The 230,686-nt window shown below is 36.0% G+C and carries 211 protein-coding genes, 1 tRNA gene, 1 other RNA gene, 1 pseudogene, 1 CRISPR repeat array and 1 other annotated feature (2 of these 216 only partly in view); of the genes and pseudogenes, 39 read left to right on the top strand and 175 right to left on the bottom strand.

What is annotated here, in order from left to right; all coding sequences use genetic code 11:
- Positions 1–186, bottom strand: partial view of a DUF7662 domain-containing protein gene (locus tag CBF30_RS01320; protein WP_126821988.1) — the 5' portion only. Its footprint begins 120 nt before the window's first position; only the first 186 of its 306 coding nucleotides appear in the window; it begins with the start codon at positions 184–186; its stop codon lies beyond the left edge, outside the window.
- Positions 187–287: 101 nt separating this feature from the next.
- On the opposite strand from CBF30_RS01320, the gene CBF30_RS01315 reads away from it, so the two are divergent.
- A complete protein-coding gene (locus CBF30_RS01315; protein ID WP_126821986.1) occupies positions 288–920 on the top strand; it encodes a YigZ family protein in 633 nt (210 codons plus the stop codon).
- Between the two features lie 18 nt (positions 921–938).
- Here the strand turns inward: CBF30_RS01315 and CBF30_RS01310 are convergent, their stop codons facing one another.
- Positions 939–1,643 carry a GntR family transcriptional regulator gene (locus CBF30_RS01310; RefSeq protein WP_211340477.1) on the bottom strand — a complete coding sequence of 235 codons (705 nt, stop codon included), beginning with the start codon at positions 1,641–1,643 and terminating at the stop codon, positions 939–941.
- Between the two features lie 162 nt (positions 1,644–1,805).
- On the opposite strand from CBF30_RS01310, the gene rlmD reads away from it, so the two are divergent.
- Positions 1,806–3,191, top strand: coding sequence for a 23S rRNA (uracil(1939)-C(5))-methyltransferase RlmD (rlmD, locus tag CBF30_RS01305; RefSeq protein ID WP_126821982.1), 1,386 nt, complete (start codon positions 1,806–1,808; stop codon positions 3,189–3,191).
- A 72-nt stretch (positions 3,192–3,263) separates the two neighbouring features.
- Here the strand turns inward: rlmD and CBF30_RS01300 are convergent, their stop codons facing one another.
- From CBF30_RS01300 to CBF30_RS01280, 5 genes are all read right to left on the bottom strand, one after another.
- Positions 3,264–5,096: a LysM peptidoglycan-binding domain-containing protein gene (locus tag CBF30_RS01300; protein ID WP_126821980.1), complete on the bottom strand. Its 1,833-nt coding sequence runs from the start codon at positions 5,094–5,096 to the stop codon at positions 3,264–3,266.
- 179 nt (positions 5,097–5,275) lie between these two features.
- Entirely contained in the window at positions 5,276–7,420 is a 2,145-nt protein-coding gene (locus CBF30_RS01295; RefSeq protein WP_126821978.1) for a glycosyltransferase family 2 protein, read from the bottom strand.
- Positions 7,421–7,425: 5 nt separating this feature from the next.
- The gene (locus CBF30_RS01290; protein WP_126821976.1) at positions 7,426–10,677 is read right to left on the bottom strand and encodes a glycosyltransferase; all 3,252 of its coding nucleotides are present in this window, start codon (positions 10,675–10,677) and stop codon (positions 7,426–7,428) included.
- On the bottom strand, positions 10,674–11,888 hold the full coding sequence (locus CBF30_RS01285) for an ABC transporter ATP-binding protein (protein WP_126821974.1): 1,215 nt from the start codon (positions 11,886–11,888) through the stop codon (positions 10,674–10,676). The genes CBF30_RS01290 and CBF30_RS01285 overlap by 4 nt, the downstream gene beginning before the upstream one ends.
- A 19-nt stretch (positions 11,889–11,907) precedes the next feature.
- Positions 11,908–12,714: an ABC transporter permease gene (locus CBF30_RS01280; RefSeq protein ID WP_126821972.1), complete on the bottom strand. Its 807-nt coding sequence runs from the start codon at positions 12,712–12,714 to the stop codon at positions 11,908–11,910.
- Between the two features lie 237 nt (positions 12,715–12,951).
- On the opposite strand from CBF30_RS01280, the gene CBF30_RS01275 reads away from it, so the two are divergent.
- Positions 12,952–13,884: a lysylphosphatidylglycerol synthase transmembrane domain-containing protein gene (locus CBF30_RS01275; RefSeq protein ID WP_126821970.1), complete on the top strand. Its 933-nt coding sequence runs from the start codon at positions 12,952–12,954 to the stop codon at positions 13,882–13,884.
- A gap of 111 nt (positions 13,885–13,995) precedes the next feature.
- On the opposite strand, the gene CBF30_RS01270 is transcribed toward CBF30_RS01275, so the two are convergent.
- Genes CBF30_RS01270 through CBF30_RS01250 form a run of 5 tightly spaced genes read right to left on the bottom strand, consistent with a single transcriptional unit; the run spans position 13,996 to position 21,055 of the window.
- On the bottom strand, positions 13,996–15,156 hold the full coding sequence (locus tag CBF30_RS01270) for a glycosyltransferase (RefSeq protein WP_126821968.1): 1,161 nt from the start codon (positions 15,154–15,156) through the stop codon (positions 13,996–13,998).
- An 18-nt stretch (positions 15,157–15,174) separates the two neighbouring features.
- Positions 15,175–16,086 (bottom strand): NAD-dependent epimerase/dehydratase family protein, encoded by a 912-nt coding sequence (locus CBF30_RS01265; protein ID WP_126821966.1) that lies wholly within the window; start codon positions 16,084–16,086, stop codon positions 15,175–15,177.
- A 29-nt stretch (positions 16,087–16,115) separates the two neighbouring features.
- Positions 16,116–18,884: a YfhO family protein gene (locus CBF30_RS01260; RefSeq protein ID WP_126821964.1), complete on the bottom strand. Its 2,769-nt coding sequence runs from the start codon at positions 18,882–18,884 to the stop codon at positions 16,116–16,118.
- Between the two features lie 20 nt (positions 18,885–18,904).
- Entirely contained in the window at positions 18,905–19,858 is a 954-nt protein-coding gene (locus CBF30_RS01255) for a glycosyltransferase family 2 protein (RefSeq protein WP_126821962.1), read from the bottom strand.
- A 27-nt stretch (positions 19,859–19,885) separates the two neighbouring features.
- A complete protein-coding gene (locus CBF30_RS01250) occupies positions 19,886–21,055 on the bottom strand; it encodes a nucleotide sugar dehydrogenase (RefSeq protein WP_126821960.1) in 1,170 nt (389 codons plus the stop codon).
- A gap of 155 nt (positions 21,056–21,210) precedes the next feature.
- Between CBF30_RS01250 and CBF30_RS01245 the strand changes: the two genes are divergently transcribed.
- Positions 21,211–22,029: a glycosyltransferase family protein gene (locus tag CBF30_RS01245; protein WP_126821958.1), complete on the top strand. Its 819-nt coding sequence runs from the start codon at positions 21,211–21,213 to the stop codon at positions 22,027–22,029.
- 114 nt (positions 22,030–22,143) lie between these two features.
- On the opposite strand, the gene CBF30_RS01240 is transcribed toward CBF30_RS01245, so the two are convergent.
- From CBF30_RS01240 to CBF30_RS01180, 12 genes are all read right to left on the bottom strand, one after another.
- Positions 22,144–24,093 carry a DUF2142 domain-containing protein gene (locus CBF30_RS01240; protein ID WP_126821956.1) on the bottom strand — a complete coding sequence of 650 codons (1,950 nt, stop codon included), beginning with the start codon at positions 24,091–24,093 and terminating at the stop codon, positions 22,144–22,146.
- A gap of 360 nt (positions 24,094–24,453) precedes the next feature.
- A complete protein-coding gene (locus CBF30_RS01230) occupies positions 24,454–24,798 on the bottom strand; it encodes a DUF2304 domain-containing protein (RefSeq protein ID WP_126821953.1) in 345 nt (114 codons plus the stop codon).
- A gap of 1 nt (position 24,799) precedes the next feature.
- The gene (locus CBF30_RS01225) at positions 24,800–25,522 is read right to left on the bottom strand and encodes a glycosyltransferase family 2 protein (protein ID WP_126821951.1); all 723 of its coding nucleotides are present in this window, start codon (positions 25,520–25,522) and stop codon (positions 24,800–24,802) included.
- 37 nt (positions 25,523–25,559) lie between these two features.
- Complete coding sequence (gene rfbD, locus CBF30_RS01220; protein WP_126821949.1) at positions 25,560–26,390, bottom strand: dTDP-4-dehydrorhamnose reductase; 831 nt, start codon at positions 26,388–26,390, stop codon at positions 25,560–25,562.
- Between the two features lie 64 nt (positions 26,391–26,454).
- Positions 26,455–27,483: a dTDP-glucose 4,6-dehydratase gene (rfbB, locus tag CBF30_RS01215; protein WP_126821947.1), complete on the bottom strand. Its 1,029-nt coding sequence runs from the start codon at positions 27,481–27,483 to the stop codon at positions 26,455–26,457.
- A gap of 25 nt (positions 27,484–27,508) precedes the next feature.
- Entirely contained in the window at positions 27,509–28,081 is a 573-nt protein-coding gene (rfbC, locus tag CBF30_RS01210) for a dTDP-4-dehydrorhamnose 3,5-epimerase (protein WP_211340476.1), read from the bottom strand.
- 8 nt (positions 28,082–28,089) lie between these two features.
- Positions 28,090–28,959 (bottom strand): glucose-1-phosphate thymidylyltransferase RfbA, encoded by an 870-nt coding sequence (rfbA, locus tag CBF30_RS01205; protein WP_126821943.1) that lies wholly within the window; start codon positions 28,957–28,959, stop codon positions 28,090–28,092.
- A gap of 106 nt (positions 28,960–29,065) precedes the next feature.
- Entirely contained in the window at positions 29,066–29,764 is a 699-nt protein-coding gene (locus tag CBF30_RS01200; protein ID WP_245975020.1) for a glycosyltransferase family 2 protein, read from the bottom strand.
- A 20-nt stretch (positions 29,765–29,784) separates the two neighbouring features.
- On the bottom strand, positions 29,785–30,564 hold the full coding sequence (locus CBF30_RS01195; RefSeq protein WP_126821938.1) for a glycosyltransferase family 2 protein: 780 nt from the start codon (positions 30,562–30,564) through the stop codon (positions 29,785–29,787).
- 60 nt (positions 30,565–30,624) lie between these two features.
- On the bottom strand, positions 30,625–31,041 hold the full coding sequence (locus tag CBF30_RS01190; RefSeq protein WP_126823718.1) for a GtrA family protein: 417 nt from the start codon (positions 31,039–31,041) through the stop codon (positions 30,625–30,627).
- Between the two features lie 25 nt (positions 31,042–31,066).
- Positions 31,067–32,191 (bottom strand): glycosyltransferase family 4 protein, encoded by a 1,125-nt coding sequence (locus CBF30_RS01185; protein WP_170168903.1) that lies wholly within the window; start codon positions 32,189–32,191, stop codon positions 31,067–31,069.
- Between the two features lie 2 nt (positions 32,192–32,193).
- Positions 32,194–33,153 (bottom strand): glycosyltransferase family 2 protein, encoded by a 960-nt coding sequence (locus tag CBF30_RS01180; protein ID WP_126821936.1) that lies wholly within the window; start codon positions 33,151–33,153, stop codon positions 32,194–32,196.
- A gap of 218 nt (positions 33,154–33,371) precedes the next feature.
- Here CBF30_RS01180 and CBF30_RS01175 point away from each other — a divergent pair, with 218 nt between their 5' ends.
- Positions 33,372–35,921 carry a YfhO family protein gene (locus CBF30_RS01175; RefSeq protein WP_126821934.1) on the top strand — a complete coding sequence of 850 codons (2,550 nt, stop codon included), beginning with the start codon at positions 33,372–33,374 and terminating at the stop codon, positions 35,919–35,921.
- Between the two features lie 57 nt (positions 35,922–35,978).
- On the opposite strand, the gene CBF30_RS01170 is transcribed toward CBF30_RS01175, so the two are convergent.
- From CBF30_RS01170 to map, 3 genes are all read right to left on the bottom strand, one after another.
- On the bottom strand, positions 35,979–37,166 hold the full coding sequence (locus CBF30_RS01170; protein WP_170168902.1) for an LCP family protein: 1,188 nt from the start codon (positions 37,164–37,166) through the stop codon (positions 35,979–35,981).
- A gap of 124 nt (positions 37,167–37,290) precedes the next feature.
- Complete coding sequence (locus tag CBF30_RS01165) at positions 37,291–38,202, bottom strand: YihY/virulence factor BrkB family protein (RefSeq protein ID WP_126821930.1); 912 nt, start codon at positions 38,200–38,202, stop codon at positions 37,291–37,293.
- Positions 38,203–38,218: 16 nt separating this feature from the next.
- Positions 38,219–38,974 (bottom strand): type I methionyl aminopeptidase, encoded by a 756-nt coding sequence (map, locus tag CBF30_RS01160; protein ID WP_126821928.1) that lies wholly within the window; start codon positions 38,972–38,974, stop codon positions 38,219–38,221.
- A gap of 159 nt (positions 38,975–39,133) precedes the next feature.
- Here map and CBF30_RS01155 point away from each other — a divergent pair, with 159 nt between their 5' ends.
- Positions 39,134–39,580, top strand: a complete 447-nt coding sequence (locus CBF30_RS01155) for a flavodoxin (RefSeq protein ID WP_126821926.1) — start codon at positions 39,134–39,136, stop codon at positions 39,578–39,580.
- Between the two features lie 35 nt (positions 39,581–39,615).
- On the opposite strand, the gene CBF30_RS01150 is transcribed toward CBF30_RS01155, so the two are convergent.
- Complete coding sequence (locus CBF30_RS01150) at positions 39,616–40,206, bottom strand: TetR/AcrR family transcriptional regulator (RefSeq protein WP_126821924.1); 591 nt, start codon at positions 40,204–40,206, stop codon at positions 39,616–39,618.
- Between the two features lie 266 nt (positions 40,207–40,472).
- On the opposite strand from CBF30_RS01150, the gene CBF30_RS01145 reads away from it, so the two are divergent.
- Positions 40,473–41,711, top strand: coding sequence for an aminopeptidase (locus CBF30_RS01145; protein ID WP_126821922.1), 1,239 nt, complete (start codon positions 40,473–40,475; stop codon positions 41,709–41,711).
- Positions 41,712–41,978: 267 nt separating this feature from the next.
- On the opposite strand, the gene eno is transcribed toward CBF30_RS01145, so the two are convergent.
- The 8 genes from eno to rpoN all read right to left on the bottom strand — a co-directional run bounded on the left by eno (position 41,979) and on the right by rpoN (position 51,468).
- The gene (gene eno, locus CBF30_RS01140) at positions 41,979–43,277 is read right to left on the bottom strand and encodes a phosphopyruvate hydratase (RefSeq protein WP_126821920.1); all 1,299 of its coding nucleotides are present in this window, start codon (positions 43,275–43,277) and stop codon (positions 41,979–41,981) included.
- 98 nt (positions 43,278–43,375) lie between these two features.
- Positions 43,376–44,905 (bottom strand): 2,3-bisphosphoglycerate-independent phosphoglycerate mutase, encoded by a 1,530-nt coding sequence (gpmI, locus tag CBF30_RS01135; RefSeq protein ID WP_126821918.1) that lies wholly within the window; start codon positions 44,903–44,905, stop codon positions 43,376–43,378.
- Position 44,906: 1 nt separating this feature from the next.
- Complete coding sequence (gene tpiA / locus CBF30_RS01130; protein WP_126821916.1) at positions 44,907–45,665, bottom strand: triose-phosphate isomerase; 759 nt, start codon at positions 45,663–45,665, stop codon at positions 44,907–44,909.
- 64 nt (positions 45,666–45,729) lie between these two features.
- Positions 45,730–46,929 (bottom strand): phosphoglycerate kinase, encoded by a 1,200-nt coding sequence (locus tag CBF30_RS01125; RefSeq protein WP_126821914.1) that lies wholly within the window; start codon positions 46,927–46,929, stop codon positions 45,730–45,732.
- Between the two features lie 96 nt (positions 46,930–47,025).
- On the bottom strand, positions 47,026–48,030 hold the full coding sequence (gene gap / locus CBF30_RS01120; protein ID WP_126821912.1) for a type I glyceraldehyde-3-phosphate dehydrogenase: 1,005 nt from the start codon (positions 48,028–48,030) through the stop codon (positions 47,026–47,028).
- Positions 48,031–48,071: 41 nt separating this feature from the next.
- Positions 48,072–49,109, bottom strand: a complete 1,038-nt coding sequence (locus CBF30_RS01115; protein ID WP_126821910.1) for a sugar-binding transcriptional regulator — start codon at positions 49,107–49,109, stop codon at positions 48,072–48,074.
- A gap of 241 nt (positions 49,110–49,350) precedes the next feature.
- Positions 49,351–50,109, bottom strand: coding sequence for an enoyl-ACP reductase FabI (gene fabI / locus CBF30_RS01110; protein WP_126821908.1), 759 nt, complete (start codon positions 50,107–50,109; stop codon positions 49,351–49,353).
- Positions 50,110–50,127: 18 nt separating this feature from the next.
- Entirely contained in the window at positions 50,128–51,468 is a 1,341-nt protein-coding gene (gene rpoN / locus CBF30_RS01105; RefSeq protein ID WP_126821906.1) for an RNA polymerase factor sigma-54, read from the bottom strand.
- 85 nt (positions 51,469–51,553) lie between these two features.
- Between rpoN and CBF30_RS01100 the strand changes: the two genes are divergently transcribed.
- Both CBF30_RS01100 and CBF30_RS01095 read left to right on the top strand, forming a co-directional pair.
- Positions 51,554–51,625, top strand: a tRNA-Arg gene (locus CBF30_RS01100).
- A 211-nt stretch (positions 51,626–51,836) separates the two neighbouring features.
- Positions 51,837–52,739, top strand: coding sequence for a magnesium transporter CorA family protein (locus CBF30_RS01095; protein ID WP_126821904.1), 903 nt, complete (start codon positions 51,837–51,839; stop codon positions 52,737–52,739).
- Positions 52,740–52,819: 80 nt separating this feature from the next.
- Here CBF30_RS01095 and CBF30_RS01090 read toward each other — a convergent pair whose 3' ends face one another.
- The 16 genes from CBF30_RS01090 to CBF30_RS01015 form a co-directional block, all read right to left on the bottom strand.
- The gene (locus CBF30_RS01090; RefSeq protein ID WP_126821902.1) at positions 52,820–53,455 is read right to left on the bottom strand and encodes a DUF421 domain-containing protein; all 636 of its coding nucleotides are present in this window, start codon (positions 53,453–53,455) and stop codon (positions 52,820–52,822) included.
- Between the two features lie 15 nt (positions 53,456–53,470).
- Entirely contained in the window at positions 53,471–53,914 is a 444-nt protein-coding gene (locus tag CBF30_RS01085) for a DUF3290 family protein (RefSeq protein ID WP_126821900.1), read from the bottom strand.
- A 158-nt stretch (positions 53,915–54,072) separates the two neighbouring features.
- On the bottom strand, positions 54,073–54,780 hold the full coding sequence (locus CBF30_RS01080; RefSeq protein WP_126821898.1) for a cell division site-positioning protein MapZ family protein: 708 nt from the start codon (positions 54,778–54,780) through the stop codon (positions 54,073–54,075).
- 466 nt (positions 54,781–55,246) lie between these two features.
- Positions 55,247–56,668, bottom strand: a complete 1,422-nt coding sequence (locus CBF30_RS01075; RefSeq protein WP_126821896.1) for a flippase — start codon at positions 56,666–56,668, stop codon at positions 55,247–55,249.
- Positions 56,669–56,688: 20 nt separating this feature from the next.
- Positions 56,689–57,804 carry a UDP-galactopyranose mutase gene (glf, locus tag CBF30_RS01070; RefSeq protein WP_126821894.1) on the bottom strand — a complete coding sequence of 372 codons (1,116 nt, stop codon included), beginning with the start codon at positions 57,802–57,804 and terminating at the stop codon, positions 56,689–56,691.
- On the bottom strand, positions 57,797–58,915 hold the full coding sequence (locus CBF30_RS01065; RefSeq protein ID WP_126821892.1) for a hypothetical protein: 1,119 nt from the start codon (positions 58,913–58,915) through the stop codon (positions 57,797–57,799). The genes glf and CBF30_RS01065 overlap by 8 nt, the downstream gene beginning before the upstream one ends.
- Before the next feature lie 36 nt (positions 58,916–58,951).
- Positions 58,952–59,941, bottom strand: a complete 990-nt coding sequence (locus CBF30_RS01060) for a stealth family protein (protein ID WP_170168901.1) — start codon at positions 59,939–59,941, stop codon at positions 58,952–58,954.
- Position 59,942: 1 nt separating this feature from the next.
- Complete coding sequence (locus CBF30_RS01055) at positions 59,943–60,923, bottom strand: glycosyltransferase family 2 protein (protein WP_126821888.1); 981 nt, start codon at positions 60,921–60,923, stop codon at positions 59,943–59,945.
- Positions 60,920–61,870, bottom strand: a complete 951-nt coding sequence (locus CBF30_RS01050) for a glycosyltransferase family 2 protein (RefSeq protein ID WP_170168900.1) — start codon at positions 61,868–61,870, stop codon at positions 60,920–60,922. The genes CBF30_RS01055 and CBF30_RS01050 overlap by 4 nt, the downstream gene beginning before the upstream one ends.
- 1 nt (position 61,871) lies before the next feature.
- Entirely contained in the window at positions 61,872–62,681 is an 810-nt protein-coding gene (locus CBF30_RS01045; RefSeq protein WP_126821884.1) for a DUF4422 domain-containing protein, read from the bottom strand.
- The gene (locus tag CBF30_RS01040; RefSeq protein WP_245974985.1) at positions 62,681–63,355 is read right to left on the bottom strand and encodes a sugar transferase; all 675 of its coding nucleotides are present in this window, start codon (positions 63,353–63,355) and stop codon (positions 62,681–62,683) included. Before CBF30_RS01040 ends, CBF30_RS01045 begins: the two co-directional genes overlap by 1 nt.
- A 34-nt stretch (positions 63,356–63,389) precedes the next feature.
- Positions 63,390–64,157 (bottom strand): tyrosine-protein phosphatase, encoded by a 768-nt coding sequence (locus CBF30_RS01035; protein WP_126821879.1) that lies wholly within the window; start codon positions 64,155–64,157, stop codon positions 63,390–63,392.
- 17 nt (positions 64,158–64,174) lie between these two features.
- Positions 64,175–64,879 (bottom strand): CpsD/CapB family tyrosine-protein kinase, encoded by a 705-nt coding sequence (locus CBF30_RS01030; protein WP_126821877.1) that lies wholly within the window; start codon positions 64,877–64,879, stop codon positions 64,175–64,177.
- A gap of 16 nt (positions 64,880–64,895) precedes the next feature.
- Positions 64,896–65,702, bottom strand: a complete 807-nt coding sequence (locus CBF30_RS01025; RefSeq protein WP_126821876.1) for a YveK family protein — start codon at positions 65,700–65,702, stop codon at positions 64,896–64,898.
- 288 nt (positions 65,703–65,990) lie between these two features.
- Positions 65,991–66,872: an SPFH domain-containing protein gene (locus tag CBF30_RS01020; protein WP_245974984.1), complete on the bottom strand. Its 882-nt coding sequence runs from the start codon at positions 66,870–66,872 to the stop codon at positions 65,991–65,993.
- 52 nt (positions 66,873–66,924) lie between these two features.
- Positions 66,925–67,137 (bottom strand): hypothetical protein, encoded by a 213-nt coding sequence (locus tag CBF30_RS01015; RefSeq protein ID WP_126823714.1) that lies wholly within the window; start codon positions 67,135–67,137, stop codon positions 66,925–66,927.
- A gap of 477 nt (positions 67,138–67,614) precedes the next feature.
- On the opposite strand from CBF30_RS01015, the gene CBF30_RS01010 reads away from it, so the two are divergent.
- Positions 67,615–67,965, top strand: coding sequence for a hypothetical protein (locus CBF30_RS01010; RefSeq protein WP_126821872.1), 351 nt, complete (start codon positions 67,615–67,617; stop codon positions 67,963–67,965).
- Positions 67,966–68,116: 151 nt separating this feature from the next.
- Here the strand turns inward: CBF30_RS01010 and CBF30_RS01005 are convergent, their stop codons facing one another.
- The 8 genes from CBF30_RS01005 to gltB all read right to left on the bottom strand — a co-directional run bounded on the left by CBF30_RS01005 (position 68,117) and on the right by gltB (position 79,940).
- Positions 68,117–69,334 carry a pyridoxal phosphate-dependent aminotransferase gene (locus tag CBF30_RS01005; RefSeq protein ID WP_126821869.1) on the bottom strand — a complete coding sequence of 406 codons (1,218 nt, stop codon included), beginning with the start codon at positions 69,332–69,334 and terminating at the stop codon, positions 68,117–68,119.
- Positions 69,335–69,496: 162 nt separating this feature from the next.
- Positions 69,497–70,153 (bottom strand): ABC transporter permease, encoded by a 657-nt coding sequence (locus CBF30_RS01000; protein WP_126821867.1) that lies wholly within the window; start codon positions 70,151–70,153, stop codon positions 69,497–69,499.
- Positions 70,154–70,155: 2 nt separating this feature from the next.
- Entirely contained in the window at positions 70,156–71,085 is a 930-nt protein-coding gene (locus CBF30_RS00995) for an osmoprotectant ABC transporter substrate-binding protein (RefSeq protein WP_126821865.1), read from the bottom strand.
- Complete coding sequence (locus CBF30_RS00990; RefSeq protein ID WP_126821863.1) at positions 71,085–71,720, bottom strand: ABC transporter permease; 636 nt, start codon at positions 71,718–71,720, stop codon at positions 71,085–71,087. Before CBF30_RS00990 ends, CBF30_RS00995 begins: the two co-directional genes overlap by 1 nt.
- Positions 71,720–72,928: a betaine/proline/choline family ABC transporter ATP-binding protein gene (locus CBF30_RS00985; protein WP_126821861.1), complete on the bottom strand. Its 1,209-nt coding sequence runs from the start codon at positions 72,926–72,928 to the stop codon at positions 71,720–71,722. The genes CBF30_RS00990 and CBF30_RS00985 overlap by 1 nt, the downstream gene beginning before the upstream one ends.
- A gap of 62 nt (positions 72,929–72,990) precedes the next feature.
- The gene (locus tag CBF30_RS00980; protein ID WP_126821859.1) at positions 72,991–73,722 is read right to left on the bottom strand and encodes an acyl-ACP thioesterase domain-containing protein; all 732 of its coding nucleotides are present in this window, start codon (positions 73,720–73,722) and stop codon (positions 72,991–72,993) included.
- Positions 73,723–73,975: 253 nt separating this feature from the next.
- Positions 73,976–75,421 carry a glutamate synthase subunit beta gene (locus tag CBF30_RS00975; RefSeq protein WP_126821857.1) on the bottom strand — a complete coding sequence of 482 codons (1,446 nt, stop codon included), beginning with the start codon at positions 75,419–75,421 and terminating at the stop codon, positions 73,976–73,978.
- 1 nt (position 75,422) lies between these two features.
- Positions 75,423–79,940 carry a glutamate synthase large subunit gene (gene gltB / locus CBF30_RS00970; RefSeq protein WP_126821855.1) on the bottom strand — a complete coding sequence of 1,506 codons (4,518 nt, stop codon included), beginning with the start codon at positions 79,938–79,940 and terminating at the stop codon, positions 75,423–75,425.
- Positions 79,941–80,208: 268 nt separating this feature from the next.
- On the opposite strand from gltB, the gene efaR reads away from it, so the two are divergent.
- Together efaR and zwf are read left to right on the top strand one after the other, a co-directional pair.
- Positions 80,209–80,862 carry a transcriptional regulator EfaR gene (gene efaR / locus CBF30_RS00965; RefSeq protein ID WP_126821853.1) on the top strand — a complete coding sequence of 218 codons (654 nt, stop codon included), beginning with the start codon at positions 80,209–80,211 and terminating at the stop codon, positions 80,860–80,862.
- Positions 80,863–80,950: 88 nt separating this feature from the next.
- Positions 80,951–82,474, top strand: coding sequence for a glucose-6-phosphate dehydrogenase (zwf, locus tag CBF30_RS00960; RefSeq protein ID WP_126821851.1), 1,524 nt, complete (start codon positions 80,951–80,953; stop codon positions 82,472–82,474).
- A gap of 209 nt (positions 82,475–82,683) precedes the next feature.
- Here zwf and ileS read toward each other — a convergent pair whose 3' ends face one another.
- The 20 genes and pseudogenes from ileS to asnB form a co-directional block, all read right to left on the bottom strand.
- Complete coding sequence (gene ileS / locus CBF30_RS00955; RefSeq protein WP_126821849.1) at positions 82,684–85,470, bottom strand: isoleucine--tRNA ligase; 2,787 nt, start codon at positions 85,468–85,470, stop codon at positions 82,684–82,686.
- A 273-nt stretch (positions 85,471–85,743) separates the two neighbouring features.
- Positions 85,744–86,457 carry a DivIVA domain-containing protein gene (locus CBF30_RS00950; RefSeq protein ID WP_126821844.1) on the bottom strand — a complete coding sequence of 238 codons (714 nt, stop codon included), beginning with the start codon at positions 86,455–86,457 and terminating at the stop codon, positions 85,744–85,746.
- Positions 86,458–86,476: 19 nt separating this feature from the next.
- Positions 86,477–87,259 carry a YlmH family RNA-binding protein gene (locus CBF30_RS00945; RefSeq protein ID WP_126821842.1) on the bottom strand — a complete coding sequence of 261 codons (783 nt, stop codon included), beginning with the start codon at positions 87,257–87,259 and terminating at the stop codon, positions 86,477–86,479.
- A gap of 21 nt (positions 87,260–87,280) precedes the next feature.
- Positions 87,281–87,541, bottom strand: coding sequence for a YggT family protein (locus tag CBF30_RS00940; protein WP_245974983.1), 261 nt, complete (start codon positions 87,539–87,541; stop codon positions 87,281–87,283).
- Between the two features lie 18 nt (positions 87,542–87,559).
- On the bottom strand, positions 87,560–88,114 hold the full coding sequence (locus CBF30_RS00935) for a cell division protein SepF (protein WP_126821840.1): 555 nt from the start codon (positions 88,112–88,114) through the stop codon (positions 87,560–87,562).
- 17 nt (positions 88,115–88,131) lie between these two features.
- Positions 88,132–88,809, bottom strand: coding sequence for a YggS family pyridoxal phosphate-dependent enzyme (locus CBF30_RS00930; RefSeq protein WP_126821837.1), 678 nt, complete (start codon positions 88,807–88,809; stop codon positions 88,132–88,134).
- A gap of 16 nt (positions 88,810–88,825) precedes the next feature.
- The gene (gene ftsZ / locus CBF30_RS00925) at positions 88,826–90,082 is read right to left on the bottom strand and encodes a cell division protein FtsZ (protein ID WP_126821835.1); all 1,257 of its coding nucleotides are present in this window, start codon (positions 90,080–90,082) and stop codon (positions 88,826–88,828) included.
- Between the two features lie 28 nt (positions 90,083–90,110).
- The gene (locus tag CBF30_RS12140; protein WP_390221183.1) at positions 90,111–90,272 is read right to left on the bottom strand and encodes a hypothetical protein; all 162 of its coding nucleotides are present in this window, start codon (positions 90,270–90,272) and stop codon (positions 90,111–90,113) included.
- Positions 90,266–91,439: pseudogene (ftsA, locus tag CBF30_RS00920) on the bottom strand (cell division protein FtsA); the annotation flags it as partial. The gene CBF30_RS12140 and the pseudogene ftsA, both read right to left, overlap by 7 nt.
- Before the next feature lie 155 nt (positions 91,440–91,594).
- A complete protein-coding gene (locus CBF30_RS00915; RefSeq protein WP_126821831.1) occupies positions 91,595–92,605 on the bottom strand; it encodes a cell division protein FtsQ/DivIB in 1,011 nt (336 codons plus the stop codon).
- Between the two features lie 7 nt (positions 92,606–92,612).
- On the bottom strand, positions 92,613–93,707 hold the full coding sequence (murG, locus tag CBF30_RS00910) for an undecaprenyldiphospho-muramoylpentapeptide beta-N-acetylglucosaminyltransferase (RefSeq protein WP_126821829.1): 1,095 nt from the start codon (positions 93,705–93,707) through the stop codon (positions 92,613–92,615).
- Position 93,708: 1 nt separating this feature from the next.
- Positions 93,709–95,082, bottom strand: coding sequence for a UDP-N-acetylmuramoyl-L-alanine--D-glutamate ligase (gene murD / locus CBF30_RS00905; protein ID WP_126821827.1), 1,374 nt, complete (start codon positions 95,080–95,082; stop codon positions 93,709–93,711).
- Positions 95,083–95,095: 13 nt separating this feature from the next.
- The gene (gene mraY / locus CBF30_RS00900) at positions 95,096–96,061 is read right to left on the bottom strand and encodes a phospho-N-acetylmuramoyl-pentapeptide-transferase (protein WP_126821825.1); all 966 of its coding nucleotides are present in this window, start codon (positions 96,059–96,061) and stop codon (positions 95,096–95,098) included.
- 2 nt (positions 96,062–96,063) lie between these two features.
- Positions 96,064–97,548, bottom strand: a complete 1,485-nt coding sequence (locus tag CBF30_RS00895) for a UDP-N-acetylmuramoyl-L-alanyl-D-glutamate--2,6-diaminopimelate ligase (protein WP_126821823.1) — start codon at positions 97,546–97,548, stop codon at positions 96,064–96,066.
- A gap of 20 nt (positions 97,549–97,568) precedes the next feature.
- Positions 97,569–99,422 (bottom strand): peptidoglycan D,D-transpeptidase FtsI family protein, encoded by a 1,854-nt coding sequence (locus CBF30_RS00890; protein ID WP_126821821.1) that lies wholly within the window; start codon positions 99,420–99,422, stop codon positions 97,569–97,571.
- Positions 99,419–99,814, bottom strand: a complete 396-nt coding sequence (locus CBF30_RS00885) for a cell division protein FtsL (protein WP_126821819.1) — start codon at positions 99,812–99,814, stop codon at positions 99,419–99,421. The genes CBF30_RS00890 and CBF30_RS00885 overlap by 4 nt, the downstream gene beginning before the upstream one ends.
- Positions 99,815–99,823: 9 nt before the next feature.
- On the bottom strand, positions 99,824–100,780 hold the full coding sequence (gene rsmH, locus CBF30_RS00880; protein ID WP_126821817.1) for a 16S rRNA (cytosine(1402)-N(4))-methyltransferase RsmH: 957 nt from the start codon (positions 100,778–100,780) through the stop codon (positions 99,824–99,826).
- 26 nt (positions 100,781–100,806) lie between these two features.
- The gene (gene mraZ / locus CBF30_RS00875) at positions 100,807–101,238 is read right to left on the bottom strand and encodes a division/cell wall cluster transcriptional repressor MraZ (RefSeq protein ID WP_126821815.1); all 432 of its coding nucleotides are present in this window, start codon (positions 101,236–101,238) and stop codon (positions 100,807–100,809) included.
- A gap of 330 nt (positions 101,239–101,568) precedes the next feature.
- Positions 101,569–101,937, bottom strand: a complete 369-nt coding sequence (locus CBF30_RS00870; protein WP_126821813.1) for a DUF3397 domain-containing protein — start codon at positions 101,935–101,937, stop codon at positions 101,569–101,571.
- A 59-nt stretch (positions 101,938–101,996) separates the two neighbouring features.
- Positions 101,997–103,871, bottom strand: coding sequence for an asparagine synthase (glutamine-hydrolyzing) (gene asnB / locus CBF30_RS00865; RefSeq protein WP_126821811.1), 1,875 nt, complete (start codon positions 103,869–103,871; stop codon positions 101,997–101,999).
- A 197-nt stretch (positions 103,872–104,068) separates the two neighbouring features.
- Here asnB and CBF30_RS00860 point away from each other — a divergent pair, with 197 nt between their 5' ends.
- Positions 104,069–105,022: a magnesium transporter CorA family protein gene (locus CBF30_RS00860; protein ID WP_126821809.1), complete on the top strand. Its 954-nt coding sequence runs from the start codon at positions 104,069–104,071 to the stop codon at positions 105,020–105,022.
- A 68-nt stretch (positions 105,023–105,090) separates the two neighbouring features.
- Positions 105,091–105,210: a DUF4044 domain-containing protein gene (locus CBF30_RS00855; RefSeq protein WP_126821807.1), complete on the top strand. Its 120-nt coding sequence runs from the start codon at positions 105,091–105,093 to the stop codon at positions 105,208–105,210.
- 37 nt (positions 105,211–105,247) lie between these two features.
- On the opposite strand, the gene recN is transcribed toward CBF30_RS00855, so the two are convergent.
- From recN to rplU, 13 genes are all read right to left on the bottom strand, one after another.
- Positions 105,248–106,936 carry a DNA repair protein RecN gene (recN, locus tag CBF30_RS00850; RefSeq protein ID WP_126821805.1) on the bottom strand — a complete coding sequence of 563 codons (1,689 nt, stop codon included), beginning with the start codon at positions 106,934–106,936 and terminating at the stop codon, positions 105,248–105,250.
- Positions 106,937–106,961: 25 nt separating this feature from the next.
- Positions 106,962–107,411, bottom strand: a complete 450-nt coding sequence (locus CBF30_RS00845) for an arginine repressor (protein ID WP_126821804.1) — start codon at positions 107,409–107,411, stop codon at positions 106,962–106,964.
- 21 nt (positions 107,412–107,432) lie between these two features.
- The gene (locus tag CBF30_RS00840; protein ID WP_126821802.1) at positions 107,433–108,272 is read right to left on the bottom strand and encodes a TlyA family RNA methyltransferase; all 840 of its coding nucleotides are present in this window, start codon (positions 108,270–108,272) and stop codon (positions 107,433–107,435) included.
- 21 nt (positions 108,273–108,293) lie between these two features.
- The gene (locus CBF30_RS00835; RefSeq protein ID WP_245974982.1) at positions 108,294–109,190 is read right to left on the bottom strand and encodes a polyprenyl synthetase family protein; all 897 of its coding nucleotides are present in this window, start codon (positions 109,188–109,190) and stop codon (positions 108,294–108,296) included.
- Positions 109,190–109,420, bottom strand: a complete 231-nt coding sequence (locus CBF30_RS00830) for an exodeoxyribonuclease VII small subunit (protein WP_126821800.1) — start codon at positions 109,418–109,420, stop codon at positions 109,190–109,192. The genes CBF30_RS00835 and CBF30_RS00830 overlap by 1 nt, the downstream gene beginning before the upstream one ends.
- The gene (xseA, locus tag CBF30_RS00825) at positions 109,417–110,769 is read right to left on the bottom strand and encodes an exodeoxyribonuclease VII large subunit (protein WP_126821798.1); all 1,353 of its coding nucleotides are present in this window, start codon (positions 110,767–110,769) and stop codon (positions 109,417–109,419) included. The genes CBF30_RS00830 and xseA overlap by 4 nt, the downstream gene beginning before the upstream one ends.
- Before the next feature lie 8 nt (positions 110,770–110,777).
- Complete coding sequence (locus tag CBF30_RS00820; protein WP_126821796.1) at positions 110,778–111,635, bottom strand: bifunctional methylenetetrahydrofolate dehydrogenase/methenyltetrahydrofolate cyclohydrolase; 858 nt, start codon at positions 111,633–111,635, stop codon at positions 110,778–110,780.
- A 111-nt stretch (positions 111,636–111,746) separates the two neighbouring features.
- Positions 111,747–112,199, bottom strand: a complete 453-nt coding sequence (gene nusB / locus CBF30_RS00815; RefSeq protein ID WP_126821794.1) for a transcription antitermination factor NusB — start codon at positions 112,197–112,199, stop codon at positions 111,747–111,749.
- Complete coding sequence (locus tag CBF30_RS00810) at positions 112,192–112,620, bottom strand: Asp23/Gls24 family envelope stress response protein (RefSeq protein WP_126823708.1); 429 nt, start codon at positions 112,618–112,620, stop codon at positions 112,192–112,194. Before CBF30_RS00810 ends, nusB begins: the two co-directional genes overlap by 8 nt.
- A 173-nt stretch (positions 112,621–112,793) precedes the next feature.
- Positions 112,794–113,858, bottom strand: coding sequence for a M24 family metallopeptidase (locus CBF30_RS00805; protein WP_211340458.1), 1,065 nt, complete (start codon positions 113,856–113,858; stop codon positions 112,794–112,796).
- 385 nt (positions 113,859–114,243) lie between these two features.
- Positions 114,244–114,601: direct repeats of the CRISPR family, unit length 29 nt; unit sequence ATTTACATTTCACTATATTAGATTAAAAG.
- A gap of 529 nt (positions 114,602–115,130) precedes the next feature.
- Positions 115,131–115,406: a 50S ribosomal protein L27 gene (gene rpmA / locus CBF30_RS00800; protein WP_281273582.1), complete on the bottom strand. Its 276-nt coding sequence runs from the start codon at positions 115,404–115,406 to the stop codon at positions 115,131–115,133.
- A gap of 5 nt (positions 115,407–115,411) precedes the next feature.
- Positions 115,412–115,765, bottom strand: coding sequence for a ribosomal-processing cysteine protease Prp (locus CBF30_RS00795; protein ID WP_126821790.1), 354 nt, complete (start codon positions 115,763–115,765; stop codon positions 115,412–115,414).
- A 27-nt stretch (positions 115,766–115,792) separates the two neighbouring features.
- Entirely contained in the window at positions 115,793–116,101 is a 309-nt protein-coding gene (gene rplU, locus CBF30_RS00790; RefSeq protein ID WP_126821788.1) for a 50S ribosomal protein L21, read from the bottom strand.
- 19 nt (positions 116,102–116,120) lie between these two features.
- Positions 116,121–116,195, bottom strand: a sequence feature (ribosomal protein L21 leader region).
- 135 nt (positions 116,196–116,330) lie between these two features.
- Here rplU and CBF30_RS00785 point away from each other — a divergent pair.
- The gene (locus CBF30_RS00785; protein WP_126821786.1) at positions 116,331–117,014 is read left to right on the top strand and encodes an O-methyltransferase; all 684 of its coding nucleotides are present in this window, start codon (positions 116,331–116,333) and stop codon (positions 117,012–117,014) included.
- 111 nt (positions 117,015–117,125) lie between these two features.
- On the opposite strand, the gene CBF30_RS00780 is transcribed toward CBF30_RS00785, so the two are convergent.
- The 5 genes from CBF30_RS00780 to CBF30_RS00760 form a co-directional block, all read right to left on the bottom strand.
- Positions 117,126–117,734, bottom strand: coding sequence for an NAD(P)H-binding protein (locus CBF30_RS00780; RefSeq protein ID WP_126821783.1), 609 nt, complete (start codon positions 117,732–117,734; stop codon positions 117,126–117,128).
- Between the two features lie 45 nt (positions 117,735–117,779).
- Entirely contained in the window at positions 117,780–120,029 is a 2,250-nt protein-coding gene (locus CBF30_RS00775; RefSeq protein WP_126821782.1) for an excinuclease ABC subunit UvrA, read from the bottom strand.
- 496 nt (positions 120,030–120,525) lie between these two features.
- Positions 120,526–120,789: a type B 50S ribosomal protein L31 gene (locus CBF30_RS00770; protein WP_126821780.1), complete on the bottom strand. Its 264-nt coding sequence runs from the start codon at positions 120,787–120,789 to the stop codon at positions 120,526–120,528.
- 96 nt (positions 120,790–120,885) lie between these two features.
- Entirely contained in the window at positions 120,886–122,181 is a 1,296-nt protein-coding gene (rho, locus tag CBF30_RS00765; RefSeq protein ID WP_126821778.1) for a transcription termination factor Rho, read from the bottom strand.
- Positions 122,178–123,470 (bottom strand): UDP-N-acetylglucosamine 1-carboxyvinyltransferase, encoded by a 1,293-nt coding sequence (locus CBF30_RS00760; RefSeq protein ID WP_126821776.1) that lies wholly within the window; start codon positions 123,468–123,470, stop codon positions 122,178–122,180. The genes rho and CBF30_RS00760 overlap by 4 nt, the downstream gene beginning before the upstream one ends.
- 178 nt (positions 123,471–123,648) lie before the next feature.
- Here CBF30_RS00760 and CBF30_RS00755 point away from each other — a divergent pair, with 178 nt between their 5' ends.
- Positions 123,649–124,335 (top strand): metal-dependent hydrolase, encoded by a 687-nt coding sequence (locus tag CBF30_RS00755; protein WP_126821774.1) that lies wholly within the window; start codon positions 123,649–123,651, stop codon positions 124,333–124,335.
- An 84-nt stretch (positions 124,336–124,419) separates the two neighbouring features.
- On the opposite strand, the gene CBF30_RS00750 is transcribed toward CBF30_RS00755, so the two are convergent.
- From CBF30_RS00750 to CBF30_RS00720, 7 genes are all read right to left on the bottom strand, one after another.
- The gene (locus CBF30_RS00750) at positions 124,420–125,289 is read right to left on the bottom strand and encodes a class II fructose-bisphosphate aldolase (RefSeq protein ID WP_126821772.1); all 870 of its coding nucleotides are present in this window, start codon (positions 125,287–125,289) and stop codon (positions 124,420–124,422) included.
- A gap of 234 nt (positions 125,290–125,523) precedes the next feature.
- Entirely contained in the window at positions 125,524–127,134 is a 1,611-nt protein-coding gene (locus tag CBF30_RS00745; RefSeq protein WP_126821770.1) for a CTP synthase, read from the bottom strand.
- A gap of 257 nt (positions 127,135–127,391) precedes the next feature.
- On the bottom strand, positions 127,392–128,015 hold the full coding sequence (gene rpoE / locus CBF30_RS00740) for a DNA-directed RNA polymerase subunit delta (protein WP_126821768.1): 624 nt from the start codon (positions 128,013–128,015) through the stop codon (positions 127,392–127,394).
- Positions 128,016–128,085: 70 nt separating this feature from the next.
- Positions 128,086–128,529 (bottom strand): YwiB family protein, encoded by a 444-nt coding sequence (locus CBF30_RS00735; RefSeq protein ID WP_126821766.1) that lies wholly within the window; start codon positions 128,527–128,529, stop codon positions 128,086–128,088.
- Positions 128,529–129,485, bottom strand: coding sequence for a sugar-binding transcriptional regulator (locus CBF30_RS00730; RefSeq protein WP_126821764.1), 957 nt, complete (start codon positions 129,483–129,485; stop codon positions 128,529–128,531). Before CBF30_RS00730 ends, CBF30_RS00735 begins: the two co-directional genes overlap by 1 nt.
- On the bottom strand, positions 129,469–130,482 hold the full coding sequence (locus CBF30_RS00725) for an alpha-ketoacid dehydrogenase subunit beta (RefSeq protein WP_126821762.1): 1,014 nt from the start codon (positions 130,480–130,482) through the stop codon (positions 129,469–129,471). Before CBF30_RS00725 ends, CBF30_RS00730 begins: the two co-directional genes overlap by 17 nt.
- 9 nt (positions 130,483–130,491) lie before the next feature.
- Positions 130,492–131,478, bottom strand: a complete 987-nt coding sequence (locus tag CBF30_RS00720) for a thiamine pyrophosphate-dependent dehydrogenase E1 component subunit alpha (RefSeq protein ID WP_126821760.1) — start codon at positions 131,476–131,478, stop codon at positions 130,492–130,494.
- Between the two features lie 208 nt (positions 131,479–131,686).
- On the opposite strand from CBF30_RS00720, the gene CBF30_RS00715 reads away from it, so the two are divergent.
- The 3 genes from CBF30_RS00715 to yidA are packed head-to-tail and all read left to right on the top strand — an operon-like array spanning position 131,687 to position 134,738.
- Entirely contained in the window at positions 131,687–132,559 is an 873-nt protein-coding gene (locus CBF30_RS00715) for a lipoate--protein ligase family protein (protein WP_126821758.1), read from the top strand.
- Positions 132,543–133,916, top strand: a complete 1,374-nt coding sequence (locus CBF30_RS00710; protein ID WP_126821756.1) for an HD domain-containing protein — start codon at positions 132,543–132,545, stop codon at positions 133,914–133,916. The genes CBF30_RS00715 and CBF30_RS00710 overlap by 17 nt, the downstream gene beginning before the upstream one ends.
- Positions 133,917–133,931: 15 nt before the next feature.
- Entirely contained in the window at positions 133,932–134,738 is an 807-nt protein-coding gene (gene yidA, locus CBF30_RS00705) for a sugar-phosphatase (protein ID WP_126821754.1), read from the top strand.
- Positions 134,739–134,765: 27 nt separating this feature from the next.
- Here the strand turns inward: yidA and CBF30_RS00700 are convergent, their stop codons facing one another.
- Both CBF30_RS00700 and CBF30_RS00695 read right to left on the bottom strand, forming a co-directional pair.
- Entirely contained in the window at positions 134,766–135,335 is a 570-nt protein-coding gene (locus tag CBF30_RS00700) for a hypothetical protein (RefSeq protein ID WP_126821752.1), read from the bottom strand.
- 82 nt (positions 135,336–135,417) lie between these two features.
- On the bottom strand, positions 135,418–135,861 hold the full coding sequence (locus tag CBF30_RS00695) for an NUDIX hydrolase (RefSeq protein WP_126823704.1): 444 nt from the start codon (positions 135,859–135,861) through the stop codon (positions 135,418–135,420).
- A 221-nt stretch (positions 135,862–136,082) separates the two neighbouring features.
- Between CBF30_RS00695 and CBF30_RS00690 the strand changes: the two genes are divergently transcribed.
- The 4 genes from CBF30_RS00690 to CBF30_RS00675 all read left to right on the top strand — a co-directional run bounded on the left by CBF30_RS00690 (position 136,083) and on the right by CBF30_RS00675 (position 140,866).
- Positions 136,083–138,509, top strand: a complete 2,427-nt coding sequence (locus CBF30_RS00690; RefSeq protein WP_170168898.1) for an HAD-IC family P-type ATPase — start codon at positions 136,083–136,085, stop codon at positions 138,507–138,509.
- Positions 138,510–138,580: 71 nt separating this feature from the next.
- Positions 138,581–138,955, top strand: a complete 375-nt coding sequence (gloA, locus tag CBF30_RS00685; RefSeq protein ID WP_126821748.1) for a lactoylglutathione lyase — start codon at positions 138,581–138,583, stop codon at positions 138,953–138,955.
- Positions 138,956–139,181: 226 nt separating this feature from the next.
- Positions 139,182–140,039 (top strand): NUDIX domain-containing protein, encoded by an 858-nt coding sequence (locus tag CBF30_RS00680; RefSeq protein WP_390221163.1) that lies wholly within the window; start codon positions 139,182–139,184, stop codon positions 140,037–140,039.
- Positions 140,040–140,371: 332 nt separating this feature from the next.
- The gene (locus tag CBF30_RS00675; RefSeq protein WP_126821744.1) at positions 140,372–140,866 is read left to right on the top strand and encodes a hypothetical protein; all 495 of its coding nucleotides are present in this window, start codon (positions 140,372–140,374) and stop codon (positions 140,864–140,866) included.
- A gap of 385 nt (positions 140,867–141,251) precedes the next feature.
- Here the strand turns inward: CBF30_RS00675 and CBF30_RS00670 are convergent, their stop codons facing one another.
- From CBF30_RS00670 to CBF30_RS00630, 10 genes are all read right to left on the bottom strand, one after another.
- On the bottom strand, positions 141,252–142,556 hold the full coding sequence (locus tag CBF30_RS00670; protein WP_126821743.1) for a ferric reductase-like transmembrane domain-containing protein: 1,305 nt from the start codon (positions 142,554–142,556) through the stop codon (positions 141,252–141,254).
- 15 nt (positions 142,557–142,571) lie between these two features.
- Positions 142,572–143,276 (bottom strand): flavodoxin, encoded by a 705-nt coding sequence (locus CBF30_RS00665; RefSeq protein ID WP_126821741.1) that lies wholly within the window; start codon positions 143,274–143,276, stop codon positions 142,572–142,574.
- A gap of 165 nt (positions 143,277–143,441) precedes the next feature.
- Positions 143,442–143,567, bottom strand: a complete 126-nt coding sequence (locus CBF30_RS12045; protein ID WP_281273567.1) for a hypothetical protein — start codon at positions 143,565–143,567, stop codon at positions 143,442–143,444.
- 68 nt (positions 143,568–143,635) lie between these two features.
- On the bottom strand, positions 143,636–144,934 hold the full coding sequence (locus CBF30_RS00660) for an MFS transporter (protein WP_126821739.1): 1,299 nt from the start codon (positions 144,932–144,934) through the stop codon (positions 143,636–143,638).
- Positions 144,935–144,956: 22 nt separating this feature from the next.
- Positions 144,957–145,595 (bottom strand): flavodoxin, encoded by a 639-nt coding sequence (locus CBF30_RS00655; protein ID WP_126821737.1) that lies wholly within the window; start codon positions 145,593–145,595, stop codon positions 144,957–144,959.
- A gap of 265 nt (positions 145,596–145,860) precedes the next feature.
- Positions 145,861–146,481, bottom strand: coding sequence for an NAD(P)H-binding protein (locus CBF30_RS00650; protein ID WP_126821735.1), 621 nt, complete (start codon positions 146,479–146,481; stop codon positions 145,861–145,863).
- A 156-nt stretch (positions 146,482–146,637) separates the two neighbouring features.
- Complete coding sequence (locus CBF30_RS00645) at positions 146,638–147,501, bottom strand: aldo/keto reductase (RefSeq protein ID WP_126821733.1); 864 nt, start codon at positions 147,499–147,501, stop codon at positions 146,638–146,640.
- 77 nt (positions 147,502–147,578) lie between these two features.
- Positions 147,579–147,995 (bottom strand): MerR family transcriptional regulator, encoded by a 417-nt coding sequence (locus CBF30_RS00640; RefSeq protein WP_126821731.1) that lies wholly within the window; start codon positions 147,993–147,995, stop codon positions 147,579–147,581.
- A 669-nt stretch (positions 147,996–148,664) separates the two neighbouring features.
- Positions 148,665–149,837: an MFS transporter gene (locus tag CBF30_RS00635; RefSeq protein ID WP_126821729.1), complete on the bottom strand. Its 1,173-nt coding sequence runs from the start codon at positions 149,835–149,837 to the stop codon at positions 148,665–148,667.
- A gap of 537 nt (positions 149,838–150,374) precedes the next feature.
- A complete protein-coding gene (locus CBF30_RS00630) occupies positions 150,375–150,965 on the bottom strand; it encodes a TetR/AcrR family transcriptional regulator (RefSeq protein ID WP_126821727.1) in 591 nt (196 codons plus the stop codon).
- A 114-nt stretch (positions 150,966–151,079) separates the two neighbouring features.
- Here CBF30_RS00630 and CBF30_RS00625 point away from each other — a divergent pair, with 114 nt between their 5' ends.
- Complete coding sequence (locus CBF30_RS00625) at positions 151,080–151,946, top strand: carotenoid biosynthesis protein (protein WP_170168897.1); 867 nt, start codon at positions 151,080–151,082, stop codon at positions 151,944–151,946.
- Between the two features lie 641 nt (positions 151,947–152,587).
- Here CBF30_RS00625 and CBF30_RS00620 read toward each other — a convergent pair.
- The 4 genes from CBF30_RS00620 to CBF30_RS00605 all read right to left on the bottom strand — a co-directional run bounded on the left by CBF30_RS00620 (position 152,588) and on the right by CBF30_RS00605 (position 157,539).
- Positions 152,588–153,517: a DNA/RNA non-specific endonuclease gene (locus CBF30_RS00620; RefSeq protein WP_245974981.1), complete on the bottom strand. Its 930-nt coding sequence runs from the start codon at positions 153,515–153,517 to the stop codon at positions 152,588–152,590.
- Positions 153,518–153,774: 257 nt separating this feature from the next.
- The gene (gene rlmN, locus CBF30_RS00615) at positions 153,775–154,845 is read right to left on the bottom strand and encodes a dual-specificity RNA methyltransferase RlmN (RefSeq protein ID WP_126821723.1); all 1,071 of its coding nucleotides are present in this window, start codon (positions 154,843–154,845) and stop codon (positions 153,775–153,777) included.
- A gap of 125 nt (positions 154,846–154,970) precedes the next feature.
- Positions 154,971–156,800 (bottom strand): FtsX-like permease family protein, encoded by a 1,830-nt coding sequence (locus CBF30_RS00610; protein WP_126821721.1) that lies wholly within the window; start codon positions 156,798–156,800, stop codon positions 154,971–154,973.
- A complete protein-coding gene (locus CBF30_RS00605) occupies positions 156,790–157,539 on the bottom strand; it encodes an ABC transporter ATP-binding protein (RefSeq protein WP_126821719.1) in 750 nt (249 codons plus the stop codon). Before CBF30_RS00605 ends, CBF30_RS00610 begins: the two co-directional genes overlap by 11 nt.
- Before the next feature lie 189 nt (positions 157,540–157,728).
- Here CBF30_RS00605 and CBF30_RS00600 point away from each other — a divergent pair, with 189 nt between their 5' ends.
- The gene (locus CBF30_RS00600) at positions 157,729–159,843 is read left to right on the top strand and encodes a cation:proton antiporter (RefSeq protein WP_170168896.1); all 2,115 of its coding nucleotides are present in this window, start codon (positions 157,729–157,731) and stop codon (positions 159,841–159,843) included.
- A 59-nt stretch (positions 159,844–159,902) separates the two neighbouring features.
- On the opposite strand, the gene CBF30_RS00595 is transcribed toward CBF30_RS00600, so the two are convergent.
- The 3 genes from CBF30_RS00595 to CBF30_RS00585 form a co-directional block, all read right to left on the bottom strand.
- Positions 159,903–162,281 (bottom strand): DNA translocase FtsK, encoded by a 2,379-nt coding sequence (locus tag CBF30_RS00595; RefSeq protein ID WP_425469868.1) that lies wholly within the window; start codon positions 162,279–162,281, stop codon positions 159,903–159,905.
- A gap of 145 nt (positions 162,282–162,426) precedes the next feature.
- Positions 162,427–164,517, bottom strand: coding sequence for a DNA topoisomerase 3 (locus CBF30_RS00590; protein ID WP_126821712.1), 2,091 nt, complete (start codon positions 164,515–164,517; stop codon positions 162,427–162,429).
- A complete protein-coding gene (locus CBF30_RS00585; RefSeq protein ID WP_126823700.1) occupies positions 164,426–164,824 on the bottom strand; it encodes a DUF1033 family protein in 399 nt (132 codons plus the stop codon). The genes CBF30_RS00590 and CBF30_RS00585 overlap by 92 nt, the downstream gene beginning before the upstream one ends.
- Before the next feature lie 194 nt (positions 164,825–165,018).
- Between CBF30_RS00585 and CBF30_RS00580 the strand changes: the two genes are divergently transcribed.
- Positions 165,019–166,185 carry an SAM-dependent methyltransferase gene (locus CBF30_RS00580; RefSeq protein WP_126821710.1) on the top strand — a complete coding sequence of 389 codons (1,167 nt, stop codon included), beginning with the start codon at positions 165,019–165,021 and terminating at the stop codon, positions 166,183–166,185.
- Between the two features lie 111 nt (positions 166,186–166,296).
- On the opposite strand, the gene CBF30_RS00575 is transcribed toward CBF30_RS00580, so the two are convergent.
- The 17 genes from CBF30_RS00575 to CBF30_RS00495 all read right to left on the bottom strand — a co-directional run bounded on the left by CBF30_RS00575 (position 166,297) and on the right by CBF30_RS00495 (position 183,270).
- On the bottom strand, positions 166,297–166,620 hold the full coding sequence (locus tag CBF30_RS00575; protein ID WP_126821708.1) for a hypothetical protein: 324 nt from the start codon (positions 166,618–166,620) through the stop codon (positions 166,297–166,299).
- Between the two features lie 324 nt (positions 166,621–166,944).
- Positions 166,945–168,066 (bottom strand): tRNA 2-thiouridine(34) synthase MnmA, encoded by a 1,122-nt coding sequence (gene mnmA / locus CBF30_RS00570; RefSeq protein ID WP_126821706.1) that lies wholly within the window; start codon positions 168,064–168,066, stop codon positions 166,945–166,947.
- 177 nt (positions 168,067–168,243) lie between these two features.
- Positions 168,244–168,588 (bottom strand): DUF1831 domain-containing protein, encoded by a 345-nt coding sequence (locus CBF30_RS00565; protein WP_126821704.1) that lies wholly within the window; start codon positions 168,586–168,588, stop codon positions 168,244–168,246.
- A gap of 63 nt (positions 168,589–168,651) precedes the next feature.
- Complete coding sequence (gene rarD / locus CBF30_RS00560) at positions 168,652–169,560, bottom strand: EamA family transporter RarD (protein WP_126821702.1); 909 nt, start codon at positions 169,558–169,560, stop codon at positions 168,652–168,654.
- A gap of 18 nt (positions 169,561–169,578) precedes the next feature.
- Complete coding sequence (locus tag CBF30_RS00555; RefSeq protein WP_126821700.1) at positions 169,579–170,724, bottom strand: cysteine desulfurase family protein; 1,146 nt, start codon at positions 170,722–170,724, stop codon at positions 169,579–169,581.
- Positions 170,725–171,179: 455 nt separating this feature from the next.
- The gene (locus CBF30_RS00550) at positions 171,180–173,546 is read right to left on the bottom strand and encodes a glycoside hydrolase family 32 protein (protein WP_126821698.1); all 2,367 of its coding nucleotides are present in this window, start codon (positions 173,544–173,546) and stop codon (positions 171,180–171,182) included.
- 133 nt (positions 173,547–173,679) lie between these two features.
- Entirely contained in the window at positions 173,680–174,504 is an 825-nt protein-coding gene (locus CBF30_RS00545) for a mannose/fructose/sorbose PTS transporter subunit IID (protein WP_126821696.1), read from the bottom strand.
- Positions 174,505–174,519: 15 nt separating this feature from the next.
- The gene (locus CBF30_RS00540) at positions 174,520–175,332 is read right to left on the bottom strand and encodes a PTS mannose/fructose/sorbose transporter subunit IIC (protein ID WP_126821694.1); all 813 of its coding nucleotides are present in this window, start codon (positions 175,330–175,332) and stop codon (positions 174,520–174,522) included.
- 15 nt (positions 175,333–175,347) lie between these two features.
- Complete coding sequence (locus tag CBF30_RS00535; protein ID WP_126821692.1) at positions 175,348–175,839, bottom strand: PTS sugar transporter subunit IIB; 492 nt, start codon at positions 175,837–175,839, stop codon at positions 175,348–175,350.
- Positions 175,836–176,270 carry a mannose/fructose/sorbose PTS transporter subunit IIA gene (locus tag CBF30_RS00530; protein ID WP_126821690.1) on the bottom strand — a complete coding sequence of 145 codons (435 nt, stop codon included), beginning with the start codon at positions 176,268–176,270 and terminating at the stop codon, positions 175,836–175,838. Before CBF30_RS00530 ends, CBF30_RS00535 begins: the two co-directional genes overlap by 4 nt.
- A 175-nt stretch (positions 176,271–176,445) precedes the next feature.
- A complete protein-coding gene (locus CBF30_RS00525) occupies positions 176,446–179,271 on the bottom strand; it encodes a sigma-54-dependent transcriptional regulator (protein WP_342774810.1) in 2,826 nt (941 codons plus the stop codon).
- 13 nt (positions 179,272–179,284) lie between these two features.
- Positions 179,285–179,695: a hypothetical protein gene (locus tag CBF30_RS00520; RefSeq protein WP_126821689.1), complete on the bottom strand. Its 411-nt coding sequence runs from the start codon at positions 179,693–179,695 to the stop codon at positions 179,285–179,287.
- Between the two features lie 126 nt (positions 179,696–179,821).
- Positions 179,822–180,961 (bottom strand): hypothetical protein, encoded by a 1,140-nt coding sequence (locus tag CBF30_RS00515; RefSeq protein ID WP_126821687.1) that lies wholly within the window; start codon positions 180,959–180,961, stop codon positions 179,822–179,824.
- Between the two features lie 140 nt (positions 180,962–181,101).
- A complete protein-coding gene (locus tag CBF30_RS00510; RefSeq protein ID WP_126821685.1) occupies positions 181,102–181,656 on the bottom strand; it encodes a cysteine hydrolase family protein in 555 nt (184 codons plus the stop codon).
- Positions 181,657–181,676: 20 nt separating this feature from the next.
- Positions 181,677–182,366: a 5'-methylthioadenosine/adenosylhomocysteine nucleosidase gene (locus CBF30_RS00505; RefSeq protein ID WP_126821683.1), complete on the bottom strand. Its 690-nt coding sequence runs from the start codon at positions 182,364–182,366 to the stop codon at positions 181,677–181,679.
- A gap of 21 nt (positions 182,367–182,387) precedes the next feature.
- Positions 182,388–182,696: a cell wall synthase accessory phosphoprotein MacP gene (gene macP / locus CBF30_RS00500; RefSeq protein ID WP_126821681.1), complete on the bottom strand. Its 309-nt coding sequence runs from the start codon at positions 182,694–182,696 to the stop codon at positions 182,388–182,390.
- A gap of 13 nt (positions 182,697–182,709) precedes the next feature.
- Complete coding sequence (locus CBF30_RS00495; protein ID WP_126821679.1) at positions 182,710–183,270, bottom strand: NUDIX hydrolase; 561 nt, start codon at positions 183,268–183,270, stop codon at positions 182,710–182,712.
- A 183-nt stretch (positions 183,271–183,453) separates the two neighbouring features.
- Between CBF30_RS00495 and CBF30_RS00490 the strand changes: the two genes are divergently transcribed.
- A complete protein-coding gene (locus CBF30_RS00490) occupies positions 183,454–184,062 on the top strand; it encodes a 5-bromo-4-chloroindolyl phosphate hydrolysis family protein (RefSeq protein ID WP_126821677.1) in 609 nt (202 codons plus the stop codon).
- The gene (locus CBF30_RS00485; protein ID WP_126821675.1) at positions 184,055–185,233 is read left to right on the top strand and encodes a toxic anion resistance protein; all 1,179 of its coding nucleotides are present in this window, start codon (positions 184,055–184,057) and stop codon (positions 185,231–185,233) included. Before CBF30_RS00490 ends, CBF30_RS00485 begins: the two co-directional genes overlap by 8 nt.
- Before the next feature lie 94 nt (positions 185,234–185,327).
- On the opposite strand, the gene CBF30_RS00480 is transcribed toward CBF30_RS00485, so the two are convergent.
- The 13 genes from CBF30_RS00480 to dnaX form a co-directional block, all read right to left on the bottom strand.
- The gene (locus CBF30_RS00480; protein ID WP_126821673.1) at positions 185,328–186,851 is read right to left on the bottom strand and encodes an ATP-binding cassette domain-containing protein; all 1,524 of its coding nucleotides are present in this window, start codon (positions 186,849–186,851) and stop codon (positions 185,328–185,330) included.
- Positions 186,852–187,104: 253 nt separating this feature from the next.
- Positions 187,105–189,321 carry a putative mucin/carbohydrate-binding domain-containing protein gene (locus CBF30_RS00475; protein WP_126821671.1) on the bottom strand — a complete coding sequence of 739 codons (2,217 nt, stop codon included), beginning with the start codon at positions 189,319–189,321 and terminating at the stop codon, positions 187,105–187,107.
- 179 nt (positions 189,322–189,500) lie between these two features.
- The gene (gene dinB / locus CBF30_RS00470; protein WP_126821669.1) at positions 189,501–190,613 is read right to left on the bottom strand and encodes a DNA polymerase IV; all 1,113 of its coding nucleotides are present in this window, start codon (positions 190,611–190,613) and stop codon (positions 189,501–189,503) included.
- 136 nt (positions 190,614–190,749) lie between these two features.
- Positions 190,750–191,973 carry an ammonium transporter gene (locus CBF30_RS00465; protein WP_126821667.1) on the bottom strand — a complete coding sequence of 408 codons (1,224 nt, stop codon included), beginning with the start codon at positions 191,971–191,973 and terminating at the stop codon, positions 190,750–190,752.
- Between the two features lie 151 nt (positions 191,974–192,124).
- Positions 192,125–193,012, bottom strand: coding sequence for a 16S rRNA (cytidine(1402)-2'-O)-methyltransferase (gene rsmI / locus CBF30_RS00460; RefSeq protein ID WP_126821665.1), 888 nt, complete (start codon positions 193,010–193,012; stop codon positions 192,125–192,127).
- Positions 193,013–193,099: 87 nt separating this feature from the next.
- Positions 193,100–193,441 carry a DNA replication initiation control protein YabA gene (locus tag CBF30_RS00455; RefSeq protein ID WP_126821663.1) on the bottom strand — a complete coding sequence of 114 codons (342 nt, stop codon included), beginning with the start codon at positions 193,439–193,441 and terminating at the stop codon, positions 193,100–193,102.
- A complete protein-coding gene (locus tag CBF30_RS00450; protein ID WP_126821661.1) occupies positions 193,434–194,294 on the bottom strand; it encodes a PSP1 domain-containing protein in 861 nt (286 codons plus the stop codon). Before CBF30_RS00450 ends, CBF30_RS00455 begins: the two co-directional genes overlap by 8 nt.
- 24 nt (positions 194,295–194,318) lie before the next feature.
- Positions 194,319–195,293 (bottom strand): DNA polymerase III subunit delta', encoded by a 975-nt coding sequence (gene holB / locus CBF30_RS00445; RefSeq protein WP_245974980.1) that lies wholly within the window; start codon positions 195,291–195,293, stop codon positions 194,319–194,321.
- 12 nt (positions 195,294–195,305) lie between these two features.
- Positions 195,306–195,635 carry a cyclic-di-AMP receptor gene (locus CBF30_RS00440; RefSeq protein ID WP_126821659.1) on the bottom strand — a complete coding sequence of 110 codons (330 nt, stop codon included), beginning with the start codon at positions 195,633–195,635 and terminating at the stop codon, positions 195,306–195,308.
- A gap of 22 nt (positions 195,636–195,657) precedes the next feature.
- Positions 195,658–196,302, bottom strand: coding sequence for a dTMP kinase (gene tmk / locus CBF30_RS00435; protein WP_126823694.1), 645 nt, complete (start codon positions 196,300–196,302; stop codon positions 195,658–195,660).
- A gap of 45 nt (positions 196,303–196,347) precedes the next feature.
- Positions 196,348–196,944: a recombination mediator RecR gene (gene recR, locus CBF30_RS00430; RefSeq protein ID WP_126821657.1), complete on the bottom strand. Its 597-nt coding sequence runs from the start codon at positions 196,942–196,944 to the stop codon at positions 196,348–196,350.
- Positions 196,945–197,115: 171 nt separating this feature from the next.
- Entirely contained in the window at positions 197,116–197,430 is a 315-nt protein-coding gene (locus CBF30_RS00425) for a YbaB/EbfC family nucleoid-associated protein (RefSeq protein WP_126821655.1), read from the bottom strand.
- Positions 197,431–197,456: 26 nt separating this feature from the next.
- Entirely contained in the window at positions 197,457–199,220 is a 1,764-nt protein-coding gene (gene dnaX / locus CBF30_RS00420; RefSeq protein ID WP_126821653.1) for a DNA polymerase III subunit gamma/tau, read from the bottom strand.
- Positions 199,221–199,411: 191 nt separating this feature from the next.
- Here dnaX and CBF30_RS00415 point away from each other — a divergent pair, with 191 nt between their 5' ends.
- Genes CBF30_RS00415 through CBF30_RS00405 form a run of 3 tightly spaced genes read left to right on the top strand, consistent with a single transcriptional unit; the run spans position 199,412 to position 202,483 of the window.
- Positions 199,412–200,572, top strand: coding sequence for an SPFH domain-containing protein (locus CBF30_RS00415; protein ID WP_126821651.1), 1,161 nt, complete (start codon positions 199,412–199,414; stop codon positions 200,570–200,572).
- A gap of 19 nt (positions 200,573–200,591) precedes the next feature.
- Entirely contained in the window at positions 200,592–201,683 is a 1,092-nt protein-coding gene (locus CBF30_RS00410) for a TFIIB-type zinc ribbon-containing protein (protein ID WP_126821649.1), read from the top strand.
- Positions 201,680–202,483: a TPM domain-containing protein gene (locus CBF30_RS00405; protein WP_126821647.1), complete on the top strand. Its 804-nt coding sequence runs from the start codon at positions 201,680–201,682 to the stop codon at positions 202,481–202,483. The genes CBF30_RS00410 and CBF30_RS00405 overlap by 4 nt, the downstream gene beginning before the upstream one ends.
- 192 nt (positions 202,484–202,675) lie before the next feature.
- Here the strand turns inward: CBF30_RS00405 and CBF30_RS00400 are convergent, their stop codons facing one another.
- From CBF30_RS00400 to licT, 11 genes are all read right to left on the bottom strand, one after another.
- On the bottom strand, positions 202,676–203,899 hold the full coding sequence (locus CBF30_RS00400; protein WP_126821646.1) for an MFS transporter: 1,224 nt from the start codon (positions 203,897–203,899) through the stop codon (positions 202,676–202,678).
- Between the two features lie 114 nt (positions 203,900–204,013).
- The gene (locus CBF30_RS00395) at positions 204,014–204,484 is read right to left on the bottom strand and encodes a MarR family winged helix-turn-helix transcriptional regulator (protein WP_126821645.1); all 471 of its coding nucleotides are present in this window, start codon (positions 204,482–204,484) and stop codon (positions 204,014–204,016) included.
- Between the two features lie 440 nt (positions 204,485–204,924).
- Positions 204,925–205,011, bottom strand: an RNA gene (gene ffs / locus CBF30_RS00390) — signal recognition particle sRNA small type.
- Positions 205,012–205,041: 30 nt separating this feature from the next.
- Positions 205,042–205,557, bottom strand: a complete 516-nt coding sequence (tadA, locus tag CBF30_RS00385; protein ID WP_126821644.1) for a tRNA adenosine(34) deaminase TadA — start codon at positions 205,555–205,557, stop codon at positions 205,042–205,044.
- A gap of 130 nt (positions 205,558–205,687) precedes the next feature.
- The gene (locus tag CBF30_RS00380) at positions 205,688–206,023 is read right to left on the bottom strand and encodes a hypothetical protein (protein WP_126821643.1); all 336 of its coding nucleotides are present in this window, start codon (positions 206,021–206,023) and stop codon (positions 205,688–205,690) included.
- A gap of 68 nt (positions 206,024–206,091) precedes the next feature.
- Positions 206,092–206,796: a zinc metallopeptidase gene (locus CBF30_RS00375; RefSeq protein WP_126821642.1), complete on the bottom strand. Its 705-nt coding sequence runs from the start codon at positions 206,794–206,796 to the stop codon at positions 206,092–206,094.
- Between the two features lie 175 nt (positions 206,797–206,971).
- Positions 206,972–207,313: a zinc ribbon domain-containing protein YjdM gene (locus CBF30_RS00370; protein ID WP_126821641.1), complete on the bottom strand. Its 342-nt coding sequence runs from the start codon at positions 207,311–207,313 to the stop codon at positions 206,972–206,974.
- Between the two features lie 35 nt (positions 207,314–207,348).
- Positions 207,349–207,726: an OsmC family protein gene (locus CBF30_RS00365; protein WP_126821640.1), complete on the bottom strand. Its 378-nt coding sequence runs from the start codon at positions 207,724–207,726 to the stop codon at positions 207,349–207,351.
- 161 nt (positions 207,727–207,887) lie between these two features.
- A complete protein-coding gene (locus CBF30_RS00360) occupies positions 207,888–209,330 on the bottom strand; it encodes a glycoside hydrolase family 1 protein (protein ID WP_126821639.1) in 1,443 nt (480 codons plus the stop codon).
- 28 nt (positions 209,331–209,358) lie between these two features.
- A complete protein-coding gene (locus tag CBF30_RS00355) occupies positions 209,359–211,239 on the bottom strand; it encodes a beta-glucoside-specific PTS transporter subunit IIABC (RefSeq protein WP_126821638.1) in 1,881 nt (626 codons plus the stop codon).
- A gap of 115 nt (positions 211,240–211,354) precedes the next feature.
- On the bottom strand, positions 211,355–212,200 hold the full coding sequence (gene licT / locus CBF30_RS00350; protein ID WP_126821637.1) for a BglG family transcription antiterminator LicT: 846 nt from the start codon (positions 212,198–212,200) through the stop codon (positions 211,355–211,357).
- A 292-nt stretch (positions 212,201–212,492) separates the two neighbouring features.
- Here licT and CBF30_RS00345 point away from each other — a divergent pair, with 292 nt between their 5' ends.
- Complete coding sequence (locus CBF30_RS00345; protein ID WP_126821636.1) at positions 212,493–213,971, top strand: AcpB/EbpR/MafR family transcriptional regulator; 1,479 nt, start codon at positions 212,493–212,495, stop codon at positions 213,969–213,971.
- A gap of 36 nt (positions 213,972–214,007) precedes the next feature.
- On the top strand, positions 214,008–215,174 hold the full coding sequence (locus tag CBF30_RS00340) for a GGDEF domain-containing protein (protein WP_126821635.1): 1,167 nt from the start codon (positions 214,008–214,010) through the stop codon (positions 215,172–215,174).
- 51 nt (positions 215,175–215,225) lie between these two features.
- On the opposite strand, the gene CBF30_RS00335 is transcribed toward CBF30_RS00340, so the two are convergent.
- From CBF30_RS00335 to CBF30_RS00325, 3 genes are all read right to left on the bottom strand, one after another.
- Positions 215,226–215,783 (bottom strand): recombinase family protein, encoded by a 558-nt coding sequence (locus CBF30_RS00335; protein WP_170168895.1) that lies wholly within the window; start codon positions 215,781–215,783, stop codon positions 215,226–215,228.
- 483 nt (positions 215,784–216,266) lie between these two features.
- Positions 216,267–217,466: an AI-2E family transporter gene (locus CBF30_RS00330; protein ID WP_126821633.1), complete on the bottom strand. Its 1,200-nt coding sequence runs from the start codon at positions 217,464–217,466 to the stop codon at positions 216,267–216,269.
- A gap of 5 nt (positions 217,467–217,471) precedes the next feature.
- On the bottom strand, positions 217,472–217,834 hold the full coding sequence (locus CBF30_RS00325; protein ID WP_126821632.1) for a PTS glucitol/sorbitol transporter subunit IIA: 363 nt from the start codon (positions 217,832–217,834) through the stop codon (positions 217,472–217,474).
- A 173-nt stretch (positions 217,835–218,007) separates the two neighbouring features.
- Here CBF30_RS00325 and CBF30_RS00320 point away from each other — a divergent pair, with 173 nt between their 5' ends.
- Together CBF30_RS00320 and CBF30_RS00315 are read left to right on the top strand one after the other, a co-directional pair.
- Positions 218,008–219,039 (top strand): lactonase family protein, encoded by a 1,032-nt coding sequence (locus CBF30_RS00320; protein WP_126821631.1) that lies wholly within the window; start codon positions 218,008–218,010, stop codon positions 219,037–219,039.
- Between the two features lie 111 nt (positions 219,040–219,150).
- Entirely contained in the window at positions 219,151–219,900 is a 750-nt protein-coding gene (locus tag CBF30_RS00315) for a TerC family protein (RefSeq protein WP_126821630.1), read from the top strand.
- Here CBF30_RS00315 and udk read toward each other — a convergent pair.
- Both udk and CBF30_RS00305 read right to left on the bottom strand, forming a co-directional pair.
- Entirely contained in the window at positions 219,897–220,556 is a 660-nt protein-coding gene (gene udk / locus CBF30_RS00310) for a uridine kinase (protein ID WP_126821629.1), read from the bottom strand. The two genes, CBF30_RS00315 and udk, sit on opposite strands and share 4 nt — an antisense overlap.
- 89 nt (positions 220,557–220,645) lie before the next feature.
- Positions 220,646–221,365, bottom strand: coding sequence for a pseudouridine synthase (locus CBF30_RS00305; RefSeq protein WP_126821628.1), 720 nt, complete (start codon positions 221,363–221,365; stop codon positions 220,646–220,648).
- A 100-nt stretch (positions 221,366–221,465) separates the two neighbouring features.
- On the opposite strand from CBF30_RS00305, the gene CBF30_RS00300 reads away from it, so the two are divergent.
- Both CBF30_RS00300 and CBF30_RS00295 read left to right on the top strand, forming a co-directional pair.
- Entirely contained in the window at positions 221,466–222,779 is a 1,314-nt protein-coding gene (locus CBF30_RS00300; RefSeq protein ID WP_126821627.1) for a DUF1576 domain-containing protein, read from the top strand.
- The gene (locus CBF30_RS00295; protein ID WP_126821626.1) at positions 222,754–223,089 is read left to right on the top strand and encodes a hypothetical protein; all 336 of its coding nucleotides are present in this window, start codon (positions 222,754–222,756) and stop codon (positions 223,087–223,089) included. The genes CBF30_RS00300 and CBF30_RS00295 overlap by 26 nt, the downstream gene beginning before the upstream one ends.
- An 83-nt stretch (positions 223,090–223,172) precedes the next feature.
- Here the strand turns inward: CBF30_RS00295 and CBF30_RS00290 are convergent, their stop codons facing one another.
- The gene (locus CBF30_RS00290; protein ID WP_126821625.1) at positions 223,173–223,394 is read right to left on the bottom strand and encodes a hypothetical protein; all 222 of its coding nucleotides are present in this window, start codon (positions 223,392–223,394) and stop codon (positions 223,173–223,175) included.
- Positions 223,381–224,550, bottom strand: a complete 1,170-nt coding sequence (gene queG / locus CBF30_RS00285) for a tRNA epoxyqueuosine(34) reductase QueG (RefSeq protein ID WP_126821624.1) — start codon at positions 224,548–224,550, stop codon at positions 223,381–223,383. Before queG ends, CBF30_RS00290 begins: the two co-directional genes overlap by 14 nt.
- 147 nt (positions 224,551–224,697) lie before the next feature.
- Here queG and CBF30_RS00280 point away from each other — a divergent pair, with 147 nt between their 5' ends.
- The gene (locus CBF30_RS00280) at positions 224,698–226,605 is read left to right on the top strand and encodes a M13 family metallopeptidase (RefSeq protein ID WP_126821623.1); all 1,908 of its coding nucleotides are present in this window, start codon (positions 224,698–224,700) and stop codon (positions 226,603–226,605) included.
- A gap of 229 nt (positions 226,606–226,834) precedes the next feature.
- On the opposite strand, the gene CBF30_RS00275 is transcribed toward CBF30_RS00280, so the two are convergent.
- Positions 226,835–227,731: an Rgg/GadR/MutR family transcriptional regulator gene (locus CBF30_RS00275; RefSeq protein WP_126821622.1), complete on the bottom strand. Its 897-nt coding sequence runs from the start codon at positions 227,729–227,731 to the stop codon at positions 226,835–226,837.
- Between the two features lie 131 nt (positions 227,732–227,862).
- On the opposite strand from CBF30_RS00275, the gene CBF30_RS00270 reads away from it, so the two are divergent.
- Complete coding sequence (locus tag CBF30_RS00270; RefSeq protein ID WP_126821621.1) at positions 227,863–229,098, top strand: MFS transporter; 1,236 nt, start codon at positions 227,863–227,865, stop codon at positions 229,096–229,098.
- Positions 229,099–229,167: 69 nt separating this feature from the next.
- Here CBF30_RS00270 and CBF30_RS00265 read toward each other — a convergent pair whose 3' ends face one another.
- Together CBF30_RS00265 and CBF30_RS00260 are read right to left on the bottom strand one after the other, a co-directional pair.
- Positions 229,168–230,328, bottom strand: a complete 1,161-nt coding sequence (locus tag CBF30_RS00265) for a SulP family inorganic anion transporter (protein ID WP_126821620.1) — start codon at positions 230,326–230,328, stop codon at positions 229,168–229,170.
- A 298-nt stretch (positions 230,329–230,626) separates the two neighbouring features.
- Positions 230,627–230,686, bottom strand: the end of a protein-coding gene (locus tag CBF30_RS00260) for a Gfo/Idh/MocA family protein (protein ID WP_126821619.1). The gene runs 918 nt beyond the window's last position; the window shows 60 of its 978 coding nt (coding positions 919–978); its start codon lies off the right edge, out of view; the stop codon is at positions 230,627–230,629.

The following is a 230,686-nucleotide window of genomic DNA, read 5'->3' as shown; positions in this document are numbered from 1 at the left end:
CGGATGCTTATAATCATTTAGCCACCAGTCGGCACTCTTTCTCGCAGTTTTAGGTAAACCAGTCTTTGGAAACAAGAGTTCATCAAATTGAGTAAACGTCAAGGTTACTTGAATTCCACCATTTCTTTTCAAATATTGGGTCAAAGCATCATACTTTTTTTCATGGCGATGAGCTATTTTTATCATCTAGCACACTCCCTTTCCGAGTGAAGATTGCCACTTCTCGTCTACTTTGTCATCATCCCAAATCATTGTTATAATGAAGCATAACAATCTTTAGGAGGTACATAGTGAACGATTATATTACAGTAAAAGCAAACGGATCCTACGAAATAGAAGTAAAAAAATCACGCTTTATCTGTTCTCTATTTAGAATCACATCCGAATCTCAGGCCAAAGAACAGATACACCGTATAAAAAAAGAACATTGGAAAGCCAGCCACAATTGCAATGCGTTTGTTCTAGGTGAGCGAAATGAAATCCAACGAAGCTCAGATGATGGAGAGCCAAGTGGAACAGCGGGCGTACCCATACTTGAAGTTCTAAAGAAACAAGAAGTATCGAATGTATTAGCAGTGGTTACTCGTTATTTTGGTGGAACAAAGTTGGGTGCTGGTGGATTGATCCGCGCGTATACACATGCTGTTTCAGAAGGGATTTCTCAGATTGGGTTAGTAAAAGGTGTGCTTCAAAAAGAAATAATCGTAACTTTGTCTTATTCTTTATTAAGCAAACTGGAACATTTTATTGAACACTCGAATTACTTTATAAAAAATATTGACTATGCACAAGATGTAACCGTCTATTGTTTGGTTCAAAAGCAACAAGTAAAAATATTTGAATCCGACATCATTAATCTTTTAAACAGTCAATGCTCTTTAAAAATTGGCACAGAAGTTTACACTGAGATTCCACTGTAATCTACTTTTAAGCTTTTATTATTTTTCAAAAATAAATTCAAATCGATTGCCTACATATTGTGTTCTTACATATTCAAACGGTTTGCCCGAAGTAAGATAGGAAACCTGCTTCAATCTTAAAACTGCGTCTCCTTTTTTTACGTTTAAGAACTCGGCAATTGTTTCAGTTGCACTCATCGCAGAAACATTTTGAACCGCTTTTCCTAACTGTAATCCTCTTTTTTCTGAAAGCACACGATATAATGATTGAGTAATATCAGACTTGGAATATCCTTGAACAAGTTTAAACGGGACAGTCGTTACCTCAAAACAGATTGGAACATCATCCGCGTAACGAATTCTTTCCATTCTTAAAACAGTGTCCTCTTCTTTAAGAAGTAATTTTTCTTGTTCACTGGCACTAGGTTTCGCTTCTATATATGAAATGGTCTTACTAGAAGGTACTTTTCCTTGCAACAGCATAATCTCCGTAAAACTAGTCGTACCTGACATTTTTTCTTGAACCTTTTTACTTGCGACATATGTGCCAGAACCAATCTTTCTTTCCAAGATTCCTTCTTCTGATAAATTCTGGATTGCTTGTCTTAGTGTCATACGACTTACGCCAAATGTAACAGCTAATTCTCTTTCAGATGGTAAACGACTTCCGATTGCCCACTTTCCCTTTTCAATGTCTTTTTTTATTTGATCGTGAATCTGCATATAAACAGGCAAATTTGATATAGACATATTATCCCTCCAAAAAATTGGTCTAGTTACTAGTATAATACTGGTTAATTTTAAAAATTGCAATATTTTGTTATTTCTATAGAATGGTCTATCTTCTAGTTTCTGAGCACTCACTGTGCTACAATAAATTTATTCTATTAAACAAAGGATGAACTCATGAAAATTCAACATCAAATCAAACAAGGCGACTCTTTTCAAGTGACAATCAAACGACTTGGTATCAATGGTGAAGGGATTGGCTTTCACAAAAAAACTATTGTTTTTGTCCCTGGATCTTTACCTAAAGAAACTGTGCTTGTAAAAGCAAGCTCCATTGCACCAAAATTTGTCGAAGCAGATTTAATAAAGGTCTTAAAAAAATCAAAACACCGCATCCTTCCACCTTGTCCGGTTTATAAAAAATGTGGAGGTTGTCAATTGCAACATCTTGCTTACCCTGAACAATTGATATTTAAAAATGATATTGTCAAGCAAGCTTTAATCAAATACAAACCAAATGGGTATCAAAACTATTTGCTCAAACCAACTATTGGAATGAGTGAGCCTTGGCACTATCGAAACAAATTACAGTTTCAAATACGCAAAGATGAAAATGAAAAAGTTATCTGTGGGCTCTATGAAAGTAACTCACATAAATTAGTTCCAATTGATGACTGCTTGGTCCAAGATAAAGCAACCACAAATGTCATCAATGCTATCGTTTCTTTTCTTTCTGAGTTAAAGATTCCAATCTACGATGAGCAACAAAATAGCGGAATTATTAAAACAGTTATGGTACGCATTGGTGTACAAACTGGTGAACTCCAAGTCGTTTTTATTACCCACAGTCCTAAGCTTCCGGCCAAACGCCAGTTGCTCGAAAAAATTACGACTCAGTTGCCTGATGTCGTATCGGTTATGCAAAATATCCAAAATAAAAAAACCTCCCAAATCATGGGAGAAAAAACAGTTCATTTATGGGGAAAAGAGAGTATCGAAGAAACGCTTAATCAAGTCACTTTTGACTTATCTGCACGCGCCTTCTTCCAACTAAATCCCAAGCAAACAGAAGTATTGTATCAGCAAGCCATTCAAGCGCTCGATCCAAAAGCTTCTGACCATGTGATTGATGCGTATTGCGGGGTGGGTACCATCGGTCTTGCTCTTGCTCCTTTTGTAAAAGAAGTAAGAGGGATGGACATCATACCTTCTGCAGTTGAAGATGCTAAGTTTAATGCGAAACGGTTACAGCTAACCAATACATTCTATGAAGCTGGTACAGCAGAAGTGCTTATTCCAGAGTGGCTACAATCAGGCTTTTCTGTTGACGGACTAATTGTTGACCCCCCTCGTACGGGGCTAGATAAAAAACTTCTCTCTTGTATATTGGCAAATCCTATCCCAAAAATAGTTTATATTTCGTGTAATCCTTCGACTTTTGCTCGGGACATGGTTGAACTCAGCAAAAAATATCGGGTGGAGTATCTGCAATCTGTAGATATGTTCCCACAAACTGCTAGAGCCGAAGTCGTTGCAAAACTAACTTTAAAGAATCCACTATAACTGATTAAAAAAAGAGTAAAGTTCAAACAATCTTGAGCTTTACTCTTTTTTTGTATAGTTCGGTATCCTGTACTATGGAATGACTAATAGTTGTTTTACACTGATCTCATTACTGGTCAATCCATTTTTTTCTTTCAATTGCTCTACAGAAACTCCGTATTTTTGGGCAATTCGGTATAGATTCTCTCCGACTGCAACAGTATGGGTTTTATTTTGACTGTGTGAAGTTGTTGAAGTGGTAACCATCATCTGAGCTACATCAAGTACTTGACCAATACTGATTTCACTATTGATCAATCCATTCTTCTCCTCAATTTGTTTCACTGTCAAATTGTACCTTCTAGCAATACTATAGATAGTATCACCCTTTTGTACAGTATAGAAGGCATTATTATCACTTGTTGTGTCTTGTGTAGCGCTTGTAACTTGTTTTAATCGGAGTATCTGACCAGGAGACAGTTGCTCACTTTGCAAAAAGTTATACGCCCTTAGTTGTTCAACAGTTAAATGGTATTTATGTGCAATAGTAGATAGTGTTTCTCCAGCAGAAACTACATGTTCTTCTTTTTTTTCAATTGCCTGATCAGTAGTGGTTTGACTGGTCATTTCAGTCTTGTCTTTTACTAATCGTAGTATTTGCCCCTGGTAAACATCGGCCGTAGTCAACTTGTTGATGTCCATCAACTCAGCCATGCTTATTTTGTATTTTTCAGCAATTCCACTGAGCGTCTCTCCTAGTTTGACAAGATGCTCTTGAGGATTTGTATCCTCCTCGCTGCTCGTCGTTGAATTTGTTGTTGGCTTACTTGATGTTGTTACGGCACTTTTGGTCATTGCTGTAATTTGTTTTCTTTTTTTACTCATAACTGCTGTTTTACTTTCATAGGAATCCTTTGAGTCTTTCTTTTGCTCGTTCTCTTTTATCATTAAAAATCCGGCAAAACATAGGAAAAGAACCACTAAGAAAAAGAAGGGACTCAACAACACATTTTTCTTTTTGTTTTCTTCCTTGTACAAAGAACTTCGAATGAGTTTTAGCTCTTCTCTTGTTTTTACCGTTGCTGATTCTTCCAATGTATTTGTATATAGATCTTTTAATGAAAATGAAGTTTGCAGCTCACGAAATTTTTCATTGTAAGCTCTTTGTTCTTGTTTGGATAGTTTTTCTGTAAACCATATCATAAACTTTTTATATTGGTGGACAACATCGAAAGTTTGTCCAAATTTTTGTACATTTCCAAAGTGAAGCCAGATGACCTTATCACAAAATCTTTCAATTTGCTCTAATACGGGTGTTACCACAACAATTGTCTTACCTTCTTCTTTGAGCTCAAGAAACTTATCTTGACATTTTTTTACAAACGAAGCATCGCACAAAGTGAGCGCTTCATCTATAATTAAAATATCTGAGTTTTTTTGAATCCCAATGGAAATCTCCAAACGTGCTCTCATTTCCATAGAATAACTACTAACAGCTTGTTCCATAACCGAACCTAAATCTGCAAACTGGATCACATCTTCGATATTTTTTTGCAACTGTTTTTTATTCATATCTTTTTTGGACAAACGTTGTCGCAAAAGCTCTATGCCACAAAGATTATCCTGTATCGCTTCTTCCATATTCACCAAATAAGTCGTACCAGCAGTTTCAACCTTACCACTTGTTGGCAAGATTTCATGATGGATCATCTTACATAAAGTTGACTTACCAGAACCGCTAAAACCAACAATGCCCACGATTTCTCCACTTGCTAATTCCGCATTTACTCCTTTTAACACCCAAAACTTGGTGTTTAAGTAATTTTTTTCATCGAAAACATTTCTTATTTTTTTATAGAAAGATTGTTTATTAGAGTGAGACTTAGTCACAGATATAATTTTTACATTTACTTTTTTATCTACCATATTCACTTCCCCTTTTGGCTTTGATTACTGTATTTCTATTTTATCACCTTACTTTAGTTTTTAAAAGGTCTTTTTATGAAAATTATCAATGAAGATTATGAAAAAAGAAAAAGATCCAAAAGTTAGATGTCTGCTAACTTCTTGGACCTTGTTCACAACTCTATTTTATTTTTCACTCACTAGTCAAGATTAATAGAAAAATCTCCTGCTTTTCTCGTAAGGTTGGGATTATAATAAGGATCATTTTCAATGTATTTTGGCCATTTACTAGCAAAATACTGCGCTTCTTTTAAAAACCGAGTTTGTTTTTCAGGTGTATCTTCATAGCCTCTACTTTGAGATTCATAATGATATAATTCTGCACCATGCAACCATACATTATCTTTTCCTGATGCATAAATTTTCAAACACAAATCAACATCATTATAAGCAACTACTAATTTCTCATCAAAACCTGAAACTTTTTCAAAATCAGTTTTTTTAGTCATCAAACATGCTGCTGTTATAGCAAGATAGTTTACGTTAACAATTAGCTTACCAAAATAGCCAAAATCTCCTTTAGGAAACGTGTGATGCACATGTCCCGCTAAGCCACCTAGTCCAACCACAACTCCCGCATGTTGAATTGTATTGTTTTCGTAATACAATTTAGCTCCAACAGCACCAATACGATCAAACTGTGCAAATGAAACCATTCTCGTCATCCAGTCGGGCGCAATCACTTCTGTATCATTATTTAAAAACAGTAAGTAAGTTCCTGTCGCTTTCTCAGCTGCAATATTATTAATCTTGGCATAGTTAAAAGGAATATCTATTGATTCAACTATAAATTTATTATTTAATTTTTCTTGATAGGCAGCATATAATTCCTTCATTTTGGGATCATCACTACCATTATCTGCAATCATAATTTCATAGTTAGGATATGAGGTTTTATCTATAATTGAGTCTACACATTTTTTTACATCTTTGTAGCCATTTCTTGTTGGGATAATAACCGTCACTTTTTCTTTATGTTTAATTTCATATTGAACATCATAAAATCCTTTTGCAGGTCCATCGAATACCTGTCCCTCATTTTCTCTGCGGGCTAGCGCTTCTTGTAAAGCTTTTCTCCCAGCAGTAAAAGCATACTCTTTACTTGACTGCTCACTTGCGGTTGAAGAAGGCAAGACACGCCAATGATAAAGTATTTTTGCAATATGACCAATTCTCTTAGACTCTGTCTGTTCAACAAAACGCAAAACAAGATCATAATCTTGCGCTCCTTCAAACCCTTCCCTAAAGCCTCCAATTTGTTCTATAATTGAACGTCTATAAACCCCAAGATGTGATATATAGTTGGTTCCCATTAATAAGTCTGGTGACCAATCTGGCTTAAATGCAGGATCCATTCTCACACCTTGTTCGTTTATCTTATCTTCATCACTGTATAGTAAGTCGTATTCTGAGTTCGTATTTAGTCTTGCTACAATCTCATACAAAGCGTTGAGCGCTAACTCATCATCATTATCTAACAATGCAATAAATTCTCCTGTTGCCAGTTTAAGCGCTGAGTTAGTTGCACCACAAATATGTGTGTTTTCTTTGTGAAAAACCACTTTAATTCTTTGGTCTTTTGAAGCATATTCTTCTAAAACTTTTTTAATTTGCACATCGGTAGAGGCATCATCACAAATGCACAGCTCCCAATTTGTATAGTTTTGCTTACACACAGACTCTATGCTTTTTCGAAGCCAAATTTCAGGCACGTTATAGACAGGCATTACAATTGATATTTTAGGTTTGTAATCAAATATTTGATTAGCATCTGCTTCTTCTACTAGACTCTTTTCATTTTTTTGTATCCACTCTAAATAAAGATCATTCGATTTTTTTTGATCAATCTTTAATCTACGATAAGTATTGAGCAAGCCATTGCGCTTGATATACCCCAATCCTTTTTTTACACGTAGGAGTTTTTGCTTGAGCATAGCTTTCGTTTTACCAGCATTAGGATTTCTAACATTGAGCATCAAGTCAACAGACTCTGTCAAGCTTGAATTTTCACCCTCAAATAAAATATCTATTTTTTTCCCATTTGTCTCGCGTAAATTAAAGGTAATCACAAATCCGACTGAGCCATATGGAACTAACTGATACAACTCATTTACATCTGCTCGGTGTGTCAGCTGTACAACTGCCTCTTTAGCTGAAACTTTAATCTTTGGGATCATTCGAGTAGACAAATCCAAAGCCCACCCTACTATGGTTATCTCTTTTGTCTTTGGGTTTTTTATTTTGTCATCTATATTCATGACGATTTGATTTTCATCTGTTGTCATCTTAATTATCTGTCCAATCTATTAGGATTTGAATAGGGATCCTCAGTTTGTTTAAGATGAGTTTCCTCTAAGAATTGCTCTGTTTGAGCTTTGTTCAATTCTCTACTTGCATTATACAAATCTGTCAACACACTATAAGGCTCCCAAACAATCGTCCCCCCTAATTGTTCTCTCACTTTTAGTGATAGCTCAATTCCCATTAATTGGGCATCTAAACTCTCATCAAAACCTTTAACAACCTCAAAATGAGCCTTTTTGATCAGTAGACCTTCCTCCGTTACCGCATAAACATTTCTTGGTAACGAGATACGGAAGTAATAACCTAACGTTTTATTAGAAACCCCTCTGTCTTCAAAAATAAAACTGTTATCTTCCTTATCTAAAGATACTCCTGCATTTAAAATCATGTCATTTTGATTGACAACTTTAGCCCCAACAATACCGACTCCGGGTTGACGACCATAGTTTAGCAATTCTTCTAGCCAAATTTTATTTTTTGGAACAGAAGTATCATTCATGAAGAATAAGTATTCCCCAGTTGCATAACTAGCTAATTCATTGATGGTTTTCGCAGATTTGTATACTACTTTAGAGCTTTTTTTGATTTTTTTATTCATGTTTCGATCAAATAACAGAATCTCTATATTTTGATAACTAGATTCATTCAGATACGTTTCCACACATACTCGGATATCCCCACCATTCGAAATCGGAATAATCGTGACCTTAGGCTGAGTTGGATACTCATAGTCAATTTTATAGGTTCCATAATTGGGAGTCATTGTTACTTTAGCAGCAGTTTGTTTTCTTTCCATCGCTGCTCGTAAAGTATTTTTCCCTGCAACATACGCATAAGTCTTGCTTTCAGGATCCAGCGCTGTCGACGTTTCAATCGTTCTCCAATGATAGAGTATTCTAGGAATGTGATGTATTTTATTTGCGGCCTCTGTAGCTCTTAGTACAAAATCATAGTCTTGGCTTCCGTTAAATTCTGTATTCAAATAGCCAACTTTCTCAATAAGCTCTTTCTTTACTACTACATAATGCGTGATATAATTGTGCCCTAAAATCAAAGTTGGATTCCAGTTAGGCTTGAAAAAAGGATCAAACCTTTGTCCATCAGTTGTTACTTTATCCTCATCAGAATAAATAAAATCAATCGATTCGTCCTCATTCAAAGCTTTCACAACTTCATACAACGCGTTTATAGACAATTCATCATCATTGTCCATAAAACTAATATAGTCGCCAGTTGCAAGCGTGATAGCAGAATTTGTGGCTTCTGAGATGTGTCCATTTTTTTCTCTAAAAATAACTTTTATCCGAGAATCTTCTTTAGCATATTTTTCCAACAACGGTTTAATATGCTCTGCACTTGAACAATCATCTGCCAAACACAATTCCCAATTAGAATAAAATTGATTTTTCAGGGAACTAACAGCAGCATTCAACCATTTTTCTTCGACATTATATATGGGGACAACAATGGAAATTTTAGGTTGGAATTTAAAAGCTTGAATTTCCTTTTTGATTGCCTCCACATCATAGACTTCATTGCGTTTAATCCACGAAGCGTACATGTCTTTATTTTTCAGTCGAAATCCAACATATTTTACAGTATTTAGAATCCCTCGACTTTTTAGCAAACTTAGAGCAAAACCAGCTTTTCTACGAAGTAATTTTTTCTTAGGTTGCTTATCTGATACACGTATATATAGCTCTTCTTGATTCTCTCTTTGTACAACTACATTCAAATATTTTTTAAATTGATAATTCTCTATTGTAATTTCAAATCCATACTGTTCATGTTGCATGAGCTCATATTGCTCTGTAACATCTGGTCTTCCTTTAGTTTTCACTTCAAAAGAAGAGCCTTCGTTTTCAGGAATAAAGAAAGAAAGCGAAGTTTTTGTTTGTTTATCATAGCCCCAACCTTTAACCACAGTAGTGTGATCGTTGACATTCAGAATCGCATCAATATTATAGTGTATCGCTTTTTCAACCACTGAATTTGGCGATGGTTTAAAATTCTGATTGAGCACTTTGGCTGTTGGGTTAATCACTGAGCGATAGTATCTTTCACAAATATCATTATTTTTTTCCAAAATTTCTTGATTTTGATTATTTAGCTCAACAATTTGATTTTCCAAAGATGAAATTCGACTATTTAAGTATTGAGCATTGCTAATTATTTTTCCTTCTAGATACGAAAGATCTCCAATATAAAGAAATTCTAACGTAACTTCAACCTCTTGATTTTGCAGGTTTGTCACATCAAACTCTATATAAGGCTCCCCTTGTCCAAAAGCATAGGTAGTTCCATCTTGCCATAGAGCATTTGTTTCAAAAATTGGCAATTTTTGCCCAGAGCATCGAAGCTCTATATTTAAAACGCCACTCCAAATTCTAGGTACGACCTTTAACTTCTCTGTTTGTGCATCGATCGGAACGTTTACCTTTTCATTTTCTTTGGTATAGAGATTACACACGTAAGTAGTTTCTTTTTCTTCAATAGCAGATTTCTGAATATATCTTACTGGGAATTCAACATTGGAGTTTTGTAGAGGATGAATAATCGGATTTTGAATTTCTTTTTTAGATAGAGAAAAAAAGTACTGATAAACTTCCCCATATGGACGTGTTCTAAAATAATACTGTATTTGTTTTGGTAAATCCCGATACTCTGAACCAATCTCAATTGTTTCTACTGGTGCAAATGTATAATCTTCTTCCGCGATAAATAACTGCTGTTCATTAAAAACTTTTTCAAACCCAGCTTGTGTATAAAAAGTTTTGTGCGTAGCATCTAAGAGACCCGTTGGTCGCCAAGTTAACTTATTATTAAATAAATCAATTAAGACTGCATTATGAGCCAAATTAGGAAATGTAATCAAAATTCTGCCTTCTTCTTTCAAAAAAGGTCGAACCTGTTTCAGTGTTTCTTCTGGATGAAGCAAGTGCTCTAAAACATCTGCAAATAAAATGTAGTCAAATGTTTGATTTTGAAAATGATCGCACCACTTATACTCTTCTATATTTCCAAGATATCCATCATTTGAAAAGGTCATCACATGTTTGTATAGCTCTGGATCAAATTCAACAATTGAAACATCACAATTTTTTTCCTTCACCAAATATTCAGTCATCCGACCATTTCCAGGTCCAAATTCTAAAATTTTACTATTATCTTTAATTGCTGCTATCATTTTACCAGTACTGGTATTATCACCTAAATCCAGCTGAAAATCATACTTCATTTTTTCGCTTCATCCTTCCACTCGTGATCCAAAACCACAATACCTTCCCCAACGTACTTACCAGTAATGAACATATTGATATACTTTGTTTTATAAAGTAGAGGAACCGTTGCATTTTCTTCAAAAAACGCAATGTCAAAATAGTATTCTCCACCTAATAAAGCCATTTTTTTGTAATTCAACTCAAATATATTTTTACCTTTTTTCCAAGGGATTGTTTGTTGGTCTAACAATGTATTAAGTCCACAAACATATTGATTGTTTACTGTTCGAATCGCAATACCCAAGACTGGGTTTCTTTGTGTATCATCTTTTACTTCGTATTCAACTTTTACCGTGACTTCTTGATCTTGCTTCACCATATCTAATTTTTTACCCTGGTTATCTATCAATTCTGCTTTAATTAACTCGACAATATCTGGGCTAAAAGTTTCTTCTTCTTCTTTACTCTTCTCTCTATCAACGGTTTTAATTGATTTTTTCTTTAAAAAGTTATCATAATTTTCTGTAACTTCCATTGTTTCACCAGATTCAACTACGACACCATTTTTCAACCAATAAACTCTATCACAGAAACGACGCACGGAGTTTATATCATGTGAGACAAACAAAATAGTTTTGCCTGCATTTCGTAACTCTGTGAATTTCTCCATACATTTTAGCTGAAACTCTAAATCTCCAACCGCCAACGCCTCATCAATAATTAAAATATCCGGATCTACATTAATTGCTACGGCAAAAGCAAGTCGTACGAACATTCCACTTGAATAGGTTTTTACTGGTTGATTGATATGTGCTCCTATATCCGCAAAATTTACAATTTCATCTACCATTTCATCCACTTCTGCTCTAGAGAAACCTTGAACCATTCCGTTCAAATAGATATTTTCAAACCCACTATATTCTGGATTAAATCCCGAACCTAACTCTAATAGGGCCGCAATTTTCCCATTAATCGTGACTTCCCCTTTTGTGGGTGTTAGTACCCCAGTAATAATTTTTAATAAAGTAGACTTTCCCGATCCATTTTCTCCAACAAAACCGATCATTTCACCCTTTTCTACATAGATATTCACGTCTTTTAATGCGTAAAAAATATTGTGATAACTTTTTTTAAAAGGATTTAATGCTTCTTTCATACGGTCTTTTGGTTGAGCGTACATGTTATATTGTTTCGTTAAATCTTTAATTTCAATTGCATAATTTGACATAAAAGTCTCTCCAATCTATTTACAGTACGTCTGAAAAATGTGGCTTTAATTTTTTAAAAATTAGTGAGCCTACTAGTAATAAAGCGATTGTTATCACCCAAAAATATACAGTTTGAGCCCAATGTTGCCAAAACCAACCTTGACTTAAGAAAGAGTCACGATAGCCAGAAATCACATAATACAGTGGATTCAATTTCAAAATTTTCACAATCCAAGGAGAGGATGCAAAAATTTCAGGTGACCATAAAACTGGGACCGTCCACATTAAAGCTTGCATAACTACTCCGATTAATTGACTAATATCTGAGAAGAAAGGTTGAATTGAAGCAGTAATCCAGGTTAAACCCGTTAAAAACATCGCCAAACAAAATAGATAGTAAATCAGCTGTAAAGTTTGCAAAGTTGGGAAAAAGCCATAAGCAATAGATAGAACAAATGCAACAGCTAGAAAAAAGAAATGTGTATACAAGTTTGAAAGTAGCTTGGCTGTTGGCAAAATTCTGATGTTAAATACTACTTTTTTAACTAAATAACTATACTCTCTAAATACTCCTGTTGCTGTAGAAAGGACATCTGAAAAGAAAAACCATGGAACAATCCCAGTAATTAAATACAAAACAAATGGGAAGCCTTGTGCCGGTGCAGCTTTCAAATGAGAAAATACAAAGCTATAAGTACAAACCATTACTAAAGGATTTACAAATGCCCATATGATACCAAACATGGAACCTGCATACCTTGATTTAAAATCATTTAGTGAGAATTGGACGAGTAACTTTCTATTTTGATAGATATCTTTGAAAAACAGGCATAACTCTTTTAACATTTTATCTAAATCCTTCCAAATATTCTAAGCTAATTTTTATTTAAATTAGATAGATTTTTTTATTATTCGTAGAAAATCGTCTGATATACAATCATGCAAACTACAACAAATACATTTTACAGAAGCTACTAGAATAAAGCAAGTTAGTTCTTAATTTCTAAGCAAAAAGTTACGGATTGAACAAATATATGATTTAGAGTAAAATAGAACTTAGTTCGGATAGAAAGCGAGTAATTTATGAATATAAATTTAAAAAAAATTGTCAAAATAGTAGGAAATATCATCACACTTTTAGCCATTTATTTTGTATTTAAAAAGCTACTTGGAAGTAATGTTGATTATTCCACTCTATTTACCTCCAAAAATTTTTTACCAATTCTAATCATCACCTTGCTCCAAACTCTAATTGTCTACACTAATTGTTTTCCATGGAAAACAATTGTTTCCACTTTAGCACATAAAAAGATTTCATTTAATGAGGCCGTTACGGTGTACACGAAGTCCAATATATTAAAATATTTACCGGGCAATGTCTTCCAGTATGTTGGTCGTAATGAGCTTGCCACAAAAAAAAAGATTTCACACGTAGCTGTTGCTACTTCAACTTTAATCGATATTCTCTTAAATATTCTTGGCGCAATCATTGTTTCCGCCATATTTTTGTCTAATTATCTTATAAAGTTTGTAGCACAAAATAAAACAGTGATTTTTTTGGTTGGTAGTTTATTTGTTATAAGTATGCTCATTCTTTTTCTGTTGTTTAAAACTAAGCTTTACAGCTATGCTCAAAAAAAAGGCATCACTTTTTCAAAACAATTGTTTTCAACTTTTCTTTTCTGTTTACTTTACTATGTTGTAATTTTGTTCTTTTCTAGCCTACTATACATTTTGACACTGAAATACATATTAGGAGTTTCTCTTACCACAAGTCTTTTTGCCAAACTACTATCTGCCTATACATTATCATGGCTAGTTGGATTAATAACGCCTGGTGCACCTGCCGGAATTGGTATCAAAGAAGCTGTGATGTTGAGCGTCACAGAAAATTTGCTTGGCGTAAACGTCATCACGCTTTCCATGATTACATTCCGAGTTTTATGTACAATCGCAGATTTTTTAGCCTTTCTTTTGGCTTTATTATTAGACAAAACAAAATTTAATACAAAATAAAAGAGGGTCCGTAAAGCAAGTAGCTAATCCACTTGCTTCCTTAGCCTAATACTTAAAGAAACGCATAAAAATAGTCGTGCTAAAATGCACGACTATTTTTCATTTGATACCTTATAAAGCATCAAATAACGTTTTGTATTCTTCTCCTATTTTCTGAAAATCAAACTCTTCAGCTTTTTTTCTTGCTTGAATAGAAAAATCTTTTCTCAATATTTTATCATCCAATATTTTTTTTAGTGATTCTGCTAGTTCCTCTACCTCTTCAGGTTGAATCAAATAACCATTTTCTCCGTTTATTACCGCTTCTCCAATACCACCTACATCGCTTGCAACAACAGGAGAACCTGAAGCCATAGCTTCAATTAAAGCAACTGGTAGTCCATCTTTATCTCCATCTTTTGCAATAACAGATGGCACACAAAACACATCACACGAAGCATAGATCTCTTGTAGCTCTGTTTTATTTTTAGATCCTAAAAACAAAATTTCTTGTTTGCTTTTTTTAGCTAGCTCATAAAGCATCTTTTTTTCTGGCCCATCTCCAACAATTACTAGCTTTATATTTTCTAGTTTTTCAATGGCCTGAATCAAATACTGAGCACCTTTTTTTTCGGCTAGACGTCCAACAAATAAAATTATTTTCTTCCCATCGTCTCCAAAAAGCTTTTCTTTTCTATTTTCAGGAGAAAAGAGCGATAAATCACAGCCCATAGGAATCACTTTCACATTTTGGGCATGATAGACTTTCTCTAATTCTTTTTTCAAGTCATGTGAAACTGCTGTTACCACCTTGGCATTATTTACTGACTTTTGCTTAAGCTTTTTTACAATGCCTCTATTCAATGATGTCACATCTCCACCTAATCCCGTTAGAATATAAGGCTTTTTAAAAAAAGCTTGAATGATCCCTTGAGGTATTAGCCAATTACAATGAACAAAATCAAAATGTTTAATGATTTTTTTCAGATTAAAAAACATACTGCAAAAAAGAAATGGTACCAGTAACATTCTTACTTTTTTTTCCTTGATTCTGGGAACAATCGCACCTGGATAGCATAAAGTTTCTAATTTCTTTATCGGAAAATAATGGTATCTAATAACATGCATTCCTTCCATCTCTTCGAAATCTTTTGCCCCAGGAGCAGCTGGCACAAGGACTGTTACGTCATAATATTTCGTATACTCTTTGCATAAATCATAGATAAAACTAGGTTCTGTATCATGTTTGTATCTAGGGAATGTTGAAGCAGTTACAAGGAGCTTTTTCATCATTTCACTTCTTTCGTTAGATTATAGGCTAGAAAAATAGCTTAATAGTTTTTCTATTCCATCTAATATGCTGGTCATTTTTTTTGTCTGAGCAATTTCCATATATCTGCCTGTGTTTAAAACATTATACGGCACGTCTACGTTTCTTGCTTCTTCATAACAAATTTGAAATTTTTTATCTGCTACTTTCTCTATAAACGCAACAATTTCTCTTATAGAATAACCCTTGTCTGAGCCTAAATTAAAGATTTTATTTTCTCCTTCATATTGAGCAATACGCAAGATTCCATCTATCGCATCATCAATATAAATATAGTCTCTGACAACATTTCCATCTCCATAAATAGTAATAGGTTCATTTTGAATCATTTTGTAACAAAATGCCGTTACCACGCCTTGACCCCCATTAGGATTTTGTCCTGGGCCAAATGGATTTGCCAACCTTATGATTCGGTAGTCTAGATTGTAGAGATGGTAGTACAACTGAATGTATTTTTCAATCGCTAATTTTTGTATCCCATACGAGTTAATGGGATTTGTCTCATCTGTTTCTAGGAAAGGAATTCCCGCTCCCTTTCCGTAAACCGTCCCACCAGAAGAAATAAAGACAATTTTCTTTACTTTGTTCTTGACACAAGCATCTAACAACTTAATTGTTCCCAATACATTGTCCTCAATTTCTTTTTTTAAAGAAACCGTGGATGCTGGGACAGTTGTGCTGATTAAATGAAAGACAACATCAATACCTTCGGTCAACTGATCAAAATCATACTCTGAACCAAATTCTCCGGAGATAAATGTTCTAGTTGAATGACCAACTTCCATCTTATTAGAATGTCTGTCAAAAAGGCGCACAGTATCTTCTGAATTTGTCATTTTTTTTACTAGGTTGCTTCCTATGAAACCAGACGATCCTAATATCAAATAGTTCATTTCCACACCGCCAATTCTATAAATTCTTTCTATTTACTTTTACAATAGTTTGTCAGCCAATTCTGTATTCTTTTTTTTATAATAAACAACACTATTAACAGGATGAGCGCACTCAGAGCTATTTTTATAAATAATTTTACTTTAGTTGGTGCATAAACCAATTTTACCTTTGATTCTCCTTTTGGTACTTCAATCGCTCTGAACAAATAGTTTCCTTTATACATCTGAACTTTTTTTCCATTGACATATGCTTGCCAATTGCCATCATTGTACTCGTTCATAAGTAAAAATCTTTTAGTATTAGTCTTAACAGACAAAGTGACTTGACCATTATCCTCATCTTGGATAACAGTGATTTTTTCATTTGCTGCAATTTTTTCCTTAGACAGGCTTTTAGCATTTTTAATTTTTCTTGCTTGCTCTTCATCTAAGAATAAAGTATTTTTTTTGTATGATTGTTTCATACTACTTAAAACTGATTCAGAATTTTTTTTGATTTCGATGTTATTAATTAACTGTAACTGTGGAGAATAGTTTTGATATTGATGAACCCCTAATTTATCTTTTCCTTTATAAGCATTATCTTTATAATTTAGATAAACTACCAGATTGCCTTCGACTTTTTCGGCATTATAAATAAAATCATTTGCATAAAGTGATACTGCTGCTTTATACAAGGTAAAAGGCAATTGTTCACTATTATCACTGGTTATCAATATTTTATACTTTTTCCCTTTAGAATTTTCTATAGGTGCGAAAGAAATATTTAACACTTGATTATCTTTAATTTTACTTAATGGCGTTTTCTTATTCACCACCACTTGTCCAGAATCAATATCAATAATTTGCAACGTCATGCTTTCGTTTGTAAACTTATGTTGATAATTTGCAGCTACAAACTCGATGTTATTCCAATCGTTCTGCTCTGCTTCAATCTCTTGTTCTATACCCGTTCCAGTATATATTGGCCCAACTGGTTCCAACTCTTTTCCCGTGTAACTGTCATCTACTAAATTAGCTTTAGGAGACACTACGTACTTAACTCCCATATATTTTAATAAATTAGTATTCTCAATCTTGCTAAAGGATACTCTAGTAGCAGAGTCATACGCATCAGACTCGATTCCTTCATAATAATTTTGAACATCTTGATTTGTATAGATAAAATCATGTCCACGAATGTCTCGTAAATTATAAAACATATTTGTTGAAGGGAAAAAGGTCCAACTACCCAAAGCAACAACTTTTTCGTTATTTTGTGTATTTTTTTGCAAGAAGTTGATCGTATCAGTTTTCTTTGGAACAGCCGAGACTTGTTTTGAAACAAATGGTAAGTATTCCTTTGCAAAATTTCCTGAATCATAAATACTGGCAGTACATAAAACGAATGATACAACTGCAAGTATTTTAGGATTTTTCGACTTAATCAGTAGGAATAACATTAAAAATAAAGTAATAAATAAAAGGATGCTACTGATTACTTCCGACTGCTGAGTTCCTGTCAGACTGCTGAACAACCCCACTTTTTTAAAAGCGATTAACAAGATGATAAATGAAAAATAACCCGCAATTAATGCTTTAATTTTATTCTTTTTGTAATAGTCTTGATTGATGAAAAAATCATTTAGAGTAATTGCTAAGTTTATTGCAAATGCAAAGTTCAAAAGCACGATGACCCGATACTTCAAAGATGTATTAATCATTGGCAAATGGCTATATATCGGTGTTAGCCAATTGGTAAAAATCAAAAGTAGCAATATACCAATTGAAGTTAACCAAAATAAAGAATTTTTCTTTTTTTTATAATTTAGAAAAGAAAAAGGTAGCAGCAAGATTGCAAATAAACCTGAAAATAATGTCGATTCATTTAAATGCATGGTCATTGTATTGGAGCGGATATAAGGATAAATTAATGTTTGTAAGAAGTCAGAGCTCAATACCTCGCTTGACTGACCTTTTCTAGATGCTGCATATCCATTTGAACCGACTGAATTTAGTAATTCACCTGTATATGGCAAGCTCAATAAAATAGCGAATAAGACACTCACTCCAAAACCACCAAAGAAAAACAGCAATTTTTTTGGTTCTTTTCTATAATTTTTTATTCCATAAAATAAGACATACATTCCAAGTAGATATAAGAAATATGCTGCAAATGTCGGCATGCCTGCAACTAGCATTAAATAAAGAAAAATAATTACTAAAAACAGGTATTTGATATCCAATTTTTTTAAAAATTTTTCCATAAATAAAAATAGAAATGGTGCAAACATCGCAACATCTGAATGTGGCCAACCATGCCACATTACTAACGCTGCAGAGAATGTATAGCTAATGGCTCCAATTGCTGCTGGTACCTTCTTGACTCCATATTCTCTTGCAAAGAAATACATTCCCAAAAATCCAATCAGAAACTTTGAATATGAAATGAGTGCAATCGCTACTCCAAATGGTAACAGGTAGAAATAATTCAATACATACATGTACAAGCTCATACTTTGTGTTGTTCCGATACCTAAAGACGACATCCAATAAGTAAAGTCTAAATTGTGCAGATATTTATACGCAACAGGATACATATGATCTGCTACATCGGATAAAATAGGTCCCTTGGTTGCAATTTTCATTGAATCGAATGGAGAGAAACTATACATTATATTCAGAAATGACAGGTTGTAATGATCAAAAAAGTAGGAAGAATATACAAACAAGCTAGCACCAAATATTCCAATGAATAGCCATTTATTTTCTTTAACAAACTTCTTCATATTCGACCGCATCGGGTTTTTACTATTCATCAACTTTCATTCCACCCAACTCATTTTTTATTTTCTTGCTCGTAATCCATTTTTCTAACGCGATACTGAACATCTTCTAATAGTTTACGATTGGCAGAAATCAAATCTGCTTGCAAGCCCACAATAACTGTCTGAAAACCAATCATCAACATGGTGCTTGCAAGGATTAGTGACTGAATATGCCCTCTTCCTGTGCCATTTAAAAAGAAAATAAGAAAACGTCCACCGATAATCAAACCGACTACAAAGAAAATCCCTCCCAATAATGTAAAGAATCTTAACGGCTTATACATCATAAATGCTCGTAAAATCGTTAGAACAGATTTCTTTATGTAACCAAACATACTAGAGAACAATCTTGATTCGCGTAATTCAGGATTGGTTCTTACTGGAACAGACTCCATTGCAATTTTATTTCTTCCAGCTTGAACAATCGTTTCTAATGTATACGTGTACTCATTGGCAACATTCATCTGCATTGCAGCATCCCGGCTATATGCTCTAAATCCACTCGGAGCATCAGGAATATCACTTTTTGATGCCTTACGAACAACCCAGCTTCCTAATTTTTGCAATTTCTTTTTCAATGGTGAAAAATGCTCTGTATCAGCTATAGGGCGTTCGCCAATGACGATATCTGTTTTTCCTTCAATAATTGGTCGAACTAATTTTTCAATGTCCGCCCCGCAATATTGATTATCTGCATCCGTATTCACTATGATGTCTGCCCCTTGTCTCAAACAAGCATCCAAACCAGCCATAAAGCCTTTCGCTAGACCTTTGTTGCGCTTAAAAGAAACCACATGATGAATCCCCCATTTTTGGGCAACCTCTACAGTATTATCTTTGCTACCATCATTGATGATTAGATACTCAATCTCATCAATGCCTGCAATTTTTTTAGGTAGATCATTTAAGGCTATTTCCAACGTTTCTTCCTCATTATAACAAGGAATTTGAATTATTAATTTCACAATCAGTTCTCCTATTCAATCAGTATATTAGTCACGTCTGTACAAGTCACGTGTATAAACTTTTTCTTTAACATCTGCTAACTGATCGTCCCAACGATTCGTCACAATAATATCAGAAAGCTCTTTAAACTCATCCAGATCTCGTATAATTTTAGAATGAAAGAAAGATTCTTCCGCATATTTAGGCTCATAAACGACCACATTGATGCCTTTAGCCTTTATACGTTTCATAACGCCTTGAATGGAGGAATATCTAAAATTATCTGAGTCCGATTTCATTGTTAAGCGGAAAATTCCGACTGTCTTTGGATGCTGTGCAATAATTTGTTCTGCTATAAAGTCTTTTCGTGTAACATTTGCTGAAACGATGGCTTCTATCAGATTATTTGGTACTTCATGATAGTTTGCTAGCAACTGTTTGGTGTCTTTAGGCAAGCAATAGCCACCATAGCCAAAGGATGGATTATTGTAGTGACTTCCAATTCTTGGGTCAAGTGATACGCCTTCAATGATTTGCTGTGTATTTAGCTTTCTCACAGTCGCATATGTATCTAACTCATTATAGAAAGAGACGCGCATAGCCAGATAAGTATTCGCAAATAATTTAACAGCTTCTGCTTCGGTTGGTTCTGTTAACAAAACAGGTGTCTCAGGCTCTTCTGAGTTTTCCAGAAAAAGACTGGCAATTTCTTCCCCAGTTGGACTAGTGTCACCGACAACAATTCTAGACGGATGAAGATTATCGTACAACGCTCTTCCTTCTCTTAGAAACTCTGGAGAAAAGAAAATATTTTTAGTTTGATATTTTTCTCTAAGTGATACAACATAGCCTACTGGAATAGTAGATTTTATAATCACTTTTGCTGCATGATTCATTTTAAGTATTGCTTCAAGTGCTTGTTCAACAGAAGAAGTATTAAAATAATTTTGTTTCTCATCATAATCTGTTGGCGTTGCAATAATATAATAGTCTTGATCACTCGAAATTTCCCCAAGCTTATCTGTGAACGTTACATTCAACGTTCTATTAGTTAAGAAATCTTTAATCTCTTCGTCTTCAAGCGGGGATTTTTTTTCTTTTAACAATGCAACTTTTTCAGACAAAATATCGTAAGCGATTACTTTTTCATTTTGTGCCAATAGTAATGCATTGGCCAATCCTACATAGCCTAAGCCAAAAACTGCTATTTTCTTCATAACATGCCTTCCTTGTCCTATACTTTAAATTTTAGTTAAAATTCCACATTGATTATTATATCAGACATCCCTTACTTTTAAAATGTTTATCCTTTAAAAAAATGTTATAATACTATGAAGAATCACTTTATAAATGCAGAAAGGATGCTCTATAAATGAATGCCCTATTTGTCATCGTCTTATACAATACGCCTCTATCAAAATGTGAAAGTTATGCTTCACTAATTCAAAGTCTGGCCCATGTTGACTTTCATTATTCTATTTTGATTTATGATAATAGTCCTTTAAAGCAGCTTGATATCCAATTAGACACTTCTTGTTCTTATCAGCATAATCCTGATAATCCTGGAACCGCAGCTGCCTACAACTATGCGTTAAATCAGATTTCAGAATCAAATGATACTTGGCTCATTTTGCTTGATCAAGATACACAGGTTACCACTGAATTTATAGTCCAAGGATACATTCAGCAAAAAAAACTTTCAAATCAAATCGTTGCAATGATCCCTCGCATCTACAGCGATTCCCGTCAAATCTCTCCAACAGAATCAGATACCTTGCAAGCAATCCACCACCCGATTCTAGTATCTGGAACGTTTAAAGAAAATTTGACAGCTATTGCATCTGGAACATGGATTCGCTCTTCTTTCTTACATTCAATTAACGGATTTAGTCCCCTCTTTCCATTAGATTATCTTGATCATTGGCTTTTTTTTGAAATTTTCAATCAAAAAATGGCAGTCTTAATTTTGGATACCACACTTTCTCATGACCTATCTGTTTTATCCATGAATCAAGTTTCTTTAGAAAGGTACCAAAATATTTTGGATTCGGAGCACTTATACTATTCCAAATATCGAAGAAATTTACATGTACGGTATAAAGCTCAGTTACTCCTACGCTTTTTCAAGCAGTTGCTTACGGTTCGTAACAAAAAAATCGCCTATCATACGTTTCTTTTTTTATTTAAATAACCAAAATAGTCACCCGATTTTTCAAAATAAAGACTTGCTTATGTTGACTTGAAAAAGCCTCTATACCAAATGATTGGTATAGAGGCTTTTCTAAACTAAAAGTTTTCAAACTTTTTATGAGTAATAATGATTTACTATGATTGTGTAAAACACTGCAATAAAAACTAAAATCACGCCACTTAGTGCCACACGTTCTAAAGTTTTTACTTTAATGTCACTTTTAATTTTGGGCGAATTTAATAAATAAATCATTGGAAAGAAAATGGGCAAGATATATCTGCCTTGAAATCCAGCAACCACTTGTGCACCAACTGGTGTAAAAGTCATATATAACGCAGTTAAAGACAACACAAGAGAGCCTAAAAATTGAAAAATAATTAAAACCTTATCCTGTATCATAAAATTAGGTTTTAGACTATCTTGTTCTTCATTAGAATCAAGAAAGCCAAGATAGATAAATATAAACATTATTACCGCACTGAAAAGTTGTGGAATACCAGAAAAATAAGCAAAAAAGCCAAACATGTTTTGTCCATAGTCAAAAACTCTAGTTGACATGTAAACATAGATCATTTTCAAATAAGCTAAAGGATGACTAATAATTCCACTTACCTGTTTCGCGGAGTCTACATTTGGAATACTCCACTGAACTAACCCAAATACACTACTATAATAGTATGTACCAATTGCAACAATTCCTCCTGTGATGAAAATAGCCGCCACATAGCTCACGTATTTTTTTGTCGAAGAAAAATGTTTTTTCCCAAGCATAAACATTAGTAAGAATACTGGCGCATAAGTTACTTTTGCAATCGTTACACAGCTCAATAATAAAGCTAATACTAGATATTTTTTAACAGTCATTTCCTTATTTCTACACTTTATATCCATTAAATAAGCAATCGCATAAAAAACACAGCTCATCGCCATAAAGTCACATGATAAAGATGCCGCAATAAATAAATTAATTGGCAGTAGACCGTAGAATGCCATCGCCCTCTTGCCAAAAGGTATTTTCTTTATTGAGAAGTAAAGCATAAACGCATAAAACAAAACATTCATAAACCTACCTAGCCATAACATAAAAATTACAGGAAGATGTAAAGTTAAAGCTATTTTTACGCCAATTCCGCTAAAAATATAGGGAATAAATAAATTTAGTAACGCACTCGTTGATTTTTTTTGAGGGGTCTGATCGTTGGAAGGCATAGCCAAATAATGATTTTTGACTTCTTTAAAATCTTTATAACTATGATATTCCAAGCCAGAATTAAATCCAAGTTTATCAGTATCCTTGGGATAACTAATTTCTTCTTGATCGTGCAGTATCAGATGCCCGGCTGCAACGCTATAAGATTTTGTAAAATGAGAAAATTCATCCCAAGTGTAATGGGGCGGTGTAATCACCGAGAATATCCCCCCGTATAAAATAGCGAATAATAAAACCAATCGTTCAAATTTAATACCAAATTTTCTAAAAGAAAAAATAATTAAAACAGAAAAAGCAAGAATTGCAACAATCAAAAAGCGAACAAGATTAAATTGAAATTTATTTTCTACTTTTACGATACCCACACTAAACTTTTGTTTTTCTATATTTTTCATGGATAATTTAATTTCAGCAGTTTTTTCTTTAATTACAATTGTCTTTTCGACAAGTCCAAAATATTTACTTGGCACACCGTCATTGACCGTATTAGCAGTAAGCTTTTCTTTATCATTAACCATAACAGAATAAAACATGCCACTACCTTTGCTAACATTTACAGGCTGAAAGCTAAAATTGCTAACATATTTTTTTGGGAACACATAAATGATTTCTCCCTCACCTGCTTTTCCTTCGTACATATTATTTCCCAAAGATTTCACACCAACTAGCTTAGCATGCGTTGGTACACATGAATAATTTTTACTAATAAGGCTTCTAAAGTTAAAAAAACCTATTTCCAAAATTAATGAAAATAGTATAGACACTAAAAATAAAATAGCGATCCCTTTGATACTTTTACTACGACTAATTTTTCTTTCTCGCCCTTCTTCTTGTTGTATTCTTGTTTTTTTCATTACAATACTCCCTCAATTGCTTCTTATTTCATAATGATTATGCCAACAATAATCACTATTATACCTATTACCCCTCTAATACTAATCGGTTCTCCAAGGAAAAAATGCGATCCTAAAAGAATAGCTATGTTTATAAAAGCAATTGACATCGGATATATATAACTTAATTGACTTTTATTAACTATAACTAACCATAAAAGAAAACTGACTAGATAACAAATGATACCTGCAATCATCGTTAATGACAATGATGCCGTAAAAAGGTGTCCTTGAAAAAGAATGCTCAAACTTTTCGATCCCATCTTGAACAAGATTAGTCCCAAAGAGGACAATACCACATAAATAATAAATAAAATCATTTTATTTGCCATCCTTACCTTTTGATTTAATGATAGAAATTTCTTGGACTAAAACTTTTATTTGTTCTTCTTGCCTAGAGGTTATGATATTACTTAAGATCGTATGAAATAGTAAATAAAATAACCCACAAGTATAAATAAAATTAGCAGTTGTTTCAAAACCTAAGCTGGTTGCACACCAATTGGGAATTTTTGGAAACAACGCAAAAAGAACCATCCCACATGTTAAAAAGAACCATCCTAGAGAATTTTTTAGAGAAAATCGGTTTTTATTAATAGAACGGACAACAAAAAATAATCCCAATAAAGCTACTACTAACAATTCTATGCGCAAAATACTGGACAAACTAATCTTCCTCCTTCATAAACCCAGAAACAATTACTGCAAGGCTGACTAAAAACATGTATTTGACCGATTTAAAAGCACGGATAGAGGACTCTCCACATTCTCTTTCTCTCATATTTACTGGTTTTTCAGAGATATTATATTTTTTTTTCAGCAAATGAACAATCGATTCTGGCTCTGGAAAATCAACTGGATATCTATGACAAAATTCTGCAATAACTTTTTTATTTGCTGCTCTAAATCCAGATGTCACATCATATATTTTTTTTCCACTTACACATTTAATAAAGAAAGAAATGATTTGAATTCCAGTTCGTCTTGCAGCTGATGACTGAAACGTTGATACTCCTTTTTTTACAAACCTTGACCCGATTACAAAATCGCATTCACCATTTTTAATGGGGTCAACTATAGTTGGAATATATGCAGCATCATGCTGCCCATCGCCATCAAACTGGATGGCAACATCATAGTCATGCTCCAATGCGTATCGATATCCAGTTTGGACAGCTCCTCCTATACCTAAGTTTTGTATGAGGTTTATCGAATTGATATTATTTTCCTGTAAAACTTTTCTTGTACCATCCGTTGATCCATCATTAACTACAACGTAATCAATCGTATAAGGATTCTCTTTTTTATCTTTAAACGCTTCTAAATCTTTGACTGTTTTTGCTATATTCTCTTCCTCATTATATGCAGGAATAATTACTAACACTTTCATACCCAACACCTCTTTACTCCTAACTTCTTTCCATTTATTATTCTAACATTCCAGCTAATGCTTCTTTCCAAGTAGGAATAGTAAATCCTAACGCTTTAGCTTTACTCAAATCTAATACAGAATACTGAGGACGTTTGGCTTTTTGCGGAAACTTAGAAGAGTCCACAGGAGTTACCTCGACATCAACATCTTTCAAAATTTCAGTTGCAAAATCATACCATGTACAACTTTCATCGTTTGAGAAATGATACGTTCCATACTCAGCTTTTTTATCCGTTACAAAAAGCATGAACTCCGCAAGATTTCTGGTCCAAGTTGGACGCCCAAATTGGTCATCTACTACAGTCAATTTAGGATGTGTTTCGGCTAATTTTTGCATAGTAAACACAAAGTTATGTCCATATTGACCAAAAACCCATGAAGTCCGAATAATATAATAATTTGAAGCAAAGTTTCGCACAGCTTCTTCACCTTCAAATTTTGCACGTCCATATTCATTTTGTGGATTTGCCACATCTTCTGTCGTATATTCTCCGTCCTTTTTTGTTCCGTCAAATACATAGTCTGTGCTAATATAAACAAGCGTTGCTCCAGATTTTTCTGAAGCTTTTGCAATATTTTTCGTTCCCTCAACATTTACTAACTGATTAAGCTCTTTGCCCTCATCTTCCGCCTTATCAACCGCTGTATAAGCTGCACAGTGGAAAACAAGCGTTGGCTTGTTTTCTTGAAAATATTGAGTCACTTTTTCTTCATTTGTAATGTCTAATTCGTTTGTATCTGTTGCATTATAACGAATACCTTTTTCATCTAATAAGTGTCTTAATTCTGTTCCCAGTTGTCCGCTTGCACCTGTAATTAAAATCATTTTGTTTATCCTCCTGAAAAAAGGCAAGCCTACACTTGCCTTTCGTTTTTATAATACGCGCTGTTTACTGACCATTTTTAGCATAATTTGCTTCAACAGCTGCTTTTTCAGCTTGCCACCAGTTTTGGTTTTCTTGATACCAATTAATGGTGTCTTGCAGCCCTGATTTAAAGTCGGTAAACTCAGGGTGCCAACCTAGTTCTTCTCGTAACTTCGTAGAATCAATTGCATAACGTAAATCATGCCCAGCTCGATCACTAACATGTTCATAAGCATCTTTTGGTTGTCCCATCAATTCTAAGATTAACTCCATCACGGCTTTATTATCTTCTTCACCGTCCGCCCCAATAAGATAGGTCTCTCCGATTTTTCCTTTTGTCAAAATAGCCCAAACAGCAGAAGAATGATCATTGGTATGAATCCAATCACGAACATTTTTTCCAGCACCATATAATTTAGGCTTAATTCCTGACAAAACGTTTGTAATTTGACGTGGAATAAACTTTTCAATATGTTGGTAAGGTCCGTAGTTATTCGAACAATTAGAAATGGTTGCCTTTAAGCCAAACGAACGCACCCAAGCTCTCACTAATAAATCAGAACCAGCTTTAGTTGAAGAATATGGGCTTGAAGGATTATAAGGTGTTTGATCGGTAAACTTTTCTCCAGGTCCTTCCCCTTTTTCAGGTAAATCTTCTCTTAAAGGTAAATCACCATAGACCTCATCAGTGGACACATGATGATAGCGTACCCCCTGTTTTCTACAAGCCTCAATGAGTGTATATGTCCCAATAATGTTGGTTTGAACAAACGGAAACGGATCCTTTAGGGAATTGTCATTGTGTGATTCAGCCGCATAATGAACGACTGCATCAGTTTCTTTGACCAATGATTCCACCAAAGTTGCATCTGCAATATCGCCCACGACCAATTTCACACGGTCTTCTGGTAGTCCTGCTAAGTTTTCTTTGTTTCCTGCGTAAGTTAATTTGTCTAGCACCGTTACATGAATCTCAGGATGATGATTCACTACATAATGTACAAAGTTTGAACCAATAAAACCGGCTCCACCTGTCACAATAATTTTTTTCATCAATAAAGTCCTCCAGTAATTCTACTTAAATTTCACCATATACAAATGGATTTTCCGCTTCAAATTCTTTTAGAGTTGGATGTTTACTATCTTTTTCAGATGTAATCGCTTTGTTCACATCAATCGGCCAGATAATTCCTAACTCTTTATCATCAAAGCTAATTCCTCCATCCGCAGCAGCATCATAGTCGTTATCGCATTTATACAAAAAGTTCACATTAGGGGTCAAGGTCACAAATCCATGGGCAAAACCACGTGGAACAAGTAATTGACGATGATTGTGTTCTGAAATAATGTACCCTTCCCACTCACCATATGTTGGGCTACCTTTACGAATATCTACAATCACATCTAAAACAGCACCTGTTACCACACGAATTAACTTCGTTTGGGCTGATTTTCCCTTTTGAAAGTGGAGACCACGTAGAACACCTGCTTCTTGTGACAAGGAATGATTATCTTGAATAAAATTAAAATCAATGCCGGCCTCTTTAAAGTCTTTATCTGAATAGCTTTCCATGAAAAAGCCGCGATGATCGCCGAAAACAGCTGGCTCAATTAATTTTACATCTTGTAGTTTCGTCGGGATCACATTAATTTTTCCCATTATTTTTCGCCTGCCAATCTTAGAATATATTTTCCGTATTCATTTTTTTTCAATGGTTGTGCAAGTTTTACCAATTGCTCTTTGTTTATGTAGCCCATACGATAGGCAATTTCTTCTAAACAAGCTACTTTTAAGTTTTGTCTTTTTTCTATTGTTTCAATGAATGTACTTGCTTCTAGTAAAGACTCATGTGTGCCCGTATCTAGCCAAGCATATCCTCGACCTAATAGCTCAACACTTAAGTTCCCTTGTTCTAGATATTTTTTATTCACATCTGTAATTTCAAGCTCTCCTCTTGGTGAAGGAGCAATATTTTTAGCAATGTCAACAACTGAATTGTCATAAAAATACAAACCTGTCACAGCATAATTACTTTTTGGTTTTTCAGGTTTTTCTTCAATCGACATAGCTTTCATATTTTCATCAAAATCAACAACGCCAAAACGTTCTGGATCATTGACATGATAGCCAAAAACAGTCGCTCCTTTTTCTTTTACGGCCGCACGTTGTAGCATTTTAGAAAGACCGCCACCATAATAAATATTGTCTCCTAATATGAGGCAAACAGAATCATTTCCAATAAATTCTTCTCCAATAATAAACGCTTGCGCAAGTCCATCTGGGCTTTCTTGAACTTTATATTCGATATGAATCCCAAGCTCGTGTCCGTCGCCAAATAATTGCTCAAATCGTGGTGTATCAGTTGGTGTTGAAATGATTAAAATATCTTTTATTCCCGCTAACATCAAAGTAGACATTGGGTAATAAATCATCGGTTTGTCATAAATGGGCATTAATTGTTTTGATACTGCTTTTGTCAATGGATACAAGCGTGTACCGCTTCCTCCAGCAAGGATTATTCCTTTCATCTGTAACATGCTCCTTTATCTTGTATGTTTTTTAGAGTAGAACATTCACTTTATTATCTCATCTAAATCCGGTTTTGTCATTTTTTTTTTGATAATTAATCCGATTTTAATATTTAACATGCATTCGCTTTATTAACAAATATGTAATGGTAACACGCCATTTTATCTGCTGCCAAAAGCTAGCTTTCGTTTTGATCTCCGAAACATTCTTTTCATGTCTTCTGTAAAAAACTAACTTTTCGGGAATCATTAGTACTTGATGTTTTTTATCGGCAAGTAGCCCAATCCACATGTCATGCATTGGTACAGTTTTAGGAATTGGAAGTATTTCCTTTTTAAATTCCGAACGAAAAACCATGGCACAACCTATATAAGAACTTCGAAATAAGTTTTTCAAAAATCCTGTTTTGCACTTCCTGAATTGATAATACGAAGGCATGATTTCATTTCCCGAAGCATCCATTACAATTAAGTCAGACATCAGCACTTGCTTGTCAGGATAGTCTTCAAAATAATTTTTCATGATTTCCACTTTTTCTGGATGCCAAATGTCGTCTTGATCGGCTAAAAAAATCAATTCATTTTGTGCATATTTGATCGCTGTTTCGAAGTTTTGAATGACCCCACTTCCAACATTTTTTATTAGTTTTATTCCAGGCTCTACTTGCTGGATTCTTTTGATAATGCGGAGTGTTGCATCACTTGATCCATCATCTGAAATAATGAGCTCGTCTCCTTTTGAAAGCTGAGGTAAAATACTTTTAATTTGTTGATCAACATAGTCTTCTCCATTGTATGTTGCCATGCATACAGAAATGCGCTTCGTCAAAACCACTTCCACCCCCATTTATTAAAAAATTGCGCCAAAGAACGCATAAATACAAAAAACATTTTCAAACTTTTATGTGCTGCTTTCTCGTACATATGTGTAACCGTTAAGAAAGGTGTGTATAAAATGCTGTATCCTCGTTCTTCAAAGCGTAGACAAAGATCGTTATCTTCAAAATACATAAAGAATCGCTCATCAAAGCCCCCAACTTCTTTAAACTTTTCAATATCGACGGTCAAAAAGCAACCCGATCCCATACGAATAATTGTATTTCTGTCATCGGGTAAATCATGACATTCGTACCTGGCTAATCTTTTTTTATCAAATTTTATCGGACAAAATCGTAAAAAGTAATCCCAAACAGTCACTCTTTTTCTCACCAAATGCTGAGTTGTACCGTCTTCATTTAAAACTTTGGGCGAAACAGCTGCTAAAGAGACATCTGTTTGAAGTAATTGAACTACCGATTCTAGTACCTCTCTTTTCACTAAAATATCCGGATTAAATATAATCCCGTATTTAGCAGAGGAATGAAGCAACACTTGGTTATGTCCATGTCCAAAGCCCGCATTTTCTGGTGAAAAAATAAGCGTGACAAAAGATTCATACGTACGCAATTTTTGTTGGTATTCTTCCGTTGAAGCATTATCATGAATGATAATCTTAAATTGTTCAGTATCTGCTAATTCCTGCTGTAAATGGTCCAACACACGAAAGATTTCTTTGCTATCATGTGTGACAATACTAATGATAATTGGTTGTGTTTCAGTCTTCATTACTCACTGGACCTTTCTGATAGAAGTCTTTTCTATTTTATCATTAAAAAGAGCCCTCCACTAGTGGGAAGACTCTTTTTTATTGAAAATAAACCATTTACTAAAGAAATAATTTAAAAGAATTACTACTACTTGAACGATTACTTTTGCAACCATTGAGTTTAAGTTTAGTAGTGAAATGAACAGGTACATCAAAAACATATCCATGATTAAAGAGACAACTCGATACCAGAAAAACAATAACATTTCTTTAAAAAATTCTCCAAAGGTTGTCTGTTTTGTCATAAATACAAAATACTTATTTGTGAAAAAAGCAAAAAGTACTGAAAAAAACCAGGCTACTAGATTACTACTATAAACGCCTATATTTAGCTGCTTTGTAAAAAGAAAAAAAACAACAAAGTTCACTACAAATGTTAAACCACCAAAGAAAAGATAGGCGAATACTTCATAATGTTTTTGAATAAATACTTTGATTTGTGTCATAACGCTACTCGATTCATTATTTTTTTATTTTGTATTTTTTTAGTTGATCATCTCGAAAACTTTTATTTCCAAGCAATTTAAATAAATACATCACTGGCTGTCTCTTAGGTCCAACCAACTCAATAAGCTCTATAAAAAGTTCAATCCCTAGGCCAACTGCAATAATCAGCAACACGCTTCCCCAAAAGCTCGTATAATTGAGCAATAAAGCTATAAATGAAAATACTAAAGCTAAACAATAAATGGTTAACACCGCCCCCTTATGACTAAATCCTAATGAAATTAGGCGATGATGTAGATGCATCTTATCAGCTGATGAAATGGGTTTTTTATTAAGCAGACGTCGAATGATTGCCGATAATGTATCTGTAATTGGAACGCCTAAAATAAATAACGGTGTAATTAAGGTAATAATAGTGGCATTTTTTAATCCTTGCAGTGAGACTACCGATATCATAAACCCTAAAAAAAGCGCCCCCGTATCCCCAAGATAAATTTTCGCAGGATGATAATTATAAGGGAAAAAACCTAATATCGCAGCTACTAAGACAAATATCATGATTGGAATATGGATGCTTGATACATGTAAAAAGAAAAAGCCTATAATCCCAATCGTCGAAAGTGCAATGATTGAAACACCTGATGCAAGCCCATCTAACCCATCAATTAGATTAATCGCATTGGTCAGACCAAGTATCCAAAGAACCGTCAGTGGCATACTAAAAATACCAAAATGGATTTTCCCAATAAAAAAGATACTGATTGAATCAAGTCGAATATCATCTGCAACATAGTAAATAATCAATGCAGCTATGGTAAGTCCAAGCAGTTTCATCTTTGGCGATATTTCTTTTACATCGTCTATGAATCCCGTAAGTACAACAATACCCGCAGCTAATAAAATGGGCCATAAATAACTTTTTGGAATATTTTCTCTAAATAAAAACCAAGTCGAAAAAGCAAACGTTATAAAAATCGGTATCCCACCTGCTGTTGGCATTGGTTCTTTATTGATTCTTCGCTCATTGGGCATATCTACCGCACCTAAACGAAACGTTATTAACTTAAGAATTGGCGTTAGTACAATACATATGATGACTGTGATGAACAATTTAACAATAAATTGATAGGTAAACGTCACTCTTATTTCCTACTTTCCTCAGACACATCTTTTTTCAAAATGTTACGATCTGTCTCTTTTAATATATATATAGGTCTGTTCTTTGTTTCTAAAAAAATCTTTCCAATGTATTTTCCGACAATTCCCAAACAAAACAATTGTAGTCCTGATGCTAGCAAAACAATACTAATCATCGAAGGCCACCCACTTGTTGGATCTCCAAATATTAAGGTACGCGTAATTATAAATAAGATCATTATAATTGCTACAACAAAAAATAAGAATCCCACAAAAGATGCAATCATAAGTGGTGCTTCCGAAAAATTGATGATTCCTTCAATAGAATACTTAAACAACGACCAAAACGACCAGGAGGTATTTCCTGCAATGCGTTCCTTGTTTTCAAATGATAAATACTTAGTCTTAAAACCTACCCAACTAAAAATTCCTTTTGAAAAACGATTATATTCACTAATTTCTAGTATTGCATCCACCATTTGTCTTGTCATCAAGCGATAGTCGCGGACACCATCAATCATCTCAGTTTGTGAAATTTTATTCATTAAAAAATAAAACCCTTTTGAAAAAATACTTCTAAGTGGTGGCTCACCTTTACGATCTTTTCTTCTAGTCCCCACACAGTCATAATCCTCTGTTTGTAAAATGTTTAACATCTTTGGCAGTAATTCTGGTGGATCTTGTAAATCAGCATCCATAACCGTTATGTAATCTCCAGTTGAATGCTTTAGCCCAGCATACAAAGCAGCTTCTTTCCCGAAATTACGTGAAAAGGATAGATAGTGTGCATTGACATCTTTTTGATTCAACTCTTTTAAAACTGCTAAAGTATTATCTGACGAACCGTCGTTTATAAAGATATATTCAAAATGTTCATTCATTTTTATTCTTGTTTTTTCCATCTCTTTGTAAAAAAGAGGAATAGATTCTTCTTCATTGAAGCAAGGGATAACTACTGATATCATCTTTACACTCCCAATTTAATTAATCATATAAGAAATACTATAGTTACTCAACCATTTCCTATTACATATAAAATGTATCATTTCAATTATCAAATAGCAATTATATCCCTCAATAAATATTAAAAATTTATAAAAATGAAAAAAACCTAGCTATACTGTTAGAATATGGTTTATCATATTTAATGTTGTGAAAGTATTTTTTGATAAGGAGTTAAATTATGAAAAAAAATAAAAAGAATTTAATGTTTTATAGTTTACTATTTTTAAGTCCTATTTTTTTAGTTATATTACTATTCTTTATTCTATCAATCACACCTTTTGGTACCAAAACAATTTGGTACATAGATCTCCCAGCTCAATTAAGTTTTTTTTATTCTCACCTACAAGAAGTTTTTAAAGGTCAAGCAAGCATTTTATTTTCTTGGAATTATGGATTAGGAGAAAATTTTTGGGCAACTTTCACCTATTATCTTTCTTCCCCATTTTCTATACTCATTGCTTTATTTCCTAAAAACTTAGTTCCATTAGGAATCATTTTTATTTGGTTGCTAAAATTAGGAACTAGCGCTGTAACCATGTGCCTATTTTTAAAATCTAAGGTAACCAAAAACCCTTTTATTTTATATATTACTTCTTTCTATTATTCTTTAATTGGATTTTCTCTGACGTACTTCTTTTTACCTATGTGGATTGATGCAGTTTATCTACTGCCTTTAATCATTTTAGGAGTAGATCGAATCATTTATCAAAAAAAAGAAAAACTATTTCTTTTTTCACTAACGCTACTTTTTATAGCTAATTTTTATACTGGTTATATGGTTGGAATTTTCACGTTTCTCTATTTTATTGCAGAACTATTTAATAGCTATCAAAGAAAAAAAGAAATTCTTCACGATTGCTTCCTTTTTTTTAAAAATACTATCTTAGCGTTTATTTTCACATTATTCATCACTGTTCCAACTTACATGGTGCTAAAAGAATCCAATTTTTCTAGTCCACTTCAAACTTTCCATAATTTTATTGGATTGCGTGATACGTACATCAAAATGTTCAATGGGTATTCAGACTTGCAAAGCCTCTCTCTGTATTCAGGAGTTCTGATTTTATTGTTAACCCCTTTATTCTTTTTGATAAAAGAAATTCCAACGCGTCAAAAAGTTAGTTATTTCTTTGTAGGCTTAATTCTCTTTTCAAGCATACGTAATGGTCTGCTAAATTATATATGGCACGCTTTTGAACAGCCAAACGGTGCCTCTTGGCGCTATGTCTTCGTTTTTTCTTTCTTTTGTCTATTTTTAAGTAGTATTGCACTAAGTCATTTATTAAAAAGTAAAAATAAGAATTACTTCATTTATTTGTTCATTATTTTCTGTTTAAATGTGGCGTTTTTATATTTTAATACTGACCTGACATTTTTCACAAGAAAAGAACTATTAAACATTGGTCTACTTACCCTATTCTTTCTCGCTCTTTTACTATTGTTGAAAAAATATCAGAGTAAAAAGGTTTTATTCTGTTTAATTGCTCTCACTTTTATCGATATCAGTTTTAATTCCGTCCAAATTTTAAAAAAATATTCTGATATTTCTTTATCTGATGCTTATTTTGAAAATATTGGTCATAATTATTATGCTCATGCGCTTAATAAACTAGTGGTTTCAGATAAAACTTTTTATAGAATAAACACTGAACCAGGAATTAAAAATGCTAACGACTCCTTAAAATATGAATATAAAGGAATGGCTGCCTATACCTCTACAATAAATCTCAACAACAATTCTTCTCTTTCTTCATTTGGTTTTACAACTGGAATGAGAGAATTCAGTGCAGAGAGTGGTTTCACTCCATTTAATTGTTTTTTATCTCAGAAGTATTTTTTATCGCAACAAACTCTAAGTCCATATATGTACAAGCTAGTGGATGAGCATGGTCCCTTAAAAACCTATTTGAATAAATTTTATATTCCTTTTGGCTATATGGTTAACAGAAATTTTTTGAACGAGACTTTGCCAAACCAACAAAGTGTTTTTGAAAACCAAAATAAACTTGCCGAAATAGCTAGTAGTTCCCCTCTATTTGGTATCTGCCAAGAGGTCTCAAGTAGCTCTTACAATTTAAAAGAGTCCAAAGATCCTAATGGGAATGTCTACTTGCTAAAAAAGAACAAACAACAAAAAGCTTCAATCGAGTATACAGTTAAGGTCGATGAATTATCTCAAGTTTATCTTTCTTTTGGCACCTCGACTATGCACCCAAATATACAAATAAAGCTGCCCGATTCCAATAATGCTTATCTGACCTCTAACAATACTTGGGATTTAGGAACGTATGCCGGACAAGAAGTGAAAATTATTGTCGAGTTAACTGATTCAGAAACACTGTACGCCACTCCAATATTTTATAAGTTAAACTTAAATTCCATGAATAAACTGGTAACAAAAATCAAAAAAGATACTCTAAGTAACCTCAAGCAAACAAATACTTCTATTAGTGGAGAGATTAATGTCCATTCCAAAGATGATCAAGTACTTTTTCTTTCTATACCCTATGACAAAAATTGGACTGCACGTGTGGACAATAACAAAGTAAAAATACTCAAACAAGGAATGTTTATGGGGATTCCTTTGACAAAAGGAAAACATCAAATTTCAGTAACGTATGTCCCAAAAATGTTTTACATTTGTCTTTTTATTTCTATAAGCAGCTTGTTGTTTTACTTATCTGTCAATACATTTAGAACTAGAAAAAACAGAAAGCATTCGTATTGAATGCTTTCTGTTTTTTTTAAAATCATAAGCCGATTTTGACTAACTAAGACTTTTCTATTAATTGTTATCGCTATACGCTCCGTAACTCGGATAAGTTTTCGTGCTTGGTATGCCATCTGTTTTGAAAGTATAACCCTCTGCATCTCGCTCATCTTTACTATCTAACCCGAGAGCTAAGCGGAACTTGTGACTAACATAAGATAAACTGTCTGCATTGAGTGAAACATAACTAGCTGACCCTGCACCATTGGGATCAGAGGTAAAGCTACTCCAATCAAACACATAAGAATGGATACTGTAGCTGGTCTTAAGGGCGGATTGTGCAACTGAAAGCATAGTATCCGACTTCATATCAGTCCACATATGGCCTTTTAAAGCAGTCAGTACTTTATTGTATTTCGTAATTGAACCTACTTCTGTTGCCTTTTCAATCACTTTTTGTACCACTAACTGCTGTCTTTTTCCACGTTCAATGTCATTATCAATTTTTCGAATCCTAGCAAAAATCAAGGCATTTTTACCATTTAGGGTCTGCTCTCCCTTATGAATAAGAATTTCTCCAGCATTAGGATCTTCCTCACTAGCATATTCGGAATGGATATTCATTGGAACATTCACCTTTATTCCACCTAGTGCATCAATAATGTCTTCAAAAGCCTGAAAGTCAATGGTCAAATAGTAATTTATTGGAACATTCGTCAAATCTTGAACAGCCTGAATAGCCCCTTCATCTCCACCATAAGTATAGGCTGTATTAATTTTATCATAGCCGACAAATTTCTTCGTATTGATAGAAGTATAGGTGTCTCTTGGTATGGTCACCATGTTAATGGAGCCTTCTTTTGGATTTAAAGTCAGCAACATCATGGTATCCGTCCTAGCAGAACCGAGCTTTCTCTCAGAATTATCATCAATACCCATTACTAAGATTGAGATTGGATCTTTTATCGGATCAATATTTTCGTTAAGGTTCCCAACTGACTTCCCATTAATAGTTGTCGTATTTTTTCTCGGCGTATAGGCGGAATCTAATAAGTTTTGCGCTCCAGCCAGTACCAACGAAAAATAAGATAAGGCTATTATTAAAATAACCAATACAGCAGCAAGAATACTTTTTAAAATTAATTTCTTTTTTCGTTTGTCTTGAGAAAAATTTTGTCTATATTCGTCTCTAGATGGTGTTCTTTGCGTTCTTCTTTTTCTGTTTGATTTTCTAGAATTCACATTATCTTTCTTATTCCGCACAATCACTATTCCTTTACTATAAACTTTTACTTTATCCATAATACCATAAAAAGAGGCTTGATTCTCTTCAAAATTCCTTAAATTTTCTTTTTATTCTAATTTTTTCAGGTCAATATCCTTATTTTTAGTCAATAGTCTTTTTTAATTTCTTCTTAATTTTTTCAATTCCAGCTTTATTTTGCCGAATTTTACCTGTTAAAAATTCTTCAAGAACCGCGTTGATTATTCCACCAATCAAAATCAAGGTCGCAGCAAAATTAAGCCATATGATAAAAATCATGACACTTCCGATTACACCATAACTTGACATGCTTTTTGAGAAATATTTGACATATAACCCGAAAGCCTGTGTTAAAAGCATCCAACCAGTTGTCGTGAAGATGGCACCTGGGAAGACATACCGGATACTGACTTTGGCATTAGGGATAAAATAGTAAATCACTGACATCATAAAAAAGAGAATAAAAATTGTTACTGGCCATTTCAACGTGACAAAATAAGTCGTAAAGTCATCTGGAATAGTAAAAAATTGATTCACATAGTCTAACGTTGCTTGTCCTAAACCAAAAACTAGCAAACTAGCTGCGATTGCGACTAAGAGAAAGAAAATCATCCCAAAAGAAAAAAGACGAGAGACAATCGCATTGACTCGGTTTTCAACTCCGTAAATTTTATTTAACGAAAGTTGTAGGGCATTTACACTCTTACTAGCCGCCCAAATGGTGGCTATTGCTGAAATAGAAAGTAGCCCACCATCCGCATTTTTTAATAAATTACTAATCGTGCTCTCAATCAAACTATAGACAGCTGCTGGAACCATTTCTTTTAAATAAGGAAGTACCGTAGCAGGATTGATATTAAAAAAGGGTAAAATATTTCCAATGGCAATAATTAGCGGGAACAAGGAAAGCAGTAAATAATAGGTAACAATTACCGCTGAATTATTAATATCAGAATCCTTCACTCGCGTAAATAGTGTATGAAAAAAGCGGCGAACGTCATGATTATTTTTTATTTTTTTTAGGAAAGCATTCATTAAGTTCCAACTCTCTTTATTCGTCACCTTGTGAAGTTAAAATTCTCGGTCCAGCTTTTGTAATGGCCAAGGTATGTTCGTATTGACAACTTAGACCTCCGTCTAGGGTTCTAGCTGTCCAACCATTATCATCCATCTTCATTCGCCAGGTTCCCGTGTTGACCATTGGTTCAATTGTAATAACCATTCCTTCTTTTAGACGCAATCCTTTTCCTGCTTCTCCGTAATGTGGAACTGCTGGCTCTTCATGAATGGTTGGTCCGATACCATGTCCAATAAAATCACGCACTACTGACAAGTTTTCTGATTCTACATAAGTTTGAATCGCATGACCGATATCTCCGATGCGGTTTCCTACTTGAGCCTGTTCGATCCCTATGTATAAGGCTTTTTTCGTTACTTCCATCAAATGATCAATCTCTGGAGTCGATTTTCCCACTACATAAGCCCAGCAAGAATCGGACATTGCCCCTTTAAGATCAATACACATATCTACTTTGATCAAATCACCTTCTTTTAACTTTTGCTTTCTTGGAAATCCGTGACAAATTTCATCATTTATCGTACAACAAGTTGCATATTTGTATCCTTCAAAGCCCTTTTGTGCTGCAATCCCACCATGTTTTTGAATAAAGTCATCCACAAAACACTCAATATCCCAACTCGTAATTCCTGGCTTAATAAAACTTCTTAGATGACGATGAACGTCTGCAAGTAAAGCACCTGATTCATCCATTGCCTCTATTTCTCTTGCTGATTTTAATGTTATCATTTTTTCTGACCCCTTTTCTATTTTTGCACTCCCTATTTTATCATAATCTTGACGGCTCTCCAAGTCACGTCTTTTAGCACATGGAGCATTGAAAATGGTTGAAAAGCTTCTTCGTTCTGTTATAATTTATATGAGACAAGCAGGAAAGGATGAATAGAAATGACACTAGCCAAAATAGTTTATGCAAGTATGACTGGAAATACAGAAGAAATCGCCGATATTGTGGCTGAAGAACTTGAGAATTTAGGGATAGATGTAGAAAAAGAAGAATGCACGCAAGTTGATGCTGAAGACTTTAACGATGCAGATATCTGCATCGTTGCCACTTATACGTATGGAGATGGCGAATTGCCTGATGAAATCGTTGACTTTTATGAAGAGTTGCAAGATACAACATTGAACGGAAAAGTATTTGGTGTTGTTGGATCTGGCGATACTTTTTATGAATTCTTTTGTCAGTCAGTTAATGATTTTGAACAAGCTTTTCTCAAAACAGGAGCGACAAAAGGAGCCGAATCTGTAAAAGTTGATTTGGCCGCTGAAGAAGAAGATATCGAAAAATTAGAAGCTTTTGCAAAAAAAGTAGTAGAAACTGTTCAAGCATAGTTATCTACATAAAAAAGAAGAGTAATCATTCACGATTACTCTTCTTTTTCAAATAGTAGGGTTTCTAACATCTCATTATTATCTTTTAGTATATTATCAATCGCTTTTTCTATCAACAAAACAATTTCTTTTCTTTCTGGCGTAAGAATGCCGCCTGACATCAATGAAGCCAATCCTGTTGCTACAATCCATATTCCAGTAAATAGCTCATGCTTTTTTTGATTCGTCAGTTGATTAAACCGTCCTGAAGCCTCAAGATTCTTCTCAAATAATTCATAGCTAAACTTATTTAAGTAATCTTTCTCATTATGATTTTCCATATAAATCGCTCGGTAAAGTACTTTCTGGTTTTGCGCCAGCTCAATATAATTTAGTGCCATATCTATTAAAGGATCCCCAATTTGTGGAATAGAAAAGACTTCATTCTCAAGGTAATCACCAATTTTTTTAAACAAGGCTAATTTTAGATCTTCCATATTTTTAAATTCAAGATAAATGGGTTGCGTGGAACAATTCATTTTACTTGCGATATTTCTTGCCGTAAAATGAGCAAAACCTTCTGTTGCAACAACTTGAAAAGCTGCATTCAAAATTTGTTCTCTCGTAATTGTTTTTCTCCTAGCCATTGACTCTACCTCTCCTTCTACTGTCACAAACACCTAAAAATAAACACAAACACTTTATAATTAACTAACGTTTATATGATACTTATCCATTGTATCATGTTATCTAAAAAAACAAAAGTAAGTTGAATTTTTGACCACCTCTAAGCCACATCTTGTTAATTATCAACTTTTTCACTTTTTAATCTCAAGTGAAATCCTTGGTATTTGAGCGATAAAAAAATTTATGTTATTATACGGTTGCAACTATCATATTGGAGGCTCATACTATGGAAAATACAATTTTTTTAAAAAATCTTCAAAAATACGCAGAACTCATCACTTCTGTTGGCGTAAACGTAAAAGAACATCACACTGTTGTTCTTCAAATTAGTGTAGAACAAGTAGAACTTGCACGCTTAATCGTTAAAGAAGCATACAAATTAGGCGCAAAAGAAGTGATTGTCAAATGGACCGACGAAGTCATTCAACGTGAATTTTTGGCAAATGCTGAAGACTCTGTTTTGAATGAAATACCCGCTTACCGAATAGATGAGACAGATTCCTGGGTGGAAAAAGGTGCAAGTAGAATTAGCGTCGTTTCAAGTAATCCTGATGCATTTTCAGGCATCGATGCTCAGCGCATTGCCACCTACCAAAATTCTGCTGGTAAGGCCATGGTATCCCTAAGAAAAGCCACTCAAGCCAACAAAGTTAGTTGGACGGTCGTAGCTGCGGCAAGTGCTGGTTGGTCAGAAAAAGTTTTTCCAAACTTAAACTCTACCGAAGAACAAGTAGCGGCATTATGGGATCAAATATTTAAAACAACTCGAATCTATGAGACAGATCCTGTAAGTGCATGGCAAAAACATGACCAAACACTTGCAACAAAAGCAGAAGAACTCAACAAAGAACAATTTGATGCGCTACATTATACAGCACCTGGTACTGATTTAACGATTGGACTTCCAAAAAATCATTTATGGGAAGGTGCTGGAAGCTACAACAGCAGAAAAGAAAAATTCATGGCAAATATGCCAACAGAAGAAGTTTTTACTGCCCCAGATGCAAAAAGAATTGATGGAATTGTGAGCAGTACCAAGCCGCTAAGCTACGCTGGTACGACAATCACAGGCATGAACTTCACTTTCAAAGACGGAAAAGTCGTATCTGCAAGTGCTGAGCAAGGTGAAGAAACACTAAAAAAATTATTGGATACAGATGAGGGAGCAAAAAGCCTTGGAGAAGTGGCTTTAGTACCAGATCCTTCCCCAATCTCGCAATCCGGAATTACTTTTTATAATACGCTATTTGACGAAAATGCTTCGAATCACCTTGCACTTGGATCTGCTTATGCCTTTAGTGTACAAGGTGGAACGGAAATGTCTGAAGAAGAATTAGTAGCTGCTGGCTTAAATAGAAGCCAAACACATGTCGACTTTATGATTGGTTCTGATAAAATGAATGTAGATGGTATCCGAGCTGATGGTAGCGTTGTGCCAATTTTTAGAAACGGTGACTGGGCTTAGTCTTATTGCAAAAAACGAGCGTCCCTTGACGCTCGTTTTTCTTTTATCTGACATTTTGCAATCTAAGCTTTTCATTGAGTGTATTCTCATCCTTTAGTGGCTATACATTTTTTTCAAATTTCACATTCCCATGTCATGTATTAAGCGAAATATCCCTTCCTAATTAAAGAAAGAAATTGCCATATCCTTATTATTTGAAGCGCACAAAAAAAAGACTCTTCCAGAAGAAGAGTCTTTTTGCTTTAAATATTTAAGCAATTTTCATGCTTATTTATTTTTTAAGTTGTAGAAAGATTTCAAACCTTTGTACTGAGCAACTTCACCAAGTTGGTCTTCAATTCTTAATAATTGATTGTATTTTGCAATACGGTCAGTACGGCTTAGAGAACCTGTTTTGATTTGTCCAGCATTTGTTGCAACAGCGATATCAGAGATTGTTGAATCTTCTGTTTCACCAGAACGGTGAGATACTACTGCTGTATAGCCAGCTTCTTTAGCCATTTCGATAGCTTCAAAAGTTTCTGTTAAAGTACCAATTTGGTTAACTTTAATAAGGATTGAATTAGCAATTCCTTTTTCGATACCTTCAGCTAATTTTTGAGTGTTTGTTACGAATAAATCGTCCCCTACTAATTGAACTTTATCGCCTAATTCATCAGTAAGTTTTTTGAATCCGTCCCAATCGTTTTCATCTAAACCATCTTCAATAGAGATGATTGGGTATTTAGCACATAATTCTTTATAAAGTTGGATCATTTCTTCAGTTGTTTTTTCGCCTTCGCCTGAATCAGCTAAAACGTAAACACCTTTATCTTTATCGTAGAATTCTGAAGAAGCAGCATCCATAGCAAGAACAACGTCTTTACCAGGTTTGTAGCCAGCTTTTTCAATTGCTTCGATAATTACTTCAAATCCTTCTTCGTTAGAACCTAAGTTTGGAGCGAAACCACCTTCGTCACCAACAGAAGTTGCTAAACCTTTTGCTTTTAAAATTGAAGCTAGTGCGTGGAATACTTCAGCACCCATACGTAAAGCTTCTTTAAATGTAGGAGCTCCTACAGGCATGATCATGAATTCTTGGAAGTCAATACTGTTATCAGCATGTGAACCACCATTGATGATGTTCATCATTGGAGTTGGTAATACTTTAGTATTGAATCCACCTAAGTAATGATATAAAGGAACTTCTAAGTAATCAGCTGCAGCACGTGCTACGGCAATAGAAACACCTAAGATCGCATTTGCGCCTAATTTACCTTTATTTGGAGTACCATCTAAAGCAATCATCGCTTTATCAATTGCTTGTTGTTCTGTTACATCGTAACCAATGATTGCTTCAGCAATCACGTTGTTTACGTTATCAACTGCTTTAGTTACGCCTTTTCCACCATAACGAGATTTGTCTCCATCACGTAATTCAACGGCTTCATATTCACCAGTTGAAGCACCAGAAGGAACCATTCCGCGACCAAAAGCACCGCTTTCTGTGTAAACTTCCACTTCGATTGTTGGGTTACCACGTGAGTCAAGGACTTCGCGAGCGTAAATATCAGTAATAATTGACATGTTTGAGTCTCTCCTTTGAGTTCTTTATTTCTAAGGAATTATCCATTCCATAGTTCATTGTAATGAATTTTCAACGAATTTGCAATTATTCTCGAAAATTACTTTTTAATTAATGATTCACCTGTCATTTCGACTGGTTTTTCTACTCCAAGTAAGTCTAACATTGTAGGTGCAACGTCCGCTAAACGACCGTCTGTACGTAAAGTCACACCTTTTTTTGTTACGATAACAGGAACCGGAACAGTAGTATGCGCTGTATGTGGTTTTCCTTCTGGAGTAGACATTGTTTCAGAGTTCCCATGGTCAGCAAAGATAATGGCATGGCCATCTTTTGCAAGAATAGCATCAACTACTCGACCAAGGTTTTCATCCACAGCTTCAATCGCTTTAATAGTAGGCTCAAGCATACCAGAGTGACCTACCATATCAGGATTTGCAAAATTTAAAATAATCGCATCATGCTTGTCTGCTTCGATATCTGCTACCAAAGCATCCGTCACTTCATATGCACTCATTTCTGGTTGTAAGTCATACGTTTCAACTTTAGGTGAGTTGATTAAGATCCGACTTTCACCTGGAAATTCCTCATTGCGACCACCATTCATAAAGAACGTTACATGCGGATATTTCTCAGTTTCCGCAATGCGTAATTGAGAAAGACCTTTATCAGAAAGAACCTCTCCAATCACGTTTTTCATTTCAATTGGTGGGAAAGCAACATCAGCAACAATACTTGGGTTATATAAAGTCATCGTAACGAATTTCACATTTTTAGGATGTTGATTTCGTTCAAAGTGTTCCCACTGTTCATCTGTAAAAGCATTTGACAATTGAATCGCACGGTCTGGTCTGAAATTAAAGAAGATAACTGCATCATTGTCTTTAACCGTTCCAACCGGTTTGCCGTCTTTTTCGATAACTGTTGGGATAAAGAATTCATCATTGACACCATCCGCATAAGAAGCCTCAATTGCTTCAATCGGACTTGTGGCATGATTTCCTTCACCATTTACAAGCACGTTGTATGCTTTTGATACACGTTCCCAACGTTTATCACGGTCCATCGCATAGAATCTACCAGAAACAGAAGCAACTTCACCGTAGTTTAGCTCTTCCATTTTTGCAAGTAAATCTTCCATGTAACCTTTTGCAGAAGTTGGTGCAACATCACGTCCATCTAAGAAGACATGAACAAAAGTTTGTTTCACACCTTTTGCTTTAGCAGTTTCAAGCAAAGCATATAAATGATTTTGGTGACTATGCACTCCACCATCAGATAAAAGACCAAATAAATGCAAGGCTGAATTATTTTTAATCGCATAATCCATTGCTTTTGCAAGCGACTCATTTTTTTGGAATTCACCGTCAGCGATGGCTTTATCAATTCTTGTTAAGCTTTGATATACGATGCGTCCTGCACCGATATTTGTATGGCCTACTTCAGAGTTACCCATTTGTCCCTCAGGTAAACCAACATCAAGTCCCGCTGCCTTTAAAGAGCTTGTTGGAAATTCATTCCAATAACGGTCAAAATTTGGTTTATTTGCTTGGGCTACTGCATTTCCTACAGTTTCATCTCTTAGTCCAAAACCATCTAGGATAATGATTGCTACTGGAGATTTGCTCATATTATTTTACAGCCTCCAATAAAGCTAAGAATGAATCAGGTTGTAAGCTTGCGCCACCTACTAATGCACCATCAACATTTTCTTTTGCCATGTATTCAGCGATGTTCTCAGGTTTCACAGAACCACCGTATTGGATACGAACGCTTTCAGATACTTCTTTTCCGTATAATTTTTCAACAGTTTTACGCACAACTCCACAAATATCATCTGCAATGTTTGCATCTGCTGATTTACCAGTTCCGATAGCCCAGATTGGTTCATAAGCAATAACCATTGAAGCTACTTGCTCATTGCTCAATCCAACTAAACCATTTGTAATTTGGCTTTCAATCCATTCAGCTGTTTTTCCAGCTTCATAAGTTTCTAAGGTTTCACCACAACAGAAAATTGGTGTCATGTTGTTCGCAAAAATTGCTTTTGCTTTTTTATTGATGTCTTCATCTGTTTCATGGAAATATTCACGACGTTCAGAGTGACCAATGATCACATAGTCCACACCTAAATCATTTAAAGCTGCTGGTGAAGTTTCACCAGTGAAAGCACCCGCATTTTCAAAGTAGCAATTTTGAGCAGAGATTTTAAGTTCTGTTCCATTTGCTGATTCTACTAATTCTTGTAAGAACAAAGCAGGAGATCCAACAACAGAATCTACTTTTGAATTGCTTGGGATGTTATTTTTTACTGCTTCAGCAAATTCTTTTGCTTCCTTAGCAGTTTTGTTCATTTTCCAGTTACCTGCGATAATTGGTTTACGTGCCATTTTTTCCACCTCTTAATTTTGTCTAAGCAAAGGAAGAGGCAATTTTGCCCCTACCTCGCAAGTTTTATTTATCTGTTAAAGCTGCAAGACCTGGTAATTCTTTTCCTTCAAGAAGTTCTAGGGACGCACCGCCACCAGTAGAAATCCAAGAGAATTTGTCTGCACGGCCTAAGTTGATTGCAGCAGCTGCTGAATCTCCTCCACCGATAATTGAAGTTGCCCCATCTTGAGCTGCAATAGCATCCATTACAGCGATTGTACCTTTAGCAAAATCTTCGTTTTCAAACACACCCATTGGTCCGTTCCAAACAACTGTTTTGGCTCCATCGATTACTGATTCGAATAATTCAATAGACTTAGGTCCAATGTCAAGACCAAGGAAACCTTTATCCACTGCTTCGCCATCTGTTGCTTTTACTTCTGAATAGCCAGCAAAAGCATTTGCTTCGATTGAATCAACTGGCAATACTAATTTATCTCCAGCTTTTTCAATTAATGATTTAGCCAAATCAACTTTGTCTAATTCAACTAAAGAATCCCCAATTTCAATTCCTTTAGCAGCGTAGAACGTATAAGTCATTCCACCACCAACAATTACTTTGTCAGCTTTTTCTAATAAGTTTTCAATCACACCAATTTTATCTGATACTTTTGATCCACCAAGAATCGCAACAAATGGACGAACTGGTTTTTCAACAGCTTCTTTGATAAATTTGATTTCGTTTTCCATTAAGAAACCAGCAGCTGCTTTTGAAACGTTTGAAGAAATCCCAACGTTTGAAGCATGTGCGCGGTGAGCAGTACCAAAAGCGTCATTGACAAAAATGTCATCGCCTAAAGATGCCCAATATTTTCCTAATTCAGAATCATTTTTGGATTCTTTTTTGCCATCAACGTCTTCAAAACGCGTGTTTTCAACTAATAAAACATCTCCGTCATTTAATCCATTGATTGCTTCTTCTAGTTTAGGTCCACGAGTTACACCCGGAACAAAAGTGACTTCTTTACCTAATTTTTTAGATAAGTCAGCAGCCACTGGTGCTAAAGATTTATCCGCTTTGTCCGCTTCTTCTTTTACACGGCCTAAATGAGAGAAAAGAACAGCTTTTCCACCATTTTCAGTGATGTATTTAATTGTTGGCAAAGCAGCAGTGATACGATTATCATTTGTAATCACGCCATCTTTAAGTGGAACATTAAAATCTACACGAACTAAAACTTTTTTCCCTTTTAATTCAAGGTCTTTTACAGTTAATTTTGCCATTTCAGTGCAACTTCCTTTCAAGGATATTATTTTCAAAAAAAAGCGAGGAAGCGACGCGCTTCCCCGCTTTCGATACAGTCACATTAAATTTAGGGATTAACCTAATTTAGCAAAGTATTCTAAAGTACGAACTAATTGTGAAGTGTAAGACATTTCATTGTCATACCAAGATACAGTTTTAACTAATTGTTTGTCACCAACAGTCATTACTTTAGTTTGAGTAGCATCAAATAATGATCCGTAAGTAATTCCTACGATATCAGAAGAAACGATTTCGTCTTCAGTATATCCGTAAGATTCGTTAGCAGCAGCTTTCATAGCAGCGTTAACTTCTTCAACAGTAACTTTTTTGTCAAGAACAGTAACTAATTCAGTTAATGATCCAGTTGGAACAGGAACACGTTGAGCAGCTCCGTCTAATTTTCCGTTTAATTCAGGAATTACTAAACCGATTGCTTTAGCAGCACCAGTTGAGTTAGGAGTAATGTTTGCAGCAGCAGCGCGTGCACGACGGAAGTCACCTTTAGGATGAGGTCCATCTAAAGTCATTTGGTCTCCAGTGTAAGCATGGATAGTTGTCATTAATCCTTCAACAACACCAAATTTGTCATTTAAAGTTTTAGCCATAGGTGCTAAACAGTTAGTAGTACATGAAGCACCTGAGATAACTGTTTCTTTACCTGTTAAGATATCATGGTTAGTGTTGTAAACAACTGTTGGTACGTCGTTTCCGCCTGGTGCAGAGATAACAACACGTTTAGCTCCACCTTTAAGATGTTTTTCAGCGCCTTCTTTAGAAGTGAAGAAACCAGTACATTCAAGAACGATTTCTACTCCAAGGTCTCCCCATGGTAATTCTTCTGGATTACGGTTAGCAAGAACTTTAACTTCTTTACCGTTAACTTTGAAAAATCCATCATGAACTTCAACTTCACCGTTGAAACGTCCTTGAGTTGTATCATATTTTAATAAGTGTGCTAACATTTTAGCATCTGTTAAGTCATTGATTGCAACAACTTCGATTCCTTCTAATTCTTGGATACGACGGAAAGCTAAGCGTCCGATACGTCCAAATCCATTAATACCTACTTTAACTGTCATTCTAGATTTCCTCCTTTAGAAAATCAAAAAATTTATTTATTTTAAAGGGTTACCCCTTTTAAAATCTGGTCTGTTGCTCCTTCATCTGTGATTAACCACGTCTGAGTTGGGGCATTTTTCATGTAAGAATGAATTGCCTTCGCTTTAGATTTTCCACCAGCAATCGCAAAAATGCAAGCGATATGCTTTAAATCTTCCAACTGCAACCCAATTCTTGGGATTTTGTAGACAACTTCGCCGTTTTCATCAAAAAAGTAACCGAAAGATTCGGCAACGGCTTTTCGTTGTTTGAGCATTGCAAGCTGTTCGGGCGTCATCCCTCTTCTTGCAGCCATATGTAAAGCTCGTCCAATACTGTGAATCACACAGTTGGCTTCTTGGATTAAGTCAAGGACCTGTTGCACAGATGGCTCTTGTAGTAAAGACTTATATGTTTCTGAGCTAACCTGCTCTGGTACATATAACGCCCTGTACGATCCACCCGACTTCATCGCCATCATGGCACTGATAGAATTTGATTGAATGCTGACCGACTCACCAATCCCGCCTCGAGCAGGCACAAAGATATTGTGTCTATTCGGTTTCTCAAGATTTGATAAATGTTCGGCAACCGAGGCCATTGTCGTTCCTCCCATGACCGCCACAATATTTTCTCCCTGTGGCAATACTTCAAGGAGTGCTTTTGTAAGCTCTGTACCAAAATTTTCTAGCACTTTGCTTTCTTGGTCACTATCACCTGCAACGACAATACATCGTTCAACGTTGAAATACTCAGCTAATTTTTTTTCCTTTAGCTGTGTTCCCATCAATTCTTCCATTACCTCTTCTAATTGGTCAAAAACTTCTTTTCCTTTTGGTGTCAAAGTCATGCCGCTCTTAGAAGTTTCAATCAACTGTAAGTTTTTCAAAAAGTCCGTTTCAGTCCTTAAAACACGTTCTGTAACGTTCATCTTAGTTGCGAGCGTTCTTCTTCCAACAGGAGACATCCAGTAGATGTTTCTTAAAATTAAGAATCTACTTTGTAATGTCATCATGACATCTGGCGCAAGTACGCGAATCATTTCTAGTTCCTTCTGCATGATATTACTCCTTTTATTGGACGAAATACGTCCAACGAAGACTTAAAGCGACCCATAGACTTCAAAAAAATAATTGAAAACAATAAATTCGTCTATTTCAAAACTATTTTTTGTCATCAACCTTACAAAAACATTCTAACAGCTTTCTATTTTTTTTTCAACTGATTTCTATCCAAAAAAAGAAGTGTTCGAAAGTTTCCTATCGAACACTTCTTTTATCTAGTCTTTTGAAAGCATGTGATTAAGATAAATGCGTTCCTTTGTCTACATAAATCACATCACCAGTAAGTCCTGTTGAAAGATCACTCATCAAGAAAGCAACAGCTTTTCCAACTTCCTCTGTTGTCACTTGCTTTCCTGAAGGGGTGCGTTCAATCGCTTCATCCAAAAGATTTCTAAATCCTTTAATACCTGAAGAGGCTAACGTTTTGATTGCACCAGCTGAGACTGCGTTCACACGAATATCTTGTTTGGCAAGGTCTACAGCTAAGTAACGAACAGCAGATTCAAGAGAAGCTTTTGCTAGCCCCATAACATTGTAGTTATTGACAGCTCTGGAAGAACCTACGTAGGTCATAGTACTAATGCTCCCACCTTCATTCATGATTTTACGTGCCTCACGACATACTGCAATGAATGAAAAAGCACTGACATCTTGCGCAATCCCGTATCCTTCACGAGAAGCTTCTGTTAGTTCCCCTTCTAATTCTTCTTTTCTAGCAAATGCAATAGAGTGAACAACCCCATCAATGTTGCCAACTTTTTCGTGAATCTCATTAAAAGCTTGTTCGATTTCTGCATCACTTGATACATCACACTGAACCGTAATGTCTTCTTCAGTGATTAATTTGTCTAATTGTTTTTTCACACGATCATTTTGATAGGTATAGACAATCGTTGCCCCACAGTTTTGTAACGCAAGTGCACAGCCCCAAGCAATACTTGCCTTATTTACAACGCCCATTAACACAATTTTTTTCCCTTTTAGTAATGTATTCATTTTCCTACCTACGCTTTCTTATTCTTTAGTATCGTACCTTTTTCTTTTTGTAGAACCCGCAATGCCCAACGCTTCACGGTATTTTGCAATCGTTCTACGCGAAACTTGGATTGACTCAGCATTTAATAAGTCAACCAATTTTTGATCAGACAGTGGTTTTGCTTTGTTCTCATTTTGAATCAGTACTTGAATTTTTTTCTTAACCGTATCCGAAGAAACAAATTCTTCTGTTTTTTGATTGACTAATCCACTTTGAAAAAATGAACGCAGTTCAAAAATTCCAAAAGGCGTTTGCATGTACTTTCCATTCACAGCACGACTGACACTCGATTCATGTAGCTGTAGCGTACTAGCGATTTGCTTTAGTGTTAGTGGAAAAAGAGGGCGGCTTTCTTCTAAAAAGAAGGGACCTTGTCTTTTAACAATCTCTTTGGCTACCCGTAAAATGGTATCCCCTCTTTGCACTAAACTTTTTTGAATCCAATCAAATTCCGCCTTTTTTTCGTCCATATACTTTTGCACTTCTTGATCTTCTACTTGCTTCATTTTATCAAAATATGTCTGTTGAAATGAAATAGAAGGGGCACCTTTTTTGGTAGATTGAACCAAAATAGTTTGATCTGAAATAGTAATCAAAATATCTGGATAAATATAGGTATCATACTGTGGTGTCCCGTATATTACTCCGGGAAAAGGCGTTAGAGTTTGAACAAAGTCAAAAATAGTTTGAACTCCGCCTAATGATATCTCGTATTTTTTGGAAATAACCGCCCATTTTTTTTGTGCAAAGTTTTCAAATTCTTCTTCAAGTATGATATACGCCAAATTCGGCGCAGTATCATCACGCTCAATCTGGAGCAATAAACATTCTTGTAAATTTCTCGCTCCTACACCTGCTGGATCTAATTGTTGCAAAAGCGTCAATGCATCCAGTAATTCTAGATAGGTTGCTCCTGTCTTTTCCATCGCCTCTTCTAAAGAAATTTTTAAGTAGCCGTTTACATCTATATACTCTGTCAAAAATAATATTAAAGACCGCAAGTAAGTCTCTCTATAATTAAGGTGAATTTGACTGATAAGATGCTCAAATAATGAAGGCTCTTGTTGTGAAAAATGATTAATATAATTGCTTTTATCTTCCGAAGAGGAATAATTTGGAGTAAAACTTTCCCCAACATAGTCTGCACTCACCACGACATCTAATAAGGGATTTTCTAGAGATTTTGTCTCTAAAAAAGAATACAACTCTTCATGATTATATTGGAGAATTTGAATAGACTGCTGTAGTTGCTGAGTAAGTACAAATTTTTGCTCTTGCTTTTGAAGCTGCTTAGCTTGAAACGTTTGTTCAAAGCGCATGTTCATTCCTCACTTTATTAAAATAAACAAAAAGAATTTCTCCTTGATATTTTGGCTAAAATTCGATACACTAGTACTCGTATCTGCATCCTTAGTGTAATGGATATCACGTAAGATTCCGGTTCTTGAGATAGGGGTTCGATTCCCTTAGGATGCATAATAGCAGTTTTTTAGCAATCAAAGACAGTTTTTCATCGCCTCTTTTAAAACTAGCTAAGAAAAATTCCTTGAACATATTATATACTATAATTTCCAATCCACCAACTTTTTTTAGCTTCCTAACATGAAGCTTTTTTATTTTCAGTTGAATTGTGAATGATTTTAATCCACTAATCTGATGCAAAAACGTTATACAAGGAGGAGCTTCATTGATAAAAAAAACAAGCAAAGATACCCTTAACTGGATTGAAGTATGCGACCCAGATTCTAGTGAAATCCATACTTTGAAGCAACAATACAAATTAAACAGTGAAATGATTAGTTATTCAATCGATAAAAATGAACGTGCACGTGTTGAGTATGATGCTGCCGAACACAAGCTTATTATTATCTATAATGCAGTGGTCCAAAGACAAATCAACGAACATTACGAAACCGAACCGATTACATTTATCGTAGATAAAACATCCATTATTTCATTTTATTCTAACCATACCCAGTATCTTAGCCAGCTCATTAAGACTGTCGTAAATGACGAAAAAAATACAACCGTATACGGCTTATTATTTGATATTTTATTCAAACTCTCTGATGAATATTTCCCGTTAATTGAAGAAGTCAATCGTCAACGAATCCAACTAACAAAAATGCTCCGCGAAAAAACGACGAATACCAATTTGCTAAAGCTTTCTGATTTAGAGCTAGGTCTCGTCTACTTTTTATCTGCAACTAAGGGCAACACAGTTCTTTTAGAGCAATTAAAACTTCTAACTGTAGCTAGAAATCTTCCAGAAGAAGAAAAAGAACGTTTAGATGACGTGATTGTAGAAACCAAACAAGCAGTTGAAATGACACATATTGCTTCAGAAATATTAGAAAAACTTTCTGGAACATACAATAATTTGTTGAATAATAATCTTAACAATAACATGAAATTTTTGACAGTTTGGACATTAATTTTAACTGTTCCAACAATTGTTACAGGATTTTTTGGTATGAATGTCCCGCTCCCTTTTACTCATGAACCATTAGGCTGGGGGATTGCTCTTTTAATCAGTATTTTCTTTTCACTGTGGATTGCGATTGCTCTTTGGATTCGAAAAATCATGTAAAAAAAGGTTGAACCAAAAATGCGATACATTTTTGGCTCAACCTTTTTTGACTGACTATTTATTCCTGATCTTGCTTCTATTTAGTCCTCTTCATATAAGTAAACGATAATTTTTCCATTGACGTATTCGCCCACATAGACGGAGCTGAGTTCAACATTTTGTTCATTCAATTGCTCTTGAAGCCAATCTTCGTCCTTACCAACAGCATCTAGCACATCTTCACTCATTTGGCCATTTGTAATAATAGGAAATTTAATTGATTCTTCTCCGTACTGAATGACAGATATTTGACCATTTTGTTCTTGAATGGCTTTTTTTACTTTTTTAATTTCATACACCCCAGCAGAACGTAGTTTGAACATCAAATCATTGGCTGATATCCCTATTTGCATACATTCATTCACTAAGATCTGGCCATTTTGAACCAAAACAATTGGTTTACCATCAATAAATTCTTTGATATAACGGTTGTGATCTTTTAGATATTTCAAAACCAAAACCAGTAATGTCCAAATCACCAATACTAAGAAAAATTGAAAAACTGTGATACTTTCGTTGTAAATCACGCCGCCAATAATTCCCCCTAGAACATAATTTTGAACTTGGTCCATCGCGGAAGTAGGAGCTAAATTTCCCTTTCCCATCAAATTAATTTGAATGATTAAACAAAGAATTCCTAAAGCTAATTTTATCGCCACATCTGTATAAGAGCCCATGTTATTTTTCCCCCATTAATTTTTCGTATTGATTTGATCATTGATGATATAGGCTTCTTCTAAATTATATGAAGAATAATCCGTATTAAAATTGACTTGATAGTAACGCTCTCCAATTTTTATAACCATCTGATCCGTTAAATTCGTTGAATTAATTGCGATATTTTTTTTGTTGACTTCCAAATTTTTACTGGCCGAATCGATAAATACTAGCATCTTGGAATTATTGTCTTTATTGACACGCCCCAACTTATAATCATTTAATTGAATACCTGCCAACAATATAATACTTAGCAATAATATAAAAGTTAAATCACGGTACTTAGTTTTCACGCGATTACGAAAATTTTTCATGACCACAAAAAATAATGCCAACAATAAAATTAAAATAATACCATATTTTAAATACACATTACTTTGTGCTTGATTTTGAAAATACTGGTAGGTGTAAAAAGTCATTCTTTTGCGCTTCCTCTCTTGCTTACGTAAATTTTTATAATAAATATGCAAATAAAATTATGTAGTTAGTATAACACAAATAAGCCTTTTTCAAAAAAGACTTATTTGTATTCTATTACATTTCGCCATTTTTGATAAATAGTTTCTGTCCTACAGAATTATTTTTCGTAACTAACACCCATACTATCCATTGCTTTTTGAACTATTTTTATTTTTTCTTGCAAACTTTTTTTCTCTTCTCCATCAGAAAGTAGCGCAACTGCATTTTTTGCTTTTAAATATTCATCCATCGTAAATCCTTGAACAACCGAGTCATTTTGAACGATAGCAGCAACCGCCGATTGTGCTACTTCAATTGTAGCTGTGTCAGGTTTTTTTTTCGTGACTTGGCTAAAAGCCACGTCCAACGCTTTAAGCAAGAGCTTGTTCCATTCATCTTGACTTTCGCTATTTAACAGCTCGTTTTTAAGTTGGGCAACGTTATTCTCATTTACATTATTTTTTATTTTTGCTTGGCTGTTTAACTTTTCACCCACCACTATAGGAACATCAAATAGTTGATTTAAGCGATTTTGTAAGTTCAGCTTTTTGGCAGCAGTCACTACCAATTTTTTTTGATTTAAATCCGACGTATGCTTCATTTCCTTTTGTAGCGTACGAATACTTTCTTTTTTTACATTTTCTGCTAAAAAAAGATGCTTCCTTGAGGTAAACAATTGTTCTAGTTTCTTATTGAAGTCTAGACTTCTATGAGTATCCACAACCTCATTTTTTTTAACTTTTTGGTTAAAACCTATCCACCCTATACTGGTCGTTAAAAGGGCAAAAATAATAGAAAATAAAAGCACTAAATTTTTTTTACTCACGCTTAGAACTCCCTTATCATAGATTTATTTGCTCAAACCAACTTTTGCAAGCTACTATAAAAACTAAGCTGCCTTTGTCAAATATGCTCCCTATTTATTCGAAGCGGTTATTATCTACGTTTACTTTGGATTTATATCAATTAATATGTGCACTTTTTTGCGACTATGGGACTTTCTTTCAACATTTTTCTTGCCCTTATCGCCATGAGAAACTTGCTATCACTCATACTTTTTATTAAAAGTAGCATTTCCTATGTAGACCTCGTGTACATCTGTATCAAACTTTCATCACTTCTTTGTAGTCACACTTGCGCTTCTTGCCTATTAGTAAATTGTAGGGAGTGTAGCTAGCGCAAACCAATTATCCCCCTACACTAATTACTACTGATTGACCATCAAAAAATCCAAAAATTTTTGCTCTTTTTATTTATCCGTTGAGTGCTATTTTTCCAAATTCCTCCCTACTTTACTTTTTTTTGTATACTTTTTCTTTGATCAAATTTATTACTGGGACTTTAAAAATAATGGATAGAAAAAAATAGACACTCATCCCCAAAGTCGCTTGAACAACCGTTGTCTTCGGAGAAGGAACTTTCAGGGTAAAACCTACCACAATAGTAATTGCTCCCATTACAAATGCCATAAAACCATATAAAGATACGTGCTTGATTAGTTCTGTTTTTCTAATACTATTTTTAGCGTGATAAAGCATAATACTTGCCACAATCATTTCTGATAACACTGTTGAAACTGCTGCTCCGTTTGCTTTAAAAAGAGGAATGAATAAGAAATTAGAAAGGAGATTAAGCCCCGCTCCTGCAATTACTGCCATTGTATATTTTTTTATTTGATTCATTGGCAATAGTATTTGGTTACCTAAAATCGTTCCCCATGCTATAAATAAAATTACAGGAGCGATTATTTGCAAAATTAAAACAACGGGGTTGAACCCTTCACCAAAAAACCAAGGGACAAACCATGGTGCACACGTGATAATCCCAACCATAATTGGAATAGACATATACGTTGCAATATCTAGTGTTACGTTTAAATACTGATCAATCAAACGTAACTTATTTTGGGTATAGAGTGAAGATATTCTGGGCAGCATCACCAATCCAATTGTCGAAATCAGGGCAGTGATAATTTTAATCACTTTATCCGAGCTATCAAAATAGCCTACTTCAGTGGTATTAGTTAAAAAACCAAGTATCACTTTGTTTATGACCACATAGATTTTAATAGCTAGCTGTGGAATAAACATTGTCATTGCCCCTATAAAAACAGTTGCTATCATTTTTTTATTAATTTTTGTAAAGACAATTTCTTTTTTTATATCTACCCATAAAATAATTTGCCCGATTAGCTGACTAAGTGAGAGTACCCAGATATACTTGCCTAAATCATTTTTGTTTTTGACAAAAATAAAAATAGAAACAAAACCCAAAATTTTAACCACAGAATTCTTAAATACAGATTTCTTAAAATTCTCTATTCCAATATAAAACCAAGAAATATCAAATGCACTAGATATCAAATATACAATCTGAATGTACAAGTAGTACTTGTATCTAGGTAAAGCAAAATTTGCAAAAGCAATCATTGCTACTACAGAAAATAGTGTGCTAAAAAGAGTTAAGTAAACGATGCTCCAAAAATTCTCACTTTTCTCTTTCAAATTTTCTTTAGTATATGCAATTTGTCTTGTTCCATAGCTATTTATTCCTAAATTCGCTAACAACATAAAATTTTGCATAATTGCAAATGTATAAGAGTATACGCCTACTCCCCCAACTCCTAAAACCCTAGAAATATAAGGCACTGATAATAAGGGCATTAAAACAAGCATCACTTGATAACTCAGATTGTAAAAAAAATTTTTAATCATAGCTTATCTCCATTTCTTTGCTATCTCCTCCCACCTAATTCTTCTTGAACCAGCTTTAAAGCGGCGTGGATTACTTGATGCATATCATAATAAGTATACTGCCCCAATCTTCCACCAAAAATAACTTGTTCTTGCTGGTCAGCTAGCTTTTTATATTTCTTATAAAGATGATTATTTTCACTATTGTTCACTGGATAATAGGGCTCATCTCCTCTTTTCCAGGCTTTGGGATATTCTTTGGTAATGACCGTATCCTTTTGAGTGCCAAATTCAAAGTGTTTATGCTCAATAATTCTAGTAAAAGGGGTTTCTTTATCTGTGTAGTTCACGACAGCATTCCCTTGATAGTTTTCTACATTTTTCATCTGTTCGGTTTCAAAGATTAAACTACGATATTCCAATGCTCCATACTGATAATCAAAATATTGATCAATCATTCCCGTATAAATAATCTTTTTAGATTCCTCATGGTAGTGTTCTTTTTTCTCAAAGAAATCTACATTGGTATCGACTTGAATATTCTCATGAGATAGCATTTTTTCGATAATTTGAGTATATCCTCCGATTGGAATTCCTTGATAACGATCTTTAAAATAATTATTATCATACGTATAACGAACAGGTAGGCGTCGAATGATAAAAGAAGGCAACTCATTTGCAGGGATTCCCCACTGTTTTTCTGTATATTCTTTTATTAACTTTAGATAAATATCGGTGCCAACAAGCGCAATAGCTTGCTCTTCTAAATTTTTAGGACTTTTCCCTTTTAAAATAGAGCGCTGTTCGGCTATCTTTTTTCGTGCTGTCTGTGGTGTCACTACTCCCCAAAGCTGATTGAACGTATTCATATTAAAAGGTAAATTATAAATTTCACCATGAAAATTAGCAATTGGGCTATTTGTATAACGATTAAACTCAGCAAATTGATTAACATAGTCCCAAATCTCTTGATTGTCTGTATGAAATATATGCGCTCCATACCGATGAACTTGTATCCCCGCTATAGATTCTGTATAGATATTGCCCCCGATATGCTTCCTTTTTTCAATGACCTTCACTTTTTTATGTTTTTTGGCCGCTTCGTATGCGAAAACTGCACCAAATAATCCTGATCCTACAATCAAATAATCATTCATATAGCACACCTTTTTTCTTTGTTTTTGTCATTAGATAAACTAAAAATACGTTTGTTCCGATATCAAAAATTTTATTTTCCATTAATCCATAGATAAGTAGCGACATCATAATACATAACATCTTTATATCGTCATTTTTTATAGCTTTTTGAATACTCTTTTTATAGAGCACAAAATACCCAGCTAAAATCAAAATCCCGTTATTTATCAAGGTTGATACATAGGCATTATCAATATAAATTGATTGAAATCCGTATAAATTATTTAAGCTAGTTAGCAAATATTTTGTATCTTGCCCAATAATGCTAAATCCATAGTAATTGTAGGCTAAACTGGATAAATAAATCCTTTTTGAAAGAAATATATCTAACCGAAAAAAAATATTGTTAGGATGATAATACTTCACAGCTATCATACTCAAAAGAGAGCAAATCAAAAATAAACTGTAATATTTTCTTGGCCTCCATTTTCTTTTCTCTCTAATAACAAGAACGGAATAGAAAAAACAAAAGACTACCATCGAAACCAATACACTTCTAGAACCCGAGAAAAAATAAATAAAGAGATAACAGCTGATTAGCTGAATGTAACTAAGCCTTCTTCCGTAAAAATAGAAAATTTCAAAAAAAAACATCATAATAAACAATCCTAATATATTGGTGTGTCTAAAGCCTAACGAATTATTTATCAAATTTCCAAATCTCTGAGTATAACTACTTTCGATTAGTCCCAAAAAAGCAGCTCCACCAATTATGATAAGACATAGCGCTTTAATTATTAAATCTAGCTTTATCATCCTCTTAAAGTCTACTTGTACAGAAGATAGGATAAACAAAATGGTTACTAGTAAAAACCAGCTAGAATTTACATAGGTTGAATATGAAACAATCCCAATTATTATTATTTTCATAATGATTGCTTTTAATTTTTGTTTGTGACAAAAAGGTAATATTAATAACGGAATCATAACGAGTATTGCAATCAGCTTATATATCAATTGACTTATAGGAAATGAACTAAAATTGCTCATGCTACAAATATAAAAAGTGCTCATGTACATATAAAAACAGCAATAATAACAAAGTTCACCTACCTTAAACCTTTTTTTCATTTGCTTCTCCATTCTTCCAGTAGTAATAAACTGTTTTTAAATCTCAAAATGCGATTTTTGAGATACTTTTTCAACAAGAATGTCATGCAATTCTTGTTTTTTCTCATCGAAAGCAGTAATTTTTTCACTATCATTGATACAAATTAATTTTGACTTTTCTAATAGTAATTCTTTTTTTATTCCTTCAATGTCGTCCAATTCAAAATAGCTACCAAAATTCCTGCTTTGAGGAACAAAATTCCCTGTGCATAAATTAAAATATCGAATCAACCAATGATTTATGTCTCTTTCTGTTCTAAATCTGTTTCTAGAAGTTAAATCACATCTTGAAAATTCCTTTTTCCATAAGTCAGTAAAATTAGATTTTAAGTGTGGTTGACACACATGTGGAGCAAAAAAACCATTGAACTTAGGATAGGGCAATAATGATAGGGTTCGAATTAAATTTTTCCCGTATTTAATTGTAAAAAACTTATTGAGATTTGCTTTCAACACTCGTTTCTTATCAAAATATTTATTAATTATTTCTATATTATTAACCTCAATATGAGAAATTGCCTTTTCTTCTGGTACTATTGGACTCAATATACCAAAGTCTTTAGGCACACCATTTAAGAAAAAATCTTCTGGCACTACTGATTTATTAAGGAACACGTCATCATTAAAAAGTACAAATTTTTCTGATAGAGTGTCTATTTTATCTAAATTTAGTTCTATAACATTTGAATTAAAGGTAGGCAAGTACTTTTTGGGGATATAATCTTGATGGTCTACACAAATGATCTGTTTCTGACTCGTATCCAGCCATTTTGGAACTTGATTATCGGTTATGAGATACACTTTATTAACCCAAGGAGCATGTTTCTCAACTAGCCTAAACCAAAATTTTAAGGTGTCATAGTCCCGAAAGCGTATCTCTGAATTCATCTGCTCATTTTCTGGTAAATATTGTTTCCTTTTGTTTTGCCATTCTTTATCCAATCCATCAACCCAAGTAACAACAAAATCTATTGTTTCATTAATCAACTTACACACCTTTTTTCTTTTTATAAATAACTGCATATCTTTTCGGAAAACCTTTCATTAAGAGAAAACCTAATTTGTATTTTATGGGAATAGATGAAAAAAATACTTGGCGTATCTTGATTGCACGGATTTGCTCTCTTATACCCAAATGTGCGTTATCAACATCACAGTTTACAATACTTCGATTCAAATAAAAAATAACAAGCCTTATTTTCAGTGAAAAAAGAATCTCCGTCAGCTCTTTTTCTTCCAGAACTCCAAGTCTTTCTAGCTTACTTTCTATTAATTCAAAATATCGATCACAAATTTCTTTTAAATTAATTTCATGTGTATGAGTAGTGCTCCCACTTCTTTTAACTAAAAAATAGAGAGGTTCTTCTATAAAATAGATATCTGTCACTTCAATATGCAGTAAATAGCTTAAAACAAATAAAGAATCTTCAAAATAATTGTCTAGTTCAAAGGTTAGATTATGGCAATCAATTATTTTTTTTTCAAATAATTTGTTCCATAATCCCACATCCATTTCTTTATTTTTCGTAAGATAAGTTGCTATTAAATTTTTTTGATTGTTAGCTTTTTTTAGGTTCGAGCAAGTCTCAATTTGAAGAACCTTCCCCGCTTCATTAATTTTAGAGATGCCTGTTATAATCAGTGATTTATTTGTAGCGAATAACTTTTCAAACATCGTTTTCGCCATTCTATCATCTGAATCAAGAAATAAGATTTTCTCTCCTTTAGCAACACTTAGTCCCTTATTGCGCGCAACAGCTTGTTTTTGATTTTTTTGCCAAATATAAATAATCTCTTTTTTCTCTTTCATTAGTTCAAAAACCAATTTTTTACTGTCATCTGTCGATCCATCATCCACGATAACAATTTCAAATTTGGGTAAATAAGTTTGATTGTAGATGTCATTTATCATATTGGAAATCCAACATTCTGCATTGTACATTGGAATAATTATACTCAGTTTTATCATTCTTTCACTCTATTGTTCACTCTTATAGCATATTTCAATAAGTTGAACTTATATAACAAATATTTTATTTTTAACCTTGTAGTTATTAGTGGATTTGTTAACACTTGTTTTCTAGGCATTCTATCATTAATTTCCTTGTCAACTTCTTGATCTCCAAGACAGAGCTGATTTAGACGATATGCTTTTAAAAGATAAAGTAAATTATACTTAATTAAAAGAGCGTCATATTTTTTATTAGACTTTACTACCTCATTCACCATAACTAAGGCTTTTATCCTATCTAATAAATTTTTCCGATTGAATGTTCTTACGGTTGAATTTGGATGCTGAATATATTTGTAAATTGGAACCGGATAGTAAGTAATTTTATTACTGCTCATTATTTGGTTGAATACAAACGGAATATCTTCAAATTTCATATCAAAAAAACAATTTTCTGCTAGTATTGCTTTTTTAAACATTTTATTCCAGCTGTACCCTCCTATAAAATCTCCTTCGTCTTCTAAAAATTTCATAACAAAATCTTGACAGTCTCCTAGTTTTTTATCCACTCTCACTTCTAACGATTGCCCATCTTTTGACAAAATTTCATAACCAAAAATTAACATATCAAAATCTGGAGATTGATTAATATTTTTTAGCATCGCATTATACAAGTGATGATCAATATAATCATCACTGTCAACAAATGTTATGAATTTCCCAGTTGCAACGTTTAACCCTTGATTTCGAGCCACAGCTTGTCCCGCATTTTCTTGGCAAAGAACTATTATTCTATTATCTAGTTTTTCGTATTTTTTTAAAATGTCTAATGTATCGTCTTTTGACCCATCATCGATACAGATCAACTCTAAATCTTGTTTGTTAAGCAACAATAAGCTGCTCAAACATTTTTCAATTGTACTTGACACATTATAACAAGGTATAATGATGCTTAATTTTCCCATTTTAGTCATATTTCACCAAGCTTTTTCTTTTTATTTTTCTCATCAAAAAATTTTTCCCTTTTAACACCCAATTTTCTTTTTCCATAAACGAGTAATTTTGTTCATAATAAGAAACTTGTTGATATTGAATCCAAACATCTAAGAGTCTTTCACTCAAAAAGCCAAACACTCTAGTTTGATAAGGATCATATCCCTCACAGTCAATACGATTTTCTACTTCAAATAGAATAGAAAATAGCCATTGGCAGTAAGCATCCAACTTTTCTTTTTTCATAATCATCAGATTAAACCTATGCCCACTTGTTTTTTTCATGACTTGATCAAAATCCGCTAGATACTCTGGATGTAGCTCTTCAATTACTGACCGTGTTGTATCTAAATCTTTAACATTATGTGCATGAGCATAGTGACTATAATTAGTTTCTATAAAATAGTGCCTTATTTTCGGTAAAATAACATCATATTGCTTGAACAATTTTAGGACTCGTTTCTCTGATAAAATATGCTCAAATTTGTTTTTTTTGCGCACCTTTCCTTCCGTGAAGTACCTTCGATAATGTACCAGCCCCATATAGTCAAGCTTTGAAAAATTACTATCTTGCCACATCGCGTATAAGGCGGTAAGTTCACAATAAGAGTCATTTTTTTTGGCAATGCTCCTATTTTCTAATGCATCATCCGTATAAAATTTATTGAAAGTTAGTTTTTGTTTATTTTTACCAACTGTTATTGGCATATATATTTTTTCAATAGGCATTGGGTAGTCTTTGTGTGTGACAACAAAAATGTAACCTTCTAGTTTCTTATCCATCAAAAAGCCCCTCTTTTTTGAAAAACATGATAAATCGTTACTAAAACAACCCAACTATCAAAGATCAAGCCTCTTTTAGAAAGATATGACAGCTCCAACTCGCATCTTTCCGGATAACCAACATTACTTCGTCCATTTACTTGCCATACTCCAGTAATTCCTGGCTTCATCTGTAGAAAAGTTTCCTTTAGTTCACCATATTCTTTCAATTCTTCTTCCACAATAGGTCTTGGACCAACAATGCTCATTTCACCTCTTAGGACGTTGATAAACTGGGGAATTTCATCCAAACTCGTTCTTCTAATAAATTTACCAAAATTTGTGATTCTTGGATCTTCGCTTGGTTCCAACTTATAGTTATTATCAATATACTTTTGATATAGTTCAGGATTGTTTTTCAGTTTTTCGTCTGCATGTTTTATCATAGAGCGAAATTTATAAATATAAAAATATTTCCCATCTTTTCCTATTCTTTTTTGTTTATATAATGGATGTCCTTTATTTTCACCGAGCATATATATCGGAAAAAAGAGCACAAATACACAAAAAAAAGTAATGACTCCGAAAGATGCAATGAAAATATCAAACAGGCGCTTACCAAGAAAATTTTCCGATACACTAGTTGCTTTACAGATCTCTATATTCCCAGAATATGACTCTTTTATTTTTCCCACTAGCCTAGACCTCCCATAGTTATTATTCCAGTTTCTATTTAAAATTACCAAATATGGTTTTATACGGTTCTGTATAGGGCAAAACCTTACATATATCTCCATTGACCATATCTTTAGCAGTTTGTTTAAATTTTTGAACTTTTTCACTTCCAAAGTCTTGCTCAATCTTTTCATATGCTTCTTTTAAAAAGAAAGGGCGTTTCGTTACTCCGTGCGCATCGCTAGCCACCATATGTACCAAGTTATGTTTCACCATTAATTGGGATATTTTTTGAACTTTTTTTCCAAAAAAACCTGTATAACTCGGAGCAGTTAGTTGGGATAAAGCACCCATGTCAAGAAAATGAGTGAGGTATTTTGGGTTTGATTGGAAAATAGCATTTCGTTCTGGATGAACAATAACTGGTGTTATCCCTTGAGTAAGTAAACTGGAAAAAATTTGTGCGGTATATTTAGGAACATCAATCGTTGGAAACTCAATTAATAGGTACTTATTTTTTATATCCACAAACAAAATATTATCTTGCTTAATTTCCGTCAATAGTTCTCCTGTAATTCTTACTTCCTGACCTTCATATAAAATTAGTGGAATCTTTTGATCATCTAATAGGCGCTGAAACTTGGCTACTCTGGAAATCACTGTATGTTTTGCATTATTGTATTTCCCATTATTGTGGTGTGGTGTACATAAAATATGGGTAATACCACTTGCTACTGCAGCTCTTGCCATATCAACAGCCTCTTGTTCCGTTTGCGCTCCATCATCTACTCCATACAAAATATGACAATGTAAATCAATCATACAATACTCCCTTCCTTTTAATTTTCTCCACCATAATAATAATATCCTTTATCTTTACTTCTAGATGCTCCATTATAGACAACTCCTAAGAAATCTGCCTTCACAATCTCTAATAAGTTTTTAGCTTTTTTCAATAATGCTTTATCCGTAACATTCTCTCGAACAACCAAAATAGTTCCATCGGCTTTCGCTGCCATGATTTGAGCATCAGTGACTGTAACAACTGGAGGCATATCGAAAAGAATGAGATCATATTTTTCTTTCATTTCAGCTATTATTCCATTCATTCGATTAGAATTCAAAATTTCAGATGGGTTTGCCGGCTTTGGACCACTTGTTAAAATATCTAAATTGGCTATGCTAGACAACTGTATCGCCTGCTCAATCGTAGCCCGATTTCCCAAGAGCGTACTTAATCCTGAATAATTGGGCAGAACAAAAGTTTTATCCACTGTCGGCTTTCTCAAATCAGCATCTACTAGGAGCACCTTAAAACCAGAGCTAGCAAATACAACTGCTAAATTAGCAGAAGTCGTTGACTTGCCTTCTCCTGGCCCAGAAGAGGTAATGACTAGTGTTTGCAACTCGTTATTTACCATAGAAAATTGAATATTTGTCCGGATACTTCGATATTGTTCCGATATGGGCGAAGTTTTATCTATCAATGTTATCAAACTAACTGCTCGATTATTTTCTTTTACTTTTCTATTCCTATTAAACATATATCAAAATCCCTCACTATACTCTGGTTCTGTTTCTACTTTTTACTTGCTCTTGTTCTGCACTATTGACTTTGTTTAATTGACTCATTTCTGATCTGCCACTATTACTTGTGACAGATTGTGCTTGAAGCTCTTTAGCTGCCATTTGTGGCACAGTACCTAATGTAGTTAAACCAAACGTTTCTTCAATATACTCACTGCTTTTAACTGTATGATCCAACATCTCCAGTATGATAGCGATTGTCAGCCCCAATAATAAACCTACCAAAAATCCAACTGCTAACATCAATTTTTTATTAGGAAAAATAGGATCTTTCATTACTTGGGCATTCGAAACAACACTCACTTTGTCAACATTTGTCAATACCTCTTTCACTTGATTTTGAAAAACAACCGCCATTGTATTGGCAATCTGTGCCGCATCCGAACTTTTTGTTGCTGTGGCGGTTATAGTAAACATTTGTGAATTTTGCTCCTGACTTACATGAATCATTTTCTTTAAATCCTCAGAAGTACCAGAAAACCCTATTGATTTTTCTAGTTCTTTTTGCGCTTTTTCGGTTACAATATTGCCTTTTTGAATGAAATCTTTGTATGTATTAATCATCATTAAATTTGCATTCACATCATTCAAATTGATGCTGTTCTGTGCCGTATTTGGCAATGTTACAATCAACTGAGTCGACGAACTAAACTTGGGTGTTAAAATAAAAAAGGTGAAAACGGCACTAATTCCTATTGAAATAAAAACAGAACTCAATATAATATTCCACCATTTTTTAAAAATAATTAAAATATCTTTTACATTCATATTTTCTTGCATTTCTTTCTCCTGTATATCTTTTAACGTTCTTTTAACGAAATTGACTTCTCATTTATTCTACCCTATGTAGCCTTAATTAATCAACTTTTTTATTGATATTTTTTTTATTTATTTTCATCCGTTTTAAAAAGCATCTTTTTAAGTACAAAATTATTCTTTTAAAATTTTATTTATATATTAGACTTTTAATCGTAAATTTTGTATTATTATCTATTGCTTAAATGAACGATAAAATTTCCCCCAAAAAAAAGACTGATTTGTAATTTTCATACATTTCAGCCTCGTTCTTTATTTTTTAGTTGTTTTCCATAATTCCTTTGCAATTGGAATATTGCCTAATTCCGTCATGTTACTTGGTAATATGACGGTATTCGTATCACTTTCAACAATCTTTTGGAACGCTTCAATGCCAAGATAAGCAATTGCTGCATCATCTAAGTTGCTTTCTTTAATCGCTTGATTAAGTTCCATAATCCGTTTTTTCTCAGCTTCTGTAATCACTCTGATTTTCTCAGCCTCAGCCTCGGCATCAATCCTAGTTCTTTCGGCTCTAGCTTCAGCATCTACCTTGGTTTGTTTAGCTCTGGCTTCGGCATCAATTTCCATCTCAGAGGCTTTAGCTTCGGACTCCAAAATAACAGACTGCTTTCTTCCTTCAGAAATCGTAATGGAAGATTGCTTGTCTCTGCTTGCAGTGATTAATTTATTCATTGAGTTGATAATTTCAGCAGAAACTTTAATTTCTCCAATATTAATGCGGTCAATTGAAAGACCATATCCCGCTGTAATATCCTTCACGCTTTGAAATAATGCAACATTAATCTCTTCTGTTCCATTAAGCACTTCATTAAGATCCATTTTCCCAATAATTCCACGCAAATTAGACTGGCAATCTTGAATCATTGATGTTACTGAATCCTCATTGTCATATACAAAAGCACGAACGTCTGTCACGTGATATTTGATTGCTTCATCAATTTCAACAATAACGTTATCTTTTGTAATGACACTTTGAGGTTGAATTTCAAGTGGCGTTTGTTTTAATGAAACTCTGCTACGGACATTATATAGAATCGGAACTAAAAAGTGTAAACCAGGTTCTAATGTTTTTACATATTTCCCAAAACTTTCAACCACTTTCACCTCACCTTGTTGAACAACAATAACCATTTTGGAAATAATCACTAAAATGAAGACAAGAACAATTACTAAAAAAATAATACTACCTATCAATACAATTCACATCGCTTTCCGTTAGTTCTGGATTTACTCGAACAAGTAAATCTCGATTCGTATAGCCTATAATTTCTAGCATAGTATTTTTATGTGCAATTCCCTCTGTTACTTTGTATGTATATGGAATTCCAAATACACGAATAAAGCCAAAAGAGTCATCAGATTTTGACCGAAAACATTTGCCCAACGCTTTTTCCATTTGATAATCCACCTGACTACAAGACCTCCTTCGTTTTTACTCTCTATACTTTATTTATATTTTATACGCTATTAAGTTCATTATAGGGTATTCAATAAAAAATCACAATAAACACTTTTTTAAGTCCTTAAAAATCATGAGTATCACGAACTTTATATAAAAGAGAACCCTATCCAAATTTGGATAGGGTTAGGGGTAATACTGTGAAAAAGCTTTATTAAGCTTTAGATTTATTAGACCTTATTTATCATTAAAAATCAATGAGATTTACCATTCTTAAGAAATTCCTAATATTTTTTTGATTTTTCTGACTATTTCGTGCAAGCTTCTATTCTAGCATTTTCCGTACTCTTTCTTTATTAGCGTTATTCTTTCTTGTTTTGCTTTGGGTACTTTGTTTATTTTACCTATTATTTATTTAATTCTCATTTTTTTTAATTTAACTAATGATAAAATAGAATAGTCAGGAGGTGTCGTATGAATAAAAAAATTTGCTTAGGTATCTTCGTTTCATGTCTGCTATTTTTAAGCGCTTGTTCCGCTCAAAAGAACTCCTTTTCTTGGTTGAATGGTGCTTGGCATTCCAATGATAACAAGACAACAGTTACGATAAAAAATCAGGGTCAAGCCCTACATATTTCTGGTTGGAATAAAACCAAAATCGTAGCAAAGTTTAAACGTAAAGAAAAAGACAAGAGCCTATTTCAAACGGATCAAGGTGTCAACTATTACATTACTAAAATTGACAAAACACATATCACTTTTTATCAAGAAGCACCCGCTGGAAGTTTAGGTCTAACTGCAACCATTGACCTGCATAAAAACTAAGAAAAGTCTAGGACCTAACATAAAAGTTATCTCCTAGACTTTTAGTGCCCAAATAATGGTGGAAAAAAAGCAAATCAGCCGAACTCCCCAAACGCTTATCTATTTTTCGGAATTAACCCCTTTTGTTCCAACCATGTCTTCGGCTTTTTCCTTATTTTTGCTTATACGTACTTAAAAATTTAGCCATTTTTTCCATTGTCATCTTTAAGTCATCCAATTTTGGTAAATAAACCAACCTGAAATGATCGGGTTCTTTCCAATTAAAACCTCCACCATGTACTAGTAAAATGTGATGTTCGTGTAAAAAATCTAAAACGAACTGTTCATCATCTTTTATGTTGAAGCGCTGGCTGTCAATTTTAGGAAAGATATAAAAGGCTGCTTTGGGTTTCACTGCACTAATCCCGGGAATTGAATTTAACGCTTGATAAACATATTCGCGCTGCTCATAAATTCGTCCCCCTGGTAATAATAGCTGATCTACACTTTGAACCCCTCCCAACGCGGTCTGAATAATTTGTTGTGATAAAACATTGGAGCACAATCTCATAGAAGCTAACATATTTAGGCCTTCTATATAACCTTTTGCATGTTTTTTTTCTCCGCTTAAAATCATCCAGCCACACCTAAATCCAGCAACTCGATGTGATTTTGATAGTCCACCAAACGTTACGACTAACAAATCAGGCGCAAGTGTTGCAATTGGAATGTGAGTTAGTCCATCCATAACTAAACGGTCATATATTTCATCTGAATAAACAATCAAGTTGTGTTCACGTGCAAGTCGTACAATATCTTTCAAAACTTCTTCTGGGTACAACGCACCAGTTGGGTTATTCGGATTGATAATCACAAGCGCTTTTGTACGTGGCGTAATTTTTTTGCGCATGTCTTCAATATCTGGATACCACTCTGCTTGCTCATCACAAATGTAATGTACCGGCGTACCACCAGCAAGTGAAACAGACGCGGTCCATAATGGGTAATCAGGCATTGGCACAAGTACTTCATCCCCGTTGTCAAGTAACCCTTGCATACTTAACGTAATCAGTTCACTCACACCATTTCCAGTAAAGATATCTTTTATTTCAACATTCGGAAAGTTCTTTAATTGACAATATTGTTGAATCGCCTTACGTGCTGAAAAAATTCCTCTTGAATCGGAATATCCTTCTGAATTGCGAACATTCATAATTAAATCACGGATGATTTCATTAGGGGCATCAAATCCAAATGTCGCTGGATTTCCTGTGTTTAATTTTAAAATATTGATTCCTTCTTCCGACATACGATCCGCTTCTTCTAAAACAGGACCTCGTACATCATAACTGACGCCTTCTAATTTTGTAGACTTTTCAAATTCTTTCATAACACCCGCTCCTTCATTTATGACAGACTTGTTTCTCATTTTAAATTACCTCAGACCATCAAAAAAAGCAATTTATTTAAAAAAATTTAACCAAAGATAAAAAAAATACATACTTGAAACCAACTCAACGAGTTTATTCCAAGTGTGTATCTTAAAAATTTTTTATTTTTTTGATGCTGGATCTAGTTTTCTCTCCACTATACCTAAAAGCCAATCTACCATAACTGCCATCAGTGCAGTAGGCAAAGCACCCACTAAAATAATGGCTGTCCCATTGGTAGCGTTGGTTCCCCTTATAATGATATCACCTAACCCGCCAGCCCCCACAAATGAGCCAATCGCGGCAATTCCAATTGCAATGACTAAAGCATTCCTAATTCCTGCCATCATCACCGAGACAGATAAGGGCAATTCAATCATGTATAAGCGTTGAAATTTAGTCATACCCATTCCTTTTCCTACATCTAACATCACATCATCTACTTGTCTCATTCCTGTATAAGTATTCGAAATAATGGGTAATAAAGAATAAAGGAATACTGTAACGATAACTGTATTTACGCCAAGACCCAATCCTAGCATTAAAATTGAAAGCATGGCCAAAGAGGGAACGGTTTGAATTACATTCGCAAACCCAATAATCCATTTTGCTAGCTTTTTCTTACGGGCAATCATGATACCCAAAGGAATACCAATGATGGATGCAAAGAGCACACCATAAAAAGAAATCAAGAAATGGCGAACAAATTGAGAAAATACGTAACTCCCATTTTGTTGGAAATAATAAATGAACTGTTGAAAAAGATTCATACCTTGCACAATTATTCGCCCCCTTTGTCTTCAAAATAGTTGTGTTCTGCAAGAAACTCTTTTGCCACAACTTCTGGTTCAAGCAAATCGTTATCTGCACGGTAATTAAGTTTTTGCATTGTTTCAGTATTAATTGTTCCCTCAAGTCTACTTAAGACTTTTTCTAATTCTGGATGCTCTTTTAAGATGGCATCCGTCGCTACAGGACTTGCATCATACGGTGGAAAGAAATGCAAATCATCTTCCAGCATAACTAAATCATAACTGGCAATACGTCCATCTGTAGAATAGCCTAATACTACATCCATTTTTCCGGCATGAACGGCATCATAGACAAGACCAATCTGCATGGGATAGGCTTTTTTAAATTGGACTCCGTATTCTTCAATGAAAGCTTTGTATCCATCTCCATCACGATTCATCCATGAGGTATCCACACCAGCTGTCAATTGATTCGGAACTTTTTTTAAATCACTAATTGTCTTTAAATGATACTTTTCTGCTGTTTCTTTTGTCACCATAAAAGCGTAGGTATTGGCAAAGCCATATGAAGGATACCATTTTTGGTGATATCTTTTTTGAAATTCAGTTTGAACAACTTTTAAAGCTTTCTTCGGATCTTTTGTTGGCTTTTCTTGCAATGTGCCCGTCAAATCTGTTCCAGTATAGCGAACAGCTGAAATACTCACATCATTGTTCATCATTGCTTGATGTACCACAGTTGTTGTACCCAAATTGTTGACGGTGTTTACCTTTAGATTTGTATAGTGTTCAACCATCCCTTTTACCATTCCTGCCATAATTTGGGCTTCGGTCGATGCCTGCGAGGCTACTGAAATCGAGTTTTTACCGCTATTTGTTGTTAGACCTGGCAGTGAACAAGAACTAAGAAATACCAAACTCGTCATGAAAAAGCCTAACAGTACTTTTTTAAATTTCATTACTCTTCCCCCCTCTTATAAGCAGGAGTCAACTTATCTTCTAATTTTCCAAAAAGAAAATCGGCAAGTAAAGCAAGCACCGTAACCGGAATCGTTCCTCCAATTATGAGTGCAGGTTTGTACAAATTTAATCCGCCAAAAATCAAATCACCCAAACCACCAGCACCTACGTATGACGCAAGTGTTGCCCAAGCAATCACATAAACTGCTCCAAGACGAATTCCTGCCATAATAGTCGGCAAAGAGTTGGGAATTTCTACCAAGTAAATTGACTGAAATGACGTCATCCCCATTCCTTTCGCTGCATCTTTTAGATTGCTATCTACTTCATTTACACCAATATATGTATTTCTTAAAATCGGTAACAGTGAGTATATAAACAATGCTACAATGGCAGTTGTTTTACCAACGCCAAAAAAAGGAACCATCAAAGCAAGCAAAGCAAGAGAAGGAACGGTTTGTAGCAAACTGGCCAAGCCAATTGTAAAACCTGCTAATTTTTTAGTCCTTGTCAGTGCAATTCCAGCTGGAACAGCCACTAACACACCTAGGGCAAGTGCCACAAAAGAAATCCATAAGTGTTCTCCTGTTTTGACAATTAACTCTTGTCCGTGCTCAAGTAAAAACGTATTCATTACACTTCCCCCTGACGAACAGCAGGTTCTTTCGTTGAAATCTCTTCACTCGCGCTAGATAAGTCCTCTAACTGTTCTTCGCCCCAGATAACATCATAAACAATATCTACTAGTGAAGCTCGTGTTATAATCCCCACAAGTCGTTGTTTTTCATCTACAACAGGTACATACTTGACACCACGCTTTAATATTCTTTGCATCGTATCTCGCAACAACTTATCTTGTTGCACATAAAATATATTCCGATTTAAAATATCGCCAATACTCGTGGCTTTTCTACGACTTTTATCAATATTTTCAACGTCAACATATCCCTTTAAAACACCTGACCCATCCACAACTAATAACGTATCTACACGTTTTTCCCGCATTAGACGAATTCCTTCTGAAAGTGATTTTTCTGGTGTAATCGACACAACATTTTTCGTCATCACTTGCGCAACAGTGGTTACATCTGCCCGTGTTTGTAATAAACGTTCTTCTCCAAGCAATTCTTCGACAAACTTATTGGCAGGTGATCTTAATATTGCTTCTGGCGTATCAAATTGAATCACTTTTCCTTCGCTCATAATCATAATACGATTTGCCAGCTTAAGTGCTTCATCCATATCATGCGTCACAAAAATAATAGTCTTACCCAGACGTTCTTGTAAATCTTTAACCAAATCCTGTAAGGATTCTCTAGTGATTGGGTCAAGCGCTCCAAAGGGTTCATCCATTAAAATGATATCTTGATCCGCAGCAAGCGCTCGAACAACTCCAATCCGTTGCTGTTGTCCACCGGAGAGTTCCCCTGGATAGCGGTCCAACATCTCTTCAGGCAGCTCTACAAGTTGAATCATTTTTTTGGCTATTTCATTTCTTTTCTCTTCTGGCCATTTTAATAGTTTGGGAACAAGAACAATATTTTCGCGAATCGTCATATGAGGAAGTAAGCCAATATTTTGAATGACATACCCGATTTTTCTACGCAATTCAACAGGATTTTTCTTGCGAATATCCTCCCCATCAATTAAAATCGTTCCACTTGATGGTTCAATCATTCGATTGATCATTCTCATAGTGGTTGTCTTCCCACTCCCACTTGTCCCAATGAAACAAATAAATTCTCCTTTATTAAACGTCAAATTAACATCTGCTACTGCCTTTTTTCCGCCCTTAAATACTTTTGATACCTCTTTAAATTCAATCAAAAATGAACACCTCATCTCTTTCCTTACTTTCATTATGGGGGATATGGCAACTTTTTTCAAATAATAGCGTTTTTTATTCACTTAGTCCATTTCATACACGCTTCAGCGCAAAGCTGATTCCCAATTTTTATTTGATGCCTAGAAACCACTTCTTCTTCTTCAATCAGGTCCCAATAACTTTCAATCTCATTACCATATTCCACTTCTTTATCAAATTTGATGCTCACTTGCTGCAAATTGTGGGACGTCAAGAAATCGTAGCCCAAAACATCCAACATCCATTCAAAATAACGCGAATTATTGACATGGCTATTTCCATCGATATCTGCAAAACGAACTCGGTAATTTAATGATTGACTGCCAGATGGGGCAACTATTTTAGGTGAACGCTTAATTTTCATGATTTTTTCACTCTCAAAAGGAGCAATAATTTCTTCTGGAACACTGGCCAATTTTCGAGTATCAATTCCCATCAATACAAAAACTGATTCTATTTTGGCACATTCTTTCCCCTCATTATCATGAATCCAAAAGTTACGATAGCAAAAATACTTATTATAGCTGACTGCTTCTGTAGTAATAGCGATTTGCTCTCCATTTTTTGGAAATCTGCTTACTTGAATATCGTAATGAGTAATGACCCAAGTCAGACCGTATTTAGAAATAAACGATTTGTCTCTGCCTAATGCGTCACTTTGTTCTTCAGAGGATTTAATCACACAATTAATCATCATTGGCAAGCGCATTTTCCCTGTTGTATCGCATTCATAATAAACTACTTGATGTGTTTCTGTAAATTTTTTCCCCATTCTTTTCCCTCTATTTCTAATTTTAATTCTTTTATTGCTTTACTATTTTAACTGCTTCTCTCTTATTATAGACAGCAAAAAAATGAAAAGCAACTTACGATTATTTTTGTCAAAAATTTTGTTTAAAAAAAGCCTAGGACACAACTTAAAAGTTATGCCCTAGGCTCTTAGTATTGGGATAAATGGCAGGAGTATAAGCATTTCTGTCTCAACTACTTCACTATTTAGTGTAGCGTCACATTCGATGTCCCCATTATTTTTGTGAAACAAAAGACCGTAAGCTAACATCACAAACTTCTGCTGCTTTTCTTCCTTCACGAATCGCCCAAATAACTAAGCTTGGCCCCCTCCTTGCATCCCCTGCAAGATAAATTTTTTCATCATTTGTAGAATAATCATCAAAAACTTCTGTTACCCCAAATTGATTGAGTAACTGGTTTTCTGGTCCTACAAATCCCATTGCAAGAAGAACAACATCTGCTCTTAGTACCGCTTCTGACCCTTTGATTGTCTGAAAATGCTCATCCACTTTTACAGTCTGAATTCCAACCAACTGCCCTTGCTCTGAACCTAAGAAAGCCGTAGTAGAGGTTTGATAGTAATTTAGTTTTTCGGTTTGATACATTCCAGCCTCTTCTTGACCATATCCAACCCGACTCGTCATCGGATACTCAGGCCAAGGATTATCGGCATTTCTTTTAAGTGGTGACTCGGGGTTTATCTCTAATTGTTTCACAGAAGCACAACCTTGTCGAATCACAGAAGCAATACAATCGTTTCCGGTATCCCCACCTCCAATAACCACTACATGTTTTCCAGCAAGAAAATTATTTGTTTGTTCATTTCCATACGCTAATACGTGCTTAGTCGTTTCAGTCAAGTAATCCACAGCAAAGCGAATGCCCGAAAGTTGCCGTCCTGGTATTTCTAAATCTCTTGGGACACTGGCTCCCGTACATAAAATCACTCGATCAAACTGTTGACGTAAAGTTGCGGCCTCAATTGTTTTCCCAATTTCACAATTTATTTCAAAACAAATCCCAACTTCTTGCATGACCTTAATCCTTCGTTGGACAACAGACTTGTCTAGCTTCATATTGGGAATCCCGTACATCAGTAAACCACCCAAACGATCGGAGCGTTCATAAACGGTTACACTATGCCCTAATTGATTGAGACGCCACGCTGCTGATAATCCTGCTGGTCCACTCCCTACAATCGCCACCTTGTATCCAGTTCGTTTGCTCGCTGGCATTCCCGTTCCTTTAACCCAATCTTTTTCAAAAGCATAATCGATAATGAACCGTTCATTATCATGGATAGCTACTCCTTCTCCATTTAAAGCTTCTGTGCATGATTTTTCACAAGGAGCAGGACAAACTCTTCCTGTCATTTCAGGTAAAGGATTGGTTCGACTCAACCGTTCCCAAGCTTTTTTAAACTCTCCACGGTAAATTAAGTCATTCCACTCAGGAATTAAGTTGTCATTAGGGCAACCAGAAACTGCTCGTTTGCCGCCGAAAAAATTTCCCGAGTGACAAAACGGAATACCACAATTCATACATCTTGCAGCTTGTTCTTGCCGCTGTCCTACTTCTAAAGGAGTCTGGAGTTCTTTCCAGTCTCGAATTCGCTCGTCTACTGGACGGTAAGGGTTATCTTTTCGCTTATATTTTAAATAACCAAACGGATCTGCCATCTTACTCACACTCCTTTACTTTTATTTTTTTATTGGGGGGATTTGGCGTTTCTTTTTGTGGATTCATCACTTGATTGAAAGCCGCTTCTAAAAGCTCCTCCCCCTCAAAACCTTTTTCTGATAATGTTTCTGTCACTTCTAACATTTGACGATATTCAGTCGGGTACACTTTAACAAAATACTCTTGTTCTTTTTCCCAATCAGCTAAAATTTGTTGTGCAACTTTGGAGTGGGTAAAGTGAACGTGATTTTCAAGCATTTCTTTTAAAATACTGTCGTCTCCTTGTGTATTTATCGGGAAAATATCGACCATCTCTTTATTACACTTTTCATCAAATTTTTGATCTGGATCATATACATAAGCAACTCCACCAGACATTCCAGCTGCAAAGTTTCGACCTGTTGTGCCCAAAATCACGGCCACTCCCCCGGTCATATATTCACAGCCATGATCTCCAATACCTTCTACGACAACTCTTGCACCACTATTCCGTACACAAAAACGTTCACCAGCTCGACCATTAAAATAGCCTTCACCTGCACTAGCACCAAAACAAACAACATTGCCAACAATTGGCGCTGATTCTGTTTCATAGGCTGCATCTTCTGGTGGCACCACGATCAAACGTCCTCCACTTAGACCTTTGCCAACGTAATCATTTGCCTCTCCTGTAAGCTTGAGCTCCATACCTTGCGTAATAAAAGCGCCAAAACTTTGTCCTGCTACACCTTGATACTGATAACAAATTTTCCCAGAAGGAATTTTATCATTGCCAAAACGCTCTGCAATCCAACCTCCCATCCGCGCACCAACTGACCGTTCAACATTTGAAATTTTTTGTTCAATGCACAGCGAGTCACTGGACTGAATCGCTTGCTCAGCAAAAGCATCTAGCTCTTCCCATTGCTTTTGTTTGATAAAAGGATTCTCTACTTTTCTTTCAATGCCTAAAGTTGTTCCTAAAATCCTTGAAAAATCTAATGATTTTGCTTTTCCTTTGGCAATAAATTTGGGACAAAGGCTTTCGGTATGTCCAATCATTTCATCAATCGTACGATACCCTAACTCTGCCATGATTTCCCGTAAATCTTCTGCTAAAAAGAACATAGTATTGACAACATGTTCAGGCTTTCCTGCAAAGAACTTTCTTAGTCCAGGATTTTGAGTAGCTATTCCTACTGGACACGTATTTAAACTACATACACGCATCATAACGCAACCAATAGAGACTAGAGCTAATGAGGCAAAGCTATATTCTTCGGCACCAAGTAAAGCTGCAATGGCAATGTCACGACCTGTCATTAGCTTTCCGTCTGTTTCTAAAGTCATTCTTTGTCGTAAATTGTTAATAGATAACGTCTGATGTGCTTCTGCTAAGCCCATCTCCCAGGGAAGTCCTGCATCGCGAACAGAGTTTTTAGGTGAAGCTCCGGTCCCCCCGTCATAACCACAAATAACTACTTTGTCGGCACCAGCTTTCACTACACCGGTAGCAATCGTTCCAACGCCAGTACTAGCTGCTAGTTTGACACTAATCTTGGCATAAGGATTGACCATCTTCAAATCATAAATGAGTTGGGCTAAGTCCTCAATCGAATAAATATCATGGTGCGGTGGTGGTGAAATCAATCGAACTCCTGGTGTAGCTCCACGAATAGATGCTACCCACGGAAAAACTTTGTTTCCTGGCAGCTGACCACCTTCGCCTGGTTTAGCACCTTGAGCCATTTTAATTTGGATTTCTTCTGCGCTCATTAAATATTCGGTATTCACACCAAATCGTGCGGATGCAACTTGCTTAATTTTACTATTAAGGTTTCTTCCGCCTTTTCTCAAGCGAAAGCGTAGTCGATTTTCTCCACCTTCTCCACAGTTGCTCTTTGCCCCAATCGAATTCATCGCTTCTGCTAAACATTCATGCGCTTCTTGGCTAAGCGAGCCAAAACTCATCGCGCCAACTTTAAATCGTTTCACGATTTCTTTTGCCGGTTCAACCTCTGACAGTGCGATAGCAGGCTGCTTACTTTTGAGCTCCCATAGTGAACGAAGAGTTGTCGGCTGTTCGTCAGCTTCTTTATTCATTTGAGCGACATATTGCTTGTATAGTTGATAGTCCCCTGAACGAACCGCTTTTTGAAAATTATAAATCGTATTTGGATTGTATAAATGGTGTTCTCCATCCGTTTTGTATTGATAGCTTCCCCCAGAAGGCAGTGCATCCTTTTGCTGTTTTCCATAAGCAAAGTCGTGGTGTTTTAAATACTCTTTTTCAATTTGCGCAAGAGTTAACCCGCCAATCCGACTACTTGTTCCAGTAAAATAATTTTGAACCACTTCTTCTGAAAGACCTACTGGTTCAAAAAGTTGGGCACTGTGATAACCCGCAATGGTAGAAATCCCCATTCGTGACATGACTTTGACAATACCTTTTTCTGCCGCTTTCCGGTAGTTTTCTTGCTTTGTTTCTAAGTGGTAATCTTTTAATGTTTCATACACTCCATAAGGATAGATAGCGCTGACGCCGTATCCTAACAACAAGGCAAAGTGATGAACCTCGCAAACCTCAGCAGTATCTGCAACCAGAGATACCAAGCTTCTTTTCCCTTTTGTAATCAAGTAGTGATGCAAGCCAGATACTGCGAGTAAGATTGGGATTGAAAGATCATTTTCAGTACTATGTCGATCACTTAGAATTAAAATACTCGCACCCTGATCAATTTCATGCTCGGCATCTTTAAACAATCTCTCGAGTGCGTGCTGCAAACGTTCGGAATCATTTAAATCATAGGGATACAGTATCGAAAGAGTTTTTGTCTGCTGCTCACTATTTTTTAGTGCACAAATTTTTTCAAAATCATTCGTAGAAAGAACCGGTGTTTCGATTTTTAATTTACGACAATTGCCAGCAAAATCTTTTTTTAAGTCCCCATCTCTTCCTAAAAACATTTCTGTACCAATCACTAAACGTTCACGAATTGCATCTATAGGTGGATTGGTCACCTGTGCAAATTGTTGTTTAAAATAAGTAAATAAAGTCTGTGGCTGATTGCTTAATACCGCAAGAGGTGAATCATAGCCCATGGAAATAACTGGTTCTTCACCTTTTTCAGCCATTGGTAAAATTAACGTACGGATTACTTCATCGGTATACCCATATAATTTCCAAGTTTTTCTTAGTTCTTTCGAGCTAAGCGGCGTGACAGAATTTTGCTCCTTTAGTTTGTCTAACGTTAGTTGACCCTGATTGAGCCAATTACGATACGGATGCTGCGTAGCATAATAATGTTTGATCTCATCATTTCGCAAAAAAGTTCCTTTGCTTGTATCAACCAAAATCATATTTCCTGGTCCTAGTACCCCTTTTTCAATGATTGAGGAAGGACTTAAATCAATGACACCAGCTTCTGAAGCAACTACAAGTAGATGATCTTTGGTCAATGAATATCTGGATGGACGCAATCCATTTCTATCTAGCGTTGCGCCCACTTGGATGCCATCTGTAAAGCAAAGAGCTGCAGGTCCATCCCATGGCGTCATAAAATTAGCAGTATACTCGTAAAAACTAGCCACTTCATCCGGTAATTTTGCTTCTTTAGACCATGCTTCTGGAATCATCATCATTAGCGCTTGTGGAATATCTCGTCCATGTAAGTATAAGTATTCCATACAGTTTTCTAATTTGGCAGAATCAGAGTTGTCTTCGTTATAAATTTCTACATGGTGGCTCCTCATCCAATTTTCTGCTCCGCGAAGAGTATTGATTTCACCATTGTGTGCTAAGAAACGAAACGGTTGAGCTCTGTCCCAACTTGGAAACGTATTGGTCGAAAATCTAGAATGAACGAGTGCTATAGAAGTTTCCATTGTTTTGTCTTGTAAGTCTGGAAAAAATAACCGCACTTGATATGCATGAAGCATACCTTTATAAATGACCGTTTGAGAAGACAAACTGACCACAGTCAATTCTTTGGGAGAGAATGTCTTTTCAATATGACGTCTCAAATGAAAGAGCACATTTTCAAACATACGACCACAGTCAATATCAACAGGTTTCTCAATAAAAAATTGAACAAAACTCGGCATTTTCTTTTGAGCAGAAGGACCACAATGTTCTGCAGCAAATGGTACCTCCCGTATCCACAAAACTCGGTATCCTTGCATTTTGATTTCCGTTTTTAACTCTTTGATCATTCTTTTTTTACGGGAAGGTTCGTATGGTAAAAAAAACATTCCCACAGCATAATTTCCTTTTTCTGGAAGTGAATGTTTCTGTTGGTTCGCTTTTTTTTGAAAAAATGTATCTGGTAGTGCCATCAAAATCCCCGCGCCATCTCCTGTATCTGGTTCTGCTCCAGTCCCACCACGATGATTCATTCGCTCCAAAACAGTCAGTGCTTGATCCACCAATCTGTGAGAAGCAACTCCATCAATCTGTGTGACAAACCCCATTCCACAAGCATCTTTTTCAAAAGCAGGTGAATACATTTTTTTTGCTTCAAGAATTTGCTTTTTACTCATATTTTCCCTCCTATTTTTAAAATTAGAATTTTCTCATTTTTCTAATATTACCTGTTTACTAACGATATAGCAATAGGTCTTTACCATTTTTTATAAAAATCCGAAAACGAATTCGGAATCTTCTGACTATTAATCCAAAAATGGCTCTAAGCGATTATTCTTTCATCCAGAACCAATAGCCATGGTAATTATCGTGATAATTTGCTAAACTAGGAGTTGGAGTATTTACCATTTTTTGGTAAGATGTTAATGAAAGAGAGGTCGACTCATGACACCCAATAAAGAAGATTATCTAAAGCTTATTTTCGAACTTGGTGGCGATAAAAATAAAATAAATAACAAACAAATAGTTTCAGGTTTACAGGTTTCAGCGGCTTCTGTGAGTGAGATGATTAGCAAATTAGAAAAAGGCGGCTTTGTCAAACATTCCCCTTACCAAGGTGTTCAACTTACTAAAGCAGGATTACAACAAGCAAGTAGTCTAGTTAGAAAACATCGGTTATGGGAAGTTTTTCTAGTAGAGCATCTGGGATACTCGTGGAATACTGTACACGAAGAGGCCGAAGTTTTAGAACACGTGACCTCGGAAGAATTAACTAGTCGTTTAGAAACTTATTTAAACACCCCTGAATTTTGTCCACATGGCGGAGTCATTCCTCGTAAGAACCAACCTATTTTTGAAAGAACACTTCAAACATTAGCCGATTATCCCGAAAATACAAAAGTTCGGATTGAGCGAGTATTGGACGAAAAAGAGCTATTAGATTACTTAGTATCCATTGAATTGAACATTCATGATATTGTAACCATTGAACATATTTCCGTTTATGAAGGGCCGATTACCTTAAAAAAATCGGATCAAAAATCGCTCCACGTCAGTTTTAAAGCTGCCAATAACATTTTTGTTACCCCTATTGTCTAACATTCTTTTAACATGACAAATAGTGATGTTCCATCAATATGTAACATCTCGTCAGTTGAAAATCATATAAGAAAGCGAGTGAAAGTCCATGACCAAAGAAAACATTGCTTTATTTACTATTTTTGGTGGAACGGGTGATTTAGCCAAAAGAAAACTTTATCCTTCTCTTTTTCGTTTATTTAGAAAAGGGAATTTAAAAAAGCACTTTGCAATTATTGGTACTGCTAGACGCGATTGGACCGACGAGTATTATCGTGAGATTGTCAAAGAAACGCTCGTAGATCTCGACCCAACCGAAAAAGAACTAGCAGAATTTTGTGGGCATTTTTATTATCAAGCCCATAATGTAACAGATACTGAACATTATGATACTCTCAAAACATTAGCAGACAAGCTCGACGAGGACTATCAATTACAAGGAAACCGTATTTTTTATTTGGCTATGGCTCCTCAGTTTTTTGGTACCATTACTAGTCATTTAGCTTCCCAAGAGATTGTGACAGAAACAGGTTTTAACCGCCTGATTATTGAAAAACCTTTTGGTAACGATTTTTATTCTGCAGAAAAATTAAACAAAGAAATTCGTGAGGCTTTTAACGAAGAACAAATTTACCGAATTGATCATTATTTAGGCAAAGAAATGGTACAAAATATTTCTGCCATTCGTTTTGGAAACACCATCTTTGAAGCACTTTGGAATAAAAACTATATTGACAATGTGCAGATCACTTTTGCTGAAAGCATTGGAGTTGAAGAACGTGGGGGCTACTACGAAAAAAGTGGAGCTTTGAAAGATATGATTCAAAATCATGTGCTACAAGTCGTTTCACTGCTCGCAATGGACGAGCCTAGCGTCTTTTCACAAGAGGCCATTTTAGCTGAAAAAGTCAAAGCCCTCAATGCTATTCGCATATATACAGAAGAAGAAGCAAGACAGAATTTTGTACGTGGACAATACCGTGAAGGTCAGCTTGATTCTCAAAAATTTATCAGCTATAAGGAAGAGCATAATGTCCATGAAGATTCCCAGATTGAAACATTCGTTGCTGGTAAATTTCATATCGACAATTTTCGCTGGGAGGGGGTACCTTTTTATGTACGGACTGGGAAACGTTTAACAGAAAAAGGAACACGAATTAGCATTGTATTTAAACCAGTTCCAGTGAATGTATTTAGAGAGCAAGATCAAAAAGCTCCAGATGCTGAAACAATTCAATCTAATGTTCTAACGATCTACATCCAACCAACAGAAGGCTTCTCTCTTTCGCTAAATGGGAAAGAAGTCGGTCAAGGATTTAATTTACATCCTGTAAAATTAGACTTTCGCCATTCTTCTGAAACCATGGGGAACAGTCCAGAAGCTTATGAAAAGCTGATTCTTGATTGCTTGAATGGCGATGGAACAAACTTTACTCATTGGGATGAAGTTGCGCAATCTTGGCGTATTGTTGATGTCATTCGTCGTGCATGGGATAAGGATTCTGACCCTATTCCGACTTATCCAAGCGCAACAATGGGACCAAAATGTGCGTTTGACTTACTAAAAAATGATGGCTTTGACTGGATTTGGAAACCAGATGAATGGTACCGTGATAATCATAAACTATCATAAAAATTAACTATCTCTTCTGCTCTACAAGTTAAAGACCAAAGAGACTTGATTTACACTATAAACCAACCAAAAGAAGCCACCTCCGCTTGACTCATTCACGGAGGTGGCTTCTTTGTGCTTAAAATTTTCTATCAAACAAATATGCTCTTCAGTTATCTCTTCAAATATCTCATTACTTTTTTTATGCTATGATTTGTTCAATTCAATGCTTATTCAATCCCTTGTGTTAAAGCTTCTGGATAGTTTTTAGCTACTACATCGGCGCAATGACCACAAAGCGTTGGAAATAGAGCATTTGTTCCCACATCTTTTGTTACCTTACGACAACGGGCACAGGTTTGACCTTCTGCTTTTTCGACAAGAATCGAAACATCATCAAATACTAGTGCATGCTCATCTACTTTTTCACCAACAGCTTTCACTTCTAAATCAGATACGATAAATAGTTGGGCAAGATCTGCATCTAATGAATCAATCAGTATGTTGATTTGTTCATTTGGGTAGACGGTCAACTTAGCCTCAAATGACTTTCCAATCAACTTAGCATTTCTGGCTTCTTCCAATGCCTTCAGCGCATTATCACGCAAGTCCATGAATGCCTTCCACATATCTAATAATTCAGATTGATTGGCAAATTCTTGATAACCAGGAATTTCAGTAAGTTGAACATATTGTTCTTCCTCTTTTAAATAACCCCAAACTTCTTCTGAGGTATGAAGCAAGATTGGTGTTAGAAGTTTTGTTAGCGCAACTAAACATTCATAGAACACGGTTTGCATACAACGACGAGCTGGATCATTTTCGGCTTCGATGTAGACAACATCTTTAGCAAAATCAAGATAAAATGCAGATAAATCAGCCGTTACAAAATGGACAACTTCTTTATAAACCGTAGAGAAAGAGTACTTATCGTAGCCTTTTTCTCGAATAGCTTTTATCGTTTGATTCAAACGAATCATCATATATTTATCTACAGAGCGGAGTTCTTCATAAGAAACACTATTGACTTTTGGATCAAAATCACTTGTATTGGCTAATAAGAATCTTAGCGTATTTCTGATTTTACGATATACTTCTGAAATTTGGTTTAGCGTGCCCATGTCTACCCGAACATCTGACTCATAATCAACACTGGCCACCCAAAGACGTAGAATATCTGCCCCCATTTGTTTGGTTACTTTATTTGGCTCAATCGTATTGCCAAGTGATTTACTTTGTTTTCTTCCTTGTGGATCAAGAGTAAAGCCTTGTGAAAGGACAGATTTATAAGGAGACACTCCATTGATGGCAACACTTGTCGTGATACTTGAGTTGAACCAACCACGATACTGATCTGATCCTTCAAGATACAAATCTGCTGGGAAAGTTAAATTTTCACGTCCACGTAACACTGCTTCGTGTGAAGAGCCTGAATCAAACCATACATCCATAATATCTTTTTCTTTCGTAAAGGTTCCATTCGGACTTCCTGGATGTGTAAAACCTTCTGGTAATAGCTCTTTTGCTTCTTTTTCAAACCAAACATTCGAGCCATTTTCTGCAAATAAGTTTGCAACATGCTCAATGGTTTCAGGGGTGATAATTGCTTCACCATTTTCTGCATAGAAAATTGGAAGTGGCACGCCCCATGCACGCTGACGAGAAATAACCCAATCGCCACGATCGCGAATCATATTGTATAAGCGTGTTTTTCCCCAAGGAATAACCCACTCAACCTTTTCAACTTCATCAAGAATTTCTTTTCTAAATTTGTCAATAGAAGCAAACCACTGTGGGGTTGCACGATAAATTACTGGTTTTTTTGTACGCCAGTCATGAGGGTAGCTATGTGTAAAGAATTCTAATTTAAGCAATGCGCCTTTTTCTTCCAAAATTTCTGTAACCATTGGATTGGCTTTGTCATAAAAAACGCCTTCAAACCCAGGCGCTTCCTCTGTATAGCAGCCCTTATTGTCGATTGGAGATAACACTTCTAAATGATATTTTTTCCCTACATAATAGTCATCTTCCCCGTGCCCTGGAGCAGTATGAACGAGACCTGTTCCGGCATCAAGCGTTACATGATCCCCTACCATAACCAAAGATTCCCGATCATAGAAAGGATGTTGTGCCGTCATATATTCTAGCTCTTGACCTTTTAAGGTTTTTAAAACATTGGTTTCTTTCCAGTCAAGCTCTTGACTTACTTTTTCTAACAGTTCTTTTGCAACAACAAACTTTTTACCCATAGTTTCAACCAAAACATAGTCATAGTCAGGATGAACAGAGATTCCTAAGTTTGAAGGCAACGTCCACGGTGTTGTCGTCCAAATAACAAAAGAGGCATCCTCTGGCAGCTTATCTTTCCCATCTTTTACTTTGAAAGCCACGTAGATAGAGGCAGATTTTACATCTTTGTACTCAATTTCCGCTTCGGCCAAAGACGATTCACTTGAAGGTGACCAATAAACAGGTTTCAAGCCTTTGTAAATATACCCTTTTTCTGCCATCTTGCCAAACACACGAATTTGAGCGGCTTCGTATTCTGGTTGCAATGTGATATAAGGAGTATCCCACTCCCCACCAATACCTAATCGCTTGAAATCTTCACGCTGTGTATTTACTTGAACCATTGCATACTCGGCACATTTTTTACGATATTCAGCCATTGTCATTTCTTTGCGCTTTACGCCTTTATTCGTAAGAGCTTGTTCAATTGGCAATCCATGTGTATCCCAACCAGGAACATACGGCGAACGAAAACCAGTCATCGACTTATAGCGTACGATGATATCTTTACTGATTTTATTAAGTGCATGACCCAAATGAATATTTCCATTCGCATAGGGAGGTCCATCATGTAAGACAAAAGTTGGTTTGCCTTCATTTAATTTTTGGCGTTGTTGATAAACTTGATTTTCTTCCCATTCTTTTTGCCATTCTACTTCACGAACAGGTAAATTCCCACGCATTGGAAAAGCAGTTTTTCCTAGCTCAAGTGTTTCTTTCATTTTCATTAGCTTTCTTTCCCTTCTATCTATATCAAAAAGCACTTCACTCCTTCATTACGAAGGGGCGAAGTGCTCGCGTTACCACCCAAATTCAGAAATAATCATTATTATTTCCCTCTAAAACTTGTAACGTAAGTCATACGTGATTGCTTACTTCTTCTTCAGCAATCCTTTTTTTCATGAATGATCTAATAAAGCTGAGGGTCTTGCCAATCTCTCACCATCCTATTGGCTCGCTTAAAGAATCTACCTTATTTTTCTGTTTCATGCTCTAGTTTACTATTTAGAATCGTTGTTATCAGTTGGAAGAATAAAAGTAGCTGTTGCATCTAAGTCTGGTTCCGCTACAACTTCTGTTTCTTCAATAACTTGACTTGATTCTACATGATTTTCATTTTCTTTGTCAAGCTCTTTTGTCAAAACTTCTTTGACCATTTTATGATCGTCACTTACATAAGTAGAAAATGGTTTCAATAATTCATCCCATTCTTCACTTTTAACCATATCAAGCTGATTTTCAAGTAACATTGTCAAATTACGATGGAATGTTCTCGTTTTCTTCTTCAAATCATCCGTTTCAGAAGCTAATTGTTGCGCATGGGCTGTAGACTCCGTCACAACCTTATGAGCAGAAGCATTTGCTTCTTCAACTGTGCGTTTTGCTTCTTCTCTAGCTTTGGTTAAAATATCTTTTGCTTCAGCCTCTGCAGTCGTAATAATAATGGTTGATTCCTTTGTAGCATTTTCTTTTAACTTGTCGGCTGTATCTTGTGCAACAATAATCGATTGATTAAGAGCATCCTTTAACTCATTGAAATAGGTTAGTTTTTCTTCTGAATGCTTTAGTGATTTTTCAATCTCACGTTTTTGACGAATAACTTCTTCATAATCGTTAATTACTTGATCTAAAAAATCATCTACTTCATCTTGATTGAATCCTCTCATTTTTGTACTGAATGTTTTATTTCTAATATCTAATGGACTAAGTGCCATTTTCCTTCACCTCAATTATTTATTTTCTTAAAATTCCCAACAATAAGCGGTATTTCTCTTTTTTTGTTTTGCCCTCAATTGCTTTTAATTGAATTCTACCAAAACCTCGAACAGAAATAATATCCAATAAATCCAAGGTAAAATCTGGGCGCGTACATTCTGTCCAATTGATTTTTATCTTACCAGAATCAATCAATTGCTTCGAACGCTGTCTAGATATATTGTATACATTTGAAATCAGATTATCAAGTCTTAAAGAACTAACCGTTGTATGCTCAAGCGACCACTCATCTTTGGCCACAATCATATCCGTATAATTTCTTTTTTCTAAGCGAACTGGAAGCGACCCAATTTTTTTTATTTGTAAATGGAAGTACTCTGCAATTTCACCTTTGATGTATATCTGCCAACGTTCTCCGTCCGATATAATATCTCCTAAAGACTCTCTTTTAACACCAGTACTCAAAAAAGTTCCTAAAATTTTCCCATGAGAAAGCATTCCAAATTTTATTGGATAAATAATTTCATAAAGATTAATATTGTATTCTTCCTTTTCAGGAATATAGTAATCTGGAAAAATTAGCGCTCTTCTTCGCTCGGCTTGCTCATATCCTCCATAAAACTTAAATTTTAATTCTCCATTTTGTCGAATTAGAGTCTCCAAAATATAAGCCTGTCTAGGATCTAGAAAGTCTGTCAAATAAGGTGCATATTGCATTTCTACCTGCTCTTGCCAATCCTTGACTAAATCAATAAAAGAGTGTTCTTCTTTACGAAAATGTTGATATACATTCACATTCATCAAGAAAACACCCTTTCATCCTTATAAACCATACAGAATCCTCTGTAGCAGCGAACCAACAATATTTAAAACAAATAGACCAACCATTATATTAAAGCCAATTGACCCTATTGACAAATTAAACCGGTCAAATAATCTTAAATAGGGTTCACAAACCTTATTTAAAAATTTTCCAATTGGCGAGTCATAGCCACCAGGTAACCAAGACAATAGTGCATAGGCTACTAAACATAACGAATAAATTCGAACAGCATAACCAATCAAAGAAGCAAGTGCAATCAAATAAATTCACATCCCTTTTTAGTATTCTGCAAATTGTGTTCCTAATAAACTTTTTGCAACTGTACTATCAATCTCCATATTAGGTGGGGTGCATAAAAACATTTCATCACCAATTCTTTGAATATCTCCATCTAAGCCAAAAACAGCTCCAGTTAGAAAATCAACGATTCTTCTAGCTTGGGATTCTTCAATTAAATGGAAATTCACAATTACAATTTCATTTCTAAATACACATTGTGCAATTTTTTTTGCCTCTGTATATGTACGTGGTTCTAAAACTGTTACCTTTTTAGAAATACCTTGTGAAGCTGATGCTTGATTTGATGCTTGGCTTCCACGGTTTTGTTGTGAAGACATTGCTACCACTTTTTTTGCTGGAGACTTTCTAGGTTCTTCATAGGAGTCGTATGAAGGCGCAGTTGGTTGTCTATAAGTAGTTTCTTTTTTTACAGTACTTTTTTCAGGTTGGGCATAACTTGACTTATTTTCTTCTTCATAGACACTATTGTCGTAGTCTTCATCATCTGATAAGCCAAAAAAGCCTGATAAGCTAGCTTTGTTGAACATTTTCATAAAAATTCCCCTTTCTTCTATTCTGCTGAAAAGAAAGCTGTCCCAATACGAACAAAGGTAGCACCTTCTTGAATAGCAATTTTATAATCCTGGCTCATCCCCATACTTAATTCTGTACAGGGAGCATGATGCCAGTTTTGCTGCTTAATCTCTACTTGTTTTTGTTTCAACTTCGAAAAAATCGATTGTATGATTGTCTCATTCGCTTGATACGGAGCCATTGTCATCAGTCCTACAACTTGAATCTTGTCATAGTACTCTAGCGCTTGAATAAACGTCTGGACCTCCTCTAAAGGAATCCCATGTTTGTTTACTTCTCCACTAACATTAACTTCAACAAAACAACGAATACACTGTTCTGCTCTCTTGTTAATTTCTTCTGCTAATGACAAACTTTCCAAAGCATGAAAATAATCAATTCGATTAATAACTGTCTTTACTTTCCGTCGTTGTAAATTTCCAATCAAATGCCAAGTAATTTGTGGAACATCACTTAGCGCTTGTTGCTTTTCAAGTAGCTTATCTACACGGTTCTCTGCAAGATTCACTACTCCTAAATCAATTAATTCTTTCGCTTCCTCACTCGAAACTGTTTTGGTCACCGCAATAACCTGAACCTCTTTTCGGGATCTATGAGAAGTTTCACACGCTGATAGAACATCGTCTTCAATTTTCCGGACATTTTTATTCAGCATGTGTCTTCCTCACCTTTTATCTTTTTTTTCTTCTGAAGAAAGCTGGTGTGCTCAATTCATCGTCATCTTTTTTAGGTTCTTTTTCTTTTGGAGCATACGGTTCAAATTCTTTTTTTTCTAATGCTTCAAATTGTGCATCGTCAATATTTCCACGTTGACTTGGCTCACGACGAATATCCCAATCTCCAAACGCACTTTCATCCTCGGAAGTATCTGAAGCAACCGTATTTTCAATGTCTAATGACGGGCGTTGCGCATTTGTTGAGCTTGTTGTATGCGTTGGTCTACTTGAACGAACGTTTTTTTTTTCCGATTTTGTAGGATCAATCCCAGTTGCAATTACTGTCACAACAATTTCATCACTCAATTCAGGATTAATTGATGTTCCTAAAATAATATTCACATCTCCTGTTGCTGCACTAGTCACAATATCAGAAGCATCTTGTGCTTCAAATAAAGTCATATCCAAGCCACCCGTAATGTTTAGGAGTACTTGTTCAGCACCATCAATAGAGGTTTCTAGCAAAGGAGAAGAAATTGCGCGTTTTGTCGCTTCAATCACTCTATTTTCACCACTTGCAGAACCGATTCCCATCAAAGCCGTTCCTTGGTTTTCCATGACGGTTTTCACATCAGCAAAGTCCAAGTTGACATATCCAGGAGCCGTAATCAAATCTGAAATTCCTTGTACCCCTTGTCTTAACACGTTGTCTGCTTCACGGAAAGCTTCCAAAATAGGAGTTTTCTTATCTACAACTTCTAATAGACGATTGTTTGAAATAATCAAAAGTGTATCGACGTTTTCTTTGAACAAAGCAATTCCTTCTGCTGCAAAGCGACCACGCTTTGGTCCTTCAAAACTAAATGGACGTGTCACGACACCCACTGTTAAAGCCCCTAATTCACGTGCGATTCTAGCTACTACAGGCGCAGCACCTGTTCCTGTTCCACCACCCATTCCGGCAGTGATGAAGATCATATCTGCTCCTTCTAGCGCATTTTGTAACACTTCTTCGCTTTCCTCAGCCGCTTTTTTTCCAACTTCAGGCTGTGATCCGGCACCTAAGCCGCGTGTATATTTTGGTCCTAATTGAATAACTGTTTCAGCATTTGAATTTTTTAGCGCTTGGACATCCGTATTGGCAACAATAAATTCGACACCTTTGACGTTTTCTTCTATCATACGGTTTACAGCGTTTCCGCCACCGCCACCTACACCAATTACTTTAATTACTGCTCCGTTATCAATATTATTATCTAAAGAAAATTCCATTTTATCTTATTCCTCCTATTTCTTCGGCTTAATCAAATATGTTTGAAAAGAAACCTTTGAGTTTGTTTTTCATGCTACCTTCTTCTTTGTAATCTTCTTCAAACTCCTCAGGTTGCGAAGCAAAACCTTGTGCTTCATCTTGTGTACCCACAAATTTTGGTATTCTATCTTGCGCAGGTGCTGACTTCACTCGTTCACCTGTAACTGCTGACTGCGCAATTCTATAAATATCATTGAGTTGAGCGACATATTCTACAATACTGATAACATTTGAGAACACAGGATTTCTAAGTCCCATATGACTTGGTACATACAATTTTACATTGGCTTCCAAAATATCAGAAGCAAGTTCAACCACACCTGGCATACTTGCTGCTCCACCAGTTAAGATCACTCCACCAGGTAAACTTAGCGCATCAATACTATTTAAAACATTTTTTGTTTTTTCAAAAATCTGTTCTACTCGTGCTTCAATAATTTCTGAGAGATATTGTTCATCGATTTTAACTGGATCCGCTTGCCCAATGACATCTACTGGAAATTCTTCATTGGCAGAAACTCGTTCGGAATAAGCATCTCCGTAATTAATTTTTAAATCTTCTGCGGTGCTAAGTGAGGTATTTAGTACCACTGAAATATCTTTTGTGACAAATTCGCCACCTTCTTGCTCAATATTTGTAAATTTCAATTCACTCTCATACATCACAGCAGCAGTCGTTTGGCCACCACCTAAATCAATAACAGTTGTGCCAAACTCTTTTTCTCCATCAGATAAAACTGACTCCGCTAGAGCAAGAGGTGTAATCACCAATTCATTAAGATACAAGCCCGCTTTATCGACACACTTTTTAATGTTATGCACAATTGTTTTGGGACCAGTAAATACTAATCCTTTCATTTCCAGACGAACCCCAATCATGCCACGAGGATCTTTTATCCCCTCAAAACCATCCACTTTAAACTCTTGCGGTAATAAGGCAATGATTTGTCGCTCTGGAGGAGTGGAGCGCACAATTGCAGCTGATGAAACATTTTTCACATCTTCGTCCGTAATTTCTTTGGACTCAGAGTTAACAGCAATCATTCCTTCACATTTTTCTATGTCTAATAAATTGGCTGGCAAGCCAACATTTACTTCTCTAATTTGAATTCCTGATTTTTCTTCTGCCTTTTTGACAGCTTGTTTGATTGATTCTACGGTTTTATCAATATCAATGATAATCCCACGGTTCAATCCCTTTGATTTTGCATTGCCTACTCCGATAATATTTAGTTGATTTTCAACGTATTCAGCCACAACAACTTTAACGGATGTTGTACCTATATCAAGGCCTACATAAATTCCTGATTTTGCCATGAAAAGGATTCCCTCCTATTTAGTTTCCGTATTTACTTGAACAAATTTCAATGTCTGCATATTTCTTACTTACTTCTTCTAATTTTACCATATTTACTAGTGTTTACAAAAGAAGATTCCATGAATTATTCACATTTTTATTGATTTTTTTACTTTTAATCGGTTTTTTCCGATTTATTTGTATTATTTCCATAAGGATATGAGAAAATCCCCGCTTCCATATCCACAATTCCTTTTTCTTGCATCTGACTTGCAATTTTGGGGTAGTAGATAATTTTTGTTGTAAAATCCTTGGTTGATGCAATGATTTGATTGCCATCTTTCATATTCATCGTGAAAAGATAGGGATTACTTTTAGAAGGAGTTGCCAAAACTTCTACAACATTTTTTTTGATGGCAGCATCCATTTTTTGATAGCCACGAATTAAATCAGTAAACGAACTTCCTTCTTTAAAATTTTTAAATGTAGGATAATTATCAGTTTTTTTAACGCTGCCGGTAATAATTTTTGCGTTCTCCGTAATTTCTTGATACTGGTCGCCAGATTGCAAATACCCTACCTGCTTATACTCGCTAATTTGGACTGTAAATTGATTTAAGTGTGTAATTGAAACTTTGGCCGTCTTCACTTTTGGTAAGTCTTTTTTTATCCTAGCAATGGCTTTATTTTTATCTAAATACTGTCCCCACAAGCTTTCTTGAACTTTAAAACCTGATGCTTGATACACATTGCTTGCACTTACGTTTTCTCTTCCCACCACATTTATTTTTTGTAGTTTACTATAAGGAGAAATAAAGTATGAAACACACATTATTGCGAATAATAATATACTGATAATTAAGGTCAAACGTTGGACTAATTTTTTATTTCCAGGTGTCCACCAATGATGAAATCGTTCATTAAAAGTTTCTTTTTCTATCTGATTTTCATAATCAAGTACTGAATTAAATTCTTGATCTTTTTCCGAATCAGACATAGTTTCCACGTATTGACTCTCTTTTTCTTCTTTAATTGGTTGCTCACCTGGCTCATTTTCTTGCCACTTGGGAATTTCACCTTGCCGTTTGGCATACTTCAAATTCTCTTTTTGCCAAGGCGTGAGCATCTTGTTTGTCTCTGCTTCCTTGACTTTATTTGGTTCTTTTTCTTTACCGATGATGCTCACCTCCTCTTTAGTCCATTATTTGCGTTAGTTCCGTATAAAGTCGGTCACTTGCATCCGTGATTCCTTCTTTTTTCGACGCCTCTGACATTTCTTTTAACGTTGCCGGATCATTCATCAAATTGTCCAAAGTCTCTACTAAGACATGTCCAGTCAGATCTTGATCTTTCACAATTTTTGCTGCGCCAACTTTGACTAAGCTCTCGGCATTCTTTGTTTGATGATCATTGGTCACATTAGGGCTTGGGACAAGAATGCAAGGTACCCCAATCGCCGTAACTTCTGCAAGAGAAGTCGCACCAGCACGTCCAATGATTAGATCCACATTTGCCAAAACCTCAGTCATATTAGAAATGTAAGGAACTACTTTAACATTAGTAGCCTTATGTAATACTTCTTCCAAAACATTGTATACCCGGTCATAATACACTGCACCTGATGCGTAAAGAATTTGGTAATCCTTAGAGATTAACTCTTGCACTGCTTCTATGAAAGCTTGGTTTATTCTTGCGGCTCCTCGACTTCCACCAAAAATTAACACAGTTGGTTTTTCTGGTGACAAGTCAAACATCTGAAGAATATCTGATTTTTTAATGCCGGATACTTCTTGTGCGCGTGGGTTTCCTGTCATGACCACTTTATCAGTTGGAAAATGTGCTGCTGCCTCGGGAAAACAAATCCCAATCTTATCCACATACCGCGCTAAAAATTTATTAGTAATTCCTGGAATGCTATTTTGTTCATGAATCATTGTAGGTACTTTCAGTTTGTGTGCTGCATACACGACTGAACTGCATACATATCCACCAGTTCCTAGAACGACATCTGGGGCAAACTCACGAATGATTTTTTTTGCCTCATGAATACTTTTTAAAAACAAATAAATGGTTTGAACATTCTTCAAAGACAGCGAGCGTTTAAATCCTTGAATTTCAATCGTTTTAAAAGGAATATTTTCACCTCGTACAATCGTACTTTCGAGACCATTTTTCGTCCCAACATACAAAAATTCAGCCTGTGGATCCTTTTTTTTTATTTCTTTAATTAAGGCTAAAGCAGGATAAATGTGCCCTCCTGTTCCTCCGCCTGATACTATTATTTTCATGCTATTCTCTCACTTCTTTAATTTTTTGAAATGCTTCAATAAATTTTTCTCCGCGAACTTCAAAGCTCGGATACTGGTCCCAACTCGCACAGGCTGGGGAAAGCAAGATACTGTCCTCATTTTGACTTTGTGCGAATGCAAGAGGAAGTGCACTGGTTACATCTTCAGTAAATAAAATTGTCGAAATTCCAGCTTTTTTGGCAGCTTTTGCTACTTTTTCCTTCGTTTCACCAAATAAAATAATGGCTTTGATTCCTTTGATAAAAGGAACTAACGCATCAAAATCATTTCCTCTATCGAGTCCACCAGCAAGTAAAATTACTTTTTCATTTTCAAATCCGCTCAGCGCTTTCTCAGTGGCTAAAATATTGGTTGCTTTAGAATCATTATAAAATTTCCGTCCTGCATACACACCTAAATACTGTGTACGATGTGGCACTCCTGAAAAATGAGCAAGAGACTGCTTAATATCCTCATTTTGACATCCTTCTAGTTTCGCTACAATGATAGCCGCTAAAGCATTTTCGACATTGTGTTCTCCTGGAACTCCCAATTCACTAGCATCCATAATTTTCTCTGATCCATAATACAAGGAGCCAGACTTTAAGCAAGCTCCTTCCGTTAGTTCCTTTGTGGTTGAAAAGAATAGCACTCTTGCTTTCGTCTGTTTGCTAAGAGTCACAAGCTCTGGCTGATTTCCATTTAGCACAAGCGTATCCTCTTCGGTCATATTTTTTTGTAGTCGCCATTTTGCTTCTACGTAAGCGGCTCTTGAGCCATGATAATCCAAATGTGCTTCATATATATTTGTAATCACAGCAATTTTTGGTCGAAAAGTCTGAATTCCCATCAATTGGAAACTGGATAATTCTGTCACAAGAATTTCTTCTCCGGCTGCATTTTGTGCAACTGTGCTCGCAGGAAAGCCGATATTTCCGGCAAGTTTTGCTTTTTTCTTTTCACTTCCATGGTTGATAATTTCCGCAATCATGGTCGTAGTCGTTGTTTTCCCGTTTGTTCCCGTAATGCCAATAAAAGGTGCTTCGCTTATCTGATAGGCTAGTTCTACTTCGGTAATAATCGGTATATTTTTCTCAATTGCTTTTTCGAGAATAGGATTTGTATAAGGAATGCCTGGATTTTTTACAATCTTGACAAAGCCTTCTTCTAAAAGTTCGATAGGATGAGAGCCAGTTACAACTTTAATTCCCAAAGCAAGAAGCTCTTGGGCTTCGGAATTTTCTTCAAATGGTTTCGCATCATTAACTGTAACAAAGGCACCTAATTGATGAAGTAATTTCGCTGCACTTACTCCACTTTTTGCCAGTCCTAAAACTAGGATTTTTTGATTTTTATAAGTTGTAATGTCTTTCATCCTATTTTCCTCCTTAAAGTATCACGCATAGAGCGATAACAGCCATAACAAATCCTACTATCCAAAAAACAAGATCCACTTTCCACTCTGACCAACCGCACATTTCAAAATGATGATGAATGGGACTCATTTTAAAAATTCTTTTTCCAGTTAGCTTAAATGAGGTTACTTGAAGTAATACACTCGCTGTTTCACATACATAGACAAAGCCAATGAGAAGCAACGACCATTCTTGATGAAGTAAAATAGAAATAGCACCAAGTAAACCGCCTAGTGCTAAAGAACCCACATCGCCCATGAAAATTTTTGCAGGCTTTTTGTTGAAACAAAAGAAAGCAATTAATCCTCCAATAGTGGTCAAACAAAGGATTAGGATATCAAATTGCTTTTGATGCCACGCAACAATCGCATAAGCGCCAAACGAAATTACACCCAAGCCTGAAACTAGACCGTCAATCCCATCTGTCAAATTCACTGCATTTGAGAAACCAACTAACCAAAAAATTAAAAATAAGCCATAGAAATAGCCAATATGTATATCCCCTACAAAAGGTAAATTAATCATGTTAGGAAAATTTTCAGATAAATAAACTAGATAAAACACAATTCCCCCAACAATTTGTCCCAATAACTTTTGTTTTGAATTCAAGCCCATATTACGCTTTTTAAAAATCTTTATAAAGTCATCCAAAAAGCCTAACAAACCATATAAAACCATGATAAAAATCAATATTAACAATGATGGAGTTAAAAATCCTTTCCACGCTGCCATTAAAACCGCTGCGACAACGGTTGCAATCAAAAAGACTGTCCCCCCCATTGTTGGCGTACCAGACTTACTGTTATGCCATTTTGGACCATCTTCTCGAATTGCTTGTCCTTGTTTTTTCGCAACAAAATACCCAATAAAAATCGGCATCGTGCTAAACGTTAGTGCAAAACTCAGTGCTATAGGTAAAAATATCTGCGTCCATTCCATTATTACAATCTCCTATTTTTATTCTCAAAGTACGACATTACCACTTCAACATCATCAAAATGGTGTTTGGTTTTGCCAATAATTTGATAGTTTTCATGCCCTTTTCCAGCAATTAGTACCACGTCCCCAGGTGTTGCTTCAGACAAGCTTCGTTCGATTGCCGATTTCCGATCGGTCACCCTTATATAAGCTCTGCTATCTAAGCCACTTGTCATTTGATCCAATATCACCTCAGGATCTTCCGTTCGCGGATTGTCTGATGTAAAAATAATTTTAGTTGCAATGTCAGTTGCAATTTTCGCCATAATAGGTCGCTTACTTGGATCACGGTCTCCCCCACAGCCAACAACACAGTAAATATCTTTTTTGGCAAATTCTTTGACTGTCTGCAAGACATTTTCTAGCCCATCAGGGGTATGTGCATAATCTACAATAACTGTAATGTCTGCTTGGTTTGGCACTAATTCAAAACGTCCTTTTACTCCAGGTAATTCTTCGAGTGCAGAAATGACTTTATTAGGTTTTATCCCTAAAGCATAGCAAGCACCAAAAGATGCTAGGGCGTTATAAATGTTAAACATCCCAATCATTTTAATTTTCACTGGATAGGTTTTCTCCATAAAATCCAAGTCAAAACGAGTACCCTCAGAAGAAATATGAATATTCTTGGCTTGAATCACAGCCTCTTCGCTCACCCCAAAAGTCAAGACATTTGCTGCCGTTAGCTGCTCCAATTTCCTACCATAGTGGTCATCACAGTTAATTATGGCAGTTTTGGGATAGTCCTTACACTCATAAGAATTCCCTAGTTGAGAAAATAATAAACTTTTAGCATAAAAATAATCCGTCATGGTGTGATGATACTCAAGATGATCTTGCGAAAGATTTGTAAAAACCGCTACATCAAAGTCAATGCCCCATGCCCGTCCTTGGACAAGTGCGTGGGAAGAAACTTCCATTGCACAAGAATCAATCTGTTGCTCAGACATCTTCTTTAGTAATTTTTGTGTGGTCAGCGCATCAGGGGTCGTATTGATTGTGGGGATTTTTTCGGTTCCTATTTTATTGTACATCGTCCCAATAATCCCAGTCTGATGTCCCGCTTTTTCTAATACTGCTTCAATCATATGAGTCGTTGTGGTTTTCCCGTTTGTCCCCGTAACCCCAACCATTTTCATCTTTTTGCTTGGATTATCATAAAAAAGAACGCTCAGTTGAGCTAAAGCTTTTTTAGTATCATACACATACATGACCGGTATAGCTGCAGTGATTTTTTTTTCAGCAATGATTAAGGAAGCACCCTGTTCAATTGCCTTACTTACCAAGTCGTGTCCATCAATCGTTGCTCCCTCAATACAGATGAAGCAGCTTCCTTTCTGGATTGTGCGTGTATCTTGTGTAACTTGTTGAATTTCAAGAGATTCATAAGAGGTTATATTTTGTACTTTTAATGGATGAATTGCTTTTTTTATCTGAAGTCCGTTCATAGAAATTCTCCTTTTCCTCTTTATTTACTACTTGTCGTTTTTCCAGTATCTAAATCTAAGGCACGTTTCAACAGTGGATTAGAAATAGAAGAGAGGGCATCACTTGTTGAACCACCCTCTGGGACTTTAGGTCGTTTAATGGTCACATACATGATGTACTTAGGGTTCTCTGTTGGAGCAATTTGGACAACAGAGTTGATATAGCCATCATCTGAATAATGACCATTTTCAAAAATCTGCGCTGTTCCTGTTTTTGCGGAAACGTTATAGCCGTCAATATTGTAGATGCCATATCCTGTACCATACGTTTTGTCATCTACTACTCCTTGCATATAACCTAAGACTTGCTTAGCAGTTTGACTTGAAATAGGTTGAGAAACAACTTTTGTCTTTTTCGTTGTCGTTTTCCCATCCGCTGTCGTGATTTTAGAAATGTACTGTGGTTTTAACATTTTACCATTATTCGCAATTGCCGTAAAACCTTGTATCATTTGAAAATCTGTAACTGCAATGGCTTGCCCGTATGCAGTCATTGCCCGGTCGACAGTTGTACTATTTTGTACACTCCCAGTTGGTTCGTTGCTGACTAAGCCTGAATGGGTTGATTTTGTAAAGCCAAATTTTTTGATATATTCTTGCCAAGCTGTTGGCATTAATTGTTCTAAATGGACCATCCCAACATTACTCGACCAAGCCAAAGCTTGAGGATATGTAAGATATCCTTTTCCTGCTGGAATCCAGTCACTAATCGTTGTATCGTCGACTTTGATTTTCCCTGATAAAAATGTCGTATTTGGATTAAAGACTCCCGCTTCAATAGCAGTTGCAACTGTAAAGACTTTCATTGTGGAACCAGGTTCAAAAGTATCTTGAACAAGTAAATTCTGCCAAACACCATTTGTTCCAAGACCATCTTTTGTTTCTGGATTAAATGTTGGTCTTTGGGATGCTGCTACAACATCCCCAGTTTTTGCTTCTACGAGCATTGCCGTCATACTTTCAGGCTGATATTTTGAATCCACGCCGTCCATCAATTCTTCTAGATACAATTGTAAATTGCTATCCAAAGTTGTGTATATATCTGAGCCATTTTTGGCTTTCTTTTTAACGGTTTGTGTTCCTGGTACTGCGTTCCCACCACTATCTTTTTGATAAGTAATCTCACCATCAGAACCACTAAGTTGGCTGTTGTATGCTTCTTCAATTCCAAGCATTCCTTTTAGCCCTTTGGTATCATCCGAAGCATCTGCAAACTGAGTATAACCAACTAAATAGGACGCAAAATTCCCATTTGGATAAGATCTAGCCGGATGCTCATTAAAGAAAATCCCAGTAATGCCCTCTTTTTTTAAAGCTTTTTCTATTTTGCTTTTGGTTTCCAGAGTAAGCCCTTTTCCAGAAGTTCCAAACTCCACTGTCGTGATTTCTTTTCCTTGACTATTCTTCTTTGGCTGTAATTGTCCCAAAGCATAATCTTTGTCCATACCCGTATATTGATTCAAAACTTCGGCAATTTTTTCACGATCTTTATCATGAACATACAATTCTTTTTTTCCAATACCGATGTAATTCTTGTCCAACATCGCATATAAAGAATAAGAAGTAGCGTCTTCAGCAATCGGGTTCCCGTTGCGGTCCAAAATTGAACCACGTTTTGCTTTGATTACACTACTCCCCTCATACAATTCCTTTGTTTTTTCAGCAAGAGAAACATTCCCTACTCTTCCAGTCACTATAATAGAACTCAAACGTAGGGCAAAAATAGAGAAAATCCCAATCGCTACTGCGAAAAGAATTACCCCTACTCTTTTACGATTATTTTTTGGATTTAAATTTTTTGATGCTAGATATTTTTTAAACTGATCCATATTCATTTCGTTACAGTCCTTATATTTCCTTCAATTTGTTTTAAGCTTGCCTTATCTGCAATTGATTTTACTCGGTCTTTGCGAGAAAGCTCACTTTTTTCTTGTTGAAGTTTTGTAATTGAATTTGTCGTTCTTTCTATCTCTTGTTGCGTATTTGTAATACTTTCTGTCTCTTTATTTACTACTGTACTCATATAAATGGTCGTCATGGCTAACACAATACACATTAAGACAATTCCACCAATTGTAATTTTTTCTAATCTACTAATCCCTTTGATTCTTTTTTCAGAGAGCTGAAAAGGTGACGCCATTTCGTCTTGAAAAGAAGCCTTTGCCTCAGAAGGAACATCCACTTGGTATTCGTCCATTGTTTTTTTAATTTGTGCCATTTGTGTCATTCCTTTCCTTCAAATTTTTCTTTTCTTTTCTGCAACTCGTAATTTTGCACTACGAGCTCGACGATTTCCCTCAACCTCTGACTCACTTGGAATCATTGGTTTTCTAGTCACTAATTTTAAAGTCGGTTGGAATTCTTCTGGAATGATTGGCAGTCCAGGAGGTGTATCCTTCGCTGTACTGTATTCTTTAAAAATAGTTTTTACCAAACGATCTTCCAGAGAATGGAACGTGATGACACTCACTCTTCCGTCAATCTTTAAGATTTCTATTGCTTGTTGCAAGGATTCTTCTATTGCTCCTAATTCATCATTGACTGCAATACGAATTGCCTGAAACACTCTTTTTGCTGGGTGGCCACCTTTTCTTCTAGCTGGAGCTGGAATAACTTCTTTGATGATTTCGACAAGCTCCCCAGTCGTTTGAATTTCATGATCAGCTCGTTTATTTTCAATTGCACGTGCGATTTGTTTGGAAAATTTTTCTTCTCCATAGCGATAAAAAATTTTCACCAAATCATGATAAGAATACTCATTTACAACTGTTTTGGCTGTTAGATAGGCCGATTGGTCCATTCGCATGTCTAGCACCGCATCCTGATGGTAGCTAAAACCACGTTCAGCCTCATCTAGTTGGGGGGAAGAGACGCCTAAGTCGTAAAGAATACCATCTACTTGGTGGACATCTAGTGAACTCAACGCTGTCTTTAGGTCACGAAAATTTCCTTTAACAAAAGTCACCATATTTTTTTTAAGATAAGGAGCTAATTTGATTTTTGCATTTTCAATGGCAGTTTGATCTTGGTCAAAAGCATAAAGGTGTCCTGTTTCGGATAATTGTGACAGTAAATACTCACTATGTCCCGCTCCACCCAGCGTACAGTCAACATATACTCCATTAGGTTTAATCTCTAACATGTCAACTGTCTCATGCAGTAAAACTGTTGTATGGCGGAACTCATCTGTCATCTTATTTTCTCCTCTTATCCTTTATATTAAAAACCAAAATCAATCATTGTTTCAGCAATTTCGTCAAAGTTTTCTTCTGCTTCTTCTGAGAAGGCAGACCAACGTTTTTCACTCCAAATTTCTATCCGACTAGAAACTCCTATGACTACACAATTTTTTTCTAACTCAGCATGGTTTCTTAGTGGTACTGGAAGGTTAATTCTTCCTTGTTTGTCTATTTCACATTCAGTGGCAGCGGAGTAAAAAAAACGAACGAATGCTCGTGTTTCTTTCTTAGCTAAGGGCATTTCTTTTAACTTTTGTTCCATAACTGCCCATTCATCTTGAGGATACCCAAATAAACATCCATCCATTCCTCGTGTCACAACGAACTTTTCTCCAAGTTCTTCACGAAATTTAGAAGGCATAATTAATCGACCTTTTGTATCAATATTATGTTTAAATTCACCCATAAACATACTCGGTCACCCCAATTTCCCACTTCATGATTCAAGTCTACCACATTCCCCCACTTTCTACCACATTCTACTGGAATTTTTTTTCTTTTTTTCCTTTTTTTATAAATTTTATTCTTAAGTAGGAAAAAAAGCCTAGCAACGCCTACTGAGCGTTGTCAGACTTTCTTAAATTTCAAATAAATTTCGGTTTTAAATTGCTGGTTTTATCTCCAACAAAGAATAAGTTTACTCATTTTTTTGCTTTGATAAACATTCTTTTAAATTTGCACTATTTCTTTCTAAATAACGTATCCAACTTTGGCTCATTTCCTAATATGTGCCTCAGTTAGGTTAGATAAAAGCAAAGAAGCTCAAACCAATTAGCACAACATACAAGATGAATGTCAATAGAAACACAAACCGAGCATACATTTTAAAATATCTCCGGTAATTTAGCTCGTGATAGTAATACGCGTGAACAATTGCAATAATAATTCCTAACAACAGTATTGTCAGAAGGATATAAGGCAATACAGAGTGTTTGAATGCCACTTTTGACAATTCATGAATGCCAACCAACAAAAAAGGTGTCGCAATATCCACAGCTTTTACTTTAAAACGTGTATCCAAAGAAAAAGTTGTCACAATATAACTGGAAGCAAAGAGCAACAGAATTGGAAATATATACCAAAAAACAACTTGTAGTGAGAGTGCTCCCATCTTGTCACTCCTTTCTTTAAAATTACAAGTATTAGAGCAAATCCTATTGATAGGAATAGCTATACATGAAAATCGAAGGAAACATCTTCTTCTACATAAACTTTGTGCCAAGTCATAAAGGTCAACACAGCCCATATTTTTCTAGAGTAATCTTGTTTGCCTTGTTTGTGATCCTCCAACAGTTTCAAGACATATTCCTTATTCAAATAGTCATCTGTTTGCGACTCACGAATAGTCGTCGCCGCCCAATCATACAATTCATCTTTCAACCAAAAACGAATAGGCACTGGGAATCCTAATTTTTTACGATATAACACGTGTTCAGGAACAAAATCTTCAGCCGCTTTTCTCAAAATATATTTCGTCGTTCCATTTGCAATCCTCATGTGTGAAGGAATCGTTCTCGCTAAGGCAAAGACTTCTTTGTCCACAAACGGTGTTCTAAGTTCCAAAGCAGCAGACATCGTTGTTCTATCCGCGTTTAATAACAAATCTCCTACTAACCAAGTATGAATATCAATAAATTGCATTCGATCAATTGGATCATAGTTTTTGGATTCTTGGTAGAACTTTTCTGTTATTTGAGTAAATGGTGTCTTCGCATCATAGTTCTTCAATAACTCGCGCTTTTCTTTTTCATTAAAAATGAACGCATTCCCTACGTAGCGTTGTTCCATTGGGGTTGTCCCACGTAATAAGAAACTTTTCCCTTTCATGCCTTCTGGTAAAATGCGTGCCAAGCCATTTAATGCCTTATTTAAACCATTTGGAATCTTATTAAACATTTTAAGGGAATTCGGTTCATTATAGATGGTGTACCCGCCAAACATTTCATCTGCACCTTCCCCACTAAGTGCAACCGTACAATGTTTTCTTGTCTCATGTGCCAAGAAAAATTGTGGCACTGCTGCTGGATCAGCTAACGGATCATCCATATGCCACACAAACCTTGGGAATTCTCGTACAAATTCTTCTGGTGTAATGACTTTGCTAATATTTTCAACGTTCAGTTTTGCAGCCGTTTCTTTTGCAACATCTATTTCACTGTAGCCTTCTCGTTCAAATCCAACGGATACCGTTTTAATATCAGGATTAAACTCTTTGGCAATCGAAACAATTATCGACGAGTCTACCCCACCTGATAAAAAGGAGCCCACGGTTACATCTGAGCGCATATGTTTTTCTACACTATCAAATAACACATCTTTTAGTTGTTTTGCCAGCGCCTTTTCTTCATAATCAACTGGAGCGAAGCTTGGTTCCCAGTATTTGACAAAACGCATCTCTTTTCCTTGCTCTTTGACAAAATAATGTCCAGGTTGAAGACGATTGATTCCCACAGTCATAGTTTGCGGCTCTGGCACATATTGAAATGTCATATAGTCTTGTAACGCTTTTTCATTCAACTTTTTCTCTTTTAAAATTTTACGAATCGACTTTTCTTCAGAAGCTACATAAATATTCCCGTCTTCCTCAGCAAAATGGAAGGGTTTGATTCCAAAATGATCTCTCGCTGCATAAGCTTTTTTTTCAAATTTATCCCAAATCACAAATGCAAACATCCCCCGTAATAAGGAAGCTGTTTTTTCTCCATATTTTTTATATACGGCAAGAATCACTTCGGTATCGCTATCTGTTTTAAACGTATATCCTTCTGCCTTTAATTCTTCCCGAAGCTCTATGTAATTATAGACTTCTCCGTTAAAGATAATCCAATAACGTTCTTCATCGTATGATAAAGGCTGTGCACCTTTTTCAATATCAATCACGCTTAGTCTACGAAATCCAAAAGAAACATCACTATCATGATAATAGCCTTCACTATCTGGCCCGCGATGCACAATAATCGCGTTCATTTCTTTCATTTTTCTTTTTTGTTCTTCTATGTCAATGGAGTGACTATTTTGGTGAATACATCCAACAAATCCGCACATTTTTATTTCCTCCTACTATAATCTTGCTTAGCATGTCATTTATCCATTATAGTAGATAACCAAGACATGTTCAAACTTTTTTAAAAATCTATATTTATTCTTATATTCCTTTTGCTATCTATTAAAAGAACCTTGAGTTTATCTATACATTTTTAGAAAGCTACTATATACTAGAGACTGAATAGGAGGCTGTATCTATGATTCAATATTTCAGTGTAAAGCAAAATGGTAGTGTGCTGGAAACAACGTCTGCTGAATCTTTTGATTGGGTGCATCTTGAAACTCCTAGTTTAAAAGAGATTGAAAAGATTGCACAGGACTACTCGGTCCCAAAAGATTATCTGACAGCAGTTTTAGACAAACAAGAAGTACCTCGGACAGAAGGGTTGAACCAACAAACACTCGAACAACCCATACTCCTTTTATGTCAATATCCTCATCCTGTGACTAGTCCTAGTGGCTTTCAGCAGTTTGAAATGTTTCCATTTAGCATGATTCTCACAAAGGAAAAAATTATTACTGCTTGTAATTACGCTACTTCTTTTACGAAAAAATTCCATCGGATTCTCTCTGTTCAAGAACATGTACTGTTTCCTGAACAAATTGCGATTCAAATTTCGTGGAATATTGCTTCTTTATTTAATAAAAATGTTCAAGAACTAAAAAAAGAAACCGAAAATTTAGAAAGCCAATTACGTGTTTCTGTTGCAAATCAACAACTTTATCAAATTATGGACATTCAAAAAAGTCTGGTCTATTTCAAATCAGCGCTTCAAGAAAATTTACGAGGCTTAGAGTCTCTTCTTTCTACTAGTCTTTTACTTGATTCAAAAGACGCCCGTGCTGCTTTGCATGACGTACTTGTTGAAAATAAACAAGCACTCACGATTACCAGCATTCAGCTTCAACTAGTTTCACAAACAAAAGATATGTTTTCTGCCATTGTTTCCAACAATTTAAACATTATCATGAAAGTACTAACATCCATTACAGTAGTCTTAACGATTCCAACAATTATTGGAGGATTATACGGGATGAATGTCCGTCTTCCTTTTGCAAATTTTCACAATGCTTTTTGGTGGTTATGTGGTGGGATTGTTCTGCTCTGTCTTTTTACAACTTGGTTATTAAAAAAGAAAAATCTTTTCTAATCTATCTTGATTTTAGTAAATAAAAAAGTGTACACTACAACTAAGCAGAAAAGGATGTGCCTCTATAAATGGAAAAAAAGAAAAAAAGTCGTTTTGCTAAGATAACAAACATTGTGATTTGGATTATGTTAATCGCAACAATTGGCGGCGTCTTACTTGCAGCATTTGCCAGTATGATTACAGGATAGGCCAAAAAGAACACTTGACTCTTTTCAAGTGTTCTTTTTATTTGCCCGCCAGCTGGAGTAACTCCTTTGCATGCTCTACTGTAAGCGGTGTAATCTGAGTTCCGGCAAGCATGCGGGCAATCTCCTGAACTCTTTGTTCCAACGATAAAATCTCTACACTCGTTTTCGTCCGATCTGCTACGATTTCCTTTTTGATAAAATACTGCGCATCCGCAATTGCGGCCACTTGAGGTAAATGTGTGATACAAAGCACCTGTGAGTGCTGGGCAACCTGGTGAATTTTTTCTGCAATAGACTGAGCAATACGGCCACTAACCCCTGTATCAACCTCATCAAAAATAATACTCGTCATCCCCTGTGTTTGTGATAAAATCGTCTTCATTGCTAACATAATACGTGAAAGTTCGCCACCTGAAGCAACTTTCACCAACGGTTTTAGTGGCTCCCCGGGATTGGTTGTAAGATAAAATTCTATCTCGTCTTTCCCATTTTCACGGTACGCTTTTAGGCCTTCTCCATGCGCCACAATCTTCACTTGAAAAATTGCTTTTTCCAAATACAATTCTTTTAACTGCTTCATAATGTCTGCTTCTAGTTTTTTTGCCTCTTTCACTCGCAACTCACTCAAAGAATCCCCAAATTGAATCAATTTATCTTCTTTTTCTTTCAACTCTTTTTCGAGTTGTGTGCTTTGATTTTCAAAAGACAACGACTCGCTCAACTCTAGCGTAATTTCTTTGTAATACTCTATGATTGCTTGTTCGGAGTCCCCATACTTTCTTTTTAGTTGCCTAATGCTATCCAGTCTAGATTCAACTACTTCTAAGCGACCCTCGTCCATCTCCAAACTATCTAGCTGCCTAGATAAATCAGCTGCTGCCTCTTGTAAAATAAAATACCCATTTTGAATGGCCTCAGCAATTGCTTGATACTCACGATCAATTGCTTCAATTGAAAGCATCGCATCCATTGCGAACCCGATCCTATCCAAACTACTACTAGCTTCTTCTCCTTGCAAAGCATCATAGCCTACTTTTAACGACTCGGCAATTTTCTGGTAATTCACCAATTTATTTCGTTCTTCTAGTAGCCGCTCTTCTTCTCCGACTTCCAGTTGCGCTGCCTCAATTTCCTCTACTTGAAAGCGAAGCATGTCCATTCGTTGAGCGAACTCTTTTTCATTCTTTTCTTTTTTCTCCATTTTGCTACGCAATTCATGGTATTGTTGAAATACCTTTTGATAAGCAACTTTCGCTGAGCCAATTTTTTCTTTGCCATATTCATCTAATAATTCCACATGCTTACTTGCTTGCATCAATTCTTGGTGTTCATTTTGTCCATGAATATCCACTAAAAGCTCTCCAATACTTCGCAAAGTAGTTAGATTAACCAAGTGTCCGTTAATTCGACAAGTATTTTTTCCATTACGGTAAATTTCTCTTTGTAAAACAAGCATATTGTCTTCATGCTCAATCGATAAACTGTCCAATCTTTTTTCAACCAAAGGATGCTGATCCATTGCAAAAAGTCCTTCTAACACACATTTCTTTTCTCCCTGACGAATGTACTCATTGGAGCCTCTCCCACCAGCAAGCAAGCCAACCGCATCAATAATAATGGATTTTCCTGCACCCGTTTCACCTGTGAGTACAGTCATTCCCTCATCAAACGTCACATTTAAAGCAGGGATAATCGCAAAGTTACGTATAGATAGTTCTTGTAGCATTTAGCACCTCCAAAAGAAATTTTGTTTAAACTTGTTCAAGAATATGTTGTTCTAAGGCAGTTGCATCCTCGTTTGTTTTGGTAATTAGTAGTACCTTGTTATCATTCGTCATAGCTGTAAATAATTGTTCTTCATAAACTTTTTCTAATAAATTTCCTAGTGCTACAGCACTTCCTGGTATGGTTTGAATCGCAAGGAATTTATCCATCTTTTGAATGTTTAAGAAACAATCTTTCAAAAGCTTTTCTGTTTTTTGCTGTAAATCTGGTTCAGAGGAAGTAGGCAGACTGTAGCAGTATCCACCTGTTGAAGAAGGGACCTTCACAAGATGTAAATCCTTAATATCTCTTGAAATAGTCGCCTGCGTCACCTCAATCCCTGTAGCTCGCAATCGTTCTACAAATTCTTCTTGCTTTTGGATTTCATGCTCATGAATCATCTTTTGAATCAAACGATGACGATCTTTTTTTTTCATTTTATACACTCCCTATCCATCTCAGTGAGAGTTCTCACTTTTTAATTGCTGATGTGCAGACTCCACGGTGGTTTGTGCCAGTTCTTTAATCTTCGTTTCTGTGGTGTTTATTTTTTTGTCTTTATCCCAAGAAAGATATGCAAGAAATTCGATATTCCCTTCTCCACCTTTAATAGGTGAAAAATCCAAACCCTTTATACTATAGCCTTGCTCGTCTATGAATGAGAGCATCTTTTCAAGTACCAATTCGTGAGTACTTTTCTCTCTAATCACACCATTTTTTCCGACAAGTTCTCTGCCCGCTTCAAATTGGGGTTTAATGAGTGCCACCACTTCTCCGCTTTCTTTTAAAATCGTTTTTAATACAGGTAAAATGATTTTTAACGAAATAAAAGAAACATCAATCGTGGCTATATCCGGCACACCAATTTCAAAATCTTCTGGTTTACAATATCGGAAATTTGTTCGTTCCATCACTACGACTCGTGGGTCTTGTCTTAATTTCCATGCGAGTTGGTTGTAGCCTACATCTAAAGCATAGCTATGTGCTGCACCATTTTGCAAGGCTACATCCGTAAATCCGCCTGTTGAAGAGCCAATGTCCAATAAAAGCTTGTCTTGCATCGAAATCTGAAAAACCTCTAGTGCTTTTTCAAGTTTTAATCCACCACGCGATACATAGCGCAAACCTTCCCCTTTTAATTGCAACTGCGTTTCAATCGAGATCTTCTCACCTGGTTTATCTAGTCGCTCCTCTTTTTCTGTATAAACCAAGCCTGCCATCACTCCACGCTTCGCTTTTTCTCTTGTCTCAAAAAGCCCTTGTTCTACTAATAGTATATCCACACGTTCTTTTTTCATGTTTGTCTTCTTTCATTTCCTTTATAATTTACGTAATTGTAGTAAGAGTTCATCGAAGAAAGAAAATTTTTCCATTCTTTCGTTTTTGGGCATGATATGGTTGAGTGCGATTTCTGCATTTAAACATTCTTGTTCCAACGCCTCTTTCGCTCCGTCAACTCCAAGTAAAAACGGATACGTACTTTTATGGAGCAGTGCATCCATCCCTATTTTTTTGCCTATTTCAGCCTCATTTCCAACTACGTCTAAAAGATCATCTTTGATTTGAAAAGCGACCCCAAAATGCTGAGCAAATGTTTGCATACTTTTTAAATCATCCAACGTCCGTTCCAGACTCAAGAGACCAGAATTAACCGCACATTCAATCAAAGCCCCCGTCTTACGCGCATGAACAGCCTTTAACTCAGACAAGGTAAGCGACGTATTTTCTGCCTCCATATCTGCAAGTTGCCCCGCCACCATGCCATACGAACCGGAAGCTTTTGCAAACTCTTGTATCATTTTTACGAGTGTATCGGAAGAAAAAGGACTAAGTGATAGCAAGTGGAAAGCCTCTGTCAACAAAGCATCCCCAGCTAATATAGCAGTTGCTTCCCCAAAGACTTTATGATTTGTCGGTTTTCCTCTACGCAAATCATCGTTATCCATCGCTGGTAAATCATCATGAATCAAAGAATAAGTATGAATCATTTCAAGTGCTGCTGCTAGCTGATAATGTTTTTTCTCAATCTTCTCCCCATGAAAAGCTACAACCGAGAGCAACAGAAGTGGGCGCAACCTTTTTCCACCAGCTTCTACAGAATAAATCATGGCCTCTTTTAACTTTTCTTCTGTACAATGCTTGAGAATGTGCTGACACATAATTTGATTGATTTTTGGTGTATGTTTCTCAGAAAATTTCTGAAAATAAGAACTCATCACTCAGCCTCACTTTCAAATAAAACTTCTTCATTTTCGTCAGTCATCATTTTTGTTAACGTTTTTTCTGCATTTGTCAGTGTTTCTTGACACACTTTACTAAGTTCAATCCCGTATTTAAATTGTGTTAGCGCCTCTTCTAATGGTACATCGCCTTGTTCCAAACGTTGAACCACTTCTTCCAAGGCAGCCATTGATTCTTCGAAGGTCATTGTTTTTTTTGCCGTCATTCTTTCTCCTCCTTATTGTCTATTTTTTTTGCTGTAACATTTGCTTCGATTAAGCCATCTTTCATGTGAATTGTTAGCGTCTCTTTTTCCTTCAAATCCCGAACAGAATGAATGACTTTTTCTTCTTTTGTTACATAGCTATACCCTCTTCCCATCGTTCTAAGTGGGCTAAGGACATCAAGCGACTGGACATTATAATTGAATTGTTGCTGCTTTTCTTTTAGCGCCTGCTTCATTTGCTGTTTTAGTGCTTGATTGAGGTACCGTAATTGCTGCTTTTGTTCTTGTACTCGATTATAAGGTGCGACTAGTTCAAACGCGTGTTGAATGGCTTGATACTGCTTTTGTTTCACCTGTAACAACTGCTTTGAAGTAGTTTCGAATTGGCGATTTAATAAATCTAACTTCATGGAAAAACCTTCATATAAACGCTGTGGTTGCTTAAAAATATAAGAATCCATTTGACTAGCATAACGCAACTTATTTTGTCTAATCAGCATGCCAAAGCTTCTTACCAAGCGATTTTCTTTTTCTTTAATCTTCAGTAGCTCTTCTGATAGTACTGGAACCGCTAATTCTGCCGCCGCAGTTGGCGTTGCTGCCCTAATATCGGCCACAAGATCCGCAATCGTAGTGTCTGTTTCATGCCCCACAGAAGAGATAACTGGAGTGCGTGCTCCAAAGATTGCACGCGCCACTTTTTCCTCATTAAATGGCCATAAATCTTCAATTGAGCCGCCACCACGTGCAATAATCATTGTATCAAAATCTCCCAACTGCTCGACGCGCTCAATATTTTTCACAATATCGGCTGCTGCTTGATTGCCCTGAACAAGCGTTGGAAAAAGAACGAGCTGAGCAATGGGGTAACGTCGTTTAGCTGTTGTCATAATGTCTCGAATAACCGCTCCACTTGGACTCGTAATCACTGCAATTTTTTTAGGAAAAGCTGGTAGCATTTTCTTAGGAGCTTGAAACAAACCTTCTTTTTTCAGCTTTTCTTTCATTTCTTCCAGAGCTTGATAAAGCGCACCCACACCATCTGGTTCCATATGCTCAATATAAATCTGATATTGTCCACTCGCTTCATAGAGCGAAATTCGACCAATGACAAGAACTTTCATCCCCTCTTTAGGTTCAAATTTCAACTGCTGAAAGGCAGACTTGAACATGATCGCCGAAATTTTTGCTTTCGAGTCTTTTAAACTAAAGTACTGATGTGCATTAGCTCTCATTCGAAAGTTCGAAATTTCTCCAGTTAGATAAATACGACCCAAGTATGGATCTGCTTCAAATTTACGTTTTAAGTATTTTGTTAAAGCTGTTACGGTTAAATATTCTTGTACCATCTCTCACCTTACCTAACTACTGTCATTTGTTCTTTGGCACTGCTCACCGTTTGGCTAAGTAACATCGTGATAGTCATGGGACCTACACCTTTGGGAACAGGGGTCACAAGACTGGCTTTGTCAATGACTTGATCAAATGCGACATCTCCAGCAAGTTTTCCTTGATCGTCTCGGTTCATCCCGACATCGATTACAACTGCACCAGATTTTACAAAATCAGCTGTTATAAAATTTGCTTTCCCAATCGCCACAACTAAAATGTCTGCTTCTTGTGCAATTTTAGCTAAATTTTTAGTTTTTGAATGTGCTATAGTCACCGTTGCATTTTTCATTAACAACAATTGTGCCATAGGCTTTCCTACTATATTACTACGACCAATCACTACTGCATTTTTCCCTTCCAAGTCCACATCATAGTGCTTGAACATTTCCATGATACCATATGGCGTACAAGGCAGTTTGTCTGGTTGTCCACTAAACAGCTTGCCCATATTTACTGGATGAAAACCATCTACATCTTTACTTGGCAAAATGGCCTGCAAAATCTTTTCTTCGTTGATATGTAGGGGTAGTGGCAACTGAACCAAAATCCCATGGATAGTTGGGTCTTGATTGTACTGTTCGATTTTCATTAACAGCGCTTGTTCCGTCGTTTCTTCGGGCAAACGATCTACAATAGAGTGAATCCCCACTTTTTGTGCGGAACGTTCTTTATTCTTTACATAAGTTTTACTTGCACCATTTTCTCCTACAAGTACCACAGCAAGACCTGGAACAATCCCTTTTTCTTTTAACGCTGCCACCTCTTCTTTTAACTCATGCTGAATTTTATCGGCTAATCCTCGACCATCAATTATTGTTCCCATGTGCCATCCTCCTCGTATCTTTAATTTATTCTAGCATAGTTTTTGCATTTTTTCCTCGTTCAATCAGGGGATCTTTTTAAACTATTTCCAATAAAAAACTCAAAGAATGCTTTATGCATCCTTTGAGTCAATTTCTTTCATTGCATTTGATAGTACACCATTTACAAATTTACGTGAAGTATCATCACTAAATTTTTTTGTCAGCTCAATTGCTTCATTTACCGCTACTTTAGAAGGAACTTCTTCTACATAAAGCATTTCAAAAAGTGCAATCCGCATAATAACTAAATCAATCTTAGCAATCCGCGTCAATGACCACCCTTTTAAGTATTTTTGAATATATGTATCGAGTTCTTCTTTCTTCACACACACACCCTCAACAAGCATATCCAAGTAAAGCGGTACGAACGATTCCTCGTCCTCACTAACCCATTCTCTTTGATCCAACTCAAGCGTGTAATAAATGGCATCTTGCTTTGATAACTCTGCATTAAAGTCTAATGGGAACAAAGCTTGCAATGCTTTTTCTCTAATTTCATGTCTGGTTAATTCCAAGTTATTCATCCTCTTCTTCTGAATCAAATAATTCATCTAGGTTTGGACTCATTAGTTTCTCTGGAACAATCGCTACTACATGAATATTGACCTCAGCTAATTCTATGTCCGTCATATATAATACTTGTTCTTTGACTTTTTCTTGCATTTCCATCGCTACTTTTGGAACAGATACACCGTAATTGATGTAACAATACAAGTCAACTTTTAGTCCATCGTCTTGAATATCAAGATGAACCCCTTTTCCGTGCGCTGAACGCCCGAATAGCTCTGTGACATTAGAAGTCAAAGTCCCACGCATTCCGTATACGCCTTCTACTTTAGAAGCGGCAATGCCTATGATGACCTCAATTACTTCTGGTGCAATAACGATTTCACCACCATCGTTTACTTGCTCGTCTGTTAATACTAGGTTTGTTGCTTCCGCCATGTGAAGTCCCCCTTTTATTTCAATCATTCTGATACCAACTCGGTTAAGAGTTACTTGTCTGTTTTTATTAGGAATAACGACTGCATCAAAACTCATCAGTTATTTTCCCAAAAAGACGTTCATCCTAGTTTATCATTAAACGTCTATTCTTGTCACGAAAAACTCACACTGTTTTATAAAATAATTAACTCTTTTGGTGAATGTACCAATACTTCACAGCCATTCTCAGTAATTAACAAATCATCTTCGATACGAACCCCGCCAATTCCTGGCAAATAAATTCCTGGTTCATCTGTAATCACATTTCCCGGCACAAAGGCTTGTTCACTTACTCTTGAAACATTTGGACGTTCGTGAATTTCAAGGCCAATGCCATGACCCGTACTATGTCCAAATGCCTCGCCATATCCTTTAGAAGCAATATGATCTCTAGCAACTGCATCTAGTTCGATTCCTGTCACCCCTGCTTTTGCTACCTCAATTACTTTTAGTTGAGCTTCTAACACTACTTGATAAATTTCTTTTAGCTTTTCGCTAGGTTCTCCCACAGAAATAGTTCTCGTCATATCGGAAACATAGCCGTTGTAATAACAACCAAAATCAAGCGTCACAAAATCTCCAGACTCAATCACTTTGTCGCTTGCAACCCCATGAGGCATCGCAGAACGTAAGCCACTAGCGACAATCGTTTCAAATGAAACACCACCCGCACCAAGAGAACGCATATGAAAGTCTAGTTCATTGGCTACTTGAATCTCAGTCACACCTGGCTTAATAAAGGTCAAAATATGGGTAAAGGCAGCATCAGAAATTTCACAGGCTTTTCTGATAGTCGCAATTTCCTCTTCGTCTTTAATTTCTCTAAGTGTTTCAATCATGTCAGAGACAGGGATAAGGGCTGTATCGACAATTTCTTCCAAATAAGAATATTCCGAAAAAGTGATTTGCGTTTCCTCAAAGCCTAAATTTGGTAAGTTTTCTTGTTCTACAAGATGTGCAACCTCTTCAAAAATTGGCCCCGTATTTTTTACTACTTCAAACCCCACACATTGCTTGGCAGCTTGTTCGGTATATCTAAAATCTGTTATAAAAAACGCTTTGTTTAGTGTAATTACCGCTAAACCAGTCGTTCCAGTAAAACCAGTTAGATATCTTAAGTTATATGGACTTGTAACTAAAAGCGCCGCTAACCCTTCCTTTTCCATCTCTATTCTCAATTTTTCAACACGTTGCATCATATTTTCGTCCTTCTTTCTCATAAATTCCATTGTCATTATACCAAACAATCCCACACAATTAAACCAAACCAACTTTTTAAATTCTTCTTTTAGTTATTCGATTCTCATTTTGTGCGATACTCCTATTTTTTTCTATTCGTACTAAGGCCCTTCGTACTTAGATATCATTTTTAAGCATCTAGTATCTGCTTTGCTACAACCGCTGGACTAGGCTAGAAAAACTCTCAACTTTTTACAAATATTATAAAAAAACCTTCGTCAATTAAGACAAAGGTTGGGTGAGTTTTTGACTGTATGGTACGGAAATAAAAAAAGACACAGAAAATCTTTCACTATATTAGATTAAAAGTGCTTTAATCCAATTGCGTGGGTCATCTGCTTCGTCATTTACATTTCACTATATTAGATTAAAAGAACGTGAAACTCTCCCTAATTCCTGTCTCAACTTATAATTTACATTTCACTATATTAGATTAAAAGAGAGATATCTGTGCCTAGCACGACTTGGACTATTTCATTTACATTTCACTATATTAGATTAAAAGGATTGGGAAACAGACATATCTTCAATTGAAAGTTTGATTTACATTTCACTATATTAGATTAAAAGAGAGCAATAATGGCACTTCTGATTGGCGCAGGGCTATCATTTACATTTCACTATATTAGATTAAAAGATAATTCTTACTGCTGTAAAAATATCGGATTGTAACAATTTACATTTCACTATATTAGATTAAAAGTCTACCCTCTAGAACGCTTGATATAACAAGGACGGATACTATAAAATTGTCGACCTCATCTAAAACTTCCTTTTCATGTTTAGTTTAGCATACTTTTCTTCTTAAAAACATACAAATTGCTATATAATCAAGCTTTTTCTAGCATTGTCGATCTCCTGTGTTTTTTGCGCTACTGAGGGTCGACAACTAATATAAGTAATGTCCAAAAATCATCAATACCTTATTTTTTATCCCCAAAAGAAAATATACTCAAAAAAGAAGCAGATAGCTCTTCCTTGTTTTTTTATTTCTATGACTGATACTGGGTTTACTTGAAAACATTTTACCCTATTGGTTACTTTCCGTTCGTTATTAGGGCTATTTGTAGCAGAATCAAAAGTTTCAAAAAAGGATTTGCTTACTCTTGATCTACTGTCTATCTTTTTAATTTTCAGTCGAACAGATTTCCATGATCCCACGCCCAACTATTTTTAAATAAAAAAAATTCTATTCCTTGCTATACAAGGAATAGAACTTATTAGTCACACGATTATTGAGCAACTGGATATACAGATACTTGTTTTTTGTCGCGACCTTTACGTTCAAAACGTACTACGCCGTCAACTTTGGCAAATAAAGTATCGTCTCCACCAATCCCAACGTTTGTACCTGGGAAAATTTTAGTTCCGCGTTGACGGTATAAAATTGATCCACCAGTAACAGTTTGTCCGTCAGCGCTTTTCGCACCAAGACGTTTAGATTCTGAGTCACGGCCGTTTGAAGTCGAACCGCCACCTTTTTTGTGGGCAAATAATTGCAAATTCATTTTCATCATGAGTTTTGACCTCCTTCATTGGTTAGTAGCCGAACATTACTTGGATGTTCGGCTTCAATTGATTGAACTGCTAAGACTAAATTTTCAAGTAAGATTTGCGCAATTTCATTTTGCTTTGAGGACATATCCGCAATAAGCTCCATATACAGGTAGCCACCTTGCTCACTTTCAACCTCTACAATCGGAACAAAACCAGCTAGTGCCTCTATTCCATTGATTGTGCTAATCGAAAGTGCCGAGACTGCCGCACAGACTATATCACTTCCATAAGGTCCTGCCTGAGCATGACCAGACAACTCAAAGGAAACAAGCTCTTTTGAGTCGTTTCGCTTAAAAACAACTGAAATCATATCCGCTGACCTTTCTCTTGAAAAAAATTAAGCATTAATTGCGTCAATGACAACTTTTGTATAAGGTTGACGATGACCTTGTTTACGATGTGAATGTTTTTTTGGTTTGTATTTGAATGTCACAACTTTCTTTTGCTTTCCGTGTTTTTCAACAGTTCCTTCAACAGTTGCGCCTTTGATAGTTGGTGTTCCTACTTTGGTAGAATCGCCACCTACTAAAATAACCTCATCAAATACAACTTTTTCGCCAGCTTCCACGTCTAATTTTTCAACGTAGATTGCTTGACCTACTTCAACTTTTACTTGCTTACCGCCAGTTTTTACGATTGCATACATGCTGTTAAGCACCTCCTTATTTTTTACTTAGACTCGCCTAGATAAGTGACAAAAAATTGTGCTTACGACTTATTTCGTGCGGTTGTAGCTGTGGTGCCCACAATTACAACAATTACATCATACCAAAAAAAGAATGGTAAGTCAATCTAATGATCCACTCTTTCAATCTTTTGATTGCACCTAATCCAAAAAGTTCGTATACTGTAATAGATGAAAAGGAGCGAATCTTGTGCAAAATGAAATGATGAGAAGGCCGATTGTGAAACAAGAAATTGTGGAATTTATGCGGTCAAAACAAAAACAATTACCAGGAAAAATTGGGGAAATCGAACGAGCTGCTAACCAAAAGGGTGTCCCAATCATTCCCCACGAAACAGTTGTTTTCTTACAGTTTTTATTAGGACAAATACAGCCTAAAAACATTTTAGAAATTGGTGCTGCAATTGGTTTTTCTTCGAGCCTAATGGCACAAACCATTGGTAATGGTGGACACGTTACCACAATTGACCGTTTCGATGTGATGATTGAAAAAGCAAAAAACACGTATAAACAGCTAGATTTAGAGCAGCAAGTGACCTTGCTCGAAGGACAAGCAGCCGATATACTCCCGACTCTAACAGAAGGCTACGATTTTATTTTTATGGATAGTGCAAAATCAAAATATATTGAATTTTTGCCTGAATGTCTACGTCTGATTAAGACCAAAGGCGTGATCATGATTGATGATGTATTCCAAGCAGGGACTATTCTGCAGCCTATTGAAGAAATCCATCGTAGTCAACGTGCCATTCACCGCAAACTTAATGAGCTGATGGACACAGTATTAACCCATCCAGATCTAACTTCTACTCTTGTACCACTTGGAGACGGTATTTTATTGATTACAAAAGAAACGGACAATGTCCAACTATGAAAATAGATTGCGTCAGAGTTGTTTAACTTTGACAAAAAAACTGGGATGATTTGTTTTTGCTATTCCTAAAAGAGTCTGAGACCTCACTTTAAAGTGAGGTCTCAGACTCTTTTAGCACAAGGCAACAATTTTTTTTGCAACTTCTTCTACTGCTTCTGCTTGGTAAGGTCGCAAAATGTTCTTTAAAAACGGAAGATACATTCCTACTTTTAGTAAATAAGCCAAATAAAGTGAGCTTTGCTTTGACTTGCCATAAAGAAGTGGTGGTCTGATGATTTTCCCCTCAAACGACTTTCCTTTAAAAAGGTGTTCTGCTTCTCTTTTTGCCAGTAAATATTTTTTGCCAATAAGCGGAATCCCGATTGCTGCAGAAACAAAGATCACGACTGAAATATTGGTTTGCTGCGCCGCATTGCTAATAATTTGGGCACTTTCTACAATCATTTTTTGATAGGTGAGGTTTTGGGATTTTTTCTCAAAGAGAATCCCTACCAAATCAATCACTACATCACAAGTACTGATTGTCTCTTTTAGCCGTTCTGCTTGAAAAATATCCAAAGCTAAAAAGTCTATCGGCATTGCTTGCGTAAAATCATTAGTTTGATTGGTTGGTTGGCCTGTTCTGGAAATTGATACAACTCGAAATCCTTCTTCTAATGCGGCTTTACACACTTCAATTCCCAGAAAGCCAGTTCCACCAATTACCGCTACTTTTTTCAATGTCTCTTCTCCTTTATTTGACCCAACTTTGAGCGAGTCTCCACTTTAGATTGAAAAGTAGGGTCTCGTAATCGTATCATCTGAGTCTAGTAACATTTGCGGCGTCCCTTCAAAAATAAGAGTTCCACCTTGGCTTCCACCTTCTGGCCCCACTTCAAGTAACCAATCTGCACGCTTCATCACACTCAGATGGTGCTCCAGTAATATCACGGTATTTCCAGCATCTACTAATCGGTTCAACAAGCGCAATAAAAAATCAATATCCGTTAAATGTAAGCCATCTGTCGGCTCATCCAAAACATAAAAAGCTCCACCTTTATGGAGTTGACTAGCCAATTTCAAGCGTTGCAATTCTCCACCAGATAGCGTTGTCAGCGATTGATTTAACTTCAAATAGCTTAATCCCACTTCGACTAAAGTTTGTAACTCATGAGCAAAACTCTCTTGTTCAAAAAACTCAAAGCTTTCTAAAACGCTCATCCCCAGCACTTCAACAATCGTCTTTCCTTTATACGTATAGTCCAACACTTCTTTTTTGTAGCGTGTCCCCTGACAAACTTCACATTCTGTAACGATATCATCCATAAAGGACATGTCCGAAACAATGACTCCTTTCCCCTTGCAATGCGGACAAGCGCCCGTTGAGTTATAACTAAATAAAGCTGCACTGACATGATTAGCTTTTGCAAATTTTTTGCGGATCTCTCCAAAAATATCTAAATAAGTCAAGGGCGTAGAACGCAAATTGATGCCAATGCTTTTTTGAGAAATTGAAACAACCTCTAGTTCTTTTTCTATTGCGGTTTGTCTAATAACTTCTCCTAATGAAGATTTCCCAGACCCTGCAACACCACAAAGAACTGACAAGACTCCCAAAGGAACGCGAGTAGCAAAACCTTTCAAATTATTAAGTGCTGCATGTTTCACGGTTAACCAATCCAGCGGACGACGTACCTCTGTTTTAATGGGAATTATTTCTCTGATAGCAGTGCTTGTCGGAGTATTACTCTTTAAAAAGTCTGCATACGATCCTGAGAATTGAACCTCTCCGCCATCCCCTCCTGCTTTTGGTCCGATATCAATAATATAGTCCGCCATTTCAATCAACTGTGGATTGTGTTCGACTAAGACCACCGTATTGCCTTTTTCTTTAAGCTTTAACAAGGCTGTTTTTATGCGATCAATATCTTTTGGATGTAGACCTGCACTTGGCTCATCTAAGACATACATCACATCATTTAAGGCATTATTGATGTATTTGGAGATTCTAATTCTTTGCGCTTCTCCTCCCGACAAACTTCCCGTTGCCCTTGATAAAGTCAAATAGCTCAAGCCAATATCTACTAGTGCATCCAGTCGATTACTGATTTCTGGTTTGATTTCTTTTGCCAGCGGAGCATCAATTTTATCTATAAAGGCTTTCAATTCTTCTAAAGGCAACTGAACCAGCTCAGCAATACTTTTTCCCGCAATTTTGCAACTGCGAACTCGGTCATTGACACGTTTTCCTAGGCAAGTATCGCAGGTCCCAACAGTGACAAACCGGTCTAGTTGCTTTTTATGCCGTTTGGCAACATCCGCATGAAGAATACTGCGTTCTATTCGAGGGACGATGCCTTCATATAAAGCAGTTTTTGGCCACTTTTCGGTTGGATTTTTTAATTTTTGCTGTGGCGCATATAAAAGCAAATTCAATTCTTCCACTGTGTAATCTTTGATTTTTTTATCTAAGTCAAATAAGCCACTGTACGCATACCGTTTCCAACGCCATGCATCATAGCCAAATGTCGGAAAATCAATCGGACTTTCATTTAAAGATTTATTAAAATCAATTAATTTATGTACATCAATCTTAGTTGTATAGCCGAGCCCATCGCACGTCGGACATTTTCCTTCTGGATGATTAAATGAGAACGTATCTGAATAGCCAATAAAAGGAGTACCCACTCTTGAAAACAGTAGACGTAAGAATGTGTATATTTCTGTGTATGTTCCTACAGTCGAACGAGAACTAGCCGATAGTTTTTTCTGCTCAATCGGAATAGCAATCGGCAAATGCTCAATCCTTTCAACGTCTGGTCGACCATATTTTGGCAACGCATGCTGAATATAACTCGAAAAAGTATCGTTAAGCTCTCTTCTTGATTCTGCTACAAGCGTATCAAAAACGAGCGAAGATTTTCCCGAGCCTGAAACCCCGGTTACAACTGTTACTTGATGTTTGGGAATTTTGGTCGATACCTGTTTCAAATTGTTTTGCGAAGCATTGTAAATGTTGATCCATTCATTATTCATCCATACGTCCCCCTCATTTTATGCTGATACTTTTATTCTACTCTAAAGTAATTCACTATTCAAAAGTCACACTTCACCAGGTAAAAAAACTACCATAAACAGGAGTAACCTAGTCAAGTAAATAGAAATTTCCCTGCATTTTTTTACTGGTGACGCTCCCGTTTATTTGTAAGCCTTCTTACCTTTTAAAAGATAAAGTCGTTCAACAAAAAAAGACCCTCTCTATGAGATAGTCTATAAACCACTGATTGATCACTATTTTTCTTATTCCGCAGCGTTGGCGTCTTTAAGACCGTATTGTATGTTGCTTTATATTCTAGTTACATCTAGCCTGATACGAACCGCTTAAACTCAACATTTTAGCTTAAAAACTTGGTGCTTTTTAGCAAGAATTGTTTGAAAATGCCAAAAGCGTGGTCAAAACAAACAAAAAGGCTTCTCTTTTTCAAGAGAAACCTTAGAAACACTGATATAAAAGCGTTGATGTGCTGTGCTTTTATTCCGCAGCGTTGGCGTCTTTGAGACCGTATTTTTTGTTGAAACGATCCACACGTCCGTCTGCTTGTGTAAATTTTTGACGTCCTGTATAGAATGGATGAGAGTCAGAAGTAACCTCTACACGGATAACAGGGTAAGTGTTTCCGTCTTCCCATTCAACTGTTTCTTGAGAAGATTTAGTTGAACCTGACAAGAACTTAAAGCCTGTAGTAGAATCCATGAATACAACAGGTTGGTAATTTGGATGGATGTTTTCTTTCATCTTTTTTCTCTCCTTTGCCCTGAAACATCTGCTGATTCAGAGTTATTTTCAGTTAAACAACATTCATATAGTACCATGTTTAATTTGAAATAGCAATTATCTTTTTGATTTTTTTTGGCCATTTGCTTTGCCAAAATTTACTTCTTGAAATTCGCTAAGAAAAAGTTGATTGCTTTTAGTCTTTTTTAAGAAGCGTAAGAATTGCTCGGTGTACTCAATCGAGTCGCCTCGCAGGTGATTGCGGATTTTAAACGTTTCATCTAATTGCGTTTTATCTAGTAATAACTCTTCTTTACGCGTGCCTGATTTCTTGATATCAATGGCTGGGAAGATTCGTCTTTCAGCAAGCTCTCTTGATAAATGGAGTTCCATGTTTCCCGTCCCCTTAAACTCTTCGTAAATCACGTCATCCATCCGACTACCGGTATCCACTAAAGCAGTTGCCAAAATCGTTAAACTTCCCCCTTCTTCAATGTTACGTGCCGCGCCAAAAAATCGTTTAGGCTTATAAAAAGCAGCGGGATCAATCCCTCCACTTAGTGTTCTGCCGCTTGGTGGAATCACTAAATTGTATGCACGTGCCAAACGAGTAATGCTATCCATCAAAATCACAACGTCCCGTTTGTCTTCTACTAAACGCATCGCGCGTTCTAAGACAAGCTCACATACGCGTGTATGGTTTTCAGGTTGCTGATCAAAGGTCGAGGATACAACATCTCCTTTGACGCTTCTTTCGATATCTGTAACTTCTTCTGGACGCTCATCAATCAATAGCATGATTAACTCTACCTCCGGATGATTTTGTGTGATACCATTTGCAATTTCCTTTAAAATACTGGTTTTACCAGCCTTTGGTGGAGCAACAACTAGTCCACGTTGGCCAAATCCAACTGGAGAGAGCAAATCAATCGTTCTGGTAGAAAGTCGTCCTGACGTTGTTTCTAGAACTAACTGTTTCTCTGGATAGAGTGGTGTCAAAGCAGGGAAATGAGGGCGTTCTTTGGCTTCTTCTGGATTTTTTCCATTTACACTTTCTACATGCATCAATCCGTAAAAGCGCTCCGATTCTTTTGGTGGTCGAGCTTTTCCAGTAACCTTGTCCCCTTTTCGAAGGCTAAAACGTCTAATTTGCGAAGCAGAAATATAGATGTCTTCTTGACTGGAAGTATAGTTAATCGGACGCAAAAAACCATAGCCATCTTGAGAAACGATATCTAATATTCCTTCCATTAAGAAAAAGCCTTGCTTTTCAGCTTGTGCTCGGATTACAGCAAGTGAAAGTTCTTTTTTATTCATTTGACTGTAGTAAGGGATTTTGAAATCTTTCGCAAAAGAATAAATTTCTTTTAGCGTTTTGTTCTCTAATTCTCCCATTGTTAAGTAATCACTCATGCTTTCTCTCCTAGTTCTGCTGAATCAGGCAAGTCAAGCATTTCAATATCCGCACCCAATCCAGATAGTTTTTCAATAATATGGTCGTATCCTCTAAGAATATATTCGACATTTAAAATCGTTGTTTCTCCTTCTGCAAGAAGACCTGCTATAACCAAACAAGCTCCAGCACGTAAGTCACTGGCTTCAACTGTGGCTCCTTTTAGCTGTGCTATCCCTTCTAGAATAATCATATTCCCTTCTACTTTTGCTTTTGCACCCATTCTAACGAGCTCTGGAATATGGTTAATACGCTTTTGATAGATCGTATCTTCAATAAAACTTTCTCCTCCAGCTAAAAGTAATAACGGGGTAATCGGTTGTTGTAAGTCCGTGGCAAATCCAGGATAAGGATAGGTTCTAACACTGATAGGGTGTAAGGGTTCGCTCACGGGTAAAACCTGAATACTGTCCTCTTTAACCGTCATCTTGACACCCATCTCTTGCATTTTAGCTAAAAAACTTTCTAAATGCTCATAGATAACATTATTCACCGTAATACCACCACCAACTGCTGCTGCCAGTGCAAGATAAGTCCCTGCTTCAATTCTATCTGGAATAATGGTATGTCTACATCCATGTAAGGTTTCGACTCCTTCTACACGAATTTCATTTGTACCTGCTCCTTTAATGCTAGCCCCCATATTATTTAATAGCGTCGCAACATCTATAATTTCTGGTTCTTTTGCCGCATTTTCTATAATGGTTTTGCCTTTCGCTTTTACAGCAGCTAACAACACATTAATCGTCGCACCAACAGACACAACATCCATATAAATTCTATTGCCTGTTAGCCCTTCTTCTTCTGTTCTTAAATAAGTGGCACCATGTTCAGTTGTGACATGTGCTCCTAACGCTTCAAAACCCTTTATATGTAAATCAATGGGACGTGGTCCTAAGTAACACCCTCCTGGCAGTCCTACTACTCCTGAACCAAATTTTCCTAAAAGTGCTCCCATAAAATAATAAGAAGCTCGTAAACTATTGATTTTCCCAGAAGGCATCGGAATTGAAACCATCTCACTTGGGTCAATGACCAAACGATTCGAATCAAAAGATGCTTTCACACCCATAATTTCAAGAATTTCAATTAGAGCATGGACATCTTGAATATCTGGTACACCATCTAAATAAACAGGTGAGTCTGCTAATATTGCTGCAGGAATTAACGCAACCGCACTATTTTTGGCTCCACTAACTGTCACAGTGCCAGAAAGAGGCTTCCCACCTCTAATTTTTATTTGTTTCATATTTATTCGCTCACTTTATCTTCGATTTTGTTACATGACTTTCTTATTTTATCATAAAAAGATAGTAGAAAGAAGTTTCTAACTTGTAACTTACAGATTGATAAAAAAATTTAGAATTTCTTGTACTTTTTCATTCGCATATTGTATGATGTTAGTAAAAAAATTTGGAGGTAGAAAAATGAATATTACTTTTTTAGGGCATGCCTGTTTGCTCGTCAAAACGCAAGAGCATGCTGTGATTATTGATCCTTTCTTAAGTGGTAACCCACTGTGTTCTATTGATCCTAAAGCAATCAAGGTCGATGCCATTCTCATTACACATGGCCATCTGGATCATATTGGAGATAGTATTCAAATTGCCAAACAGAATAACTGTCCGATTATTTGCAATCCTGAATTAACCCATTATTTTGAAAAACATCAAGTAGCAGCCATTCCTGTTGGCATTGGTGGAAAAAGACAATTTGATTTTGGAGAGGTCAAACTCGTCCAAGCCTTTCATGGATCTGGGATTGAAGAAAATGGCGTCCTCTTAAATACGGGGTCACCTGCTGGCATTTTACTTACTATGAACAATAAAACACTTTATCACGCCGGAGACACAGGATTGTTTGGCGATATGAGGATGATTGGGGAATTACATGCAATCGATGTTTGTGCGCTGCCTATCGGAGACTGCTTTACGATGGGGATTGACGATGCCATCGTCGCTGCAAAATGGATACAAGCAAACAAATATCTCCCTCTTCACTACAATACCTTTGAAGCAATCCAACAAGATCCACATATCTGGCAACAAAAAATGATCCATGAACGGTTAGATGGGATCATACTTCCAATCGGTGAAACGCTCGCTTTATCCTAAAAAAACATCCAGCTATCGGTCTAATAGACCTACAGCTGGATGTTTTTTGGACTAAGTCCGACATTCATGTTTTAAAAAGCAGAATTATGCTTTTCCTTTCGAACCAAACCATTCGATTCTGTCGATTACAAGTTTTGTAACCGCATCAGTTCCTGGTGCTAATAATTTACGAGGGTCAAATCCTTTACCTTGTAAATCTTTTCCTTCTTCAATGTATTTGCGAGTTGCAGCAGCAAACACTTCTTGACATTCAGTATTAACATTGATTTTTGATACGCCTAAAGAAATTGCTTTTTGTACTTGATCTAAAGGAATACCAGATCCTCCATGTAATACTAATGGTAAATGTCCACCAGTGATATCTGCAATACTTGAAAGAGTTTCAAAGCTTAGTCCAGTCCAGTTTTCTGGGTAAGAACCGTGGATATTTCCGATACCAGCTGCTAAGAAGTCAATTCCTAAGTCAGCAATTTTTTTACATTCAGCAGGATCAGCTAATTCACCAGAACCGATGATTCCGTCTTCTTCTCCACCGATGCTTCCAACTTCACATTCAACAGAAACGCCTTTAGCGTGTGCTTTAGCAACAACATCTTTAGCTTTTTCCATGTTTTCATCAAATGGTAAATGAGAACCATCAAACATTACTGAAGTGTAGCCTAATTCGATACATTTTAAAGCATCTTCGTATTCACCATGGTCTAAGTGAAGAGCTACAGGAACTGTAATATTCATTGAATCCATCAAATCTTTCACTAAGTCAAGACATACTTGGTATCCACCCATGTATTTTGCTGCACCCATTGAAGTTTGAATAATAACTGGAGATTTAGATTCTTCTGCACCTTTAAGAATAGCTTTTGTCCATTCTAAGTTGTTTGTGTTAAAAGCTCCAACTGCATATTTTCCTTCACGAGCTTTTTTTAACATTTCTGCTGCTGATACTAATGGCATAATAAAATTCCTCCTATTGGAAATCTAATTTTGTTAAGTTTCGCTTAACGAACATCCTTATTTTAGCAAACTTTGCCCAACATTTCTACCATTATTCAGAATTGTTCCAGTTTTTTTTCATTACATTTCCATGAAAACTTTATAAAGCCTACCCTGTCTGGTTTTTAATTAAAAAAAGCCTAGGGCGAGAGAAGCATAATCTCACCCTAAGACTCTAATTATTTTATTTATCAGTTATTTTTTCTCTACAAATTCCGCAGCTGCACCTACAAAGGATTTAAATAATTTTTGTGGGCGAGTTGGACGAGAGATTAATTCTGGATGGAACTGACAAGCAACAAAGAATTTATGGTCTGTTAATTCTACAATTTCAACCAAGCGATTATCTGGAGAAGTACCAGAAAACACTAAGCCATGTTCTTCAAGAATTTCGCGATAATCGTTGTTGAATTCATAACGATGACGATGACGTTCTTGCACAACATCTGTGTTTTCGTAAGCTTTTGCCGCGGTAGTCCCCGCTTTTAACTTACATGGATAAAGACCTAAACGTAAGGTTCCTCCCATATTTTCGATATTCTCTTGATCGGCCATTAAATCAATGATATTGTGTGCTACTTTGGGATTGGTTTCAGCCGATCCAGCACCCTCAAGATGCGCCACATTTCTTGCAAATTCAACACAAGCAAGCTGCATCCCTAGACAAATTCCTAAAAAGGGGATGTCCTGTTCGCGCGCATAACGAATCGCTTCAATCTTCCCTTCCAGGCCTCGGTCACCAAAGCCACCCGGAACAAGAATTCCATCTGCCTCTTTGAGTTTTTCAGTTACATTTTCAGCAGTAACTTCCTCTGAATTAATCCAATCGATTGCAATATCTGAATCATAGACAAAACCAGCATGCTTCAAGGCCTCTACTACGGAAAGATAGGCATCCGGAAGTTCAACATATTTTCCGACTAAGGCAATACGTGTTTTTTTCTTCAAGTTCAAGACTTTTTCTTCCAAGGCAATCCATTCTGACATATCTGCTTTTGGTACATCTAGTTTCAAATGATCACAAACAATCTGATCCATATTTTGTGCTTGTAGTGCTAATGGAATAGAATACAACGTTTCTACATCTCTAGACTCAATAACCGCTTCTGCTGATACATCACAAAATAACGCCAATTTATTTTTCGTACTTTGAGAGACAGGTTGTTCTGTACGAACGACTAAAATATTCGGTTGAATCCCTAAACTACGTAGTTCTTTTACACTGTGCTGAGTCGGTTTCGTTTTCATTTCTCCAGCAGCTTTTAAATAAGGAATGAGCGTTGTATGAATATACATCACATTGTCCGAGCCAACATCTGATTTCATTTGACGCAGTGCCTCTAAAAACGGTAATGACTCAATGTCTCCAACTGTTCCCCCAACCTCTGTGATCACAATATCCGCATCCGTTGTTGTTGCTGCACGCATGATCTTATCTTTTAGCTCATTGGTAATATGCGGGATAACTTGGACCGTTGCACCCAAGTATTCGCCTTTTCTTTCTTTACGAAGGACTTCTGAGTATACTTTCCCTGTGGTTACATTTGAATATTGATTTAAGTTGATATCAATGAATCGTTCGTAATGGCCTAAATCCAAATCAGTTTCTGCACCATCATCTGTAACAAATACTTCCCCATGTTGATAGGGACTCATTGTACCTGGATCAACGTTGATATAAGGATCAAACTTTTGGATTGTCACCTTTAAGCCTCTATTTTTAAGCAATCTTCCTAAAGATGCTGCGACAATTCCTTTCCCAATCGAAGATACAACCCCGCCTGTTACAAAAATATATTTGGTCATATTCTCAAAAACTCCTTCTTTTTTTATAGTAGGGTACTGAATCAAAAAAATAAAATACTCCCTATTCATCAAAAATGTGAATAGGGAGCATTCAAAATCCTGTACATCTGACCTTCTAAAAGGTGCCCAATTAAGATAATACAAGCAAATGTCTATTCGGTCAAGTAAAAATTTGGAGTTTATAAAAAGTTCGTCCATTTTAATAAAAAAAGGCAGTAACACTTGTCTAAGAGTTACCGTCTTTTCGTTTAAACTTATTACTTAGGATCTCCATCACCATAGTCATCTTCATCACTATCGATGTCTTCGTCATCAATAATGGTTAAGTCTTCTTCTACTCCATCTGGCACGACTTCTTCATCGTCACCAATATCATCTGCCCCAATTTCAGATAGGTCTGTATTATACTCTGAGATTTTTTCGTCATCTTCATCCTCATCATCTAAATACAAGCTATCATCTTCTTCGTCATCAGATAAATCTGTATCTTCAGGATCATCATCATTATAATCAATCGCATCTTCGTCATTCATATCTAAGAAGGCATTTACTTTTTTACGTTTTTTACGACGTGGCATATCTTCATCTTCGTCGTCTCCAGCATGTGTTACTTCTTCGTCAATAGAATCAATTGGGTACCATGAACGTAGGCCCCAGCGATTATCTCCTAGAGAAATAAAGCTGCCATCGATATTTAGGTCCGTATAAAATTGTGGCAAACTTTCACGGATAACGCTATCCGCTTTTCCTAAGTAGTTTTGGATTTGATTGACTAAATCAGAAAAATCCATTATATCTCCACGTTCTTCAAGAATCGCATGAGCCACTTCAATCAGTGATAATTCTGATTTGTCAATACCCTCAAATGCTTTTATGTTCAAATCGCACACGTCCTTTCACAGTCTACTCCTTATCATACAATATTTATAGTCCAAATTGCAATTTAATTTTTTATTTTTTTTGATCTTTTTCTTTTTCAAATTCAAGATATAGCTGATAGTCGCCAAGCACTTCTCCATTAGCCTGTAATTGATAATGAACTTCTATCTGACCCGTTACTTCTTCTTTAATTTCACAAAAAAGCTGCTGTGTATGAATAGATAAAGGAACATTTCCGTAAGGTGTTTGGTAGTGTGTAAGATGTGTTTGTTCTTTTTCAAAAGTTAGTTTCGTTCGTGTTTCACCTGCTCTAAGCAAATGGACTGCTCCAGTATCTGTTACCTTAAGAGTCACTTTAATCTTCGCTGACTCTTGATAACGAATATACGTCTGACCACTTTTTTGGAAAAGTTGTCCCACGATATTGTAAGGAAATTCCTCCGTTTGGTCGCCTTGTGTAATGGTCGTTCGCATTTTGATCTGTATTGGAACTCCTTGATTTTCTATCGTTGCCATTATTGTCCTTCTTCCCAAATTTTTTCAGCTAATTGTTGGTCTACAATTAGCGTATTTGCCCGATTGGCTTTTACTAAAGCTAAAATGCTCTTTGCTTTCTCTTGCCCTGCAGCTATAATCATCACTTCTTTAATTTCAGTTAACTCTTCTACTTTAACCCCAATCATTCTTTTGGTTAAATCGCATTGAATGGTCTTGCCCTGAGCATCAAATAAGGAACCCACAGCATCGCCTACCACGTGTTCCATTTCCCCTATACTCTTAAACTCTTCTTCCCCGATATAGCCTAGGTTTTCCCAAGTAGATGCAACTTGTGGATTTCCTACACCAATGACTGCCAAATCAACACTTTTAGCACCTTTCAGTGTTGTTTGTACTATTTTTGTTCCATTTAACATTTCTGCAAACGCTAAATTTTCGGCTAGTGCTGGTGCATAAAAATAACGGCAATGGGCGGAAAGTTTTTCTGCTAGACAGAACACTAAGTGATTTGTATCAAAATAAACATGTTCGCTCGAGATTCCTCCAACGAGTGGTTGGATTTTTAAATCGGGCCAAGAACCAAAAGGAATACATTCGACCATATCCGCAAGTGTAGTCCCCCACGAGAGACCGATGGTTTGAATCGTTGCAAGGTGGCTTGCGATATAGTTGGCTCCAGCCTTGGCAACAGTTTGTCTAATTTTTATCGTTTCTTGTCCCATCGAACTCGGTAGGACGATGACTTCTTTTAATTGATATTTTTTTTGGATGTTCAACGCCAGACCAACAGTATAGGCTTGTGTATCATTAAGCTGAATGGAGACAATTTTTTCTTCTTTTGCTTGTTGTAACAATTTTGCTATGACAGGTCTTGAAACGCCGAACTCTTTGGCGATTTTTGCCTGTGTATATCCGTGCTCATAGTAAAGCGTTGCAATCTTAACTAATTTACGTTGTTCATCTTGGCTTCTCAATCGTTTGCTCCTTATCATTTTTAAAAAGCATATGGCTGATTTTTGCTTCTATCTCTTGGACTTTAGGGACTGCTAGGCTTTCTAAGTTTTTGGCGCAAGGTATAGGTACTTCTTTGCCACCAAGTCGTTCGATTGGCTGCTTTAATTCGTAAAATACGTCAGACTCTGCAATGACCGCCGAAAGTTCAGAGGCAAAACTACTACGCAAAACTGCTTCTGTCACAAGCAATACACGTTTTGTTTTTTTAACCGATTGCAGAATGCTTTTTTTGTCTAGTGGAAAAAGTGTTCGAGGATCCACTACCTCTACCGAAACTCCTTGATTTGCTAATTTTTCTGCCGCTTCAAGGGCTCGGATAACCATTATACCCGTTGCTACTACAGTTATATCTTCCCCACTTCGCTTAATATCTGCTTGCCCAATTGGTACTGTGTAACGTCCTTCTGGCACTTCAGCCTCCAAAGGATAGCATAATTTGTGTTCATAAATCACAACTGGATTATTATCCGAAATAGCAGCATGCAAAAGCCCTTTAGCATCATAAGCAGTTGCTGGTTGAATAACTTTTAGTCCTGGAATATGTGCTAACCAATTTTCTAGGCTTTGTGAATGTTGCGCACCCGCACCTGTCCCTGAACCACCTGGCGTACGAACAACAAGAGGGACTTGAAATTGGCCATTGGACATATAGTGAATTTTGGCGGCTTGGTTAACCAGTTGATCCATCGCAATGGTGATAAAATCTGAAAATTGCAATTCAACAACTGGCTTCATCCCTGTCATACTTGCGCCAACCGCTAACCCTACAATCGCACTTTCTGAAATAGGAGTAGAGCGAACTCTTTCTGCCCCGTATTTTTCTTCCAAACCTTTCGTTGCACCAAATCCTCCTCCATAAATACCAATATCTTCTCCCATCAAAAAAACACGCTTATCTTGTCCAAGCGCCTCATCAAGTGCCTCGTTAACTGCTTCTAAATAGGTTAAGCGTCTCAATTTTCCACCTCATTTCGCATAGATGTTTGCAAGCAACTCTTGGTCTGATGGAAGAGAATCTCCTTCGACCTCTTGCACTAATTGCCAGATTTTTTCTCTAATTATTTGTTTTTCTTCGAATATATCCATTTTATTCATTATTTTACTTTCGATAAAGTTAGCTTCCACTCTTCTTATGGGATCATACGCTTGTTGCCTGCCCTCTTCTTCTTTTGAACGATACAAACACGAGTCAGACTTAGAGTGTCCCCTATAACGGTAGGTTTTGGCTTCAACCAAAAAGGGGCCTTCACCGTGTCTCATCCGCTGTACCAAGCGCTTCGATAGCTGCTCCACACTCATGAGGTCATTGCCATCAATCGAAAAGCTTTCTACGCCGTAACTGCTCCCTCTTTGCGCGATGGAATCAAGTCGTGTCATCTTTTTAAAGGCAGAGCTCATTCCATATTGATTATTTTCAATAAAGAACGTAATGGGCAATTGCCAGATTGAAGCAAGGTTCATTGCTTCATGGAAGCTCCCTTCATTCGTTGCACCCTCACCAGCAAAACAAAAAACCACTTGTTTCTTATTTTGCATTTTCATCGATAAGGCTGCGCCAGCTGCAATCGGAAAGTTGCCTCCAACTACACCGTTAGAGCCTAAATGATGGTTTTTCGCATCTGATATATGCATACTCCCCCCTTTGCCGCCATTAATCCCGGTCGATTTACCCAAAATTTCAGCAAACATCGCTCGCATACTTGTCCCTTTTGCCAAAGAATGCCCATGATTGCGATGGGTAGAAGCAATCCAGTCCTCTTGACTCAGACATGCGATGCTACCAACAGCTGCCGCTTCTTGACCTATGCACAGATGGAACGTTCCGTGAATTTTGTTCTTGGCATACAGTTGTTCAAGTGTTTCTTCAAATATTCGAATTTCCCACATTTTCCTCAATAATTTTTTAAAATGGTTTGGATGTTGCTCCATTTTCTCGATTGTTTTATTTTTCATAGAAAGCCGCCTTTACATTTGTTCCAGAACCAATCATATGTAAATAGTTTAAATTTTTTTACCAAAAGAAGCAAGCGAAAAAAGTTTTGTTTTTCAACCGTTAAACTACCACAGAAAGAAAAAAATCGTATATAATAAGAAAGGAAAGCACTTTTATGATACAAAACACTGTACAAACAAACTTTTTAGACAGATAAAGGAGATTCTTATGTTCTCTTACTTGCTCCAATATAAAGGAAAAGAAGTTTTGCTTTTTGAAGAAAAAGAAGACGCCCCTTCAAATCAGCAATTCCCTTTTATTTTTACAGATCTCTTAACTGAATACGCTGGAAACAAACAGCAACTCATTCTCCATTTTTGGTCATTGCCAAATACGATTATTTTAGGCATGAAAGATACTCGGTTAAATCAACTAGACAAAGGCGTTGCTCAACTAATTGCAGGTGACTATCAAATTGTGCTTAGAAACTCTGGTGGTTTAGCTGTAGTAGCAGATTCTGGTGTGCTAAATCTTTCGTTGATTCTCCCCATCACAAAAGAAAAAGCGCTCTCCATAGATGATGCCTATCTCTTGATGGCCAATTGGATTCGTCAAACATTTGAAACAGAAACTAAAAAAATTGAAGCATTTGAAATTAAAGATTCCTATTGTCCTGGCACCTTTGATCTAAGTATTCATGGCAAAAAATTTGCAGGAATCTCCCAGCGCCGCGTCAAAGGGGGCCTTGCTGTGATGATTTATTTAAGTGTTAATGGTGATCAAGGCAAACGGGGTCAAGCGATTCGTAATTTCTATACGATTAGTGGTGCCGATTCAAACTACCCTCGTGTAAACCCTAACTCTTTGGCAACACTAGCGGATTTACTTGAGGAAAATTTGACTGTGACGCAAGTAAAAACAAAATTACTCGCGAGTTTGACTAGGCAATTCCAGCTATCTGTTGACCCACAAACTTTGGTCCAAATTCAAAAGACAACAGATTGGCAACAGCAATTTTCCAAGCAACGACAAAAAATGGCACAAAGAAATGAGTGTATCGCCAAAATAAAGGAGGCACTTGCCGATGACAGTTCCCTATAAGTATCAACATTTGCCGATTGAGAAAGTCTTTCGCGATCCGGTCCATAATTATATTCACGTGCAGCATCAAGTGATTCTGGATCTCATCAATTCAAAAGAATTTCAACGTCTGCGTCGAATCAAGCAACTCGGGACAACTTCGTTCACTTTTCATGGGGGCGAACATAGTCGTTTTTCTCACTCACTTGGCGTTTACGAAATTGCTCGCCGAATTTGTGATATCTTTGTCCGCAATTTTTCTAAAAGTTGGGACAAAGAAAATGGCTGGGATGATCAAGAACGGCTTGTAACATTGTGTGCTGCACTGCTACACGATTTAGGCCATGGAGCATACTCTCACACATTTGAACATATTTTTCATACCAATCACGAAGAAATCACTGTAAATATTATCACTTCTCCTGAGACCGAAATCTACCAAATATTAAATCAAGTAGAAGCAGGATTTCCTGACAAAGTTGCTAGTGTCATAACGAAAACCTATCCCAATCAGCAAGTAGTTCAGATGATTTCTAGTCAAATTGATGCAGATCGCATGGACTATTTACTACGAGATGCGTATTATACCGGAACAGAATATGGAACGTTTGATTTGACTAGAATTTTGCGTGTCATTCGACCTTATGCCAAAGGACTAACTTATCAAATTAATGGCATGCATGCAGTCGAGGACTATATTGTGAGTCGCTACCAAATGTATATGCAAGTCTACTTTCATCCTGTTTCAAGAGGAATGGAAATGATTTTGTCGCACTTACTAAAACGTGGGAAAAAATGTTATCAAAAAGACCCAAAAACTTTTGAACACCATTCTCCACTATTGATCCCGTTTTTTAACGACACTTACACATTAGAAGACTATTTAAAGCTAGATGATGGTACACTTAATACTTATTTTATGTCCTGGACAGAACTTGCTGATCCAATACTAAGTGACCTGGCCAAAAGATTTCTAAACAGAAAGCCACTAAAATCTGTGACGCTTTCCAAAGAAAAAGATCAAGCATCCATTGAAAACATGAAAAGCTTAATCGAAAAAGTTGGCTATGATCCAAGTTATTATACTGGCTTTAATTCTAGTTATGATTTGCCTTATGATTTTTATCGACCAAATCAAAATAGCCATAGAACTCAGATAGAGCTAGTTGAAAAAGATGGAAAGCTCACAGAATTGTCCAAAATCAGTGCCCTTGTTGCGGCGCTTGCAGGACAAACGCATGGAGATGAGCGTTTTTATTTCCCAAAAGAAATGTTGAGTCCTATCACAAAGGGGAACACTTCACTATTTGATCCTGCTTATGCAGAATTCCAGCAATATATTCATAATAATGCTGTGACTTCTCCAAATAAAAAATAACAAAGGGGTAATAACATGACAGTCAAATTAATTGCGATTGATATCGACGGTACACTGCTTAACTCTAATCATCAAGTAACACCTGCTGTAAAAGAAGCCCTACAAACAAAACGAAATGAAGGTTGCAAAATTGTGCTTTGTACGGGACGTCCTTTAATTGGGATTTTGCCACTCGTAAAAGAACTCGGACTAGACTCAACAGATGATTTTGCCATCACTTACAATGGATCTTTAGTCCAAAATAATGCCACTGGCAACACTGTTGTACAGCATACTTTGACATACCAAGATTTTATGGATGTCGAATACTTGAGTAGAAAATTAAATGTTCATTTGCATACACAAGACCGAAAAGCCATGTATACAAGCAATCGTGATATCAGTAAATATACGATTGTCGAAGGATACTTAACCGGAATTCCTTTAAAATACCGCGCAGTGGACGAAATGGATAAAGAAATGACCATTAGCAAGATGATGATGATTGATGAGCCTGATATTTTAGATACGGCGATCAAAAGTATCCCTAAAGAATTCGCTACAAGATTTAACTTGGTGAAAAGCTCACCTTATTATTTGGAAATTTTAAATAAAGAGGCCAGTAAAGGCAACGCCTTACGTGATCTAGCAAACTATCTAGGGATCAAACAAGAAGAAACCATGGCCATCGGCGATAATGAAAATGATCTTTCCATGCTCGAATACGCAGGAATCAGTGTTGCAATGGAAAATGGCACTGAGAACGTTAAAAAAACCGCTCTTCATCTCACAAAATCCAATGATGACGATGGTGTAGCTTACGCAATCAACACTTGGGCATAAAAAAAACTTAGGACAAGTTAGGTACGATCAACTTGTCTTAAGCTTTTTATTTTTTTTTCTGATCAATGCCGCATGAAATTTTTTATCTTTTCTCCTCAGTAAGCGTGTATAAGTAAAACTTGAAATACCTGATAAAGCCCAAACATACCAAGAACCTTCTACACTAAATATCGTAAAACCAAACAAATCTTTCTTGATTTCGACAAACAATTCTTCTTTGATTGCCTCAAAAGATAAACCGCCCTCAACAATGAAATGGAAGCAAATTCCAAGGATAAAAACCGCAATCCATCCAATGATATAAGCTAAATTATTTTTTACTAGCACTTTAGGTCTTCCGTACTTGTCTTCCACATTCGAGTCTTTAATTTCAACTTGTCTCGTTTGATACCATCCAATCAAAACTGCTAGAGGGGCAAGAAACACTAATAATAGCAGATTTTTCACCGTCCAAGACATGGTTGTTAAAAACATAATGAGCGAATAAGTGGGAACCACCACAAGAGTAAAACGATTAGGTTTTTCAAACTTGAAGGCTTTCGATGAGATAAAGGCGACACCCCATACTAGTAATGCGCTATAGAATAATCCATTCATAAAACATTTTCCTTACTTTTCATACATTTTTTTATTTTCATAATAAACTTTTCAGATCCTTTACTTTTTTCATGCCTTCTCACTATAGTATTTTTTCCCATTTTTCAACGGCCCACCTATGACTTCCTCGCTTGAGTTTATTTTTTCCTATCTCAAGAGGAAACCATTCCAAACGATTGACCGTTTCCAGTGGGGCACATTTTTTTTCCCATGTGTGCGCTTGATAAAAAAAACCAGGATTGTGAAAAGCTTTTTGTCTATGATTGGAATAAAAATATTCATCTGCCCTTCCTAAAAATCCCCCTATTTCAACAGTGGCGCCCAATTCTTCCATTACCTCTCGATGTATCGCTTCCTCTTTGCTTTCATTTGCTTCAATTTCGCCACCAGGTAAAAAATAAGCACCGTTTGGGGCTTGGACTAACAATAATTTCGATTGATCTTGATTGGCGATAATGATGTACGCTGCCAAGCGTAAATGATATTCTTTTGTCGGATCTTTTGTTCCAAAAGTTGGGATTTCCATATTTGTCACCCTACCATCTCTCGTTTTTTATTATTGTACCCGACTACAAATCAGACGGCAAGGATTTCTCTCTCTTTTCACAAAGCTCTATCCCCTATTAAACTATTTTTTAGGAATTCTTTAAATTATTTTTCATATATTGGATTGTTTTTGACAAAAAATACCCAACTGCGTATGATGTCTTTATGAAAAGATTTATTACTTGGAAGGAAGGTGGAGCAGTGTCTCTACTAAAATCAAAAAAACAACCACCTGAACCTAAATTAAAAGAAAGAATTTTAACCAATCAAAAACCACCAGAAACAATTATTGGTTTAACTGAAAAAGAAGTAACCTTACGAATTCAAGAACATAAAGTGAATCGTCAAGAAAAGAATTTGGGCCGCTCCGTTTTACAAATTATTAAAGATAATTCTTTTAATTTATTTAACCTAATCAATTTACTTTTAGCGTTACTTCTTATTTTTACAGGACATCTAAAAAATTCTTTCTTCTTTTTTGTTGCTGTGGTCAATACTTGTATTGGCATTTATCAAGAAATACGGGCGAAACAAACAGTAGACAAACTCTCTATTTTAGCACAAACCCATGTAGTAGCTTTGCGTAATCAAGCTTTTGTCTCCATTTCTCAAGAAGAGATTGTTTTGGACGATGTTTTATTTGTCGAAACAGGTGACCAAATTTTAGCTGATAGCATCGTACTTTCCTCAGAAGGTTTGGAACTTGACGAATCTTTACTTACGGGAGAAGCAGATTCTGTCGAAAAAAAAGTGGAAAATCAGGTCATGAGTGGCAGCTTTGTTACCGCTGGTTCTGGCTATATAAAGGTCACTGCAGTCGGAGAAGATAACTATGTTAATACACTGACAAAAGAAGCAAAGTCAGAGAAAAAAGCACCTTCTGAATTGATGCGCATTTTAAATACACTAATAAAATTTTTAACGATTGCAATTGTCCCAATTGGTCTCTTGCTCTTTTATTCACAGTATCAGACGACTCACTCTTTTAATAGCGCACTTTTAAGCATGACTGCTTCTATGATTAGTATGATTCCGGAAGGCTTGATTCTTTTGACAAGTGTTGCTTTTGCTGTTGGTGCTGCCAATCTAGCCAAAAAAAGAACGCTCATACAATCCATGCCTTGTATTGAAACCCTAGCCAGAGTCGACACCATATGCTTGGACAAAACTGGGACTATCACAGATGGCTCACTCACTTTGAAGGAAATTTTACCTATAAAAGAGCAACTTGACTTTACTCAAATACTCGCCGAAATGATGCACACATTACCCGATACCAATGCCACTGCTCAAGCGATTCGCTGCGCTTATCCACTCGAACAAAAAAAATGGACCTCCGAAGAGATGGTGCCCTTTTCTTCTTTTCGTAAGTGGAGCGGTGCAACTTTTACGGATCACGGCACGTTCATTCTAGGTGCTCCTGAGTTTGTTCTTTCTACTATTGAACCATTGTTGCAACAGCAGATTGTTCTACACAGCCAAAAAGGTTATCGTGTGATGCTCCTGGCTCACACTACAGAGACACTGAATGGTCCAGAGCTACCCAAACAATTGGATCCTTATGCTTTGTTAATCATTGAAGATTCTATCCGTGAAAATGCAGTTGATACTTTTAGCTATTTTGCAAAGGAAGACGTCACGCTAAAAGTCATTTCTGGTGACAATCCACTAACCGTTTCAACTATTGCACAAAATGCTGGGATACTAGGAGCAAAGAATTATGTCGATCTTTCTACGATTCCAGAAGATGCAGACCTCAAACAATTAGTCGAAGAAAAAACTGTTTTTGGACGTGTAACCCCTGCTCAAAAAAGAAGTTTGATTCGTGCGCTAAAAGAAAATAATCATACGACTTGTATGACTGGAGATGGTGTCAATGATGTTCTTGCTCTAAAAGAAGCGGATGTCAGTGTGGCAATGGCAAGTGGCAGTGATGCAAGCCGCGCAGTAGCAGATGTTGTGCTACTTGATTCTGATTTTAGTGCGATGATTCATGTTTTAAAAGAAGGAAGACGCGTAATCAACAATATTGAGCGAGTTGCATCTATGTACTTAGTCAAAACGATTTATACCATTTTGCTATCGATTCTATTTATTTTTGTTAACATGCACTACCCATTTGAACCAATCCAGCTTTCTCCTATCAACAGCTTTACAATTGGAATTCCTTCATTCTTTTTGGCACTGGCGCCTAATTATCACAGGGTAAAAGGGGATTTTTTGCACAATATCTTGCGGATTTCAGTGCCAGCTGCTCTAACCGTCGTAACCTCGATTATTATTTTGCAGCTCGCCAATCAAAATTTTGCACTTGGTACAGACATAACTTCCACAATGTGTGTGCTACTAACTGGCTTTACAGGATTCCATGTACTCATCCGTGTCTCTGATCCTTTGACTGTAAGAAGAAAGCAAATGGTTGTTCTTTTATTTATAGCCTTCATTTCAACCTTTTTGCTCTTTGGAAACTTTTTCGAACTAAGCTCTTTACTGAATCGCAGTGTTTTCTTTTATTTACCCCTTGCGTTAGGCATACGTTCGATTTTCAATTACATCTCTGTAATCGTCGCATACCTTGTCCATTTTTTTGAAACAACTACTTGGTTCACTCACCATAAAAAACACTGAGCGAAAAAGTAGAAGTCACGATTTCTTCTGTGTTATGATTAAATTATTATGGAATAAAGGATGATGTAAAAATGAAAATGGCACATACTTGTGTTCGTGTAAAAGATTTAACAGCTTCTCTTGATTTTTACCAAAAAGCTTTTGGGTTTGAAGAGAGTCGCCGAAGAGAATTCCCTGATAATAAGTTTGACCTGGTCTATTTGACTCTACCAGGGGATGACTATGAATTAGAATTAACGTATAACTATGATCATGAAGCCTATGACTTAGGCAATGGCTACGGACACATCGCTATTTCAACTAGTGATTTAGAGGAGCTTCACAAAAAACAAAAAGCACAAGGCTTTAACGTTACTGACTTAAAAGGATTACCAGGAATTCCTCCTTCATACTACTTTATTATTGATCCAGATGGTTATAAAATCGAAGTCATTCGTGAAAGATAATAATGTATTCATCAAAGATAGGTTAAGACATAGGTTTCGTATGTCTTAGCTTTTTTTTATCCTTACATTCATTGTTTCTTTTCTAATGTTATCAAGTAAAATAAGATTTTCATCCTTGAAAAATAGAAACAATCTTTTCCCCTGGTCTATATAAAATAAATATAGGAAAACAACTGTTTGATACTTGACAGATTATTTTATTCTGCTGCCATTTCTGTTAAAATGAATGATATGGAACAATTTTAGGAAGGATGACGCTCGATTGCCTACTTTTATAAACGAACGCGAAGAAAAACATTATTATGAAACCGAAGCGACTGAAAAAGATTATTTAGCTTGGTACAGACAACACAACTCAAAAAAATACCGCACTCCTTCGGTGACTGTTGACAATGTTCTTTTTTGTTATAACCGTGAACAAGATCAACTAAAAGTTTTACTGATTCGTCGTAACACACATCCTTTTAGAAATTCTTGGGCATTACCAGGAGGATTTGTCCAGCCAGAGGAATCTACAGATGAAAGTTGCTTACGCGAAACTGCAACAGAAACTGGTGTCAGCATTACCTCACAACATATCGAACAACTTCATACCTTTAGCACGCCAAATCGTGATCCTAGAGGGTGGATTATTACCGTTAGTTACCTTGCCTTTATTGGAGAAGAACCTTTAACAGCTGGGCTAGACGCCAAAGAGGCACTTTGGTTTTCTGTAGTCAGAAAAGACGACATGCTTCACCTGGTAAATGGTCCCAATGAAATTATTTTAAATTTTCAAACTGGAAAAACTACCGCCGGCGAACAGCTTGCCTTTGACCACGCAAAAATCATTAGCAAAGCATTTTTACGTGTCTTAAATAAAATGTATCACGACCCTAAAGTACTCCGTTTGCTTGGACAATCTTTTACTATTACTGAAGCGCGGAAGGTTTTTGCCAAATTTTTGGGGTGTCCTCATCAAACCATTGACCATTCCAATTTTAAAAAAGCATTACGTGCTGAGTTAGTTGAACTTGGCGAAAAACCTGTAGGCATTGGCCGCCCATCGAAAATTTTTACTTTAAAAGAAAATAAAAAAAAATAATAGACAGTTTTTTTCACATACTTCAGCTTTCCTCTCACTAAATCTAAAAGATCCTCCTCCTGTTTATTAAATTGAGCAAGAGGAGGATATTTTAGACTATCCGTTGTTTAGAATAAAAGATTTTTTGACTTCTTAACCTCCGTGTACTAATCAGTTGTTTTCACTAAACGGCTGAATTTGATTTTCCATCGCAAACTTATACAGAAAAAATTTTTACCTTGCTCTAGTCAGGAAATATTATCAAAAAATTTAAATTTCCTCTTTTTTTGTCGTTTCCTCTCTTTCTTTTTCGCTATACTAATAGTGTCAGAAAAAATAAAGGAGAATATTTTATGCCTCAAATAAAAAAATTAATTCGTAACGTAAGCATGTCTTTTAAACATTATATTCAAAAAAAAGATACTGTTAATCAATCTCAACATTCTTATGCGCAGTACTCTATAAAAAAAATTGAAGATTGTGATAAAAAAATTCAATCTTGTAATAAAAAGATTGCTCAACTAGAAAATAAAAGTTCCTTCATAAAAAAATTGTTTCCTGCAAAAACAGCAGAAAATTTAGCTAATATTAAAGATGAGCTTTCATACTTAAAAAATGAAAAAAAAACTCTTAGTACCCAACTTTTCCAATCAACACTTTTTAAGAGTATCCATAAAAATGAGCAACTGCACTATACTTTTTCTAATAAGAAGCAAACACTAGCCGAATTAATTAAAGATATGGAACAGAATCCTAAAAAATTCTGTGCTATACAAGAAAGTATCAACGAACATGGCAGTCACCTTTTACCTAAATCAAAATCGACTATTTTGGATTTAGGTCACTAATTCTTTTGATAAAAACACTCCTTAAACTAAAAATAAACTGAACGGCTCAATTAAAATAAACATTGAGCCGTTCAGTTTGCTTTTAATTCTTGATTTTGGTCTTAAAACTCACTCTGGGAATATTCAAATCATCCGTAATCTCACTTTCTACATACCTATGTCTAAAAGAAATTAAACATTCTTTGATGCGTGACAGAAAATATTCTAAGTGGTAGTTTCACTGATTTTATTAGTACTATCTTTTGTTAAAGTTAAACAATTAAATAAAGCATTTGTTCCATATATTTTTTCATATATATTTGGATTGATCCATAACAGTTTCCGCTTTAAGGGATATTTATTATGTTAAACCTGAATCTTCTTCTACATCTATTTGAAACTCTTCTCACATCGTAAGCCGTTCATCCACAATCTGTTTTTTTGTGACTCCTAACTTTTTTAAATTACTTTCTACTTTTAACACCACAGAAGCAGAGCCAACAATGATGAATTTTGCATGTTCTATCTCTGACTTGTCTATGATACTGGTCAAGTCTTCAAGAGTATATCTTGATTTTTTTACATCATATTGAAACCTACTATTTTCCTCTTGCAACTTGAGGAATTCTTGATGATAGTAAGGTGTTGCATCTTGATGTATACTCCATATCACATGCATGGAACATGAATTCCCATATTCTAAAGCTAAACTCAATAAAGGAGCGATCCCTGAACCAAGGCCATATAATACTACGCTTTGCTTTTTTTGAATACTAAATTGGACAATCTCGTCCAACATCCCAAATGGCCCTTCTAAATAGACTTGGCTTCCAAGAGGAACCTCACTAATTTTTTTTGTATAGTCACCTAAACGTTGAATTGTAAACTGCACTTGCTTTCTCGAATAACTTGGAGCAGAGGAAACTGAAAACGGATGTGCTTCTTGAGAAATAGCTGCATTTTTCTTAAATCGTAAAAAGAAAATATCGCCTGCTTTATACGGCGCCACTTTTTTCCCTAATCTTATGACTATTTTTTGTGTTTCCTTATCTAATGGATGATTTTCAACTAATTGCCCATGATACTTTTCCAAATGTGTTTCGATAAACTTATACTGAATGTACTTAGCAAGTATCACTATTGTATATAAATCAAAAAGTATGATAAAACTTCTAATGCTGGTTATTCTACCAATTAAATGGACATGCAGCCAAATCAATCCGATAATAACAAAGTTTAAACGATGAATCCAAACAGAAACTTGATGTTTCAACACAAATTGACACTTATTCTTAATATTTTTAGTTATGGGAAAACGGTCAACTACCCATCCGGACAGAAAAAAAATGGCATATAAAATGCTAAAAAGCGCCAAGTAGAGAGCCCAATTCCCCACATCTTTTATTGTTTCATCAATGGAAAAGGCTAATAACTTGTGCGCCATCGCAAATGCTAGCGAAAAAATACCTAACACTCCATGAAACAAGTACATCTGAGGTAAGCCAATCTCTTTTTCAATCCATTTTGGTCTAGTAGATAAATAAACACTCACTAACCACCAAAAGTAGGCTAATACCCCTAAACCATAGATAATTACATTTTCTTTTGTATCAACCAAATTTTTCGCTAACAAGTATACTAACGGTGCTGGCAAAAGAATTAAAATCATAATCCATAAAAAACTGATAGCCAATTTGTGTTTTTTTAACATTCTTTCCCTCCTCTTTTAATACCCTAATCCGTCGAGCCACTCGTCGACTTCTTCTTTAACATTTACTCGGGAATAAGCCACGTCACTGCCTCTAATCGCCAGACCTTTTAAAACGTTTGCTTTAGGGTACTTTCTTTTGAGTACTTCAGGATAGTTTGCTAACCCTGACCCTTCATGAGTGGAAAACGGGACAACATTTTTCCCATCTAAATTCACTGAATCTAAAAAGGTATGGACAATCATCGGATAATCCCCCCACCATACAGGTGCACCAATAAATATGGTGACGTATTGACTAACGTCTGGTAAACTGCCCTTGAATTTGGGACGTTCATTATTATTTTGTTCTTCTTGTGCAACATCCGAAGTCTTTTTAAAATTATTTGGATAGTCCTTTACCGGAAGAAGTTCAAACTCGTCTCCTTGTGTTTTCTCACGAATGAAAAGAGCCATCTTTTTAGTATTTCCAATTTCTAGTGGCTGGTCTTTATAGACACTTGAAGCAGCCTCTCTTCTAGAAAAATAAACCACCAAGGCCCCTTTGCCACCCGACTTACTTTTCTGTGTCTGCTGTTGAGCCGTTGTGTTCATACTATTAGGTGTTCCCTCATTCTGGGAACTACTTTTTTTATATCCATAAAAATCACTGACACGATTACAATAGCGAGTAATGACGTAAATACTACAATTCTGTTTCTCATTTGTCCCCTCTTTTTCCATAAAAGTTTATTCTACATTTTTCTATCAATTTTTTTATAGGTAGTAGTGAGCATTCTGTCTACTAAACAGATAGCAGTGGAACCTTTTTCAAAAGGTGTCTTTCCAATTACCTGTTCAACTGTTTTCAAACAATCAAATCTTTGATCCTTTTTTTGAAGAATACCATTAAAATAAAGTTGCTACTAAATCCACTTGACGATCTTTCCAGGCCATTTTAATGCCATATTTCATTTTCATCCCGACTTTTGCCAACTTATCAAGTAAGTCTTCGCTTTGTTTTTTCTTAGTCATGAATTACTCTAACATTCCAATTAAATTTAATGAGCGACTGTTTCACTTCTGCAATCCCTTTAATCTTCTTAATCCTTTTGCTGAACGAAAAATGCCACAACGATTGCCGCAATTAGAGTAAAAATAAGCATCATCCAAATTTCTATATGAAAATCAGAGGTTATGGAAACAATTAAGGCTAAGCCTATTGGCCCACCAATTTGATGCATTGTATTCGTAACACCACTCGCAACTCCTGATAATTCTGCCGGTGCTTTATACACCCCAGCAGACGTCACTGGTGCTAAAATTAATCCTTGCCCCAAACCAATAACCATCATGGGTATAAAAACGGCTCCCCAATAGCCAGTTGCCACATTTGAAAAAGCCAGTAATCCTAGGCCTACCATTAAAATAAATTCCCCGACAAATAATACCTGTCCATTACCAAACTTAGAAGTCAACTTGGGTAATCGTAAGGCAATGATAAAATTAACAACTGTCAGTGGTAAAAAAGCCAGCCCTGATTCAAACGCTGAGAAACCATATTGACTCTGCAACATTTGTGGCAAAAAGAACCAAAAAGGGAGCATTGTCATCATAAATAATAGGCGTGCAATATACGCTCCTGAACGTACTTTATTTTTAAATAAGATTAAGGGGAGTATCGGGTAGCTGCTTCGATATTCACGGATAATAAATTGAATTAGTATCACCACACCTAAAGCAATCATTAGTGTTTTCTTTTCAGTGAATCCGTAAATGACCCCCACTAAACCTAAAACAGATAAAATGCTGCCAATATAATCTATTTTTTCTTTTTTTACCTCTGATTCATTCACGTACTTCATCGTTAAGGCAATCAAAAGAAGTGTAAAAGGAACATTGATGATAAAACCAGCGCGCCATGAAATAAAGCTCGTCAAACCGCCACCAATCAGCAAGCCAATACTCGAACCAATCCCAGCCGTTGCACCATAATACGATATTGCTTTTTGTCTCCTGTCATTTTTGTATGTATCCATTATCAATGCAAGCGTTGTAGGGGCAATAATCGAACTCCCCATTCCTTGTAAAGCACGCATACTGATCATCATCGTTGCATTTTGAGAGAGTCCAATCAGCAGTGAGCTCATTCCAAATATACTTAACCCAATTAAAAAAACTTTTTTTCTACCTAGTAAATCAGACAAACGTCCACTAAGTAGAAGAAAACCACCAAACGTCAGCGTATACGCACTGGATACCCATGAAAGAGCAGATGTAGAAAGAGTAAGACTTTTGCCAATTTCTACAGAACTTGTGAAAATAATGGAGTTATCCATTAGAATCAAAAAATATGCAAGCAACGTTATGGGCAAAACAACACCAAATTTTTCTTTATTCAATTTTATACCTCCTTTAATCTGATTATTTTTGCCCGATTTTTGTTAACCATTTATCAATTTCTTTGGAAACCTCTACTTTTTTATCTCCTTTTATTGCTAATAAAATACCATTGGTTTCTTCGCCACCTTTTAAGGATAACCCCTCAAGAACTTTTGCCCCTTTCGCCCCTTTTTTAATTTGACTAAAGGTAGCACCTTCACCGTACCCTCCATTTGTGTTAAAAGGAATCACGGTCTTTCCTGAAAAATTATATTGGTCTAAAAAGGTCACAACTGCTTGTGGTAACGCCATATTCCATGTCGGCGCCCCAATAAAAATCCGATTATAACTATCAAAGTCACTGATTTGAGTCTTTAACTTTGGCAACAGACTTTTCTCTTGTTCTTGCTCATTTTGTTTGACCTCTTGTGCATAATTAGCTGGCCGATCATCTAATGTTTCGATAGCAACTAACTCCCCACTCACCTGTGCTTGAATGAGTTTTGCTACCTCTTTGGTGTTGCCTGTTCTCGAATAATACACGATTAAGGTTTTGCCATTTTCCACTTTCGTCACTTTCTTTCCATCAGTGTTTACCTGTGCTCTATTTATCCAAAAAAGTCCGCCGGTAACCACTACAATCATTATTGAGAGTAGAACGAAACGATATTTTTTTCTCATTGATTACTCCCCCATCTGGATAAACTAAAATGCGGTCACCGACAATAACCTATGTTGACCGCACATTCTCATCTTTCAAATAAAATAACTACGCCATATATTTTAAATCATACGATAAATGAACCAACAGCTCTATTATTTAAGTTATATTTTCCTTTCTTTTTCAAAGGTACAAAACTATGTGTGGCAAAATAAAATTCCTCGCTTTTATGCCGTACTGTCACTGCTATGGGCTAGTTCATTTTCACTGTTTCTTTGCCTTCACTTAGTAAAAATCTGGCTTTGGCTTATTTTCAGAACCTGGTTCCCATAGACCAATGCTCGCTCTACTATCGTTTCTTTTCCCTTCAATATTATCCATAACAAATTGTACAATCGCTCTTCTTGTAATCTGTGCACCTAAAAAGGACTCTCCTTTTGGACTTGCAACATACTCCTTATTTTCACCATTATAGAGCCAAGTCATTCGCATATATGTATAATCTAATTCACTTGCTTCTAGTACTTCAATCCCTCTGTTATGTGCAACTGGGCCTCCCATCATGCGACTATTCCAACGTGAAAAAGGCTCTGCCACTTCTCCATAGACGCTTAATACTCCAGCTTGAATTATCCGTTTCACACCTGTTTCTTCCATGGCCTTAACCACAAGCTCAGTTGCTGCTTTATTGTCAAAATTCATATAAACAAAATCTTGATTTTTTAGTACTTTAAGTAAGTCAGAACTATTGCTCACCTCACCTGAAATTTTGGTAACATTCTCATAAGCAAGCTTTGCGGCCGTTCTCCCAAATAGGGTTAACTGTACATCTTCTTGTGCTTGCAAAAGCGGAATTAGAACTTGAGGAATTTGTCCCCCTGCTCCAATAATGACTACTTTTTTCACTGAATCATCCCTCCAAATAGTTGAATAAAATCCCTCACAACCTTAAGCAAGCTAATTTGATAGAAATACATGTTCTTTATGCAAGTTTCTATCAAACTAGAATTTTAGCTTAAGCTGTACCCATGTATAAATTTTGTCGGTTAACTTGTTATTTCATTATTCTGTTTCAAGCATTCGATTCATAAACCATTCGACTTGTTGCGGTGCATCATGATCGAAAAACGCAGATTCTTTTCTGTCTAATTGAGCAATCGTATGAAGATCTTCCTGAGATAATTCAAAATCAAAAATATCAAAATTTTCTGCCATTCGTTCTGGTCGAACTGATTTGGCTAAGGCAACAGCCCCTCTTTGCATCAACCAGCGTAAAACAACTTGTCCAACTGATTTCTGATATTTTTTTCCAATATCGCTTAGCACTGAATTCGTAAATAAATCATGTCGACCTTCTGCAAATGGTGCCCATGCCTCTATTTGTACTCCGTATTTTTCATGCCATTCTTCGTCTTCAATACGTTGATTCCATGGATTCACTTCAATTTGATTAATTTGTGGTTTTACTTCATTTAAGCCAACGAATTCAATCATTTTCGCAGATTTAAAATTTGAAATACCGATTGCACGTAATTTCCCTTCCTTTTGTGCTGAAACCATTGCGCGCCACGCTCCGTATACATCTCCATAAGGTTGGTGAATGAGATAAAGATCTAGATAGTCTAGCCCCATAGTTTCAAGTGATTGATTAATGGTTTGAGTTGCTTTTTCTTCTGGCGCTTGTAAAATAAATAATTTTGAAGTTACAAAAAGGTCTTTACGTGTTACAATTCCGTCAGTAATCGCTCGCTTAATCCCTTCACCTGTTTCTTTTTCATTCCCATAAATGGATGCTGTATCGATTAAACGATAACCTACTTTAATCGCTTGATACACCGCTTCAGCAGTTTGTTCATTCGGAATTTGGTATACACCAAATCCTAGTTGTGGCATGGTAACCCCATTATTTAATGTAATTGTTTGCATAATTTTTTCCTCCTAATATTTTATTACATACTTATCCTAAACTATGGAGTACAGTCTAGAGCAAGCATAAAGTTTGATTATTTTATTTTCCAAAGTTTTTCAACTTTATCAGGCGTCAATTCCCCCGCTTTAAACTTAGCCATGTGCTCATCATAACTTGAAATTTTATAAGCAAGTAACTCTTTGACTCTTACTAATTCTCCAATTTTTTGATCAATTTCTTCATATTGCTCTGCGAGGATTTGCTTTTGTGCGGCTTCAACATTTTGCGTTTCTCTCAGCTGTGCTAACTTAGCAAATTCAATTAATGATTCAATCGATAGTCCTGCATTCCGCAAACTTTTCGCTAAATAAATCCAATTTAGATCATTTGTTTGATAGTCTCTATAGCCACTTTTATTGCGTGAAACTGGTGGAATCACACCCATTCGCTCATAATAGCGCAGCGTATCGATTGTTAAATCAAACATTTCAGCTGCTTTTTTAATGTTCATTTTCTCCACCTCTCTTTTACTACTATTACTTTACAGTATAGAGTGCACTCCAGAGCAAGTATTAAAAAAAACTTTTTCACTAGATTTTTTTGTTTGACCCGTTCACGATTTGAAGGTTTTTATTTTAAGGTTAAATTCAACTTTCGCGATGTTTAATCATTAGATGGATAAAACAATACACTAATATTAAACACAATAACATTGCTGCCGTCCTCAAGACTCCTCAGATTATCAGAACAGTAATCAGTAGGAACAAGCACTTCAAACAACCCCTACGACTTCTAAAAAATGGAGAAATCCTGTACCTTCTATATGTCTATGCGTTTCTATTCATAACGATAGAGCCTACGTACGGTTTAATGAACAACATGAATTCACGCAAGCTGTCTCCAGTGAAACCCGATTATTTTTGAAATAGCACTATTTTTCATAAAAAAACACCTGTTAAATTCATTCTAATTGAATTCAACAGGTGGTACTTTGCTATCTGTCTTATTTGTTAACATTTTAGTTAAAATTTGGGACCTACCTCTGAAGGCAATAAATTACTTTCTACTCTAATATGAACTATTTTATTTTTTTCATGCTATTAATTGCTTGTTTTGAATCTATTTTAGAACTAATCTGAATAAAATTAACTCATGATCTAAAATTTGTCTAGTGTCAAACTTAATCAACTTCTTTCAAGTCGATATTATTATATATGCTCTTTTTAAATATAAAAAAAGAGAGAAAAAATATGGCGGATATAAACGTACTTACATATATAACTCCCTGTTTACTAAGGTAATTCCCGATAACGATTCCTATTGGAGCTGCGAGGTAAACAACACAGTCAATAATCCCAATCATTCTTCCTTTAATACCATTCTCAATAGTACTTATAAAATAACTAAGCAGTGGTTGTGTTAAGGTATCAAAAAAACCATACAGAGTTAATACTAAGAATAACCCTAAAGAATAGTTTGAAAGGATTGGTAACGTGATAAAACTAATACTAGACCCAATTAACCCAATTTTCGTAACTTTTGAAACCTTTTTACTTTTATAGATAATGATAAAGTTCCCCATAATTTCGCCAATATTAACAGCAGATTTTAAAAATGATAGAAAAAGTGGATTGATATTTTTTGATATACTTACCATGAAATAGGGTAAAACATTAGGAATATACCCATAATTTAAATTTAATAAAAATAACATTATAATGAAAATCAAAACTTCTTTATTACGTATCACATTGTTGTTGATAAATTGAACGGTTATTTTTGTGTTAATATTTTTGTGTTCGTTCTCTTTATCAAACTCCTGAATTTTTAAGATAATCATAAGTGCCACAAAAAATCCTAAAAAAATAATTAAATAAATAAAATTTCTGCTCATAAAACTAAGTAATATTCCAGAAATCAAGTTACAAATTATAGAGATAATTTGATTAAATATACCAGATATAGCGTCATATTTAATAAATTCATTAGTCGGTAATTGATGCGCTACCATTACTATAAAAGTTTTTTGAAATAAAATATTTAAGACAACAAATAAAAAATAGGTTGCTACTATAATAAAGCTAGAAGAAGTTATATAGCAAATGAACGTTATTAAAATAAAACCAAACAAACTCATCGTTAATATATTTTTTTTAGAGTATTTATCCACAAAAACACCTGATATTAAAGAGATAAAAGATTGTACAATTAAAGAACTTGCGATAATATATGCCACAGTCTTTAACTCATTGTCTTTAGCAAATAAATTCCATAAGATATTCATTTGAAACATAGTTATTGAAAAAAAAGTAAGGGTACTGACTACTAAAAATAAAAATATTTTTTTATACATTGATATTCTCCAAATAGTAATTTAAATTTGATTCTTATCGTTCAGATTATGAGCAGTTAGAAATCCGGTTTCAGTATACAGCTTGAAATCTAGTAAATATCATAATGTTGCTATAATTTTAGTACATAGTTTATTTTATTAGGGGACTCTTAGTTATTGTTGAGATATCAGCACTATTGTTTTTTATATTCTCATCAACTATCTCTAGAATTTTAGGGTGAAGCGGTGCTTCACCCTTGTTAAAATAGTTTTTTACGCAACTTGAGTTCCCGTTAATTATATCATTTTTTAATTTATATTCAATATATTATTTTATTTATCATATTTTATTTTTATAAATCATCTTTTCAAAAAAAATAAAAATAACTTAAAAAAAAGACAAAAAATTTTATCTACGAAGTAAATACAGATTGTGTCATAAGAAATGCAGTAAAAATATAGTATACAAAATATTAAATATCCAATATTGACGTTGAACAATTTCGCATAGAAAAAAAGCTGAAACGGTTTCCTTCGTTTCGGCTTTCTCAAAGCATTTTATTTATTAAAAAAATAATTGGAAGAACTAGTCCTTTTAACGAGATTGGCCATATCCTTCACCGACGACTGCATGCCTTTTTGGATCCATTCTGATGTAATAAAAATGGTTCCCCCAACTTGATACATAATTTGATATTGTGGATTGCTATTTTTCTTTATTTTGCTTTCATCCTGACTTAAAATACGAATAAAAACATCAATATATCTACTAAAAGTTTTTAAAATTATCTCTGCATCGTAATACTTGATTAATGAAATTAAACTATGTTTATGTTGGTACAATGTTTCAAAATAACATAAACAAATATCTTTACAAGTATGTCTATCCTCAATACTTTGTACAAAATCCAAAAAAATCAAGTCGATGTATTTTTGGATAATATCATTTTTGTTCGTATAGTTACGATAAAAGGTTTGCCTGGCCACGCCAGCTTTTTTTGTAATTTCACAAACAGTAATTCTTTCGGGCTCTTTTTCTTGTATTAGAATTAAAAAAGCTTCAAATATCCACTCATAGGTCCTACGAACTTGAGGTCTGATTTTATTAATATTTTTCATAAACTGCGACATTTCCTTTCCATTTGTCACTTTATATTCACATTTTATTGACTTGCACGTGCAACAACTATATGATCTAGTTGTCGTGTTACATTTGTACCACTTCACATTATTCTATCACAACTGAAAGGAAAGGATACAAAATTGACTACATCTAAAATAAAATCTTATCTTACCCCACAATGGTTACTAACATTCGCGATATTATTTCTTGCAGTTATAACCGGAATAAGTAGTGCTGGTTTCTTTGAAAACAAAGGTGCCGCAATTCTTACGTTATTGTCAGTTATCTATGTTTTCATCCAAGGAGCAAAAAGATATTCATGGAAGAGTATCATTATTTTTCTTTGCTTAGCATTTGTTTTCGGAAATTTGTATGAAAATATGAGTATTGCAACTGGTTTTCCATTTGGAAATTACTATTATACTTCAAGCTTAGGACCAAAACTAATCTATACCCCTATTTTTATTAATGTCGCATACTTTCAAATGGCCTATATAACATGGAATCTAAGCTCAGCACTGTTGGGTTCCTACTCAAACAAGTTGAAAGGAACATTGATTTTTATTCAACCGATAATCGCTAGCTTCCTTATGATTTTATGGGATATTGTAATTGATCCTTGGAGCTCTACCATCAGTCATGCCTGGCGTTGGGAAAATGGGGGTGCTTATTTTGGCGTTCCGTTTTCAAACTATTTAGGTTGGTTCCTATGTGTGTTTTCTATCTTTTTTTCGTTTGCAATTTATACTTACTACTTTCAAAAAGATGAAATTACCGACATTGTTAAGACAGGGAACTACTGGGTTCAGTTGATTATTATCTACAATTCATGGCTTGTATTAATTATAATTAGAGCACTAAATACATCTATATTACAAAAAGTATTTGACTTAGGTGGTCAGTACTGGCTAACAAAACAACTTTACGAAGTAGGCGCGCTCTTTGGTCTTTGCTCGATGGTACCACTAAGCCTACTTTGTTTGTTCAATTTTCAAAAAACAAAATAGCTAAGCTAAGCTACGCTCGATACTATAATTAGTTTATACTTTTTCTGTTAGAAAACAATTGCTAGCAAACAAGTTTGCTTATGTTGAAATTATCTTTTAGCCGTGTACAAGCACGATAAAATTTTTCTTTGACAAAAATTTTATCGTGCTCGTATTTATTGTAACTATTATAGGAGTAGTGGTATGTTTCATAGCCATGGTAATGAGGCTTTAGAAGTATCTCATTCATAATTAAAAAAATAATCACTAGTTATTTTATGAACTAAATAACTAGCGATTATTTTTAGTATAAAGTACGAAAGAGCATCCCGACATAATAAAATTTTGCTCACTCGTAGCTCAAGCGTATTTCTATCATTCCAATCGCCTTTCGCCATCTATTAGGTGAAAGAAACTCTCTAGCTATCGTTTGCTTGCTGATAGCTTTTGCGATTTTTTTCCGTTGATGCTTTTTTTATAAATACGTTTCAAATTTATGACTGTCTAACGTATTGATGTGCCTGAGATATGACCTTTGATTTCTGTTTCAGTCTTTTAGTACCCGAATAGATAGTGAGAGCGTAAGCAACTCTTTTGGAAGTAAGAAGAAATCAAACACGTCTGTCCCCAAGCTCTTCTGCGTGATTATGCTATAGTTTTCATCATTTCTTATAACTTTTGTAGGTTTTATTATACTCTCTACCAACATACACATTTTGAACGTTTATCGTGTCATCTACCTTGCTCATTCCTGTGGCATAATCAAACGAAATACCTGGCTCAACATTCCATATGTACACATTAAAGTTTAACGTTCCATCAGTCGAAACTGCTTGGGCCCAATACCCCCGACACATTAGCTCATTATCACGAAATACAGTGGTCACTTTATAAATGACATTTTTTCCTTGAGAAAGAGCATTTCTGACTTTCCCTTCAAAAACCTGCATTGTTTTTTGATTACTAAACTCCGATTGTGTCGCAAGATTTTTGGGATTGTCCAAGCTTCCTAATTCTCCTTGGCGATAGTTCCCATTACTATCAATATTAAAAGATAGCGTGTAGGCAATCAAATGGCCTCTGTTTTGAGGGAATATCCGATTTCCAGCAACTATCCTCGGTTGATTATGCCAGCCTGTCGGTTTAAAGATTTGTTCCGACCGGGTTTCTGATTTGCCTAGATTCTTTTTCGATAGATAAGCTGTAACCTCAGTTGTTCGATTCAACTGATCTAAGTTTCCGTATTCAATTTTTTCTTGTTGCCAATCATTCGCATTCAATGTAGATTTATTCTGATTAATGGTTTCATACGCAAGGCTGCCAGAAGTGAAATTTTTAGCAGCGATTTCTTTGTATTCGTTAGTGTCAATATTAGAAGCAACTTCATTTGATTCACTAGTTTCACTGTTAGAAGTAACTTCATTTGATTCACTAGTTTCACTACTAGTGTGTGTTTGACTCGTTGCAAGTGTTTCTACCTTTGTTTGTGAAGTATGTACTTCATTTGTGGAACCTAGATAACCCTTTTGATAGGCATAACCTCCCAAAATGATTATCATGCTCACGATGGTACTGATTGTCTTTTTCTTCAACTTTTTTCCTCTATTCTTTTTCTTAAACAACATAGATAAGCGCTATATTTCAATTCAAAGCGAGAGTTAGCAACAAGTTTCTATTGTCTTACCTATTGTTGCTTGTTTGCTGTCTGTTTTTCTTTTAAATAAAAACTGCATGATTTGCTTTCAACCAATCAAAAAGACTAGATGCAACTTGTTTAATTCAAGCTGCACTTAGTCTTTTCATAAAGTTTTCTTGCTACCTATTAAAGCTTTCTAGCGAGTTGTTTCCTTTATGCTCTCGTTTTTTTCTTTTTCAATTGCTTGCTTCTAAGTTGACCACAAGCCGCATCAATATCGGTTCCATGCTCTCTACGTATCACGCAATTCACACCATTTTTTTTCAACACATCATAAAAAGCTAAAACATCTTCCTTTTTACTACGGCTGTATTGGTCATGTTCAGTAACCGGGTTGTACGGAATCAAGTTCACATAGGTTAGCTTACGTTTATTCTTAAGTAAGTCTGCTAGTTCTTGGGCATGCTCTTTGCGATCATTGACACCTGCTAGCATAATATACTCAAAGGTAATTCGACGATTGGTTTTGGCAATATATTCATCCACTGCATCCATCAGTTGTTCAATGGGGAAACGACGGTTAATTCGCATGATCGACGTTCTGACTTCATTGTTTGGTGCATGCAAAGAAATCGCCAGATTAACTTGCAAACCATTGTCCGCAAACTCTTTGATTTTTGGTACTAGGCCGCTTGTTGAAACGGTGATATGTCTTGCCCCAATCGCAAGTCCTTTGTCATCATTAATGACATTTAAGAATTTGATTACATGGTCATAATTATCAAATGGTTCTCCAATCCCCATCACAACCACGTGACTAACACGTTCTCCGTTTGCTTGTTCGTCCAAGTAATACTGAACTTGCATAATTTGCGCAACAATTTCACCTGCCGTTAGATCTCTTTGTTTGGTCAATAAACCACTTGCACAAAATGTACACCCAATATTGCAACCTACTTGGGTCGTTACACAAACTGATAAGCCATACTCTTGACGCATTAATACAGTTTCAATCATATTTTTATCGGAAAGTTCAAATAAATACTTGATTGTTCCATCATTTGACTCTTGTACGACTACTTGTTTAAGAGGACTCATCTCAAAATGTTCTTCCAATTTTTCAATGGTTGGCTTAGCAAGATTGGTCATTTCTTGAAATGTTTTAACCCGTTTGCGATAAAGCCAGTCCCACACTTGGGTTGCTCGAAATTTTTTATCTCCTTGCTCTTCAAACCACGTAACCAAATCAGTAAACGTTTTTCCATAAATGGATACTTTTGTCACTCTATTTTCCTCATTTCTCTTCTATCTTCATGAAACACTATAGCTTATATTCTCCCTTTTTGCAAACTAACCTTATAAAAAAGAAAAGAGCTAGAAAAACGCTTTGGTCTTTCTAGCTCTTTTGATTAGACGATTGCTGCATAGACTTTTTTGAAATAAAAATATCTTGCAACAAAATAGTAAACTACTTGGATGAAAAGAAATGTTCCTAGAACCGCAAAAGCTGCTCCTTGTAAACCTAAGTCAAACATGTGATACATAGCGCTGAGCGCCACTACGCCATGCAACAGTGAAAGCATAATCGGCGTAAAAAAGAGAATTCCTACTTGTTGATACACCATTTTCTTTAGCTCCTGTTTTGTCAAGCCAATTTTGTAAACCATCTTGAATTTTTGAATGTCCACCTCTACATCACTGTACAATCTAAAGTATAAGAAGCTTCCGGCAGATACAAAGAAGACAATCCCAATGAACAATCCGACAAATAAAATAGGGGCAAATGAACTGATAATTTGTTGACTCATATAGGTTTTACTAATCAAATTGGCTTCTTTTTCAAACTTTTGTCCCAACGCCACTTTTTGGTCGTAAGAAATTTTTGGTGCTTGCCACATTACAAATTTTTTCAATGATTCGGCCGTTTTAATGGCGTCAAAATCCTGATTTGATACAATGTATAGTGGAAAATAACTAGATAGAATCGCTTTTTCGACCATTTTTTCCTGAACACTAAATGTTTGATTCCTAACTGTTAAGGGCGAATTTGCTGATTTTTGCTTCTCGGTTGTTTGATTCTCATACGTTAATCTTAAAGCATCTTTCCCAATCTGAACGGACTGCATCTTTAAGCTCTTCGCAAGTTGATTGTAGTCTTTTTCACTCATAATATACACTGAGTTTGACTCGATGTAACTCACATTTGTTTCATTACTCTCGTATCCTTTTTTATCTAAGTATCTTGTAAACTTATTACTGAAAGCTTTAGCTTTAGTTGAGTCTCCTTGATAAGAAAAATCATACGGAATTTTATCTACCTCTTTAACTATAATTTGTTGAAAGCTATACAAACTTCCTATTGAAGCAAACGCGACTGTTGAAATAACTGAAACTAGGAAAAATGCTCGTGCATTATCTTTCATTCGAAATGCTAAATCTGAAAAAACTAGCATATTCGTTTTTTTCCAAAATCTTTGCTTATTTTTCTTTAATCGTTCAACCGTCCATACACTCAATTGATTAAATAGGAAGTAGCTCCCCAAAATCACCACTGCGACAACAGGTAGCATGACTAAAGGAACAGCGCCCCCAGGGACAATAAGTGCTACAACATAACCACTACCGATTAAAATAAGCGCCAAGATTGACTTAATTGAAGAAGGCTTTAACTCTCCTTTTCCAAGTTCTTGACTCTTCAATAATTCTTGTAGTTGTAAGCGTGGCAACTTAAATTGAATAAAAATCGAAATCAGTAAAAACAAGATTAAAAATGAAATCAGGGTAATAATAATTGCTTGTGCTGGAAAATAAAAGCCTAGTGAGACATGCATTACTTTTTTACTTAGCACTAATATTATTTGCGCAAAGCCAATTCCTAAAATTGTTCCAGAAAGCGTTGAGATACAGCCAATCACTAAGTTCTCAATGAAAACCATTCCTCGTAATTGCTTAGGCGACATGCCCTGCATCATTAAAAGGCCAAATTCTTTTTTACGTGACTGTAGGAAGATATCCATTGAGTACAAGACAAAGAAAAAAGAGAAACCATAGATGATCACAGAAGCAACGTTCATTCCAGTCGTAACCGAAGCCTTTAGTCCACTTGAGATATTGGGATGATTGGCAAAAACATTGAACGTAAAGAAAACCATTACGGAAAATAATGTGCTCAAAAAATAAGCAAAATATAAATGGCGATTACGTAAAGTATTACGAATGACAAACTGATTAAATTTCATTTGTGACACCTTCAATCGTTCGAAGTTCTCCTAAGAGTTGGTCATAAAATTGCTGTTGTGAGCCTGGGTTTTGAATTTCTTTGAGTAATTCTCCATCCTTAATAAAAACGATTTTTTGACAAAAACTTGCCGCTAATGGGTCATGTGTCACCATCAAAATAGTTGCATGTTCTTCTTGGTTGAGTTGTTTTAATAAATGCATCACATCGTCCGATGATTTTGTATCTAAATTTCCTGTGGGCTCATCGGCTAATAATAATTGTGGTTGATGAATCATCGCTCTTGCAACAGCAACTCGTTGCTTTTGTCCCCCAGAAATTTCACCAATTCTTTTTTTCAGCAGTGACTCAATACCTAAACGCTGGGCTAATTGTTGCATTTTTTGATTCATAACACTCACTTTTTCTCCATCTAATGTAAGGGGCAAGACAATATTTTCTTCCACTGTAAGTGTCGGCATAAGATTGAAATCTTGGAACACAAAACCAAGTTCCCTTCTTCTGAACTGAGCCAACTTTTCTTGGCTCAATTGATTGGGATCTTGCTGGTTTAGTAGAATCGTACCCGCTGTAGGCGTATCAATCGTGGCAATTAAGTTTAACAATGTCGACTTGCCACTTCCAGATGGTCCCATAATTCCAATAAATTCTCCATCTTGCACCGTCAAGTCAATTCCTTTTAATGCCTCGTATTGTATTTTATCTCCAAAAACCTTTTTTATGTTTTTTATTTCTAACATTTTTTATCCTCCTTTTTTATCTTTCACTCATTCTTATTATAGCGAGCGTATCCTCTCGTCACCATTTATTCGAGTAACATTCTACTAACAAATTTGTAAGAAGTTTTCAAAAAATGAGTTTTTTATTGCTTTATTTTTAGGAGAATAAAACGAACTCTGTTATAATATGAACTATAGGTGGTGATGTCTGTGCATGTTTTAGAAGCAAGTATTCTTCTAATCATCCTGATTGTTCTTTCCAATATCTTAAGTCACTATCTAGTAGCGATTCCAACTGCTTTAATTGAAATTTCAGTTGGATTAGTGGTCGCATTGGTTTTTAAAGTTCAAATTGATTTAGAGTCTGATTGGTTTATGTTATTGTTTGTTGCACCATTACTGTTTAATGATGGGAAAAGATTTCCCAAAAATGAATTATGGGAACTCCGAGCACCTATTTTTGCAAATGCTATTTTACTCGTGTTATTGACTACAATACTAGGTGGTTTTTTCATTCACCTAGTAATCAGTGAAATTCCTTTTAGTCTTGCACTCGCACTTGCTGCAGTATTATCCCCAACTGATCCAGTTGCTGTACATGGCATCGCGGAACGAGTAAAACTTCCCAAAAAGATTCTCAGCCTCATTAGTGGGGAAAGTCTAATTAATGATGCGAGTGGCTTGATTGCTTTTAAATATGCAATGGCTGCTTTTTTCACCAGTCAATTTTCACTCAAAAACGCAGCCTTAGATTTTCTTTATATGTCTTTTGTGGGCGCAATTATTGGATTTGTCTTGATTAATGTCTTTCATTATATTCGAATCTTCCTCGTTCAACAGGGAATCAAAGATGTGATTTTGCATACCACGATTCGTATTTTAGCACCATTTGTTATTTTTATTGTTGCTGATGAAATCGCCCATGCTTCTGGGGTTATTGCTGTTGTAACCGCTGGTGTACTATCTATTAATCAAGCTCCAATCTTTAGAGGAGAATTTTCTGAGGCAAGAATGGTCACGCATAAAATGTGGGACATGATTATTTATATTTTAAATGGTGCAGTTTTTGTCATTTTAGGAATTGAACTCCCACTCGCTATGAGTGAAACTTTGGTCAATCCTACCATAAAAAATGGTCGTCTTATTCTTTACACGTTGATTATTTGGTTCATTTTACTCATTATCCGTGTACTTTGGTCCTATAGTTACTTGTGGATGACCTACTTAAGAGCAAAACATAATACGCCAAAACCACGTTTTATCACTGCGCTTTTAACTGGTTTAACCGGCGTTCGTGGAGCAATTACGATGGCAACGATTATGTCTGTATCTTACAGCATGCCTGATGGTCTTCCATTTGTACAGCGTCCTTTGATTGTCTTTTTAGCCTGTGGTGTCATTTTGATTAGTTTACTTGTCGCAACAGTTTCATTGCCCATTTTGACCAAGCAAAGAAAGCGTTTATTGCTGACCGGTGACGATCAATATGAGAACACAGATATGCCTGATAAAATTGATCTTCCAATGAATGCGACTCAGGATGAAAAATCTATCACAGAAATTCGGGCACGTAAGCTGATGATTCAAAGTGCCATCAAGGTCTTACAAACTAGTAAAGATGAGGCAGAAAAGGTCGTTCTTTCTGATTTGCTGCACGAGTTTAATATTCGCTTGCGCCATTTGTACAAAGAAAACGATCATAATACAGAAAACGAAAAATATCATCAACTTGAAAAAGAAATTCAATTGATTGCAAATGAAGGAGAGTTTACTGGCATTAATCTAGCAATTGAAAATAACCAAGTCTCTGAAAAAACCGCTAAGTACTATCTCAATTTTTGGGAGTTTAAGCGGCAAGCATTAACAGGTGGCTTGCGTCCAAATTTAAAGAAAGCCAAGTTCTCTATTCAAAGACAATTGAACCACTTCTTATTCAAAATGAGGTTTGTTAATAGTGATTCTAAGATTGCAGACTCATCTTTATTCATCTTGCGTGAGGCGAGTGCAGTCGGGGCCATTGACGCCCTCAAAAATTACAAAAAACAACTCTCCTCTGAATCAAAATTGTATAAAGTAAAATTAAATATCATCAATCAATCACTTAGCGATTATCGCAATCAATTAGAACGTATTCGACACATCAGTACTCATTCTAGAAAAGAGTACGAGCTACAACTTCAAAAGTTTTATCTAAAAGCTTTAGATGCGGAAAGAACAACAATCCAAGAATTATTTGAAGAAGGGAAAATTTCATTATCTCTTGCAAATCGTTTGCGTCAAAGCGTCAATTATTCAGAAATTTCTTTATTGCAAAATGACGAGTAAAAACGAACAAAAAGAGTCTGAAACCTAGCTTTTTAAGCTAGGTTTCAGGCTCTTTTTATTTATTCAACTGGTGGCTCTACCTGATGCTCCATTTCTATCTGAGCATTTGGAAGTGTATCAAGTAAAACTTTTCTGGGCTTACTTCCCTCAGAAGGACCAATAACCCCACGCATTTCCATCTCATCAATCAAACGAGCTGCACGGTTATACCCAATTCGGAATCTTCTTTGTAAAAGGGAAATACTCGCTGTTTGCATTTCAACAACCATCTCTAATGCTTCTTGATAATATTCATCCTCAGCCTCCCCACTTGAAGAAACCTCTGCTTCCTCAGAAGGCATCATATTTTCTTGATAATCTGCCCCCTGTTGTTCGGTCACAGATGCCACAATCCGCTCAACCTCTTGATCGGAGATAAAGGCTCCTTGTACACGAATCGGCTTGTTTTGCCCCATTGGAAGAAAGAGCATATCCCCTCGTCCAAGCAGCTTTTCAGCCCCATTAGAATCAATAATCGTTCTTGAATCAGTTCCACTAGATACGGCAAAAGCAATTCTTGAGGGAACATTTGCTTTGATAATTCCAGTAATAACATCCACACTTGGACGCTGCGTTGCCAAAATCATATGAATCCCTGCAGCACGCGCCATCTGAGCCAAACGTATAATAGCATCTTCCACTTCATTACTTGCAACCATCATCAAATCAGCCAACTCATCCACTACCACGACAATAAATGGTAAAATCGGTTGATTACTACCCTCTTCTGCGTTTCGTCTGGCTACAAATTCATTGTAACCTGTGATGTTTCTAACGCCTGTTCCAGCAAACAGTTCATATCGTTTTTCCATCTCTTCTACAACTTTGTGTAGTGCTTGGGAGGCTTTTCTAGGATTGGTCACAACTGGTGTTAACAAATGTGGAATACCATTATAAACATTTAACTCTACCATTTTTGGATCAATCATCATCAGTTTCACTTCATTTGGCTTTGCTCTCATCAAAATACTCGTAATAATCCCATTAATACAGACGGACTTTCCACTACCCGTTGAACCAGCAATGAGCATATGTGGCATTTTGGTTAGATCAGCAGAAATGACAGAACCAGAGATATCTCTTCCAAGTGGTACTTCTAGTAGTTGATCTGGATGGCTTGGCTGTGCCTCAATGATATCTCTAAATGAAACCGTACTAACAGTATTGTTTGGAACCTCAATCCCAATCAAGGATTTCCCAGGAATAGGAGCCTCCATCCGAATATCTTTTGCTGCTAGCGCCAAAGCTAGGTCGTCCGTCAAACTTACAACTTTACTGACTTTTACACCAACAGCAGGTTGGATTTCATATTTGGTAACGGCTGGTCCAAGGCTTGCCCTGACTACTTTTGCATCCACTCCAAAACTTTTAAAGGTTTGTTCTAAAACTCCTACATTTTTCTCAATAGACTGATATTCTTCACTTTGATCGGTCATGGGGATTTCATTGAGCAGCACTGAAGTTGGCAGCTGATAGTCAATATCTTCCAATTCTTGAGGAATTTCAAACTCTAGATCTTCTCCATTATCTTCGGATGCTTCGTGCTTGTCCTCCATTGATTGACTCTTTTTAGCCTGCTGCTGTTCGTATTTACTCTGATAAGTATCAATTTTAAGAGGAAGTTCTTCTTGAACGATCACATTTTCTGCTACTTGTGGGGATTCTTGTTCCACTTCTGTTTGTGCTTTTAGTGCTTGCTCTTGTGCATGCTTTTCTGCCGCTTGTTTTTTAGCAATTTCTTGTTTTTCTTCTTTTAGCTTAAGTTTTTCTTGCCTCTTCTCACGATGAAGATGCCATTTTTCTTGAAACTTTACTTGAAAAGAATGAATTTTTTCCATCAGTTCATTACTACTTACATTGGAAAGAAGACATCCCCCAATAATCACCAAGCTTGTTCCAACAACATATACACCTATTTGTGAGACTAAAAAATGAAGCAACGTGTAAATTGCTGCCCCTATCATCCCTCCGCCTACAGATTGCGATACTACATTTGTACGAATATCTGTAAACAACTTTTGCCAAGTTAAGGAGATAAAGTGATGATTATTTGCCACTGTTTCAGAGAACAAATGAGCATGTAAAAAAAGAAGCACGCCTAAATAAAGGAATCCAATACCAACCACTATCCTAGGACGCTTTAGCTCTGGTTCTTTACCCAACAGTACTAAGAATCCTCCATACACAGCAACAATTCCGGCTAAAATCGGATAGGTGTCTCCAACTAATAACCGAAAAACATTGGCTACAAGGACACCTAAAAATCCTAGTTTAAAAATGCCTAACAAGCTAAATAAAAGTAAAATTAGTCCCATAATCAGATAATTTTGTCTATTTTTTTGCTGCTTCTTTTTCTTTGTTGTCTTTTTTCGTGTTGCTTTTTTTGCCATCTTTTTCATACCTCATTTCATTCTACCCTATTATACTATAAATTAGCGTTCATTTCCCTTTAAATCAAGCTCATGGTTAAAAAGACAATAGAACTTGATACAAAATGATATCATTTTGATCAAGCTCTATTATGATTGATTCATTGAGTTGCTATTACTCGTCTTCTTTGTTCATCGCAGCTTTTAGCGCCAAAGCCAATGGACTCTCTTCTGGTTCCACTTTTTCTTGACTATATTTTTTTAGCAGTTTTCGCTCTTCATGCTTGTTGAGCTTTGCTTTACGCTCTTTTTTATCCGGAACTTTTTCGGATATCATACAAAATTTACATTTGAAATAAGCGCCATTTTTCCCCTCATGAATCTCCATCTTTTTGTGGCATTGAGGACAACGGTGGTTGGAAATTTTGGGATCTTTCCGTCGTTTATAGTGACACTCGGGATTGATACATACGTAAATTTTCCCATCTCTTGTATTTTTTTCTTTGAGGTTTTGACCACATTCTGGGCATTTCTTGCTTGTTACAGAAAAATCTTGATACTTCTTCTCGCTCCGTTTGATTTCTTGTACTAATTGCTTCGTGTCTGCTTCAATCTCTTGGATAAAGCCAGATGCTTTTCTTTTTCCTTTAGCAATTTCTTCTAATGAATTCTCCCATTTAGCAGTCAGATCTGGTGAAATTAGTGATGGATTCACCAGTTCCAATAGTTGTTTGCCTTTGGCCGTCACACTTAGACTCCCTGTATTTCGTTCCATTAGTTCCGACTTGATCAATTTTTCAATAATTTCTGCTCGTGTAGCAGGAGTTCCTAGATTGAATTTCTCCATTTGTCCAAGTAAGCCGGATTCACTGAGTGGTTTTGGTGGTGTTGTTAATTCTTTATTGATTTCAAAATGCTTTGGCAAAATTTCCCCATTTGTAAACTGAATCTGTTTGACTTCTTGTTTTTTAGGATCTACTTTTTTCCAGCCAAATTCCTCAACTGTCAATTGTTTGAAGCCAAATTTAGCTGTGCCAACTGTTACAGTAATTGTTTGTTGATTCGTCACATAAGGTGTGGCAAATAACCCGAGAAAACGCTCCACAATCATTTGATAAATTTTGAGCTCATCGTTATCTAACCGTTCAAATCTTGGTGCTTGCTCGGTCGGGATAAGTGCGTGATGATCGGTCACGCAAGCATCTTGAAAGACTTTTTGCACCTGTACGCGAGCGCCTTCTTTTAAATATTGTTTTGCTTGTGGATAGCTTGGTGCCAGTGCCTGCAAGCGCTCTTTCATCGTTGCTTTCATATCTGTCGTTAAATATTTGGAATCTGTCCTAGGATAGGTCACAATTTTATGCGTTTCATATAGACTTTGTACAAGCGATAACGTCCTTTTGGCAGAAAATTGATAGCGTTGGTTGGCTTCTCGCTGAATTTCGGTCAAATCATAAGGAAGTGGAGCTGGTTCTGATTTTCGCTTGTTATGAATGTCAGATACCTTGGCTTTTTCATTAGCCAGCTCTTTTAAATACGCTTCTGCCTCTTCCCGTTTTTTCCATTGTTTGGGATTTTTTAATTGAAGTCGTCCCAACAAATGTTGATAGACAAAATCTACGGAAAAATAATTTTCGGGACGAAATTGCTCTATTTTCTTTTCTTGTTGGCGAACCATTGAAAGTGTTGGCGTTTGAACACGACCAGCAGACAGACTATCCCCGTATTTAACGGTTAAGGCACGTGTAACGTTTAAGCCAACTAACCAATCAGCCTCTGCACGAGCAAGTGCTGATTCATACAAATCATCGTAAAGTTTACTTGGTTTAAGTTGACGAAACCCTTCTTTTATTGCTTTGTTTGTCTGTGAAGAAATCCACAGTCTTTTGACTGGCTTATTAAAGCGTGTATACTCTAAAATCCACCGCGCAACAAGCTCGCCTTCACGCCCTGCATCCGTTGCAATCACCGCTTCACTGACATCTTTTCGCTTAGAAAGCTGTGAAATCGCTTTTAGCTGATAACCTGTTTTGGGTAGCGGTTTGATGCCAATTTTCTTTGGCACCATGGGCAACGTCTCCATTTTCCACTCGCCCCACTCCTTGCGGTAATCCTCTGGCATCTTGAGCCCTAGTAAATGGCCAAGTGCCCAGGTGATAATCACATTGTCCCCTTCAATGTAGCTTTTCGTTTTTTTGGTTGCTCCAAGTACCTTGGCTAGATCTCTTGCAACACTGGGTTTTTCTGCTATTATAAGTTGTTTCATATTCTTCCTTTCCATCTATTGAAAGGGGACTCCCCTCTTTCAACAACATGAGTCCTTTGTATTGTTGTAAATCATCATCGCATTCTTCGCAAAAACGTGTTTCTCCTTCATTCCAAAAGGCCATAAGAAAAGTTTCTTTTTCGCGGTTCGTTTGAAATTCTTTACAAAACTGGCTTTTTTTTTGCTGATAAACTTCAAAAGCTGCTTCAAAAGTTGAGAATGCTTGGGTTTCCTTTATATCTTCTTTCCAACCATCTAGAAACCACCATGGTTCGTCGTCTCCGTACATCACAATTACTTGATACATATACTTCAATCCTATCATTTTTGTTAATTCCTAGTCTAGTGTGTTTCTTGGACTTTCGCAACTTTTCTGTTTACCCAAATCAATGACTTCAACAACATTATACCTTATTTTTTCTTTCCGAGTGTTTCTATTTCTAAAATTTGACAAGAAGGTTTAAAATAGAACTGTTGTTATTTAAAAAGGAGCGAGAAACTATGTTAGAGAAAACTTTTTACAAAAATATGCTTCGTCACTCTTTTGATATTCCAGTGAGGGTTCGTTATTGGGATGGAAAAGAAGAAGTATATGGTGAGGGAGAGCCTCAAAATACGATTATTTTTCATGAAGCAATCCCTACAAAAGATATCATGAAAAATGCTTCTATCGCACTCGGTGAAGCTTATATGGATAAAAAAATTGAAGTAGATGGTAGTATTGAAGCACTCATCATCTCTGCTTATAGAAGTGCCGAAAGCTTTATGCGTAATTCTTCTTTTATGAAATGGTTACCCAAGACTTCCCACTCTGAAAAAAAATCCAAAGAAGATATTCACTCTCATTATGACATTGGAAATGATTTTTACAAAATGTGGTTAGATAAAACCATGACCTACTCTTGTGCTTATTTCAAAACAAATCATGATACTTTAGAACAAGCACAGGAAAATAAAGTTCATCACATTTTAAACAAGCTCAATATGAAACCTGGAGAAACACTACTAGACATTGGCTGTGGCTGGGGAACATTGATTTATACTGCCGCCAAAGAATATGGTGTTCGTGCAACAGGGATTACACTGAGCGAAGAACAATTTCATCACGTCAAAAAACTTATTGCAGACGAACACTTAGAAGACCGTCTTTCAGTTCAGCTGATCGATTATCGTGAGCTAAAAAATGTAACCTTTGATCATATCAGTAGCGTTGGAATGTTTGAACATGTTGGCTCTGAAAACTTAGGTGAATATTTCAACGTCATTGAAAATTTATTAACCAAAGAGGGTACTGCTCTAATTCATGGAATTTCTCGCCAACAAGGTGGTGCTACAAACGGTTGGATCAATAAATACATATTCCCGGGAGGTTATGTTCCTGGTGTAGCCGAACTGGTTTCGAGGATTACAGAAAATAAATTACAGCTGATAGATTTAGAAAGTTTACGCCTGCATTATCAACGAACTTTAGAGATTTGGGATCGAAATTTCAAAGATAAGATTGAACCCATTACAGCTCAATACGGAGAACGTTTTGTCCGAATGTGGGATTTATATTTACAAGCTTGTGCCGCCTCTTTTGCAGCTTCTAATATCGATGTTGTGCAATATTTGCTTGTAAAACCAGAGCATAATACACTACCATTAACAAGAGCGTATATGGACTAATCACTTTTAGTTCTTTATAAAAAAAGACCTACAAACCTTTTAGGATGCTGACTGGTTTGTAAGTCTTTTTTCTATAAAATAGGTATGTCAGAGCTGACACTAATTCTCGATCTATCTTTTTAATTCTTCAAAGGTAGCCTGAATTAATTCAGCTAAAAAAGGCAAGTTATCCATGGTTTTAAAAGTAAAGGAACTGTCAGATTTTCCAAGATGCTCCGGCTGCTTTGCATATTCTTGTAAAATCATTTCGCCTTTTTTAGTAGGTTTCAATTGAAAAAGAAAACCTTGTCTATCCCTGATTACACCGCCAATTTTGACCTTGTCAATCCAGATCACTGTCCCACCTAAAAAACTTTTTTTGGTCGTAACTGTTCCCAGCATGGCCGCTTCCTTTAATACTGGACCTAAAAATTCTTGTTCACTCCATTTAGTCATCGTCTGCCCCTTTATCTATGATTTTTAATTATGGCATAGCTAAAGAAAAAGGCAAGTATAAATAAATTCACTAAGTTACAAACTTTTATCAGGATTTGTGGGTGCGCACTGGATGTGCCAGAAATACAACCACTTACACTTCACCTAATTCCTTGCTCTTACTTTCAGCCGACTCTGAGACCATAAAAGCGTGCTCTAATTTCAAATAATCCCAAAGCAAGTATCTTTTATAACAAGCAAAATAGAAACAAAAACCACGTTCCCTTGACTTTTTAAGTTGAAGGGAGCATGGTTTATTTTTTATTTATCTTGATTAGAAACTATTTATACATATTGTAATTGCTTGTCCTCTTGATAAACTACATCAATCAGTCCGCCACCCAAGCATTCCATTCCATCGTAAAATACAACGGCTTGTCCAGGCGTAACTGCACGTACTGGTTCCGCAAACGTAACTGTTGCTTTATTGCCTTCATGCAACACAACGTGAACAGCCGTATCTTGTTGGCGATATCGGAATTTAGCCGTACAAGAAAATTCTTTTGGCTTGGATTCATCCGTCGTAAAATGGATGTCCGTTGCCTCTAAATGGCTAGCATAAAGAGCGGGATGGTGAAAGCCCTGTCCGACATACAGTGTATTTGTGGTTAATTCTTTGCCAACAACAAACCATGGTTCTTGGGTTTTCCCCCCACCACCAATACCTAGTCCTTGCCTTTGACCAATCGTATAATACATTAGTCCATCATGTTCGCCTTTTACCTCACCATCAAGCGTCATCATTTTTCCTTTTTGAGCGGGCAAGTAATGTCCTAAAAATTCTTTGAAATTCTTTTCTCCAATAAAGCAGACCCCTGTTGAGTCTTTCTTTTTGGCAGTTGCAAGCCCAGCCTGCTCAGCGATTGCTCGAACTTCTGGTTTTTCCATGCCACCAAGCGGAAACATGGTTTTACTTAATTGTTCTTGAGAAAGTTGACTTAAAAAATACGTTTGATCCTTATTTTGGTCGATTCCTCTAAGCATATGAACAAACCCATTCTCATCTTTTTCAACTTGAGCATAGTGGCCAGTTGCCACATAATCAGCTCCTAATTGAAGAGCGTAATCAAGAAAAGCTTTGAACTTTATTTCTTTGTTGCACATCACATCAGGGTTAGGGGTTCTGCCTAACTTGTATTCGTCTAAAAAATATTGAAATACCCGGTCCCAGTACTCTTTTTCAAAATTGACAGAATAATACGGAATACCAATTTGATTGGCTACTTTGGCCACATCCTTGTAGTCCTCCGTCGCTGTACAGACACCGTATTCATTCGTATCATCCCAATTTTTCATAAAAACTCCCACTACATCATAGCCTTGTTCTTTTAAAATCAAAGCTGTAACAGAAGAATCCACTCCACCGCTCATGCCGACAACGACTCTTGTGTTGCTGTTGTCACTCATTTTATCACCATCATTTTCTCTTAGATTCTGAAAATCATCTACGATTTGAAGGTCGCAACTTTTCAGTGATTTCTATTATACGATTTTTAAGGGAAAATTGCATCTATTAAATAAACTTCGACTACCAGTTTTGTATTTCAAAAAAAAGCCTACACATAAGTGTAGGCTTTTACTTTATTAAGCTACTTTTATAAAACAGCCCCGATCAATCATGCCATCCATTAAGAAATAGAATTTTTCACGATTCATCTCAAACTGATCTCCTTTGAAAAGGTTGACTGCCTTTAGTCCATCAGCCGTTGTAATCGACATCTTCAACGTTTTTAAATCGGATGCGATTGTAATTTTTAATTTAAAGCCTTGTTTGCTTTGTGGAGTTGCATCTAATGGTCGAATCATTTGAAAATTCCCAGAATTTGTCTCTGTAAAGCCATTATCTTTTAGGGTATATTTTTTTGCATTTGTCCCTACTTGATAGTACACTGGACAGCCTAAAACGGTTGCTTGTTTTTGAAAAGCCATATTGTTCCCACCTTTTTCTTTATTCCTTCTCATTATAAGGGAATTTTCCAAAAGGAGCTAGTACTATTTTTCACCTTGACTTAAAAATTGTTTTTCCTTACGATGCGATTGAATCGTTCCGTAAGTAAATAAAACAATGCCCAACCAAATAAAGCTAAATGCAAAAAACTGACCTAATGTGTAGGGTTCGTGAAATAAAAATATCGCAAATAATAACATCATTGTTGGATTTACGTATTGAATAAAGCCAAGCAAGATATACGAAATCCGTTTAGCCGCTTCTGCAAACAACATAAGTGGAATGGCTGTCACAATTCCAGCCCCCATTAAAAGTAAATTTAGATTGGTCGTATAACCCATGAAAGGCTGCGGAGAAAAAAAGACAAAATAGAGCAACGCTACTGGCAACATGATGAGGGTTTCAATCGTCAAACTCGTATAAGAACTCACCACTAATTGTTTCTTAACAAAACCGTACAAACTAAACGAAATCGCCATGACAAGTGAGGCGATAGGGACTTCACCTGATAATAGTACCAACATTAGCACCCCTACAGCCGCACAACAACAGGCAACGGTTCCTATTCTCCCTAATTTTTCCTTGAGAAAAACGGTTCCCAGTAATACATTTACAAGTGGATTCATATAATAGCCTAAACTGGCAGCAGTTACGTGTCCGTGCCCTACAGAATAAATAAACGTAAACCAATTAATCGAAATAAAAATTGCTGCCAAAACAATGAATCCAAGAGTTTTAGGTGAAGAAAAAAGACTTTTGACCTTTTGGCAAAAGGCACGCCATTTTTTGATACAAATAATATAAAGTAACATAAAAACAAACGACCAAACAATTCGATAAAATAAAATAGATAACGATTGAACTTCGCCAAGTAATTTCCAATATAGTGGAATAATTCCCCACAATACATAGGCAAAAACGCCTAAAACAATGCCCTTTTTTTCTTCTTTCACACAACCACCCACTTCATTTTATTTTTTTATTTTGTGAACAATTTTATTCAAGCAAGAGGCAAGATAGGTAATTTCATCTGAAGTTGTTTGCTTGCCAAAGCTAATTCGAATTGACTCTTTAATCAGCGGATTTTTGGTGCCATACATGGCACTCAACACATGACTCGGCTCCACATTTCCAGCTGTACAGGCTGAGCCGGTTGAGATGGAAATTCCCATCAGATCAAGATGAACGAGCAATAAATCATTAGGTATTCCTTTAATCCACAAATTGAGAATGTGTGGCAATCGTTGACTCGCATCTCCATTTACTTCGAATTCTATATTTTCCGCAGCTAAAGCATTTAGTAATTGGGTTCGTAATTCTTCGTAGTGGAGAGCATTTTTTTCTTTTTGGTCTGAGCTCAGTAAACGAACTGCTTGAGAGAAACCAATAATGCCTGGTAAATTTTCCGTTCCAGCCCGTTTTTTTGTTTCTTGATCGCCACCATGCATTAAGGGCGGTAGCGGGGTTGCTTCTTTCATATACAAGAATCCTACCCCTTTTGGTCCAGAAATTTTATGCGCAGATACACTTAAAAAATTGACATTCAGCTCCTTGACATCGATATCCAGACAACCATAAGCTTGTACTGCATCCGTATGAAAGTATGCTTGATGCTCTGAAAGAATGGCACCTATTTCATTAATAGGATAAATTGTTCCTATCTCATTATTGGCAAACATGATTGACACCAAAATCGTATCTGGTCGAAGAGCTGCTTTTAACTCGTCCAAATCAATCTGTCCTGTATCATCCACAGATAGATACGTGACTTCAAAGCCTTGGGTTTCTAAAAATTCCATTGTATGCAAAACAGCATGGTGTTCTACTGCAGTCGTAATCAAATGCTTACCAAACTCTTTTCTCAAAAATGCAGTCTGCATAATGGCATAATTATCGCCTTCTGTCCCTCCACTTGTAAAAAATATTTCCGTTTCTTTCGCCCCGATGCTTTTTGCAATTTGGCTACGTGCTACTTCGAGTTTTCCATGTGCCTTTCTACCAAACTGATGCACACTGGACGGATTGCCAAAATCCTCTTTCATTGCCTCAAACATGGTTGCAACAACTGCTGTATGCATGGGGGTTGTCGCTGCATTATCTAAATATATTGGTTTCATTCTATTTTTCTCTTCTTTCTACTACGCCATATCAAAAAATAATTTTTCTGAAAAATGACTCACTTGTCCTCAACTATCTTAAAATTACTCTTAAAGTATAGCTTATCTGACCACTAAAAAAAAGAAATTCGTCTATATTATGTGTAAATAGTTAGACAAAGCTCTGCTTATAAGAACCCCTCATTACACCCAAATAAACGCATTGGCAAAAAAGAGCGAGGCTCCGTTTAAATACCTTCCGTACTCTTTTCTGACGAAAGACAAAATGTACAAAAAAAGCCTGAGACCTAACTGTTACGTTATGTCCCAGGCTCTTAGTATCCAAATAAACGATAAAACAAACGTCCCCCCTTCGGAAATGAGCTAAAATCCCAAAAAATTTGACGAAAAATTTTCCGGTAATGCTTGCTCATATTTCGGAGGTAAATGCTTTTGTGTCGACTGCTTTTTTCTTTTTATTTCTTTAATTTTTTATATCCAAAATATCCAACACCAATTAATAAAATTCCACCTAGAATCAAGAGCAAGTTTTGTCGTTGTTCCCCAGTTTGTGGTAACCCTTTTTTCGCTACTTGTTTGCTAGCTGTAGTTTGCCTATTTGTTCCTTCACTTTGACTATTCGTTTGTTGCGTTGTTTCAGAACTGACATGTTCTCCACTTGTGGTCTCACTTGTTTTGTCAGATGCACTGCTAGAAGCGCTCGTTTCTGTAGTAGTCGTTGAAGTACTTGTTTGTGTCGTACTAGAGGTATCACTAGTGCTACTTGTTTCTGGTGTACTGCTTACTACTGTCACTTTTCGCGTTTTTTCTTGATACTTCCCTTTTTCATTTAAGAGTGCATAAACTACTTCATATGAGCCTTCTTTGGTAGTATCTACAGTATTTTTTAGAACTTGAGGCACGATAGTGCTCTTATTGCCTAATGCATCTCTATTACTAGCGGAAACCTCTGTCATAGGATCAAAAACATGACCTTTTTGAATCTCTATATCTTTTGCAACTATTTCCAATTCACCAAAGATGCTATTCAAAGGACTAATCTTTGCATCTGACACTGTACTTTTCCCGTTTTCCGCATAGAAAGCAACTAAATTTGTTGGAATATTGCCGATGATTTCTGGTCTAAAATAGAATACTTGACTAATGGTTTTCTCTCCGTCATTTACAAATACTTCTACTGAAGATTCATCTACTAATGCAGTTAACTTCACTTGATTGTTTGGAGCAGCGACAGGAGTATTCGTTTTGTCACGTGTTGGTCCACCTATATTCGCCTCTCCTGTAGCTAATCGATTGACATATGCTAACTGATTTTGAATGTCATACCCCACGTAAATTTTACGACTTAAATCATCTGAGGCACGAACTAAAATACCAACAGCACTTGGTTTGTCGACATCTGTCCAGTTGAAGCGAGCTTCTACTTTATAGTTTGTTCCTTTAAAATTCGTTACTTTTATGGTTTGATCATCCAAATTCGTTGTACTTAATGCTGGTTGAATCGTTTCTTTTTGTATAGTATCTAGTTCTTTTACGGGCATCTGTCTAAGTGAATAGCCATCTGTTGCTTGTGAATCTGCAACCAGTTTCAACTCTCTTGGTGTGGCCATATGACTGTACCAAGGATCAGTTTGTTGTTCATTTACATATTCCCAATTGGACATCCAAGCAAGCATCACAGTCCGCTTATCTGGAACATTACTAAATGTTACTCCAGCATAATAGTCTTCTCCATAGTCCGTCCAAAGCGGTTTCTTTAGTGTTTCACTGCTATCTGGAAGCCACTGACCTTGTGCATTCATTGTTCCAATCATATACTGCATACCTGATCCAGAAGCAGGAGCCCCTTTTTGTACACTCATACTTAAAATCCATTTTTGCTCACTTGTTCCCTCAACCGTCATTGGAATTAGTTCGGGACATTCCCATACACCATTGCCCACGTCATGCTGCCGTTCAATTTTTGAGGCATATTCCCAAGAAAGTAAGTCTTTGGATTTATATATTTGAGCTTCTTGTCCAGATACGACAATCATTAACCATTGCTGATTGCCTTCATCATAAACCACTTTTGGATCTCTAAAGTCTTTGGCATTGCCCTCTGGCATCATCGTAACTGGAATCAAGGCTTTAGGTTGGGTTTCGTTTCCATCTGCTGAATATTGTTTAAACGTTTTTCCGCCGTCTGTACTATAGGCAAGATGTTGCTCTTGAACTTCATTGAAGCCAATCCAAGTTCCCAAGCCCCCATCTTGTCCATCATTTTTCCTAGTTCCAATTTGAAAGCAGCTTGTATAAAAAGCGAGAATCGTATTTTCCCCTAGTCCACTAGCATTATTTTTATCAATTATTGCCGAGCCACTGAAAATATACTTCTTCCCATTCTCACCACCATCGCCCCAATTGGTTGTCGGTTTGCCAACATAGCGAACCTCCCCGTACTGAGCAAGGTCTCCTGTGGTATTAGTATAAGTGAAATCCTCCCATTCTTGATTTTCAAGCTCGGGGATTGCGACTCCTTGTTCTTGCCAATTGATCATGTCGCTACTTGTCGCATGCCCCCAAGACATATTTCCCCAAGAATTTCCAGCTGGATTGTACTGATAAAACATGTGGTAGGTTCCCGTGGTATCGTCATAAAGCAAGCCATTAGGATCATTTAGCCAATTTTTTTGCGCTGAATAATGGTATTGATTACGAAAAGGTTCATTATACAACCAATTCGCTTGATTTTGACTGTCCGCAAATACACTTTTTCCCCCTTGAAAACTTAGAAAAACAAACCCCACTAACATTGATAACCTTAACATTTTTTTCTTCATTTTTTCACCTCAACACAGATTTAGTAAGCGTTTTCTAAAAAACTTTTAAAAAAAAGGATAAATATATGAATTCGGCCTATTTTTATTTTCTAGACGGATTCAATGATTTATCCTTTCATTGCCTAACTATAACTTAACCAAGAAATCCAAATGCTTTGCCTAAAATTCCGATGACAAAGATGATCACAATAATCAACAATGGACTCACATTTTTCTTAAGTAACCATGAAACAAATAGTGTCAAAAGTAACGCTAACATTCCTGGCATGATACTATCCAAAATATTTTGAACAGTTTGTGTTTGAACTTTTCCACTGCTGTCTTTAATTCTCGTTGCAACAATCGGAATATTAATAGTGGTCCACTTACTCACGAGAGCCCCCATTACAAAAAGTCCGACAACAGAGGCGCCTTCTGTTAATTTTTTAATTCGATCTCCAGCCATATCTTTAATGATTTCATTACCTTTTTCATAGCCATATTTAAGCCCAATATATTTAATGGACAGACGAATAACGTTAATGGCAATAAAGAATAGAAGAGGTCCACTGATACTACCAGCAAGTGCGAGTGAAGCACCTAGTGCTGCAAGCACTGGACGTGCCGTGCCCCAAAAGATAGGATCTCCAACTCCAGCAAGAGGCCCCATAAGTCCAATCTTCATTGCTGCAATTGAACTTCCTGGTAAAACATTGTCTTTTGACTTTTCTTCTTCAAGCGCTGCTGATACCCCAAAGATTGGTGCAGTCAACCAAGGATGTGTATTGAACCATTCCAAATGACGTTGCAGTGCTTCATTTCTTTCAGGACCAGGTGCATATAAACGTTTGATTGCTGGAATCATGACAAAACAAAATCCCATGTTTTGGACACGCTCAAAGTTGAATGAACCAAGTAACAAATTTGAACGCAGAAACATACTGTTAATATCTTTTTTGGTTAATTTTTTTTGTTCCATTTTATTTGCTCCCTTCTAAGCATCCAAATCATCGTCTAAATCATCATCATACATGGCAACAGTTCCGTTGCTTGTAGTCGTTGCAGTTGGTGCTTGAGGTTTATTATTATATTTCAATTGAATATATAAAATTGCTAAACAAAGTCCCAAGCCACCAAAACCTACTAAATTAAAGTTTGTAAACGCTGCGAATAAAAATCCCATATAGAAAAATGGTTTCAAATATGGAACATCCATCATGTTAATCACCATAGCGTATCCAACAACCACGATAATTCCCCCACCGATTTGCAAGCCACCTGTAATCACTTTAGGAATATGATTTAAAAAGTTGCTTACAGCATCTGCACTAATCAAGGTAATAATTAGTGTTGGAACCATTACACGAAGTGCCTGCATTGATAACCCTAGCAAATGCATTCGCTCAATTCCTTTGTAATTTCCCTCAGCCGCATAGCTATCTGCTTTATGGACAAAAAATACCGTGATTGTTCTCACTAAGATTGTCAATGCTTGTCCAGCGGCTGCTAGAGGTACCGCAATGGCAATCCCTTCGCCAATTCCTTGATGTGCAGTAATTACTAAAATTGTTGAAATAACAGAAGCAATTGCTGTATCAGGTGCCATTGCTAGTCCTACATTCATCCATCCAAGCGCCATCATTTCAAGCGTTCCACCAAGAATAACCCCCGTGGTCACATCTCCTAAAATTAAACCTACAAGCGTACATGCAACAAGAGGTCTATGGGTTTGTGCTTCATCAAGCACACTGCCCATTCCAGTGATACCGGCCACGATTAAAAGTAAAATAATTTGAACTACGCTCATTTATTTCCCCTCCACTCATTTTTTTAATTCATCATCCAACACTTTTGAAAAATCAACACTATTGTCTCCAGGCAATTGTCTTAGCTCTAATTTCACACCAAGAGCTTTTAATTTTTCAAAAGCCTCGACACTACTTTGGGATACACTCACTGCTTTTGTGATTTGCTTACGATCTTTTTCAAAACGCATTCCCCCAACATTAATTTCTTTTAACGGAACACCTGCTTCAACTACTCTGACAATATCTTCGGGTTTTTCAAATAGTAGCATGACATTTGTCTGTTCGTATCTTGGTGAGTGAAATGCACGAACCATTTTCTCAACTGTTACTGCACTTGCTTTTACGTTAGCTGGTGCGACAGATAGAACTAGCGTTTTTCGCATTTCATCATTTGCAACTTCGTCACACACAATAATAATCCGTTCAACCGGGCGTAATTTTACCCATTTTGTCAATACTTGTCCATGAATAAAACGATCATCTATTCTTGCTAATTCGATTTTCATAGTTCGTCTTCCTCCTTATCCTCATTTGTTGCTTGTAATTTTTCGATTTGCTCTGAGAAAACTTTAAAACTTTCTTGGCTAACTGCTCTTAAGCTTTGAATCAACTCATTTAAAGGTTGCGATTTTAATCCTGCTCCTTCTAAAAGTAACGGCAGATTAACCCCAGTCACTACATCAATATTTTTATTTCCATAAATCAATTGTGTCGCAGCGTTATACGGGGTTCCACCAAACACATCGACTAAAATTAAAATTTCTTGCTCTTTAAACTTATCGATTTCTTTGTGGAACTTTTCTTGTAATTGTGGAATTCCTTCTCCTTTTAAAAATGGGACTGCAACAATTTCTTCATCTTTACCAAAAATCATTTCAAACGCATCTAGTAAGCCCAAAGAAAATTGACCATGTCCACTCACAATAATGGCTGTCATCTTTTTCTCCCCTTTCTCCTTTACACTTTTATATAAGCAATAAGCGTGCCAACTTTTCAAAGAACCTTTTACTTTCTGCTAATGTTTGATTCATTGCACTTTTAAACAACAAAAAAAGAAGGTGTTTTAATGATTAAAACACCTTCTGAAACACTTTTTGTTTTTTTAAAACACGTTAGCTGATGATTTCCAAAATAATTTCAGCGATATACACTTTTTCATCCTTACAAATTTTCAAATCCAACTTTTCTTCAAGAGTTGTCAAGGTTTGAGTTACTAACTCAATGATTTCATGGAGCTCACCAGATATTGTTTCTTTGTACGCCAATTCATTTTTTTTCAAGACACGTTCAAAAGCAAACGCCGTATGAATTACGAGTTTTAAAATGGAAGAATTAGAAAAAGATTGTTCCAGTTTTTCTTGGATCACTTCGCTCCACTCTATCAACATATCCGTCACATGATAAGGGTTTAGGTAAATCAAGTACGTCTTTAATGTGTCTTCACACAAATCTCTAACTACAATATTTTTTCTTTCTTTTTTCTTTGTTTCATCATATACTGGAGCATTTAATAGTTGACGCAAAACACTTTCCCCTTGTTCTTCAATTAAAGCTTCTAACGAAATGTGCGGACTGTCAATATGAGGATTTTTCGTTCCAACACTCGCAATGACTTGGTATTTTTGGACAATTTTAGGAATTTCTTTCGCTAGGCGCAGTGCGGAAACACTTAAAACACTGACCGAATCATCCGTACTTTCATAAATAATATCTGTCAGCATTTTTTCGAGTTTTTTAGCCGTTCCCTGACCCGTTGTACAAATTGATAAAATCACTTTTGGTTTTCCTCTGTTTTCTTCTTGCAACGAGACAGATGCTAGAAAATCTTTTCTAACAGAAGCATAAATAGAAGATAAATCCATATCCATGTAGTTGACCTTACGAACCACATCCAAGACCATCGCAGTCGTCACATTGGGAATGGTTCGAATACGACTTCCGGTCGCTTTTTCTAGCTTATTTCCAAGCATCGCAAGCGATCCCATGTCAACTAACATTAAAATCCCCTTCCCACTCTCAAGCGATTTTACCCTAGCAGATAAGCGCTCAAATAGTTCATTAGGCGAGACAGATAGAGGCATATCTAAGGCTTCAATGGGCGCATTTCCTAAAAGCTCTGTTGCTGCCTCAACCATAGAGGTAGCTGTACTATTGCCATGTGCTACAACTAAAACACTGACCTTTTTCTTTTCATCTAAGGTTTCAATAGAAGAAATCAACATCGTCAAATAAACGACTTCCAATTCAGGTAATTCTACATCTAAGCGTTCTCGAATTTTTTCTCTAAATAATAAAGCAACTTGATATTCTAACGAATGACTCGTTTTGACTTTTTCAATTTCTTGGGAGAGCAATCTTCCAGAGTTTTTCCCGCGTTTAAAAAAAGCATCAATATGCATCCCAATATAATAGTTAAAGCGACGGTCAAACCGACAATTTAGCTTCTTTTCAGCAAGAACTTTTAGTTCGCTTGTTAACGCAGATATTTCTTGATCGACAAATTTGTCCAAGTTATAGGTCACATTTCCTGATCGAACAAAATTACGAATATGTAGATGGAGATCGGTCAATATGTACTGATGAATTTGTTCAGAGTCAATTCCTTCCGACTCGAGTGCCGCGACTTTTTCCTCAATTGATTCATAGATATTAAACTCAGAAAAATTTTCTCGTGGTATGACAATCGCATCTTCTGGCTGAATCAACGTAACTACATCTACAAACTCAGATAAATCCTTTGCTCGTTCAATATTTTTTGTACTGTATAACCACTCTTGTCTAATTTCTTCGGGTAAATCTTTTACCCGAATGTCAATTTCTTCACTACGATGGAGGTGCGCTAAAAAAGCCTGTGCACAAACCAACTGAATCTGTGCTTTGAGCTGTCCCACATTTCCATAATTTGTCGTATGAAGCAACGCATTTAAAACATCAATATGAATACGTAATGTTTTTTCAATTCTTTTTGCTTCATTTCGAAATAAAAATTTCATTAATTGAACACGCTCTTTTATCGAACGATCTTTTAAAGGTGGAATGGTAATTGTCATCGGAATACGTCTTAAAAAAGTCGCAAGCAAGGTCGAAGTAGGATTTTCAGTCGTTGCACAAATGATTAAAACTTTCGCTTGACGCTTGATCCCACTTTCACCCAAACGATTAAAAGAGCCATTATCAATAAAATAAAAAAGCATTTCTTGACCTTCTGGAGGCAAACGGTGGATTTCATCCAGCAGTAAAATTCCTCCATTGGCTTTTTCAACCAATCCAGGATGATCCTCAGTGGCTCCAGTAAATGCGCCTTTACAAAAGCCAAACAATTGTGACATAAGCAATTGTGGATTGTGAGAATAATCGGCACAATTGAAGCTCTCAAATGGCGCCTTATCATCTAAAATATTCTCATATCGAGCGTATTCATAGATGCGATTGGCAAAAAATGTTTTCCCCGACCCAGTTGGACCTAAAAGGAGCATATGTAGGCCAAATGGTGGATAATAAACAGCTGCCTTCGCCTGTGAAATCGCCTTTTTTAGGCTATCACGGTGGCCAATGACTAAATCAAAAGGATTATTTTTTTTCTTGATTTCCTGACTGACTGAGAATACTTCTTTGCTGTTCTGCGTTCCTTCAAGTGAATCATCCAAAAATTCATTCAAGCTTTGAACTTCAAATAAATGAATGCGTTCTAGTTGGGGAATAATTGCCAGAAGAGACTCTGCTGCCACATATTTTACTGGAAACTGTTTGACTTTCACAACTTTTTGTTCGCGCACCAATTTATTTAGCTCCAAACTAGTATTCGAGCGGGTAACCTCTAATTGGTCTGCTAGTTCTTGAGCGGAATTCCCTTGGTCTGTTAAAATGTTTTCTAGCGTACTATTCTCCCAATTATCTACCAACTGCTCATAAACCCGATCAATTCTTTTCACTTTCACTCCAGCCCCCTTCTTATGATTTCTCGACAAACTCTTCTCGCTGACTAAGTGTTTTCAAATTTTCTTTATGCCATTTTACTGGTGTTAGCTTTGAGATATTCATTTTTAATTCAAGACAATCCTTTGAATCTTTTGCAATTGGTAAATTTGTTTGAACCTGTAACTCAGCATTCATTAATTTTGTATGTATCACGGTGGATACAATCTGTTTTCGCTCAATTAACAAGGGATCTGTAAACACCCCGTACTGTTGATTGTACCTCGCTGCAAAAAAGAATGATTCGCCCAAGTAAAGGCAACTCATCACAGGCGTTGCATGGACAATATTCACTGAAATTAAGCTTTTTCCTAGCTCAAAATGGTGTCCATTCGCGTTTTTATTAAGATACTTTCCAAATTCTTTTTCTGATAACATCAAACTCATTGATTCAGCCTCCTCATTAATTCAAAAGCAGTTACTCGTAACCGTTTTCAATTTCTCCTACAACAAAACTAGTTTTTTAGCGATACCGAGCGGATAGATTGGAACAAGTCCAACCTATCGCCCTTATTAAAGGGACTCACAGAACGCTTTAAATTGAACTTTTCCTTGAGTACTTTGGTCAAAAGCTGAAATGTGCTTTGCTTCATCTATTTCACAAGGATTTCTCAATAACCATTGTTTATCTTGATAATAAATTGGTAGTTCCAGATTGTCGCAAGCTTTAAGGATGAAACAATCTACTTCAAAAAAATTATGGTTTTTACGAGCAACTGGCAGAACTATTAGTTTTTGCTTATGACATTTTTTAAGTAATAACATGAGTGCAGATGCCAATTCTTTACGATTTTCACCTTGCATTCGTACCGCAGAAACAGGCCATTTTAATATCCCAGCAATAATTTTAGGATATTTTTTCAAAGAAAACAATGTTTCAAACGTCGTCTTTTCAATTGGCAATCCTCTTTTGCCTCCTTCAAAATGTGCGTGACTCAAAGAGGATTTTGGGTTGGGATTCTCTGAAAATGCAAAAGCTCCGGCAAAATAATGAGGAAAAATCTCCACAATTTGCAACAACTGATCTAACGTTTTTTGCTTCATATCAAGCGGTTGATGTTTCTCCGCTACAAACAAACAATGTTCTAAAAATTGTGGGTGCTCCTTATAATAAAATCCCCATGAGGAACCCTCTAGATTCATACGAATCATTCGATGCTGAACTTTGGCAGGTAACTGTTCATTGCCTATGTAGCCTTCATTTGTAAAACAAACAGGACACTTTGGATATGCATTGTCCTGTTTCCATTCAATCGGTGCAACAGATTCCGTTACGCTTTTTACGGAAGCATTTTGGCAGCATAAATGATAAAAATAATGTGTTGCATCTTCTGGACTTTTGGTATAAATTTTTGAAAATAAAGCATTGATTACAGAAGTAGGTGGTGTAAGTAAATCCATCAGCTTGGAAGATAGTACTTCTTTGTCTTTTGATTGATTTTCAATTAGTTTATTTTCCAGTGCTTCTTCCACCAGTTTTTCTACTAAAGCATTCGCACTTGGCAGATTCTCTCTTGGCACACATGGAACAAAATATTTTGTCCCAATCAATGCCAAAACTCTGTTTTGAATATATAATCGATCCATTTCCATGAAGCCATCATTTTTTATTGCTAAAGTCGCAAAATCTGTGACTACTTGATTAATACTCATTGCGTTCTCCCCCTCTTTTTATCCTTATCGCCACTTGGGTGAGTTTGATACCATTTCAACATATCAGATATAATTTTATCTAGAACTTTTTATAAAAAAACTATAAGCGATTGTTTCTATAAAATTTATTTTTTTTAAGCTTATTGTTGCGAACAAATCTTAGCACCCAAAGTAGTAACAAAATGATTCAGTGCCCACGCATGTCCTGTTGCATTAAAACTAGCTACTGCATCCTCATGAATCACAATCTTATAGCCTAGATTATAAGCATCCACTGCTGTATGTAAGACACAAATATCTGTACAGACACCCGTCAAATGTAGCTCTGTGATGTTTCTTTCACGTAGCCTGATATCCAAATCCGTACCGCTAAATGCTGAATAGTGGCGCTTATCCATCCAATATACCTGTGCATTTTCTTGATTTTCTTGATACACGTTTTCCAGTTCTCCATATAGCTTCCTGCCAGGAGTCCCTATGAGATTATGTGGAGGAAACAACTTGTTTTCAGGATGCCAGTGATCTAAAGCATCATGCGCATCAATAGCAAAAACCACAAAATCTTGGTTTTGGATAAACAACTTGGTTAGCGCAACTATTGCTGGTTCTATTTTTTGCCCAGGTTCCCCAGTTGTCAATGCTCCGTTTGGGGCAACAAAATCATTGGTATAATCGATAGAAAGTAGTGCTTTCATACTATCTCACCTTTCATTCTTTATAATTCTTTGACCAGAGCTAAAACCATTTCTGCTGATTTTTTGCCTGCTTCTAAGATAAAGTCATCAAAATTAACACTCGCTTCATCATTTCCATTGTCACTCATAGCTCTTATGACCACAAATGGTACTTCAAAGCGATAAGCTACCTGAGCAATCGCGGTCCCTTCCATCTCATTTGCAAGTACCTCAGGAAAATGACTTTTAATTTGATTAATTTGATCTTGACTGTGGACAAATTCATCTCCCGAAACAATCAATCCCACTTTGGCATTTAGCTTACTTTTAATAGAAGCTGTCTGAGCTTTTTGAATCAATTTTTCATCTGCTTCATAATACAGCGGCATCCCAGCCATTTGACCATAGTCATAACCAAATGCTGTCACGTCTACATCATGATAAGCTAACTTACTTGAAATCACGACATCTCCAATCGCTAAACCTGAGCCGATTCCACCAGCAGAACCAGTATTAATCACAGCCTCTACTTGATAATGGCTAACTAATAAAGTCGTCGTAACTGCTGCAAGAACTTTGCCGATTCCACATTGGACCAAGACAATTTCATGCCCAGAAAATTGACCAGAGTAAAAAGTAGCCCCCGCTTCTTGCCATTCTTCGCAATTTGTTAGACTTTTTTTTAACACTTTTAATTCTTCCGGCATGGCACCAATAATTCCAATTTTCATCTCATTTTCCTCACTTATCTCTTAAAAATTAAATACTGCATAAAATAAAACCGCCAGTAACACGATTACTAACAAAATCGCCTTATTGAGTGAATTACTACGCTCTTTTACTTTGCTATTTTCAATCCTTCTACTTCTCGTTATGGGCTGTTTCTCTTTGGTTGTTGGTTTTCGCAGATTGAAAAAAGATTCTTTAGAAACAGTAGACTCTCTTTGTAAAGACTCATGACTGTCCGCTACTTCCTCTTGAAAATCATTACGTTTTTTTGGGTTGTCTTGTTCTCTTAACTTTCTAAGCTCCGTACGCGTAATCAAAGGTTTTTTTGGCATTGCTTAATCTCCTTTAAAACTTATCTCTTCTTTTTAAAGTTTGCATTTCCCAATATTGCACTGCAAATAAAGTTTTGGCATCGCATATATCACCAGATTGTACGGCTGCTTTCGCTTCAGCTAAATCTAGAAAAACCAAATCCAAAAACTCATCTTCATCTTTTGGTAACGGATTTTCCACTTTTTTTAAATTTTTTGCCTCGTATATATACATTGTTTCATTGCAAAAGCCAGGCGAAAGAACCATAGATTGAACCAATGTCCAGTTCTCAGCTTGATAGTTTGTTTCTTCTTCTAATTCACGTTTTGCCGTATGTAGCGGCTCTTGCTCTCCAAGTTCAATTTTTCCAGCAGGAATTTCCAGAATTTCACGTTCAATCGGCTTTCGAAACTGACGAACAAAAATCATGTTTCCCTCTGCTGTGAAACAAATAATTCCCACTCCTCCTTTATGAAAGACTAGCTCGCGTTTTGCTTTATTGCCATCTGGCAAACGGACATCATCGACACAAACTTGAATAATCTGACCGTTAAACATTTCTTTGCGATTTAAGGTTTTTTCTTCATATTTCATATTTTTTTCCTTTCTAACACCTAACTTACTTAATAATACCGTTGTCCTAGCATTTTTTCAATTTATTCTACTAAATACCAATAAAATTATACAAACAAGAATGAAATCAAACTTCCGACTGATATCTTTTTCATTGAATTATGCTACAATACACTCATAATAAAAAAATTGGAGGAAGCATTCATGGATACTCTGCTTAAATTATTAGTAGCATTTCTTGTTATTCTACTACTATTAAAGCTACTAAAAAAAACAACTCATTTCCGCTCAAAAAAACATAGTCAACAATTACCAAAAATTTCTGAAAATAAATCACAACACTATCATGATTTTGGCATGACGGATCAAGAAATCAATTTTTTTAGAGAAACAATGTCCACTGCGAAAGATCAAATTGAGGAATTGACTACGTATACACACGAATTATCCAAGTTGCAAGCAATTAACTTGCGGCATGATACGCTAAATGTAGCAAGAGCCATGTTTAAAGCACTTGTTGCAGAACCCACTCGTTTACACTTGGCAGATCAATTTTTATACACAGATCTCCCAAGCTTAGTCGAGCTATCTGAAAAATATATCCAAGTCAATCAACACGAAATCAAAAATAGAGAAACCTATGCGAAATTAGAAGAAAGCGCTCAAGCCATTGATACACTCTCTAAAAAGATTGTCACAGACTACGAGCACTTCGTTGCTGAGGACTTAGAAGATTTAGAAATTGAAATTGCTTATGCAAAGCAACACACAAAAAAAGAGCCCGATTTTAAGGAGGAAATAAAGCATGACTGAAGAACAAAAAACAGCCTCTAAACCTGAAGGAACTAGTACATTAGATGACTTATTGAGTAATCCCTTTGAAACTGGCGTTACGCCATCTACTCCCCTTACTGAAAATAAAGTTGAAATGAATCGTCTAATAGACAAACTTCCTATAGAAAGACAAAACCAAGCAAGGGAGCTGGCAAACCAAATTGATGTTAAAGATTCCCAATCTGTTATCAGCTACGGTAATGCTGCACAACAAAAACTCGGAGAATTTTCACACTCCATGCTCAATCATGTTCAAACACAAGATGTTGGACCAATCGGGGACTCTCTGAGTGATTTGATGTATCGTTTAAACGAAGCAAACCCTAGTGAATTACAAGCCGAAGAAGGAAACTTATTCAAACGAATGTTTGGCAAAGTCAAACAATCCATTTATGAAGTAACCGCTAAATACCAAAAAATAGGCGCACAAATCGATAAAATAGCAATCAAATTAGACAAAGAAAAAAACGGCTTACTTGAAGACAATTTGATGTTAGAACAGTTATACGCTAAGAACAAAGATTACTTTGATGCACTCAATATCTATATTGCTGCCGGAGAGCTAAAGTTAGAAGAACTTAATACGCAACTCATTCCCGATGCGACTACTCTTGCACAAAAAACGAATGACCAAATGGACGTTCAAATAGTAAATGATTTACAACAATTTGCAGAACGTCTTGATAAGCGAACTCACGATTTGCGTTTAGCTAGACAGATTACTATCCAACAAGCACCTCAAATTCGTTTGATTCAAAATACCAATCAAGCATTGGCTGAAAAAATTCAGGCATCCATCACGACTGCGATTCCACTTTGGAAAAACCAAGTAGCGATTGCCCTTACCTTATTACGTCAGAAAGATGCTGTTACCGCTCAAAGGCAAGTTTCTGAAACCACAAACGAATTACTCAAGAAAAATTCAGAAATGCTTAAAGTTTCTGCAATTGAAACAGCTAGAGAAAATGAACGAGGAGTAGTGGATATCGAAACTTTACAACAAACACAAAATGACTTGATTGAAACGATCCAAGAGACACTAAAAATTCAACAAGAAGGCAAAGAAAAACGCCGTTCTGCCGAGTTAGAACTGCATAATATGGAGAGCGACTTGAAAGATAAGTTGATGGACCTAACACAAAAAAAATAAACGAATACGCAGAAAAAAGAGTGGTTATACCGCTTTTTTTTCTGCGTAGATTTTTTTCAAAGCCTATCTAGCTATTTTTTAACAAGTGAAAGCTTTATTTTTGTATTTTTTCTATCTGCTTATCCAATTTCTCAATCTCTTCCATAGGAATTTCAGAATTTTGCAAGAGTAAATCTCTTTGGATAAGTAGATTTGACAGACTAGTATTAGGCGTGCATGCTCTTTGTTTTTCTATATCAGTTAATTCTTGGTTCTGAATCGTCCAAGACTTCATTTTGCATCTCTTAGCTAAGTGTACGTCATGGCTAACCAGTAAAATACTCCCAGGATAATTCAGTAAAAATTTTTCAAAGACTTTGATTGTCTTAATATCCAAAAAATTGGTTGGTTCATCTAAGAGCAGCAGCGTATGATTTTGCAATAAAACCTTTGCTAAGCCAATTCTAGTCCTTTCTCCCCCACTAAACCTTTTGACTGGTTTTTGAAAATCAGCTTTTAAAAAGCCTAAGCCAGAGAGTAAATCAATCACAAAATCATTTTGTTGATTGGAGTAAGGGAGGATGTTTTGTAACATCGTTTTATCCAAATCTAGATCTTGGGAATTTTGTGTAAATAAGCCAATGGAAAGTTTTTTAGAAATAAAAGAAATAGTCGGCAATTGCAGCTGCGAAAGGGCATTTAAAAAAGATGACTTACCGCTGCCATTAGCTCCTCCTAATAAGATATGTTCGCCAAATTTAATTTTAAGTTCTGGGTAATGGAACAATTTCTGACTAAATGGACAAAAATCGGCTTCCTCCAAACGGATTAATGTATTTTTCTTTAGGTCAAAATCCTTATCATACCTAAAAACAAACTGCTTTGGTGGTGTAAACTTTTTTGGCTTTTCCATTTTAGCTAGCCGTTTTTGCAGCGCATTAGCAGAGCTGTCCATTGATTTTTGATGACGGTCATACTTTCCAAGACGAGCATTTACTTTCCAATCAGAAGCAGAAACACTTTTTTTCTTTTTTACCATTGTTTCTGCTTTTTGTTTCCTTTTTTTAATTTCAACTTCTATTTTTTTGACTTTTTTTTCATATTCTTTATTGAGCAAGATTAAACGATCACGTGTTTGTTCTTGATGATACTCAAATTCAGAATAAGTACCACCAAAATTTGTAATTTTTCTATTCTCAATACAAAAAATCTGCTTGGCAATAGCATTCATAAAAAAACGATCATGGCTGACAACAATAAACCCACCTCTAAATTTTAATAGTTGATCAATTAGCCATGAAATATTACCTTGATCCAGACAACTGGTCGGTTCATCTAATAAAAGAAAGCCCTTGTCTTGGCAAAACAACTCTTCTAGTTCCTTTTTTACTTCTTGACCTCCACTTAATTGGGATATTTGTGGCTGTTGAGGTAAATATCCAATCTCTATGGTCCTGTTTTGAGTAATGGCTGCACTCTTTCGTTTTCCAGCTAATAACTTTAAAAGTGTACTTTTTCCACAACCATTTTCTCCAATTAAAGCGATTCGATCGGTACTTTGAATCGTTAGATGTTGAATTGAAAACAGCTCTTTTTCGCCTAAGAATTGAGATAAATCATGAATATTGAATAATTCCATTTAAATCCCCCTATGCTTAAAAAAATTCTAATACATTACTTTCGTTATATTATTTTCATACCATTATCTTTACCTCATCAAAGCTGTTTATATTCTAACCATACTGAATATCCATACTTTGCCTGTCTGTTTTATGTATATATCATACCTTTATTTATTTTCACATTCAATACATATATCACGAAATATATATATTAATTTAATAAAAAAGTTAAGAAAGATTTATCCAACTTTTCTTAACTTTTTTATCTTTTTATTGAAATAAAGGATGATATTCATTCATAAGTTGACTTTTTACTGGTTCTTCTAATCTATTGATAGCATGGTATAATTGCTTTTTGTCTATAGATTCAGCAAAGGGAATGGTCTTTTTTTCATCGTCAGCAAGCAAGTCCATGCCCAAATCATCAATTTTAGCTCTTAATTCTTTTTGTGGATCATTTTTTAACGTTTGATTTTGTAGTCCCCATTTTGTAACAAGCCACCGATTGGTCTTTTGAGTATTGTCTATGATTGGCTCATCCGAACGCAAGCGATTTTTGACCTCTGCATGATAGATTTCCAGAACATAGCCTTCTTTTAACACCAACTCTTCTGCTCCTACAGATGCGTTTGTTCCTTCAAGTGATTTCTCGTAGATTAAATTGCCGCTTGTATCTTTAATCGTTACTTTTGAATAAAGCTTTCCTGAAAAGTAACTATGGGGGGTGCTCTTTGTCACAGAAAAAGTGGCCGTTTCACGATTTAAATCAGTTTTGAAAGAAGCAAACTCCGCATTAGATAGCCCTAATAAATGGATAGTTTGATTGAGCAACTCAATAGAGGTCATTTTTTTCATCGGAATGGTTTGCTGGTTTGCTGATTCTTTTACATATACATAAAAATTTCCAGGTAAATAATCTTTCATCTTTTCTCCTGAGTAACTCAAACGATACACACCATTCGGGATGTTTTCAAAGGAAACTTTTCCTCCCTGAATCGTTTGTTCTGAAAGAATATCCGCTCCATCTGCTAGCGCTACTTTTATACCGTCTAGACTACCTAATTCTTCTGAATTGAAACGAATGATCACATTTCCTTTAAGTCCTAGCGAAGCAATTTCTTTTGTTTGAACCATTTCAAAATTAGAATTAATTAGAATCTCTGAATCTAAAAGTTCATGTGCTCTTTCAAGTTCTTTTTCAGGTACAACATCGGCCAAAAATGCTACTGCAGGATACTGATGGTTTCTGTTTTTTTGATCTTGATCCTCTTTTAGTGTAAGGCCTATTCGTTCAAGTGCTGGAGTAAAATCTTGTTGGCTATTTTCACTATAATAATGATTGATTAGTTCTGGTAATGGATAGTTATGTTTATTAAAATTTGGTTCATTCACAAGTTTTCTATAACCTTGGTACATTTTTGTAAAAGCCTCATCTCCAGCTTTTTGTTTTAACATTGTGAGCAAGATTAGTTTTTCACGTAAATCAGCTTGGTTATAGCCCCCAGCATCTATGACCATTTTTTGATAAAGATTTTTTTCTACCCCAGCTTTTTTCCCATAATTGAACAACCAGCCAATTTTATCCGCTTGCTTGCCATAATATTTGTATTGATACTGCACCCCAAATAGGTTATTCGAAACTTCTTCTGTGTACATTCCCACACCATCAAAGCCTGCTTGATAGCCATGACCAATCTCATGCAACGTTGCCCAACTGTTTTTAGTCAACCACATGTTGGCTGTTCCATAACTATTTGCCGTCCAATTGTTTCCATAATATGCTCCACCAGCCCCGTGAGCATCAGCCTTGAGAAAATAACGGTTTGAACCATTTACATTTTCTACAGATGACTCATCAAATCCAGCTATTTCATTATATAGAGAAAAAATTTCTCCGTAATATTCAATCAATTCATCCAGTGAGTTATACTCTTTCAAGTGACGAGCTAATTCCTTATCACGCTTTGGTAGGAATAATTGAAAATCCTTGCCCTTAATTAATGCAAATTCACCATCATACATATCCCATTGTGAAAAAAACTCTTGTTCATTTTCTTGATAGTTGTATACAGCTAATGGTTTTGGCGCATCATCTTCCAGTATCTCATATTCTATCTGGGCTTGGTTGTCACCATACGGAGTATCTACAAATGGAACGAGTGATACCTCTCCGCTAATCTGGGTCCATTCAGAACCCACTTGAACAGATTTTTCAGTCTGAGAATCATTACCCAATAATCTTACCGTCAATTTTGCTTGAAATTCAGGATTGACTTGTCTGACTTTTAAAATAGACTTTTCTTTTAAAATAAACCCTAACTCTTGTCGATCATGGTATTTTCCTTTACTCATTCCTGAATTGAAAATCCATGTAGGTTGAGTCAGACTTAGAATTTCTTTTCTCTCTACTTCACTTGCCTCACTCTTTCCACTTCCTAAAAGTAACCCTATACCCATTAAACAAAACAACAACAAACTTTTTTTCATTTCTTCATCTCCTTTTTAAAACATACCTTATTTTAACACGAGAAGTATTTTTTACAAAATAAAAAGAAAAATAAGCTTTTACCATGATTATTATATTTCAAAAAAATTTCAAAATAGAACTGTTTATTGATTTTTCAAAAATAAAAAAACGTCACACATGACGTTTTAAAATGTGCCCATCATACAGGCAAACGAATGTTTTCGTAAGTCAATGGGTCTAACGTTGTCATTGTCACACCGAGCAAGCGAATCCCAACAGTCAGCTCGCCAAACTCTTCCCACAACAATTGCGCTTGAAAAAAGATTTCTTCTTTTTGATGGATATACTCAGGAAGTGTTTTTCTTTTTGTAATCGTTTGAAACTCACCATCTCTCACTTTGAGTACAATCGTTTTTCCGTGTTTTTGGTAACGAAGCAAGGAAGCTGCCACACTTGCAGAGAGCGCTCTTAATTGCGCCGTAACCTCTTGATCGGTTGTCAGTAGCTGACCATAGGTGTTTTCTCGCCCCATCGATTTCCGTTCTCTTTGATTTTCTACAGGAGAATCATGAATTCCTCTGACTTTTCTGTACAAAGAATACCCCATTTTACCAAACTGACGGATCAAGTCCATTTCTTTTTGCTCGTACAAATCAGCACCAGTAAAAATACCAAGTTCATGCATTTTTGGTACCGTTTTTTTTCCGACCCCATGAAATTTTTCAATGGGCAACTTCTTTAAAAATTCTTCTGCATCATCTGGTAATACAACTGTCATTCCTCTTGGCTTTTCAAAGTCCGAAGCCAGCTTGGCAATAAATTTATTGTAGCTCACCCCAGCGGAACAGGTTAGATGTAACTCGTGCCAAATGTCGAATTGAATCATCTTTGCAATCTTGATGGCACTTTTACTCCCTATTTTATTTGTAGTCACATCCAAATACGCTTCATCCAAAGCAACTGGCTCAATCATTTCAGTATATCTTTGAAAAATTTCTCTGATTTGCTCAGACACTTCCCGATAATAGGCATAATTCCCTTGGACAAACTGAGCTTTTGGACAGCGTTCATAAGCTTCTTGTGCGCTCATCGCAGAATGAATGCCAAACTTTCTCGCCTCATAATTAGCCGTTGAAACTACACCTTTTCCCCCTGTTTCTTTTGGGTGTTTGGCAATAACGACTGGTTTCCCAACTAGCGCTGGATTTTCCCGTTCTTCGACAGAAGCAAAAAAAGCATCCATATCCACATGAATAATTTTTCTTGATGTATTTTTTTTCAGCGGAAATCTGAGATCAGTTTGCTTTTCCATCTGTCTTCACCTCATTATAAGTATAATACGAACGTACATTCTTATCAAGTGATTTATTTCAGTACACTCCATAAAAAAAGCCTTTTGAAGACGATTCCTGTTTTCTCGTCACCAAAAAGCTGTTTTTTCTATTATTTTATTTGGTTTCTTGACTAAAATAAGCAACTTCACCATGTTCTGAGATATCTAATCCAATGGCCTCTTCTGCTTCTGTGACACGGATAGGCATAAATCGTTTGATCAATTGAATAATCACAAAACTGGCAATACTAGCTAAAGCAATCGTAAAAAGAATACTTTCTAGCTGTGCCACAAACAAATGACCTCCACCATATAATAAACCTTCATATCCACCGACCTTTTTTTGTGCAAAGATTCCCGTCGCAATGCCACCAAAGATTCCTCCAACGCCGTGACATCCAAAAGCATCTAAAGCATCGTCAAAACCAAGTCTTTCTTTCAGAACATTGATCACATAATAACAGATTGGGCTGACCAGTGCGCCAATCACAAAAGAACTCCAAAGTGGAACAAAGCCTGCGCCGGGGGTAATGGCTACAAGTCCAACAACTGCGCCAGTACAAGCCCCTACAATGGTCACTTTTTTATTGAGTATACTTTCAATTGCCATCCAAGAAAGCATAGCTGTGGCTGCGGCCGTATTGGTTGTCAGCAACGCATGTACTGCTTGAGCATTTGCTCCTAGTGCACTCCCCGCATTAAACCCAAACCAGCCAAACCACAGAACTCCTGCTCCCAAAACAACAAACGGAATATTATGTGGGATATTTTCTACCTCTTTTTGTTTCAAACGTTTCCCTAGAACCAACGCTAAAATCAGTCCAGAAACGCCAGAACTAATATGTACCACATTTCCTCCAGCAAAATCAATAGAACCAATCTGAGCTAAGAATCCTCCCCCCCATACCATATGGGCTAAGGGATAATAAACAAAGACAGACCAACATGCAATAAATATAAAAATAGCCGAAAATTTCATTCTTCCAACCACAGACCCTGTCAAAATAGCAGCTGTAATCAAAGCAAACATCATTTGGAATCCACCGAACAGTCCTTCTGGAATAGTCGCATTTTTGTCTAAGCCACTGCTGAGCGAAACATTCTCAAAAAATACTTTACTGAAATTTCCAATCCATTTTCCATCACCACTAAAAGAAAGAGTATAACCTATACCAATCCATAGAACAGATGCTAAACCTAACACAAAAATCGACATCAGCATGGTATTTAGGATGTTTTTTCTTTTTTCCAATCCTCCGTAAAAAAAAGCCAATCCTGGAGTCATTAAAAATACCAACGTACAACAAATTAAAATAAACGCACTATCTCCTGAATTCATAAGCAAAACTCCCTTCAAAAAATCAATAACTAACCTTCATGTTATATATTCTAACATTAAACACCAGGTATTTCTATCTATTTTTTAACATTATTAAAAATAAAGCAAAAAAATAGGATAACACTTGTTCAAAGTGTTAATCCTATACCAATTATTGATGAAACGCTTTGTATACTTCTTGTTTTTTCATTTCTCGCTGCTTTGCAACTTTTTTAATTGCTTCATTTGTGCTAATCTCTTCAGTTTCTACAATGAAATCAACATGCTCAACAATTGAAAATTCTCCCCATGAAGCAATTTCTTGTTCTTTTTGACTGTCTATTTCTTCTTTAGAAATTCCTTCAAGCAGAAGGCAACATTCACCTTTCAATTCATTTTCTTGTAGATAACTTAAAATTTCCGATACCGTCCCACGAAGGTATTCCTCATGAATTTTGGTTAATTCTCTGCAAATAACAACTTGTCTTTTTGAACCAAAAACCTCTTGGAACATCATCATTGTCTGCTTAACACGGTACGGTGACTCGTAAAATATCATGGCCTCTTGACGACTAAGATAGTCCTGCAAGAATTTCTTTTGCTCATTTTTCTTTCTTGGCAAGAAGCCTAGGAATATAAATGGTTGAACTACCAAACCAGAAGCAATCAAAGCAGTTAATCCAGCAGTAGGTCCTGGTAGCGATACAACCGGAATTTCTTCTGCAATACAAGCTTTTACCAAATCCATACCTGGGTCACTGACACAAGGCATGCCTGCATCGCTCACTTGTCCGATACTCTCTCCCCTGTTGAGCTGCTCAATTAGTTTTGGAATTCTTTCTTGATAATTATGTTCATGAAAGCTTATTTGTGGTGTTTGTATCTCAAAATGATTTAAAAGTTTTTGTGTATTTCGAGTATCTTCACTTGCTATTAGTGTCACTTCTTTTAACATGCGAATAGAGCGAAAACTCATGTCTTCCAAATTTCCTATGGGAGTAGGGATCAAGTACAGTGTTCCCTTGATTTGTTCTTTATCAAAACTTTTTTGCTTTTGCATTTTTATTCTCCTTACAAAAAAGGGCGAGAGAACTCAGCAAGAGTTTCTTCTCGACCACACTTAATGGATCCTTCTTTTGGCAACTAACTATTTACGTTCCCCGTAAATAACATCTAAACAAAAAGCACATTCTTCGTTGTTCTCTCTACGTGAGCCATAGTAAACATTGCAGACGTGAAAGCCTTCTTCATACAACTTTTCCAAGTTCATTCTAGACTTAGAAAGTTCTTGTTTACTGGAGCTACTCATATTTTGCGTCGCTTCAAGCTCAAATAATCGTTCCCGCAGATGTTTATTCTCTATTTCCAAACTGACATTTGTTTCCATCAGTTCAGCCATTGTTTCCTTCATCCCAGATAAGCGATAAGAAAATTGTTTAATCTCGGCTTCTAGGTGATCAAATTCATCATATAAAGTTCTTTTATCCATGAGAATCTTCCTTTTCGTTTTTACCTGTTGTTTTACTTCGGCCATTTTTCGTTTTTAAAATTTGCAATTCTGCATTATCATAGTCTAACGGCGTCAAACGATCGAATAGTTTGACTTTGATAACACGGCTTAACAAATTTAACCCAATGACTTTTCCCTTTCCATCTGGCGTTAGGACTTCTGTACCATAGTCTGGAAGTTCTTTTTTTGCTTCTTCATACTGATCATTTTCATACTGTAAACAACACATCAAACGGCCACACAACCCAGAAATTTTGGTTGGATTTAATGATAAATTTTGGTCTTTTGCCATCTTAATTGATACCGGGACAAAATCTCCTAAAAAAGTTGAACAGCACAACTGTCTACCACAAGGACCGATTCCACCCAAAATCTTCGCTTCATCTCTGACGCCAATCTGACGCAATTCAATTCTTGTCTTGAAAATAGCGGCCAAATCTTTTACTAACTCACGGAAATCAATCCGACCATCAGCTGTAAAATAAAAAATCAGTTTGCTGCGGTCAAATGTATATTCTACTTTGATGAGTTTCATTTCTAGATGATGCTTATGAATCATCTTTTTGCCGACAACAAAAGCTTCTCTTGCATCTTCAGAATTTTTCTGTTCTTTTTTTAAATCTTCATGCGTTGCTTCGCTCAATATAGGCTTTATTTCCTCAGGGAGATCTTCTGGTTCAAATTCTTTTTTAGGAATTGCAACCTCAGCAATCTGTTTACATTGTTGTGTTTCGACTAACACTTTTTGCTTATATGAATACTCTTTTTTTCCAGGAGTAAAATAATAAATGTGTCCAGCAGATTTAAAGCGTACACCCACAACTTCTATCACAGTCTTCTCTCCTTTATTGCCCTACTAGTTATTCTTAATCAGTCGCCATGCTAGTTGCTCACACACATTTTGGAAGCCAACATTTCGATCTAATTTTTTTCGACTAGATAATAGTTCTTCCACACTAGTCAATAGCTGTATTTGTGTAAGTTTCTTTTGTTTTTTTGGTTGTAATAAAGCTACGTCTTCATTTGTAGCTTCTTCAAATAACATATCACGATACCGAATCAATAGCAACTCAAATAATAACTGTTGCTGCGGTTTTTCTTTAAAGGTTTTGATTAACTGCTTTTGAACATAGATAAACGCTAAGTCGTCACATTCAATTAAATAATCAAACCACTGCTTTGAAACACCTCTAGCCTCTTCAAACCATGCATCTTTAGCATAGTTTTGCGCTTCTTCTAAACTATTCGTCAACTTAGAAAGAAGTACCGCTACCCCTTTAGAAACGTGCTCTGCTATTAGCGCTTCTTGCACATAATGTTTTGGTAATGGCTGAAAAGACAAAATTTGGCAACGTGACTGAATTGTCGGTAAAATACGTGCTTTATTTTTGGTCAAAAGAAAGACATGCATTTGACCCTCAGGTTCTTCCAAAAACTTAAGTAAACTATTCGCTGCATTGGTCGTCATTTTGTCTGCATCTTCAACAATCATGACTTTTTTATTGGTTTCTACACCACTCTTATTGAACGCTGCTTTCATTTCTCTAATTTGGTCGACCTTAATCGTTTGACCATCAGGTACAACCGTTAAGACATCAGGATGATTGCCAGATTCAATCCGAGTGCAATTTGTACATTTCATACAAGGACACTTATCTGGTAGGCTTGAAAGACAAAAGATTGCTTGTGCCATCCAACGTGCCAGCTCTTTTTTTCCCGTCCCTTGTTCTCCTTCAAAAAGATAGGCATGACCGATCCGTTGGTCTTTCAAGCTCTTTTTTAATTGAGTAAAGACACGAGGCTGTAGCTTTCCAAAATCCATTCTATCCATCTGCTTACTATCTTAAAATTGATGGAAACTATCGACTGGCATCACAAATACCGTAGCTCCACCTACTTGAACCTCAATTGGATAAGGCATATGACTGTCAACAGAAATATCTAAACTAACAGGAGTCGTGACAAACTGCTCTCTTGATTGACAAATATTTTTAATGATTTCAAGCACCTCATTAATTCGTTCATCTTCTATTCCAATAATAAATGTTGTATTTCCCGATTTTAAAAATCCACCAGTTGTTGATAATTTTGTTGCACGAACATTGGCGTCAACAAACTCGTTTGACAAACGGTTGCTATCTTTATCTTGAACAATCGCTAAAATTAGTTTCATTTTTTTCACCTTTCTTCTACCCTCATGCAAAATAATCGGGATATTTTTTTATGATACTATCATAACATGATTGAACCACTTGGTCTAAGGAAACATGCGCATCAATCGTAATTATTCGTTCTGGGTGTTCGGACGCAAGTACTAAATATTCTTTTTGTACTCGTTTGTGGAAGGATGGTTTTTCAATATCCAAGCGATCTTGTTCCGCTACTTTTCTTCCTTTTTTGATTCTGCCTAATCCCGTATCAGAGTCTACATTTAGATATAGGGTTGTACCGGGTTGGACTCCTTGCGTTGCAAACTCATTAATTTTGGCAACCTCTTCTACTCCGATTTTTCTTCCTGCACCTTGATAAGCAAGAGAACTATCGACAAAACGGTCACACAACACAATATTTCCTTGATGCAATGCTGGTAAAATTTTTTGAATAAGATGTTGCCTTCTAGCCGCAGCATAGAGCAATGCCTCTGTTCGAATATCCATATCGGTATTTTTAGGATCCAAAATCAGCTGGCGAATTTTTTCAGCAATTTCAATTCCACCAGGTTCCCTTGTTACGACAATTTCTACCTTGGATTTTTCCTTTAGTAAAGGGACTAACTGCTGAATGACACTCGTTTTGCCTGCTCCATCTGGCCCTTCTAATGTAATAAAGATTCCTTGCACGATTTTCATTCCTCCATTGCTTATTCCATACTTTTGACTACTAGCCTATAGTTCACGTCTACCCTCAACTGCTTTAAGTAAGGTCACTTCGTCCGCATATTCTATATCACTACCAACTGAAAGACCATGAGCTAGACGCGTGACCTTGATTCCTGCTGGCTTAATTAAACGGGAAAGATACATTGCTGTTGCTTCGCCCTCGGTTGTTGCATTAGTTGCAATAATCACTTCTTTAACCTTGGCATCATGAAGTCGATTAATTAACGAAGCAATGTTTATATCATCTGGTCCTGTCCCGTCCATTGGAGACAAAACACCATGCAACACGTGATACAAGCCTTGATACTCTCGCATTTTTTCAAGAGCCATCACGTCTTTTGTTTCTTCGACTACCAAAATAACACTTTTATCTCTTGTATTATCCGCACAAATCTCGCAGGGGTCTTCTTCTGTTATATTCCCGCAGATACTACAATAATGTAAGTCTCTTTTGACACTGATTAAAGACTTAGCAAAAGTGGTTACATCATCTTCATTCATTTCTATTGTATAAAAAGCCAATCGAGCGGCTGTTTTAGCACCAATTCCTGGTAACTTCATATAGCTCTCAATTAGTTTTGCAATCGGAGCTGGGTACTGCATCTCTTGTCCTTCTTTCCATAAACTATTCTTTCATTATAATCCTTCATATTTTACCATATTCCCTCTAAAAATAGCATTTTTGCTTTTTCTACTCTTAAATTTCACATAAAAAAGCGGAACAACCGTAAAAATCACATTGTTCCACTTTCCTTACGTTATAGGTGGTTTTTTCTATAATCCTGGAATCCCTTTTGCATATTTTCCCATTGTTGCTTCTGTCTCTTTTGAAATTTTAGCTAATGCATCATTCACTGCAACAATCATTAAGTCTTGGAGCATATCTGGATCTTCTGGATCAATCAACTCTGGCTTAATGACCAAGTCTGTCATTTTTTTATCTCCTGTAAATGTGGCTGTTACGAGACCATTGCTCGCTTCCCCTGTAAACTCTTTGGCGTTTAGAGTAGCTTGTGCCGCCTCCATTTCCTTTTGCATCTTTTGAACTTGTTTCATCATTCCTTGCATATTTCCCATTCCACGCATCATAATAGTTTATTCTCCTTTAAATTTTATTAATCATCCAATACTTCCACACTGTTTTGGCCAAAGAGATTGACTGCTTCTTCGACCACATGCCTTGATTCTTCTTGCACAGTTTGTTCTTGTGTATTTTCTTCTGGTACAGTTGTATATTGAATTGATTTATCTGATTGATTTTGGCTTAAAAATTCCTTTCTCAGCCCACCCCAGGACTCGCTTGGAATACAAACAATCGCTGGCGTATAGTGTGCAAGCTTTTCAAGCGCAGCTTGCAATGAATCTTGTAATTCTGTATCCTCCGAAGCCCGTTGGCACAAAATTTCATAATCAAACGACACCACCATCCCATTCGGACTTGCAGCGACAACATCACTTGCTTTTAACACCGCTCGTTGCGTGACCAAAAGCAAATCAAGCACATCTTCCCAAACCTCTTTCACCTTGATTAAATGCTCTCTTGTTGCTTGTGATAGAACCTGATAGACACGCTCTTTTGGCACTCTATATTTTTGTATAGTCGCTTTTTTACTGTGTGGTTGACTTTGATTAGACGTTGGAGCAGCACCCGTACTCGCTACTCCTTGTTCTTTTAAGTGCTTAACCTCTGCTGCTAATTTTTGAATCGTCTGTTGTAACTCCAAAATTTCTTGAGAGACATGCTCACTTTCAGTGCTTGCCACCTGTTTATCTGATAGCTGTAACGTAGACGCCGCTTTTGTCCCAGTAGCGAGTTTGACTGTGGCAACCTCTAAATAAATATTGGGATGGTTACTAAATTTCAATTCTCCTTGTGTTTCATTTAAAATATTAATAAAGTGATAAATGGTTTCAACTGGCATAGTTTTGGCCAAAATTTGAAACTTTTCAGTGGTTTGTCCTGATTTTTCTTCAAGCAATTTAGGTGCTTGTTGGAACATCAATAAATCACGACAGTACAGCAATAAGTCCTCTAAAAACCGACTACCTTCTTTTCCTTCATTTAATAAGACCTCTAGAACTTCTAAAGCTTGCTCAACACTTCCATCCACGCAACATTCAAGATAATGATCCATCATCTCGTGTGTCAAACTTCCCGTTACTTGCATGGCACTTGAGACCGTTAAGCCTTCTTCACTAAACGAGATTCCTTGGTCCAAAATGCTCAGTGCATCGCGCATTCCACCCTCAGCAGCTCGAGCAATCACATACAACGCCTGATCCTCGTACTTAATCTTTAATTCTTCTAGTATAAAGCGCATATGTTCGACAATATCTTGAGTAGCTATTCGTCTAAAATCGAAACGCTGTGTTCTAGAAATAATCGTCGCTGGAATTTTATGTGGTTCAGTTGTGGCTAATATAAAAATCACATTTTTGGGTGGTTCTTCTAGCGTCTTTAGTAACGCATTAAATGCCCCAGTAGAAAGCATATGAACCTCATCAATAATATAGACTTTATAGTCTGCTTGTGTCGGTGCATATTTGACCTTTTCACGAATATCACGAATTTCTTCTACTCCGTTATTACTTGCCGCATCAATCTCAATCACATCGCTACAGCTACCCTCAGTAATAGAGCGGCATATCTCACACTCGTTACATGGTTCCCCATCAACTGCATGATGGCAATTGACAGCCTTGGCAAAAATTTTTGCCGCGCTTGTCTTCCCTGTTCCTCTAGGTCCTGTGAATAGATAGGCATGAGAAATTTTTTGTTGAACAATTGCATTTTTCAAAGTTTGCGTGACCGTTTTTTGTCCAACAACATCCCCAAAACGTTGGGAACGCCATACTCGGTATAACGCTTGATAAGCCATATCCATTCTCCTCTTCTCAGAAATCTATCTTCTATATTATAAGGGATTTCTGTTAAAATTACCACCTCGTTTCCAATTCCTCTATCTTCTTTTTTCTCATGCTTAAGACTGATTATTGGCTAAAATAAAATTTTCTACAATAGAATATGGTACAATAGAAACAATAAATAAAAATTAAAGGAGTAACTATTATGGGTCTTATAAAAGCAGCAACAAGTGCAGTTGGAGGCGGTTTGGCTGATCAATGGCTAGAGGTCATTGAACCAGATGAACTTTCCGGCTCGACCGTTATGACATCTGGCGTAGCCGTTCGCCAAAATGATCGTCGTGGCTCTAACAAAAAGGGGACCGAGGGCGTCATCTCTGATGGTTCTGTTATTCATGTCTATCCAAACACAATGATGTTATTAGTAGATGGCGGTAAGATTATTGATTATACTGCTGAAGAAGGTTACTACACTGTGGATAATCAAAAAGCGCCTTCCATGTTTACCGGAAACCTCAAAAGTGCGATTGAGGAATCGTTTAGCCGGTTCAAGTTCGGCGGTGTCACTCCTCAAAAACAAACTGTTTATTATATTAATTTACAAGAAATCAAAGGCATCAAATTTGGGACAAGTAGCCCCCTTAACTATTTTGATAATTTTTACAATGCTGAATTGTTTTTACGTGCTCACGGCAACTACTCAATTCGAATTGTCGATCCTATATTATTTTTTAAAGAAGCCATTCCAAGGAATTTAGACACTGTCGATATTAGTGACATCAATGAACAATACCTTGCTGAATTTTTGACAGCTCTTCAAACTTCGATCAACCAAATGTCCGCTGCAGGCGAGCGTATCTCTTACGTTCCTTCAAAAAGTATGGAATTAAGTAAGTATATGGCGAATGTGTTGGACGAAGACTGGCGCTCTATGCGAGGAATGGAAATCGTCTCGGTTGCTGTAGCGAGTATTTCTTACACCGACGATTCAACTAAATTAATCAACATGCGCAACCAAGGGGCGATGCTCGGGGATCCATCTATCCGTGAAGGATTTGTTCAAGGCTCAATTGCCAAAGGCATGGAAAACGCCGGCTCTAATCCTAATGGAAGCATGGCCGGATTTATGGGAATGAATGCAGGAATGAATGCTACTGGTGGATTTTTTGCACAAGCTTCCGAAAGCAATCAGCAACAAATTCAGGCACAAAACGAGCAACGAGCAGCACAGCACCAAGAACCACAAGCTTCTGGTGGTATACAAATGCGCTGTAGCGCTTGCAAACAGGTCGTTACTATCACGAGTAAGTTACCAAAATTTTGCCCTGAGTGTGGGCAACCATTTCAAGGTTTACCATTAGATTAATGATGAAAGGACAATTTCTATGAGCGAAACTGTAATCACACATAAATGTCCCAATTGTGACGGTCCTTTACTTTTTGATCCTAAAAATCAACTGTTTCATTGCGAGTACTGTGGCAACACTTATACCGAAGCTGATTTGTTCATTCAAAAAAAACCTACAGACTCTGTCGCAACAGAAACTAAAGAACCAACTAACTCTACCACCTTTAGTTCACAACAAGCTGGTGCAGGTGAAGCCTCTTTATTTTTATGCCCTAGTTGTGGTGCTGAAATTGTCACTGATGCAACTACCGCAGCAACTTACTGCTACTATTGCCATAATCCAGTAGTTCTTTCTGGAAGACTCAGTGGCGAGTTTTTGCCTCAATCTTTAGTTCCTTTTCAAATTACCAAAGAAGAAGCAACTGAAAATTTTTTATCTTGGACAAGGAAGAAAAAGTTCATTCCAAAAGATTTTTTCAGCAAAAAACAAGTTGAAAATTTGACGGGGGTCTATTTTCCCTATTGGAACGTTCACGCAGAGCTAACAGGCGAATTATCTGCTTTAGCCAATTCTGTCAGTGTTTGGGTAGTGGGCGATGTGGAATATACTCAAACGAAAAAGTTTTCCCTTTTTCGTAAGGGAGCTATTTCGTTTAAAGACTTAACCAAAAATGCATTATCAAAAAATACGCCACAAAAAATGGTTGAAGCAGTCCAGCCGTTCACTCTTGAAGAAGCCCTTCCCTTTCAAACTGAATATCTGGCTGGATTTCAGGCCGAAAAAAGAGATATCGAATATGCTAGTATGGATGAAGAAGTCAAGCACGAGCTTAACCATTACTCAGCAGAGCTACTTTCTGATACGATTTATGGCTATACAACGGTTTTTCAGCGAGAATCCTCTGTTGATTTAATCAAACAACAGCAAGATTATGTCTTACTCCCTGTTTGGCTGGTCACGTACCGCAGTAAAGGGTCTGATAAAAAAGTCTACTATTATGCAATGAATGGCCAAACCGGAAAGGTAAGCGGAGTTTTACCCATTAACAAACTAAAACTCGGATTATTTTCTGCTGGCGTTTTTCTGAGCGTTCTTATTTTAGCTTTGATTGTGGGGTATTTATTATGAAAAAGACATTTATTGCTCTGTTTTTCGGGGTTTTCTTCTTTTTTCTTCCTGCAAGTGTTCAAGCGGCAGATACTCGTATCATAGACCAAGCGAACTTGTTTACCAGTGAACAAAAACAATCACTAGAAACTAGTGTTCAAGCGGTTAAAAAATCAGTCAATATGGATCTCGTAATTGTCACTACGAATAGCACAAATGGCAAAAGTTATACGGAGTATGCAGATGATTATTATGATCAAAATGGCTATGGAGTTGGAAAAAATAAAAGTGGCGCCTTACTATTGATTGATATGAAAAATCGACAAATCCAAATTTCAACTGCTGGTAAAATGGTTGCCTATCTTACTGATAAGCGTATCAATACCTTATTGACACGTTTACAAACTCCGCTTCGTGAAAATAATCCAGCAAAAGGAGTAGAACTATTTCTTGAAGGCGTTGACTCATACTACCAAAAAGGCATTCCCAACGGAAAAAGTTACGATGAACAGACTGGAAAAATACTTCGAGTTCACTCTTTATCCCCACTCAAAATTTTTGTTGCATTCCTTATCGGTGGCATCGCAGCAGGTATTTTTTATTTTAGTATCCTAAGAAGATATCAACTAAAATCTGGGACCTACACTTATCCTTACCGAGAGAAAGGCGATTTGACACTCGAAGATCAACAAGACCTGTTAGTTGATACCTTTATGACCACCAGAATTATTCCTAAAAACAATGACTCTGATGGTGGTGGAAGTTCTACTCACATGTCGAGTGGTGGCCAGTCTCACGGAGGCGGCGGTACAAGCTTTTAACGTGCTTATTTCATTTTATGAAAGTAAATAACCAAAAGAAGCCAAGCTCATAACGCATAAGTTATGAGCTTGGCTTTTACTATCCGAATAAACAATATTAACAGAAACAACACCTATAAAAATGAACTGAAATGAACAAAAATCTGTATAGATTCTTGCTTACTTATCAGATTCATACACTTTTCCCCCACCCTATTTTTTCTTTAAAAGAACGAACATAGCCGCAAGTAAAAAGACAACACCAAAGTAAGCGGGGGCCGCCTGGCTCACAACCAAATAAGCTTGCCCTCCTGCAATTGGTCCAATAATTCTAGCCAACGATTGAACGGCTTGGCTACCACCTTGCACGCTGCCCTGTTCGTTTGACTGAGCCGACTTTGAAAGTAAGCCATTAAAAGCAGGAGACAAAACAGAATCACCAAACCCAAAGAAAAACATGCCTAGAATAAAGAGCGGAAATGAAACAAAGGACGCTGACAACCCAATACATACATATCCTACTATTTCAGCAAAAATCCCAATATAAACAATCTGCCGATCATGAAATTTTTTTAATAATTGAGGCATGAAAAAAGCTTGAGAAATGATATCTTGTAACCCCATTATCGAAAAAATAAAGCCAATGATTAATGCTCTAGAATGAAAAATATCTACGATGAACTGAGCCAAAATCGCCTGCATGGCCCCATTTGGAATCCACAATAACAAACCTGAAAAGAGTAAGCGACCGACCATTTTTAGTGAAAACACCTGTGCTAATTGTAAAAACGGATTGAACTTTTTTAGAGTCAGGCTCAGCAAACGATTTTCTTCTTTTAAACTTTCCGGCATAAAGAAAGCACCATATCCAACATTGACTAACGTTAGAATTGCACCAAAATAAAAGGGGACTTGATTGCTAAATAAACTACTTAGGATTCCCCCTATAGTCGGTCCCATAACAGAACCAATCCCTGCAATCGCACTTGCCCAGCCAAAATACTTAGTCCTTTGATTGCTCGGAGTAATATCTGCAAAGTAGGCAAAAATCATCCCGATGCTGCCACCTGATATCCCCTCAATTATGCGGCCTAAAAACAGAACCCAGAGCTTCCCCCCTAATCCAAAAATAAACAATCCGATTGCCGAGCCCAACAGACTAGTGAGTAAGATTGGTCTTCTACCGTAGCGGTCACTGATTGCCCCTAGTACAGGAGCAGAAAGAAACATACAGCCTGCATAAACAGACGTAAGTAGCGTTACAAAAAAGGCCTGTTGCTTGGTGTCCAAAACATAAGGTTTGACTAGAAAAGGAACCACAGGATTTACAATACTAAAACCAATTGCAATCAAAAAGACCGAAACAAATCCAAATATTAGTGCATGTCTGTTACCAAAACTTTTATCATAGAAAGAATGATGATTATTTGTTGACATTAAACCTCTCCTTTTTGTTTCCTAAGAAACATAAAAAGTATAACTCTTTTTGGTTTCTTAGTCAACAAAAAAACAAATCAAGTGTTGCATTACTTGGTTTGTTTTCTACTCTCTCTATTTATTGTCAGGAAATTGCTTTTTTGCTATTTCGAGGTCCAAATGCTGACTGTAGCGTTCTGTAAAACTTAATACCTTGTCAATTTGCTCTGGTGTGAGCTCATCCAATATTTCTTTATCTCGCTGACGAAATTCTTGGTGCAATTTTTCATGGATATCAAATATTTCATGCCCTTTATCGGTTAAACAAAAATAGACTTCTTTTTTATTCTCTTTTTTTTGATAACGGACAATTAATTTTTTATTGATCAGCTTTTGCGTTAGTTTACTAATAGCCCCCTTCGTCATAAAAAAAGCTGTTGCCAACTGCGTCACATTCGTTTCCGGATGTTTGCCGATATATTCAATACAATGAACCTCAGACGGACTGTGCCCCGCTAAAGCTTTTTCCATCTTTAATTTGTTGAGCCAAGCCATTTTATTAAATACTTGCCTTATTTCCAACATCATTTGTTCTTCTTTGCCCATCTTGCCACCCTCCAGACACGTTTTTCCCTTTCATTATAGCACAAGAAGCTTATCGTAAAAAAACGATACTAGCATTCACGAAGTACAACCTGATTCGTGAGTTCGTAGTTGACTAATTATAGGCTTTATTCTTTATCTTCAATTTCTTAAAAATCATCAGTGAATATATCTACCTTGGACTGCTATTTTCTCCTTTCCTCTAGTTTAAACACTGCTGTTGAGCGAGTTTTCATCGAGCTAATTTTTGCTGGTAGCCCATAAAACCCCTTTGCTAGCTATGAGCAAAGGGGTTTTTAGATATACTGTTTGTGATAAGAATATTTGATCAAGGAGTGCTCTCATTATTATTCATTATGATATTTTGCTAATCACGGGAACTTTCTAAGATTTGCCTTAGCCTTTTTAACAAAAAAAATAAGCCAAAAGGCTTGTAACTAAGTTATTTAATCAAGCACATGGCAAAACTTACTTAGTGCTGCTTCCTTCCGGACCTGACACGCTTCATAAGCTCACCATTGCTCTAGCCTTTCGGCAAAACTATTGTATCATTTCACAGTCTAGATATCCAGTCTTTTTTTCATCTTTTCTTCTTTTTTTCGTCGTCTCAATACTTGAAAAAAATTAGTCAGCAGCTGCCCACACTTTTCCTCCAAAATTCCAGACTCTACATAAGCCACGTGATTGAATCTGTCATCTTGCAATAAATTCATTAACGTTCCTGCTGTACCTGCTTTTTGATCACTTGCACCAAAATAAACCTCAGAAACTCTAGAAAGTATCATCGCACCACTACACATGGGACAAGGTTCTAGCGTTACAAACAATTGGGCTTTTTCAAGACGCCAATTAGCTACATGTTGACAAGCTTGACGTATTGCTTGCATTTCAGCATGGCTTGTAGCATCTCTCGTTTTTTCTCTTAGATTATGTCCCCGACCAATAATTTGCCCATCCAGAACAACAACAGCGCCGATTGGTACCTCTTGCTGTGTTTGTGCTTTGTACGCTTCGTTAATTGCTTCATTCATGAAAAATTCTTTTTCTTCCTCTGTTAACGTTGAGGTCCTTTCCATCTCCCCATTACTCCTTTTCATCTGTTTCTTTTCATATGTTACCACATACTGCAAATAAATTGCTGATCTTTATAATAAAAAAAGGCCGGAAAAGTTTCCAACCTTTTTTAAGCTAAAAAGCTTTAAATGCTTATAACCAATTATCTGCTAAATTAGTCAAGAAATTTTTGGCTTTTTCAGATGCCTCTTTTGCAGTATCACCTGAAACCGAGATTTTTTTCTTACTTTCTTCAATTTTTGATAAAATGTTTGAAACAGAGCTGACTTCTTCTTCTGATAAATCGTTAACCACCGTTAGCAGCTTTTGATTCCCACCTAATGTATTATTGACAAATTGTTTAATCTTTGACCGTTTTTTTGCCGATTTAATCTCTTTTACCACATTTTCAGAAATGAAAACTGCTGAAACAGTCCCAACAAATGCAACCGCTCCAATTCCTAATAATACCTTTGTTGATGTTTTCATAAATCTTCAGCTCCTTTTTTCTTCTAGCTCAATCATACCATACCCTAAAAAAAACAGGTATCAAAACGCTAGTCATCTCTACGATTTCCGCCAAAAAGAATAATTAACCTTACTAACTGCAACAATGTAGCTACCGCAGCAGCTACATATGTTAGGGCTGCCGCAATCAACACTTGGCGCGCCATAGGTAATTCTTCTGCATCTAAAATATTTCCTTCTTTTAAAATGGCAAGAGCCCGCCTTGAAGCATTAAACTCTACAGGCAACGTTACGACCTGGAATAAAAACGCTAAAGAAAAACAGAAAATCCCAATATTGATCAAAAGAGAGCTCCCTCCCAATATGACTCCTAAAATAATTAATGGAATAGAAACTGTTGATCCTATGTTCGCTACTGGAACCAGACTTGCACGCAATTTTAGCGGTGTATAATTCACTTGGTCTTGTACTGCATGTCCACATTCATGCGCTGCCACACCAAGAGCTGCCACAGAACTAGAGGGTCCGACAGCTTGGGAGAGACTCAGCACTTTTGTTTGTGCATTATAATTATCGGTCAAATCACCCGATATTTGTTGCACACCAACATTATGAATGCCAGAATAATTTAAAATAAAACGTGCAGCATCTTCTCCTGTGTACCCCTTTTTGTTGCGAACTTTGCTGTATTTTTGGTAAGTATAATTCACATATCCTGATGCTGCCATGGATAAGAGCATCCCAATAATCACTAAAATAAACGTTCGATCAAAGCCAAAGTAAAAACTTCCCATTTTTATTCCCTCACTTTTTTTATATTGTACTTAGTCTAGCATATTTTTTTGAATTTATTTTAATAAAAAATAGAACTTTTACAAAAAATAACATTTTAAATAAAAAGGCGAGCCTGAAACATAACTCAAAAGTTATGTCTCAGGCTCTTAGTATCCCAAACTCGTTCTTGCCTATTTAATTCTTTTTAACAAATTCAGACTTTAATTTCATTGGACCAAAACCATCAATTTTACAATCAATATTGTGATCTCCTTCGACCAAACGAATATTTTTTACTTTCGTTCCCATTTTTAATGGGGTCGAACTTCCTTTTACTTTCAAATCTTTGATAACTGTTACATTGTCTCCTTCTGAGAGCATGTTTCCATTAGAATCTTTCACTACCAATCCAGTTTCTTCTGGTTCTTGGTCTGTATCAGATGACCACTCATGTGCACATTCGGGGCAAACAAACAAGCCTCGATCTTCATAAGTATACTCCGAGTTACAATTTGGACAATTTGGTAAAGTTGACATATTCAAGCTCCAATCATTTTTTTTGATAGTTTATGCTACGCAAAAATTAATTTTTCACAAACTTTTACACCATCATTTAACGATTGAACAACTGGACAATTTCGGTTAATCAACTCAAGTGCACGAATGGCACGTTCTTGGTTTTCTTCTGCAATTTTCATTTTGAACTCAATTTGAACCAATTGTAAAGGTTGTGCTTTTAACTCTTGAGAACGTTCGTAAGTCACACTTACATCCAGAAGTACATAGCCAATTTCTGATTTTTTTAAAATGGACTGATAGACATAGGTTCCACAAGCCGCAATACTTGCCACTAACGCTTCAACTGGTGAAAAGCCAATCTCTTTTTTCAGCTTCCAATTTCCCATACTATGAACCAATTCAATACCGTCTTTCCCTTGTATCAGTTCCATTTTTCTTTTTCCTTTCATCCAACCGTTTTGGTTTTATTTGTTTTGTGTAACTTCCCTATCGGCATTTATGCAGATTATTCTGCGCATGTTAAAATCACATTAGCATGAATCACAAGGGAGCGCAACCTTTATTATCAATATGCTTTTCAAAAAGTTTTGCTTTATTTTAAATCAGCTCCATTAGTTGTAATAATATTCTTATACCAATAAAATGATTTTTTTCGATACCGTGCAAAACTTCCCTGTCCCTGATCGTCTAGATCAACATAAATAAAGCCATAACGTTTTGACATTTCTCCTGTAGAAGCACTAACTAAATCAATACATCCCCAGGGAGTATAGCCAATCAAGTCCACGCCATCTTCAATTGCTTCCGCCATCGTCTCGATATGTGAACGCAAATAATCAATTCTATAATCATCCGCTACATAGTAGTGCTCATCCGGTTGATCAAACGCACCCAACCCATTTTCTACGATGAAAAGGGGCTTTTTGTAACGATCATACAATTCATTTAGCGCAATCCTTAGGCCTGTTGGATCGATTTGCCACCCCCATTCACTAGCTTTTAAGAATGGGTTTGCTACTCCTCCTAGTAAATTGCCTGAGACACTTGTTGCTGTTGTGCTTACCTTATCCACTACTGTTGACATATAATAACTAAATCCAATATAGTCTACTGGATAATCTCTTAGTAGCGCCAAGTCTCCCTCTTCGAATTGCGGTTGTTCAACTCCATATTTTCTCCATAAACGTTTTGAAAAAGTGGGATACTCTCCTCTAACTTGAACATCCGTGCAATAGTAGTTCATTTCCTGATTTTCTTGTAATGCTGCTAACTGGTTTTTAGGATTCGAATCAAAAGCATAGGTGGTTGCGTAAAGAATCATACACCCAATTTTCAAATTAGGATCAAGCTCATGCGCGATTTTTACAGCTAAGCTGCTTGCTACAAATTGGTGATGGAATGCCTGAAAAATCATTTGCTTGTCTAATGAACCATTTGATGGGACTAGCCCTTGACTGAGTGCTGGGAAATGAAAGGCACCATTAATTTCATTGAACGTCATCCAATAATGTACTTTTTTATGATAACGAGTCAAGATTACCCGTGCATAATGCTCATAGAATTTGACTAATTGACGATTTTTCCAGCCTCCATATTTGGTGACCAAATGCAGGGGCATTTCATAATGTGATATTGTCACAACTGGTTTAATATTATACTTCAGACATTCATCGAAAAGTTGATCATAAAATTCTAGTCCAGCTTGATTTGGTTCTTGTTCATCTCCTTTAGGAAAAATCCGACTCCATGCAATCGACAGTCTATAGCATTTAAAGCCCATTTCAGCAAACAAAGCAATATCTTCTTTGTAGTGGTGGTAATGATTAATCCCTTGGTGATTTGGATAATAATAAGTTGCCTCATCAATTGTCCAGACAAACTCTTTGCTTTTTAAAACTTCAAATTTTTTCTTTCCACCAGGCATCGTATCTGCTACTGACAGTCCCTTTCCATCCGTTAAATAAGCTCCTTCTAACTGGTTGGCTGCTGTTGCGCCACCCCATAAAAATCCTTTTGGAAATTTGTTGTTTTCCATCAATTTTTCCTCCTTCATTTCGTTTTGATTATTTGATAATAGTTAAAAAACTTGATTGCGCAATGATTTCTGGCCCTTTCACCTCCACAACATCTAAGAAATTTTTACTATTAGTAATAACGATTGGCGTCGTAACCGGATGTCCTGCTTGCACAATTTTTTCCAGATCAAATCGAACAAGTAATGTTCCTTTTTTAACAAAATCTCCTTGTGAAACGAATAATTCAAACCCTTCTCCTTTCATTTCAACTGTATCAATCCCAATATGCATCAAAACTTCAACCTCATCCTCTGTAACCATTCCAACAGCATGACCAGTAGTAAATACCGTTGTGATGACTCCATCTGCTGGTGCATATAACTCTCCATTCGTCGGCTGAATAGCCGCACCTTTTCCAAGAGCGCCTGAAGAAAAGACCGAATCTTCTACTTTACTTAAAGGTAAAATCTTCCCATCTAAGGGGCTAGCTAAAACAATACGCTCACTTAATACAGATCTTGAAGCTGCCGTTTGTCCTTTTAGCTCTCTTCTTGCCACCGATGCTGCCGAATCTTCAAAACCCATGATTAAAGTCAGCATAATCGCTCCTAAAAAGGCAATGATTATGCCAATAACCGCCATATATATCCCTTCTAATTGGGAAGTTTTGGGATTGATAAATCCTGGTAAGCTCAGCAAGCTAACCAAACCAAAACTATAATTTTTAACTTGAGACAAGCCAACAAATGCTCCACCAATCGCACCAGAGATACACGCTGCCAAAAAAGGTTTCTTTAGAGGTAAGGTGACTCCATAGACAGTTGGTTCAGTAATTCCAAATAAGGAGGTAATAAAAGAAGAAATAGCAAGCCCTTTTAGTTTGATATTCTTGGTCCGAAAAAAAACGGCTAATGCAGCTCCACCCTGCGCAATCACTGCAGGAAGCAACATAGGAACCATTGTATCAAAGCCAGCTCTATTTAAATTGAGCATCATGATTGGGACAAATCCCCAATGCATTCCAAATATAACAAATACTTGCCAAAATCCCCCCATCACAGCACCTGCAAGCAGCGGGCTAAAGGAATAAATACCGTTGTACGCACTACCCAATAAATAGCCAAGGACTGTGCCAATTGGTCCTAGCGCAACAAATGCCAGCGGTCCTAGGAACAAGAGTGTAAATAATGGAACACAAATGATTTTCAAAAAATCAGGCACAATTTTTTTAAAAAAACGTTCGACATATTTTTGGATAAATACAACTAGAATAATGGGAATGACAGAAGAAGTATACCCACTCGTTCCTAGAATAATTGGTATTCCTAAGAAGAAGAGCTGCGAATCAGCTGCAGCAACTGATGTAATTGCAGGATAAACCAGGGCCATAGCTAATGTAACAGCTAGATACTGGTTAGTATCAAACTTTTTAGCTGCTGTAAAAGCTAACATGATTGGTAAAAAAGTAAATACCCCATCTGCTAATGCAAACAGTATTTGGTACTCACCAGAAGAAGCTTTCATCCATCCTAGCGCCACCGCTAGTGTCAAAAAACCCTTTAACACTCCCGTCCCTGCCATAGCACCTAGAAAGGGGGGAAAAATAGAAGAAATAACATCAATAAATTGATTCAAACTGCTCCCTTTTTCATCATTTGAAGTTTTCACTCCCCCTTGACCTAGTGTACTTATTTTCATCAATTCACTGTAAACCTCGTTAACATGAGAACCTATAACAACTTGATATTGTCCCCCACTTTGAATGATTTGAAGGACCTCTGAATGCTTCTTTAAGCTTTCTGTATTAGCTTTTTTCGCATTTTTCAGTTTAAATCTTAGCCGAGTGGCACAATGAACAACTGATTGAACATTGGCCTCACCCCCGACTAATTCTAAGATTTCTTTGGCAATTTGCTGATTATCCATCATTTTCCCCCTTTCATTTAAAATAAAAAAACTAAACGAATAAAAACAACATGCACCAATCATGCTATCTTTTGTTCGTCTAGGTTTTGCCTGATTGACAGTAACAATCCTATATGAGTTATTTGCTTATTTCTTGGGTAACACGTTGAATATGAAGGGTCAGGTAGACTATTTCGGACTCAGAAACTATTGTATTTTTTTCGTTTTCAACATATGTCTTGATTCTAAGGGCGCACTCAAATGCTTTCAGATATTTTGTTTGCATGACTTCATACAAAAAATCATCTTGCTCCACCTTCGCCTCATCTGTCAATACTCGTTGAAAAAAATAGTAGATGTGCGTAACAATTCGTTGATAATTTAAAGAAGACTCATCAAATACAATCCCATAAAATTTACTAATGATACTCAGCACGGCTTTTACCAATCGAGTGATTTCCATAGTAATTGCCATACCTTGATTTTTTTGTACTGCATTTACAATATGGAAAGTAATGAAGCCAGCCTCGTCTTCTGGTAACTCAATTCCTAGTTCATCTTTGATAATTTCTAAAGCATCCTTGGCAATCTCAAATTCTCTGGCATAAAACTTTCTGATTTCAAAAATCAATGGATTTGAAATTAACATCTGTTGTCGATAACGCTCAAGTGCATAATGCAGATGATCAATGAAAGCAAAGTACGTGCTGTCTTCAAAAGATTCCTCTAGCTGATGCTCGATGAAAAAGAGCACTTGTTGCATCACTTGCAGCTCTTTTTCTGGAATATTTGAAAAAAGCTCTACCCATTTATTTTTAGGAGCCGACTGATCATTTAACACAAATATTTTTTCGACCCTTTCTGAATCAAGCTTCATCCCAATTTTCTTTTGAAATGCAAGACCTTTTCCCATCACCACTATTTCTTCATAACGGTCATTTTCAGAAAGAACAACATTATTATTGTAAATTTTCACTATTTTCAATAGCCTTCTCCTTAGTGTCTAACAACCTATCCAATTTGGTAAAAAAAGCTTATGTTTACGCTTACATATTAACATGAATTATTTTTTTTTACAACTAATATTCAATCATTTTTAACTAAAGAGTTTCCCTAAAAATAAATTCAGCTATAAAACTTACAAATATTTTTTTAATCAAGTTTTTTTAAAAAAATTCATTTATTTAAGGCAATTCACAGAACTATATGATAAAATAGACGAGGTATTTACTTCACGGAAGAATTAAAGAAGGTTAGATTTTTAAGGAGGTTACGCTATGAGAAGTCTGCTAGATTCAAGTACTAGAAGAAAATTAGAAATCCTTGAACAGTTGAGTGAACGGGCTGATTGGATTAGTTCATCTGAACTTGCAGAAAATAATAACGCTTCCTTGAGAACGATTACTACAGACATTCATTATCTCAAAGAACAATGGTCTCCCTTTTTAATCATTGAAACATCCAAAAAAAACGGAATCCGTTTAATCACTCCGCCAAGTAGTCATTTGCATGATGTTTACGTAGCGGTTTTTAAAAATTCTGAAGCTTTACAGTTCCTTGAAAAAATATTTTTCAACCCTACTCAGTCTTTAGAAGAATGGGGTGAAAAGTTATTTATCAGTGACTCTTCTTTGTATCGAGTGACCAACCAATTAAGCCATGCTTTAAAAAACTATGGCATTGCTTTGGGCAAAAGACCTTGCCAGATCGTCAGCACAAACGAACGTTTCGTTCGCTATTTTTATACCACCTATTTCAAAGAGACCTACACTACTTTTGAATGGCCATTCTCCATTGACCGAACAGCTGCCATTGAGTTTTCGTGTCGTTTATTTCGAGAAAAAAACTGGCCCCAAGACGATGTTCAATTAATTTACTTAAGTTATTATTTGGCCGTTTCCATCACAAGATTTTACCAAGGAAAAAAGGTTTCTACTCAAGAATGTGACGAAAATCTTTCCAGTTATTTATCCTTTAAAGAAATATTAGCACCCTATCTCAAGCAAATGGTTAACGATGACCATTTAGAGGTTGGCGAGGAGCTGATGCAAGACATTTTTTCTTCATTAGTTGTCTTTGAGGTTTCTAAACCTAATGAAGAGCGCATCTTGAAAGAAATCTGTGCCCATCTTTTAAACTTACAGGCAAGCTTACATTTAGAATTGTCCGAACCACAACTGAATATACTAGCTCAAGGTTATTTTCAAATGTATAATCATTATTTGGTTTATCCATACGATCATTATATTTTGTTCAATAGCTCTAAGTATAACGGACAAGCAGCTTATCAAGAATACCCAATTTTTTCAAAAAATGTCTTTGCCGAATTAACAGAACTTGAGACAGTGACTAATTTCCCTTGGTATACCAACTATCGTTACGAAATTCTTTTTTACTTGATTACTAAGTGGCCTACGCTGCCTAAGCAACTCGAAAAGAAGAAGCACAAAGTTTCTTTACTCGTTCTAACCGATTTAGGAAAAAGTCAGACATTCATGTTAGCTCAAGCTATTGAACGAAACTTTTCTCACAAAGCAGTCGTGACTTCTTTTGAAAAAAGTATTTTATTTTTATCTGAAGAAGCATTTTTTGGACCAGATGATTATGATTTATTTGTCTCAACCATTCATCTCCCCAACATTAATGAAGAAAAATTGATTATTGTCGATCCCCTTCCGTCGAATATGGATTGGGAAAATCTTCGTAAATCGATTAACAATATTCATAAAATGCATAAATTAAACAATGATTCATAGTTTATCTTTGTAAAAAATAGTAAGAAAGGAGTTTTTATGATCTCATTTATTAACTCAACGCTGATTAACCTATCCATAATTATTAGCTCAGTGTTGATTTTTTATTTTATTTCTTTCAATATCTTAAGAGACAAAGGGTTCTCAAAAAAACAAAGTAAATTAAGTAATACAGAAATCACCATGTCCTATCCATTGCAAATCATACTCGGAATTGCCTTTGGTTTGGTCAGTTTTTTATTGTCTGTCAACTTAATTACCGTAACAAAAAATCTAACTGTCGACATGCGCTACGTCATGATTTTCTTTATTATTTTTTACGGAACAATACTCATGGGCAGCACCGCTACAATCACACTCATTCTTAGTAAAATAATTCATTACTATTTTTTTATGCCCGTAAGCCATGAATACTATATTAACAATTTCTTTTTCACGCTTTTTGTTCTGTTCATCAGTATCTATTTACATAGTCGGAAAATCAGCTACAAGAAATCTTGTATTTTATTTATTGGGCTATTTACATTATTTCGCTCATTCTATTTTGTCTATTTGTTCCGTTCTTTTTCTTTAAATATTTGGACAAATATTTTGATGTATTTTGCGGTTTTCAGTCTCATTTTTTTAATTACATCTGTTACGATTCGAAAGTCTGTTAACTTAGTAGATTCTTTTTCGCAAATAAAGAATTCAGCCACGTTTGATCGAATTACTGGACTTTACAACCGCGAACAATTCGAGCAATTTTTACGAGATCAATTGGACTCAAGCCAGTATCCATTTGTACCTTTTTCGTTGATACTTTTAGATATGGATGATTTTAAATCCATCAACGATACTTACGGCCATCAAATAGGCGATCAAGCTTTGCGCTATTTTTCAGATGCGCTAACCGCTAGTTCTACTGGTAAAATTTATATTTGTCGGATTGGTGGAGATGAATTTGGCTTAATTTGTACACTAGATTTTCCGGACACAAAAGCTTTCTTATTAGATTTTCAAAAAAAATTAAGAGAGGTTCCTTTAATGTTAGAAGATGGTAGAAACCTCTACTTAAAGACTTCTATTGGCGTAGCACATGCAACAAAAATCAAGAAAAAAGGGATTCGTTTGACACCCCAATATCTCTTTAACCTTGCTGATCAAGCACTTTACGCTGCTAAAAAGAACGGAAAAGATAGTATTGTACATTACTATTTTCATTAAAAAAGCGAGACTGGGCATGGAAACCCATCTCGCTTTTTTTAGAAAATAATCTTATTTTTCTTGAATATATTTATACGCTGTTCCTAAAGAAATATCACACTCTTCAGCAATCTGACGTAAAGTATATTTATTATGTTCATATAAGAAACGAATGCGAGCAACTGTTTCTTCTGAAATTTTTGGGCGACCACCTACACGTCCATGACGACGCGCTTCTTCAAGACCTCTTGAAGTTCTTTCACGGATGATCATTTTTTCCATTTCTGCCATCTTTTTAATGAAAGCAATGTATGTTTCATCATCTAATTCAGCTAATTTTCCTTCTTTATGAATGATGACCAAAGTAGCTCCTTTATCCTCTAATTCTTTAACAAAGTCTGCTAATTGAATAACTGATTTGCCTAAACATAGCAATTCGTACACGATTAATGAATCATTTTCCCCAATTTTTTCCATAATCATATCTAGCTCTTTATGTGGATGTGTTGCAGAACCTTCTGAATCTGTTTCTATAGCAATTTGATCACAACCATAGATTCCTAGTCCTTCTAACTCTTTTGTAAGATATTCACGATCTTCTGTAGTATATGCATAGCCGATTTTGCTCACTGTAATTCCTCCTAGTTCACTGTTTTAAAGTAAAGAACGAATTTAAAATCATTACAATTTAATTAGTCGTTTTTTTAATAGATGATTAATATACAACTATCATCTAACTCTACTTCCTTGATATATCTACTATAATAAAAAAAAGAGGAAAAAGCCATGTCATTAATTTCCTATATATGCGAAATAATTGAAAAATAAATACTCATTCTTTCTTTCTTTTTAACTCTCAAATAAAAATAATTCACACTAAAAAAGCCGATTATATAACATTTATATTTGTTCATTTATTACTACAAAAATAATATATCTGTTTTCTGCCAAATTATTATGGTTGTTCCTTGAAGATTAGCTTCAAAATTATATAACATAAGTTATTGAATTTTTTTTTTATGTTTTTCTAATCCACTAAGAGTTATTCCTTTCTTTTTAATAAGATACGTTTTGAAAAAATATAGCAAAAAAAAAGAAATAAAACAAATCTCTTTAAGATTGTTTTATTTCTTTCTCATGATTTTCTTCTTCCTCTACCGTTTTTGTTTCATCTTCGTACAATCCTGAATGTTTCTCATACCAATTAAATGCATGCTTCACAATCACTTTAATGGCCGCATAGCCCGGTAGTCCAAGTATCACACCGGTAATCCCAAATAATTTACCCGTCGTCAATAATACAAAAATGACCGTGACTGGATGAATATCCATTTGACTACCTAAAACAAGTGGCGATATTACTCTTCCTTCAATTGTCTGTTCAACAACAAACACAATCAAACAAGAAATAATCATTGCCGGTCCTGAAACAATCGCGAGTACTAAAATTGGAATCATTGCAAGTGCTGATCCTAGAAATGGAATTAGGTTTAAAAAACCTGCCAAGATTCCTAGTGTTACACTATAGTCTAAACCTATAATTGAAAGACCTACGATGAACATCACCGCAACCGCAAAAGCCACTGTAAGCTGTCCCCGAATATACTGGGAAACTTGTTGGTTGATATCAGATAAAATCTCAAACGTTGGTTGTCTCATTTTGTTAGGTAAAAACTTAAGCGCAAATTCAGGTAATCTTTTCCCATCTTTTAATAGATAAAATAGAATAAACGGCATCGTTACGAGTGCGAGTACGACATTGACTACTACACCTACCACATTACCAATACCTTGAAAAGCATTTTTTGAGACCTTTTCCAGCATTGAGCCAAAAGAGTTCATAATATTGTTGGTGGCACTCTCAATTTGATCTCCAAATTGCTTAAATAAATCACTACTTAGAATCTCATTACTTTTAGACTCGATAATTTTAAAATACGAAGGCCAATTTTTGATAAAGCTCATCGTCTGCTCTTCGATTTTTGGAACTAGAATTACCACTCCCCAAACAATTAATGCAATCACGAGTACAAAGAGCAACAAAATACTCCATATTCTTTTGATATGTTTACTTTCTAACCAATCTACTATTGGATTTAACATATAATATAGAATTCCTGCCAAAACCACAGGCAAACCGACAATCCCTAAAAACTGCCATACGGGGGTAAAAATATGCGAAACTTTTGTAAATACTAATATGATCAGTAGACATAACAAGATAATTAATAGTGCGGTAACTACTTGGTTATTTAAAAACCATTTCCAAAACCAAGAAACTTTTTTCTTTCCTTTTCCATTATTATTGTCCAAACTGCTCACCCTTTACTTGTGTATCTAATTTGCGTCCCTTTTTTAATTTTGGGAAGAATATATGGCGTAACATAAATTGCATTTAATAGCGTGTCTTCTTCGGGTTCTGCTTGAAAAACAACGGACATATGCCCTAAATGATTTACTTGTTGATTCGCTAACCGACCGACTCTTTGAATCGTGTAGTTCTGATCATCAAAGTAAATTTCATCGCCTTCTTTCAGATTTATTTCTGCACCCTGAGGTAATTCTTGAATCACCGAATAATCCCTTAAGGTCGATGTTGCCCCTTCTCCAAATAAAATCAGCATTTTTTCTTTTTCATCTAATGCTTTTGACCCAATCATTGTTACTGTTGCAGTTGTCATAAAAAAACTCCTTCACTTTTCATAATTTCATTGTATCATAAAATAAAAAAATCTTGCTTATTCCGATCTTCTTTCTAAAAAAATCTGTAAAAAAGGAAGATTTCTATTCCTAGAAATTCGGCCAACTATGATATAATAATAAAGAACGTTAAGAAGAGAAAGGATGATTTTCCATGTTAGAGCATTTGATTTTGGGAACGTATACAAAAAAAACAAGTCGGGGGATTTATCAGCTTACCCTTGATACAGCAAAGAAAAAACTAATCGATGCAAGTCCCCTTATAGATGAAGATAACCCCACCTATCTTTGTGCTTCTGGTCAAACTATTCTTTACACCGTCACAAAAGACAATCGCCGTGGCGGAATTGCTGGATATAAAAAACAGGCCGATGGAACTTATGTATTAATAAATAAGGTACTAGCCGATGGAGCACCTCCTTGTTATGTCAGTCTGGACACCAATCGCCAACTTCTTTACGCAGCCAATTATCACAAAGGAACTACAACTGTATATAAAATTGACAAAGATGGTAGTATCCAGTTGAGTGATGAAGTCAGCCACTCAGGAAACGGTCCTCATGAAAATCAACAAAGTGCTCATGCTCATTACGCTGACCTAACACCTGATAAACGCCTAGCTGTCTGCGATTTAGGAATTGACCAAATTGTGACCTATGACGTTACTCCACAAGGAACCTTAACCGAAGTAGCACATTATGATGCGGAGCCTGGAACAGGTCCTCGACATTTAGTTTTTCATCCAAACGGTCACTATGCTTACCTCTTTGGAGAACTATCTAGTACGCTCATCGTGTTACGCTATCACCAAGAAACAGGAGAATTTTCTGAATTGCAAACGATCTCAACTATTCCCTCGACACATCAAACACATAATGGTGGTGCTGCTATTCGGATTTCTGACGATGGAAAATTCTTATATGCTTCAAACCGTGGACATAACTCAATCATTGTCTGTGAAGTACTCGAAGACGGAAAGCAAATCAAAGAAATTCAGCATATTTCTACAGAAGGAGATTTCCCAAGAGATTTTGCTTTAGACCCAAGTAACCATTTCCTTATCGTTGCGAATCAAAATACTGACAACCTCACTCTCTTTGAACGAGATTCTTTGTCTGGCCGTCTCACTTTGATTGAAAAGGATGTTCTGGTCCCCGAATGCGTTTGTGTAACCTTCATCAAATAGTCAATCACAAAAAGTACTGCTTTTATCGGAGCAGTACTTTTTTATATTTGCCAGACTCAGATAATGTGCTATGATAGAAAACGCAAATGATAACTTGGAAAGGATTTTTTTATGTCTCTACTTACTCACTTATATGGCCCTTTTTTTAATCTTGAAAATTGGAAAATGGTTTTGACTTCTGCAGATAATTGGTTACTCATCCTATCATTGATCATTATGGAATGCTTACTTTCAGTTGATAACGCAGTGGTCCTAGCCGCACAAACAAAAGTACTTCCCGATGAAACACAGCAAAAAAAAGCTTTATTCTATGGACTTTGGGGCGCGTATCTTTTTCGTTTCATTGCAATTGGTTTAGGAACGTACCTCATTCATCTTTGGGAAATAAAAGTACTTGGTGCTATTTACCTTGTATATTTATCCATTCGCTATTTTTATGATAAAAAACAAACAAATACCGAAGCCGTTCTACCAAAAGTAAAAAAGAAGCAGCTTTTTTCTTTGTTTTGGTCTACAGTTATTACGATTGAAATTATGGATATCGCTTTTTCTGTGGATTCAGTTCTAGCTTCCCTTGCCATCTCATCCAATCCAGTCATTGTTCTAATCGGTGGCTTAATCGGGATTCTCTGTATGCGAGAGATTGCTCAGTTAATTGTCAAACTAATGACAAAAATTCCAGAGCTAGAAACAATGGCTTATGTTTTGATTTTTATTATTGCGATCAAGCTGTTTCTTTCTATTCCAATGATTGATATTGAGATTTCTTCTCCACTTTTTGCTGGCATCGTTTTAGGAGCTATTTGCATTACACTCCTAATTCACTATAGCCGAAAAAATAAAAACAAGTTACAGGATTAATCCTGTAACTTGTTTTTATAATTTAATTTATTTTCTAAAACACTGGCAATTTTTGTACACATAATATCAATTGCTACTTGATTTTCCCCTCCAGATGGGATGATAATATCTGCATAGCGCTTGGTTGGTTCAATAAATTCATGGTACATTGGTTTGACAACAGACAAATACTGCTTAATCACCGAATCCAACGTCCGTCCACGCTCTTCCATATCACGTTTAATTCGACGAATAATTCGAATATCATCTTCTGTATCAACATAAATTTTGATATCCATTAAATCACGCAATCTTTTATCAGCAAAAACTAAGATTCCCTCCATAATAATCACTTCTTTAGGTTCTTGACGGACACTGTTTTTGCTCCTTGTATGTGCTTCATAATCGTATACTGGTTTATCAATTCCTCGGTAATGAATCAACTCATTCAGATGTTCCACAAGTAAATCTGTATCAAAGGCAAGCGGATGATCATAATTTGTTTTTAAGCGTTCTTCAAAACTCATATTACTTTGATCTTTGTAATAAGAATCTTGCTCAATCAATGAAATAGAATGACCTGAAAATTCATTTAAAATTGCTCGGCTGACAGTAGTTTTCCCGCTACCCGAGCCTCCTGTTACTCCGATAATAATTGGCTGATTGCTTTTTTCCATCCGATAATAACCTCTCTCGTAGCATTTTCTTCACTGTTTAATATAGTACTCTAGTCCGTACTTTCTTTCAATAGCCAATCACAATTTTCTTAACAAAAATAAGCTTCTAACGAATTTAATTCCTGTTTATTTAGCGCACGATACTGACCCACAGCAAGCTTTTCATCGAGTATCAATGGTCCAAAGCGGACACGCCTTAGTGCCGTTACTTTTACCCCTACACAAAGAAACATCTTTTTTACTTGATGAAACTTTCCTTCTTCAAGTGTGACATAAGCTTTGCTAGAGTGTTCACTTGCCCAAATTATTTCTAATTTGGCTGGTTTACACTTGGTTCCATCTAAAAAAGTAATCCCAGCTTTAAAGGTTGCACAATCCTCTTTTTTTAAGCTTCCATTGACAACAACCTCATAAACTTTTTTGACATGCTTATCTGGCAGTAGCATTTCGTAAGCTAGCTTCCCATTGTTTGTTAATAAAAGTACGCCTTCTGTATCTTTGTCAAGACGTCCAACCATAGATAAATCTGATCTGTAATCTGATTTTTTTAGTATAGAAAAAATCGATTTTTCTTGTTTTTCACAATGAGAACTAACATAGCCTTTTGGTTTATTTAATAGATAATAGACATGTGGCGATGTTTCAATTGTTTTACCTAAGACTTGAATAGACTGAATATTCGGGTCCACATTGATATTCTGTTGCATGATAACGACTCCATTGACCTTGACTTTTTTTGCTGAAAATAAACGTTTGATTGTTTTTCTCGAGCCATATCCATTCATTTCTAACAACTTATCAATCCTCATAACTTCCATTCCTTTCTTTTTTATTTAATGTCTCTTTCTTTAAATTTGACCGCTCTTATTTCCAACGTTAAAATAAAAGAAAAACGATTGGAGTTCTTTTATGGAAAACACGCATATTCTATCTCCTCCAGTTAGTCCTTCAAAAATTTCAGAGTCCCAAAAATATTTTTGGCTAATCAGCTATGCATTATTTCTTATTTTTTGTGGTTTTTTGGTTAATTCTCCTAGCCGGATTTTGTCCGGGATTTTTCGTATTATGACCTCATCTGGAAACTTATTTACAGATTATATTCAAATTGGTTCATTGGGTAGTGCGCTCGTAAATAGCGGGCTGCTGACATTGCTAAATACGTTACTTGCCAAAAAATTAAAAATCAAATTGAGTGGTCCATTAACAGCGGCTCTTTATACCATGTGTGGTTTTTCTTTTTTTGGGAAAAATTTATTTAACTCCTTGCCCATTTTATTAGGCGTTTACCTTTATTCTAAATGGACAAAAACACCATTTTCAAGACATATTTTACTGGCACTTTTTGGAACCGCCCTTGCTCCTGCGGTTAGTTTCGTAACCTTTGGTCTCAAGCTTGCTCTTGTTTTTAGCTTTCCTTTAGGCTTATTAACTGGCCTAATTATTGGCTTTATTTTAGGTCCTTTAGCAGGACATTTTGTCAGCTTTCATCAAGGGTTCAACTTGTATAATATTGGTTTTACTGCTGGTATTATTGGGATGCTTGTAACTGCTATTCTAAGGATTACAGGACATCAAGTCGAAAATGTGCACTATCTTTCAAGTGGACACAACTTATTTTTGGCCACGATACTTTACTTCTCTTTTTTTATTTTAGCAATCATTGGCTTTATTTCCAATCACTATTCTTGTCAAGGTTTGGCAAAAATTTGGCAATCTTCTGGAAAACTTATTAGTGATTTCCAGCAAATTGGTGGCTACGGTCCAACCTTAATCAATATGGCAAGCTTAGGTATTTTTGCTACCACATATGTTCTTTTAATTGGAGGCAGTCTAAACGGACCTGTTTTGGGTGGAATTTATACTGTCGTCGGTTTTGGTGCTTATGGGAAACATTTAAAAAATTGTATCCCTGTTATGTTAGGTGTTCTTTTTTTATGTCTTTTAAAAGGCTTGAACCCAGCTGATACTTCTATTATTTTAACGACACTTTTTGGTACTACTCTTGCACCTATTTGTGGCTATTACGGAGCATTTTGGGGTCTTTTGGCAGGTGCCCTCCACTTATCTTTAGTTAGTAATGTTGGCTGGCTCCATGGCGGACTCAATCTTTATAACAACGGATTATCTGGTGGATTTATCGCTGCACTAATGGTACCCTTACTAGATACCTTACACCAAGTGAAAAAGGAGCAACACGATGAACAACGAAAGAAAAAAGGCTGAACATCTCTCACAAGAACTACTCTCTTACTTCTTTGAACAAGAGGCAGACCAAATATCTGCTAAGGTTCACTTTGAACCTGAAGGCACTCATGTTTCTGTGTCAGGTGAATTACAAAAAGAACCGAAAAATTTAGACGTTTTCATGGAAAAAATCCAAGTAGAACGTGATCCCAACCTTGAAGATTATTATGAAGGACTTAGTTGTCTTCATCACGAAGAAGATTACAGCCTTTTAGGCCTTATGTCAGATTGGGCAAAAGTTGATTACGCTTATCCTAAGTTAACTATTCAGCTTTTTAGAAAAAAATAGCAATAAAACGCCCCTTAAAAGCGAACTTTTAAGGGGCGCTTTGCATGAAAAGTAGTTTTTATTCCATTAAATTTTTTTCTGTTTCATTTGTCCAAAGCCTTAATTCCTTTTTCTGTAATTCCTAAAATAATCGTTTTATCCTGATCTGTATGAACTAATAAAATCAATCCTTGGGTAGCTAAAGATTGTAACCGAGTAGCCGCCGAATTTAAATATAAATCATAAACTAACTCAATCGGCGCTCCCTTAATTTTCCCCGAATAAATTCCTTCAAGTAAGTCTAAATCCAGTTCATTCAATTTCATCGTTTTTTTCCCTTTCTTTTTGCCAGTTTTGAAGTACTGCTTGTATTTCGAGGCGAACTTCTTCTTCTTTTTCTTGTGCCAATTGCTTTTTAAAAAATAAAATTAGTTCTTCATTGTTTCCATTTACGATCTCCCCAATAGCCCATGCAGCACTTCCACGAATCACTGGACGGACATCTTCTGCTAAACACTTTAATAAATTAGGGATTGCGCTCTTATCTCTTGAATTTCCTAAAGCTAAGATAGCATTTCTTTGAATCGGCTTTTTTCCTCGCCAAGAGCCAGATAAATGACCATAAGTCTGCTTGAACTCTTTATTTGAGATGGTAAGAAGTGGTTTTAATAAGGGCTTTACTATTTCCGGATCTGGTTCCATTTCAGGATGAAAATGAAAATCTTTTCCTTTATTAAATGGGCAAACCTCTTGACAGATATCACACCCATAAATAATCGTTCTAATTTTTTTTCGATACTCTTTTGGCATTAGCTCTTTAGTTTGTGTTTGATAAGACAAGCATTTCTTCCCATTCATTCTGCCATCACCGAGCAATGCCTGAGTAGGACACAAATCAATACATCTGGTACAACTGCCACATTTATTTTCGATTGGTTGATCGGGTTCAAAAGGGATGTTGGTGATCATTTCGCCTAAATAAACATAAGACCCAAACTCTTCTGTAATTAATAAGCCGTTTTTCCCGATAAAGCCTACGCCAGCACGTTGTGCCACGGCTACATCAATCAGCTCTCCTGTATCAACCATTGGTTTGAAGTCAACTTCTTGCTGTGAAATGTCAGTTATAAAATTTTTTAATGTGTCTAAACGCTCACGAAGAATGTCGTGATAGTCCGTTCCCCATGAAACTCTGGCAAAGCTTCCTCTTTTTTCACCCTTTATCCGTTTGGGCTGACTCGCAAGTTTTGTTGGGTAAGCTAAAGCGATTGAAATAATAGAACGTGGCTGATCAAAAATCTTATCCGGATAAATTCGTTCTTGAATATTTGGATGTTCAAATCCCGTTGTATGCCCTTGTTCTTTTTGTTCAGTCAAACTCGCCTCTAAATGTTTAAACGGGGCAGCAGTGGTAAATCCTATTTTATCAATACCAATCTCTTGGCTTTTTTTAATAATTTGTTGCTTTAGTTCTGCATACATCGACTCACCCGTTTTCCATCTCTATTTTTTATTAGTATACCAAATTTCTTATGTCTACTCATCCATAAAGTTTTTTCCCTTTTCATTAGTCACTTTTTGAATCATTTGCTATACTAAGTTGAAGTAAATTTTTTAGGAGGAACGTTCATGACAAACAAATCAAATCCTTCATTTAAAGATGATTTTTATGAAGCAGTAAATCAAGAATGGTTAGAAAAAGCGATTATCCCTGACGATAAGCCTTCTACTAGCAGTTTTCAATTGTTAGTTGAAACGATTGAAAAAAACTTAATGGGTGATTTCAAAAAAATGCAGGATGATCCTCAATCCGATCATCCCAAAGAGTTAAATGAATTTTTAAAATTTTATCAATTAACGCTTGACACGCAAAAAAAAGAAGCTTACGGGGTTCAACCACTCTTACATGTCCTAAAAGAAATAGAAGATTTACATGATATGGAAGATTTAAAACAACACTATGTAAGCCTGGGAAATCTTGGAATCTCACTTCCCGTTCCCTTTAGTGTCTCTCCAGATATGAAAAATGCACAACTTAATGCTCTATATGCAGAGGTTCCTAATCTATTTTTACCTGATAAAACCTATTACGAAGCCGATCATCCTACTGCCCCTAAATTACTAGCTAGTCTATCCGACATGTCCATCAAATTACTTGAAAAAATCGGAAAAAGTTCTGAAAAAGCAACGAAGATTGTCGAGAATGCCCTGCAGTTCGACCGTTCTCTTGCTCCTTTTATGCGAGACTCTGAGGAAGCTGCTGATTACAGTAAGATCTATAATCCTCATGCTTTCCCTGAATTTTCAGCTTATTTTCCAGCCTTTGATATTGCGCCAATCTTAACGGAACTCATTGGGGAGATTCCAGCTAAAATCATTGTGAGCGAGCCCGAATATTACGCCGCACTTGCGCAACTCTTAACCTCTGATACTTTTCCTATGCTCCGTGACTGGATGCTCGTTAAAACTGTGATTCACTTTAGCAAATATTTAACCGAAGAAATGCGCCAACTAAGCGGTCAATATCAGTTATGTCTTTCAGGTAGTAAAGAGCTTATGTCGTTGGAAAAATCGGCTTTTTATATTGCAACTGGCACGTTTGATCACGTTGTTGGCGACTATTATGGCAAGACATATTTTGGTGAAAAAGCCAAAGAAGACGTCTCTTTGATGGTTCATAATATGATTGCGGTTTATCAGAAACGCTTAGAAACTAATGATTGGTTACAAGATGAGACAAAAGAAAAAGCGCTACTAAAATTAAAACGTTTAGGCGTAAATGTTGGGTATCCTGATCAAATCCCTGCCATTTATTCAAAATTAAAAGTCAATCCATCGGTCTCACTCCTTGAAAATATGCTCCATTTCATTCAAGTAAAAACGAAAGATCATTTCTCTAAATGGAATCAAACAGTCGACAGAAGTGAATGGGGGATGAGTGCGGATACTGTCAATGCTTATTATCATCCGTTTTTAAATGTTATCGTTTTTCCAGCAGCGATTCTTCAAGAACCTTTTTATAGCTTAAGTCAATCTTCCAGCGCAAATTACGGTGGCATTGGTGCCGTAATTGCCCATGAGATTTCTCATGCCTTTGATAATAACGGAGCGCTTTTTGATGAGTTTGGTACTCTTAATAACTGGTGGACCAAAGAAGATCTCGCACATTTTGAAGGCTTAGCACAGCAAATGGTGCACCAATTTGATGGATTACCTATTTTAGATGGAACAGTCAATGGCAAACTAACTGTTTCAGAAAATATTGCAGATGCTGGTGGATTGAGTTGTGCACTAGAAGCAGCAAAACAAGACAAACAAGTAAATCTAGAAGCCTTCTTTAAAAATTGGGCTACGATTTGGCGTAATAAATCTACGCCACAATATACAGAATTATTACTTTCAATGGATGTCCACGCTCCTGCTAAACTTCGTGCAAATATGCAACCACGAAATCTTGAAGAGTTTTACACAACCTTTGCCATTACAGAAAAAGATGCGATGTACCTGCCAGAAAACAAACGGGTCAAAATTTGGTAATGAAAGCTTTGGGCGTTTAACTCTTTTCTATAAGCAATATCCGGTCAAAAAAATAGACTGCATATTTTGACACATAAGCTAGTTGCTTATGACCTTCATTAAACGTCGTCTTCTCACTGACCGATAGTACGATGGCAAAAACCTATCGCTTCAAAATCAAAATAAACTGATACGCGTTATCTATGAGCTAGAGACTGAGACAAAACGAAAATATGTTTTGTCTCAGTCTCTATTTTTCATCGAAGATTCTTGTGTTTTCCATTTCTTTTAAGTCATGAGCCATTCCTTGTACAAAAGAAGGGTAATCCAGAATCTCCATCATACTGATTGCCTGTTTCATTTTTATCAAGCCACTTCTTTGTTTTTCCATTTTGTATTCATATTTTCCTAAAATAAAGAGATAGACCGTTCTTTCTAACGCAAGCATAGGATCTTTTGTAAGCTCATCCAGTATGTGAAAATAAGGGACAATATCTTGAGCTACCTGTTCTTCTTTTTCTAAGGCAACACTTAAAAAATTACACAATAACAAGGACAAAACAAACTTATGCTCCTCACCTTCTTGATAATTATCCATTGACTTTAGCACCCGTGGCATCAAGTACATGTTCAATTCATACTGAAAATGTGGTAGTACATTCAGGTACAGCTTTATTTCTTGCAAAAACCACGTTTCTTTAGAAAGCAAATATGCTTGAATTTTTTCTACATCTTGACCATATTCCATCTTTGAAAATTCTATTCCTTGATTTTTAAAAATATGGCCAATTACTAGCTGGATTTGTAACCGTAAAATTTCGGAGGCGCTTCCTTTGGTTTCAAACTCTTCTAATTTTGTTTTGAGTTTATATAAGGACTTTACATCATAATTGTTGGCCGCAATTGAAAAGTGATGATTCAACTTTCTAATTTCATCCGACCGGTACTCTCTTTGAATCAGTTTAAATTCTTCAAACTCCACTCCCAATCGTTCTAATAATTGTTCAAAAGTAGAAAGCACCACCTCATGCTCTCCTTTTTCAAATTGGATGGCAAAAGATTTTGACAAAATATCTTGGTAAAGTTCTTTTTGTTTGATTCCTTTTTTCAATCGAATTTCTCTCACTGTTTCTCCGTATGATTTCATCTCGATACTCCTAATTTTTTTTCATTGTAACATAATCAGGCAAAACAATTTGTATTCTAGTCTGATATTTAGGACCTTTTTTTCTTTTTAAAAAATCTTTTGCTACTCTGTAAAAAAAGGAGGTCATTCTTATGCTTCATTTGCTAAAAAAATATCCCTTGTATCGTCAATTGATCGTTAACAATATGTGTTCAAAAATTGGGGATTCCATCTATTACATTGCTTTACTAACATTTGCCCACCAATTTAAACAGGCAAATCTGGCAATCACACTTGTCTCTTGCTCAGAAATACTCCCACATATGTTTGCTTTAGTCATCGGTAGTTATGCCGATTTATCCCCTCACAAAATTTCCAAAAGTCTATGGACAAGTTTCTTGCGTGGGCTGATCTACTTGACTGTTGGCATCTTAATTGGTTTTTCGCCCTCTTTGCTTTTGCTTTGCTGTATTTGTTTCCTCAATATTCTTTCTGATAGTCTTGGTTCTTTTTCAAATAGTGCCCTAACGCCATTTGTTCCACATATTGTCAAACCAAATGATTTGGAACACGCACAAGGATTAAACGGTGCCATCCAGACTTTAATCAGCACGTTGGCTTTTTTTCTAGGCTCAGTTTTAATCGGAATTTTTTCTTTTAGAAATTTAGCCTGGATCAACAGTGCCACTTTCTTTGGTTGTTTCTTTTTACTATTTTTGATTCGACATCCGCTCCAAAACATAGAAGAAAAAAATTTGCCCGTTACACAAAATCACGGTATCTTCCCTATCATCCAGCAAATAAAAATAGCGGTAAAAAGTTTATATCACAAGAAAGAACTTTTTTATGCGCTACTCTTATTCTCTCTATTAAATGGCATACTTGCGGTAACCACCCCTATTTTAAGTATGTATTTCACGCAATACCCCAACCAACAACTCTACAATTTTAGTTTAAGTATTGCACTAATCGAAGGAGTTATTGCCTTATTTAGTATCGGGGGCAGCCTTATGTCAACTAGATTATTTAAAAAAACTGCTTTACTTTTCCTTTGTTGCATTAGTTTTATTGCTTGCTTTTTTTATTTATTTGCCTTTCTTTTCAATCATTTATTTTGGGGAATCTTTTTTCTGGCATTACTCGCGTTACTATCTGGAATCTGCACGACTAAGCTGACTTCTTTTTTATTATCTAAGCTTCCATCAAGTCAACTAGGGACAATTATGGGGGCAACCAATATGTTACTTATGCTCGTACCAACGGTTACAACGATTATTTTTACTAGCTTAGCCAGTGGCATTTCTTTAACTTTCTGTTTCTATGCTATGTTGCTATTTTGTCTTAGTTCTCTTTTACTCGCTGTCATTTGTTTGCGGTTCTTCAAATAGAAAAAAACGTGAAACAAAAGCAATGAATCTTTTGTTTCACGTTTTTAATTTAGTAAAAAAAATGTCACATCAAGTTTTTTTAAAAAACCAATTTATGGCAAAATGGAGCGCAACCCCTACCAGAATTCCAATAGCCAAATTATGCGTGACCACAACTAAGATGGTCGTTACAAGCAGCACCACACTATCCCGTAAGCTGTTTTCTCTCATAAACCGAAAACTATCAAATGAAAAAGTATTGAGGGCAACCACCATCATAATTCCAATTAGAGCTGGTGTCGGAATTTGCAACAAAATACCTGGAGCAAGCAGAACCATAAATAACAAACTCAAACCTGTTACCAAAGTTGAGACTCGTGTTCTCCCGCCAGACGTTACATTAATAATGGCTTGTCCAATCATGGCACAACCAGCTTGTCCACCGAATAGGCTTGAAAAGGTATTGCCAATCCCTTGACCGATCACTTCTTGTTTTGGGTTGCTACTTGTTGCAGTCATTTCATCAATAATTGGCTGTGTTAATAGCGACTCTAATAATCCTACTAAGGCAAGTGCACAAGCATAAGGTAAAATAGTGATAATAGTATCCAAGGTAGCTGGAACTTGAGGAAAGCCAAACTCAAACAAATTTCCTTTTAGACCTCCTAAATCGCCAATTGTTTGAACGTGAACACCCATCGTGCTACTAAAAAGAGTCATGCCGACAATGACAAATAGGCCAGCTGGAACTTGAGTCGTCCATTTAGGCAATAAATACATCATGAAAATTGCAATTGCTACCATGAAATATGACGCAATATTTTTCCCTACTAATTGTTGCGCCTGAGAAATAAAAATAATAATTGCTAGAGAATTGACAAATCCTTTCATCACAGACTCCGGCACATATCGCACCAACTTATGGATTCCAAAAATGCCGAGTAAAACTTGGATTACGCCTGTAAATAAACTAGCTGCGACCATATATTCTAAGCCATGATTTTTAATTAATGAAGCCATAACCAGGGCCATTGATCCTGCAGCAGCACTAACCATAGCAGGCCTTCCTCCCACAAAACTAAGTACTATCACTAGGATAATTGAGGCAGCAATCGCTTTTAGTGGGGGGATTCCCGCAATAATAGCAAATCCTACCACTTCTGGAATGAGCGCAACAGATGTGACCATTCCTGCTAGACTATCTCTCCTAAAGACAACGCCAAAATTTTCTTTTTTTATCTTGCTTAACAAGTACTGTATACCCCTTTCAAATTTTAGAACTTTTTCCAGTATACCTCAAAAAATTGAAAAAACCCACTAGTTCATCAATCAAAGTGGTTAGCAACTACCACTTTGCACAAATGAAACAATCAATTGACAAATCATGCCAACATCCTAAAAAAATTGGAGCAATCTCGTTCTTTTAAAGGATATTATGAAGCTAATGCCACCTCTCTATTCATTTAGAAAATTAAAAACAAAACGATTTTACTACAAATTGTAGCTGAAATCGTTTTGTATATCAGTCTAACCGTTCACAAATCGTTCTTTACGCTTGTTCAAATGGATAAATTAACCCCCACTCATTTCGAACATTGTCCATTGTATG

The organism is Vagococcus entomophilus, assembly GCF_003987595.1.
GTDB classification, from domain to species: Bacteria; Bacillota; Bacilli; order Lactobacillales; family Vagococcaceae; genus Vagococcus_E; species Vagococcus_E entomophilus.
This window is presented reverse-complemented; position numbering and strand designations above follow the sequence as displayed.

Coding starts and splice junctions, on each gene's coding strand:
- CBF30_RS00360 (WP_126821639.1), bottom strand. CDS start 209,330: ATGGAAAACAACAAATTTCCAAAAGGATTTTTATGGGGTGGCGCAACA.
- nusB (WP_126821794.1), bottom strand. CDS start 112,199: ATGAATAACTTGGAATTAACCAGACATGAAATTAGAGAAAAAGCATTG.
- CBF30_RS01015 (WP_126823714.1), bottom strand. CDS start 67,137: ATGGAAAAAGCGTTGGGCAAATGTTTTCGGTCAAAATCTGATGACTCT.
- CBF30_RS01030 (WP_126821877.1), bottom strand. CDS start 64,879: ATGTTTAATAGGAATAGAAAAGTAAAAGAAAATAATCGAGCAGTTAGT.
- CBF30_RS00590 (WP_126821712.1), bottom strand. CDS start 164,517: ATGAAACAACTTATAATAGCAGAAAAACCCAGTGTTGCAAGAGATCTA.
- CBF30_RS00840 (WP_126821802.1), bottom strand. CDS start 108,272: ATGAAAAAAGAACGTGTGGATATACTATTAGTAGAACAAGGGCTTTTT.
- CBF30_RS01125 (WP_126821914.1), bottom strand. CDS start 46,929: ATGGCAAAATTAACTGTAAAAGACCTTGAATTAAAAGGGAAAAAAGTT.
- CBF30_RS00700 (WP_126821752.1), bottom strand. CDS start 135,335: ATGAATGGATTATTCTATAGCGCATTACTAGTATGGGGTGTCGCCTTT.
- CBF30_RS00605 (WP_126821719.1), bottom strand. CDS start 157,539: ATGTTAGAAATAAAAAACATAAAAAAGGTTTTTGGAGATAAAATACAA.
- CBF30_RS00945 (WP_126821842.1), bottom strand. CDS start 87,259: ATGAATGTGAATGTATATCAACATTTTCGTAAAGAAGAACACTCTTTT.
- CBF30_RS00820 (WP_126821796.1), bottom strand. CDS start 111,635: ATGGGAACAATAATTGATGGTCGAGGATTAGCCGATAAAATTCAGCAT.
- CBF30_RS00755 (WP_126821774.1), top strand. CDS start 123,649: ATGAATATTACTTTTTTAGGGCATGCCTGTTTGCTCGTCAAAACGCAA.
- CBF30_RS00635 (WP_126821729.1), bottom strand. CDS start 149,837: ATGTATAAAAAAATATTTTTATTTTTAGTAGTCAGTACCCTTACTTTT.
- gpmI (WP_126821918.1), bottom strand. CDS start 44,905: ATGAGCAAATCTCCAGTAGCAATCATTATCCTAGATGGTTTTGGACTA.
- CBF30_RS00565 (WP_126821704.1), bottom strand. CDS start 168,588: ATGGCTTTTCAAAAACAAGCAACCGTTTTAGGCTGTCCAGTGTACTAT.
- CBF30_RS01195 (WP_126821938.1), bottom strand. CDS start 30,564: ATGAAGACTGAAACACAACCAATTATCATTAGTATTGTCACACATGAT.
- CBF30_RS00365 (WP_126821640.1), bottom strand. CDS start 207,726: ATGGAACTGATACAAGGGAAAGACGGTATTGAATTGGTTCATAGTATG.
- CBF30_RS00415 (WP_126821651.1), top strand. CDS start 199,412: ATGGGTCTTATAAAAGCAGCAACAAGTGCAGTTGGAGGCGGTTTGGCT.
- CBF30_RS00985 (WP_126821861.1), bottom strand. CDS start 72,928: ATGAGGTGTTCATTTTTGATTGAATTTAAAGAGGTATCAAAAGTATTT.
- CBF30_RS00670 (WP_126821743.1), bottom strand. CDS start 142,556: ATGTTAAAAAAACACAAATTGGCTATCAGTTTTTTATGGATTATGATT.
- CBF30_RS00655 (WP_126821737.1), bottom strand. CDS start 145,595: ATGAGAAAAAAATATCGTTTCGTTCTACTCTCAATAATGATTGTAGTG.
- CBF30_RS00890 (WP_126821821.1), bottom strand. CDS start 99,422: ATGAATATGGATCAGTTTAAAAAATATCTAGCATCAAAAAATTTAAAT.
- CBF30_RS01250 (WP_126821960.1), bottom strand. CDS start 21,055: ATGAAGAAAATAGCAGTTTTTGGCTTAGGCTATGTAGGATTGGCCAAT.
- CBF30_RS00760 (WP_126821776.1), bottom strand. CDS start 123,470: ATGAAACAAATAAAAATTAGAGGTGGGAAGCCTCTTTCTGGCACTGTG.
- CBF30_RS00770 (WP_126821780.1), bottom strand. CDS start 120,789: ATGAAAGAAAACATCCATCCAAATTACCAACCTGTTGTATTCATGGAT.
- CBF30_RS01175 (WP_126821934.1), top strand. CDS start 33,372: ATGAAAAAAAATAAAAAGAATTTAATGTTTTATAGTTTACTATTTTTA.
- CBF30_RS00610 (WP_126821721.1), bottom strand. CDS start 156,800: ATGAAATTTAATCAGTTTGTCATTCGTAATACTTTACGTAATCGCCAT.
- CBF30_RS00280 (WP_126821623.1), top strand. CDS start 224,698: ATGACAAACAAATCAAATCCTTCATTTAAAGATGATTTTTATGAAGCA.
- macP (WP_126821681.1), bottom strand. CDS start 182,696: ATGCCAAAAAAACCTTTGATTACGCGTACGGAGCTTAGAAAGTTAAGA.
- rfbA (WP_126821943.1), bottom strand. CDS start 28,959: ATGAAAGGAATAATCCTTGCTGGAGGAAGCGGTACACGCTTGTATCCA.
- CBF30_RS00665 (WP_126821741.1), bottom strand. CDS start 143,276: ATGGAAAAAGAGGGGACAAATGAGAAACAGAATTGTAGTATTTACGTC.
- CBF30_RS00270 (WP_126821621.1), top strand. CDS start 227,863: ATGCTTCATTTGCTAAAAAAATATCCCTTGTATCGTCAATTGATCGTT.
- CBF30_RS00645 (WP_126821733.1), bottom strand. CDS start 147,501: ATGCAAACAATTACATTAAATAATGGGGTTACCATGCCACAACTAGGA.
- CBF30_RS00710 (WP_126821756.1), top strand. CDS start 132,543: ATGACAGTTCCCTATAAGTATCAACATTTGCCGATTGAGAAAGTCTTT.
- CBF30_RS00340 (WP_126821635.1), top strand. CDS start 214,008: ATGATCTCATTTATTAACTCAACGCTGATTAACCTATCCATAATTATT.
- CBF30_RS00395 (WP_126821645.1), bottom strand. CDS start 204,484: ATGGGCAAAGAAGAACAAATGATGTTGGAAATAAGGCAAGTATTTAAT.
- CBF30_RS01270 (WP_126821968.1), bottom strand. CDS start 15,156: ATGATGAAAAAGCTCCTTGTAACTGCTTCAACATTCCCTAGATACAAA.
- CBF30_RS00575 (WP_126821708.1), bottom strand. CDS start 166,620: ATGACTAAATGGAGTGAACAAGAATTTTTAGGTCCAGTATTAAAGGAA.
- mraZ (WP_126821815.1), bottom strand. CDS start 101,238: ATGTTTATGGGTGAATTTAAACATAATATTGATACAAAAGGTCGATTA.
- CBF30_RS01010 (WP_126821872.1), top strand. CDS start 67,615: ATGAATAAAAAAATTTGCTTAGGTATCTTCGTTTCATGTCTGCTATTT.
- CBF30_RS00315 (WP_126821630.1), top strand. CDS start 219,151: ATGTCTCTACTTACTCACTTATATGGCCCTTTTTTTAATCTTGAAAAT.
- CBF30_RS00455 (WP_126821663.1), bottom strand. CDS start 193,441: ATGGATAAAAGAACTTTATATGATGAATTTGATCACCTAGAAGCCGAG.
- mnmA (WP_126821706.1), bottom strand. CDS start 168,066: ATGAGTGACAACAGCAACACAAGAGTCGTTGTCGGCATGAGCGGTGGA.
- CBF30_RS00715 (WP_126821758.1), top strand. CDS start 131,687: ATGTTCTCTTACTTGCTCCAATATAAAGGAAAAGAAGTTTTGCTTTTT.
- CBF30_RS00860 (WP_126821809.1), top strand. CDS start 104,069: ATGATTCAATATTTCAGTGTAAAGCAAAATGGTAGTGTGCTGGAAACA.
- murD (WP_126821827.1), bottom strand. CDS start 95,082: ATGAAAGACATTACAACTTATAAAAATCAAAAAATCCTAGTTTTAGGA.
- CBF30_RS00510 (WP_126821685.1), bottom strand. CDS start 181,656: ATGAAAGCACTACTTTCTATCGATTATACCAATGATTTTGTTGCCCCA.
- rpmA (WP_281273582.1), bottom strand. CDS start 115,406: ATGAATTTGCAATTATTTGCCCACAAAAAAGGTGGCGGTTCGACTTCA.
- udk (WP_126821629.1), bottom strand. CDS start 220,556: ATGGAAAAAAGCAATCAGCCAATTATTATCGGAGTAACAGGAGGCTCG.
- CBF30_RS01155 (WP_126821926.1), top strand. CDS start 39,134: ATGACACTAGCCAAAATAGTTTATGCAAGTATGACTGGAAATACAGAA.
- CBF30_RS00980 (WP_126821859.1), bottom strand. CDS start 73,722: ATGGGGAAAAAATTTACAGAAACACATCAAGTAGTTTATTATGAATGC.
- dnaX (WP_126821653.1), bottom strand. CDS start 199,220: ATGGCTTATCAAGCGTTATACCGAGTATGGCGTTCCCAACGTTTTGGG.
- queG (WP_126821624.1), bottom strand. CDS start 224,550: ATGTATGCAGAACTAAAGCAACAAATTATTAAAAAAAGCCAAGAGATT.
- CBF30_RS00835 (WP_245974982.1), bottom strand. CDS start 109,190: ATGAGTTCTTATTTTCAGAAATTTTCTGAGAAACATACACCAAAAATC.
- CBF30_RS01145 (WP_126821922.1), top strand. CDS start 40,473: ATGGAAAATACAATTTTTTTAAAAAATCTTCAAAAATACGCAGAACTC.
- CBF30_RS00355 (WP_126821638.1), bottom strand. CDS start 211,239: ATGATGGATAATCAGCAAATTGCCAAAGAAATCTTAGAATTAGTCGGG.
- CBF30_RS00530 (WP_126821690.1), bottom strand. CDS start 176,270: ATGACAGCCATTATTGTGAGTGGACATGGTCAATTTTCTTTGGGCTTA.
- CBF30_RS00495 (WP_126821679.1), bottom strand. CDS start 183,270: ATGAAATATGAAGAAAAAACCTTAAATCGCAAAGAAATGTTTAACGGT.
- CBF30_RS01225 (WP_126821951.1), bottom strand. CDS start 25,522: ATGAAAGTGTTAGTAATTATTCCTGCATATAATGAGGAAGAGAATATA.
- CBF30_RS01005 (WP_126821869.1), bottom strand. CDS start 69,334: ATGAAAGAATTTGAAAAGTCTACAAAATTAGAAGGCGTCAGTTATGAT.
- CBF30_RS00805 (WP_211340458.1), bottom strand. CDS start 113,858: ATGATGCAACGTGTTGAAAAATTGAGAATAGAGATGGAAAAGGAAGGG.
- CBF30_RS01300 (WP_126821980.1), bottom strand. CDS start 5,096: ATGGTAGATAAAAAAGTAAATGTAAAAATTATATCTGTGACTAAGTCT.
- CBF30_RS00580 (WP_126821710.1), top strand. CDS start 165,019: ATGTTAGAGAAAACTTTTTACAAAAATATGCTTCGTCACTCTTTTGAT.
- tpiA (WP_126821916.1), bottom strand. CDS start 45,665: ATGGCACGTAAACCAATTATCGCAGGTAACTGGAAAATGAACAAAACT.
- CBF30_RS00325 (WP_126821632.1), bottom strand. CDS start 217,834: ATGACAACTGCAACAGTAACAATGATTGGGTCAAAAGCATTAGATGAA.
- CBF30_RS01265 (WP_126821966.1), bottom strand. CDS start 16,086: ATGAACTATTTGATATTAGGATCGTCTGGTTTCATAGGAAGCAACCTA.
- CBF30_RS01280 (WP_126821972.1), bottom strand. CDS start 12,714: ATGTTAAAAGAGTTATGCCTGTTTTTCAAAGATATCTATCAAAATAGA.
- eno (WP_126821920.1), bottom strand. CDS start 43,277: ATGTCAATTATTACTGATATTTACGCTCGCGAAGTCCTTGACTCACGT.
- gltB (WP_126821855.1), bottom strand. CDS start 79,940: ATGAGTAAAAAGCAAATTCTTGAAGCAAAAAAAATGTATTCACCTGCT.
- CBF30_RS00545 (WP_126821696.1), bottom strand. CDS start 174,504: ATGGAACAAAAAAAATTAACCAAAAAAGATATTAACAGTATGTTTCTG.
- CBF30_RS00375 (WP_126821642.1), bottom strand. CDS start 206,796: ATGGGAAGTTTTTACTTTGGCTTTGATCGAACGTTTATTTTAGTGATT.
- CBF30_RS00720 (WP_126821760.1), bottom strand. CDS start 131,478: ATGAAAAATAAAACAATCGAGAAAATGGAGCAACATCCAAACCATTTT.
- rplU (WP_126821788.1), bottom strand. CDS start 116,101: ATGTATGCAATCGTAAAAACTGGCGGTAAGCAAGTAAAAGTTGAAGTA.
- CBF30_RS00485 (WP_126821675.1), top strand. CDS start 184,055: ATGACTGAAGAACAAAAAACAGCCTCTAAACCTGAAGGAACTAGTACA.
- CBF30_RS00640 (WP_126821731.1), bottom strand. CDS start 147,995: ATGAACATTAAAAAAGCAGCTGAAATGTTTGATTTAACAATCGATACG.
- CBF30_RS00490 (WP_126821677.1), top strand. CDS start 183,454: ATGGATACTCTGCTTAAATTATTAGTAGCATTTCTTGTTATTCTACTA.
- CBF30_RS00520 (WP_126821689.1), bottom strand. CDS start 179,695: ATGAGTTTGATGTTATCAGAAAAAGAATTTGGAAAGTATCTTAATAAA.
- tadA (WP_126821644.1), bottom strand. CDS start 205,557: ATGGAAAGGACCTCAACGTTAACAGAGGAAGAAAAAGAATTTTTCATG.
- holB (WP_245974980.1), bottom strand. CDS start 195,293: ATGGATAGAATGGATTTTGGAAAGCTACAGCCTCGTGTCTTTACTCAA.
- CBF30_RS00295 (WP_126821626.1), top strand. CDS start 222,754: ATGAACAACGAAAGAAAAAAGGCTGAACATCTCTCACAAGAACTACTC.
- CBF30_RS01150 (WP_126821924.1), bottom strand. CDS start 40,206: ATGGCTAGGAGAAAAACAATTACGAGAGAACAAATTTTGAATGCAGCT.
- ftsZ (WP_126821835.1), bottom strand. CDS start 90,082: ATGGAATTTTCTTTAGATAATAATATTGATAACGGAGCAGTAATTAAA.
- CBF30_RS00585 (WP_126823700.1), bottom strand. CDS start 164,824: ATGTATCAAGTAATTGTGATGTACGGAGACGACGAACCATGGTGGTTT.
- CBF30_RS00750 (WP_126821772.1), bottom strand. CDS start 125,289: ATGCCATTAGTATCAGCAGCAGAAATGTTAAAAAAAGCTCGTGAAGGA.
- CBF30_RS00885 (WP_126821819.1), bottom strand. CDS start 99,814: ATGACACAAATGGCACAAATTAAAAAAACAATGGACGAATACCAAGTG.
- CBF30_RS00290 (WP_126821625.1), bottom strand. CDS start 223,394: ATGAAATTGAATGAACTGGATTTAGACTTACTTGAAGGAATTTATTCG.
- rpoN (WP_126821906.1), bottom strand. CDS start 51,468: ATGCGCTTTGAACAAACGTTTCAAGCTAAGCAGCTTCAAAAGCAAGAG.
- CBF30_RS00305 (WP_126821628.1), bottom strand. CDS start 221,365: ATGAGGATTGATAAGTTGTTAGAAATGAATGGATATGGCTCGAGAAAA.
- CBF30_RS00275 (WP_126821622.1), bottom strand. CDS start 227,731: ATGAAATCATACGGAGAAACAGTGAGAGAAATTCGATTGAAAAAAGGA.
- CBF30_RS00675 (WP_126821744.1), top strand. CDS start 140,372: ATGCCTCAAATAAAAAAATTAATTCGTAACGTAAGCATGTCTTTTAAA.
- CBF30_RS00480 (WP_126821673.1), bottom strand. CDS start 186,851: ATGGAATTATTCAATATTCATGATTTATCTCAATTCTTAGGCGAAAAA.
- CBF30_RS00990 (WP_126821863.1), bottom strand. CDS start 71,720: ATGAATACGTTTTTACTTGAGCACGGACAAGAGTTAATTGTCAAAACA.
- CBF30_RS00695 (WP_126823704.1), bottom strand. CDS start 135,861: ATGGAAATCCCAACTTTTGGAACAAAAGATCCGACAAAAGAATATCAT.
- CBF30_RS00810 (WP_126823708.1), bottom strand. CDS start 112,620: ATGGCGGAAGCAACAAACCTAGTATTAACAGACGAGCAAGTAAACGAT.
- mraY (WP_126821825.1), bottom strand. CDS start 96,061: ATGGAATGGACGCAGATATTTTTACCTATAGCACTGAGTTTTGCACTA.
- CBF30_RS00855 (WP_126821807.1), top strand. CDS start 105,091: ATGGAAAAAAAGAAAAAAAGTCGTTTTGCTAAGATAACAAACATTGTG.
- gap (WP_126821912.1), bottom strand. CDS start 48,030: ATGACAGTTAAAGTAGGTATTAATGGATTTGGACGTATCGGACGCTTA.
- CBF30_RS00370 (WP_126821641.1), bottom strand. CDS start 207,313: ATGTCAACTTTACCAAATTGTCCAAATTGTAACTCGGAGTATACTTAT.
- CBF30_RS00595 (WP_425469868.1), bottom strand. CDS start 162,281: ATGAAAAAGATGGCAAAAAAAGCAACACGAAAAAAGACAACAAAGAAA.
- CBF30_RS00830 (WP_126821800.1), bottom strand. CDS start 109,420: ATGACGGCAAAAAAAACAATGACCTTCGAAGAATCAATGGCTGCCTTG.
- CBF30_RS01180 (WP_126821936.1), bottom strand. CDS start 33,153: ATGATATCAGTAGTTATCCCTTGCTTCAATGAAGAAGAATCTATTCCT.
- xseA (WP_126821798.1), bottom strand. CDS start 110,769: ATGGTACAAGAATATTTAACCGTAACAGCTTTAACAAAATACTTAAAA.
- map (WP_126821928.1), bottom strand. CDS start 38,974: ATGATAACATTAAAATCAGCAAGAGAAATAGAGGCAATGGATGAATCA.
- zwf (WP_126821851.1), top strand. CDS start 80,951: ATGACCAAAGAAAACATTGCTTTATTTACTATTTTTGGTGGAACGGGT.
- CBF30_RS00845 (WP_126821804.1), bottom strand. CDS start 107,411: ATGAAAAAAAAAGATCGTCATCGTTTGATTCAAAAGATGATTCATGAG.
- CBF30_RS01285 (WP_126821974.1), bottom strand. CDS start 11,888: ATGTCAAATTATGCAATTGAAATTAAAGATTTAACGAAACAATATAAC.
- CBF30_RS00425 (WP_126821655.1), bottom strand. CDS start 197,430: ATGATGCGTGGAATGGGAAATATGCAAGGAATGATGAAACAAGTTCAA.
- rlmD (WP_126821982.1), top strand. CDS start 1,806: ATGAAAATTCAACATCAAATCAAACAAGGCGACTCTTTTCAAGTGACA.
- CBF30_RS00515 (WP_126821687.1), bottom strand. CDS start 180,961: ATGAGTATTAATCAAGTAGTCACAGATTTTGCGACTTTAGCAATAAAA.
- CBF30_RS01260 (WP_126821964.1), bottom strand. CDS start 18,884: ATGAATAGTAAAAACCCGATGCGGTCGAATATGAAGAAGTTTGTTAAA.
- CBF30_RS00550 (WP_126821698.1), bottom strand. CDS start 173,546: ATGAAGAAAAAAATGTTAAGGTTATCAATGTTAGTGGGGTTTGTTTTT.
- CBF30_RS00930 (WP_126821837.1), bottom strand. CDS start 88,809: ATGCTGAATAAAAATGTCCGGAAAATTGAAGACGATGTTCTATCAGCG.
- recN (WP_126821805.1), bottom strand. CDS start 106,936: ATGCTACAAGAACTATCTATACGTAACTTTGCGATTATCCCTGCTTTA.
- CBF30_RS01200 (WP_245975020.1), bottom strand. CDS start 29,764: ATGGCAACATACAATGGAGAAGACTATGTTGATCAACAAATTAAAAGT.
- CBF30_RS01020 (WP_245974984.1), bottom strand. CDS start 66,872: ATGGTTATTGTTGTTCAACAAGGTGAGGTGAAAGTGGTTGAAAGTTTT.
- CBF30_RS01090 (WP_126821902.1), bottom strand. CDS start 53,455: ATGGGCTCTTATACAGATGTGGCGATAAAATTAGCTTTAGGAATTCTT.
- glf (WP_126821894.1), bottom strand. CDS start 57,804: ATGAATGATTATTTGATTGTAGGATCAGGATTATTTGGTGCAGTTTTC.
- CBF30_RS01115 (WP_126821910.1), bottom strand. CDS start 49,109: ATGCAGAAGGAACTAGAAATGATTCGCGTACTTGCGCCAGATGTCATG.
- CBF30_RS01075 (WP_126821896.1), bottom strand. CDS start 56,668: ATGATTAAAAATTTTTTTTACAATCTGAGTTATCAAGTGATGCTTGTT.
- CBF30_RS00680 (WP_390221163.1), top strand. CDS start 139,182: ATGATATGGAACAATTTTAGGAAGGATGACGCTCGATTGCCTACTTTT.
- CBF30_RS01050 (WP_170168900.1), bottom strand. CDS start 61,870: ATGGGAAAATTAAGCATCATTATACCTTGTTATAATGTGTCAAGTACA.
- CBF30_RS00995 (WP_126821865.1), bottom strand. CDS start 71,085: ATGAAATTTAAAAAAGTACTGTTAGGCTTTTTCATGACGAGTTTGGTA.
- CBF30_RS01035 (WP_126821879.1), bottom strand. CDS start 64,157: ATGATTGATTTACATTGTCATATTTTGTATGGAGTAGATGATGGAGCG.
- CBF30_RS01240 (WP_126821956.1), bottom strand. CDS start 24,093: ATGAAAAAAACAAGAATACAACAAGAAGAAGGGCGAGAAAGAAAAATT.
- rsmH (WP_126821817.1), bottom strand. CDS start 100,780: ATGACAGATGAGTTCCGCCATACAACAGTTTTACTGCATGAGACAGTT.
- CBF30_RS00795 (WP_126821790.1), bottom strand. CDS start 115,765: ATGATTTCAGTTGTTTTTAAGCGAAACGACTCAAAAGAGCTTGTTTCC.
- dinB (WP_126821669.1), bottom strand. CDS start 190,613: ATGGAAAAGCAAACTGATCTCAGATTTCCGCTGAAAAAAAATACATCA.
- CBF30_RS12045 (WP_281273567.1), bottom strand. CDS start 143,567: ATGACTAAGAAAAAACAAAGCGAAGACTTACTTGATAAGTTGGCAAAA.
- CBF30_RS00300 (WP_126821627.1), top strand. CDS start 221,466: ATGGAAAACACGCATATTCTATCTCCTCCAGTTAGTCCTTCAAAAATT.
- CBF30_RS00775 (WP_126821782.1), bottom strand. CDS start 120,029: ATGAATAATGAATGGATCAACATTTACAATGCTTCGCAAAACAATTTG.
- CBF30_RS01025 (WP_126821876.1), bottom strand. CDS start 65,702: ATGCAAGAAAATATGAATGTAAAAGATATTTTAATTATTTTTAAAAAA.
- ileS (WP_126821849.1), bottom strand. CDS start 85,470: ATGAAAATGAAAGAAACACTTGAGCTAGGAAAAACTGCTTTTCCAATG.
- CBF30_RS00745 (WP_126821770.1), bottom strand. CDS start 127,134: ATGACCAAATATATTTTTGTAACAGGCGGGGTTGTATCTTCGATTGGG.
- rsmI (WP_126821665.1), bottom strand. CDS start 193,012: ATGCAAAAGCAAAAAAGTTTTGATAAAGAACAAATCAAGGGAACACTG.
- CBF30_RS00380 (WP_126821643.1), bottom strand. CDS start 206,023: ATGAAAACATCAACAAAGGTATTATTAGGAATTGGAGCGGTTGCATTT.
- CBF30_RS00440 (WP_126821659.1), bottom strand. CDS start 195,635: ATGAAACTAATTTTAGCGATTGTTCAAGATAAAGATAGCAACCGTTTG.
- recR (WP_126821657.1), bottom strand. CDS start 196,944: ATGCAGTACCCAGCTCCGATTGCAAAACTAATTGAGAGCTATATGAAG.
- CBF30_RS01295 (WP_126821978.1), bottom strand. CDS start 7,420: ATGACAACAGATGAAAATCAAATCGTCATGAATATAGATGACAAAATA.
- fabI (WP_126821908.1), bottom strand. CDS start 50,109: ATGAATACATTACTAAAAGGGAAAAAAATTGTGTTAATGGGCGTTGTA.
- efaR (WP_126821853.1), top strand. CDS start 80,209: ATGACACCCAATAAAGAAGATTATCTAAAGCTTATTTTCGAACTTGGT.
- CBF30_RS00320 (WP_126821631.1), top strand. CDS start 218,008: ATGTTAGAGCATTTGATTTTGGGAACGTATACAAAAAAAACAAGTCGG.
- gloA (WP_126821748.1), top strand. CDS start 138,581: ATGAAAATGGCACATACTTGTGTTCGTGTAAAAGATTTAACAGCTTCT.
- CBF30_RS01085 (WP_126821900.1), bottom strand. CDS start 53,914: ATGACTTTTTACACCTACCAGTATTTTCAAAATCAAGCACAAAGTAAT.
- CBF30_RS01065 (WP_126821892.1), bottom strand. CDS start 58,915: ATGAAAAAAAGGTTTAAGGTAGGTGAACTTTGTTATTATTGCTGTTTT.
- rho (WP_126821778.1), bottom strand. CDS start 122,181: ATGAGTGATTACTTAACAATGGGAGAATTAGAGAACAAAACGCTAAAA.
- CBF30_RS00950 (WP_126821844.1), bottom strand. CDS start 86,457: ATGGCACTTAGTCCATTAGATATTAGAAATAAAACATTCAGTACAAAA.
- CBF30_RS00935 (WP_126821840.1), bottom strand. CDS start 88,114: ATGAAAATGTTCAACAAAGCTAGCTTATCAGGCTTTTTTGGCTTATCA.
- yidA (WP_126821754.1), top strand. CDS start 133,932: ATGACAGTCAAATTAATTGCGATTGATATCGACGGTACACTGCTTAAC.
- CBF30_RS00555 (WP_126821700.1), bottom strand. CDS start 170,724: ATGAAACCAATATATTTAGATAATGCAGCGACAACCCCCATGCATACA.
- CBF30_RS00735 (WP_126821766.1), bottom strand. CDS start 128,529: ATGGCAACGATAGAAAATCAAGGAGTTCCAATACAGATCAAAATGCGA.
- CBF30_RS00400 (WP_126821646.1), bottom strand. CDS start 203,899: ATGTCAACAAATAATCATCATTCTTTCTATGATAAAAGTTTTGGTAAC.
- CBF30_RS00535 (WP_126821692.1), bottom strand. CDS start 175,839: ATGAAAATCGAATTAGCAAGAATAGATGATCGTTTTATTCATGGACAA.
- CBF30_RS00870 (WP_126821813.1), bottom strand. CDS start 101,937: ATGGGAGCACTCTCACTACAAGTTGTTTTTTGGTATATATTTCCAATT.
- CBF30_RS00465 (WP_126821667.1), bottom strand. CDS start 191,973: ATGAATTCAGGAGATAGTGCGTTTATTTTAATTTGTTGTACGTTGGTA.
- CBF30_RS01045 (WP_126821884.1), bottom strand. CDS start 62,681: ATGGATAAGAAACTAGAAGGTTACATTTTTGTTGTCACACACAAAGAC.
- rfbD (WP_126821949.1), bottom strand. CDS start 26,390: ATGATTTTAATTACAGGTGCAAGCGGACAACTGGGAACAGAATTAAGA.
- CBF30_RS01275 (WP_126821970.1), top strand. CDS start 12,952: ATGAATATAAATTTAAAAAAAATTGTCAAAATAGTAGGAAATATCATC.
- CBF30_RS01165 (WP_126821930.1), bottom strand. CDS start 38,202: ATGAATGCTTTCCTAAAAAAAATAAAAAATAATCATGACGTTCGCCGC.
- CBF30_RS01290 (WP_126821976.1), bottom strand. CDS start 10,677: ATGAAGTATGATTTTCAGCTGGATTTAGGTGATAATACCAGTACTGGT.
- CBF30_RS00345 (WP_126821636.1), top strand. CDS start 212,493: ATGAGAAGTCTGCTAGATTCAAGTACTAGAAGAAAATTAGAAATCCTT.
- CBF30_RS01245 (WP_126821958.1), top strand. CDS start 21,211: ATGAATGCCCTATTTGTCATCGTCTTATACAATACGCCTCTATCAAAA.
- CBF30_RS00475 (WP_126821671.1), bottom strand. CDS start 189,321: ATGAAAAAAAGTTTGTTGTTGTTTTGTTTAATGGGTATAGGGTTACTT.
- CBF30_RS00505 (WP_126821683.1), bottom strand. CDS start 182,366: ATGAAAATTGGAATTATTGGTGCCATGCCGGAAGAATTAAAAGTGTTA.
- CBF30_RS01055 (WP_126821888.1), bottom strand. CDS start 60,923: ATGATAAAACTGAGTATAATTATTCCAATGTACAATGCAGAATGTTGG.
- rfbB (WP_126821947.1), bottom strand. CDS start 27,483: ATGAAAAAAATTATTGTGACAGGTGGAGCCGGTTTTATTGGTTCAAAC.
- CBF30_RS00975 (WP_126821857.1), bottom strand. CDS start 75,421: ATGGCAGATCCGTTTGGTTATTTAAAATATAAGCGAAAAGATAACCCT.
- CBF30_RS00405 (WP_126821647.1), top strand. CDS start 201,680: ATGAAAAAGACATTTATTGCTCTGTTTTTCGGGGTTTTCTTCTTTTTT.
- asnB (WP_126821811.1), bottom strand. CDS start 103,871: ATGTGCGGATTTGTTGGATGTATTCACCAAAATAGTCACTCCATTGAC.
- murG (WP_126821829.1), bottom strand. CDS start 93,707: ATGAAAATAATAGTATCAGGCGGAGGAACAGGAGGGCACATTTATCCT.
- CBF30_RS00410 (WP_126821649.1), top strand. CDS start 200,592: ATGAGCGAAACTGTAATCACACATAAATGTCCCAATTGTGACGGTCCT.
- CBF30_RS00540 (WP_126821694.1), bottom strand. CDS start 175,332: ATGAGCGTAGTTCAAATTATTTTACTTTTAATCGTGGCCGGTATCACT.
- CBF30_RS00895 (WP_126821823.1), bottom strand. CDS start 97,548: ATGAACGGACTTCAGATAAAAAAAGCAATTCATCCATTAAAAGTACAA.